Origin of the sequence: Ruegeria sp. HKCCD7255 (assembly GCF_013031565.1) — a bacterium.
Classification (GTDB): Bacteria; Pseudomonadota; Alphaproteobacteria; order Rhodobacterales; family Rhodobacteraceae; genus Ruegeria.
Window position 1 is genome coordinate 1 of sequence record NZ_WQAG01000010.1, and the last position, 164,852, is coordinate 164,852.

The following is a 164,852-nucleotide window of genomic DNA, read 5'->3' on the forward strand; positions in this document are numbered from 1 at the left end:
CAAGTCGTGTGTTCAAACTGGTGTTGAATATAGAATAGCCAAATACCAATCGATGATGCGACAATCATGGTTGGTAGGAAAACATACGATAATACCTCAATGCCTCCGGCCCAAAAAACTAGGGCCAATATCCCTGCAATTGCAGCGTTTGTTCCCATCGCACTTGCCCAGTACAGCCAGCCCGAACGCATGAAACCAAGAGGTAAACGGTTTTGAATAAAGAACGTATAGATCGGCGCAACACCGAACAGGAAGACGGGGTTCCGGGTCAGACGATAAGCGGCACGCCCGAACCACTTCCGCTTCAGGTATTCTTCAGTGGTCAATGTAGGGATGTCACCCATACCACGCCGATCAAGGTTACCGGTTGAAGCGTGGTGAATCGCATGGCTTTGCCGCCAAACGTCATAGGGTGTCAGGGCAAGAACACCTAGAACCCGACCGGTCCAATTGCAAACAGTGCGACTTCTAAAGAAAGATCCATGACCGCAATCATGCATAATGATGAAGATACGGACCAGAAACGCGGCATTCAGGATGGCCAGTAGTATTGCGATCCAGACACTAAAAGATAACGCAAACCACGCTAGGGCCCATAGCGCAAATAAGGGAGCAACTGTGATCGCAAGTTCAAAAACACTGCGCTTCGCATCGGCAACACGGTATTGCGCGAGCACCCGCGTCCAGTCTTTAGGTTGCAAGTTACTTGTTCTCCAATGGCTTATTGTAGCCCATTGTTCAATAGGGCACCCGAAAAGGGTGCCCTTAAAAAAGGTCAGGCGAGCGCCAGATTGGCGGCGCTTTCGCGTCCGTCACGGCCAGCTTCGACGTCAAAAGTAACCTTCTGACCGTCTTTCAATTCACTAAGGCCGGAACGTTCGATTGCTGAGATATGCACGAACACATCGCGCTTGCCATCTTCAGGTTCGATAAAGCCAAAACCTTTGGTCGAGTTGAACCATTTTACTGTGCCATTTGCCATGGTGGAGGTCTCCTAATACTTGCCGCCCGCATCATTGCGGCGACTCGGCGTGGTCGGTCTGAATCGAAAGACTGAACGCCGAATTGGGGAGACAGCAGGTCGAAAAAGAAAAACGTAAGCCTTGTGTATATGGACTTCGAGTACGCACGATACAAGCCTTGATGCGGTGGAGGGCAACAGAGAAATCGAGCCTGCCTGGCTTAGAACTCTACAAGTTGAGAAGACGCTGTCGTTCTGCGATCCAAACGCGAAGTCGGCTTGGGAGGCCGTACAAAAGATCAATGACCGCTTTTGGGAATCTATCCCGCAACATCCGAGACAGCTATAAGCGTCCGTTTTGATGCCGTAGCGAGACTTTGCAAAGTCCGGTCTCTGCGACTTGCTGACATTCGGATCTGACCAGATTGCAGGTGAGGCGAATGACGGCTTTGTCCGCAAAGCAGTCGCTCGCGATTTTCGGGCGAACGTCTGCACCGAGCCCGTAGCGGCCATTGCATAACCGTTCAGATTAATCTCCCTGATGGCGATCAAGCTCTAGAACGCGAAGTCTACGTGATGGTCGGCGTCTCGGAGTCAGCTGCTATCACCGCAAATGATCTAAGGGATTCAGGTTGGAAATCTGATTGGTCAGTTGACGAGCAAAAAGAGGGCAACTCAACGGCCACTGAGGCCGACATTCTGGCTTTGTTTTCCCAGAACTCGAGACGTGATCAATTCATGCTGAAGCATGATCTTGATTTCGATGATTTAACGCCGGAGCTGCAAGACTTGCTTTATCCGGAGTATGTCAAAAGCGAATAGAAGGCTTAAGCAGTTGAGCCGCCACTTCGTTTAAAAGCTGCCCCCCTTCAGTACCCGTTCCTTTGCGATAAGGGTATCATAATACCTCAATTCTTGCAAGGATTGTTGCCAGAGTGTTCCCCTATGTAGCGCGCTTGCTTCATAGCCAATTGAAGCCAAACATCAGCGTTATATCCGCCCCAGCCCTTCGCCCAACCTCACGCCCCGTTGCCTCCATACGAGCCTGAAAGTCAAAATAATCTTCATCCTTTCCTCGCTTCATAGGAACGCGTTCATCTGACACCGAGCTACCAATGTTTGCGCTGTCCAGGATTTCACTGAAGTTCTTCGGCGGGCCTTTTTCAGTGGGTATCTGTTTGCCCTCTGCGTCGAAGTACTCACCTTCGATGGGTTTCGTCAATCTCTGAGGGATAGGGTGTGCCTTCGGATGCCGCCCAATCCAAGTGGGCAAGAACGTTGGCCACCCGAACAACAAGACCAGGCATTTTGCCGATGTGGCTTTTGAACAATCCCGATGCCCCGGATTCCCAACCTCGGCATTGCTCACGAAAACCTTGCAGGGTGTCCGCGCCCGCCTCATTGAAGTGGATAAAAAACGGCCTCCTTCCCCCATCTTCACCAGTCGCGTGTTGCAAGCTGCGAAGTCGGGAAATTGCGTCCGACAGCTTCCGCTTAGCTTTGAATTCCAAAGCTGTTGATTTGACCGGTTCGTTCTCATTCTGGCCTTCGCCCAAAGGCCAAAACGCTGCGGTGCGTCTTGACCTGGGCTGCAGGCTGATGGCTTGCGTGCGGTGTTGGCACGTTCTGTGAGAGGTCAATTCGCTTATGAAGGCGCTTTGATGCGGTAAATTTTGAAGAACGATCCGTTTTCAATAACCTGCAGGTTCTCTGCCTGTTCGGTTTTGGGCGCGCCGAAGACAATGAGATAGTCAAAGTCTTGCGGCCATTCCGCATAGTAGATCCTCTCGTTCCGCCCCTCAGCGACCCCCAAAATGTTTTGCCTGTGCTCTTCATCCAGGACACCGAACAGGAGCGCTGTTGTCAAAGCCCGTGAGGGGCGTATCGGGTCCAGGTGCAGTAAATCCCGTTCGGTTCTTATTGGTTGTGTCGAAGGATAGGTGAACAGCGTCGGTACAAATGCATTGCCAAATATCACCGCGAGACTGTCAATGTTGCGAAACGAAAGGAAACCGGATGGCTGGTGCATGTTGCGCGCTCCGGTGGCCATACGCCATTGGGTCGAATAGGTCAGCTCGGGGCGGCTTCCTGGCAAGTCAAAGGCACCAATAACCTTCGACCTTGGTGTGATTTGCGCGACTGCCGATTTCAGCTCGTCTACGTTTTCCGAAAACGCGTTCCAGTTGGCTGCGATTGAGATTCCTTTGAAAAGCGAAAGGCACACGGCCAGGGCGACCAAGGCGGTGTTGATCCGTGTATTTTTCACCTCAAAGCAGCTTGAGGCAACAAGCAGTGCCATGAATATCAAACCGACCCGCGCATCAAGGAACACACCAAATAGAACTGCAGGCAATCCGATTGTCCCCACAAAAAGCCCACCCAGTGCCAAACGCATACTTGGCGCGATACTGACGCGCCCTGTAAGCCCGAGCCACAGATACAACACAAGCACGAATATGCAGACTGCCCAATCGGGCGCGTCCCCTTGAAACAGACCGATCCCAAGGAACGCCATCGCCTTGTTGTGCAGATCACCCCACCATGATCCCATAGGCATCGGCTCAAGACCCGCGTCCGAGAGAAAGTGATTGAAGGCAAAGATCGCGAGCGACGGAATCACGCAGAACGCAAAACGCACAAAACTCTTGATCGCCAGAGGCGAACGCAAGCGTGACGCGTTTACGTTAACCAGATACGCAAATGAAATTGCGAGGCAAAACAGGTATCCGAAAATATGTGAAAAATAGAGCGCGACCAGCAAAACCGAGTGTGCAAGATACAACAACGGAGCTTCGCGTCTTTGTGCCTGGATCAGCACGCTGACGGAAAACAGCATGAGACCTACGGAAAAGTAGAAGTTCAAAAAACCCCACGCAAAGACGATGTTCAGGGCCGTCAAAAACGGAAGAGCAAGCCCAATGTGCAGGCGTCCGAAAAGGGTCGCGTTTAACGTCAAAGACCCTCCGACAAAAACCGCTACCGCAAGAAGCAGAAACACAAACCCCGCAGCTTCGCTGTTCAGAAATGGAAGTCCAAAGACCGTGATCGCATCCATGGCCAAGTTCGGGATGGGCCCCCAAGCGGCCTCGTATATGCCTTCGAACTCTGAAGAAACGGCAAGCGACTTTAGTACATGTATTCGGGCCAAATGGTTGGGGTAGTCGATCAATGGTGGAATCGACGCCTGCGTGAATGGCAAAAGAACACCAACGCAGAGCCCAACAAGCCCGAATGCGCAGAGCGCCAAACTGAAATAGTCGATACGCTTGGAAATCACGCGAACCTCAAAAGTGCTTTCATTGCCTGTATGCAAGCTAATCAGCCTTTAAGAAACGGCTCAGGATAACAATTTGGCTAATATGGTATTTTAGCCCCTGTTCTGTTTGCGTGATCAGGTTTCGAACGGGTGGACTCCACGTTTATGCCGCCTTTGTTTCAGGCAGCATTCCTTTGTGACCATGGTGACCTTGCTGATCCTTACAAGCGTGGTCGGTTCTAGCCTTTCAAATACGCCAACGCAGCTTCACGCAGATCGGTTGGGTTTGGTGGCCAAGTGTTTACTGGCTAAGCGTTCGGTTTTGCGGGATCACTTCGTAACCGGGCTCTTCTGGCTCATCGTCTTCCATCTCGGCTGGAAAACCTGCCGCGCGGATATCCAGTCCGGTGGCTTCCTCGAGGCGTTTGATGATATTGGGCGACAATTCGCGTTCGCCAAATCGCGCGATACCGTCGTCGAAGATCTTGATCATGACAGGGTTGATCTCAAGCGGCACACCCGCGCGATCCGCCACATCCTGAAACAGGCCGATGTCCTTTTTCACCAGATCCATGGTGAAGGAGATATCGCGCGAGCCGTTGAGGATCACCTGGCTTTCGGTTTCGTGCACAAAGGACGTGCCCGATGAGATTTTGATGGCCTCATAGGTCGTGCCCAGATCCATTCCAGCAGCCTTCGCAGTGACCAATGCCTCGGCACATGTGATGAGGTTGGCGGTTGCCAGATAATTGGTCAGCACTTTCAGCACCGAGGCCGAGCCCAGATCGCCCGTGTGCAGCACCCGGCGTCCCATTGTGGTCAGAAACGGCAGGATCCGCTCGAATGTCTCGCGGTCACAGCCAGCAAAGATCGAGATATTGCCGGTTGCCGCGCGGTGACAGCCACCCGAAACCGGGCAATCGACAGCCGCGCCGCCCCGTTCGATCACCAGTGCGCCCAAGCGTTTGGCTTCGGCTTCGTCAGTGGTCGACATTTCCATCCAGATTTTGCCGGGCCCCACTTCGGGCAGCATCTCTTGCATCACCGCGTCCGAGGCCGCAGGCGATGGCAGGCAGGTGATCACCGCGTCGCAATCGCGCATCAGTTGCGCTGGGCTTTCCGCGGCTTTTGCACCTTTGGCAACAAACTCGGCCACGAGATCTTCGTTCAGATCATGCACGGTCAGATCAATGCTATTGCGCAGCAGCGATCCTGACAGCTTGCCGCCCACATTTCCCAGCCCGATAAAACCTACTTTCATTCAGCTCTGCTCCCCTGTTTGCAGTTTTGGTCAGGCGAACACAGCGCGCAAAGCCCGTCATGCCGCTCAGCGACCCGCACAAGTCGCTTTTCAGCTCTTGGCCTTGTTGTTAGCGCAACGCGCTTGACAACGGGGTCAACTGTGCCTCATGAGCCATATGTTGGTGTCTGCGACAGCAGATGAAAAGGGAATGCGTCAGCGGATCGTCCGTCAAACGCAGCCGCCCCCGCGACCGTGACCGGAGAGGGTGCCCAAAGCCACTGGCCTAGGCCGGGAAGGTGGGACATCCGACAGAGGCCAGCCTCTGACATCCGCAAGCCGGGAGACCTGCCAGCACAAAAGACTGAAACCGGACGGGGTGTTCCGGAGTGGGGTCTGACGTGACCCACATGAAACCCCGTCCCCCACGAAAAGGATCTGGGGGGATGAGAGATATGACCGAGGCAGTACCGGTCGAGTTGTTGGTCTGCACCACCTGTCGGCGCGGCCTGCCCATAGAGGACGACGCGGAACGGCCCGGCGCATTGCTGCACAAGGCGCTGGCGCAAGCTGATCTGCCCGAAGGGATCACGTTGAAAGCCGTTGAATGCCTGTCGAACTGCGACGAAGGCTGTTCCATCGTTTTGCGCGGCGGGCCCGATCGCTGGACATTCGTCTATGAACATCTGAACGAGACCGACCATGTCGAGACCATCGTCGACGGCGCCACGAAATACCTGGAGACCAAAGACGGTTTGGTCAAATGGCGTGAGCGTCCTGAGCATTTCCGCAAGAACTGTGCGGCACGTATTCCCCCGATTGGAGCCCTGAAATGAGCACGCTTGAAAAGCTTCCCGTCACCGTGATCACCGGATTTTTGGGGTCTGGCAAAACCACATTGGTCAAGCATCTGATGCTGAATCCTCAGGGCAAGCGCCTGGCCGTCGTCGTCAATGAGTTCGGCGATGTCGGTGTTGATGGCGATGTCCTGAAATCCTGCGCGATCCCTGATTGCCCTGCCGAGAACATCATGGAACTGGCCAATGGCTGCATCTGTTGCACCGTGGCCGATGATTTCATCCCCACGATCGAAGCGTTGATGGCGCTAGAGCCGCGCCCCGATCACATCCTGATCGAAACCTCGGGTCTGGCGCTGCCGAAACCGCTACTCAAGGCGTTTGACTGGCCCGATATCCGCTCGAAAATCACTGTGGACGGTGTCATTGCCCTGGCCGACGCCGAGGCGGTCGCTGCGGGTCGCTTTGCAACAGATGTGGCGGCCGTCGATGCGCAGCGGCTGGCGGATGACTCGATTGATCATGAAACACCCCTGTCCGAGGTCTTTGAAGATCAGATTTCCTGTGCCGATATCATCCTGCTGACCAAGCCCGATCTGGCCGGTCCCGAAGGCGTGGCCAAGGCCAAAGCGGTGATCGCCGCCGAGGCTCCGCGCCCGCTGCCGGTGGTCGAAGTTGCCGAAGGCGTTGTGGATGTGCGCGTTGTACTGGGGCTTGAGGCCGCGGCCGAAGATGACATGGACGCGCGCCCATCGCATCATGACGGCCACCACGATCATGAGCATGACGATTTCGACAGCATCATCATCGAGTTGCCAGAACAAAGCGACCCGCTTGATCTGGTGGCGAAAATCGAACGTCTGGCCACCGAGCTGAACATTCTGCGCGTCAAAGGCTATGCCGCTGTGCAGGGCAAGCCGATGCGTCTTCTGGTGCAAGCCGTCGGTGCGCGCGTGCGTCATCAATATGACCGTCCGTGGCAACCGGGCGAAGACCGCCGCTCGCGCCTTGTGGTGATCGCCGAGCATGACGACATCAAAGAAGCAGAGATCCGTGCTATCCTTGCGCCTGTAAACGAGGCTGCCGAATAAGCCATGCATGTCGTCTTTCGCGAAAGCCACGGGCTCGAAGAGACAGAGACCCCGACCGATCTGGGCCAGAGCCCGGCGGATCTGGTGGTGCTGTCCTTTTCGGACAGTGACCTGGGCGCTTTCGCGGCAGGCTGGCATCGCGGCGGCGGGCCTGACGGGGATATGCCAACCCTGAGGCTGGCCAATCTGACGGCTCTGAAACATCCGCTGTCGGTCGACACCTATGTGGAACAGACACTGGAAGGTGCCAAGGGCATACTGATCCGCCTGATCGGCGGGGTTCCCTATTGGTCTTACGGGCTACAGCAAGTACTGGCGCTGGCACAGGCGAAAGGCATTGCACTGGCGGTCTTACCGGCGGATGGGCGCGAGGATACGCGGCTGGATGACTATTCCACCCTGCCCGTCTCGACCCTGCGCCGTTTGGCGCATCTGTGTGACACAGGCGGCGAAGTTGCGGCACAGGCAGCGCTGGCGCAGATGGCACTTGCCGCTGGGCTTTATGCGGGTCCGGTGATGGGGGCCAAAACCATCCCCGACTGCGGTGTCTGGTGCCCGGATCGGGGCGTGATCTCGGCGGACACGGCATTTACCGGTGATGCGCGGCGCGTGCTGGTTACGTTTTATCGTGCTTACCTGACCTCTGCCGACACTGCCCCAATTGCGGCGTTGATCCGCGCCCTGCGCGCACGCGGGATTGAGGCAGTCGGGCTTTTCGCCCCGTCGCTCAAGGCACCAAACGCGGCGGATTGGCTGCGCGAGACAGTTGTGGCCCTAGGCCCGTCGGCGATCATCAACGCCACCTCATTCTCGGGCAAAGGCGCATCGGGCACGTCGCCTCTGGACGCGGCCAATGTGCCGGTGTTTCAAGTGGCCCTCGCCACGTCGCGCCGCAAAGCCTGGGCCGAGGCGGAACGCGGGTTGTCACCGGCAGATCTGGCGATGCATGTTGTGTTGCCCGAGGTCGATGGCCGGATCAACGCAGGGCTCGTGTCGTTCAAAGAACCCGGCAAGCGTGACCCGCAGTTGGAATACTCACGCTTTGCGCACCGACCTGATCTTGAGCGGATCGAGGCTGTAATTGACCGTCTGTGCGGTTGGCTGAACCTGCAAGACAAGCCAAAATCCGATCAGGTCCCGGCACTGGTGCTTTCGACCTATCCGGGCAAAGACTGGCAGATGGCCCATGCGGTCGGTCTGGACGCGCTGGCCTCGGCCGAAGCGATGCTGAGCGACCTGCAAACGGCAGGATACGATACAGCCCCGGCTGCCCCGATTGCAGAATGCTTGCTGGACACACGCATATCCTGGCCTCTTGCAGATTATGCGACCGCTCTCGCCGCTTTGCCGGAACAACTGCGCGCAGAACTGCAAACCGTTTGGGGCGCGCCCGAGGACGATCCGGCCTTTGCCAATGGCGCGTTCCAGTTCACTGCGCTGCGCCGGGGCAAGGCGCTTGTCGCGCTGCAACCCGAACGGGGCACGCCCGCGCTGCGCGATGACGAATATCATGACCTCTCGCGCACACCGCGACATGGCTATGTCGCCTTTTATCTGTGGCTGCGCAAAGGCTTGGGCGCGGAAGCGCTGATCCATATCGGGGCCCACGGCACGCTGGAATGGCTGCCCGGCAAGTCTGTTGCCCTGTGCACTGAATGCTGGCCCGAAGCGCTTGTCGGCGACCTGCCGGTGATCTACCCGTTCATCGTCAACGACCCGGGCGAGGCCGCGCAAGCCAAACGCCGGATCGGGGCCGTGACCCTGGGCCATATCCCACCCGCGCTGAAAGACAGCGGCACGCCGGATCGCATGGTGCGGCTGGAATCGCTGCTGGATGAATTCTCGAATGCGGACGGGCTGGACCCCAGGCGCCGCGATCGGCTGCAAGAGGACATCCGGGATGAGGCGCAAGCCATCGGGGTGGAACAGGATCTGGGCCTGGATCAGGCCACCAGCACCGCTGAGGCGATCACCCGCATCGACCGCTTTGTCTGCGACATCAAGGAAAGCCAGTTCGGGGATGGGCTGCATATCTATGGTCGTATCCCGGAAATCACCGGAGATTTCGACCCTGCCCCATCCGCACATGCTGAACGCAACGCGCTGATCGACGCACTGGCCGGGCGACGGATCGAGGCTGGTCCTTCAGGCTCCCCCTATCGCGGGCGTACCGATGTTTTGCCCACCGGGCGCAACCTTTACACCACCGATCCGCGCTCGGTGCCCACACGCGCGGCCTATGCTCAAGGCGTCAAACTGGCCGAAGAACTGGTTCGGCGGCATCTGCAAGAGGAAGGGGATTATCCCAAAGGGCTGATCGTCGATCTGTGGGGCTCGGCCACGATGCGAACGGCGGGCGAAGAATTCGCCATGGCGCTGCACCTGCTTGGGGTCAAACCTGTCTGGAATGCGGGCTCGGAACGGGTTTCGGGAATTGAAGTTCTGCCAATTACCGACCTTAACCGCCCGCGTCTGGACGTGACCTTGCGCGTCTCGGGCCTGTTTCGCGACGTGTTCCCCACGCTGTCAGCCCTGTTCGGGCAGGCCATCAAAGCGCTGGCTGCACGCGATGAAGCACCGGATTGGAACCCCTATGCCGGTCATGCGCCCTCGGCCCGGGTCTATGGCCCAGCCCCTGGCAGCTATGGTGTCAACATGACCCAACTGTCTGAAACCTACACGGACGAGGCCCGCGTTCAGGCCGGGGAAGCATGGCTGGAGGCCAGTTCATTCGCGTTGGAAGGCGATCATATCGCGCAAGACAAAGACGGCATCGCACAGCGTGTGGCGCAGGCCGACAGCTTTGTACACCTGCAAGACCTGACCGAGACCGATCTATTGCTGGCCAACGACTATGCAACGCACGAGGCCGGGTTTGCAGCGGCCAAAACGCTGACCGGTGGAACGGTGCAGCTTTACCATCTGGACAACACAAAGCCCGAGACCCCGCGCGCGCGGACCTTGCCTGAAGAGATCAGCCGCGTCGTCCACGCGCGCGCCGCAAATCCCGGATGGATCGCCGGAATGCAGCGGCACGGGTTCCGTGGTGCGGCCGAGATCGCAGCGACCCTGGATCACATGGCCTCGTTCGCGCATCTGTCGGGAACGGTGGCGCCGCATCTCTTCGATCTCTACCACGATGCCACGTTGGGCAATGCCGAGGTGGATGCCTTTCTGCAAGACGCAAACCCACGGGCGCATCAGTCCATGCAGGATCGGTTTCGCGCCCTTCTGGACGCCGGTCTTTGGAACACTCGCCGCAATGCGATCCGGGCCGATCTGGAGGGTTTGGGGTGAGCGCGCCGATTGTCCAGGGCTGGTGCCCCGGCGCGCATCGCCCGATGACGTCTGGCGATGGTTTGGTCGTCCGAGTGCGACCTCGGTTGGCACGGCTGGAGGCGCAGCAAGTTTTGGGGCTGTGTGCGTTGGCCGAGCGGTTTGGCAATGGCACCATTGACCTGACCAACCGCGCAAACCTTCAACTGCGCGGAGTTCAGGAGAAGGATCACCGGTCGCTATTGGTTGAATTGGCTGAGCTTGGCTTGCTGGACGCAGAACCAGGCATCGAGATGCGCCGCAACATGCTGGTGACACCGCTTTATAAAGCGCATGACCGCACGGCGCGGCTGGCGCAAGAGTTGATTGACCGGTTGGGCGAGTTGCCTGCCCTGCCCGCCAAGTTCGGTTTTGCTATCGACGCAGGCCCGCAGCGCTTGCTGGCATCGGATTCGGCAGATATCCGACTGGAAACCGGCACCGACATTTTGATCCTCCGCGCGGACGGTGCCGAAACCGGGAAGCCGGTTGATGAGAGCAATGCCATTGATGATCTTATCGCGCTGGCGCGGTGGTTCTCAGAACACAGTAGCGATGAAGTGCGCCGCATGGCGCAGGTCGTCGCACGCCGTGACCTGCCAGATATCTGGCAAGGCGTGCACCCCGCGCCCATTGGGAGGCCACTACAACCGGGCGAAAGCGCTCTGGGACCGCTCTTTGGAGCCGCCTTTGGTCAATTGCCCGCCCGTGCGCTGAAAGAGTTGATGGAGGCGAGCGACGCCTCTGCCCTGCGGGTCACCCCGTGGCGGTTGTTTCTGTTGGAAGGCGGGGCGGCGATATCCGCTCCGGGCTTTGTCACAGATGGCACTGATCCGATCCTGAGCACCGACGCCTGCGCCGGTGCACCGCTCTGCCCGCAAGCGCAAGTGACAACACGCGAGATCGCCCGCGCCCTGGCAACGCGCGTTCCCGGCAGCCTGCATGTGTCGGGCTGCGTCAAGGGATGCGCGCGCAAAGCCCCGGCAGATATCACCTTGGTGGGACAGAACGGGCGTTTTGATCTTGTCAAACAGGGCCGCGCAGGGGATGAGCCCCTGCAACGCGGCCTGACCGAAAAAACTCTGATGACCATGGAGTTCACTTGATGCCCTATGAATACGAAACCGACGGCGCGGCGATCTATAAACAGAGCTTTGCCACCATCCGGTCCGAGGCCGATCTGGCCCGGTTTGACGCGGATGAAGAGCAGGTCGCTGTTCGTATGATCCATGCCGCGGGAATGGTCGGACTGGAGGAGTTCGTGCATTTCTCAGCCGGTTTTGTGCCGACCGCCCGCACAGCCTTGGAAAACGGCGCACCTATATTGTGTGACGCGCGCATGGTCAGCGAAGGCGTGACTCGCTTTCGCCTGCCCGCCGACAACGCGGTGATCTGTACGCTGCATGACGAGCGAGTGCGCCCATTGGCCGCTGAGATGCAAAACACGCGCTCTGCCGCGGCGCTGGAACTTTGGCGCCCGCATCTGGAGGGCGCGTTGGTGGCCATAGGCAACGCGCCCACCGCGCTGTTTCATCTATTGAACATGCTGGAAGACCCGGACTGCCCGCGTCCGGCGGCCATTATCGGCTGTCCTGTTGGGTTCGTGGGCGCGGTTGAATCCAAAGATGCGCTCTGGGCCGCTCAACCCGTGCCCTCGTGCATCGTCAAAGGGCGCTTGGGCGGCAGCGCGATCACAGTGGCCGCCATCAACGCCATCGCGAGCCGCGCGGAATGAGCAGTGGTACCATATACGGTGTGGGCCTTGGCCCGGGCGATCCCGACCTGATGAGCGTTCGAGCAGACCGATTGTTGCGCACCGCGCGCCATGTCGCGTTTTTCCGCAAACCCGGACGCAGCGGTCAGGCCCGCAAGATCGTCGAAGGCGTGATCTCGACTGACGCGGTTGAATTTCCGATGGAATACCCGGTCACCACGGAAATCCCTCTGAGCGATCCGAGATACAATGCGTTGCTGTCCGAGTTCTATGAAGATTGCGCGCAGCACCTCAAGGCCTTGGCCGAACGTGGCGAGGATGTGGTGGTTCTGTGTGAAGGGGATCCGTTCTTCTATGGATCTTTCATGCATCTTTACAATCGCTTACGCGAAAATATTCAGGTCGAGGTAGTTCCTGCCATTACCGGCATGTCCGGCGCCTGGACGGCCACAGGGGATCCGATCACCTGGGGGGATGATATCCTGACTGTGCTGGCCGCCACCCTGCCCGAAGAGGTTCTGGCCCAGCAGATGGCGCAGACCGACGCGTTGGTGGTGATGAAGATCGGGCGCAATATCGACAAGGTGGTCCGCGCGCTGAAAACCGCGGGAATGTATGAGCGCGCCTGGATCGTCGAATACGCGCAAATGCCAAACCAGACGGTTTGCAAACTGTCCGAGAATTGCCCGGATTTCACACCCTATTTCTCAATCATTCTGGTCCATGGTCAGGGTCGACGCCCATGAGCGGATGGGTCAAGATCGCAGGTCTCGGGCCGGGCAGTGAAGCACTTGTTACGCCCGAGGTAACTGCCGCGCTGGCTGAGGCTACGGACATTGTCGGATATATCCCTTATGTCGCCCGCATAGCTGAACGCCTGGGGCTGGCCCTGCACGCCAGCGACAACAGGGTTGAGATCGACCGCTCGCAGCACGCGTTGCAGATGGCAGCAAAGGGCAAACGGGTTGTCGTCGTCTCCTCCGGTGATCCCGGTGTCTTCGCGATGGCTGCAGCTGTGTTCGAAGCGGTTGAGAATGGTCCGAAAGCCTGGCGCGGCCTACAGATTGACGTGCTGCCGGGAATTACTGCGATGCTGGCGGCTGCGGCACGTGCGGGCGCGCCTTTGGGGCATGATTTCTGCGCCATCAACCTCAGCGACAACCTCAAACCCTGGGCACTGATCGAAAAACGCCTGCGCCTTGCGGTCGAGGCTGATTTCGCGATGGCCTTCTACAATCCCCGCTCGAAGTCTCGCCCAGAAGGCTTTGAGAAAACAATGGAAATCCTGCGCAAAACCTGCGAGCCGGACCGGTTGATCCTGTTTGCCCGCGCGGTATCGCGCGCGGACGAAGCGATCCGGGTGTCGACCCTGGCCGAAGCCACGGCGGACATGGCGGATATGCAGACGGTGGTGATTGTCGGCTCGTCCCGAACACGCTTGATTGAGCGTGCTGGATCCCCGATTGTCTACACTCCGCGCTTTACCCCTGATAAGGGTCAGGAATGAGCCAGCCAGTCCAGAACCTGCGAGACATGCGACAGTTCGACCCGCTGCGGCAGGCTTGGGCGGTCAATCATCAGTACAGGCAGGCCCAAGGACCGCGCAGCATCCAGCTTGGCCCGCGCCCCCGTGCCCCCGGCGTTTTTCGAAACAACAAGCTGCGTCCCATGGTGCTGCATCAGCGCGCGATCACTTTCTTCGGTAAAGGGACCGCGCGCCACAACCACGTAGGCCTGAGGCAATGGCACGCCGTCGGGCTCATCGACCAGCCGCAGCAGATAATGGTGCTGGGGCTGCGCGGCAAAAGCCTCAAGATGCAAGCGACCCGTGGCCAGAAACACCCGGCGCGGCGCGCCTGCCAAGGCGGCCACAGCAGCCGGGACATCCGCAACATGCTGCCACGTATCACCGGGCCCGGCGACCCATGGCGGGCGGGTCAGCGCCGCCAAGGGGATTTGGGTTGCAGTGCAAGCCTCGATGGCGTTCCGGCTCATCTGGGCGGCAAAGGGATGGGTGGCATCCACCACATGAGTGATAGTGTTCTCGCGCAGATAGCGGATCAGACCGTCGATGCCGCCAAACCCGCCCACACGGGTCGGAAGCGGTTGCGGGCGGGGCGTATCCACGCGTCCGGCGTAGGAATAAGTCGCTGCAACACCCTGTTCGGACAAGGTTTTGGCCAAAGCGTTGGCCTCGGTCGAACCACCCAGGATCAACAGATTTGGGATCAGGGGGGTAGACATGGCTGACGCTCCGTGGCTGACCGTTTTGGGGTTGGGCGAAGACGGGATTGATGGCCTTTCGCCCGCAAGCCGTCAAGTGCTGGACCGGGCCGAGATCATCATGGGCCCGCCCCGTCATCTGTCATTGCTGCCCGAAAGCAGCGCCGAGCGGGTCACCTGGCCCGTGCCCTTCGCCGAAGGGTTGCCCTTGTTGCAGCAATATCGCGGACGGCCCACCGTGGTTCTGGCCTCGGGCGATCCGTTCTGGTTTGGCGCAGGATCGGTCATCGCGCGCAGTTTTGAGGCCGGAGAGTGGACCGCCCTGCCCGGCCAGTCCACTTTTTCGCTGGCTGCTGCACGTTTGGGATGGCCCTTGGAAGCCACGCAAACCTTCGGCCTGCACGCGGCGCCTCTGACACGGTTGCGCCCGCACCTGTCCCCGGGGCTGCGCGCCATCATCTTGCTCCGCAATGGCGCGGCGGTCGCTGAACTGGCGCGGTATCTGACCGAAACAGGCTTTGCCGACACACAGTTGCACGTGATGGAAGCCTTGGGCGGCCCACGCGAACGGGCGCATTCCGTTTCGCTGACCGAAGCGTTGCTGGGCACCTTCGACCACCCGGTCTGCGTCGGTCTTGAGGTTGCCGGACAAGGCCGAGCCTTGCCCAAAGCCACCGGCAGACCGGATGAGATCTTCGAAAACGACGGCCAGATCACCAAACGTCCCATCCGGGCTTTGACTCTGTCGGCCCTGGCCCCGCAGCGCGGCGAGCATCTGTGGGATATCGGCGGCGGCACCGGTTCGATCAGCATTGAATGGCTGATGTGCGATCCGTCTTTGACCGCCACCACAATCGAGCCGCGCGAAGATCGCGCCGAGCGAATCCGTCGCAACGCTAACACGTTGGGGCAGGATCGGCTGAGCGTAGTGCATGGCACCGCGCCCGAGGCTTTGTCGGGTTTACCCTTGCCGGATGTGGTCTTTATCGGTGGCGGCCTGAGCGCCGAGTTGCTGGGCTGGTTACGCGATACCTTGCCAAAAGGCACGCGACTGGTGGCCAATGCCGTGACGTTGGAAAGCGAAGCGCTGCTGGCGCAGTGGCAGGCGGATATAGGCGGAGAGCTGTTGCGCATCGAGCTTGCGCACTCCGCCCCACTGGGGCCACGTCGAGGCTGGAAATCGGCCTATCCGGTCGTGCAATGGAGCGTCACGCTATGATCGTGGCTGGCCTTGGGTTTTCATCGGGTGCCACCATCGACAGCCTGCGCGCGGCCTATGGCGCAGCGACGGATGGGCATCTCGTGACGGCGCTTGCGACGGTCACGGACAAGGACGGCCATCCGGCGCTTGCCGCTTTTGCAGACAGCCTTGCATTGCCGCTGCACCTGATCGAGAAGCATGATCTGGCGCAGCAGCGGACGCTTACAAGCTCGAACCAAAGCCGGGCCGCATACGGAACCGGCAGCGTGGCAGAGGCATCCGCACTTGCCGCTGCCGGAGCGGGTGCGCGGCTGCTTGGCCCCAGACAAATTTCAGACGACCGGCTGGCCACTTGCGCCATTGCCATCGGAGGACAGACATGACCGTTCATTTCATCGGTGCCGGACCGGGTGCCGCCGACCTGCTGACCTTGCGCGGGCGCGATATCATCGCGTCTTGTCCGGTCTGCCTTTATGCCGGGTCGCTGGTGCCGGAAGAGATCCTGAGCCATTGCCCGGACGGTGCCAGGATCGTGAACACCGCGCCGATGGATTTGGATCAGATTATGGCCGAGATCGACACCGCGCATCAGGCCGGTCAGGACGTGGCGCGCCTGCATTCGGGCGACCTGTCGGTCTGGTCGGCGATGGGAGAACAGATCCGGCGCCTCAAGCACATGGGCATCCCGGTCAGCGTGACCCCCGGCGTGCCGTCCTTTGCCGCTGCGGCTGCGGCGCTGGGTACGGAATTGACACTGCCGAGGCTGGCACAATCGGTGGTGCTGACGCGCACACCGGGGCGCGCGTCATCCATGCCCGAGGGCGAAACTCTTGCGAATTTTGCCCGCACCGGGGCAACTCTGGCCATTCACCTGTCAATCGGAAATCTGGACGCGGTGATCGCCGATCTGAGCCCGGCCTATGGCGAGGATTGTCCGGTGGCCGTGGTTTACCGCGCCAGTTGGCCCGATGAACGGATCATTCGGGCGACGCTCGCCACGTTGAAAGATGCTTTGGATGACAGCATCTCGCGCACGGCACTGATTCTGGTGGGCCCGGTTTTGGCGGGGGAAGGGTTCGACGAAAGCTGCTTGTATTCAAAGGACTATGACCGCAGATATCGCCCGCAAAGTGCGGACAGCCCGTGGTCGAGCTGGAGCCCCGAGAATGAGTGAGCCAATAACGAACCCCCCTGGCCTTTTGATCTCGGCCCCGTCCTCGGGCACGGGCAAAACCACCGTGATGCTGGGCCTGCTGCGCGCGTTGGCCGAGGATGGGCTGACCGTGCAGCCCTTCAAAAGCGGACCGGATTACATCGATCCGGCCTTTCACCGCGCGGCGGCGGGGCGGGCCTCGTTCAATCTGGACAGCTGGGCCATGAGTGACGGGTTACTGAGTGCAATCTCGGCCCAGTCTGAGGGCGCGGATATTGTGGTCTCCGAAGGCTCGATGGGATTGTTTGACGGTGTGGCCAAACCCGGTGAGCTGGGGCACGGTTCAAGCGCTGAGACGGCGCTGCGCATGGGCTGGCCGGTGGTGCTGGTGCTGGACGTGGGCGGTCAAGCGCAATCGGCTGCCGCGACGGGTTTGGGGTTCAAGATGTATAACCCCGATCTGCCGTTTGCCGGCGTGATCCTGAACCGCTGCGCCAGCCCGCGCCATGAACGGCTGACGCGGCTGGGCATGGAGCGCGCGGGCCTGCCGGTGCTGGGCGTCCTGCCACGGCGCGGAGATTTGACGCTGCCCGAACGGCATCTGGGTCTGATTCAAGCGGTTGAGCACCCCGATCTGGAAAGCGCAATTGTGGGCTATGCGGCGTTCCTGCGTGAGCATGTGGACCTGGAGGCGATCAAACGGGCGGCTTCCTCAGGCCCTGTTGGGCCATCGTCAGCCGCGCTGCCGCCGCCTCCGGCACAGCGCATCGCTTTGGCTCGGGATGCTGCGTTTTCGTTTACATATCCACATTTGCTGGAAGGATGGCGCGCGGCAGGGGCCGAGATTATGCCCTTCTCGCCGCTGGCGGACGAAGCGCCCGCAGATGACGCTGATCTGGTCTGGTTGCCGGGTGGCTACCCGGAACTGCACGCCGGCACTTTGGCCGCCGCGCAAAACTTTCAAAACGGGCTGCGCAAACATGCAGAAACCAAACCCGTGCATGGGGAATGCGGAGGCTATATGGCTCTGGGTCAGGCGCTGATCGACAAGGAGGGCGTGCAGCATCAGATGACGGGCCTGTTGGGATTGGTGACGTCGTACCAGAAACGCAAGTTCAACCTGGGGTACCGGCGTGCTGAATTGCTGGCCCCGATGCCCGGCCTCGCCGTCGGCTCGGCGCTGCGCGGGCATGAGTTTCACTATTCCTCAATCGTCGAGCAACCCGATGCGCCTCTGGCCCGGGTCTTTGACGCCGAGGGAGAGGAAGGACCGCAAACCGGTTCTGTGCGTGGCCCTGTCACCGGCACGTTCTTTCACCTGATCGCCGAGGCCCTTTCATGAGCGGGTTTGTTTCCTTCGTCGGATCGGGCCCCGGAGACCCAGAGCTGTTGACATTGAAAGCGGTGGACCGGCTGCAAAAGGCGGATGCGGTTCTGTTCGATGATCTGAGCAGCGGACCGATCCTGAGCCATGCGCGTGCCGATGCCGATCTGGTTGGTGTGGGCAAGCGCGCCGGGCGCCCCTCGCCCAAGCAGGACCATGTGAGCCGGTTGCTGGTGGACTACGCCAAGACCGGGCAGCAAGTTGTTCGCCTGAAATCGGGCGATGGCGGCATGTTTGGCCGGTTGGAGGAAGAGTTGGTGGCGCTGCGGGCCGCCGGGATCGACTATGAGATCATCCCCGGTGTCCCGTCCGCCGTGGCTGCGGCTGCCGCAGCCGGCATTCCCCTGACCCGCCGCCTGACCGCGCGGCGCGTGCAATTTGTAACGGGCCATGACGTGAGCGGCGCATTGCCCGATGACCTGAACCTGGCCGCGCTGGCCGACCCTTTGGCGACAACCGTCGTGTTCATGGGCAAACGCACATTCCCCCTGCTGGTCGAAGCGCTGCATCGCAACGGCCTGCCACTGGACACACCCGCGCTTTTGACAGAGTCGGTCTCGACCCCCGATCAGACCTTGCAGCGGGCAACGATTGGGGAACTGGCCGAGCAGTTGAAATCCGAGGTTGGCAAAGCACCGGCATTGATCCTCTATGGGCCTTTGGCAGCGTTTGACGATGATTGAGCTGAGCCTGATCGGTATCGGAACCGGCAATCCCGATCACGTCACGTTGCAGGGCGTTCAGGCGATCCGCGCAGCCGAGGTGATCCTGATCCCGCGCAAGGGTGCGGACAAAGCTGATCTGGCGGGGCTGCGCGAAGACATCATCGCTGAGGTGACCGACACAGCGCCCAAACTGGCCTATTTCGATGTCCCGAAACGCCGCAGCGAAGACGGATATCTGCGCGGCGTTGATGAATGGCATGATGCCATCGCCCTGCGCTGGCAAGAGGCGATGGACGCGCATCCGGGTGCAAGGCGTATCGCCCTGCTGATCTGGGGCGATCCGTCGCTCTATGACAGTTCACTGCGGATTGCCGCGCGTCTGAAGCACAACCCGAAGATCAAGGTTATTCCCGGCATCACCGCGTTGCAGGCTTTGACAGCAGCCCATGCAATTCCAATCAACGATCTGGGCGCGCCTTATGTGGTGACCACCGGGCGCCGGCTTCGCGACGAAGGATGGCCCAAATCGGCCTCGAAAGTTGCCGTCATGCTGGACGGGGAGTGTTCTTTTCAAAGCCTTGATATGGAGCGATACGAGATCTGGTGGGGCGCCTATGTTGGCATGAAAGAAGAGTTGCTGATCAAGGGCCCTCTGGACCGGGTTGCCGAAGAGATCCTGACCACCCGCGCTAAGGCGCGCGCAGATCATGGCTGGATCATGGATATCTATCTGCTGAAACAGCGCGACGGCTAAACGGACCACACGGCTTTGTGTGTGCATGAAACCTGCATTTCTGGCACATAGGCTGCGTTGAGAGACCGGAGACATGCCATGAAACGCCTTATCCTATTGCTCTTTCTTTGGACTCTGCCCGCCATGGCGCAGAACACGCCAGACGGTTGGGCGGTTTACCCGACAGACAAGAGCTATGACGAATTGGTCGATGCAACCAAAGCGGCGGTGAAGGAAAACGGGCTGATCGTGGTGACGCAGGCCGGGCCGACCAAAGCGGCGGCGGCACGTGGCATTACGATCCCCGGCAATCGGGTGATTGGCGTCTTTAACAACGATTATGCTGTGCGCGTTCTGGAAACCTCAACCAGCGCCATGATCGAAGCACCGATCCGGTTTTATGTGACGGAAAACCCGGATGGCTCGGCCAACTTGTCCTATAAAACCCCAAGCTTTGTCTTTGCGCCTTACGTCTTTGAAGGCGGCGCACCATTGCAGGAAATCGCGCGCGAATTGGACAAAACGTTTCAAAACATCGCCGAAGACGCAGTCAAATAGTCACACTGGCGTGAACCGACTTGCTTCCGCGCCATACCTCCGCAATTTGCAGGTCAGAAGTGATTTCGGAGTATGTTTGATGCAAGACCCCTCGCCCCGCGCTGCGGATCTTTTGGCCCAACGACTTTATGAGGCGGGCTGCCGCCATGCCTTTGGGATGCCTGGCGGTGAGGTTTTGACCCTTGTGGACGCGTTGGAAAAGGCGGGGATCACCTTTCATCTGACCAAACACGAGAACTCGGCCGGGTTCATGGCCGAAGCGGTACATCACCGCAACGGCGCGCCCGCCATCTTGGTCGCCACCCTGGGGCCCGGCGCGATGAACGGGATCAACGTTGTCGCCAATGCGCTGCAAGACCGGGTGCCGATGATCGTGTTGACCGGCTGTGTCGATGCGGATGAGGCGCTGACCTATACCCATCAGGTCATGGATCACGGTCAGGTCTATCACTCGATCACCAAAGGCAGCTTTACACTGACCGCCAAGGGCGCCGATATCATTGCCGACAAAGCCGTCTCGCTGGCCAATCAGCCGCGCCCGGGCCCCGTGCATATCGATGTACCCATCTCGGTCGCAGATACACCCGTCACCGGCGTCAAACGCCGCCGGTTGGCCAAAGTGGCGCCGGTCAGCCCCGGTGGCGAGTGTCTGGAAAAGGCGCGCCGCTGGATGGCCGAGGCCGAGAGGCCCATCGCCATCATCGGTCTGGATGTGCTCTATGACGACTCGCGCAGCGTGGTTCAGGCTTTTGTAGAACATTTCGGCGTTCCCTTTGTGACCACCTACAAGGCGAAAGGTGTGGTGCCGGAAGATCATCCCCTGTGTCTTGGCGGAGCTGGCCTGTCGCCACTGGCCGATAAGCATCTGGTGCCATTGGTCGAGCAATCCGATCTGGTCCTGTGTTTGGGCTATGACCCCATTGAAATGCGCCCCGGCTGGCGCGAGATCTGGGATCCGGCGGAAAAGCGCGTCATCGATATTTCTGCAGTGGTCAATGATCACTATATGCATCAAGCCGGTTTGAACCTTGTGGCAGACACGGGTGAGACTTTGGAAGCCATCGCCAAGGGCAACCCCGCGCGGAAAACATGGCCTGCTGGTGAGCCTGAACAGGTCAAGGCCGCGCTGGCGCAGGCGTTTCCGACAGATGAAGACTGGGGGCCTGCGGCAGTGATCGCCGAGGCACGCGCGGCCCTGCCCACCGACACGTTGGCCACAGCTGACAGTGGCGCTCACCGCATCCTGTTAAGCCAGATGTGGAACTGCCATGAAGAACGCGGGCTGATCCAATCCTCGGCTCTGTGCACGATGGGATGTGCGGTGCCGATGGCGATGGGGCTGAAACTGGCCGCGCCAGACCGTCCGGTTATCAGCTTTTCCGGGGATGCGGGGTTCCTGATGGTGGCCGGTGAGCTGTCGACAGCCGCCGAGATGGCGCAGAACCCGGGGTATAACCCGATCTTTCTGGTTTTTGTGGATGCGAGCCTTGCGCTGATCGAGCTGAAACAACGTCAGCGTCAGATGGGCAATCGCGGCGTCGATTTCGACCGCCACGATTTTGCAGCGATGGGACGCGCCTTTGGTGGAAACGGTCACACGGTGCGCAACCGTGCGGAATTGCGCGCAGCTTTGAATGAAGCCGTGCAAGCGGACAAGTTCACCGTTATAGCGGCTGAAATTGACCGTGGAGCATATGATGGCCGCATCTGAAGGACCGCTGAAAGGCGTGAAAGTTCTGGACCTGAGCCGCATTCTGGCCGGTCCGACCTGCACGCAATTGCTGGGTGACTTGGGCGCCACTGTGATCAAGATCGAAAACCCGGCCACGGGTGGCGACGACACACGGCAATGGGGCCCGCCCTATGTGAAAGATGCAGAGGGCAACGCCTCGGATCTCAGCGCCTATTTCATGTCGGCCAATCGCAACAAGAAATCCGTGGCGCTGGATATCTCATCGCCCGAAGGTCAGGTCGAGATCCGGCGGCTGGCGTCTCATGCAGATATTCTGATCGAAAATTTCAAACCCGGAGGGCTGGCCAAGTTCGGGCTGGACTATGCCACTTTGTCAGCTGAGTTTCCCGGCCTCGTCTATTGTTCAATCTCGGGCTATGGGCAGACGGGACCGAACGCCAGCAAACCTGGCTATGATCTGATGGCCCAAGGCTATGGCGGGATCATGTCGCTGACCGGGGATCCCGACGGTGCGCCGATGAAAGTGGGCGTGGGCATCGCTGATGTCATGTGCGGGATGTATGCGACGGTTGGAATTCTGGCCGCGCTGCGGCATCGCGACCAAACCGGCGAAGGACAGCAAATCGATCTGGCTTTGGTAGATACACAGGTGTCGTGGTTGATCAATGAAGGCGTGAACTATCTGACATCCGGCAACGTTCCGCAGCGCCGTGGCAATGGGCACCCCAACATCGTTCCCTATGACGTCTATGAAACAGCCGATGGGCACGTGATCCTGGCAGTGGGCAATGACAGTCAGTTTCGCAAGCTCTGCGCCTTTCTCGACCAACCCGAACTGGCCGAGGATCCCAGATTTGCAACCAACCCGTCCAGACTTGAACATCGGGATGCATTGAATGCGATCCTGCGCCCGGCGGTTCAAAGCCTGACGACGCAGGCGGTCATCTCGGGGCTTGAGGCGGTCAAGGTTCCGGTGGGCCCGGTGCAGACCTTGGATCAGGTTTTTTCAACGGATCAGGTTGCTGCCAGGCAGATGCAGATCGCCATGCAAGCAAAGCCCGGAACAGTCAACCTGATCGGGAATCCGCTCAAATTGTCACGCACACCTGTAACATATCGCAGCGCCCCTCCGGTCTGCGGCGCGGACACATCGTCTGTTCTGAACGCCGAAAACCCCTTCGAAGACTGAAACACTTGCCCAATTCGGCGGCAAGTTGCTGAAACATGCCGTTGAATCGGCGGTTTAATCCGGGTTTTGCGCACACGGCATTTCACCAATTCGAGAGCACGGTCGATACTGGTACGTGGGCAATGCACACTCTGCTACATCGAACAGTGTAAATACCGCAACCAGATTGGACCCAAGCATGAAACACGACGTTTTTGGACAACTGAACACCCTGACCCAGCCGGCGGCAGTCGAAGCCTGGGATGGTGTTCTGCTTGGGTTCATGGCACATGCCGCCGTCACCCCTCAGCACCTGGGCAAGGTGCTGGAGCTTGAGCCAGATTTCGCGCTCGGCCATGCGGTAAAGGGCCTTTTCATGATCCTGCTGGGCCGACGCGAGATGTATCCGGTCGCAGCCGAAGCGCTGACGTCCGCCAAGGCCGCAATTGAGAGGCAGCCCGTTTCGGCACGCGAACAGCTTTATGTTGACGCTTTGACGCTCTATCTGGCCGATTTACCGTCGCAGGCAGTGCAGAAATTTGAAGAGATTCTGCACGCGCATCCCGAAGACACGCTTGCCATGAAACTCAGCCATGCGACCCGTTTCGTGTTGGGCGACGCAGAGGGCATGCGCCGCTCGATTGAACGGGTGATGCCAGCCTATGAGCCCAGCCATGCCGGGCGCGGCTACCTTTTGGGCTGCCACTCCTTCGCACTTGAAGAAACCGGAGCCTATGACAAGGCCGAGATCGCGGGCCGTCAGGCTTTGTGGATGGTCTCGGACGATGCCTGGGGTCTTCACGCGGTGGCGCATGTGCATGAAATGACGGGCAACGCGCAGCTTGGTCTCGACTGGCTGGCCGGGCGCGAAGAGGCTTGGGCGCATTGCAACAACTTCCGCTATCACGTCTGGTGGCATAAGGCGCTGATGCATCTGGATCTGGGTCAGGTCGATCAGGTGATGGCGCTCTATGATGAACATATCCGCAAAGACAAGACTGACGACTACCGGGACATTTCGAACGCCACCTCGCTGCTGTCGCGGCTGGAACTTGAGGGCGTGAATGTCGGTAACCGGTGGGAAGAGCTGGCAGACCTGAGTGCAGCGCGCACCGAGGACGGTTGCCTGATCTTTGCCGATCTGCATTATCTGTTGGCCCTGACCGGTGACAACCGTGGCGATGCTACTGGGAAGATGCTGAACCGTATCCAGAAGGACGCGCAGCGCAATCACGGTGATACGGCAATCCGCATGTCAGACCCGGGCGTTGCTGCCGCAAAAGGGCTCGAAGCCTTTGGTGACGGGCTGTACGGCGAAGCGTTCAACTTCCTATCGACCGCGCGCGCGGGTATGCAGCTGGCAGGCGGCAGTCACGCCCAACGGGACGTTTTCGAGCGGATTACAATCGATTCCGGCTTGCGTGCGGGACGCCTGGATGATGTAGAGCGGATTTTGGATGACCGCCGCGCCAAACGCTGTGGCGGAGAGGATAACTATGCGCTGGCCCGTCGCGCATTGATCGAAGCGGCCCGCGACAATCGCGACGCACAAAGCGTTCCGGCTGAGTAACGACAAGACCAATAAGGACCAAGACCGAATGGCGACAATTTCGCCCTCTTCTGACTTTGCACCCGCTGCGGCCACCGCCGCGGCCCCTGCTCGTACGCGTGATCCCCGGCTGGATTTCTATCGCGGCATCGCGATGTTCATCATCCTGATTGCGCATATCCCGAACGACCCCTGGGCGCGCTGGATCCCGGCCCGGTTTGGCTATTCCGACGCGACAGAGATCTTTGTGTTCTGCTCGGGCATGGCATCGGCAATCGCTTTTGGCGGAGCCTTTCTGAAAAAAGGCTGGTGGATGGGGACCGCACGCGTGGCATTCCGCATCTGGCAGGTTTATTGGGCTCATATCTGCCTGTTTTTCTTTGTTGCCATGACGATGGCCGCGCTGGATCAGACCGGTGCGTTTGAAAAGACCTATATCTCGTCGTTGAACCTGCAGCATTTCTTCAAGGACCCTGCCTCGCAGATGGTCGGGATTTTCACGCTGACCTATGTGCCCAACTACTTTGACATCCTGCCGATGTATCTTGTGGTGCTGGCGCTGATGCCGCTTTACATGGCGCTCTATCGTGTCAGCTTCTGGCTGATGGCGGGCGTGTGTGTGGCGATATGGCTGGTGGCGCAGACCGGTGTGCTGGCCTTGCCGGCCGAGCCGTGGTCAGAGCGGCAGTGGTTTTTCAACCCGTTCGGCTGGCAGTTGCTGTTCTTCACGGGCTTTGCCTTCATGCGCGGCTGGATCCCTGCCCCTCCTGTATCAAAAACCCTTATCTGGGTCGCGGTGGCATTCCTGATTCTGTCTGCGCCTTTCGGCTCGTGGAAAGTCTTTAGCTGGATCAACAATGCGGCCCCAGATTTGGGGGCGGTGCTGCGCAAGGGCTGGCCGCTGACCGAAGAGCTGCGCGGCAAGACCGAATTTGGGTTGTTGCGCTATGTGCACTTCTTGGCGCTGGCCTATCTGGGCTGGGTCGCAGCGGGCGAAAAGGGTCACCGTCTGATCGCCACAGGCCACAGCGTTGGTGCCCGTATCTGGCAGGCCCTGTTGGCCGTCATCACCAAGGTCGGTCAGCAATCCCTTGCTGTGTTTGTGTTTTCTATGGCCGCTGCCCGCCTGATCGGCGTCGTTCTGGATCAGGCTGGGCGGGATATTGCCACTGTCTTTGCGGCCAACATGATTGGCTTTGCGATGATCATCGGCGTGGCCTATCTGGCAGCTTGGTTCAAGTCACAACCCTGGAGGTCGAAGAAATGAATTTTACCCGTCGCGCGTTTCTGGCCTCTTCAACAGCGCTGGCGCTGGCCCCTTCAGCATATGCCACAGGTGGCGTGGTTCCGTTTGATCGCAATGATGTGATTGAAATGGCCAGGGATCTGGCCAGCCGCCCCTATGCCGAGCGCGAAATGGTACCACAGGAATGGCAGGACCTGACCTATCAGCAATATCGCTCGATCCGGTTCCGTCTGGACCGCGCGCTGTGGTATGAGACCGAGACGCCGTTCAACGTCGATTTCTTTACTCCTGGGCTGTATTTCCCACGCACCGTAAAGGTTTCGACGGTCGAGGACGGCATGATCAAGCCGGTCGTCTTCGATCTGGCGATGTTCGACAAATCCGAAGACGTGCCAAAGCTGCCGATCGATGACACTCTGGGCTTCTCGGGTCTGCGCCTGCGTACCGAGATGCATCGCCCCGGCAAGACTGACGAATTCTGCGTCTGGCAGGGGGCCAGCTATTTCCGCGCGATCGGGCTGCACGAGGTCTATGGCCTGTCCGCCCGCGGGCTGGCGCTGAAAACCGGGGACCCGGATGGCGAGGAATTTCCCGAATTCATTCGCTTCTGGCTGGAGCGTCCCAAACCGGGCCAGCGCAATATGGTTGTGCACGCGTTGATGGACAGCCCCTCTGTGTCCGGCGCCTATCGTTTCAACGTCACGGCGGGCGCGGATTGCGTGATGGATGTCGAAGCCACCCTCTTCCCCCGCGAAGATCTGCCACATGTGGGTATCGCGCCGGGCACCTCGATGTTCCTGTTTGACGACACAAATCACAGCCGGTTCGATGACTTTCGCCCTGCCGTACATGACAGCGACGGTCTGATGATCCGCAATGGCGCGGGTGAGGTTCTGTGGCGTCCACTGGCCAACCCTACGCGCCTGCAAATCTCGTCTTTCGTGGATATGAACCCGCGCGGCTTCGGCCTGATGCAGCGCAAGCGCGACTTCTCGGACTACGCCGATCTTGAGGCCAACTACCACAAGCGGCCCGGTCTTTGGGTAGAGCCAAATGAAGATTGGGGCAAAGGCACGGTCACACTGGTCGAGATACCGGCAGATCAGGAGATCTATGACAATATCGTTGCCTATTGGCGCCCAGCCGAGCCTTATGCCGCAGGCAGCCAGGTTGACCTGTCCTATCGCCTGATCTGGGGTGAAGAGCCTCAGCGCACGCCGATGCCACGCGTGATCAACTCGGCCATGGGGGAAAACACCTTTGGAGAAGGCCGTCTGGCGGTGATCGATTTCGAGGCCAGCGATCTGTTTGACGACATTGACGCGATGACGATTTTTGTGGATTCGCCTCATGCCGAAACCTCGGATGGCGTTTTGCAACGCAACCCCGATACGGGCGGTTTGCGGCTGGCGTTTTCCTTCCAGCCTGGCGAGCGCAACCATGTTGAGCTGCGCGCGCAGCTTCTGAAAGACAAACAGCCAGCCTCTGAGGTCTGGCTCTACCGTTGGACCATATGAACCGCGATCTGCATATCATGCCGCCAGAGGCACCTCTGGCGATGCCGGCGCAGAGTTTTCAGGCGCGGTTTCGCGACGCGGATGCGCCGTCCAACGCTCGTGGCCCTTCGGCAGGGTTCTGGCGCGCGCTGGCGTTTTCGCCTGCCATGGCCGCAACGCTTGGCCTGCTGTGGGTCATGAGCGATTGGTTTGGTGCGGAAGGGATCAATCTGGTCGAAGCGATCCTGCTGACGCTGATCTCGTTCAACTTCTTCTGGATTTCCTTCACGGTCTGCACCGTGCTGCTGGGCATGGTGTCGCTGGCGCGTCAGGACGCGCCCAACCGGAACCAAAAGGCGCAGCCGCTGCGCGTGGCGCTGCTGACACCGATCTATAACGAAGTGCCTTGGAACGTGCTCGGCAATGCCCGCACAATGCTTGAGGATCTTCAGACGCGGGGTGGGCAGCATCACTATGCCATGTTCATCCTCTCGGATACGCGCGACCCCGATATCGCAGCGCAGGAACAGGCCAGCGTCGAGGCATTGCGCACCACGCTGGCCCCGGGGCTAGAGCTCTATTACCGCCGCCGCGAACAGAATACCGACCGCAAGGTTGGCAATATCTCGGACTGGGTCAGCCGCTGGGGCGCAGAGTGGGACGCGATGCTGGTGCTGGATGCCGACAGCCTGATGACCGGGCGCGCGATCTATCGCCTGACCGATGCGCTGGCGCGTGATCCGGGTGCGGGGTTGATCCAAAGCTATCCGCAGCTGATCGGCGCACAATCGGTCTTTGCCCGGATGCAGCAATTCGCCAATGGCGTCTATGGCATCGCTTTTGCCGAAGGTCTGGCCCGTTGGTGCGGGCAAGAGGGCAACTATTGGGGCCATAACGCCATTATCCGCACCAAGGCCTTTGCCACTTGTGCGGGTTTGCCCAAGCTGCGGTCATTCAGCGGTCAGGACAAGCTGATCATGAGCCACGATTTTGTCGAGGCCGGTCTGCTGCGCCGCGCCGGTTGGGCCGTTCGGTTCCTGCCGCGCATCCGTGGTTCTTACGAGGAAACACCCCCCACCCTGATCGACCACGCGATGCGGGATCGGCGGTGGTGCCAGGGCAACCTGCAACATCTGAAACTGTTGGGCTCCAGCGGATTCCGGGCCGTGTCGCGCTTTCACATGTTCCATGGTGCCGTGGGCTATTTGATGTCGCCCTTGTGGTTTGCCTTGCTGGTGATGTGGGCTGTGATTGGTCAGGGTGAGGACGCGTCGGTTCTGCACTATTTCAGCCCTGACAACCCGCTGTTCCCGCAATGGCCCGAGATGAGCGAAACCCGCCATGTGCTGATCATTCTGGTGATGTATGCCATGCTGCTGGCCCCTAAGGTGCTGGGCGTTCTGGCCTTGCCGCTCAGCGGTGTGCGGTATGCCGATTTCGGTGGCGAGCGGCGATTTGTGACCTCGTTTCTGGCCGAGGTGGTTCTGTCCATCCTCTATGCGCCGATCCTGATGGTCCAGCAGATGATCGCTGTGTTCCGCACCGCCTTTGGCGTTCAGCGCGGATGGTCGCCGCAAGCGCGCGATGGCGGCAGCTATGGGCTGCGAACACTGGTTATTTGTCACGCGCTTGAGACGGTCAGCGGCGTTGCGCTGAGTGTCGGTATCCTGTCGGGCCTTGTCTCGATCTGGCTGGCACCGATTGCGATCAGCCTTGCATTGGCAATCCCGCTGTCAGCACTTAGTGGAGTATCTGCCGGGGCTGCGCGTCGCATGGTTGGCATGCGCGAGGATTTCAGCGAGCCTGCGATCACACGCTCGGCACGCCGCTATCGCAATGAATTGAAAGATCTGGTCGAGGGTAAAACCAATCTGACCCCGGCCGAATGAATTAGCCCCCGGCCTCGCTGTCGGGAAGCCGTTCATACCAGTCCACGATCATGTCAGCCCATCCGGTTGGCACTGTATGCCCGCCCGGGAACAAGGCAAATTCCAGCGCGCTGCCTTCGTCGCAGGTGTTGCTCCAGTGACGGCGCATGAAATTGCCGGTGGTGCTGAAGCCTGTGGGTTTGTGATCCACGCAGCCATTGGCCTCGCGCCAGATCTCGAACCCGGCATAGATATCACCCTGCTGAAAGCGCCCGCCGCCCAGCAGCCGCCCTTCCAGCGGCACCACATTGTCGGTCCAGCCATGGGTGTGGAACATACGGATGGGCCCCTCACAGGTTTCCGGGTGCGGGCGCCAAAAGCCGCCCGAGACAGGAACATAGGCTGAGAAAGCTTCCGGTGCTTCGCAGGCCAGGTAGTTCACCATAAAACCCCCCGCAGAGAACCCGCCCAGCATAACGTGTTCCGCATTGATGCCGAACCGGTCTGCGGCGTCCTGCACCGCTTCGCTTAAAAAGGCCGTTTCGTCGCGCTCGCCAAAACCGGGGTAGAAGTTCCAGCTTTGGGTGCCCCCGCGATCAGGGCGTTCCAGCCCTTCGGGTGCCATCACCGCATAGCCGCGATCCAGCAACGGCTGCACCATGCCGCGATTGCGCATGGTGCCCTGCCCGCTGCCGCCATAGCCATGCAGGAACACGACCATCGGTGCGTTGCCGTTATCTGGTAACTCGATGTGATAGGCCCCCATCGGCGTTTCACAAACCCCGTCCTGATTGGCACAGGCGGCAATCGCTGTTTGGCCGATTACGGCGAATCCGGCGGCCAGGCTAAACTCTCGGATCATCCTGCATCCTCTTGATATTGTTGTACCGGCAAGCCGGCCCGAACCCATCCCGGCCCGGCGGCCGAGCCCAACATGCCCTCGGGCACGTCAATGATATTGGTAAACCCTGCTGCGATCAGCTGATTGCTGAGCCGTGCCGACCGCACACCGCGCGCGCAGATCAGAGCGACCGGCGCTGCTGCGTTGCCGTCGACCAGATCCGTCAACGCCTGAACGAAGTCTTCGCGCCGCATGTCCAAAGGCACCGCGCCCGCGCCAACGCCTGAGGCCCGCCATTCGCGCGGTGTTCTGATATCGACCAGAAGGATATTGCCTTGCGTGGCCTGATCATGCGCCTCGGTGACCGTAATGCGCCCACCCGCATGCGCCTCGGGGATCAGACGGTATTCGCGTATGGCAAACCCAGCGGCAACGGCTGCGCCGCCGCCGACCAGTACCCATCGCCGAGTCCGGTTCGTTTTCTGTGCCACTGTCGCCTCCTGTGCGTTGGTGCCTTCTACCACAGATGGGTTTGGCTTGCCGCGCCGAAAATCCGGGCTTTGATCAAGTTCGCGTCATTATATCGCATTAAGTCCTGCGCCGTAGGGGCTCCGTAGAACACCGTGAAAAACTTGCAAGTTCTGGACAGTGGAAAAAATATCCTTACAAAATTGGTTTCACCCTGACCGCCCACCCCGGAGTATCGCAATTGTCCCTATTCCTTATCGCGGCCCTTCCTTTCCTTGGCGCTGTGTTTCCTGCCCTGCTGATCCGCGCAGGCCGGAATGCCGCCGCTTCTGCCGCAGGGTTGACCACGTTTCTGGCCTTGATGGGCCTGCTGATCCATATCCCATCGGTGATGCGCGGCGAGGTGATCACCGCCCGGTTTGACTGGATCCCGATCCTTGGGCTGAACGCAAACTTCATGCTGGACGGGCTGGGTTTTCTTTTTGCGCTGCTGATCCTGGGCATCGGCCTGCTGATCATCCTCTACGCGCGGTTCTACCTGTCGCGCGAAGACCCGATGGGGCAATTCTACACTTATCTGCTACTGTTTCAGGGCGCGATGGTGGGGATCGTCCTGTCTGACAATATCCTTCTTCTGCTTATTTTCTGGGAGCTTACGTCGCTAAGCTCATTCTTGCTGATCGGCTATTGGAAACACCTGCCTGAGGGGCGGCAGGGCGCACGCATGGCGCTGGCTGTCACTGGCTCAGGTGGGTTGGCGATGATCGCGGGGATGCTGATCCTGGGCAATATCGTGGGGTCTTATGACCTGAGCGTTATTTTGCAGAACAAAGAGCTGATTCAGGCCTCGCCCTATTACCTGCCCGCGCTGATCCTGATCCTGCTGGGTTGCTTCACCAAATCCGCGCAGTTCCCGTTTCACTTCTGGCTGCCTCACGCGATGGCGGCGCCCACGCCGGTTTCGGCCTATCTGCACTCGGCCACCATGGTGAAGGCAGGCCTGTTCCTGATGGCCCGGATGTGGCCGGTTCTGGCGGGCACGGATGCGTGGTTCTATATCGTGGCAACCACAGGCCTGATCACCATGCTGATCGGCGCGGTGATTGCGCTCTTCAAGGATGACCTCAAGGCGCTGCTGGCGTTCTCGACCGTGTCCCATCTGGGCCTGATCACCATGCTTTTGGGATTTGGCACCAAATTCGCAGCCGTCGCTGCCGTGTTCCACATCATCAACCACGCCACCTTCAAAGCCGCCTTGTTCATGACCGCAGGCATTGTCGATCACGAGACAGGCACCCGCGACATTAAAAAGCTGGGTGGGCTGCGGCACCTGATGCCAATCACCTTCACAATTGGCACAATCGCCGCCCTATCCATGGCGGGTCTTCCGCCATTGAACGGGTTTTTGTCGAAGGAAATGATGCTGGAGGAGACGGTTCACACGACCTGGCTGAACTCGCATTACCTCGTGCCCGTTCTGGCCGTGATCGCGGCGCTGTTCTCAGCCGCTTACTCGTTCCGCTTCGTCAGCCATGTGTTCCTTGGGCCGCAGCGCGACTCCTATCCGTCCAAGCCACATGACCCGCCTGTGGGTCTTTGGATTGCGCCCTCGCTCCTGGTCGTGCTGGTTGTTCTAATCGGTCTGTACTCTGCAGCAATCGTGGGACCGTTGGTCGCCGTTGTCTCAAGCGCGGTGATCGGGGGTGAAAAGCTGCCCTATTATTCGCTGAAACTGTGGCACGGCTTTACACCTGCGCTTTACATGTCGGTGATTGCCACTTTGGGCGGTCTGTTCCTGCTGTCCTTGCACAGCCATGCCGAGCGCCTTTGGAACGCCCTGCCCCGCCCCGAGGCCAAGGTGATTTTCGAGGCCATTATCAATGCGCTGACCCGCCTGAGCAACTGGATCACCGATGAACTGCATAACGGTGTGATCAGCCGCTATGCCATCATCCTGATCGCCTTCACCGTTGCCCTTGGCTACTATGCCTTCTCCACGGGTGGTATGGGTTTGCCAACGCGCGTACCCTTGCCTGCGCAGATCATTCCCATCATTGGCTGGATCTGTCTGGTGGGCGCGACGCTGGCGATCATGTGGTTCCACCGAAACCGCCTGCTGTCGCTGGTGCTGATTGGCGTGGTCGGCTTGATCGTTTCGATGGCCTTCAACTATCTCTCGGCCCCGGATCTGGCGCTGACCCAGATCTCGGTCGAGGTGGTGACGATGATCCTGTTGTTGCTGTCGCTGAACTTTCTGCCCACCGACACACCCTGGGACAGCACCGCCGGGCGACGTTGGCGCGATGCCGCGATTTCCGTTGTGGCGGGCATTGGCTCTGGCGCACTGATCTATGCCATCATGCTGCGGGACTTTGCCTTCCCGACGATCTCGGACTTTCACCTCGCCAACTCGTACAAAGGCGGCGGAGGCACCAATGTAGTGAACGTGATCCTGGTGGATTTCCGGGGATTTGATACGTTCGGAGAGATCATTGTGCTGGGGATCGCCGCGCTGATCATCTTTGCCCTGACCGAGGCCGTTCTGGGCAGCAATGTCCGCGCCTATCTGCTGAACCGCAAACCGCATTGGCCGCAATCAGGCGATTCCCACCCGCTGATGATGGTTGTGGCCACCCGTGTGATGATGCCCATAGCCCTGATGGTGGGCGCTTACATCTTCTTCAGGGGTCACAACCAACCCGGCGGCGGTTTCATCGCCGGCCTGATCGTCGCCATTGCCTTCCTGATGCAATACATGGCCAGCGGCTATACCTGGGCGATTGAGCGTCAACGGTTCTATTACCACGGCACCATCGGCTGGGGCGTTTTGATCGCCGCCGCCACCGGGATCGGCGCCTGGTTCAACGAGCGGCCGTTCCTGACCAGTGATTTTGGCTATATCAACTGGCCGCCGCTGGAAGAATTTGAGTGGGCCACAGCAATCCTGTTTGACACGGGCGTGTTCCTGGCCGTGCTTGGGGCCGTGATGCTGGCGCTGGACAGCCTGTCCCGCTTCGCCTGGCAGCCGGGTATGGCGCAAGAGTTCCCGATGGACATCAACCCGCTGCGGGACAGTCCCCCGGAAGACGATAAAGAGAAGGAGCAGGGCTGATGGAAGCGCTTGTAGCCTCTGCCGTGGGCGTCATGACGGCGGCCGGAATTTTCCTTATCCTGCGTCGCCGGACCTTTCCTGTCATTCTGGGCCTTTCGCTGATCACCTATGCGGTTAACGTGTTCCTGTTCGCGACTGGGCGTCTGGCGCTGAACGCGCCTGCGGTATTGAACAAATACGAAGACGTGCCCTATACCGACCCGCTGCCTCAGGCGTTGGTGCTGACAGCCATCGTGATTTCGTTCGGGATGACGGCGGTGATCGTGATGATCGCGCTTAGTGCCTATCTGTCGTCAAAGGATGATCATATCGACATGAAACCCGATGACAGCGTGGACGCGCCGGGAGAAGACGCATGAACCATTGGATCGTTGCGCCGATCGTTCTTCCTGCGATCCTGGCCCCTTTCATCATCATGGTGCTGCGCTATCACCTGGACTTGCAGCGCATCTTCTCAATCGCCGGTGTTGTCGGGTTGCTGGGCATTGCCCTGACCATCACCGCGCAGGCCTCGGGCGGTGATATTCAGGTCTATGAGCTGGGCGACTGGCCCGCGCCGTTCGGGATCGTTCTGGTGCTGGACAAGCTTTCAGCGATGATGGTGCTGCTGACCGCGTTGCTGGCCCTGCCCATTGTCCTATATGCCATCGGCTCGGGCTGGGACGAAAGGGGCAAGCATTTCCATGCGTTGTTCCATTTCCAGCTGATGGGTGTCTGCGGCGCCTTTCTGACCGGCGACGCCTTTAACCTGTTTGTTTTCTTCGAGGTTCTGCTGATCGCCTCATACGGCCTGATGACCCATGGCGGTGGCGCAGTGCGATTAAAGGCCGGCGTGCAATATGTGGCCTATAACCTGATCGGCTCGACCCTATTTCTGTTCGCGTTGGGAACGATCTATGGCGTGACCGGCACGCTCAACATGGCCGACTTGGCCGTGCGCGTGGCCGAGATTCCACCCGAAGATACCGCCCTGTTGCGGGTTGGCGCGGTTTTGCTGTTGCTCGTCTTCTGCATCAAGGCCGCTGTACTGCCGCTGCATTTCTGGCTGCCCGCCAGCTATGCCAACGCGCCTTTGCCGGTGGCCGCGCTGTTCGCGATCATGACAAAGGTAGGAGCCTATTCGATCCTGCGGGTCTATACTCTGGCCTTTGGCCCCGACGTGGCGGTGACCGATGGTTTGATCGGCGATTGGCTGCAACCCGCCGCGCTGCTGACGCTGGCGGTTGGTACAATCGGCATATTGGGCTCGAACCATATCGCGCGAATGGTGGCCTTTTGCGCCATTGCCTCGATGGGCACCCTGCTGATCGCGATCTCTTTGTTCAGCGAGACCGCCACTGCTGCGGCGCTGTATTACATCTTCCATTCCACGCTGGCGACTGCTTTGCTGTTTCTGGTGGCGGACATGGTCATGGAACGCCGCGGAGGCGCGATTGAGCCCAAGGCCCCGATGGCACAGAACGGGCTGATCGCAGCCCTGTTCTTTGTGGGTGCCATCGCGCTGGCGGGCATGCCGCCGCTGTCGGGCTTCATCGGCAAGCTGTTGGTGCTTGATGCTTCCCGCGACGCACCGGATGCCACGGCGGTTTGGGCCGTTATCCTGATTGGATCTTTCGTGACCATTGTCGGCCTGGCCCGGGCAGGTACGCTGATCTTCTGGAAGAGCTATGATGCCGCGATCACTCCGCCACCCACCGAAGAAACAGACGACGACGCGCAGATATCGAGCACGCCAGAGCCGTCGCCTGGATTGGCCTTTGCATCCGTGTTTGGGGTCGTCGCGGGGCTTGCCTTGTTGACCATATTTGCCGGCCCGGCGCTGACCTATGCCAGCGGGACAGCGGCGCAATTGTTCACGCCGGATGATTACATCTCGGCTGTGTTGGGAGGGGAAGAATGATGAAGCTGCTCAGGCGAATTTTCCCGCACCCACACCTGACTTTCCTGCTGACGGTTGTGTGGGTCCTGCTGGCCAATAACGGCTCGCTGAACTCGGTCGTGTTTGGCCTGCTCTTGGGGATCATCATCCCATTCATAACGCAGCCCTATTGGCCAGATCGCCCCAAGCTGCGCAACTGGTCCATGGTGGTCGAATACATCCTGGTTGTGCTGTGGGATATCGTGATCGCAAATATCACCGTGGCTCGGATCATCCTTTTCAAACGCGACTCTGACCGTGAGCCGAACTGGGTGTGCGTCCCGCTTGATCTGCGCACGCCCGAGGCGATCACGGTATTGGCTGGCACCATCACCATGACACCCGGTACAGTCAGCTGTGATCTGTCGGCGCAGGGTCACAACCTGCTGGTCCATTGCCTGGACGCCCCCGACCCTGCCGCTGTTCGGGATGAGATCAAACAACGCTACGAACGCCGCCTGAAGGAGATTTTCGAATGATCACCTATGCGCTCTATTTCACCTTTGCCTGTTTCGGCGCGGCGATCATGATGTGCCTTTGGCGGATCATCACCGCAGATGGTGTGGGCACCCGCGTGCTGGCCTTGGATACGATGGTGATCAATACCATTGCTCTGATGATCCTCTACGGGTTGAAGGAAGGCACCGAGATCTTCTTTGAATCAGCTATGATCATCGCCATGCTCGGCTTTGTCTCAACAGTGGCCTATGCGCGTTTCATGCTGCGCGGCAACATTATCGAATGAGGCTAGCATGACAGGTATTTTCGAAATTTTGATCGCCTTTTTTCTGATCGTCTCTGGCATTTTCGGCTTTGTTGGATCGTTCGGGATGATCAAGTTGAAAGACCCGATGTCGCGACTGCACGCACCCACCAAGGCGACAACACTGGGCGTTGGCGGGGTGCTCTTGGCGTCCATCGCGCATTCTGTATTGCTGGAAGGCAAACTGTCTCTGCACGAGCTGTTGATCACGCTTTTTCTTTTCCTCACAGCACCGATCACGGCCCTGTTCATTGCCAAATGGCATATTCACCGCCATGAACAGCCACAGGATTTGCCGGACGCGGGCGAGGATGAGCTTTGGGCCACCCACGCGGTTGAGCAGGTCGAAAACGTCCCGGATCACAGCGCGAATTAAGACCCATGAACAGACCGCCCCTGCCTTTGACCCGCGATCTGGTGCTGATTGGCGGGGGCCATACCCACGCACTGCTTTTGCGTAAATGGGGCATGAACCCGCTGCCGGGTGCGCGCGTGACCGTGATAAACCCCGGCCCGACCGCGCCCTATTCGGGTATGCTGCCGGGGTTTGTGGCGGGGCATTATGACCGAGACGCGCTGGATATCGATCTGATCAAACTGGCGCGTTTTGCCGGGGCCCGGGTGGTTCTGGGCGCCGTAGAGGGGATCGACGCGGAAAACCACCGCGTTCATCTGCCCCACCGACCGCCGATTGCCTTTGACGTGGCCGCGATCAACGTGGGCATCACCTCGGACATGCCTGCCCTGCCCGGATTTGCGGAACACGCCGTCCCCGCCAAGCCGCTGGGACGTTTTGCAGCGCGTTGGGCCGAATACCTGTCAGGCGACGGTCCTGCCTCCATTGTCGTGATCGGTGGCGGCGTGGCCGGGGCCGAGCTTGCCATGGCGATGGCTCACGCTTTGCTTAGCCGGCGCAGGCAAGGCACGGTGACCGTGATCGACAATGCCACCGCGCTGACCGCGACCAAGCCCAAATCAGCCGATACCATTCGCAAGGCGATGGCCGAATTGGGTGTGACTCTGATCGAAAGCGCCAGCATAGCGCGGATCACCGCAGAATATGTGGAACTGACGGACGGGCAACAGATCGCGGCGCATTTCGTGACTGGGGCGGCCGGGGCGAAACCCTATGATTGGATGGCCGAAACCGGACTTGAGATGCAGGACGGCTTCATCAAGGTGAACAGCTATTTGCAATCCAGTGACCCGCTGATTTTTGCCGCAGGCGACTGCGCGCATCTGACGGAAAACCCACGCCCCAAGGCAGGCGTCTATGCGGTGCGGGAAGCGCCTATCCTGTTCAACAACCTCCGTGCAGCGCTGGGGTCCGGACGGCTGAAACGGTATGTGCCGCAGAATGATTACCTCAAGCTCATCTCGCTGGGCGGGAAATCCGCGCTGGGTGAACGGTTGGGTAAGTCCTTCAGCGGGTCTTTGATGTGGCGCTGGAAAGACCACATCGATCAAAACTTCATGAACAAGTTTCGCGATCTGCCAAAAATGGAACCTCCCGCCCTGCCCCACGCACGCGCAGCGGGGATGCAAGAGGCGCTGGGGGACAAGCCCATGTGCGGCGGATGCGGGGCCAAACTGGGACGTGGCGCGTTAGCGGACGTTTTGAACCAGCGTCCCCCCCCGTCGCGCGACGATGTGGTGCCCTTGCCCGGCGATGATGCGGCCCTGCTGAAAACCGGCGACGCGCAGCAGGTTATGACCACCGATCACCTACGCAGCTTTGTTCACGATCCGGTGCTGATGACCCATATCGCCGCAGTTCACGCGCTTGGCGATATCTGGGCAATGGGGGCCCAGCCACAGGCGGCCACAACCACCATCATCCTGCCGCGCATGTCCGCCACGTTGCAAAGCCGCACGCTGAACGAGATCATGGCCACAGCCGACGCGGTCATCCGCGCAGCCGGAGCGGAAATTGTCGGCGGGCACAGTTCGATGGGCGATGAGATGACCATCGGCTTCACCCTGACCGGCCTGTGTGAAAAAGAGCCGATCACCCTGTCTGGCGGCAAGCCGGGGGACGCGTTGATCCTGACCAAACCTTTGGGCAGCGGCATCCTGATGGCTGCCGAAATGGCCGGGGACGCGGAGGGGGAATGGGTTGCCCAGGCCTACACGCACATGAGCCAGCCTCAGGGCGAGGCCTCCAGACTGCTGCGCGCGGCCCATGCGATGACCGACGTGACAGGGTTTGGTCTGGCCGGGCATTTGCAAGGGCTCTGCGTGGCGTCTGGCTGCGGCGCGGTGCTGGATCTTGATGCTATTCCCACCATGTCCGGCGCGGTCGAGTTGTCCGCGCGCGGTGTGGCGTCGACGCTCTACCCGGAAAACCGCGCGCTTGTGCCGAACCTGCCCGAAGACGGAAAAGCCGCTTTGCTGTTTGATCCCCAAACCGCCGGGGGTCTACTGGCCGCCATTGCGCCGGATACTGCAACCGTGCTTTGTGATCAGTTGAAGGCCGCAGGCTATCCCGCTGCAATCATTGGGCATTTGACCGAAACGCCGGGTCTGGCGCTTCAAAGCTGAGCCAAAATCTCTTCGATCCGCGACGCCGCGACGGAAAGACCCTGCGCATCCAGCGCCACCTGCACGCGCGCGACCTCCTCTACGGTACGACCGCGCCGAGATTTCTCATAGGCCGGATCATAGTGCTGCTCCATCAGCGCCTGCGTGAGCGCGGGTTTGTCACCAACGGCGATCAACGCCGTCCATCCGTCGACAACCGCATGCCCCCGGTGCGCCCGAAGCGGTGAGAGCCTGTCGCGCAGGCGCTCGCTATCGGACAGAATATCGTCATAGGCCTGCACCAGATAGGCCGTTCGGGCTGCGACCGAGGCCTCGATTCGAATGCGCGGCGCCGCGCATAAGGCCTGCCAGACACTGGGCGGCAAGATCAGCTTGCCAAGCTTGGACGATTCCGACTCGACCACCACGGGCCGTGCCGGATCCAATGCACAAAGCGCAGCCGCCAGTTGGGATTCAAAGGCCTTTTGGCTGGGTTGCCCACCGGGCTGTTCACCCAGCAAAGACCCGCGATGATTGGCGAGGTCTTCAAGGTCCAGAACCTGAACATCCCGCGCCCGCAATCGCGCCAGAATTTCGGTTTTTGCCGTACCCGTATAGCCGTCCAGAGCCACCAGCCGATGCGCAAGCGGGTCCTCATACAGGTAAGCGTTCACCAGCCGCCGATAGGTCCGATATCCGCCGTCGACGACATCCGCACGCCAACCGATCTGTTGCAACGTCCACGCGAAAGAACCCGACCGCTGCCCGCCGCGCCAGCAATAAACCAACGGTCGCCAGCCGCCCTCATGATGGCTCAGGCGTTGTTCGATGTGGTCGGCGGTGTTGCGAAACACCAAAGCTGCACCCAGCTTGCGCGCCAGAAACGGGCTTTGCTGCACATAGATCGTCCCCACCCGCGCGCGTTCCTCATCGTCCAGAACCGGCAGGTTGATCGCCCCCGGCAAATGATCCTCGGCATATTCCGCAGGGCTGCGCACATCGATCACCGTGTCAAACCCGTGCGCGTAAAGCTGCGGCAAGCTGGAGAATGTCGTAGCCATATCAACGATCTAATCTGCGACGCGGAGAAAGGGAAGTTCGGCGGTCATTCTGCGTCAAACGGTTCGATCAGTTCGGCGCCGTTGGCCCGGTTCGAGTTCACCTCGACCCTCACGCGGTAATAGTCCAATACCTCCTCGGCCCCTGGCTGCATCAGCCGCGCCGCGCCTTTTCCTTTCTCTCCCAACCATAGCGACCAGTTCTCCGGCTCAAGAATTAGGGGCATTCGGTGATGGATCGCACCGAGATGCGTATTGGCGGCGGTGGTCACGATGGCGCATGTGGATTGTCGCGCGTCGTCCCGTCCCCAATCCTGCCAAACGCCCGCGAAAGCAATCGGTTCCTGATCCCGGCGGTGGATGTACCAAGGCAGGCGTTTTCCGTCCTTGGTCCCGGTCCATTCATAAAAGCCGGTCGCAAGGATCAGACAACGGCGTTCGCGGCAGGCCGCGCGGAAGGCAGGTTTTTCCGCCAACGTCTCTGCTCGCGCGTTGATCAGCAGCGGCCCATCGGTCGGTGATTTGTACCAATGAGGCACGAACCCCCAGCGCAAAGGATCCAGCTTGCGCCCACCCGCGCCCGACCGGACCACATGCACCCCATTGGTTGGACAGATATTGAAATTCGGCACCTCGGGCAGAGTGTTGGATGGGCGCGCCGAAAACAGCTGCGCCATGGCGTCATTGGGGAGAGTGTTTGCAATCCGGCCACACATGGATAAACAACTTTCAAGGCGTATTCGTTCAGACACAAGGTCTAAAATCACCGACATGGCACAACAAACAGCGAAATCGCTCAAGACCAAAGCAATAAGCGATCTTGAGGCTGGAAAGCTGGCACAGGCATTGAAAAAGGCGCAATTGGGGGTCAAGAAATTCCCCAAAGACACGGACTATCTTGCCATCGCAGGGTTTGTGCTGACCGAGATGCAACAATATCGCAAGTCGATCCCTTATTTTGCTGAGGCTGCAAAACGAAAGCCCGAAGATCCGCAGTTTGCCGAAAACCTCGCGAACGCGCTTATGCAAACAGGTCAGATCCCGCGCGCCTTGAGCTATGCTGAGCAGAAGCTGAAGGTTTTTCCCGACAACAAGGAACTGGTCCGTGTCACAGACGAGATTCAGTTAAAGGGCAAGAACTGGCGGCTTATTATTGACCACGCAACCAAACGCCTTCAGGCGGAACCCGACAACGCGGAAATGCTGTCCAACCGTGGACGCGCCTATGGGCAAATAGCATTTAACGAACAAGCCACACGCGACATCGCTCGTGCATATGAGCTTGCACCGGATGTCGAAGACATCGCGATCAGACGGGCCACGAATCTGCATCAGTCGGGGGACAAGGAAGGTGCGAAGGAGATACTTGACCGTATCTTTGCGCGAAATCCCAAAAATGCTGCGGTATTGTACCCATTGGCTGAGAGCGCGCCCGAAGATGAATTCCCCGTTTTGCGAACGGCGATCGAGAACGCCATCGCGCAAAGCGAGCAACGGGACTCGGTGCTTGAATTTGCCAAAGCGATTTTGCTGCGGCGCTCTGAAGGTCTGGACGCATCCATGCCTCAGTTCGCAAAGGCAAATACTGCGCAGCATGAATCCAATCCCTATGATCCCAATCTGGAAGAACAGACCTTCGAAACGCTTTGTCGCCTGTTCCCTGTAGATGCTCCGGCCCCGTCTTCTGATGTGATCCAATCCCCTCAACCGATCTTCGTCATTGGCCAACCGCGATCTGGCACCACACTTATGGAGATGATGCTCAGCTCTGCTCCGGGCATAGCAGGATGCGGTGAGTTGATGATCTCAGGAGATCTCAGCGCTGAGCCTTATCAGAAGGGTGTGCCCTTTACCTCGGAAGATGCCACCGTTTTCGCTGGTGAATACCGCAAATTGCTGCCCCCGATCCCGGAAGACACCATCGCTTTCGTGGACAAGATGCCCCATAACTATCAACAAGTTGGGTTCTTGCTGGCGGCGTTTCCCAATGCCCGCGTGATCAACATGTTACGTGATCCGCGCGACGTCGGCCTTTCGAAATGGATACGTCGTTTCCCGGCCCCAGGGATGCGCTATGCGTCAAATCTGGAAGCCATCGCACATTCTGCGAACCTCTACCGCAAATACATGGCCCATTGGCAAAAAGGGTTTGGGGATCGCATCCTGACCGTACCTTACGAGGATCTGGTCTCGGACCCCGAGACGTTGAGCCGCAAAGTGACAGATTTTTGCGGCATTCCGTGGCACGAAAAAATGGTGCAGCCTGAAAAGAATACAAAACTGGTAAAGACAGCCAGCATAGACCAGGTGCGCAACAAGATTTCGACCAAGTCAATTGGTGGATGGCGCGCGGTCGAAGACCACATCCGGCCGATGCTTGAAGGTTTTGATCCGGCGCTTTGGCCGGAATACGATTTGTCCTGACCCCGGACACGAAAAAAGGCAGCACTTATCGTGCTGCCTTTCTGAGTTCTACCGAGATTACTTCTGCTTGATGCGCCCATCCACATAGGGCTTGTAGGGTGCGTTTTCGGCTAGGTATGCCGCCGTGACATCTGCCAGGTCCGGGCCAAAGTCGTAGGCGTTTTTGTCGTCGCCTTCGAACATCGAGTAACCGTCGCCGCCATTGCGGACATAGTTGTTGGTCACCACCAGATAGGTCGCCGCAGGATCGATAGGTTCAAACCCATCCCCTTTGGCCACCAGAACTTCGGTAATCCGGCCTTCGTTCGGTGCAACAGATGGATCCCAGGTAAAGGTCATGCCAGCCACCTGCGGGAAACGACCTTTGACCTCTTCCACCTGGCTGACACCGTTTTCCAAGGCATCGATGACGCCCTGCCCGCTGATCTCGAAGGTCGACAGAGTGTTCTGGAACGGCAGCACTGTCAGCACTTCGCCCATGGTGACCTCGCCTTCGTCGATCGACGCCCGCAGACCACCCGAATTGGCGATGGCCAATTGAACACCCTGACCTGCCACATGAGACAGCATCGCATCGGCCACAAGGTTGCCCATCTCACATTCCTGCACACGGCAAACCGAGCGGTCCCCCTCGATGGCCGAGGCGCTTTCAGCAACCACCAGCTGCTTCATCTCTTCGATAGGAGCGCCCATCTCGGACACGCGTGCAGCAATAGCCTCATCCGGGGTGACGGAAGCGTCCAGCAGGATCGGCTCGCCCTCTGCCGAAATCAGGTTGCCATCATCGTCGAATGTCAGTGTGACTTCGCCCAGATACTTCGAATACGCATAAGCCTGAACGACCGGCACATCGCCCACCATCATGGGATAGCTGCCCGCCGCACCTTCTTGCGTATTGGACAAGAGTGTGTGCGAGTGGCCACCAACCACAAGATCAAGTCCTGGCACCTGCTCGGCAATTTCAATATCCTTGGCCAGACCCACATGGTTCAGGGCGATGATGATGTTGACGCCCTCTTCCTGCAGCTTGGCAACATCCGCTTTCAGACTTTCGATCTCATCCTGAAACACCACGTCCTTGCCCGGGCTTGATGTATCGACCGTATCTGTCGCCAAGGCCGAGATGATGCCGATCTTCTGGCCACCGACCTCCAGTACCACATGGTTGTCTACCTTGCCCTTCAGCTCTTTCGACGAGCTCAGGTCTAGGTTGCCTGAAATCACCGGAAAACTGACCGCTTCGATAAATGCTGCCAGACCTTCGGGGCCATCATCAAACTCGTGATTGCCCACGGCCATCACATCATAGCCGATGGCTTCCATGAATTCGGCCTCGGCAGCGCCTTTGTAGGTTGTATAGAACAGCGACCCCTGGAACGGGTCACCAGCATCCAGCAACAATACATTGTCATCTGCCCGCGCATCGCGGCGGGCATCGACCAGTGTTTTTAGCCGGGCCACACCACCAAAACACTTGCCTTCGGCTTCGTCCTCGGCGCCGCAGGTCGAATCGTATTTGTTAATGGATTCGATGCGGCTGTGGATGTCGTTGGTATGTAGAATGGTCAGTTTGTAATCTGCAAACGCCATACCGGCCGTTAGGCCAAGTGCTGCGGCAGATGTCAGCAAACGGTTGAACATAGTTGGACTCCCTGTCGTTATGCGCATGATCGTGCGACGTGGATGGCCAAGAGTCAAAGGGGGAAATCCGGCTTGATTCTACCCGCCGCGCGAGGCATCACACACGCATGCTGATCTACAAGATTTTCCGCGCCGACGAATGGGCCGCGTTGCAGGCAACGGGGGCCACGGATGGGGCCCCGATTGATGTAAGCGATGGCTTTGTGCACTTCTCGACCGCCGCGCAGGCCCAGGAAACTGCGGCCAAGCATTTTGCGGGTGAACACGATCTCACCCTTCTGGCCTGCGATAGTGAAGCTATGGGAGACGACCTGAAATGGGAGGTCTCGCGCGGAGGCGCGTTGTTCCCACATCTCTACCGTCAAATCCGCATGTCAGATGTGATCTGGGCCAGCGACCTGCCGTTTGATGGTCAGGCGCACCAATTCCCCGAGGAGATGGAATGACCAGTTTCATCGATCCCGAGCGCGAACAATTCGAAGCATTCAAATTCCTCGACCGTGACCACCCGATCGAGATGCTGAACCTGGTCAAATTCCGCAAGATCGCAGACCACCCCACCGATCACGCTCTGGCGGGCGCCGGGCTGAGCGGAGCGCAGGCCTATCGCAACTACGGAACGGAAACGGCTCCGATCATCGACCGGCTTGGCGCGTCGATCCTGTGGCGCGGGGCGTTTCAGACGATGCTCATCGGTCCGCAGGACGAAGCCTGGGACGCGGTGTTCATAGCACGCTACCCCAGCGCGCACGCGTTTCTGGAGATGGTTACGGACCCGGCCTATCGCGCAGCGGTGGTGCATCGGCAGGCGGCGGTCGAAACCTCTCGCCTGATCCGGTGTGCGCCCACAGAAGGTGGAGCCTCTTTCGGATGAAATTGACTGAGCGACTGGGGCTGGCAGCCCTGCACCGGCTTGACCCTGAAACCGCGCATGGGCTGTCGATCAAGGCTCTAACCGCCGGTCTTGCGCCGACACCGGGGCCGGTAACATCCGAACGACTGAGAACAAATGTGGCCGGGCTGACCTTGCCCAACCCCGTTGGGCTTGCCGCCGGGTTCGACAAAAACGGTGAGGCGCTGGCCCCTCTGTCGCGCGCCGGGTTTGGGTTCATCGAGGTCGGAGCGGTCACGCCACGCCCGCAGTCCGGGAACCCCAAACCGCGCCTGTTTCGCCTGACCGAAGACCGCGCCGCGATCAATCGCTTTGGGTTCAACAATGAAGGCATGGAAGTCATGGCCGGGCGACTGGCTGCGCGTCCCAAAGACGCGGTGATCGGGCTGAACCTTGGCGCGAACAAAGACAGCGACGACCGTCCCGGCGATTTTGCCAAAGTCCTCGCCCATTGCGCGGCGCATCTGGATTTTGCGACGGTCAACGTCTCATCGCCCAATACCGAAAAGCTGAGGGATTTGCAGGGCAAGGCCGCGCTTGGCGCGCTGTTGGGTGGTGTGATCGAAACCCGCGACGCTCTGCCCCGCCCCATTCCGATCTTTCTGAAAATCGCTCCTGATCTGACGGCAGACGAGTTGCAAGACATCGCCGATGTCGCGCGCGAGACCGGGGTGGACGCGGTGATCGCCACCAACACAACCCTGTCGCGCGATGGCTTGCGCAGCGCCGACAAGGATCAGGCCGGAGGATTGTCGGGCGCACCCTTGTTCGACAAGTCGACCCGCGTATTGGCGCAGCTGAGCCAGCTGACCGGTGGCGAAATCCCTTTGATCGGAGTTGGCGGTATCAGCACGGCAGAGCAGGCCTATGCCAAGATCTGCGCCGGGGCCACTGCGGTGCAGTTCTATACCGCGATGGTTTATGGCGGCATTTCTTTGGCGGCTGAGATCGCCCACGGGCTGGATCAGCTTTTGGAGCGAGATGGATACACTACGGTCGCACAGGCGGTGGGTAGCAAACGCGAGGAATGGCTGTGATCGAATATTGGCACAATCCGCGTTGTTCAAAGTCACGTACGGGCCTCGCGTTGCTGCAAGATCAAGGCGCGCAGATTGAGGTTCGGAAATATCTTGAGGATGCGCCCACGACCGCTGAGATCCGGGCCGCGCTAAAGAAGTTGGGTCTCCCCGCCATCGATATGATGCGCAAAGGCGAAAAGACCTTCAAGGCGCTGGGGCTTTCGAAGACAGACTCAGAGGACGTGTTAATCCAGGCTATGGCGGACAACCCTATCCTGATCGAGCGTCCTTTGGCCATCGCTGGTGACAAAGCGGCGCTTGGACGCCCGCCCGAGACCCTGCTGGAGTTGCTTTAGGCCACCCCCGCCTCAAGCTTGGGATAGCGCCATCCCAGCGTGAGACCGCGCGCGATGTTCAAAACCATCAGCGCGGCCCACAGCCCGTGATTGCCCATCATGGGCACCAGAACGAACAGAGCCAACACGTAGATCGCAACAGACTGGATCATCGCGTTTCGCATGGCCCGGGTCCAGGTGGCGCCGATATAGATGCCATCAAACATCCAGCTTGCCACCCCGATCACAGGGGCAAGAGCCGCCCAGATCAAATAGTCTCGTGCCGCCAACCGAACCTCAGGTGATGTTGACATCAGGTCGATCAGCGCGGGCCCTGCAAGGAAAAAGATTAGCCCCAGCATGATGGCCCCCGCCACGCCCCATTGGGACGCCATGATCGAGGCCTGCCTGACCGCGCCCCGGTTACGTGCACCCACCGCGCCACCCACCAGCGCCTCGGCGGAAAAGGCGAACCCGTCCAGCGCAAAGGCGGTGATCTCAAGAAACTGCAACAGCACCTGATTGGCTGCCAGAGTTACGTCCCCAAGATCAGACCCGACAAACAGAAACGTGGTGAAAGACCCGGTCAGCAGGACAGACCGGATCATGATATCCGTATTCACCTGCAACATCCGCTTAAGCCGTTGGGCATCAAAGATGCGCGTCCAATCTTTCCATCTTTGGCCGGCAAAGCCTTCGCGGCACAACCATACGCCCAGCGCCAGCCCTGACCATTCGGCAATCAGCGTCGCGATGGCCACGCCCTCCACGCCCCAGCCCAGCCCCAGAACGAACCACAGATCGAGCACAATATTCAGCCCGTTCATCCAGATCTGCAAAAGAAACACGCCGCGCGTGCGTTCGATAGCAATCAACCAGCCTGTGATCGCATACAGCGCAATCGTCGCGGGCGCCCCCCAGATGCGGATTTCCAGGTAATCCCGCGTCAGTGCCTCAACCTCGGGGCTGGCGGGTGACAGCGCAAAGGCGCCCCAGAACAGGCCGAGTTGCGCCACGATCATGACCAAACCGGCTGTGCCCCCAAGCAGCAAACCGCGCATCAGGAGCGCACCTGTCTCGGCTGTGTCCCCGGCCCCGCGCGCCTGTGCGGCCAGACCGGTTGTGCCCATGCGTAGAAATCCGAAGATCCAATAGATCGCCGACAGGATCACAGCGCCCATGCCAACCGCCCCGATCGGGGCCGCCTGCCCCATCTGCCCGACCACACCGGTATCGACCGCACCCAAAATGGGCACGGTCGCATTTGACAGCACAATCGGCAGCGCGATCTTCAGAACGCGCCGATGGGTGATGGGCGCGTTGGCGTCCTCCACACTCAGCCCTTTGGTTTGGGGGGTTGCGGCATCAGGAAATGCCCGGTTCCCTGCGCAAACAGTTTCGCGTGATTATCTTGCCAGGCTTCGACCCGGACCGAAGCATAGCGCCGCCCCGACCGGTTCACAAATGCGCGCGCATAGGCGTCGCGTGGCAGGCCCGAGCGCAGATAATCGACCGTGAAATCGATCGTTTTGGGAAAGCGGATGCTTTCGTCGGTCAGGATGTCCTGTGCTTCAATCTCGCCGCTTTCAATTCTGGGAAACATGGTTTCCCAACTCAGCGTGATCACGGCGGTCACTTCCAGAAAAGCCGCGGTGACACCGCCATGAATCGCGGGTAGAAAAGGATTGCCAATCAGCTTTTCGTCAAAGTTCAACACACCCGTCAGCTCGTCGCCGCGCCGATCAAAGGTGATGTCGAGAAAGCGGATATAGGGCACGCCTTCGACCAGCGCTTTAAGCGCCGCGTCACGGCGTTGCTTGACCACCTGCATGGGTTCTGGACGGGAGCGCGCCATCTTAACCACCCTCAACGGTAAAGGCACCGGACGCGGTTGCGACCGGTGTTTCCTGGTCATCATCCGTTGCGGTGGCCCGCACAAATGCCACGTTGCGCGTGATGTGATAGCAGGTGGCGCGGGTCCGTATGCTTTGCCCTGGTGTGGCGGCTCGCATGTAGTCGATACGCAGATCTATTGTTGCTGTTCCGCCAGGCGCTGAAGGATGGCTCATGACCGCCGCTCCGCAACAGGTATCCAGCATCGTCGACACCGCGCCCCCATGGATAACACCGGTGCGCGGATCACCGATCAGCTGCGCATTGTATGGCATCGTGATCTCAGCCTCTCCTTCGCCAATGCTGGTCAGGTTCAGCCCCAGCGCCTTGGCGTGCGGGATCGCCTCGATGAACTGACGGGCTAAAACTGTCTTGTCTACCATGGGCTTGCGTCCTGTTCTGGTCGTGCCCCTTTATGAGCCCGCACCACCAGAAAGAGCAACCCCGGCTGTTGCGCTGCCCACAGTGACCGCCTAACGTGCAGCCGAGGAGGAAAGGTATGTCGGAAAGCCGTTTGACACTGAACGAAATGTGCGACGCGTTTGACGTGACCAAACGTACATTGCGCTATTACGAATATATCGAACTCCTTCAGCCAGAACGTGAGGGGCGAACGCGCTACTACGGCCCGCGCGAACGCGCCCGTATGAAGCTGATCATGCGCGGTCGGACATTCGGCTTTTCGCTGGAAGAAATCCGTCAATGGCTGCTGATCTACGAGGATCAGGGCAACCAGGCGCAAATGGCGGCATTCATCGAAATGGCGGATCGTCAGATGCCCGAGTTGCAAAAGCAACGCGAACAGTTGGACGAAGCCATGACGGCCTTGCAGGAACTGCGCGACCAAACTGCAAAGCTGCTGAAATAGATCACACACCGTGACAGCCTGACCTGTGCATCTGCGCGCTCCAGGAAAGAAGGTCGTTGCAATTCTCCCTACACCTGAAATTTGGGCTGCCCTAAGGGCAAGAAAATTACAACGCGGCCCATTTACGCGAATGGAAGTTACGTCAACTTATTTGTGACGCAGCGTCCACATTACGTAAACGTCATCGGCATGTTGTAAAACACGCAACGACTGCGCAAGTCGGTTGGCATGACGCCAGTGATGAGAGTTTGAGACATGACCGAAGACCTGATGACGATCCGCGAGATGTGCGAGGCCTATGATGTCACGCCGCGCACCCTGCGGTTTTATGAGGCGAAAGAGCTTTTGTTTCCGATCCGCGAAGGCCAAAAGCGTTTGTTCACCAAACGCGACCGGGCGCGCCTGAAGCTGATTCTGCGCGGAAAACGGTTTGGCTTCAGCCTCGAAGAGATCCGTCAACTTTTGGATCTCTATCACGTGGGGGACCAGCAGCTCACCCAGATGTGCCGTACTTATGAGATCGCGACCGAGCGTCTGGCCGATATGGAATCGCGTCGGGACGAGCTGACACAGGCCATCGATGACCTGAAAGAACAGCTACGCTGGGGCGAAAAAGTCATTGCCTCGATGAAACAGGAAAAGAAGGCGGCTGAATAAGCCCGCCCTCTGGACAGACGAAACCAGGGAGGTTCACATGCCCATCTACACCGCGCCCACCAAAGATACCCAATTCATCCTGCATGACGTTCTGAACGTCTCGCAGTCGGACATCCCCGGCTATGATGAGCTGGAAGCCGATTTCACCGGCGCGGTGCTGGAAGAAGCCGGCAAAGTCGCCAGCAACGTCCTGCACCCGTTGAATGTGGTAGGTGACACCGAAGGGTGTCGGTTGGAAAACGGCGTCGTTTACACGCCCACTGGTTTCAAAGACGCATTTGAGCAAGTCAAGGAAGGCGGCTGGACCGGGCTGGACATGCCCGAGGAATATGGCGGGCAGAACATGCCCTATGTGATGGGCACAGCAGTGGGTGAGATGTTCTCGGCCGCAAACCAGGCCTTTACCATGTATCAGGGCCTGACGCATGGCGCGGCTTCGGCCATTCTGGCCCACGGCACGGACGAGCAAAAGAACACCTATCTGCCCAACATGGTCAGCTGCGAGTGGACCGGCACCATGAACCTGACCGAACCCCATTGCGGAACCGATCTGGGCCTGATGCGCACCAAGGCGGAACCGCAAGCAGATGGCAGCTATAAAATCTCGGGCCAAAAGATCTTCATCTCGGCCGGAGAGCATGACATGGCCGATAACATCATTCACTTGGTGCTGGCCAAGATCGTTGGCGGCCCCGAAGGGATCAAGGGCGTGTCGCTCTTTATCGTGCCCAAATTCCACGTGAACGAAGATGGCAGCCTGGGCGCGCGCAACGGTGTGGCCTGCGGCAATATCGAAGAGAAAATGGGCATCCATGGCAATTCGACCTGTGTGATGAACTATGACGAAGCGACCGGCTATCTTCTGGGCGAAGAACACAAAGGCATGCGCGCCATGTTCACCATGATGAACGAGGCCCGTCTGGGCGTTGGCATGCAGGGGCTGGCACAAGCTGAGGCCGCCTATCAGAACGCAGTGGAATACGCCAAGGACCGGTTGCAGGGCCGCGACGTAACCGGGGTGAAAAATCCCGATGGCCCAGCTGACCCGCTGATCGTACACCCCGATATCCGCCGCAACCTGATGGATCAGAAAAGCTTTACGGAAGGCGCACGCGCGTTCATCCTGTGGGGCGCCACAATGATCGACAAAGCACACCGGTCCGGTGACAAGGATGCGGATGGCCTGATCTCGCTGCTGACGCCGGTGATCAAGGGCTTTTTGACAGACGAAGGCTATGACATGACCGTACAGGCCCAGCAGGTCTATGGTGGCCATGGCTACATCGAAGAATGGGGTATGTCGCAATACACCCGCGATGCCCGGATCGCGATGATCTATGAGGGGGCCAACGGCGTTCAGGCTCTGGACCTTGTGGGCCGGAAACTGGCGCAGGATGGCGGCAAGCATGTCATGGCGTTCTTCGAGATGGTCAAGAGCTTTTGCAAAGAGAACGGCGGCAAAGACGAAGCATATGACAAAGCCTTTATCGAACCGCTGAAGGCCGCCTCCAAGGACCTGCAAGCCGCGGGCATGTATTTCATGCAGGAAGGCATGAAAAATCCGAACAATGCGCTGTCTGGATCTTACGACTTTATGCACATGTTCGGCCATGTGTGCCTGGGTTTGATGTGGGCGCAGATGGCGAAGGCCGCGCAAGTTGCTCTGGACAGCGGTGCATCGGATACTGCGTTCTACGAGACCAAGATCACCACCGGCCGTTTCTATATGGCGCGCCGCCTGCCCGCCACCGCAATTCACCTCGCCCGCATTCAGACCGGGGCAGACACCGTGATGTCATTGGACGCAGCGCAATTCTGATCGCAGTCTGGGCCTGGACGGATTTGCCCAGGCCCACCCGTATAAAGGAGATCTGATGCCCAAACGCTTTCGCCTGACCCGCCGCTTTCCGGTCGCCATGACCGAAGACGGCTACCGCAAGCTTCGCGGCTTTGCCCGCGAGGCAGGTTTGGACGAAGGCGAGGCTCTGTCGTTTCTGTTCGAGAACTTCAACAGTGTCATAAATGAGGAAAACCTGACCCACCGCCTGCGCATCTTCAACTCGGAACTGGAAGCGCGCAAAAGATGATGCAGGGCTCAATATTTAACACTTCACCTACGGCAAAGTCTGAATCCGCCTCCGGCGGCCGTATTTGGAACGAGAAGAAGGCACAGTCTCGTCCACCCCGCCATCCGGGTCGCATCCATAGCTGGCAGAACGCAACCGGGACGGCGGGGCTTCTCCTCGTGCGGTCATCGGCTCGGCAGCCTGTACCTCACACAGAACAAAACCACATTAACCTTAATGAATCCTTACGACGTGTGAAAAACCCCTTGGCTTCTTCTCGTTACAAATACGGAAAATCCGACCTATCCAAACGCGCCACGGGAGGGGCGTTGAAATGACAATCAAACTTCACTGTTTCGGAGAAAGCGGCAATTCCTACAAAGCGGCCCTTGCGCTTGAGATGTCGGGGCTAGAATGGGAACCTGTTTTTGTCGACTTTTTCAACGGCGAGACGCGTACACCGGAATATCGCAGCGAAGTCAACGCGTTGGGTGAGGCGCCAGTTTTGGTTGATGAGGAGTTCAGCCTCTCTCAGTCTGGTGCGATCCAGGCTTATGTTAGCGAAAAGTCCGGCAAGTTCGGCGGAAAAGACCGGCAAGAGCGGTATGACGTGCTGCGCTGGGTCCTGTGGGACAATCACAAGCTCAGCTCGATGGCGGGGTTGACCCGGTTCCTGATCAATTTCTTGCCCGAACAACATCGCAACCCAGATGTCATCGCCTTTAACCAAGGGCGTCTGAAAGCGGCTTACGACACGCTCAACACCCATCTGGATGGGCGCGACTGGATTGTCGGCGATGGCATCACAAATGCCGATCTCAGCTGTTGCGGCTATCTTTATTACCCCGAGCCATTTGGCTTTGACCGCACCGATTGGCCCCATATCGATGCCTGGCTGACGCGCCTGTCTGCTCAGCCCGGCTGGAAACACCCCTATGACCTGATGCCCGGCAACCCGTCGGATCGCGCTTAAGGAGAAGACCTATGACCGAAGCTTATATCTATGACGCCCTGCGTACCCCGCGCGGAAAGGGCCGCAAAGATGGCAGCCTGCACGAGGTGACCTCGGTGCGTCTGTCCGCCCTGACGCTGAACGCGATGAAAGAGCGCAACAATCTTGAAGGTCATGCCGTTGAAGACGTGATCTGGGGCAATGTCACGCAGGTGATGGAGCAAGGCGGCTGTCTGGCGCGATCCGCCGTGTTGGCCTCTGATCTGGACCAATCGATCCCCGGTCTGGCGATCAACCGCTTTTGCGCCAGCGGAATGGAAGCCGTGAACCTGGCTGCAAACCAGGTCAAAGGTGGCGCGGGCGACGCTTACATCGCCGGTGGTGTCGAGATGATGGGTCGCGTCAAAATGGGCAGCGATGGTGCCGCAATCGCCGTTGATCCCTCTTTGGCGATGGAGACCTATTTTGTCCCGCAGGGCATTTCGGCCGATATCATCGCCACCGAATACGGCTTCAGCCGCGATGACGCTGATGCCCTGGCGGTCGAGTCACAAAGACGCGCGGCAGCCGCTTGGGAAGACAATCGCTTTGAAAAGTCGGTCATTTCCGTCACCGACCAGAACGGCCTGACCATTCTGGACCGCGATGAATATATGCGCCCCGGCACCGATATGCAGACACTTGGCGCTCTGAACCCGTCTTTTCAGATGATGGGTGAGCAGATGCCCGGTTTCGACAAGGTGGCCATGCTGAAATATCCGCATCTTGAGCGGATCAACCATATCCACCACGCGGGCAATAGCTCGGGCATTGTTGACGGTGCTGCGGCGGTTCTGATCGGCAATAAGGAATTTGGTGAAAAATACGGCCTCAAGCCACGTGCGCGCATCAAGGCAACCGCCAAGATCGGCACTGATCCCACCATCATGCTGACCGGCCCGGTTCCAGTGACCGAGAAGATTCTGGCCGATAATGGCATGAAGATCAGCGATCTGGATCTGTTTGAAGTGAATGAAGCCTTCGCCTCGGTCGTGTTGCGGTTCCAGCAGGCATTTGACGTCGATCCGGCATTGGTGAACGTCAATGGTGGTTCGATTGCGATGGGGCATCCGCTGGGTGCAACTGGCGCGATGATCATCGGCACACTGCTGGATGAGTTGGAACGTCAGGACAAGGAAACCGGCCTGGCCACGCTCTGCATCGCGTCCGGCATGGGCGCCGCAACCATTATCGAGCGTGTCTGATGCCCAAACTGGATCTTTCGAAAATCCCGTTCCAAAGCCGCACATCCTATCCCGGGAAACTGGCCGATGCAGTCTCGGGCCGCTCTGGCCAGGCGCTGGGGGATGCAGGCGGGCTGACTCAATTCGGGGTCAACATCGTGCGGCTTGAACCGGGCGGTTTGTCCTCGCTACGCCACTACCACATGGAGCAGGATGAGTTCGCCATCATTCTCAGCGGCAGGTGCGTTTTGATCGACGATAACGGCGAGCATGAGATGTTGCCCGGCGATTGCGCGACCTGGCCTGCCGGTGAGGCCAATGGCCATCACCTTGTGAACAAAACCGACGCGCCTGCGAGTTTTCTGGTGGTAGGCACTCGGACCCCGACAGAAACCGCCTTTTACAGCGACCTGGACATGATGGTGAAGGATGATGAGAACGGTTTCTCTTTCACACGTAAAGATGGCAGCCCGCTGACACCTGACCAGATTGGAGATGACAATGACTGATTTCACTCTGACCAAAGACGCGGACGGCGTCGCCACGATCACCTGGGACGTGCTCGGGAAAAGCATGAATGTCATGTCCTTTGACGGGCTCGCGCAGCTGAGCGACTGCATCGACCACGCACTGGCAGATGATGATGTCAAAGGCATCATCATCACCTCGGGCAAGGACGGTTCTTTTGCAGGCGGCATGGATCTGAACCTGCTGGCCGTGATGAAGGAACAGGCAGGTGACAACCCGGCCAAGGGCCTGTTTGAAGGCACGATGAAAATGCACGCCCTGCTGCGCAGGATCGAGTTGGCAGGTATGGACCCCAAATCCAAGAAGGGTGGCAAGCCGATTGCGACGGTGCTGCCCGGCACCGCAGCTGGGATCGGGATGGAACTGCCCTTGTCCACGCACCGGATTTTTGCGGCGGACAATCCCAAGGCGAAATTCGGCCTGCCCGAGATCATGGTCGGTATCTTCCCTGGCGCGGGTGGCACAACCCGGATGGTCCGCAAGGTTGGCGCGATCGCGGCGGCTCCTCTGTTGCTGGAAGGCAAGATGCTGGACGTCAAGAAGGCCAAGGGCGCAGGCTATGTCGACGAAATCGCCGAAGATCCGATGGCCGCAGCCAAGGAATGGGTGCTGAACGCCAAGGATGCGGATCTTGTCAAACCATGGGACGCCAAGGGCTATAAGATGCCAGGCGGTGCGCCCTATCATCCGGCGGGTTTCATGAATTTCGTCGGAGCCTCGGCGATGGTCAACGGCAAGACCCAAGGCGCTTTCCCGGCAGCCAAAGCGCTGTTGAGTGCCGTCTATGAGGGCGCGCTGGTTGATTTCGACACCGCGCTGAAGATCGAGGCGCGGTGGTTCACATCCGTCCTGATGAACCCGTCTTCGGGCGCAATGATCCGGTCGCTGTTCCTGAATAAGGAAGCGCTGGAAAAAGGCGCGGTAAGGCCCAAGGACGTACCTGATCAGCGCGTGAAGAAGATCGGGGTTCTGGGTGCGGGCATGATGGGTGCAGGTATCGCTTTGGTCTCGGCCCAAGCGGGTATGGAGGTTGTGCTGATCGACCGCGATCAGGAAGCCGCTGACAAAGGCAAGGCTTATACCGAGACCTATCTGGACAAAGGGATCAAGCGCGGCAAAGTCACGGCAGAAAAGAAAGAGGCAATGCTGGGCCGTATCACCGCGACCCCTGATTTGGATCACCTCAAAGGCTGTGATCTGATCATTGAGGCCGTATTCGAAGACCCTGGCGTCAAGGCCGAGATGACCCAGAAGGTCGAGGCAATCATTCCCGAGGATTGCATCTTTGCGTCAAACACCTCGACCCTGCCGATCACTGATCTGGCCAAGGCCAGCGTACGGCCCGAACAGTTCATCGGCATCCACTTCTTCTCTCCGGTTGAAAAGATGTTCCTGGTCGAGATCATCAAAGGCAAAGACACCGGTGATCGTGCGGTTGCCAAGGCGCTGGACTATGTGCGCCAGATCCGCAAGACGCCGATCGTGGTGAATGATGCGCGGTTCTTCTATGCCAACCGTTGCATCATCCCCTATATCAACGAAGGTCTGCGGATGATCACAGAAGGCGTGAGCCCGGTGCTGATCGACAACGCCGCGCGTCAACTGGGCTTCCCCGTGGGACCGATCCAGTTGAACGACGAGACCTCGATTGATCTGGGCGCAAAGATTGCCCGCGCCACAAAGGCCGCGATGGGCGATGCTTATCCAGACAGCCCGGCAGATGATCTGATCTTCTGGATGGAGGCCGAGGGCCGTTTGGGCCGCAAGGCAAACGCGGGCTTCTTCGACTATGACGAAAAGGGCAAACGCACCGAGTACTGGAAAGGTCTGCAAGACAAGTATCCGCACACCGAAGATCAGCCTGATCTGATCGAAGTTCAGGAACGCCTGATGTTCGCTCAGGTACTGGAAGCGGTCCGCGCATTGGAAGAAGGCGTGTTGGAAGACATCCGCGAAGGCGATGTGGGTGCCATTCTGGGCTGGGGCTTTGCACCATGGTCGGGTGGCCCGCTCAGCTGGCTGGACATCATCGGCACGCCTTATGCCGCTGAACGCTGCGACCAGCTGGCAAAGGCCTATGGTGATCGCTTCGCCTGCCCGCCTCTGCTGCGCGAAATGGCGCAGAAAGGTCAAAGCTTCTATGGCCGCTTCGCCCCCGACGCGAAAGCTGCCTGACAAAAAAAGCTGGCGCATACCCCTCATGCGCCAGCTTTCCCACCGTTCAGCGTATCTTCCTTATGGGTGATGAGCGATCATCATCCATTCGGAGCGCAGGAACAGTGTAGGCAATCCCGGTCTACCGGGTCTTCCCGGTCGCCGACGGGACTTCGCCGGACGCACAGGAAAAATCGGTTCGTTGGGAATGGGTGCGGGCAATGCGCCTAGCGGATTGGACAACACGGTTAGACTTCCGCGTGCTGCCACGTAGCGCAGCAGATCCGCAGCGCCGTGTTCATCTGTGACGTGGTACGACGTGGACGCGTTCATCGACCGTTGCCCAAATCGACTGGCGGCGCAGTAGGCTTGCAGCCCGCCTTCGATAAAGATGACCTGATCTTCGTCGAAAAACAGCGTGCAGACATCGAAGGTTGCCGCTGGAACGCCTGCGCGCAAGGGACCGATATCCTTTAACAATCGCGCGGCCACAACGGTTGAACCAGCCGTCGTCGGATCGATCTTGCTGTGGTCCAGCGCCATACCCTGTTCCGGCATGAGCCAGACCGGCCGCCCGTTATACGCAGCACGCGACGGCACCAGTATGGGCAGGTTGTCAGGGTTTTGCTCATGCTCAGGGATCGCAACGGTATCAGTGGAAATGCGTCGCACTTCCTTGAAACCATTATCCAACGTCCGAACCCTGTCCCCCGGAACAAGACGCTCTACCGGTTTCCAACCGCTTGTCGTGGCCACCTTGGTTCCATGCACAAAACCCCCTCTGCGCGCAGAAACCAAGGCACCCGACGACGTTGGGGCAACATGCCCCTGTTTGTTCGAATACTCTACTACACTCATTACCCTACACCTGTGCCAACCCCCACTCGGCACCCTTAAACAAACACAGTTTATAGGTAGCACTAATTTTTAGCAGGGGTCAGATTTGGGACACATTTGCGCCTTAATCAGGGTTAATCGGGCCTATTTGCACGCTAAATCCGAAACAAAAAGGCTGATCCTGGCGAATTGCGATTTTGATCGGAAACGAAAGTTCGCCTTTGCGATCAAAACAATACCCGAATCTCCTGGCGATTTTCGCACAGGCCGGGGGTAGGCGCCGCCGGAAAAGCGGGATCGATCGCACCCTTGCCCCAAAACTCAGGTGGTGCCGGTATTGGCAATCACTCAGATGTTTGATTTGTGCGTTTTCAGCGGCAGTTCCGGTCGCAACAGGTTTGCGCCTTTTGATTACACCATGTTATGAATTTAGAATAATAATCCGAGCAGCATGTCCAAATGACAGCCCTAAAACAGTACCAGCGGATCGAGGCCACCGGTCTGTGGCGCCCGTCGCCCGACGCTCAGCGGCGCGAGGTGGTCATTTCAATTGGCGAAGCTACGCTTACTGTTTCGGATTTCAACGATAGTGCGCTGACCCATTGGTCGCTTGCGGCACTTGAACGCCAAAACCCAGGCGAGTTTCCCGCCATCTTCAACCCCGATGGCGATCCTGGCGAAACGCTCGAGCTTGCAGAAACCGAAACCACCATGCTGGATGCCATTGATCGGTTGCAGCGCGCGATCGAGCGGACACGGCCCCACCCCGGACGGTTGCGCTGGATCAGTGTGGTCGGGGTTGTGCTGGCTGTCGTGGGTGTTTTGCTTTTGTGGTTGCCCGGTGCATTGCAGCGCCATGTTGTGCAAGTCCTGCCCGAGATCAAGCGTGAAGAGATCGGAACCGCAATCCTGAACCGGATCGAGCGGGTGTCAGGTCAGGCTTGCGGCTCGGCGGATGTGCAGACCTCGTTGGACACTCTGGCCCGGCGGACCGGCGTGCGACAGATCGTGGTCCTTCCTGCGGGTGTGCCTGACAGCCAGAGCCTGCCCGGAGGCACCGTATTGTTGAACCGTGCGCTGGTCGAAGACCACGAAGACCCGGCGGTTGCCGCAGGTTATGTGATCGCCGCCCGCGCACGGGCCGAGTTGAAAGACCCGCTGGACGATCTGCTGGACCGCACCGGCACAACCGCGGCGTTCCGGTTGCTGACCACCGGAGAGCTGACGCCCGAGATCATTGACGACTATACCGAACAATTGCTAACCGAGCCCAAGCCCCGTCTTGACGATGACGATCTGCTTGACGTCTTTGCACGATCCGCCCTGCCCTCGACCCCTTATGCCTATGCCAAGGATATCACGGGCGAGACGGTTCTGGGATTGATTGAAGCCGACCCGATGGCAGGTCGCGCTCAGGAACAGGTGCTGCCGGACCGCGATTGGGTCCAGCTTCAGAATATCTGCGGCGGTTGAGCGCGCTTACTTGGTGCCGAACATCCGGTCACCAGCGTCGCCAAGCCCCGGCATGATATAGCCTTTCGAGTTCAGCTCGCGATCCAGCGACGCCGTGACGATCTTCACGTCAGGATGCGCCTCTTTCATACGCTCCACACCTTCCGGAGCGGCCAGCAGGCACAGGAACCGGATATCCGTGGCACCGGCCTCTTTCAGCAGATCAATCGCGGCAGCCGAGCTGTTGCCAGTGGCCAACATAGGATCCACCGCGATCACCAACCGGTCTTTCAGCCCTTCGGGGGCCTTGAAATAGTACTGGACCGGCTTGAGTGTTTCCTCATCGCGGTAAAGCCCGACAAAGCCGACCCGCGCCGAGGGGACCAGTTCCAGCACACCGTCCAACATGCCGTTGCCCGCGCGCAGGATCGAGACCAGCGCCAGCTTTTTCCCCGCCAGAATAGGCGCGTCCATCTCTTCCATCGGGGTTTCGATATGGCGCGTGGTGATCGGCATCTCGCGCGTGACCTCATAGGCCAGCAACAATGTGATCTCGCGCAGCAACTGCCGGAACACGGCGGTCGAGGTGCCCTTGTCCCGCATGAGCGTCAGTTTGTGCTGCACCAGCGGGTGATCTACGACGGTCAGGTGTTCGCTCATGGTGTCTCCAGTCTTGTCTTGACCCGCGCGCGGGTCTCTTCATCGCAAAAGGCCGCGTTCAATGCGGTATCATTGAGGGCCGCGAAATCCTCGGCACCCCAGCCAAAGGCCTGGGCCAGCATCTCATATTCACGCCGCATTGTGGTATGGAAAAAGGGAGGATCATCGGTCGAAACCGTGACCTTGACGCCCGCCTCGCGCAACCGCGCGATGGGATGGGCGGCAAATTCAGGATAAAGCCCCAGAACGACGTTTGAGCCCGGGCAGACCTCAAGCGTCACATCCCGATCCACGATCTCGCGGATCAGATCGGGGTCTTCGATGGCACGTACACCGTGCCCCACCCGCTCAACACCCAGATCGCGGATCGCATCGCGCACGCTTTCGGGCCCGCCGAACTCTCCGGCATGGGTGGTCAGGCGCAGCCCTGCCTCGCGGGCACAATCAAAGGCCCATTTGAAATCCCCCTGCGCGCCGACGCTTTCGTTTCCGCCCATGCCAAAGCCGGTGATCCAGTCGCCTGCGGTCTCAGCCGCGCAACGGGCGCTGGCCTTGGCTTTCTCGGGCCCGAAATGACGCACACAGGTAATGACACCGCGCAGGGTGATGTCGAATTTGCGTTCTGCCTCAACCGCCGCGTCCTGAATGGCGGCCAGATAGTCGCACCAGGCCTGCAGATCGCCACCGCCGCAAAAATCGGGGCTGAGGAAGGTTTCAGAGTAAACCACCCCATTGGCGGCGCTTTCCTCCAGAATAGCCAGCGTCAAGCGACGGAAATCTTCGGGCGATTTCAAAACCTCACAGGCGGCCTCGTAAACGCTGAGAAAATGGGCGAAATCCCGAAAGTCATAGCGGCCATCGGGTTTGAATAACCCGCTGAGGTCGATGCGCTTTTCATGTGCCAATTGGCGGATAAAGGCGGGCGGGGCCGCGCCTTCGTGATGCAGATGAAGTTCGATTTTGGGAAGGTCTGCGACGCTCATAGAAAACTCCGCCCGGGCCCTTGCACCGGGATATTCAGATGATGGGCGATACTGGCGGCGACATCGGCAAAATTGACCTGACCGATTTGGCCTTTGCCCTTCCCGGCCACCAGCACAGGCACTTGTTCGCGCGTGTGGTCAGTGCCCACCCAACTGGGATCATTGCCATGATCGGCCGAAAGCACCATAAGATCACCGGGCTTCAACCGTGCTAACAACGCGCCGATCCCCGCGTCAAACCACTCCAGCGCACGCGCATAGCCGCTGATGTCGCGCCGGTGGCCATAGAGGCTGTCAAACTCGACAAAATTTGCAAAACTCAGACTGCCCTCTTCGGCGCTGTCCACAAGGTCCGACAGGTGGTTCATCAAATCCGCATCCGAGCCTTTGCGCAGCGTGTCGATGCCTTGCATCGAAAAGATGTCGCCGATCTTGCCCACCGCATGAACCCTGCGACCTGCGTCTTGTACCCAGTTGGTAAGCACCGGCGCGGGCGGTAGAATCGCGATATCCTTGCGGTTGGTTGTGCGCGTGAACCCGTCCTCGGGCGTACCGACAAAGGGTCGCGCTATGACACGACCCACTTTCATCTCATGCAAACGCGGGGCGAGCGTGCGGCACATCTCAAGCAACCGGTCGAGGCCAAAGCTCTCTTCATGTGCGGCGATCTGGAAGACGCTGTCGGCTGAAGTATAGCAAATCGGCCAGCCCGTTTGCATATGCTCGGCCCCCAGTTCGGCAATGATGGCCGTGCCCGACGCATGGCAGTTTCCCAGGATCCCATCGGTGCCCGCTGCCGCGGCCGCCGCGCGGGTCAGATCCTTGGGAAAGCTGGGTGTTGTATTCGGAAAATAGTGCCAGTCCCATGGCACCGGCAGGCCCGCCAGTTCCCAATGGCCTGAGGGGGTGTCTTTGCCCGGCGAATGCTCACGCGCGCAGCCCCACAGCCCTGTTGGCTGGGCCGTCAGCCCTGGGGTCGGATCACCGGACGCAAGCCGGGTCGCCGCGCCCAATCCCAGCGCATCCAAATGCGGCAGGTGCAAGGGCCCTGACCGCCCCTCTTCGGCCCGTCCCTCAGCACAAGCCTGTGCGATATGAGCCAGGGTATTGGCGCCACTATCGGGGATCGTGCCATTAAAGAACCGATCCGCGTCAGGCGCGCCACCGATTCCGACCGAGTCCATGACCACCAGAAAGGCCCGGCTCATGCGGTGAGCCTTTCGTGGACCAGAGGTGGCACCTCTACCGGCGCGTCGCTGAGGGTGATTGCGTTCAACACCGCCTGAGACGCAGCCTGTGCCGCATCCTCGCGGGCTGCGTGGATAACAGCCAGCGGAGCGCCTTTGGTCACCCGGTCGCCCAGGCGCAGCAGCCCTGACAGACCGACCGCCGGATCAATCTCATCGCTTTCCACCTGTCGCCCACCACCCAACGCGACTACCGCAAGCCCCAACGCCTCACCATCTTTGGCCGTGATGTAACCTGCTCGGGGGGCCTTCACCTCCTGGATCACATTCGCCTCGGGCAGGAACCGCGCCCAATTGTCTACAAAATGCACAGGGCCACCAACGGCTGCCATCATCCGGCCAAAGCGCTCGGCAGCGCGCCCGTCGCGGATCACCTCGGTCAGTTTGTCTCGTCCAGCCCGAGCGCTGTCGCACATCCCGGCATCGGCTAGCAGAACGCCGCCCAACTCAGCCGATATCTCGGCCAGAGGTGAAGGCTGACCGCTGGTGAGAACCTTCATCACCTCTGCCACTTCAAGCGCATTGCCCAGCGCCGGGATCAGAGGTTGGTTCATATCGCTGATGATCGCAGAGGTCTTGCAACCCGCCGCATTGGCGGTTTCGGTCAGCGCTATTGCCAGCTTGCGTGCATCATCAAGGGTTTTCATGAAGGCGCCACTGCCAACTTTCACATCCAGCACCAGGGCATCCGGGCTGGCAGCCAGCTTTTTCGACAGGATCGAGGCGGTGATCAGATCCAGGCTTTCCACAGTCGCTGTCACGTCACGGATAGCATAGAGGCGCTTGTCCGCCGGGGCGATTTGACCTGTGGCACCAACGATCGCAGCGCCGGTTTCGGTCAGCACCTGCCTCAGCCGCGTCTGGCCGATCAGCGTGGCGACGCCCGGGATCGCCTCAAGCTTATCGAGCGTCCCCCCAGTATGCCCAAGCCCCCGGCCCGAGATCATGGGGACATAGGCTCCCATCTCGGCCAGAGCTGGCGCAAGCACAAGGCTTACACTGTCGCCAACGCCACCGGTCGAGTGTTTGTCGATGACCGGACCGTCAAAATCCCACTGCAACACCTCGCCGCTGTCGCGCATGGCGATGGTCAGATCCGCGCGGCCCTGCGGGCCCAGCCCACCCATGCACACCGCCATGGCAAAAGCTCCGGCCTGCGCGTCGCTGACACTGCCATCCGCCAGGCCTTGGGCAAACCATTTCAGTTCATCGCCTGTGGGCACCTCTTCCCGCCGCAGCCTTGCAATGATCGAACGGGCATCCATCGGATCAGACGTCCTCCATATGCGAGGCATCAAAGGCCCCCGGCAGCAATTGACCAATTGTGGTTTCCATCTCAACCCCAGTGGCGGTGGCCAGCGTGACCTTGACGTCACGCGCACCAAATTCCGCCAGTTTCTGACGGCACCCACCGCAGGGCGGCACGGGTTCAGGGCTTGAGGCCACCACATAGACTTCGGTCAAGGTCTGCTCACCCGCAGCAACCATGGCCGCGATGGCCCCGGCCTCGGCGCAGGTGCCTTCGGGATAGGCCACGTTTTCTACGTTGCATCCGGCATAGATCGCACCCGTGTCTGACCGCACCGCCGCGCCCACCCTGAAGTTCGAATAAGGGGCATAGGCGTTCTCCCGCACGGCCAAGGCAGCGTCTTTCAGCGACATAGCGATTCCTTAAATTTTGATCATCTGGTCAGAATGACCCACCCTACTGGAAAGCGCGCGGGGAATTGAAGCCCCGTTTGCGGCTTTTTTGGTCCAAACTCAGCCCCCGTCCAACACCGTATTGAAAGTACCCGGCAAAGTAACCTCAAGCAGTTCAAGATCCTCTGTGGCATCCGTAAGACGGGTGCGCAAGGCCGGTGGGATGACAAAGGCATCCCCTTGTTCCAGCCGGAACGGCTCCCATCCCTCACCTTCCAATGTGACCTGACCGCTCATCACAAAGGAAAAGTGGATATCGGTGTCATGGGTCGCCCATTGCGGCTGCCCCTGCCCTTTGCGTACTACCTGAACCCCGGCCACGCCTTTGGTGTTCTCCGCAATCGTGGTGTCGCGGCAGATGTAACCCGGCAGACGAAACGGACCCCACTCGGCACCTTCGGCCTGATTGAACACAAATTTCTGCCCCTGCCATTCCCGGTCGGGCCGCAGATGCGGCGTTGGCAAGGTCATGTCGTGATCAATCTCGGTGACATGTTCGGCAGGAACCCCTATTTCGATCACTTGCACATTGTCCGAGGCTTCCAGCACGCGGTGCCGGATCTCGGGCGGTTGGATAAAGCAATCCCCTGCGGTCAGACGCATCTTGTCGCCCTGATCCTCATAGACCACGTCGACCCAGCCATGGATGCAAAAGATGAGCTGAAAGCCCACCTTGAGGAAATGCACCATATCCGGCACCGGGCCACCGTCCGGGATGCGGATATGGCTGGCAATGATCGAGCCGCCCAACCGGTCGGGCACGAGATCGCGGTAATGCATCCCTGCTCGTCCGATAATCCAGGGCGCCTGATCTTTCAGCCTGCGCACCACAAAAGAATGTACCGTTTCGGGCATGACCATGGGCGGGTTCAACTCATCGATCTCGATCCGTGTGCCGTTGGGGGCCACCAGAACGCGCTGACCATCAGCAAAGCCTTGAGGATCATCGGTCAGGATGCGCAGCGTGCCGGGGCTTTCGGGCGCATCCTTTTCGATCCGAATGCGCAACCCGTGGCCCGAAAAGACCGCGACCTGAGGATCGTCCGCCGGATAGATCATATCCATGCGCAGACCCAGAGCCTTGGTATAGAATGGAATGTCGTCCCGCAGTTCTTGCGTGGGCAAACGAATTTCAGCGCGTGTTTCGGCCTGTTGGGAGGGGCGTGTCATTCAAAGTCTCTTCGGTTTGACGTTTCGGCCATCCGATCAGAACCGAAGCCAAAAGGCCAATCGAAAAGAACATCTCAAGCGTTTCTTCCAGAACAAACAGACGGGTCATCGCTGTTACAGACAGAGACGCGCCATATGCGCCACTGATTTCTTCCAGAACCTGCGCGATCACGGCCATCAGCCCTGCCAATACAAACACGATCAGAAAAGGCGCCCTTGCTTTGATCGCTTTCCAAGCGGTCGGAACACCGTGCAAAATCAGACCATAGAGCACAACGAGCAGCAAGACGACGCGCACGACGGTCAGGTCAAGCGCCCAGTCCAATCCGCTCAAAATCGCAAACGGCATGCTGTCGGGCGCGTAGACATCGGCTTCTAGCTCGCGCTCGGCCAATAAGAAACAGACCAAACCCAGATAGAGACGCTTGAGGCCCGGATACCGCACCAACGCGACGATACCGGCTGTAAACAACGCAGCAGCCGAAATCGTTTCGAGCAATCCGCCTTCCTGGCTGAGCGGAACGATGCGCATCGGCCAAAGAACTTCGATGGCCAACAAAGCAACAGCAACAATCAGCGCAACCCAATACCACAAGTGGTTTTTTGGACTTTCGACGGCATCGGGCCAAGCGACTGTCTTGTCCGGGTTTTCTTCTTGCTGACTCATCTTTTGTAGACTTGCTGCTCGATTTTCATGGTCGAAGATCGCGAGAATGTAAAAGTTTTGTGAAAATATTCAATGCAAGATTCCAAACCGACGGGCCGCTATTCATGCGGAACGTAACGTCATGGCCAAAGCCGAAAAAAAGGATTACCCCTAAACCAGTTTTGGAGAGGGAGCTGAATCGCCTATGTCGGACACGTCAAACCTGCGGCAGGCCGCACTTGATTATCACGCTCATCCAAAACCCGGTAAGCTTGAAATTCGCGCCACGAAACCAATGGCCAATGGGCGCGACCTTGCGCGCGCTTATTCTCCGGGTGTGGCCGAAGCCAGCCTTGAGATTAAAGCCGACGCCTCGAACGCCGAGCTTTACACCGCGCGCGGCAACCTTGTGGCCGTGGTTTCGAACGGCACGGCGGTTCTGGGTCTGGGCAATATCGGTGCGCTGGCCTCAAAGCCAGTGATGGAAGGCAAGGCCGTCCTGTTCAAGAAATTCGCAGGCATTGACTGTTTTGACATAGAAGTCGATCAGCCCGACCCGGAAAAACTGGCCGATATCGTCTGCGCGCTGGAGCCGACTTTCGGCGCCGTCAACCTTGAAGACATCAAGGCACCAGATTGTTTTATCGTGGAAAAACTCTGCCGCGAACGGATGAACATCCCTGTGTTTCACGACGATCAGCACGGCACCGCCATCGTAGTGGGGGCTGCGGCCAAAAACGCGCTGCATGTGGCAGGCAAGGCGTTTGAGGATATCAAGGTTGTCTCGACCGGTGGTGGCGCGGCGGGGATCGCCTGCTTGAACATGCTGGTCAAGCTGGGGGTAAAGCGCGAGAATATCTGGCTCTGTGACATCCACGGTCTGGTCTATGAAGGCCGCGCTGAGGACATGAACCCGCACAAGGACCAGTTCGCGCAGACATCCGACCTGCGCACGCTGGACGATGTGATTGGCGAGGCCGATCTGTTTTTGGGGCTGAGCGGGCCAAATGTGCTGAAGCCCGAGATGGTGCAGAAAATGGCGGCGCGACCGATCATTTTTGCACTAGCCAACCCGACGCCAGAGATCCTGCCGGAAGACGCCCGCGCAGTCGCACCCGACGCGATCATCGCCACCGGGCGCAGCGATTTTCCCAATCAGGTCAACAACGTGCTGTGCTTTCCGTTCATCTTTCGCGGGGCATTGGATGTGGGCGCGACCGAGATCAATGACGCGATGGAGATCGCCTGCGTTGATGGCATCGCCGAAATGGCACGCGCAACAACCAGCGCCGAAGCCGCTGCTGCCTATAAGGGTGAGCAGCTGACCTTTGGCCCCGACTATCTGATTCCCAAGCCCTTTGATCCGCGCCTTGTTGGCGTTGTGTCATCCTCGGTGGCCAAAGCCGCGATGGAAAGCGGAGTGGCCAAGCGCCCGATTGACGACCTTGAGGCTTACAAAGAAAAGCTGAACCAGACGGTATTCAAGTCCGCCCTACTGATGCGCCCTGTGTTTGAGGCTGCCGCCAATGCCTCGCGCCGGATTGTCTTTGCCGAGGGCGAGGACGAACGCGTTCTGCGCGCCGCTCAGGCGATTTTGGAAGAAACGACCGAAACGCCCATTCTGATCGGCCGCCCTGATGTAATCGACGCGCGGTGTGAACGGTTGGGCCTGACGGTCAGGCCCGGTCAGGACTTTCAGATCGTTAACCCGGAAAATGACCCGCGTTATTATGATTACTGGAACTCCTACCACCAGATCATGCAGCGCCGGGGTGTCACTCCGGATTTGGCCAAGGCCATCATGCGTACGAATACAACCGCCATCGGCGCCATCATGGTGCATCGCGGCGAGGCTGACAGCCTGATCTGCGGCACCTTTGGCGAATACCGCTGGCATCTGGACTATGTTGAACAGGTTCTGGACGAAGGTGATCTGCGGCCCCACGGCGCGCTGTCGTTGATGATCCTCGAAGATGGCCCTCTCTTCATCGCGGACACGCACGTGCGGCAGTTGCCCTCGCCCGAGGAACTGGCCGAGACCACAATCGGCGCAGCCCGCCACGTGCGACGGTTCGGGCTGGAACCCAAGATCGCTTTTTGCTCGCAATCGCAATTCGGCAATCAGGCCGAAGGCTCGGGCAAGCGGTTGCGGGCCGCGCTTAAGATCCTGGATTCGGAACCAAGGGACTTCACGTACGAGGGCGAAATGAACCTGGATGTGGCCCTTGACCCGGAACTGCGTGCACGGATTTTCCCAAATTCGCGTCTTGAAGGGCCCGCAAATGTGTTGATCTTCGCCCATGCGGACGCCGCCAGTGGTGTGCGCAATATCCTGAAGATGAAGGCCAACGGGCTTGAGGTTGGACCGATCCTGATGGGCATGGGGAACAAGGCCCATATCGTAACACCTTCGATCACCGCACGCGGATTGTTGAACATGGCGGCCATCGCGGGAACGCCAGTGGACCACTACGGGTAGGCATTTATCCAAGTCTGATTCTGATAGCGCAAACCGTTTGCAGATCGAAATTTGCAGTTTTGCAATACTCGGAAGATCATGTGAAAATCGGCTTGCATATTCTTGGGTTTGCAAAAATTTGCAGGTGATTTTAGCGGCATCTGCAAATTTTTTGCGATAAACTGCCGCGCCGTTATTCGAGCCGCTTGTTCGATGCAATGCTGATCCGTAACACGGTATCACAGGTTTATGGAGAGGAGGACGCCGTGGCCTATCAGGAGGTATATGACAGCTGGAAAAGCGACCCCGAGGGGTTCTGGATGGATGCCGCCAAGGGGATCGATTGGGTCCGCCCTCCGAGCAAGGCCTTGTTTGCGGAGAACGCCCCTCTCTACGAATGGTTCAGCGACGCGCGGGTGAACACCTGCTGGAACGCGGTGGACCGTCATGTCGAAAATGGTCGGGGTGAACAAACCGCCATCATCTACGACAGCCCAATCACCCAGACCAAGCGCGAAATCTCCTATGTCGAGCTGCGCAACCGCGTCGCCAATCTTGCTGGCGCGCTCCGGGCCAAAGGGGTCGAGAAAGGGGACCGGGTCATCATCTACATGCCGATGATCCCCGAAGCGCTTGAGGCGATGCTGGCCTGTGCCCGCCTGGGTGCTGTGCACTCGGTGGTGTTCGGCGGCTTTGCCAGCAACGAATTGGCAGTGCGCATCGATGATGCCAAACCCAAGGCAATCATCGCAGCCTCTTGCGGGCTGGAACCCGGTCGTGTGGTACATTACAAACCCCTGCTGGACGGCGCGATTGAGCTGGCCGACCACAAACCCGATTTCTGCGTCATCTTTCAACGCGAACAGGAAGTGGCCGAACTGATCGAGGGGCGCGATGTCAATTGGCACGGGTTTCAATATGGTGTTGAACCCGCCGAATGCGTGCCGGTCGACGGCAATGACCCGGCCTATATCCTCTATACGTCTGGAACGACGGGCGCGCCGAAAGGCGTTGTGCGCCCAACCGCAGGCCATCTGGTGGCGCTGAACTGGACGATGAAAAACCTCTATGATGTCGATCCCGGCGATGTGTTCTGGGCTGCCTCAGATGTGGGCTGGGTCGTCGGACATTCCTATATCTGCTACGCACCGCTTATCCACGGCAACACCACCATCGTGTTCGAAGGCAAACCGGTCGGCACACCGGATGCGGGCACGTTCTGGCGCGTGATCTCAGAGCATAAGGTCAAAAGCTTCTTCACCGCACCCACCGCAATCCGCGCCGTCAAACGCGAAGACCCCAAGGGTGAGCTGATGGCCAATTACGACCTGTCGAACCTGCGCGCCCTGTTTCTTGCCGGAGAACGCGCAGATCCCGACACGATCACCTGGGCGCAGGATGCGCTGAACGTGCCGGTGATCGACCATTGGTGGCAAACCGAAACCGGCTGGGCCATTGCAGGCAACCCGCTGGGGATCGAGGAATTGCCGATCAAACTGGGCTCGCCCGCCAAACCGATGCCGGGCTATGATGTGCAAATCCTCGACGAAGGCGGACACCCGATGAAAGCCCGAGAGTTGGGCGCAATTGCTGTCAAGCTGCCCCTGCCCCCCGGTACATTGCCGACGCTTTGGAATGCCGAGGCGCGGTTCAAGACCTCATACCTGGATCATTTCCCCGGCTATTACGAAACCGGTGACGCGGGCATGATCGACGAGGACGGATACCTTTATATCATGGCGCGCACGGATGACGTGATCAACGTGGCGGGCCATCGCCTGTCCACGGGTGGCATGGAGGAAGTTCTGGCCGCCCACCCGGATGTGGCCGAATGCGCCGTGATCGGGGTGTCGGACCAGTTGAAGGGCCAGATGCCGGTTGGCTTTCTGTGCCTGAATACTGGCTCGGATCGCGGTCACGATGACGTGGTGCAAGAGGTGGTCACCATGGTACGGGACAAGATCGGACCGGTGGCGGCCTTTAAAAAGGCCGTGGTTGTGGCGCGATTGCCCAAGACACGTTCAGGCAAGATCCTGCGTGGAACGATGGTGTCGATTGCGGATGGGCAGGACTATAAGATGCCCGCGACCATCGACGATCCGGCCATCCTGGACGAGATCACGGACGCATTGAAAACCATCGGCTATGCCAAATAACCGCCGTGTCGGCGACGTCGCGCGCTGTTTTGCTTGCAAGTGTTTAAGCGGCCCTTACTGTCGAGCACAGACAGCGAGGGCCCATGACAAAAACCGAACTCTGGCGTTTGAGCGCCACCGAATTGGCAGCGCAAACGACGCGCGGTGATATCCGCGCCGAGGACGCCGTTCAAAGCGCGCTGGACCGGATGCAGCAGGTCAATCCGACGCTAAATGCCGTGGTCGAGGACCTGGGCGTCGAAGCCCTGCAACGCGCCCGCGACCTTGACCGAGCCCGCGACGCGGGCGCGCCGGTTGGTCCGCTGCATGGTGTGCCGGTGACCATAAAGATCAATGTCGACCAAAAAGGGCATGCCACCTCGAACGGGGTTGTTGCTCTGAAGGATGTGATCGCACCCGATGACGCTCCGGTCGTCAGCAATTTGCAAAAGGCAGGCGCGATTGTGATCGGACGGACCAATACGCCCGAGTTTTCTTTCCGTGCCGACACCGACAACCCGCTGCACGGGCGCACGCATAACCCTTGGGGCAAACATATCTCACCCGGCGGATCCTCTGGCGGCGCCGGAGCTGCGGTCATGGCCGGGGTCGGTGCCCTGGCCCACGGCAATGACATAGGCGGCAGCCTGCGGTTTCCGGCGGCGGCCAACGGTGCGGTGACGGTCAAGCCCGGCCTGGGTCGTGTGCCTGCCTGGAACCCCAGTCAAACGGTAGAACGCGGGATGCTGGCGCAGTCCATGTCCGTCCAGGGCCTGCTGACACGCTCTGCCGCCGATTTGCACCTGTCCATGCCCAGCCTGATCGCAGCCGACCCGCGCGACCCGTTTCACGTACCCCTGCCCTGGCGCGGTGAGGCGATGGATGGCCCCATCAAGGTTGCGTTCACCAAGAACACCTTTGGCTATGCTCTGCATGATGAGGTCGACAAGGCTCTGGATACTGCGCGCGATGCCTTGGTGGACGCGGGATATGACGTGCACGAGGTTGAGCCGCCAGATGTGTTCGAATGTGGGCGTGCTGGGTATCGCGCCTTGATGGGCGAGGTTCTGTCTCTGCTGAAATCCGACATTCAGGCGGCTGGGTCGCAGACTATTCGCGACATCTTTGACGTCTACTTTCAGGAGTTTCCGCCGATTATAGAGACCGAGCTGTTGCAAATGATGGCGAAAAGATCCCACTACGCGCGGGAATGGTCCCTGTTTCTTCAAGACTACCCGCTGGTCCTGTCCCCGTTCCTGCCACAACCCTTCTTTGGCCCCGACCGAGACACAGAAGGTGCCGAAGGCGTGCATGAGGTTCTGGGCTGCGCGGTCTATTCCTACTCGATGAACTTTCTGGGATTGCCCGCCGCCAGCGTTCCGTCGCGGCTGGCGATGCTGCCCAAGGGGCCACAGCCGATTAATGTTCAGATCGCCGCCCGGCGGTGGCGCGAAGACCTTGCGGTGGATGCAGCCCAAGCCATCGAAGACCGTGTTGGGCAAATGGCTCCGATCCTCTGGGAAAAGCTAGAGACAGGCTGAGTTCACCCCAAACGAAATTGACCCCGGGTTATTGTGCCCGGGGTCCACTTTCTAAAATAAACCCAGAGATCAAAAGACAAGCGTGGCACCACCCACACAAGCCCGCGCTAAAACTGCGCTAAGGATCTTTACACCGTTAGATGGCCACTCACTTCCACCTTGGCGTTTTCTCCGGGCAAGTTCACACTACCAAAAGGTGAAATCGCTGAATGTGAACTGGTTCACATAAGAAAAATGAAATCGCCAGATGTCTGAAAAATCAGGTGAATTGTTCCGAGATTAGACGCTCTTCCAGCCCATGACCGGGATCAAACAGGATTCGATGCCGGATCGAAGGCTCAGACCGGATCTCAACCCAATCGATATCGGGGCATGAGTTCGAATCGGCATCTGCCATCACCGGGCGCTTGGCGGCATCCAGGACGTCGAACCGTACTTTGGCGGTGTTTGGCAGCAAAGCACCGCGCCACCGACGCGGGCGGAAGGCCGCGATAGCTGTCAGCGCCAATACGTCAGAGCCAATGGGCAGAATTGGCCCGTGGGCGGAATAGTTATAGGCGGTCGAGCCTGCGGGCGTTGACAACAGCGCACCATCACAAACCAACTCGGGCAGACGCTCGCGCCCGTCCACGGTGATCTTCAAGCGCGCGGCCTGCGGCCCTGCCCGCAGCAACGAGACCTCGTTGATCGCCAAAGCCTCACGCAGTTGGCCGGATTGGTCCATCGCCTTCATATGCAACGGGTTGATGACCTCTTCCTCGGCCTCGGCAAGCCGGGCCATCAGGTCAGTTTCCGCATACTCGTTCATCAGAAATCCGATTGTGCCGCGGTTCATCCCATAGACGGGTACATCCAGATGCTGGGTGCTGTGCAGCGTCCTGAGCATGAAACCGTCGCCACCCAGTGCGACCACCACATCCGCATCGCGGGGCGCTGCGTTCCCGTGGCGTTTGACCAGCACTTCGCGCGCGGATTGGGCGACATCGATGTCACTGGCCAGAAAAGCGATTCGTTTGGTCATCTTGGGTGGTTTCCAGTGCTGCACATTTGGTTCCGAAACAAACACACCTTTCCGCATTAGGCCAGCATTGACGCCCTCACAGGCCAATAAGTCGCTTTACAGGCTTTTTCCCCCGGACTGTTTCCTATAGGAAATCCGCCAAAGACTCACCTCAGCCATGTGGAGCCCTTATGAACGCCAACCTTCGTGACACCGGTTTCTTTACCCAGTCTCTTGCCGACCGTGACCCCGAGATCTTTGGCTCGATCACATCCGAACTTGGCCGCCAGCGCGACGAGATCGAATTGATTGCGTCCGAAAACATAGTCTCTGCCGCCGTTATGGAGGCACAGGGCTCGGTGATGACCAACAAATATGCCGAAGGCTATCCCGGTCGTCGCTATTATGGCGGGTGCCAGTTTGTGGATGTCGCCGAGAACCTGGCCATTGATCGCGCCAAGCAGTTGTTTGGCTGCGAGTTTGCCAATGTGCAGCCGAACTCGGGCTCACAGGCCAACCAGGGTGTGTTTCAAGCACTGATTCAGCCCGGTGATACCATTCTGGGCATGAGCCTGGACGCCGGTGGTCACCTGACCCATGGTGCACGTCCCAACCAGTCGGGCAAATGGTTCAACGCTGTGCAATATGGTGTGCGCCAGCAGGACAACATGCTGGACTATGATCAGGTCGAAGAGCTGGCGAAAGAGCATCAGCCCAAGCTGATCATTGCGGGTGGCTCGGCCATTCCGCGTCAGATCGACTTTGCCCGTATGCGCGAGATCGCCGATATGGTCGGTGCCTATCTGCATGTGGACATGGCCCATTTCGCCGGTCTCGTCGCGGCAGGCGAGCATCCCAGCCCCTTCCCGCATGCCCATGTGGCCACCACCACCACCCATAAAACCCTGCGCGGTCCGCGCGGCGGCATGATCCTGACCAATGATGCCGACATCGCCAAGAAAGTGAACTCGGCGATTTTCCCAGGTATTCAGGGCGGGCCGCTGATGCATGTGATTGCGGGCAAGGCTGTTGCCTTTGGGGAGGCGCTGCGGCCCGAATTCAAGACCTATATCCAGCAGGTTGTCGCCAACGCGCAAGCGCTGTCGGATCAGTTGATCAAAGGCGGTCTGGACACGGTGACGCACGGAACCGATACCCATGTGGTGCTGGTTGATCTGCGCCCCAAAGGCGTCAAGGGCAACGCGACCGAGAAGGCGCTGGGCCGGGCGCATATCACCTGCAACAAGAACGGTGTGCCGTTTGACCCGGAAAAGCCAACCGTCACTTCGGGCATTCGTCTGGGCTCGCCCGCTGGCACCACCCGCGGCTTTGGCGAGATCGAGTTCCGCCAGATCGCCGACTGGATCATCGAAGTGGTCGACGGGCTGGCTGCCAACGGTGAAGAAGGCAACGGCGCGGTCGAAGCAGAAGTGAAGGCCAAAGTTGCAGAGCTTTGCGCCCGCTTCCCGATCTACCCAAACCTGTAAACGGTAAAGAACGGCGCGAATTCGGCGCCGTTCTTGTCCACAAGGCTCCCGCCCCTTTTGCGCGCATCAAAGATGCGCTGAAAGCGTTGGGCCAAGCGCCACGCCCTGCAGCGTGGCGCGGCTGCGATCAGATCTCGGCGTCTGTTTCCTTCAGAGCATCCTCAAGCAACTTTTCGTTGCGCGCCTCTTCGATCCGGTTGATGCGATCTTCGGCAGAGCGGCTGTCGAAGCGGTATTTCACCACGTTGATCAGGCTGAGGGTCAGCAGCACGACGCCCATGCCCCAATAGCCTTTGGTCGAAAGCGGCACGTCGGTTGACAGGTACAGCGAGATTGCAAGCAACAGATAGGCCAAGGCCACGCCGGCACCGTTCAGCATCAGGATCAGGTTGTTTTCGTTACGATTGGTCATTTCAAGTCTCCGAGTTTTCTATGTGTTGGTCAAAAAGTCAGCTTTTCGGCGATGCTTTGAGACGGCTGAGCACATCCGCAGCGGTGCTGCGGGTTTTGGGGCCATAGCCCGCCTCTTCCATCCGTTGCCCGATGTCACGGTGATCCAGCCCCCGGTCGATGTCTTGCAGGATTTCGGACTGCTCGAACGGATCATCCTTGTTCATCACGCGAGTGATTAGCGCCTCGGCTTCCTCAATCGGGCTGTCGCCACCCAGATGCCGGTTCAGGCGCTTTTGCAAACTCTGTTCACGACGCACCGCACGGGCGGAAATAGCGCCTTGCTTCAGATCCAGAATCCGACGGTTTGCGGCTTGTACAGATTGGCGCAGTTGCAGAATGCGCCCGTCCAGCCGATCAACTGTCTGACGCCGGAGCACCAATTCGTTTTCAAGATCCGCCACCGCTTGCGCCGCCGTCTCCGCCATGTCCTGACGACCATCGGCCAAGGCAGCCCCTGCCCGTTCCATCAACTCGTCAATCCGGGTTTGCAGCGTTTCGATCTGGCGGGTCTCGCCGCGCTGACGCTGAATCAGGCTGGCCAAGGTCAATTTGGCTGCTTTCAGATTTTGCTCTGCTTCGCGAATTTTCTGGTCAATCAACTCGATCGAGTAGGCATCGCGCAATTGCTCTTCGGCCCGCGCATTGGCTCCACTGATCAAGGTCTTTAACGTTCCAAACATGTGATCCTCCGTATGAACGTTGTTCACCGAACGGATATAGCAAGATCCTGAACGTCGTTCAATATTTTTTGAACGACGTTCAGGAAACTATTTGTTTCCAATTCGTGAGAGAACCTGAGCGATCATGCGCTCGATCTGTTCCGGAGGCACACCGGATATGCGGTTTTCGAGACCCAGCGTGACGATGCCATGGACCGACGAGAACAGCGCGCGGGTCATCAGATCCATCTCGGCCCGGTCGAGATCGGGAAACAGTTCACGCGCCGGTTCAGCGATATAGGCAAAGAGGCCTTTGAGTGCTTCGCGATACCAATCGGGAACATTGCTATCATCGGCCATTTGCAGGTCAAACAAGGCCCGCCACAGGTTTGTGTGCGCATTGGCGAAATGCAGATAAGCCGTGCTCATGACGATCAACCGCTCAACCGGGGATTCCGTGCCGTCGAAGGATGCGCCTACCGCCTGTTCCAGACGCAGGAATGTGCGCCCATTGACCGCCATGGCAATCGCCGTCAGGTCTTCATAAGCATTGTAGATTGCGCCCACAGCGCAGCCAGCATCCTTGGCCAAATCACGCGCCCGCAGTTCCGACAAACCATCCCGGGCGATCCGAATCTCGGCCGCTTCAACCAGCTTTTCGCGCAATTGTTGGCGCCGGATCTGAGTTTTTGTGGTCATCGTATCCCCAAAAAGGTGAACTGCGTTCATCCCCTTGCGGATAAGCCAAAAGACCTATTCAGATCAAGCCGCGCCAGTACAGAACGATCAGGGCCAGAACAGTCAGGGCGATCAGGTTGAAGGACAACGAGCCCAAGAGCCCAAGAAACCACCCCCATCGGCGATCGGCCAAATCTATGGCGCGCAGATGGGATTGTACCTCATCCGCGGCGCGAGCCAGCCGCTTTGTATCCAGCACCAGTCGCAGCCTGGGGTGATCCGCCAGAGGTTCGGCCTGGGCCAGTACCATCGCCTCTTTATAGACCCTGCGCGGCAGCCGACGTTTGGCGCGTTTGACCGACGCGGCAAGGGTTTTGTCGCGCACGCCCAGCTTGCCGCGCAACAGTTCAATTGTCTCGGCGATCTGGCTCTGAACATCGGTATTCTGCGGCATGGCCCCTCCTGCGGCGGCACCCTAACCGGTGCGTTTGCTGGCGACAATGGGGGTGGCTGTTTCCGGCGGCGAAAGGTATCACCCGGGATATGCTGAACACCATTGTCCACGGTACCCCCACCGACCGCCCCACCCTTGTGATTGCCCATGGCCTGTACGGGTCGGCGCGGAACTGGGGCGTCATTGCCCGCCGGTTGTCGGATGAACGCCAAGTTGTGGCTGTTGATATGCGCAACCACGCACACAGCAAATGGGATCCCCATCACGGCTATCCAGATCTGGCGCGTGATCTGGCCGAGGTCATCAACGACCTGGGCGCGCCGGTTGACCTGCTGGGGCATTCGATGGGCGGGAAAGCGGCGATGGCTGTGGCGCTGGAATATGGGAATCTACTGCGCAAATTGGTGGTCGCGGATATCGCCCCGGTGCGGTACACGCACAGCCAGATCCAGTTTATCGAGGCCATGCGTGCGGTTGACCTGTCCCGAGTCGAGCGGCGCTCGGACGCGGAACAGCAACTGGCCGATCTGGGGGTCGAGAAAGCTTTGCAGAGCTTTTTCACGCAATCACTGGATGTGAAAGAGAAACGGTGGCTGCTGAACCTCGACGGGCTCGCCGACGCGATGCCTGACATCATGGGATTTCCAACCTACACATCCAACTGGCCAGGTCCGGCCCTGTTCTTGTCGGGTGGCGCATCGGACTATGTTCTGCCGCAACATCGCGACACGATCCGCACCCTGTTCCCCGGTGCAAAATTTGCCAAGATCCCCGGTGCCGGGCATTGGTTGCACGCCGAAAAACCACGAGAGTTCGAGGCCGCAGTCCGGGCTTTTCTGAACGCCTGATCAGGCTTGCGACGTATAAAGCCGCCTGGCCACGAACCAAGCTGCGGGCAGCGCTAACAGACCCCGACCAGAGCAGCGGATATGATAGCGACCGTGGTGACAAAGCCCGCCGACAGCACAGCGATCACGGCGCTTCCGGCGAAAGCGGTTGCGATCAAAGAATACAGCACAGAGGCCAGTCGAAACATGGGCTGCGAACCTTCCACTTGGAGTCCCAATTCCCATATCGCTCCTGTGCAAAGACTTCCCTGATCTGCGTCAAGATCAGACCTATTCCGGGCCCACCACAGCGCCACCACCATTGATCCAGTCAGACAGGCCGCCCAGATTATAGACCTCGGGATACCCCATATCTTTCAGCAGCTTCCCGGCCAAAGCTGCACGACCGCCCGAGGCGCAATGTAGCACGATGGCGCGATCTTTGCGCAGCTCCGGGTCATGCGATGGAACCGCGTCATCAGCGCGAAACTCAAGCATCCCGCGTGGAATATGATGTGCCCCCTCAGCGCGGCCGGTGCGCTCCAGTTCGGCCCCGTCGCGCACATCCAAAAGCAGAGCCCCTTGCCCCATCAACGCCTGTGCGCGCGCGGTATCAATACGCTCTACAATCGCGTTTGCGGCTTCCATCATGTCTTTGACTGTCAACGGCATCTCATCCTCCGGCCTGAGTGTTCCGACCCTTATATAGGGAATGCAGAATGTATGATAACCCGCTTGTTGTGCGAATTCCTAGCTTTCCTGCCGTTTTCCAATTGGCAGAGGAAAGTTTCTGGTGCGGGCGGTGGGACTCGAACCCACACGGGCATACGCCCTTCAGATTTTAAGTCTGATATGTCTACCATTCCATCACGCCCGCACAGCGCCGAAAAAGGGCCGGTTCGGACTCCCTAACCCTCTGAGCAGGTGAAGACAATCCATTCCTTGGGTCCACAGTTGGAAAACCCTGGAAACCGAAGCATGTCTGCCCCTAAGCTTGCCCTTTGCGATAAAGCCGACCCATCACCAAAGGCGTCAGATACATCGGTATCTGGTAGGCGCCGATGAAAGCCATGATTGGGGCCGTCACCTCGGGCGGCAGGGCGACAAAGAAAATCGCGATGTTGCGGTTTCCTGCGATCACCGAAATTGCTGTGGATTTCTCGCCGGGCAGAGTCTTGCGGGTCAATTTGAACGCCAAAAGCTGCGCACCGAAGTTGATCAGGCAGGCAAAAGCGATCCAGAACGCCGCCGCCGCCGGGTTTGTGAGTGCTGTGGCGCTGACCGACGGCATCAGGCCGATGACGAAGACGGCCAGGGTAATATTGGCAAGCCCTTCAATTGAAAGAGACATCTCGCTGGACAAGCGCCGCAGCAGGGTCATGCGCAACACAAGCGCCGCCCCCGCAGCGGCGACGATGGTCAGGAAAAGTCGGGTCGTGGCGGTCAGAACGGTGGAAAAATCGCCCAGCTCAGGCATCAAAAGAAACACCGGCAGCGCCGTCAGCGGCAGAAGCGCGGTACCCAAAATCATCAAACGCATCGCGTATTCAGGCGGATAGCCCATCATCAGGCACATGTTGGGGCTGCCGGAAATGGATGGTGCCGACATCATGATCAATACCGACAACAGCAACGGTGCACCGATCCAGCCCCCGGCGAATCCGACGGCTAGTACGACCATGGGCAGCAGCACCTGGAACAGGATGACAACGCCGATCCCCTGCCCCAGATCCCTGAGGCTTCCCACAAGTGTTGCTGGGTCCATCCGCAGCACAGTGATGAAAAGCAACATCACGACAAGCGGCGGCAACAAGGGGCGCATCGGTTCGGCCAGCCCGGGCAGCAAAAGACCCGCCACCAGCCCTGCGATCAACACATAGGGACCATGGCGGGCTGCCAGATGGAGCGGGTTCAAATCAGTCTACCCTCCGGGCGATTGCCGCAGGTTTTCCGGCAACCATGTGGCCAGCTCGGGGAACCAGATCAGGACAAAGACCATCAGCACCATGATCAGGAACATCGGGATCGCTGCACGCGCAATATAGCCCATCTCATGATTGGTCATGCCTTGCATCACAAAGAGGTTAAAGCCGATAGGCGGTGTGATCTGCGCCATTTCGACAACGACCACGATGAAGATACCAAACCAGATCAGGTCAATCCCCGCATCGCGGATCATCGGCTCGACCACAGCCATGGTCAGAACCACCGAAGAGATCCCGTCAAGGAAACACCCCAGAATGATGTAAAAGACCAGCAGAACCATCAGCAGCTCGAACCGCGTCAACTCCCACCCGGCGATCAGATCGGCCAGCCCGCGCGGCAGGCCGGTGAAGCCCATCGACAGCGACAGAAAGGCAGCACCTGCAAGGATCAGCGCGATCATGGCGCTGGTGCGCGTGGCCCCCATCAGGCTTTCAGTAAAGGTCTTCCACGTCAGCGAGCCCTGCCCCGCTGCCAACAGCAGACCCCCGATCACGCCAAAGGCGGCGGCCTCGGTTGCGGTGGCATAGCCCAGATACATCGAGCCGATCACAACCGTGATCAGCAGGATCACCGGCAGCAGAAACCGTGAGTTTCTGAGCTTTTCGCGGAAGGTCAACTTGCCCTCGATATTGGGATTCCAGTCTTTGCCGATCTTGGAATAGATCGCGACATAGCCCATGAACATCGCCGCCAGCACCAGGCCGGGCAGGATACCCGCAAAGAACAGCTTGGTGATGGATTCGTTGATGGTCACCCCGTAGACAATCAGCGTTAGCGAGGGTGGGATCATCAGACCTAGCGTTGCAGCCCCGGTCAGTGTGCCGATGATCATCCGCTCGGGATAATTCCGTTTGCGCAATTCTGGGATCGACATTTTGCCCACCGTGGTCAGGGTGGCCGCAGACGAGCCTGACACAGCGGCAAACACGGTGCAGCCGACGATATTGGTATGCACGAGCCCACCTGGCAAAGGCGCCATCCAGGGGGACAGCCCCTTGAACATGTCTTCAGATAATCGCGTGCGATAGAGGATCTCGCCCATCCAGATGAACATCGGCAGCGCGGTCAGCGTCCAGGAAGAAGAGGCCGACCAGATGGTTGTGATCATCACATCGCCCACGGGCCGCGTGGTGAACAGCTCCATCCCGACCCAGGCGACGCCCATCAGGGCCAGGCCCACCCAGACACCCGTACCCAGCAAGGTGAACAAAACAAACAAAAAGAGGATGATGACAGAGAGGTTTTCCATGCGCTTATTCTCCCTGGCTTTGATCGGCCAGATCACGGGTGATCCGGTGATCGCCCTTGATGAGCACGTGGATAAGATGGTCGGTCAGCGCAATCGCAAGGATCACCGCGCCGATCAGCATCGTAGATTGCGGGATCCACAAAGCGGTTTTGTCTTGCCCCTGGCTGATATCGTTGAACTTCCAGCTCCAATAGACAAACCGGTAGGCGTACCAGCAGAAGTACCACATCACCGCAGTGCCGATGGCAAAGCACCAGACCTCAAGAATACGGCGCACGCTTTCGGGTACGGCGTTCAGCAGGATCGAGACCCGGATGTGGCTGCCTCGGTTCAATGCATTTGCAAAGGCCAGGAACGAGGCGGCGGCCATGGCGTACCCGGCATAATCGGGCGCGCCCGGAAAGACCTCACCGGTCCAGCGGGCCAGCATTTGCACCACGATCAACAGCAGGATGGCGATCAGGCTCAGCGCTGCCAGAACCCCTGCTGCCAGATAAATGAAATCCAGTACGGACCGAAGCCCTCGCAAAGCACCCATGCTGTTCCCGTGTTTGTTTTCTTGGTTGGTATTCGGGCGGCGAAATGCTCCGCCGCCCGACGACAATCAGTTATTGAGACGCGTTGAACGCGTCGACAATCGCCTTGCCCTGATCTCCGGCGGCTTCCAGCCACTCATTGGTCATGGTGACACCGATTTCTTTCAGTTCATTGACCATCTGCTCAGAAGCCGGACCAACGGTCATGCCACCATCGCGCAGGCCTTGCAGGGTAAAGCCCGTGTACTCCTTGGCTCGCCAGTTGCCCGCATATTCGGCCAGTTCGGCACAGGCCTTGATGACGTTTTTGTTGGTGTCAGAAACACCCGACCAAACGTCGGAGTTCACCATCACGTAATTGCGCGGCAGCCATGCATCCACTTCGTAGAAATAGTTCAGGCTTTCCCAGACCTTACGGTCATACCCTGTGGATCCCGATGACACCATCGCATCGGCAACACCTGTGGCAAAAGCCTGACTGATCTCGGCCGCTTCGATGGTTACGGGCAACATTCCTGTCAGCTCGGCCAGCCGCGATGTGGCGTTATTGTACGAGCGGAACTTGATGCCCTCCATATCGGCAACCGAGTTCACCTCGTTCTTGAAGTACAGCCCCTGCGGTGGCCAGGGCACGGCATAAAGCAGCGTCAGGTTCTGCTCGGCCAGCAGTTCTTCGATTGTAGGCTTCGCCGCTTCCCAGAGCTTGGCGCTATCGTCAAAGGACGTGGCCAGGAAAGGGATCGAGTCGAACCCAAACAGTGCGTTTTCGTTCTGGTGGCCGGACAGAAGACGCTCACCGATTGGGGCCTGCCCGGTCTGGATTGCGCGTTTGATGTCAGCACCCTTGAACAGCGATCCCGACGGGTGCGTGACAATTTCAATCTCGCCCCCAGTGCCAGTGGTCACGCATTTGGCGAATTCCGCCCCGGTGGCCGAATGGAAGTTTGACGCCGAATAGGCCATCGGCATGTCCCATTTCTCGGCCAAAGCGGGTGCAGCTGCGGCGGCAGTCAAAGCAGTTGCTGCCAAAAGATGTGTCAGTTTTTTCATCATGTTCTCCCGGTTGAAATTCGTTGTGTCAGTGTTGTCCACCGATCTGTCTAGGTTGCGAAACGTGCAGGTGCATAGGCACTTACATCCATGTTCGGGTTTCTGCCCGCGATCATCTGCGCCAAAAGCCGCCCCGTCTTGGGGCCACCCGTCAGGCCGATGTGATGGTGACCAAAGCCCATGAAAGCACCGTCAGTCCCCGGCACATCCCCAATGACAGGGATCGAGTCGGCAGGCGCTGGCCTATGTCCCATCCATTCGCTTTCTTCGCGCCATGTCAAACCCGGAAACGTCGCTTTGGCGTTCTTGCGCAATAGATCGAACGCAGCGGGCGAGGGTTCAGCCTCGAGCCCTCCGAATTCAACAATGCCAGCCAAACGGATGCGCCCCTCCATCGGGGTGGCCACAAACTTGCCCGAGGCGATCATGGCCGGGCAACGCGGCATGGCCGAGGGTTCGATCAATTCCAGATGATACCCGCGCTCGGTTTCCAGCGGCACCGATATGCCCAGGGATTTTGCCAAAGGGCCAGACCAAACGCCAGCTGTCAGCACAGCCGCGTCACACTCAATCTGTTGCCCCCCGGCCTTTACGGCCGTAACGCGACCGCTTTCATGCAGGATGGCTTGCACTTCGGCGCCGATGATTTGACCGCCTTGCGCTTTAACATGACCGGCCAAGTCTTTGATATATCTTCCGGGATCCTTGATGTGGCCATGTTCGGCCATCTTCGCCGCAAATCCGATCTGCGGGCCATATATCGGGTCGAAGTCATGAAACTCTTGCCCTTCGAGTTCCTGCCATTTGACCCCGTTCTTGTGCCTGATGCGCCATCCGAAGGCATCGCTTTCAAAGTGCGCGCGGTCGTCATAGACATACATATAGTCCGAAGGAGCGATCCACTTTTCCGCTCCTGTGCCCTGCGCCAGTGCGGCGTGATCGTTCAGACTGTCTCCGACAATGGGTGTAAGGGCTGCCGCAATCCGATCTGCATCTTCTGCATTGGCGTGCTTCAGATACCGCGTCAGCCAGGGCAGCAGCTTGGGCAGGTACCCCCATTTCAAGAACAATGGCTGCATCGGATCAAACAGCATTCCCGGCGCTTTTTTCAGCAGCCCCGGCACGGTCACCGGCACTACCGAGCATGAAGCCAGAACACCACCATTCCCGTAAGACGTGCCCTCCCCCGGTCCAGCCTTGTCGATCAGAATAACCTTGTGACCATCTCTTTGCAGCCAGATCGCGGTAGAGACACCAACGATCCCGGCCCCGATGATGGCTATGGTCTTTTGTTCGCTCATGCTGCCTGCGCCCGAGCGGTTGCGTAATGTTCCAACTTGCCAATATCCGGCATGCCACCCAAACCCGGACCATTGGGAACGACAACCTTGCCCTCGCTGACCGCGAAGCGCTCTTGCAGGATATCGTCAGCCAGAAAGTAGGAGGCCTGATAAAACTCGCATCCAAGTGTGATTTCGGGCGTGGCGGCGATCATATGTGTACCGGCCAGATGGGCCAATCCGGTCTCGAACATGTCGCCACCATAAGCGCTCAGCCCATGCGCCGCAGCAATGCGCGCAACGCTTTGGCCACGCGATAGGCCACCAGATTTCATGATCTTGACCGATACGCCGTCGCAAATTCCTTCGCGGGCGGCGCGCTCCATATCTTCGGGCCCAAACACGCTTTCATCTGCCAATAGCGGTACGTCAACCATCTTCCGCAACTGCGCCATCATACCAAAATGATGCGCCCGCACAGGCTGCTCGATGAAATCGGGACGAAACTGCGCCACATCGCGCACCTGCGCCGGAGCGTCCTCGACCGACAAGCCCTGATTATAGTCCACCCGCACCGAGAATTCGGGGGCATTCTGCGCCAGGTATTCCAACCTCATGATATCGAACGCGTGATCTTTGAACCCGGTCTTTAACTTGACGATCCGCACGCCATCATCCTTCAGTCGGGCCAGCAGATCGATATCCTGTGCAAAATCTGGGTTGGCGATGGAACAGCTGAGCGGGATCGTGCTGCGACATCGTCCACCCAGCAGCGCCCAGACGGGGACACCGCTGATGCGACCCGTAAGGTCCAGAAGCGCTGTCTCAACCGCCGCCTTGGCCTCGGTGCAATGGGCCACCGCTTTTTCGGCCTGCGCCATAATCCTGGCCCGATCCGCGACCGGCTGACCCACGACGAGTGGGCGTAGATACCGGTTCAGCGCCGCAAAGCTGGCCTCGGGCGAGCCGGTAAAGACCGACCAGGGCGACGCCTCGCCAAAACCCTGCGAGCCATCTTCTGACGTCAGCCGCAGCACCACGATCTCGCAGGTGCCTTCGACCGAGCCAATCCCGTGATCGCGGCGCGATGTAACCGGCAGTTCAAGGTGCCACAGGTCGTACCCCACGATTTTCTGATCTAAGTCGCCCATGCAGCCCCCGGTTCCACCCTGAAAGCCTGCCTTGACCTACATATCATTTCAAATACTAATTCTTGGCAACTCCATCAGAAGAAATGATAAGGTAAGCGATGTCGCTGCGCTTTCGCCAACTTCAGGCCTTTCACGCCATCATGGAAACCGGAACTGTCACCGGGGCCGCGTCCGTCTTGGGGATTTCTCAGCCCGGGATCAGCAATCTGCTGGCTCAGCTTGAACGCGAAGCCCGCCTGCCTTTGTTCGAGCGTACCAAAGGCCGCTTGTTGCCGACGCCTGAGGCAGAGCTTTTGTATCGAGAGGTCGACACAGTGGTACGCGGTCTGGATCATGTGGCCCAGGCGGTAACTGACCTTCAAAACAAACACCCTGGTCAATTACAGGTTGCTGCCCCACACATGCTGTCCTTCGGCTTCATGCCGCAGGAAATAGCGCGATTCGCCAAATCCCGCCCCAACCTGTCCGTTAGCTTCCAGTCGCAATATTCTTCGAAAATTCAGGAATGGGTCATCTCTGGCCTGTTCGAGATTGGCGTGGTCGAGTTGCCGATCTTGCATGACACGCTGGAATACCAAGTGTTCAACTTTGAGACCTTGGCGACGTTTCCCGCCGACAGCCCGCTTGCAGCATATGAGGTTTTAACGCCACAGATACTAGACAATGAACCGTTTATCGTGATGGGCCCCGAGCATCAGACACACCGGCGAACCCGCGATATTTTTCAGGCCGCCGGATGCACCTGGCGCACGCAGATCCATACCCATTTGTCCGAAAACCTGCTGAGCTTTGTCAAACAAGGCATGGGCGTCGCCATGATCGACCCTTTCACAGTCGCGTTTGACCATGAGAGCGGCTATCTCACCCGCCCATTCAAACCGGCAGTGACGCTGGATCTGGCCGTGATCACCGCCAAAACTCGCCCTTTGTCCGCAATTGCACAAGCGTTTCTGGCGCAGTTGACCGCGTCAATCGCGTCTTATGCCACCCATTCCGAAACCGGTGCGGCGGCTTCGTGAAGCGGTTGGGAGTGTATGTCGACTAAAGTCGGACCGTCATGGGCAAGGGCCTGTTTCAAAATGCCGTTCAGTTCGGCCGGATCCTGAACCGTCCAGGATTTGACTCCAAAGGCGGACGCAACAGCCGCGTGATCGGTTCGGTTGAAATCGACGTTATAGAACCGCTGACCAAACCCCGCATTCTGCCCTGCCTTGATCCATCCAAACACCGCGTTTGAGAAAACGATAGAAGTGATCGGCATCCTGTGCCGGACCATAGTTTCAAACTCGCCACAGGCAAAACCGAACGAACCGTCACCCATCACGGCCAGCGTCTTGACCGAGGGTCGCCCGACATGTGCCCCCATCGCTGCGCCCAGCGAATAGCCCAAAGCCCCATGCGCCCGATTGGTGATGAAATGTCGCCCTGCCCTGGGCCAGCGGTAATGCGCACTGAAATAGGGGCAAGGCGTGCCGGGATCGGCCACAACAATCGCGTCATCGTCCAAAACATCCATCAGCGCGGCCATCACCGCCTCGGGTCGGATCGGGGTGTCCTGGCTTGCCGCAAGCGGATTAAAGCCCGCAAGCTTTGCGGCCCAGGCAGCGCTTGCCTTGGCTGCGCCGCCCATGGACGGTAAATCTTGCTGTTGCTGAAGCGCATCGGCCAGCGCTTCGAGCGCCAATCTGGCATCTGCGCAAATGGCGACTTCGGTCTGGTAGTTGGCTCCGATCACCAGGGGATCGCTGTCGATATGAATGATCGTTGCACCGCGCGCTGGGCTGCGCCAGCGTTCGGTGGTCACAGATCCGGCGCGACATCCGACAAAGACAACAACATCGGCCTGATCGATAACCGCTCGGGTCGCCGCGACCCCGCCATTCGAGCCGACAACGCCCAGCGCCAAAGGATCGGTTTCGGCAATCGCCCCCTGCCCGGACACCGTTGTTGCGACGGGCGCATCCAACAGTTTGGCCACCCGCGACAGGGCCGCTGTCGCACCCGACAAAACCGGCCCGCCCCCGCAGACGAAAACGGCAGAGTTCGCCTGCGCCAGAACCTTTGCCGCTGCTTCGATGGTATCCGGGTCGGGACCTACGCGTTCCGCCGGGAATGACTGATGGCGGTCATCCGCCCAAATCTCGGCCTCGTCCAGCGGCCCTTTCTGCGTGTCAAAGGGCAGCGCCAAATGGGTGGCACCGGGCGTGCCTGTGGTCATGGCCCGGAACGCTGCCCGCACCATCGCAGGCAGTCGCGACGGGTCATCGAGCGATGCGTTCCACTTGGTCAACGGCTTGAAGAGCGCTGGCTGATCCAACTCGGTCAGCGGGTATTTCCCCCGGCTGGTCGTGGCCACATCCGACGTGATCGCCAGTACCGGCACCGAGCTTTCATTGGCCTCGACCACGCCTGGGAGAATATAGGTCGCCCCTCCGCCCGAAGGGCCTTCGCAAACCCCAGGCTTTCCAGTGACCCGCGCATAGCCATCCGCCATATAGGCCGCATGGCGCTCGTCCCGGGTCAGGATGTGCTGAATGCCATGATCCATGCGCGCCAAAGCGTCATAGAACGGCAAGGTCGTGTCGCCGCACAGGCCAAACATATGGCGCACATCATGGGCTTGCAGCATCCGCACCATCGCTTCTGCACCGGTCAAATGGTTGGTTCCAGTCACAGCAAAGCTCTCCCTGATCAGAATCTGAACACAAACCTGTATACAGTTTTGTATATTGATTTCAACCGCGCTCTATGCCACCTGTTGAACAGCAGAATTCAGGCGGGTTTGATGGCAGGTCCACGGGTCGATGACATTTATGAGCAGGTCAAGGCGATGGCCGTTTCCTTTCGCCTGCGCCCGGGTGACCGGCTGAACGAGGTTGCACTGTCCAAAGAGCTTGGCGTCAGCCGTACGCCGTTACGAGAGGCGCTGAACCGCCTTGTGGCAGAACGCTTGTTCGATTTCCGCCCCGGCCAGGGTTTCTTTTGCCGCCCGCTGGATGCGCAAACCGTGTACGACCTGTTCGAACTGCGTCGTATCATCGAAACCGCCGCTGTGCGCAGCGCCTGCGAAAGAGCCTTGGATTCAGATCTGGATGCGTTGAAAACCGAACTTTACGCCACCGGCATCGACATCAGCGGCCTGACCATTGCCGAGGCCGTCGCGCGCGATGAGGCGTTTCACCTTGGCATTGCCCAACTGACCGGCAATGCAGAATTGGTCGAAACGCTGAGCCGCATCAACGAGCGCATCCGCTATATCCGTTGGGTATCGTTGAGTATGGATCGTCTGCAACGCTCAAAAGACGAACATAAACGCGTGATGCAAGCGTTGATCGCCCGCGATGCGGACTGTGCCGCGCAGGTGATGGGCGCGCATATCGCCAAACGTATGGATCAGGTGCAAGAGGCCGTGCGGCACGGTATTTCCAGCATTTATATGGATGGGCCCGAGGGGATCTCGTCCCGGATCATCGAGGACGCATAGACCATGATCGCAAAAGGCGGCAAATCCATCTATGGCGCGTCGGTTGGTATCTTGATGCTGGACGCACAATTCCCCCGTATTCCAGGTGATATGGGCAACGCGTTGACCTGGCCGTTTCCGGTGCTCTACCGCGTCGTGCGGGATGCCACCCCTGATCACGTCGTGCGCAAGAATGCCGATGGCATGCTGGGCGCCTTTATCGATGCGGCACGTGATCTGGTCAAAGACGGCGCGGACGGGATTACCACCAATTGCGGGTTTCTTTCGCTGTTTCAGGAGGAACTCGCCGCGGCGCTGCCGGTGCCGGTTGTGACCTCATCGCTGATGCAGGTGGATATGGTGAACCGGACCCTACCCGCAGGTAAGCGGGCCGGTATCCTGACCATCTCGGCCTCGACGCTGACACCCGCCCATCTGGCAGGCGCACAGGTCCCTGAAGGCACGCCCATTGGGTCAACGGAACATGGGATGGAGTTTACGCGGGCCATTCTGGACAACGAACTCACACTGGATGTCGAAAAAGCGCGGGCAGACAATCTCGAGGCGGCGCTGGCGCTGACGGCAGACCACCCTGAGATTGGCGCGCTGGTACTGGAGTGCACAAATATGTGCCCCTATGCCGCTGATATTCAACGCGCCACCGGGCTGCCGGTCTATTCGATCGTCACATTGGTCAACTGGTTTCAGGCCGGTCTGACCCCGCCGCGCTTTGATCTAAGCCACGCTTAGGGCTGCGCGACCGCTCCCTGCGCAAGCCACGCGTCGAACTGTTTCAACGCGGCCTCGGCAAATTCCGGGTCATTAATATGTGCATCCAACTCGATCAGGGTCACATTCGGCGGACAGTTTGCGCGAACCTCCTCTATGAACGCGGCTAAACCTGCGGGGTCACTCAGGGGTCCGCCGGGCCGGTCCCATTCGTTGCCGCCCTGGTTTGGCAGGATTAGAGTCGTCGGACCCTTGGCCTGCAACAGTTTCGCGCAGATTTCGCGCGCCATCTCGCGGCGCTGATCTGCTGTCATCATGACCGAAGACAACAGGCGGTTATGGGCATGTGTCTCTTGCCCGCGCAGCTTCTGGGGCGTGTCCTGCCAGCCCACGAAATCCACCAGATCATAGCAGCCGATGGACACGATCTGAGGCGTGCCAGACAGACCCGCCGCCGTCATCCGATCCGCCCCGGCCGAGATTGAAGACCCCATCAAATGGTTGCCCACCTCTTGCGGTGCGAAATCCATCACCGCGGCAAAGCGCCCCTCGGATGCCAGGCTTTCAAACGCCCGCCCGCCCATGCCGGTTGCATGAAACACCGCAACCTCGAACCCGCGCTGTTCCAGTGCGGGTTTCAGCGCCACCATGTATTTCAGCACTGTTTTCCCAAAAGACGTCATGCCGATCAGCGGCTTGGCCGCGTCGGGCCGCTCAATCGCGCGCGCCGCGCCAAGCACCGCGCCAGCGGCCTGACAGAGAGAGGCTTTGCAGACCGAATTCAGCCCATAAAGCCCGCCCGCCCAAAGGATCATCTGAACATCCGCGGGCAAACGCTCGGGCGGGATTAGCGGTGAGAAGGACACCGTCGACACGATATATTTCGGCACACCAACCGGCAAGGCCGAACAGATATCCAGCGCCAGATCGGTGCCCATAGTGCCGCCCAGAACAAGCGCACCGTCGAACTTTCCATCAGCCTGCAGCCGGGCCGCCAGTATCGCCCCGCCCTTGGCCATGATCTGCATGGCCGTGTTCTCATCCCCGCTGTCGATCGCCTCTTGGATGCTGTGGCCCCCAGCTTTGGCCACGTCGTGCTTTGAGATATCGGTCGGCTTTGACGGATCCCCCAGAACGCTCACATCCATTGTCATGACCTGACCACCCTGCCCCCGAATGGTCTCGGCAAGGTAATTCAGCTCATCATCTTTGGTGTCATAGGTTCCAACCAGAAGGATGGTTTTGTCCGTCATCTCAAGAGACCCTCAAAGCTTGATCCATGCGGTTTTCAGGTTCAGGTATTTGTCAAACGCATGCAAAGACTTGTCATGCCCATTGCCCGATTGCTTGACGCCGCCCAGCGGTACGGTGACATCCGCCCCGCCATAGGTGTTCACATGCACCACCCCGGCCTCAATCGCCGCGATCATCCGATGCGCGCGCGACAGGTTTGAGGTCCAAACCCCTGCGGCTAGCCCTGTCTCTGTGTCGTTGGCCAGCGCGACGGCTTCCGCTTCGGTGTCGAAGACCTGCACTGTAAGAACAGGGCCAAAGACCTCTTCGCGCACGATCCGGTCATCTGGTTGCACATCCGTCACGATGGTCGGCGCCATATAGGTGCCGCCGGTTTCTTGTAGGATACGGTTGCCGCCCGTAGCGATAGTGCGCCCCGCGGCGCGCGCCTCGTCTATGAAAGCAAGGTTCTGCGCCAATTGACGCTCGGAGTTCACGGCACCTGCATTGGTCATAGGGTCCAGCGGATCGCCGATCTGCATCGCTTTGGCCTGCGCCACAAGCTTATCGACAAAGACATCATAGATCTCACGCTGCACCAACAGGCGCGACCCGGCGATGCAGACCTGCCCCGAGTTGCGGAAGATACCTGCCGCCGAGATCTTAGCGGCCTCATCCAGATCGGGCACATCGGCGAAGACAATGTTCGGCGACTTGCCGCCCAGTTCAAGATAGACCCGCTTGAGGTTCGAACGCGCCGACGCCTCCAGCAACCGTCGCCCCGTGGCCCCGGATCCGGTAAAGACAAGCACATCAACCTCGTTGGACTCTGCAATTGCCGCTCCGATCACAGCGCCTTCGCCGGTGACCACATTCAGAACCCCCGGCGGCAGGCCAGCCTCCAACGCAAGTTCGGCTAAACGCAGCAAGGTGAGCGAAGCCGTCTCGGCGGGTTTCAGAACCACCGTGCATCCGGCGGCCAAGGCCGGGCCCAGCTTCCAACTGCCGATCATCATCGGGAAATTCCACGGCACGATTGCCCCTACAACGCCAACCGGGTGCTTGTGCACCAGCCCCAGCGCCCCGGGGGCTGTGGGCGCAATCTCGCCAAAGATCTTGTCCGTGGCCTCGGCGAAATACCGGATTGTTCCCGCTGCGCTGAGCGGTTCGGCCTTATAGGCCATGCCGATCTCGGTGCCGTTGTCGCGCACCCCCAATACGGCAAGTTCTTCAGCCTGCGCCTCAATCAGATCGGCCCATTTCAAAAGGATTTTCTTACGAGCAGCGGGGGCAAGCCCGGACCAGCGCCCGTCGTCAAACGCCAACCGGGCCGCCGCAACCGCGCGGTCTGCATCCTCGCGCGTACCTTTCGGCAAGGTCGTCAATGTACTGCCATCTATCGGAGAAATCACCGGCATCGTACGGCCATCTGATGCGTCAACGCGCGCACCGTTGATCACATGTTTCGCGTCAGGAACCGGCTGATGGCGAAGGGTGTCGATTCTGGATTTGTCCAAGTCAGTCTCGCTAGGTTTAAATAATGAACCTTAGGTGTCAAAAAACTTTCCTAGTTTTGGGCCGCTTTTGTCAACAGGGATTTTTTTGTTGACAGGCAAGGATTCCAAAAACAAGATTATTGATACCTAAGGTTCATATAATAAACCAACCAAATCTGATCTCGCAGGGAGATGACATGACCAAAATGACGAAGGCGGTTCTGGCCGCACTTGCCCTTGGCCTGGCCGGACCGGCGCTGGCTGAGTATCCCGAAAAACCCGTCAGCTTTATCGTCCCGTGGCCTCCGGGCGATCTGGAAGACGTGCTGACCCGGATGATCGCCGAAGATTTCCAAGCGGAATATGGCGTGCCCGCTGCCGTGGTGAACAAGCCCGGCGGCGGTGGCGGTCCCTTCCCTGGCGCGGTCGAAGTGGCCACAGCGCCTGCAGATGGCTACACCATCGGCTCGTTTGTACCCGCCGTGTCGCTGATCGGGCATGAGATCGACATCCCCGAGCTGACACCCGAAAAGTTCGATCCGGTTGGTATCTTCCTGACCTATCCGTTTGTTGTCGCCACATCCGGCAATGCACCCTATTCCAATATGCAGGAACTGGCAGATTACGCGAAAGAAAACGATGTATTCCTTGGCCATTTCGGCGATGTTCTGACCCCGACACAGGTAACCAAGGCCCTGTCGGCAACTATGGGGTTCGAGTGGGGTGGTGACGCTGCCTTTGACGCGCTGGATTGCAACACGCTGGCTTCGGGCGATGCGGATGTGATCAACACAACGCTGCAACTCATCCTGCCTTGTCTGGACAGCGTGAAGGTTCTGGTGTCGATCACAGGCGAGCGGATCAGCAAGGTGCCCGACACGCCTGCAATCGGCGAGGTTGAACCGTCGCTCGACATCTCGCTGTGGAACGGTCTCTTTGTCACCAAAGATACACCAGCCGATGTACGGGAAAAAATTGCCGCGGTTGCCGAGAAGACCGTCAAAAGCGAACGCGCGCAGCAATTGGCCGCTGAAACCGGTGCCTTGGTCTATTGGCTGAACGCCGTCGAAAGCGCAGCAGTGATCGCCGAGGACAAAGCGACACTGGGTACAATCTCGGAAGCGCTGGGTCAGTAAGACCAACGGCCCGAGGGGGCGGCGACCCGCCCTCTCTCACTCGACAAGGACCTCCCTGATGGACGATTCCGAGCTTTTGCAGGTCAAGACCAAGACGTCCGGGCAGGTTGTCTTTGTTGTCGCCGGTCTGGTTCTGACGCTGATCTTGCTGTCGCAGATCACCACACAGACCGAATGGACGGAAAAAGCCCGCAATATCGGCAGCCAACCCCGCCTGTGGCCAGCGATTGCCCTGATCACAATGCTGGGTGGCTTTGCGATCCATTTCCGGTTGATGCGGCGACGCAAGCCCAACGCGTTGGATTGGGTCGAGGCGCGGCGCTGGGCCGAGCCTTTGGAATACCTCCTATGGTTTCTCGTCTATGTTGCAGCTGTCCCAAGGCTGGGCTTTCTACCCATGAGCATCCTCTTCGCCTGCGCGCTGACCTACCGGTTGGGCTATCGCTCACGTATGGGGTTGATGATCGCCGCGCTCTTTGCGGTTGCGATGGTGGTTTTGTTCAAGGGTCTGCTTGGGGTCAACATACCCGGCGCGCAAATCTATGAATTTCTTCCCGCTTCGGTGCGAACCTTCTTTCTGGTGTATCTCTGATGGATCTGATCCTGTCCGCCATTGACGTTCTGGCCCGCTGGGACGTGATGCTTGCGCTGCTGGTCGGGGCGGTGGGCGGTGTGGCCATTGGCGCCATTCCGGGTGTTGGGCCCGCAGTGGCCATCGCCATCCTTTTGCCCGCAACCTTCTCGATGGACCCGATTGTTGGGTTGACGCTGCTGTTGGGGATCTACGGGTCATCGATGTATGGCGGATCGATCCCTGCCATTTTGATCAATACACCGGGCACGGCCGTCAACGCGCTGACCACCTATGACGGGTTCCCGATGACGCTGCGGGGCGAAGGCCGGCGCGCCTTGTCGCTGGCCTATTCGGCCAGTTTTCTGGGCGGTGTCTTCTCGGTTGTCTGTCTCATTTTTCTGTCCCCTGTTCTGGCCAAGATCGCCCCGATGTTCGGCTCGCGCGAGATCTTTCTGGCTGCGCTTCTGGGCCTTGTTCTGGTCGTCGTCGCGCACAAGGGACAAATGGCTATCGCCGCAGCCCTTGCAGGTTTTGGCATCCTGATTGGCACAGTCGGGCTGGAACCTGCGGCCTATACCCGCCGTTTCACTTTCGGTCAAAGCTGGCTGGCCGGAGGATTTGACCTGATCGTGGTGGTGCTGGGTCTTTTTGCGCTGTCTCAGGCGTTTTTGCTGCTGACCATGGATGACGAAAAGATCCGCCTGCCGCGTTCACGCGGATCGCTGTTTCAGGGCTTTCGCGAATTGGCGCGACATCCTCGCGTTGCGGCCATCTCGGCCAGTTTTGGCGTGGTGATGGGGATGATCCCCGGTGTTGGAGAATTCACCGCGCAGTTCATGTCCTACACCTCGGCCCGCAAACTGTCGAAGAACCCCAAAGCTTTTGGGCATGGCTCCTCTGAAGGTCTGATTTCATCCGAGACCGCCAACAACGCCGTGCCCGCAGCCGCGATGATCCCGTTGCTGGCCCTTGGCATCCCGGGCGAGGCGCTGACGGCAATGATGCTTTCGGTGTTCTATGTCCACAACGTGGTGCCCGGACCTGGGCTGTTCCAGAACGATATGGACTTTGTCGTCGCGCTTTACATCGCGCTTTTGGTTCTGAATGTCATTGTTGTGGGTTTCCTACTGGTCTCAACCGGTTGGCTGGTACACCTCACGCGCATCCCGAACCGGTTTCTGGGCATGTGCATCCTGCTGCTCAGCTTTGTTGGCGTCTATTCCATTCGCAACTCGACCATGGACTGTGTCATCGCGGCGGTCTTCGGATTGATCGGATTTGTCCTGAAACGCCTGAACATGCCCATCGTGCCGATCATCCTGGGCATGGTGCTGGGCGGGATCATGGAGGTCAAACTGCGGGCCTCTTTGGCGCGGGTCAAAACGCCGATGGATTTCATCGACCGCCCCATCGCCTTCCTGCTGTTTTGCGTGATCCTGATCATCATCGGCTCGACCATCTGGCGCGTTTGGCGCGAATGGAAACCGGTTGACCGTCGTACACCGCAGAAAAAGGCCTCGAACGCCTTTGCGAAACGCATCGCAGGTCGCTCGCACCGCCATTTCGAAAACCGCACAAAACAACAAAGACGGAGACGTTTCTATGACCATGTGGGTTCCTGACGATGACGGGTTTGCCGATCTCGGCTCGCATGACAGCTTTGCGGACGGTGCGCCCTACAATACCTTCGCGCGGTTGCGGCAAGAGGCCCCCTGTCACTGGTCTGAGTTTGACGGCGGCAAGGGCTACTGGTCGATCACGCGCCACGCCGATATCGACAAGATGATCCGCGATACCGAGACATTTTCTTCGGCGCGCGGCATTCGGATGGAGGATCAGACCCACGAGGAATACATGGCCCGCCGCACCTTTCAGGAGACCGACGGGACCGAGCATCGCAAAGTGCGTATGAAAGTAGCCAAAGCGTTCTCGCCCAAGGTGGTCGCCGGGTTCGAGGAACAGATCCGCGATCTGTGCGGGCCCATTCTGGACACCGCGCTTGAAAAAGGCAGCTTTGACGCCACCCGCGACATCGCACGGGAATTGCCGATGCGGATGCTGGGGCAGATCTTGGGCGTCCCGGATGAAGACCTGCCCTGGCTGGTCGATAAGGGCGACGCGTTAATGGCCAATTCCGATCCCGATTTCACCCAGCATGTGGTCGACAAGATGGATACGGATGCGTTCCGGCTGATGCCCTTCAACTCACCAGCAGGGGCTGAGCTTTACGACTATTCTCGCGCCTTGATGGACAAGAAGAACGCCACAGGGGACACCAGCGGCATCCTGCATCTGATCCTGCAGCCCGATGAGAATGGTGAGACGATCTCGGACACAGAGTTCCGCAATTTCTTCTGCCTTCTGGTGGCTGCGGGCAACGACACAACGCGCTACTCCATCGCGGCAGGCATTCAGGCGCTGGCCCGGCAGGACGGGTTGCTGGAGGAATTGCAAGCTGGCGAGGTTTGGGGCACCGCTGCGGATGAAATCGTCCGCTGGGCTTCACCCGCAACCTATTTCCGTCGCACCGCGATGAAGGATGTCGAGGTGCATGGCCAGCAGATCAAGGAAGGTGACAAGGTGCTCTATTGGTTCATTTCCGCCAACCGCGATGAGACGATGTTTGAAGACCCCTATCGCCTGACCCTGTCTCGCAAACCCAACCGTCAGCTGGGGTGGGGTCAAGGTGGCCCGCATGTTTGCCTGGGCATGCATCTGGCGCGGCTTGAGGTGCGGGTGCTGTTTCAGGAATTGGTCAAGCGCATCAAAACCATCGAGCCGGACGGGCCCGAGGCCTTTGTCCGCTCGAACTTCGTAAACGGCATCAAGCGGATGCCCGTTCGCGTCACTTTGCAATAGGAAGCCAATGTCGAACCGTTTACGCGCCCTTTTCATTGACCACCTATCTATCCCGCGTGGCAAATACCTGCCCGCCAGCAAGATCGGCGATGGCTCGACCCGGTTTGCCCGCGCAACGTTTGGCGTGCATTACGACCGCGATCTCTTGCTGGACGCACCGCACGCCATGGTGCGCGAAGGCGCGCCGGATATGGAACTGCGTTGGTGTGGCGAGGACGTCCGCCAAGGGTGGGAGCCCAATACGTCGATTGTTTTGGGCGATCTCTACGATGCGGATGGCAGCCCCCTGCCGCTGTGTCCTCGCGGGGCACTGAAACGCGCGATCGCTGATTGGGAAAAGCACGGGCTCAAACCGATGCTGGGGATCGAGTTGGAGGCCTATGCCCTGCAAGGGGGCGAAGATGGACGGTTACGGCCCTATGACACACCGGGGGGCGTGGTCTATGGCACCGGCCCCTTTACCGATCCGATGCGGATCAACGACGTGATCTGGAACAAGGCGCTTGAGATGGGGTTCAAGCTGGACCTGATCACCGCAGAATACGACAGCCCCCAGTTCGAATACACGCTGACGTTCGATGACGCGCTGAAAGCAGTGGATGATATCGTCTTGTTCCGCCAGATGGCGCGCGAAGTGGCTTTGGACCACGGGATCGTTCTGACCTTCCTGCCCAAACCTCTGTCCGAGATGGGCGGATCGGGCATGCATATCAACTTCTCGTTTAAGGATGCAGACGGGCAGAACGCATTGGCGACTGGCGAGCTTGGCGGCCCCGATCACCTGAACGATCTGTCGCGCGGCTGTCTGGCCGGGCTTGTGCATCACCACGAAGGTCTGGCGGGTCTTCTGGCCCCAACGGCTGGATCCTACCGTCGCCTACAGCCATCATCGCTGTCGGGCTATTGGAAGAACTGGGGCGGCGATCATCGGGGCGTGACCACGCGCGTCTCGGGCGAAGGCGGGGCCAAGGCGCGCCTGGAACACCGCATGGCGGATGCCAGCGCCAACCCCTATACCGCCGCCGCCGCCGTTCTTCAGGCCGCGCGGCTGGGGTTTGAGGCTAAGATGACCCTGCCCCCGATCGAGACCGGCGACGGGTTCGACAGGGTGGATGCCCGCACCGGCACCGCGCCGAACCTGCGCAAGGCCATACAGGACCTGACAGCCGACACCGCTCTGGTCGATGCGGTCGGGCGCGCATTGGTTGAAAATCATGCCTTCATGAAAGAGCGCGAATTCCGTAAGACGCGCGAGCTGGAGCCTGACGCTCTGCTGGATTTCTATGTGTGGTTTGTCTGAGATGCGATTAGCCTGCCTTGTCACCAACACCGATGACAGCGCCTTTGCCAAAGCGCGCCCCTTGGATGACGCGAAATTCGCGGATCTGATCCACGAGGTTAGGCCCAACTGGCAGGTGACCGCGTTCTGGGTCTGCCGGAATGAGTTTCCGGAAGACATAAACCAGTTCGATGGCGTGGTTATCACAGGCAGTCCGGCGTCTGTCACCGAAGACCTGCCTTGGATGCAGAAGCTTTCGGAATTGATCACGGACATTATCACACGCGGCATACCGCTTTTTGGCGCCTGTTTTGGGCATCAGAGTATTGCGAAGGCTTTGGGTGCGCCGATTGTGCGCAATCCCGAGGGCTGGGCGCATGGGCGGATCGAGACCCGCCGCGTGGCGCGGGCACCGTGGTCGGGGAATGGCGATGTCTTGCAGCTTTATGGCTCGCATATCGAACAGGTGGGCGCGTTGCCCGACGGCGCGCAGCGCCTGTTTGAAAGCCCCGGTTGTCCGATCGCAGGGTATGCCATAGGCCATGCTGTGTTCACGGTGCAGCATCACCCGGAAATGACACAAGGCTTCATCTCCGATCTGGTTGACGAATACGCCGACTATGTCGGTGAAACCGTCACACAGACCGCGCGCGCCTCGGTGCAGGCCGGACCCGCCGACCGCGCGCTGTTTGCGGAAGAAATCGCCGCTTTCTTCGAGATGGAGGGACGCTGAATGGGCACGATCACCAAAGCGCTGGATTTGCTGGGCTTTTTTGCCCGCGACCGGGCCGAGATCGGCCTGGGAGAATTTGTGCGCCTGACCGGTCGGGACAAGGCAACGGTGCATCGTCATCTGACCGAACTGGCCGAGAACGGGTTTCTGGAACAGCATCCCGAAACCCGCGCCTATCGCCTGGGCCCGGCCCTGCTGCGCCTTTCCGCGCTGCGCGAGACGCTGTTTCCGGTGCGAAAGCTGTTGCAACCCATCGTATTTGATCTGTCGGAAGCGGTGGGAGAGCTGGCCCATGCCAGCCTCTTGCAGGGCGAGGTGCTGTCACCGGTTATTCATGCCGACCCCAGCCTGCACGGTGTTCTGGTCCATTTCGATATTGCCGAGATGTTGCCCTTGCACGCAACCTCATCGGGCATCGCCGCACTTGCCTTTTGCGCCGAAGACACTCGGGCCAAAGTGCTGACGCGACCTTTGTCGAAATTCACCGACCAGACCATCTCGGATCCTGCTGCACTGAAGGCCAAGATCGAGCAGGTGCAGAGATTTGGCGTTGTGTCCATGAGCGGCACGTTTGACGAAGGCGTCACCTCGGTCGGCGCGCCGGTGTTTGGCGAAGGCGAACGGGTTGTGGGCTCTTTGGCAGTCGCGGTACCCACCGTGCGCGCCAATCCCGAAAAGCTGCGCGACATCGCACAAAGACTTCTGGTCGAGGCCTCGCATGCCTCAACCGCGCTGGGCGGCGTTTTCCCGCGCAGCTTCGACACTCTGCCGCCCGATTGGGGCGACAAAACTCTGGCACAACAGGTGATCTGATGAAGGACAGCAACTTTCTGAAAGAAAACAACGCGCGCCACCTGTGGCACCCGATGGCACATCCGGCTGACAGCCTGAATAACCCGCCTGACATCATCGTCGGGGGCGAAGGGGTGAAGATCACGGATGTGGACGGGCACAGCGTTGTTGACGGGGTTGGCGGGCTCTGGAACGTGAACCTGGGCTATTCCTGCCAGCCGGTGAAGGATGCCATCACCGCTCAGTTGAACCGCCTGCCCTATTACTCGATCTTTCGCGGCACCACCAATGATCTGGTCATCGAACTCAGCTGGATGCTGCGCGAGTTTTTCGCACCCGATGGCTTGTCTCGCGCCTTTTTCACCTCGGGCGGATCCGATGGGGTGGAAATCGCGCTGCGTCTGGCGCGCCAATATCACAAGGTCCGGGGCGACGCAGGACGGGTCAAGTTCCTGAGCCTCAAGAAAGGCTATCACGGGACCCACACGCTGGGGGCATCAGTGAACGGAAATCCCAATTTCCGCACACAATATGAACCGCTTATGCCCGGCTGCCACCACATTCCGGCACCGTACCCCTATCGCAACCCGTTCAACGAAAGTGATCCCGAAAAGCTGGCACAGCTGTGTCTGGCCGCGCTTGAAGACGAGATCAAGTTCCAAGACCCCTCGACCATCGCCGCGATGATCATGGAGCCTGTTCTGGGTGCAGGTGGCGTGATCCCGCCGCATGAAAGCTTCATGCCCGGCGTGCGCGAGATCTGTTCGAAACACGGGATCCTTTTTGTCGCGGATGAGGTGATCACGGCCTATGGCCGCACCGGCGCCTGGAGCGGGTCGCGGCGATTTGGTGTAAAGCCCGATATGGCCGTGACGGCCAAAGCGATCACCAACGGCTATTTTCCGTTTGGCGCTGTGATGATCAGCGATGAGATCTCGGAAACGTTCGAAAAGGACACATCCGGCAAAGCAGCGATTGGATCAGGTTATACCTATTCCGGCCATCCTGTGGGGGCTGCGGCGGCGATTGCCTGTTTGCAGGAAACCGAACGGCTGAACGTCAAGGACAACGCAGCCGCGCGCGGCCAGCAATTGTTCGAAGGGCTGCAAGACCTGGCCAAAACCTATGACACCATCGGCGATGTGCGCGGTGGCTATGGCTTGATGTGCGCGCTCGAGCTGGTCTCTGACCGCGCAGCCAAAACGCCAATAGACAAGGCCACCATCGGCAAGGTCCAAAAGACTGCATATGCCGCCGGTGCAATGGTGCGCGTATCAGGCAACAACATCATCCTGTCCCCGCCCCTGATCCTAAGCAGCGCGGATGTGGACACGATTGTCTCGGCCTTGGATGCGGGGTTCAAATCGATCTGACGCCAAGCAGGGGTGGTCGCAGACGTGCCGACTACCCCAAAAGCCCGATATCCTGGCCATCGATTATGATCGCAAGATCCCAGAACTTGCGCAGTTCTTCTTCGGCGGCCAATGCGGCCTTTGGATCGTCCGGCAGACGTTCTATACGAAAGCCAAACTGCTCAAACCCGCAGAAATCCACACGGCTGAGGATCACGGGCTCTACTGACCGCTCCAACGCTGCGGCGGCCAATAGTCTTGCAATATCATGGACGTCTTCGGGCGCTTCAACGATACGGATACCGATATGGGTGGACCCGGCTCCATCACGGTCCCACAGATCCACCGCAGGCGCCAGGCCGGTTTCAGGGAACAGTACCTTTCCAAGCGGCGCCATTTTGCGCCCGTCTGTGATCAGATCATCCAGCTTGACCGGTTTCTTCGGCGAGATACGGCTGAGTATTTCAAACCAGGAAGTCTCAGCCATGGTTGCCTCCCACCTCTGCAATCAGCCTCGCGGCCTGCTCTGCCCCGGTTTTGGGCGGCTCAATCGTTTGAAGGGCCGCTTGATAGACTTCGGTCTCGCCGTGGTCCAGGCAGTCGGAAACGGTGCGTTCAAGCTTCATCAACTCGCGCTCGGTCACGATTGCGCATAGGTCACGATCCGCGAGCGCCCGCGCGCGCCGTTCCTGGTCGTCCAGATAGGGCGCGGATTGCGGGATGAGGATCGCGGGCAGCTGATGGTAAAGGATTTCAAGCACCGAGTTATACCCGGCCGCCGACACCACCAGATCAGCCGCCAGGCCAAGCGACGTGGCCTCAAGCGTATGTACCACCCGTGTATTGGTCCAGCCAAAGGCCGATGGGTGCACAACGCTTCCGGGCCATGTGACCACCAGATGCAGACAATCGGTCCGCTTTTCGAACATGCCCGACAGGGCTTGCAACTGCGCCGACCTGTCCGAGGCAACACCCCCGCCCAACATGCTGACCACCAGATGCTTGAAGTCGCGGCCAAAACGGTCCGCCAATCTTTCCCTGAGCGCCTCGCGCTCGGATTTGGATTGATCCACCTGGCGCACGATGGGGCCCACATAATGGACGTGATCGCCATAGCTATAGGCGTCGTTCAACTCGTCGAAAGCCTCAGAGGGAACGATGACCCGGTCAAAGATGCCCTCGCGGCGCAGCATCGCCGGTCTTGAACGCCCTTTTGGCCAGAGCCCACGCCTGAGCCACACGGCGGAGAGCCTGCGTTCCTGAATAACCCGATAAACAGAATCAAAGACATAGCCCCCGTCAAACACAAATGTATCGGCGGTGTTCAAAGCGGCGCTCAGGCGTCGATAGGTCAGAATATCGTTGGCGTTGATGTGATCCTCAGCGCTGGCCCTGGCCACCAAAGGGATACAATCGATGCCCTCACGGCGCACCAAGGGCACGCAGCTGTGAAAGGCGGCAAAGATCGGCTTGCTGCGTTGCGGCAAAGCCTTGGCGATAATCGTACAGCGCTGCGCGTGTCCCAGCCCGACCCCGTTTGTCGGAAGAAAAAGGGTTTGGCGCCCGGATGGTGCGGTCTTGGGTGCGGGTGCGGACAACCTTGCTGCAGCTTCCAGCCGCGCAATATCGACCGTCTGCAACCAAGGAGATTTCGACGCCTGTTGCGCGATCATCGCCCTGTGGCCCAGAACCTTTCCGGTCAGATAACCATCAAAGGCAAACAGGGACTTGGGCCCCAGCAAAGCAGGTGCGCCCGCTGACATAAGCGCTTCATCTTCGGTGCAATCAATTGCGACACCACCAGCTGCGATCAGCTCAACCGCCAGTGTTGCCATGCGAACGCCGGCCACGCCCGTGCCGAACATGGCTAAAATATCAGTGCTGCCAGCCAAGCTGTGTGGTGACAGATCAGTGTAAAGAAGCGTTGGCAAGTCACTGAAGGGAGACGCTTTTATCGCTTCGTTCTGCGCGCCGCTCACGATGATCCTGAGTGTATAGGCGCTCTGATTGCTCATGCGGGCCAGACAGGACAACGTATCGGTCGTGTCCAGCTCGATCGACCCCAGCACAACCGTGACGGCAGTCTTCTGGCGGATGGGGCGCGGACCCTGGCCAAGTTCGGCCACAAGCGGACTGGCCGCCGTCGGCAGGATCGAGCGAGGCTGCATTTCTGTCAGGTCGATAACATTTGCCTCACGACCAAGCGCATAGGCCAAGCGCGCTTTTGCCCCGACATAGCTTTGCTGCGATTTGAAACGGCCTGTAGCGATGACCGGAGTTTCCAGAGCAAGCTTCTTTTGTCTGAGCGAGGAAAGCAAAAGATCGTCGATCTCCTCGGCACCAAGAATGAAAACTGTTGAAGCCTGATACTCTTCTTGATCCACCAAAAACTTTGCGGCCTCATAGATACGCCCCCGCCCGGCGTTTTCCGGCAGGTACTCGGATCCTATACACGCGTTGAAACCGCGCGCATTCAGCTGTTCTGCGAAGATCAACTGCGAGTCGAAAGACCGCAATGATCGTTGCCCCGCTTCGACAAAGATCATGGCTGTACCTCGCTGCGACTGGACAGAACGCCTGAAATCATGGCCTCGAACTTCTGTGAAGAGTATTCCGCCATCATCTGCTGCGCTTTGCGAACCTGGTTTTGGTAGCTGTCAGGCTGAGCAACAAAACGCGCAACGATTTCATCCACTTCACCGGGTTTGCATTTCACGACCGCGTCACCGAAAGCCTGCCCAGTATTGGCATCGGTCAGAACAACCTTGCCAGCGGCAATTGCCTCGGCAATGACCCGCCCGAAACTTTCCTGCCATGTTGGCGCGGTAAAATAGACGTAAAAGTCAATCATTTCAAAGAAATCACTCACCGAAATCGCATCAAATGGAAGCAGGGTCCAATGCGGGCGCTGAAATCCCGCCTCAAGCAAACTATCCGCACCAAGAATGACGTTTTCCTGCGCTTGTGGGGAAAAGCAATGATCCAGATCGATCAAGGTTGGAAATTTCTCAAACCCGGGACGAGAGTGTCTGCCACGCCGATCGCTGGGTTGGTTGGAAGGCTCGGTAAGTTCAAAATCGCAAATATTGAACCAATCCACCTTTAGAACTTGCCAATGCTTTGCGGCACAGCTTCGGTCCAACCAATCCGTAACGGTCTTTCTATTGTGACCTGAGATCGGTGCCAGCGTTTTTTTCAAAGCCAAACTTGCGGCCTCGATCTGGTTCAGACAGTTCGCGACATCGAACCCCTCTTCGCCGCCCGGACGCAAAAAGTTCTCGTGTGTCACAACGATCAGTTCACGGGCAAAAATCTTAGTAGGCAACTCATCCTGGAACTTCAGAAACGAGGGATTGTGTAAGACTACAAAGTCGGCGCTGATACGGGGTGCATCCCAGATCAACGGTATGTGCAATTCGTCCAGAACACGCCGCAACGATGGTGCGACAAGCTGCTTTTTACCAAACGTCTTGGAGGTTACCGCATGAACCGAAAGTTGCCCGAATTGTGCTGCAACCCGCAATTCCTGGGCGACGGCTGACGATGTCCCACCCGAAAACCGGGGTTCGACCACATAGGCGATTTTCGGCAGGGTCAAGTCGGCAACCGAGAGTGACAATGACATCGGATCCTAATGCTGCAGAGCGCTAGACTGCGTCGCACTTTCAGTCGATGTTGTATCGGGAGCCGCTGCTTGATCTTCCGAATAGTCAAAATCGAGGCTGCCCGCCGAGGCTGCCTGATAAAAATTGCGCAACTCTATCGACAATTCGTCGTTGCCAGCCATGATTTGCGGGTTTCGCTGAAGATAAGCGTAAAGCGACTGGGTATCGTTGCTGGACAGGTACTGATCTATAATCAAAAGCTGGTCAATGGTGATCTCAGCCCGCACGCCACTAGCAGCGCTGAGCAAAAGCAGCGCTGTCACTATTCCAGAGAGTCTGCGATCTGTCATTCTTCGACGCCCGGGTTATCACAATGTCCAGTATACACGGTTTTTTTTACATTTAAGCAATTCATTAATTCGTCGCAGACCTAAGCTTGTTCAGAACCTGGTTTCGCAATTGTTGGGTCTGAGCTGCCGGCGATGTATTGCGACTGCTGCGTGTTGTGCTTGACCGGGCGCGGCCCGAGCTTTCGCCTGCCAACCACAGCTCGACCACACCGTTGGGTGTCTTAGCTCTGGACCCAGTAAAATCCCGCAACAAAGCGCCAGCATCTTCGGCCAGTGCTTTTGCCTTTTCTGCGTCTTCGGGATGATAGAACCTTACATTCGTCTGTGTAATCCCAAAACCGACCCGCGCGGTCCCGCTGAGTTGATGTCCCGTGGCTTCCAGCTCTGACACCACCGCCTGCACGGTTCCTTCCGACAAACGATTTGGAGCAAACAGTCTGAAATCAGCCCGATTCTCGAGAGCGGGTGTTGCGGCTTCTTCGGGCACATCGCTGTTTTCAACGGGCTCGGGCCGAACCAAAGGCCTGGGTGTCAATGCGCTTGCGATGGCGTCTTCCAACTGTTCTTTAACCGCCTCATCCGGTTCGGCCAGACTTGCTGTGCTGGGGCGCTGCACCGGGCTTGTGGAATAACTCAAATCCGGCAGTTCATAAAAGTCCAGCGCGGCCACTGTCGTGTCGGTGTAAAGATCAGAAAACGCAGTGGTCACACCTGTGCCACTTACCTCGACACCATAGGAAAGAGCTTCTGTCGGCAATGAGGCCCGCTCGGCCCCTGACACGAACGGGTTGTCAGCTGCGAACCCGCCAAGCTGCGTCACTGCCAGGGGTGCCGCAGGTGGAGAAACCGCCAAGCCATCCCAATTGCCTTGCATTTCACGCGCAGAGACAAAGGCATGCACCGGCGCATTGCCCCTGACCAGTGGCCCGGTCTCAAACTGTGCGAAGCGCGCATCAGCGACCTGCCCCGGGCTCAGATCACCTGTGATTGTTGGCTCCGGTGGTGGCTTGAGAGAAGAAACCGACGCTTGAAGCCTGGGCACCCCCGGCAGGACAAACACCTCAACGACGTTCGATGGCTGCATTAGCTCAGGCGCTGACGGCTGTAGCGACGCCAAACGATCTGTCTCGGTCACGGTTGCCGACGGCAGATCAGACTGAACTGAAACTTCAGGCAAACCAGTCGGCTGGCCCGGACTGCGATCCGTCAGGCTGGGTGCCCCCGAAAGCAGCGGCTCGGGTGCTTCGATTACCGTGCTTTGTGGTGTTGACGTATTAGTCGGGTCCGGGCTGGAACTTGCGACGCTATCGCGCTCGGACAAGCTGGGCAGTGACGAGTCAGACACCACAAAGAAAACAGCCGAACTGGCTGCCACTCCAATGACGCACCCCAAGGCTATGGCACCAAATCGGTATTTTTTGCTGCTCTCTTTTTTGCTCAAACTGCGCTGAAGCTTTCGGAGAAGCGTCTTGTCGCGACCCGCGCTTGGCAGCATTTCGACCGGCTCGGAATTTGGCTGCAAAAATTGGCCGTCATCGACATCATCATCATAAGGTCGCGTGACACCTGGCAATTTTGGCAGGCCTTCGACCTGTTCTGCCTCGATGGACGCAGGCTGATGCGACGGGTCCTCTTTCGAAATTTCAGCAGCCTTTGGCTCGGTCTGCGCTGCCTCCGAATGTTTGCGGCTTTTGCCAGTCACGCGGTTGCTGAGACCGTCCGACGGGATGGTATCAAGAGGTTTCAGAAGAGCTTCAGACGACTCACCATCGCGCTGAGCCATAACCGCCTCGCGCTGGAGTCGAGCTTCTTCGATCCGGTCCAGCCAAGTCTTGGGTGTTGGACGATGCTCCGCTGTGGTTGAAACCTCTTGTGCAACAGGGCGGTTCGGTGATGAAGCTGGGACCGCTTCACCCTGCGCCCGCGCAGCCAAGTTTTTTGCCCGCTCAATCCGAGCGTTTTCAAGCATCTGCTGCCAGTCCGAGGATTTCAGAAAGTTGCGAACTTCCGACACCCCTTGGAGGTCGTCGCCGTCAACTTCAGGTAGCGCTCTTGTCTCGCTATCCTTCGACATCATATCCCCCAACTGGCACCCTAAGCACACATAACGTTTCTTATGATCTCAGCAGGTGAAACCGTTACACATTTGATCGCTGAAATTTAGAAACAAACCCGCCTGAAACTATAGAAAATTGACGAATTGAAGACAAGCTAACCCGTTTTCTTAGGCGGAATCCGGCAATATCCAAGTTCTTAGGGCGACAGTGCTATCGACTGGTGCGAATTGTTTTGAGCAACATGACAGCGCAACGCGCGCCATTTTTACCGGTTACTCTGATTTTGGGAGCTCGTGCCAACGGGCGCGCGAGATCAGAATATCGGCGACACAAGAACAACTCTCTCGATCGCAGACGATCGGATCCATCGGCAATTCGATGTCACGTCCAATTTCACCAACATGTCCACCTACGTTGCAAACCGCACGTTTGACATGCCCGTCCCCGGTGATGCGCAAAGATTCAAGACCGGCCTCACATAGCCAACCCTGCCAGCGGTTTTCTGACCGCAGGATCAATGTATTGGCGCGCAGCTCTTCTTGTGTGCCATCGGGATTAAACCGAGTCATCGTACCCCGTGGATGCCGCAGCCGCCCGTTGGGTGCGCTGGGGGTCGACATACGCTCCTGCATCTTCTTGATCTGTTCATCACTATACGGATAAAGCGCATCGCCAAACTCAAGACGCAAAGGCTTCATTACAATCGCGATGTTGGGAAAATCAGCCCCCAGCCTGCGGGCCATCTCATAGCTTTCGTCAAACCGGTCTGGCAGCATGGTCAGATTGACCTGCACATGGATAACCTCGGACAGGATCGCGATAACGCGATGCACGTGGTCAAACTCGGCCTCTTCCAGATGAAGCGTCAGGATCAGCGAATCCAGCTTGTCGCGAATGGCCAGCCAGAACCGTTCTGTTCGCGACCCGTTCGAGATCATGCTGACCTTCATGTCGTGGGCGCGCGCGGCGCTCAGGATCTCTTTGATTTTGGGATGCAGCGTGGGTTCGCCCCCCGTCAACTGCAGCCAAACCCGACGGCACAACCGGTTGTGATAATGCTCTTGAAGGGCCTCGATCATGCCAAGGACATCGTCATAGCTTTGCCAGCCCTTGGAGCCATCATGCAACGCCGGTGGGCAATAGCTGCAGGAATAGTTGCAGCGATTGCCAAGCATCCAGTCCACCAGCACGACCTTTTTGTGTATGTCGTCTGTGTGTTCGATCCACTCCAATGGCCGCGGTTCAGCGTCCAATGACTGATCATCCGTTTCTACGGTCTTGGTAGATTGCATTGCCGCGCACCAGCCTCCAAGGTCAGGCAAAATACGCAAAACCCATCTCAAGCATCACGCAAGTTTGCCTGTCTCCATTCCTCCCGAACCCCGGACCGCCAAACATAAGGCGCGACGGGCACCCGTGCTGTCAGGTTAGTCCAGTTGTCCCGACCGAGCAATGATGGGGTGAGTTGGGCCCGTTTCGCTGCTCCCAAGGCTCATCTGATCTGATAGAAGAACGACAACTTGCGGCTGCGCCCACTGGGCGGTGGCGGGAAGGGCGCGGCGATGCGTACTTGTTCTTTGGCGGCCCGGATCACGTCCGGCGCGCCCGAACTGTCGATCACATCAACCCACGCCAGACTGCCGTCAGGATTTATCTCGAAAAACACCTGCGCGAATCCTCTGGTCGACACTGCAACCAAGGGTGATCGGTTGAGATGTACCAAAACCTGACCGGCATAGTTTGTGGTGTCCGAGTTGCCTGGCCCACGCCCGCCTGAACGATTGCCTTGCTGGCCTTGGCGGAACACATCCCGCCCCTCGCGCCGGTACGAGGTTAGAGGTGAGTCGATGGTTTGTTGCGGGAACCGCAAGCTGTCAAAGTTCTGCGCCCCCTGCAGGGTTCCGCGCGCTGCGGGCCGGGCGTTGCGATCCGGCAGGCGTGGCCGCAACGACGTTACCAGACCCTGATCCGGGACGCTGTCTTCCGCCTCGGTCTCTTGCGGCTCAATCTGTTCTGATGGCGCCTCAGAGGGTGAAACGGATATGTCCGGGTCAATTGCTTCACCTTCCAGCGGGGCAGCAAGAGCGGTTTCGATCAATTCGGGCGGCAAAGCGGCAAGTTCTTGCGGAGCATCGGCCTCCAACGCATCGGCTTCGGGCGTTTCGGCCTGAATTTCAACCCCTTCAGGAACACCGACCGGAGATTCGAAAACCGGCTCAACATCGGTCACCGCCGTTTCTTCGCTATCATCGCCGCCCACCTCTTCCACCGGGTCTTCGACCACCTCTTCGGGTGCTTCGGGCTGCACAAGATCTTCACTGCCGGTATCCGGTGCAAAGGAATCCGCTTGCGGATCCTGCGAGGCTACAAGGGCCTCGGAGATCGGGACTTCGGGCTCGAGCGGTGGCTCGACAGGGGGTTCGGGCTCGTCGTCGGGCTGTTCTGGTTGCTCGGGCTCGGGCTCCTCCGGCTCGGACAGAGGTTCGGCAAGATCTTCGAAGGCGTTGCTGAGTTCAACCGCTTCCGTCCGGCTCTGCCCTGACGGAGCGTTTGGCTCGGTCGACACCGTCATGCTGAGGCCAATCAGATGGGCCAGCAAAGACAGGGCAACTGCAAGCGCCGCAACAAAGAGCGAGCGACGGATCATTCTAGCGCCTTGTCAGTGACCACAAAGACCGAGGTCGCCCCAAGGCGACGCAATTCCCCGGTGATTTCGATCAGCCGCGGGCCCGGTGCGTTCCGATCCGGCACGATCCGCACAGCGCCGGATTCCTGCCCTGCCATGAACCGTTCCAGAGCAAGCCCCTGCCCGCGATAACTGAGCGTGCCATCGGCATGCAAAACCAGCGCATCAGGCGGTTCGCGCCCTTGCAGATCAGCCGTGTCCACCAAATCCAGATCAGGGTCCAGCGGCACCGAGATCGTGCCCGCGATCAGGAAAAAGATCAGCATGAGGAAAACGACGTTAATCAGCGGAATGGTTGAATCGCGTCGTCGCGTCTGGCGAGGGGGGCGGATCATCGCGCTACTCCAACACCGTGACGGTCAGACCTTCGCGCCCACGCAGGCGCACAAGAAGGTCGACCAACCGCTGAGCCGTGACATCGTCATCCAGACTGATAAGAACCTGACCCGGTTCAAGCTGCTCGGCCAGCGTGTCAAGCAGCACGGGCTGACCGTTCAGATCCAACCGCTCCGCGCCAAGCTGAAGAAACACGCGTTCATCCTGTTCGCCCGAAGCCCCTGCCCCTGTTGTCGCATTGCTCAGCTCGATCTCACCGAATTTGGAAAAGGTTGAGGTAAGCATGAAGAACAGCAACAATAAAAAGATCACGTCGATGAGCGGTGTCATCGACATCGGCCGCCTCACAAAGGGTGCCGGGTTACGCATGTTCAGGCGTCGCCGAGACAGCGCCGGTTTCGGTCGTGGGCAGAACAGTGTTGCCGGGCACTAAAACCGTGCGCAAGGCTTTGTCGGCAAACACGCGTTCGCGCGCAGTGCGGCTTTCAAGCCAGGACAGGATCATCGAGGTTGGCATAGCCACCGCCAACCCCGCCGCCGTGGTGATCAGCGCCACCCAGATCCCGCCCGCCAGCAAGGAGGGGTCGACCGAAGCGCCAGCAGTTTGCAAGTTCTGAAACGCGCTGATCATGCCAAGAACGGTGCCAAACAAGCCCAACAACGGCGCAATCTGCGCAACCGTGTCCAGCAATCGGAATCCACGCTCTAACCCAGCCAGCGCCAAACCGGCCTCAGCGTCGAGACGCGCATCCAGACCGGGGGTTTCCGGCGCCTCCATCGCTGCGCTGACAATCGGGGCAAGGTAGCTGCTGCTGGCTTCTAACCGGCTGCGTGCCGCCCGCGTGTCTCCGGCATCCCAGGCGGCCAGCGCCTGCGACAATACCTTGTGCCGGCCAACCCCGCACGCCGCGAATTGCCAAAGCTTATAGAGCGTTACCGCCAAGGTCAGGACGGACATGACGATCAGGATCGCCACCACGGGCCCGCCCAGCGCAAGGATTTCGCGAAGTGCCATGAAAGGGTTCATCCCAATAGCTCCATATCTATGCGGCTGCTCAGTGTCAGCGCATCGCTGCAGAGCTGGCTTTCAGTTCCATCGATGACGCAAGAACTGACACCGTTGATCAAGACCTGGCCAACCATCGCGCAAGTGCGGTCCGGCACGACAAATTGCCGAACACGCGGGCGGCCCGAGGGCAAATCACCGAAATTCAAAAGCGACAACCGAACAAAGCCACCTTCAGGGTCGAAAATCACAGTCTCCAAAACCGCGCTGTCGACTTCAGAACCGGTTTCGTTTGTGACCAGAAAGATCAGCCTACAGCTGCCAGAAACGTCCTGTACCGCATTCAATTCAATCGACAAATCCTTGCCTGGCTCGGATGCGGATTGCGCCATCGCAAAGGACGGCATAGCGCCAGCAAAAAGTGCGGCACAAATGAGATGGCGAAAGGACATGGACGAACTCCGAACTGCTGCGTCAGGTATTTGGATGTATGGCTTGGGCCACAATGATGATAGTCTTTTTGCCTTCTATCACGCAAAAGCGCCGGTTCGCATCACATTGCAGTTCGTCGCCTGTTTCGATCCCAACTGCAGCATCACGCATTTGGAATTATGGTGCAGGGGCTGGTTTTCAATAGTCTGCCCTCGGCTCTGCCGGAAGACACCCGAAACCTTTGGTGATATCAAAACCGGTCTGTATCAATCACACGCTTTGCGTTGAGCTAGATTTGCATACCGCCAAGGCAAAGCTTTACGGACAGATCGATTTGGTGAGATCAAATGACCTGTACGGCCATACTACCGATACCTTCGACCAACGCATCCATCTTGTCGCCCTTTGCGACTGGCCCCACTCCGGCAGGCGTGCCAGACAGGATGACGTCACCAGCGCCCAGCTCAAAATAGTCCGACAGGTACGAAATCATCTCGGGCACTTTCCAGATCATTTGGTTCAGATCGCCCTCTTGTCGCAGCTCGCCGTTGACAGACAAGGCGATGCGCCCTTGATCGGGATGCCCGATTTCCGCAACGGGTCGCAATACTCCAACCGGGGCCGAGCGCTCAAAGGCTTTGCCGATCTCCCACGGGCGTCCGGCTTTCTTTGCTTCTCCCTGCAAGTCGCGGCGCGTCATATCCAGCGCTACGCCATACCCCCACACGTGGTCCAAGGCCTGATCCAGCGGGATGTTGGTGCCCCCCGATTTAAGAGCCACCAGCAGTTCGACCTCGTGATGTACATCGGCGGAACGGGCCGGATAGGGAAACTGCCCCGACGGGTCCAGATTGTCGGGGTTCTTCTGAAAGAAAAAAGGGGGCTCACGGTTTGGGTCATGGCCCATTTCGATTGCGTGCGCAGCGTAGTTTCGGCCGATGCAATAAACACGGCGCACCGGAAACACGTCGCCATCCGCAGTAGGAATTACCGTCGGTTTCGGGAGGGGAATGACAGGATCCGGCATAGTTCTTCCTTGGGCTATCAGAATTATGTACTGACTTTAAAATTGCAGCACAGGTATCTGACAATCCGCAACAAAAATTAAGTTGATTTGCAAGTCCGGATCGGCACGTCAGGGCTCAAATCACACCGTCGCACCTTTCAGGCGGATCGCTGTACCCAGTGATCCGGCACAAACTCCAACAATGATGGCGATTACAAGTTCCGTCGCTTCAACATTGCTGAAACGCCAGCCCGCGAAAATCAATGTCTCGATTACGCCTATGACACCGCCCATCAACGCCCCCAACCACAGCCTGCGCGTCATCATGCCCAACGCCAACCCCAGAATGCCCGGCAGGCTGAGGACGTTTCCGCCAATTGTTCCTAGAATATCCAGCATACTCGCCCCGCTTCAGTCGCTTGTGTTGTCCAGAAAGGCCCGAATATCATCGCCTGCCGCTGCATGTTTCTCTGGTGGCATCACAGATTGCGCGCTCAGGGTTTCGGTTACTTTCTGATATTCCTCCAGGTAGCCCGGCGGGAGGTTGTGTGCGATACCCTGATGGCAGTCGATACAGGTCATGCCGTTGTCAATCGCGCGCTGATGTTCCGAGGCGGCGCGAGCTTCCTGAATGGTGAAATCCATATAGTCGAAGTTGTGACAGTTCCGGCATTCACGGCTGTCCGATGCTTTCATCTTTTTCCAGACCGCTGCGGCCATGCTGAGGCGGTGCGCTTCGTATTTCTCGGTTGTCGAAATGGTACCGACAAGTTCGTGATAGACGTCCTTGACCGCCATAACCTTGGCCTTGATCTTGTGGTTCCATTCATGTGGAACATGACAGTCCGAGCAAATGGCCCGCACGCCTGAGTGGTTGTTGTAGTGAATGGTTTCCCGATACTCGCCCAGATTGGTCTCCATCGAATGGCAGGACGTGCAGAATTCTTCCGTATTGGTCAGTTCAAGCGTCCAGTGAAACCCACCCCAGAACAAGATGCCTGCTAGAAACCCCGCAATCAGGGTAAAACCGACGCTTAGAACCGGGATCGGGCTCCAGAACCAGTCCCACAGGCGGCGTATGCGACCTCGTGTGTCTTGGGAGTCTGCCATGTTGCGTGCTCCTTGTTTGATCCGCGTCGGTTATTCGCCGTGGGACGGCACAAAAGTGTTTTCGACCAATACGTCTGTATCGGCCTGGGGCACGTGGCATTGGTTACAGAAATACCGTGTGCCTGCGATGTGATCCAACTCGGTCCCGTCGCGATCCAGGTAATGGGTCATCGAAAGCGTTGGTGCGTTGCGTTCACCCGCCTTGGTCCAGTCATGGCAGGACAGGCACTGGTTGGTTCGCAGATCGATCTGATACTGGGTGATCGAATGCGGAATGAGCGGAGGCTGCTGGCGATAGTTCCTGACCATCCGCCCTTCGCGCCCTTCCCATTGCAGGCTCATGTTGACAACGCTCGGCGCGTCCGGGGGCGTCCCGCGCAAGTCCTTGATTTCTTGGCCCAGAGCGATGCTGCCGAATGCGATCAGAAGGGCGGAGGCAAAAACGGCAATCTTGTTCATCTTGCATGATCCTTTTGTGTGCGGAACGGCTGAACCGTCACCTCGTTTAGGCACGCTCGACTTTGCAGGCGCATTTCTTGAAATCGGTCTGTTTGGACAGCGGGCAGGTCGCATCCAGCGTCAGCTTGTTGGTTAGTTGCCCTTCGTCAAACCACGGCATGAATACCAGGCCTTTCGGCATCTTGTTTCGACCTTTGGTCGAAATCCGGCTGGTGACCTCTCCGCGCCGGGTCGCGACCTTGACCTCTTGCCCGTGGCGCAAATCCCGATCTGCAGCATCGTCCGGGTGCATATAGACCACGGCCAGCGGAAAAGACCGATGCAGTTCCGGCACGCGGCGGGTCATCGAACCCGAGTGCCAGTGTTCCAATACACGACCGGTGCAGAACCACAGATTGTACTCATCATCTGGCATTTCGGGCGGAGCCTCATACGGGGCGAAGATGATTTTGGCCTTTTTGTCCGGGAACCCATAAAATTGCAGTTCCGAGCCCTCTTCCACGTAAGGATCATGCCCTTCGCGATAGCGCCATAATGTTTCCTTGCCATCGACCACCGGCCATCGCAGACCACGCTCTTCGTGATAGCGTTCAAACGGCGCAAGATCGTGGCCATGCCCGCGCCCGAAGGCGGCGTATTCTTCGAACAGGCCTTTTTGAACGTAGAAGCCGAAATGGTTGGCATCATCATTCGGGTGGCCATGCTGAATTTCGCTAAGGGGGAACTTGTCGACATTGCCGTTTTCGAAAAGAACCTGGTACAGGGTCTTGCCCGCCATCTCGGGCGCCGTGGCGACAAACTCATCTCCCCAGGCTTCTTCCACGGTGAAGCGTTTGGAAAACTCCATCAACTGCCAAAGGTCTGATTTGGCGTCGCCGGGCGCGTGCACTTGCTGGCGCCACATCTGGGTGCGGCGCTCGGCATTGCCATAGCACCCCTCTTTCTCAACCCACATGGCTGTGGGCAGGATCAGATCAGCCGACATGGCTGTGACAGTGGGGTACGGATCGGAAACAGTGACGAAATTGTCCGGGTTTCGATAGCCTGGCCAGCCTTCTTCGTTCATGTTCGGGGCGGCTTGCATATTGTTGTTGCACTGCACCCAATAGGCGTTCAAGACGCCATCTTTCAGCATTCGGTTCTGCAGCACGGCATGAAAACCAACCTTGTCGGGAATGGTCCCTTCAGGCAGCTTCCAGATCTTTTCCGCTTTGGCACGATGCTCGGGGTTGGTGACGACATAATCTGCTGGCAGACGATGGGCGAAAGTGCCGACCTCGCGCGCTGTCCCGCAGGCCGAGGGCTGCCCGGTCAGGGAAAATGGCGAGTTGCCCGGCTCGGAGATCTTGCCGGTCAGAAGGTGCACATTATACATGAGCGAGTTCACCCAGGAACCACGCGTGTGCTGGTTAAAGCCCATGGTCCACAGGCTCATGACCTTGCGATCCGGATCAGCGTATTGCTGTGCCAATCGCTCAAGCTTGTCCGCAGGTACACCTGATATTTCTGCTGTGTATTCAAGCGTGTATGGCTTAACGGATTCAGCGTACTCGGTGAAGCTAATGGGCGTCAGCTCGCCCGAATTCGGGTTTGCAGCCGCCAATTGCAAGGGGTCCTCATCCCGCAGCCCATAACCGATATCCGTGGCGGTTTTGGTTATGTTGACATGTTTTGAGAGGAACTCCTCGTTCACAGCCCCGGTCTGGATAATGTGATTGGCGATGTAGTTGAGGATGGCCAAGTCAGTCTGCGGGGTGAAGACCATGCCATTGTCTGCCAATTCGAACGAACGGTGCTCGAATGTGGACAGCACATGTACTTCGCAACCTTCCTTGGTCAGTCGCGTGTCCGTCAGGCGAGACCAGAGGATGGGGTGCATTTCGGCCATGTTCGAGCCCCACAGAACAAAGGTGTCTGCAGCCTCAAGATCATCATAGCAGCCCATCGGCTCGTCCACGCCAAAGGAGCGCATGAACCCCATTACGGCCGAAGCCATGCAGTGTCGCGCGTTTGGATCAATATTGTTCGACCTGAACCCCGCTTTCATAAGCTTGGACGCTGCATAGCCTTCCCATACGGTCCATTGCCCGGACCCGAACATGCCAACACCTTCGGGACCTTTGGTTCGGAGGGTTTCTTTCCATTTTTCGGCCATGATGTCGAAAGCCTGATCCCATGAGATCGGTTGGAAATCACCGTCTTTGGCGTATTCGCCGTCTCTCATGCGCAGCAAAGGCTGAGTCAGGCGGTCTTTGCCATACATGATCTTCGACAGGAAATAGCCCTTGACGCAGTTAAGCCCGCGATTGACCTCGGCCTGCGGGTCCCCTTGCGTGGCCACCACTCGCCCTTCTTTGGTGCCAACCAAAACCGTACAGCCGGTGCCGCAAAACCGACAGGGCGCCTTATCCCATTTGATATCAGGAACGCCGAACTGAGCGTCAGCAGGCCCGGCACCAAGCGATAGGCCTGCGGTTGACGCCGTTGCCGCCGCTGCAGTGGCTTTCAGAAAGGTCCGGCGCGAGTCAGAGAGGGTCATGGCATGGGTCTCCGGCGATTGGGTTGGGCTATTCGGTTGAATTCAGAGGCGATGCTTCGGGGTCTTCGAAATGGTGATACGTGAGGGCCAGCGCGACGACGCCCGGGATATGGTGCAAATCCATGATGGTTTCCGAGGCCAGCCGATCCTCGGTGTCTTCGACGACAACGACAAAGCGACCATCCTCAGCCTCGGCATGCACTTCCACACCCGGTGTGGTGTCCATGGCCTGGCGCGCAACGCTGCTGCGTTCAGGTGCGACATGGACCAGGCAGCCACAGATATTCATGACAAAACCTCTTGCGCGACAGCAGATTGTTGTTCGAAAGATACAGCACCCACTGGGCATACGGACGCGCACGCGCCGCAACCTGTGCAGCGGTCCAAATCAATCTCTGGCTGTGCGCGACCCCCCAGTTGCAGTTTGAAACGAATGGCGCTTTGGTCACAGCTGTCCTGACACGACCTGCAGCTGATGCCCGTCATTGAGAGGCAATGGTCATGGATGAGTGCACGCCAGGGCCATAGCGAAACATGCTCGGCTGAAAGGGCACCGGTTTGGCAGCTTTCGGCACAGCGGCCACAAAAGGTGCAAGCGCCAAGGTCAAAGTCGACTTTCGGAAAACCATCAGCGCCAGCTCTCAAAATACCTTCCGGGCAGACTGGAACACAATCTCCGCATTGGTTGCACAGATCATCAAATCGGGCCTCAACCCAACCCGGTGGACGAATCGCATCTTCGTCCCTTCTCAGCGCTCTTGCACTTAGCAATGCGCGTCTTGTGGTCTGTTGACTCATTCGCTGCGACCTCAGATTCACAAATTCACTATAACGAATTTTACAATTTAAAACATCTTTTTATCTCGAATTGATACTCTTTTCAGAGCTAGCGATTGTGCCGCGTTGAGATCTAAGATGCGAAGAGCCTTGAAGCCGAACGCAAGCGGGCTGGTTTACTTGGTCCCAGCCTTATCGGGGAATAGACCCGCGAGGCCATCGGCGCTGGCTTCACAGACACCGCGCTCGGTGATCAGACCGGTCACAAGCCGGTTAGGTGTTACGTCAAAGGCTGGGTTACCGCCCAGTGTTCCTTTGGGCGTTACGCGCACATCGCCAATCTCGTCCCCTTCGGTCATGCCCAGAACGTGGCTTACTTCCAACTCGGCGCGTTCTTCGATGGGGATGTCTGCAACCCCGTCGCTGAGCGTCCAGTCGATGGTGGGTGACGGCAGCGCCACATAGAAGGGCACTCCGTTGTCATGCGCGGCGAGCGCCTTGAGGTAGGTGCCGATCTTGTTGCAGACGTCACCACGCGCGGTGGTGCGGTCGGTGCCGGTAATGACCAAATCAACCATCCCGCGCTGCATCAGATGCCCACCCGCGTTGTCGACGATATAGGTATGGCTGATCCCCTGCTCGCCCAATTCCCATGAGGTCAGCGCCCCCTGATTGCGGGGGCGGGTTTCATCGACCCAAACGTGGATCGGAATGCCAGCGGCCTGCGCGTGATACATCGGGCTGGTCGCTGTGCCCCAATCCACTGTTGCCAACCAACCCGCGTTGCAATGGGTTAAAAGACGAACCGGTTCGCCGTCTTTCTTTCGTGCCGCAATGTCCTTGATCAGCGCCAAACCGTTTTCACCGATGCGGCGGTTGATCTCGATATCTTCTTCAAAGACCTCAAGCGCCAGAGCCCAGGCCGCATCCGCACGCTGCTCTGTCGGTAATGGCAACAAAACCTCGCGGCACCGATCCAGAGCCCAGCGCAGGTTCACTGCGGTTGGGCGTGTGGCATACAGCACAGCGCTTGAGTGTTCGAAGTTCTGATCCGAGGGGTCGCGCTGCATGGCTTCGGCGATCCCATAGGCGGCCGTGGCGCCAATCAAAGGTGCGCCGCGTACCCACATGTCGCGGATCGCGACTTCGAAATCTTCCAGCGAGGACAAGGTGACGATCTTGAACGCATGGGGCAACCAGCGCTGATCGATGATCCGCACCTCTCCGCTGCCCGCATCGCGCCAGATCGACCGGTAGTGAACTCCATCAACCTTCATCAAACGTCCTCCGTGAAAAATCGAACCGTATGGTGTAAATCGCCTGCGATCAGTTTGAAGTTCTGTGCCGTTCCGTCAAGGAGATCATATGAAGACCTGGCCAATCAAAGCACCGAGACCAGCGCCACCAGTGCAACCACGCCCAAGCAAAACGCCATCGCAAAGTTGATCGCGCGATGCGTTTTTTCACTCAGATCAAGACTGCCCAGCTTTGCGCCCATCCCCAGCCAAATCAAATGCACCGGCACCCAGATCATGTTGAACAGAATGAGTTTCAGGATGACCTCCCACAGCGGTGCTTCGGGCAGGAAGGCAAAGCCGGAAAACAGCGCAGTGCTGACCACATAAGCCTTAGGATTGATGAATTGCAGCATCAGGCCATTCCTGAACCCAAGCGGGGCCGCAGCGGGCGAAAAGCCAACCTTTGATCCCGCGCTGGCGATGCGCCAGGCCAGAAACAGCAGATATCCAACCGAGGCAAACAGCAGCACCGTTCTCAGCAAAGGCACGGCCAGAGCGGCAGCGGCGACGCCTGAAATCACCAGCATCATGTTGATGAATCCGCCCACCATCAGACCGGCCATAAAGGCCAGGCCTGCCCGGAAGCCAAAGGCCGACCCGATACCGGCAGTTGTCAGAACCCCCGGCCCCGGCGTTATCAGCAGGAAGAAAACCGCAACAACAAACTCAAGCACCTGTCAGACCGACCCTTTACAGATCTTGGCATTCCGGTACGGCAGTCAGGACCGAACCATCTTTGAGATGCCGCAACAGGTTATCGACAGTCAGATCACCCATTGCGGCCCGTGTTTCAACTGTGGCGCTACCGGCGTGGGGCAGAAGAACGACGTTGGGGAGGTCCCGCAGGGCCTGGGGCACGCGCGGTTCCTCTGCAAACACATCCAGACCGGCCCAACCCAGCTCTCCGTTTTGAAGCGCGTTGATCAAGGCGGCCTCGTCTACGACCGAGCCCCGGCTGACATTGATCAGCGTTCCGTCAGGCCCCAGTGCGCGCAGAACCTCGGCATTGACCAGCTTGTTTGTCGAAGGCCCGCCAGGTGTGATGCAGATCAGCACGTCCACATGATCGGCCATGTCGCGCAAAGAGTCGAAATACCGGTAGGGCACATCCTTTTTGCTGCGCGTGTGGTAAGAGATTTCTGGCGCCCAGGGCTCCAGCTTGTCAACGATGGCCTGACCGATGCGGCCAAGACCCAGAATGCCTATCTTTCGTCCGTCAGCCGACCGGGTCAAAGGGGCGTTGCCCTCGGTTTCCCAGCGACCAGACCGGACATAAGCATCGTCGCGCAACAGTTCTCGGTAACAGGACAAGAGCAACAGAACCGCCGTTGTTGCAACCTCTTGGTTCAAGACATTGGGCGTGTGCGTCACCATGATCCCACGCCGAGCGGCGGTCTGCGCGTCAACCGCATCATAGCCAACCCCATAGACGCTAATCATCTTGAGATTGCTCAGTGAATCCATCAGATCCTGCGGCACCCCGTCATGGCCGTTTGTGATGACATGCGTGATATCTTCGGCGTTGAAATCGGTTGTCTGGTGGATATCAAACTCCGCCATCAAACGCTCACGCATGCGTTCGGTGATGCCGCCGATCTGCAACAGATCAGTCATCTTGGCCTACCTTCTGCTTTTGCGTGCCCAGCCCGTCGATCCTCAGCTCCATCACATCGCCTTTTTTTAGAAAGACCGGTTCGGGCTTGATCCCCATGCCAACACCGGGTGGTGTGCCTGTCGAGATCACATCACCGGGGTGCAGGGTGAAAAGCTGGCTCAGATGTTCGATGATTTCCGCCACTGTAAAGATCATCGTGGCGGTGTTTCCGGTCTGCATGCGCCGACCGTTCACATCCAGTGACATGCCCAGGTTCTGAGGGTCCGGCACCTCATCGCAGGTCACCAGCCAAGGTCCGGTGGGACCAAAGGTGTCGCAGGATTTACCCTTGGTCCACTGACCGGTCAGTTGGGTCTGAAAGTGCCGCTCGGACACATCGTTCACGATGCAGTACCCGGCGACATAGTTCAACGCGTCCGCTTTCGCGACATATTTGGCGGTCTTTCCGATCACCACGCCCAGTTCCACTTCCCAATCCGTATGGGTCGACCCGCGCGGCATCACCACATCATCATTGGGGCCCACGATGGCCGAGTTTGCCTTGAAGAACAGGATGGGGTGTTTTGGAATGTCAGCTCCGGTCTCGGCCGCATGATCCGAATAGTTCAGACCAATGCAAAGGAATTTCCCGATATTGCCAACACATGCCCCGATCCGGGGGTCGCCTTCGACAACAGGCAGGCTTTCGGGATCCAGCGCGCGCAATTGACCCAGTGTCTGATCGTCCAGCATGGCCCCGGTGATATCGGACACATGGGCCGACAAATCACGCAGCTGTCCAGCCGCATCCACCAAAGCGGGCTTTTCTGATCCTTCAGCCCCGTAACGTACAAGTTTCATGTCTGTCCCCCCTTCAGTGATTGTCGCGCGGCATGAATTTGCGCGCGATATCGCTGTATTTATCCGCCCCTTTCAGGGTCATCCCGCGATCCAACCGACCGACTTTTTCGCGGAAAATCTCCTGCCAGGGCGATTGGTTGGGTGGCATGGCATAGCCGCCAGCAGCCTCTAGCGCGCGGGCCCGTTCGTGCAGCTCCTCCAACGGAACCAGCATATCAGCAGTGCCTTTGCCCAGGTCGATCCGCAACTGGTCACCGTTTTGCACCAGCGCCAGGCCACCGCCTTCTGCGGCTTCGGGTGAGGCATTCAGGATCGATGGGCTTCCCGAAGTGCCCGATTGCCGCCCATCGCCAATGCAGGGCAATGCCTCAACCCCCTGTTTCAACAGATACGAAGGCGGGCGCATGTTCACCACTTCGGCAGCACCGGGATAGCCTTTGGGCCCAGCTCCACGCATGATCAGAATACAGTTCGCGTCGATATTCTCGGACGGGTCATCGATGCGGTGATGAAAATCCTCGGGCCCGTCGAACACAACCGCCCTGCCCTCGAACGCATCCGGGTCATCCGGGTTCGACAGATACGCCTTGCGAAACGCGGGCGAAATCACCGAAGTTTTCATGATCGCGCTTTCGAACAGGTTTCCTGACAGGTTGATAAAGCCCGCCTGCTCCTTGACCGGGTTGCTGACCGGCTTGATGACATCCGCATTCAGTGACCGGCGCTTGGTGCAGTTTTGCCCCATCGATTGCCCGTTTGCCGTGATCGCATCCGGGTTTGGCAGCAGCCCGCCTTCGATCAGCTCTCCGATAACAGCCGGAACACCGCCCGCCTGCTGATAATCTTCGCCCAGGTATTTCCCGGCGGGCTGCATGTTGACCAAAAGCGGCACGTCATGGCCGAATTTTTGCCAGTCATCATTGTCCAGCGGCACACCCAGATGCCGGGCAATCGCGTTCAGGTGGATCGGCGCATTCGTCGACCCGCCGATGGCCGAATTGATGACGATTGCATTCTCAAACGCCGCGCGGGTCATGATGTCGCTGGGTCGCAGATCGTCCCAGACCATCTCGACAATGCGTTTTCCGGTCTTATAGCTGATCTGCCCACGTTCGCGGTAAGGCGCTGGAATCGCTGCAGAACCCGGCAACTGCATGCCCAGAGCCTCAGCCAGCGAATTCATCGTGGTGGCCGTACCCATCGTGTTGCAATAGCCCACCGAAGGCGCCGAGGCGGCGGCGATTTCCATGAACTCATTGGTGTCGATCTCTCCGGCGGCCAAGTTCTCGCGCGCCTTCCAGATGACGGTGCCGGAACCGGCCCGCTCGCCTTTCCACCAGCCATTCAGCATCGGCCCCACAGACAAGGCAATCGCAGGGATGTTCACCGTCGCGGCAGCCATCAGCAGCGCGGGCGTAGTCTTGTCACATCCGATATTCAGCACGACCCCGTCCAGCGGATAACCAAACAGGCTTTCGACCAAAGACAGATAGGCCAGATTGCGGTCAAGCGAGGCGGTAGGCCGTTTGCCGGTTTCCTGGATCGGATGCACCGGGATTTCGATACATGTCCCTCCGGCAGCAATGATCCCGTCGCGCACCCGTTTGGACAGCTCGATATGATGCCGGTTACAGGGGCTCAGATCACTGCCGGTCTGAGCGATGCCGATGATCGGCTTGCCCGATTGCAGCTCTTCCCGCGTCAGCCCGTAGTTGAGGTATCTTTCAAGATACAAAGCGGTCATTTCCAGGTTGTCGGAATTCATGAACCACTTGCGCGACCGCAGATCGTCTTTGGATATTTTTGTCATTGGCCTGACCAGCCCCCGTCAATGATATGTGTGTGTCCTGTGGTGAATGCGCTCTCGTCGCTTGCCAGATAAACGACCAGAGCTGCGATCTCTTCTGCTTTGGCGACACGCCCCATCGGTTGGCGCGCCACAAACTGCGCCAGGGCCTCTTCCCGGCTGCCCAGTTGTTTGCCAAGGGCGTCGACCCGATCGCGCCAGCTTGGGCTGTCGACCGTGCCCGGGCAAATGCAGTTGCACCGAAGGCCCTGTGTTATGAAATCAACGGCCACCGACTTTGTCAGCCCGACAACAGCGGCCTTGGTTGTACCGTAAACAAAACGGTTCGGCGCGCCGATGATAGACCCCAAAGCCGAGGACATATTGATGATCGACCCGCTTCCTCTTTCGAGCATCCCAGGCAGCGCAGCCTTGATCGTGCGCACCATCGAGCGCAGGTTCAGATCCATCGCAAAGTCCCATTCGTCATCCGTCGCATCCAGAATGGTGCCGTGATGAACAAAGCCCGCGCAGTTGAACAGGACATCCGGCTTGGCCAGCGCAACTGCCTCTTGGACGCTATCGTCATCCCTGACATTCATCTCGAAAATTTCGATATTTTCGAGATTCTCATCGCGAATCGAAGATAGGCTTTGCGTGTCTATATCCGTCGCAAAGACCATCGCGCCCTCGCGCGCCATGGCTATTACACTGGCCCGACCGATCCCCTGAGCGGCAGCTGAAACCAGCACTCGCTTTCCCTTAAGTCGTTCTGACATAAAAACTTTTCGACCTCATATCTAGCAACCGAATCGGTGATGCTTGTTCCCCTGGCCACCTGAAATACAAAGAAACCTATGCAGGTTTAAAACGATTTCTGGCATGTAGGCCTCAGGCCGTTAGCGTAAGTCAGAGATGCGGGTTTGACCATAACCCTGCGCGGTGCAGTTTGAGGAGAACAGAAAAACATGAGCGAAAAACCGAACGTGGCGTTGTTGGGAACCGGTCTTATGGGTGGCCCGATGGCACGAAATCTCTTGGCGGCAGGCTTCCCGTTGACGGTCTGGAACCGCAGCCTTGAAAAAGCCCAACCTTTGGCCTCGGACGGAGCGAAGGTGGCCGACAGCGCGGCGCTTGCGGTAAAGGATGCCGATATCATCATCACCATGCTGTCCGATGGCTCCGCCACCGCTGCGCTGCTGGACGATGCGTCTTTTTGTGAACAGCTGAAACCTGGAACAATCTGGATCGACATGTCCAGCGCCAAGCCAGAACATGCCCGCGCCCAATCGGCCCAGTTGGCAGCGCTTGGAGTGTCGCATTTGGATGCACCGGTCTCCGGCGGCACCAAAGGGGCTGAAGCAGCGACACTTGCAATCATGGTCGGCGGAGAAGCCGAGGTGATGGATCAGGTCAAACCGGTCCTGTCCGCGATGGGACGCCCGGTTCACGTAGGCTCCAGCGGCGCCGGACAATTGTGCAAACTGGCCAATCAAACCATCGTCGCCGTGACCATTTCCGCCGTAGCCGAAGCAACGCTGCTGGCCCAGCAAGGCGGCGCGGACCCGGCAGCCCTGCGCAAAGCTCTGACTGGCGGATTTGCCGATAGCGTCATTTTGCAACAGCATGGCGAACGCATGTCCGAAGGCAATTTCGAACCGGGTGGCTTGTCGAAATTTCAGGTTAAGGACCTGGACAACACGTTGGAAGAAGCTCGCAGTTTGGGGTTGGAACTGCCCAGCACGCAAAGCGTACGCGACCGGTTCGCCTATCTGATCGAAGACATGGGCGGGGCCGATTGGGATCATTCGGCCTTGTATCTGGAACTTAAAAAACGGAACGGCATGTCATGACACAGATCCTTGTCATCGGCGGCGGTGGAATGCTCGGCCAGAAATTGGCGCAGCGTCTTTCAACCGAAAACCCCTTTGGGCCCGACGCGCGGGTTACGCTTTTTGATCTTGGTTTCCCGTCGCCCAGCGCAGCTGGTGAACAGATCGTCGGCGATATTGCTGCTCCGACTGCGGCCAAGGCCCTGGCTGCTCGGCGGCCCGATCTGATTTTCCACTTGGCCGCGATCGTTTCAGGTCAGGCCGAGGCCGACTTTGCCTTGGGCTGGGATGTGAATCTGATGGCAAGTTGGGCGCTGCTGAATGCGCTGAAAGATGAACATGACGCCTCAGAGGGGCAATACCGCCCCCGGTTTGTTTTCGCATCCTCGATTGCCGTATTCGGAGCCCCCTTTCCCGAGAAGATCGACGACGAATTTCTGTCGGCCCCTTTGACCAGCTACGGAGCGCAGAAGGCCGCGTCGGAACTGATGGTTTCGGACTTTAGCCGCAAGGGGTACATCGATGGTCTGTCGCTGCGCTTGCCAACGATATGTGTCCGCCCGGGCAAGGCCAATGCTGCAGCGTCCTCGTTTTTCTCGGGGATCATCCGAGAACCTTTGAATGGGGTCGAGGCTGTCCTACCCGTGGCCGACACCGTACGACATTGGCACGCAAGCCCCCGCGCTGCAGCCGGTTTTCTGACACATGCTGCACAGTTGGACACAGCGCGTTTGAAAGGTCGGCGGGCATTAAACATGCCCGGCGTCAGCTGCACAGTTGCAGAACAAATCGAAGCGCTGCGAAAAGCGGCCGGTGCAAACACGGCCAATCTGATCAAGTACAGACCGGATCCCACAATCGACAGCATTGTCCAAGGCTGGCCACGAAACTTCGACACAAAACGCGCATTGACGCTGGGTTTCAAAGCAGAAACCAGTTTCGACGACATCATCCAAGCCTATCTCGAGGATGACTTTGGCCGTTAGTCTCCCATCGTCTTTCCCGTGAGATGGCGCTTCAGGTGGTCGTGGATCTTGTCCCGCGTCAACTGCTCATCCCCTGACAAAGCAGCCTTCAGAATATCGGCATGATGCCTGATGTTCTGAGAGATATGTCCGAAATTTCGATCAGCCACCATCAGTTGCTGCCTGAATTGCGCGTAGATCCGGCCATGCATCTGCTTGAGAGTGTCCGATCCACAGGCGGATATGAGCGTCTCGTGAAATTCCTTTTCCGACGTAAACCAAATCTCGACCAGATCACTTGGATCTTCGGCAGCATGAATGCGCTTTTCGATATGGCTAAGCTTATGATGGGCAGCCGTTAGCCTTGCCTCCCAATCCACTCCGCCATTGCGAATTGACATCGCTGTGCCCTCGGCTTCCAGCAAAATCCGAATATGGGTCAGCTCGATAAGCTTCTTGGGCGAGCGTTTGGGAACACGGAAACCCCGTTGCTCTTGAAAGTCGACAAGGCCAACCGTCGACAATCGAAACAGAACTTCGCGAACGGTACTGGCCGAGCAATTGTATTCCTTTCGCAATTCCTCAGCTCGAACCTTGGCTCCATGCTCGAATCCCCGAGAGATCAGACGCCTTCTAAGGCTTTGATAAATATCGACGTCTTCACTCATTTAGGAACGCACCTCTGCGTTTGGGCTTGAACCCGTCCTAAACGTATTTTTGATTTTTGGCAATAATCTCGAAATTATTAAAAATCTCAAATTCTTCTTGTTGCATCCGCTACTTCGGCTTAACGTCAAACTGCGTAACGGCAAGGGAGGCAGCAAGATCTCCTTTCCCAAGGAACGCTCAACGTCTGGGAGGACAATATGAAAATAGTCAAAACAGCTGCCGTGGCGGCCCTAGCTACAACAATGGCAGCCGGTTTCGCGGTGGCGGAGACCACCAAGCTTAGAATTCAAACGCATTTCTCGCCTGAAACGCTGTCCGGACAGATGGCTGCCAAATACGTGGAAGACATCCAAGAGATGTCGAATGGCGAAATCGAAGTTGAAATGTTCTATTCGTCATCAGTGGTCAAATCGGTGGAAACCTTTGACGCTGCAGCAACCGGTATTCTGGACTGCGACATGACGGGTGGTGGCTATCAAACCGGTAAAAACCCTGCATTCCAGTTCGCGGGCGACCTGCTCGGCGGCTACCAGAACCCCTATCAGCAAATGGCCTGGCTGCTGCATGGTGGTGGTAGAGACGCGGTAAACGACCTTTACAATGGCTATGACATGGAGTTCATCGGGTGGTGGATTCCGGGGCCGGAATCGCTGTCTTCCACCAAACCGATTGCCAAGGTCGAAGACTTCAAGGATTGGAAATTCCGCTCACCTCCGGGTCTGGCCACCAAGGTTTTTGCCGAGCTTGGCGCATCACCCATCGTGATGGACTTTAACGAGATCTTCACCGCGCTGGAAACTGGCATTATCGACGGTGCGGATGCTGCAAACCTGACCAACAATGTGGGCTTGGGTCTTTATGAGATCGCTGGGCACACCAACTATCCTGGCTTCCACTCGATGCCGGCAGACCATCTGGCATGCCGCAAAGACGTGTGGGACGCGATGCCTGCGCACCACAAGAAGATCATGGAAGTCGCCATGGACAGCCTGGCACTGCACAACGCTACAATCAACGAAGTGCAGAACGCGCAAACCGCAAAAGACCTGAAGGCGAAAGGCGTACAGCTGTACGAATGGACACCGGAAGATCTGGCCGCTTACCGCGCAGCTGTTCAAGTTGGTTGGACCGAGTTTGCCACGACCCCCGAAGCCCAGGCGCTTTTGGAGAGCCACATCAACTTCCTGCGCGATATGGGCGCGATGCAATAATCAAGCTTCAGCTGATTGTTGGCTGACAACGGATAGGCCGCGCGAACGGCCTGTCCGAACTTGCGCCGGGACCCCGATTTCATGAAAATCACCAGAATAACAAGCCACGTCCTGCAATACGATATGCCGGAAGTTCTTGGCTATTCGCAGCAGTACTACGACAGGCGCACAACCCATCTGGTCGAGGTTCAGACCGACGAGGGGATGACCGGCTGGGGTGAGTGTTTTGGCCCCGGCAATGTGGCCGTTGCCAACAAATCCATCGTCGAGAAAGTTATTCAACCAATGGTCCTTGGCATGGACCCGTTGGACAAGGACGTGATCTGGCACAAGGTGTATAACCTTCTGCGAGACCATGGCCAAAGCGGTATGCCGATCCAGGCCTTGTCTGGCGTGGACATCGCGCTTTGGGACATTGCGGGTAAGGTTTCTGGCTTGCCGCTGCACAAATTGTTGGGCGGTGCGCATCGAAACTCCGTGCCCTGCTATGGCTATGGCATGATGCTGCGGGATGAACCGGTCGATGATCTTGCACGGCGTTTCGAGGACGAAGCCGCGCAAATCAAAGCGATGGGTTTTACCGCCACTAAGATGAAAACCGGGTTCGGTCCAAAACCGGATGTCAAACTCTGCGAAGCCGTTCGGAGAGGCGTGGGTGACGGTTTTCGGTTCATGGTCGACGCGAACCACGCTTACACAACCTCGGACGCATTCTACGTTGGCCGCGCGCTTGAAGAACTGGACGCCTATTGGTTCGAAGAACCCGTCGCGCCCGAAGACATTGACGGCTATCGCGAACTTCGCGCCGGGTTGAAGATCAACATTTCGGGTGGTGAGGCGGTGTTCAACCGCTGGGCCTGGCGACATCTTCTTGAAAACCGGGGCCTAGACATCGCGCAGCCCGAGGTTTGCGCTTTGGGCGGTATCTCGGAATACCTTCGGGTGCTGGCGCTTTGCCACGCGCATTTCACACCTGTGGTCAATCATGTCTGGGGCAGCGCCATCGCCGTTGCGACCAATCTGCATCTTCTGGCGTCCATGCCCGCGCTGCCGGGTGGGTTGCACCCGTGGGAACCGATGCTGGAGTTCGACACGACAGACAACAAGTTCCGGGATGATCTACTGACAGTTCCGCTGGAAATTCAAAAACAGGTCAAGGCCAATAACGGCCGCGTCACGATCCCGACCGGCCCCGGACTGGGGGTCGAGCCAAATCGGGACTTCATCACGCATTACACGATCGACGGATAGGGACGAGGGTTAAACGATGCATAAAAACTCAGGCGGGCTCATAGAGTGGCTCATCCCCCTGGCCTTCGTCGCCACGGCCAGTTGGCTGGTTTGGCACCTGCCAGCCTTTTTGCTGGACTGGCTGCCTTACGAGTCTGAATCACTCAAAAGCCAGGTCACTGAAATCTATCTGCGCAGTGACGTGACACCCGAAATGGCGGGCGTTTTCGGCGGGTTCATCGACATCATCGACCTTGCTGCGCTGATCCTTTTACCCATCCTTGCTGTGATCGGAACCAAGACCGTTCGACCGGCTGCGATGGAGTTTGACGGCCCCACGGCAATGGATCATTTCGCGCTGTTCATCGGGCGTGTCACCATGATGATGATCGCGATCATGACCGTTGTGATGCTGTACGAAGTGTTCATGCGGTACATTCTGGAAAAGCCGACCGAATGGGCCAACGAGATGACCCTTTGGTTTGCCAGTTTCGTATTCCTGATGTCCGGCTATTATGCCATGCAGCAGCGCAGCCATATTCGGATTTTCCTGCTTTATGATGCCGTGCCTCGTTGGCTTCAACGCGTATTCGATACGATCTCGACGGTGCTTATCGTGCTGTTTGCGTTCTTTCTGGTCTACGGCAGCTTCAAGCAGGTTTTCGTCAATAAGCTTTACAAATGGGAGCTTTACGGCTCGGCCTTCAACCCGCCGATACCAGCGACCCTGCAGCCCATGGTGCTGATCGTGATCACACTTGTGGCGATGCAGGCGATTTTGAACCTGATCGCAGATTGGAACAAAGAGCCAGAAATCCACACCGATGAGCCAGACGAAGACGAAATAGAAATGATCAAGAAAGCGGTGGGGCAAGACTGATGGACATTGGAACAATCTCTCTCATCCTGATGGTCGCGCTGATCGCGCTTTTGGCCATCGGTATGCCTCTGGGTCTGGCATCGGCTTCGCTGGCCGTTCTGGTTCTGGTGTTGAAGTTCGAGCCTACCCTGCTTTTGAACCCGTTCTCTTTCGGGGACGGCATTCTCACCGGGCGCCCGGGCACCGGGCCCTTATATATCCTGGCCCAGAAAATATACGGGCTCTTAACGGACTACGTGCTCATATCCGTACCCTTGTTCATCTTCATGGCCTCGCTGCTGGAACGGTCCGGGATCGCCAAGGACATGTATTCCTCGCTGAATGTCTGGTTGTCGCGGACCCGCGGTGGGATTGCCATCGTGACCTCGATCATGGCCGTCATCATGGCCGCCATGTCCGGCATTATTGGGGGTGAAGTGGTCCTGCTGGGCCTGATCGCCCTGCCGCAGATGCTGCGGCTGGGATATAACCAGAACCTCGCGATTGGGGTGATCTGTGCGTCCGGGTCGCTGGGCACCATGATCCCGCCCTCGATTGTACTGATCATCTACGGGCTGATCACGGAAACCTCGATCAAGTCGCTGTTCACCGCGTCGTTCATCCCCGGTTTCATGCTGGCCTCAATGATCATTCTCTACATCATCATTCGCACCCAGCTGAACCCGGACCATGCACCTTTGCCGGAACCGGATCCCAACGACCCTGAACCTGGCGAAAAGCGCAAACTCTTTGCCGCGTTCATGAGCATTGTCGTCGCTGGTTTTTCGACTGTCCTGTTCATCCGCGCCGCCTTTTTCGAGCTTTCGGGCTCGAACGCGGCAAGCCAGGGTGAACCTGCGCGGCTGGGAACGGTAGAATACCTGCCCTGGTTCGCAGGCATCACCATCGTCTCTCTGTTGTTGATCTTTTTCGTCTTCGGGCGTGAACGCGCGAAGATCGGATGGGAGATGGGCAAAGGTCTAGTCGCGCCGCTTGTCGTCATCGGTGTTGTGCTTGGCTCGATCTATGGTGGCATCACCGGGATCACCGAAGCGGCGGGCATGGGCGCCTTTGCCGTTCTGATCATTGCCATTCTCAGGGGCGAAGGATCATTTGAACTGGTTTGGGACAGCCTTATGCGTACACTCAAATCCACTGGTACGATCATCTGGGTCACCATTGGTGCTGCGGCGCTGGCGGGTGCCTATACCATCGCGGGTGGGCCGCAATATGTGGCCGATCTGATTGTTGGACAGGACCTGCCCACGATGTTGGTCATTCTGGTGATGATGCTGATCCTTCTTTTCATGGGGGCCTTCATGGATTGGGTCGGTATTGTACTGCTGATCATTCCGGTGTTCCTGCCCATCGTGCTGCGCCTGCCCATCGAAGAGATCGGGCTTATTGGTCAACTTGACCCAAGCCATGTGGCAATCTGGTTTGGCGTTGTGTTCTGTATGAACATGCAGGTCAGCTTCCTGTCTCCACCCTTTGGCCCTGCGGCGTTCTATCTGAAGTCGGTGGCCCCGCCCCATATCAGCCTTACAGATATCTTCCGTGGCTTCCTGCCCTTTATCGGAATTCAGCTGCTGGCGCTTTCGGTGCTGCTGATTTGGCCCGGTATCATCGCGCTGCTGCTATGAGGCCCTGCCACAGCAGATCGGAGCGGTAACGTGAAGCGGATCCTGGTGGTCGGAGGCGGGTTGATCGGTATGCGCCACGCGCAGGCTGTGATGCACCATCCCGATTGCGCGCTGGTGGGGCTGGCCGATCCCGACCCCACCATCCAGATCGACGCCCCGCGGTTTTCCTGCATGGGTTCCGTCGAAGCAGAGGTCGATGGCGCTATTATTGCCACGCCCACCCATCTGCACGCAGATCATGGGATCGAGGCGGCCCAGCGCGGATGGCATGTGCTGATCGAAAAACCGGTGGCCGGTTCGGTCGGGGACGCTCAGCGACTTCAAGCGGCACTGCAAGGCGCGGGCGTTCAAAGCCTGGTGGGTCATCACCGGCGCTATCACCGCAGCTTGCAACAACTGAGGGGTAAGATCGCCGAAGGGGCAATTGGCCGGGTCATCAATGTCTCATTGCTGTGGGCCATGCGCAAACCCGATAGCTATTTCCAGCAGAACTGGCGCACATCGGATGGCAGCCCCGTGATGATCAACCTTGTGCATGACATAGATGTGCTGCGCTTTGTCATCGGCGAGATTACCCAGATCGCGGCCCTGCGCGGCGCATCTTTGCGCGAATCCGAACGCATCGAAAGCGGCGCCATCGCGTTGGCCTTTGACACGGGGGCCACCGGAACCATCAGCTTCACAGACGCCGCCCCAAGCCCATGGGGGTTTGAGGCCGGAACCGGTGAGAACCCAAATATCGGCACTACCGGGCAAGACATGATGTGGATCACAGGCACCCAAGGTGCCATCAGTTACCCCTCGATGACGCTCTGGCAGGGGCAGGATTGGGGCACGGCTGCGACGCGACAACCGCTGGAAACTCCGATCCAGGATCAGCCCCCTTTGGCGGCGCAACTGGATCACTTTTTGGAAGTGATCGATGGAGCGGCACCGTTGATCGACGTCGCCGATGCTGCGCGCACGCTCGAAATTGCCACGATGATAGAAGAAACGCTCCGCGCGCAACCCGCCGGGGCAGGATATAGCTGACCGCAAGGTCTTGGATGGAAAGGACACCCAATGAGCAAACCATCAATTGGATTTATTGGTCTGGGCCTGATGGGCGGCGCCATGGTCAGCCGCCTTTTGGACAAAGGCTATGCCGTCACCATTCTGGGAAACCGTGACCGCACCCATCTGGATGCTGCGATTGCCAGGGGCGCGACTGAGGCCGCAAATGCCTGCGAACTGGCCAAGGCCAGCGATATCGTCATGCTGTGCATGGGCACCTCGGATCAGGTTGAAGGCCGTATGCGCGGTACGGATGGGGTAATCGCCGGATTGAAAGACGGTGCAATCGTCATCGATTTCGGCACCTCGCTTCCGGGCAGCACGCGCACTCTTGCGGCTGAGGTTGCAGCCGCCGGAGGCAGCTATCTTGACGCTCCGCTTGGCCGCACCCCGGCGCATGCGCTGGACGGCAAGCTGAACATCATGACCTCGGGCAACAAAGCGGCCTATGACAATGCCGAACCGGTATTGAAAGATCTGGGCGAAAACGTCTTTTACCTCGGGGAGGTCGGCTCGGGGCATACAATCAAACTGATCAACAACTTCTTTGGCATGACAGTGGCCAACGCTATGGCCGAAGCTTTGGCGATGGCGGATGTGGCGGGCGTTGACCGCAAACAGCTTCATGAGGTGATGGCTGCAGGCCCGCTGCATTGCGGGATGATGGATTTTGTCGCGGCCTACGGGGTCGAGGGCGACCCGAACCAACTGGCCTTTGCAATCAAGAACGCGGCGAAAGATCTCGGCTATTACGACCGCATGGCCAAAGAGGCCGGCGTTACAAGCGTGATGTCACAGGGCACGTTTTCTGCGCTCAATGATGCGCGTGACAGCGGACAAGCAGACGATATGGTCAGTCAGATGGTGGACTATTATGTCAATCGCTTCAAAAGCTGAGTGATGCCTGTCACGGCCAGTTCAACAGCGGATCTTCCGCGCCTCGGCATTCTGATGATGCTGTTGGCGTGGTTGGCCTTTTCGATTGTCGATCTGGGCGCCAAGTGGCTGGCCGTGGCCGGAATTCCTGCGTTTCAACTGGCCTTCATGCGCTATGCGGGCCACTTCGTGATCTCTCTGGGCGTTGTTGCAAAAGGTGGATTGGGGCTGCGCCGCTTTCAGACCGATCACCCGTGGCAGGTGATCAGCCGCGCGTTACTGTTGGTCTCAGCCACCGTCTTCAATTTTTACGTGCTTCAGTTTCTGTCGCTGGCAATCGTTTCGGCGATCATGTTCTCAAGCCCGGTGATCGTGTGTTTTCTGACCGTTTTTGTGCTGAAAGAGAAGGTCGGGCCTTGGCGCATCGGCGCAATCATACTGGGGTTTCTGGGTGTTCTGATCATCCTGCGCCCCTTCGGCACTGTCTTTCATCCAGCGATGCTGTTGATCGTCTACAATGCCACAGCGCTGGCACTGTATTCCATCATGACGCGCAAGTTGTCAGGTGTCGTCGCCGTTGACACGATGCAGTTTTATCTGGGTTTGACCGGCACAATCGTTCTGCTGCCCTTCGCCCTTTGGTTCTGGGTTCAACCTGATAATATCGGCGGAGTGCTTATTCTGATCGCTTTGGGCGTCTTCGGGTGGGTTGGTCACCAATTGCTGACCAATGCGCATCGGTTCGGCACAGCCAACCAGTTGATGCCGTTCACCTACTCCTACCTGATCTATATGGCGATTTGGGGGTATCTGGTCTTTGGCACTGTTCCGGACGCCCGCACCCTGACCGGTGCTGCCCTGATCATGAGCGCAGGGCTGATCATCTGGAAACGAGAAAAAGCCTAGCAGTTGGTCCACACCAAGGGGCCAAACTCACTTCTGCCGAATGGCAGGCGCAAGATCCTCGGCACCGATCAATTTCAACAATGCAGGCACCGGATCCGTCTGTCTTGCGGCCGTCGCGATCTCATCTGCCAGTGGGTCGTTCAATGCCCTGCCCTGCGCCGTTTCCGAAAGACAAAACGCGATCCAAAACCGCAGCCCGTCCCGAACGGCTTCTGACCCCGTCTCACGCAGGGTCGGCAAGAACCGGTAGGGTAGTTTCTGACTGCCATCCATCGCGATCTGATCGAGGCGGTGTGCCAGCTCTGGATTTTCGAACCGGTGGATCAACGCTTGCGCATAGGCCGGAACCTGATCCTGCAACGCCGCGGGCAGAGTGCTGCCTGCATCCGCCATCAACCGGGTCACCAGAGGGCGCAAGACCAGATCGGCCACCGCTTCATGCACATAGGTCAGGCCCCGCCCGAGCCCACCATAGGCCAAAAGCGAATGCGCGCCGTTCAACATGCGCAGTTTGCGCTTTTCATGCGGTGCAACATCATCGGTCAGTTGCACACCCGGCCAATCCGGGCGCGCACCTGCAAAGTGGTCTTCGATGACCCATTCAGAGAACGCCTCGGTCGGAACGGCCATCGGGTCACCACTGATCGCGCGCACTGCATCGGTGGTGGCCGGGGTGATACGGTCGACCATCGAATTGGGAAAACTCAGGATGTCCCAGTTCAAATCCAACCCGGCAGCCTGTGCAAAATCGTACACCGCTGATTTCAGGACCGCCCCGTTCTCGAACCGGTTGTCGCAGCTCAGCACAGTTACCGGCGATTGTCTTTGCGCCAAACCATGACCCAGGAACCCGATCAGAGTCGAAACCGCCTGCCCTGACAGATCCGACTGGATCGCCGCGTCTTGCAGGTTCAGCTTGCCACTTGCATCCAGATGATACCCCTTTTCGGTCACGGTCGCCGAAATGATATCTGCGGTCTGGATCACCTCAAAAACCGCCGCGCGATCTTCGGGCACAACCAAAACATCGCTTATCACCTCGATGCGCTTTACGCCCTGCCCTTGTACACACAAATCATAGGCAAAGCCCTGCTTGACCAGCCCGTCGCGAATTGTAGATGACCGCAGGCTAACGCCGATCACGTCCCATCCACCGGCCTGCGCCGTATAGTCCAGCAGATGTGCGCGGGCGAAATTTCCAAGCCCAAAGTGAAGAATTGTGCCCATCAGTTTTGCAACCCATATACCTGCCGCGCCAGATCCGTGGTCAGCAGCCCGGCCAGTCTTTCGGCGTCACTTTGCCCAAAATAGCCGCGCGCAACCTGCCGGGCCAAATGATCCGCAACCCCTCGCCGCCACAGATCATGCCGCGCAGGGATCGACAGAAAGGCGCGCGTGTCATCGTTGAACCCGGCCAGATTAAAGTACCCCGCTGTTTCAACCACCTGATCGAAATAGCGCGCGATACCTGTGGGGCTGTCGTGAAACCACCACGGAGGACCGATCCGCAGGCAGGGCCAGTGCCCGGCCATTGGGGCCAGTTCACGGGCATAGGTGGCCTCATCCAAGGTGAACAGGATGATGCGCAAGTCGGGGATGTTCCCGACCCGGTTCAACAGCGCCTCCAACCCGTTCACCCAATCCATTGCGATCGGAATATCCGCGCCCATGTCGCGCCCGAAATCGCGCATCAAATCATGGTTCGTGTTGCGCTTGCTGCCCGCGTGGATTTGCATGGTCAGCCCATCCTCGACCGACATTTGCGCCATTTCAATCAGCATATGCCCGTAAAACCGGCGCGCGTCCTGGGTCGAGCCCTTTTGCGTCTTGAGCCGCTGATAGAGTTCATCGGGTTCATCCAGCCACTCAGTATGCACGCGCTCGATACCATGATCCGTTGCGGTGCACCCCATTTCGATGAAAAACGCACGCCGCTTGCGAAGGGCTTGCAGATATCCGTCGTAGCTTCCCAGATCACAATCTGTGAGCGTTTCAAGCGCCGCAAGGTTCTGCACAAAACCGGGGTCGGCGCCGTCCAGAACTCCATCTGGTCGAAAGGTTGGGATCACCCGCCCGCCCCAATCACTGCGGCGGATTTCGGCGTGGTGAGACAGGTCATCCAACGCGGAATCCGTGGTGGCCAGAACCTCAAGCCCGAACTGGTCAAACAATGCCCTTGGACGAAACGCAGGACGGGCCAGTTGGTCGGAAATCTGGTCATAGATTGCGTCAGCAGACGCCTCGGACAACGCCTCGGAGATCCCCAACGTTTCACGCAGGACATAGCTGATCCAGACCCGCGACGGTGTTCCCAGAAACAGATTCCAATGCCGGGCAAAGGTACGAAACACATCGCGCGGATCGGTGTTACGCCCCTCTGGTCCCACCCCAAGCTCGTGCAGCGGGACACCTTGCGAATACAGCATTCGGAACACGTAGTGATCGGGCACAACCAGCAGCTCGGCCGGGTTTGGAAACGGTGCGTCAGAGGCAAACCACGCCGGGTCGCAATGGCCATGAGGCGAAACAATCGGCATATCCTTGATGCCGAGGTACAGGTTTTCCGCTACCTCCCCCAAATTACCTGTCAATTCAGCCTCCTAAACAGAAATTCTCACCTGCCAGCATAGTTTTTTTGGTTGCATCTTTCATCAACAAAACCCCACATTGAAACCAAGTTTTTGGGGGGCTCTATGAACATCGCATTGATCGGCTTGGGAATGGTCGCCGGCACGCATGTCGCTGCGATAAAAGCGTCCGATCAAGACCTTGCTCTTGCGGGCGTTTTGGGGCGCAATCCCGAACGCAGCGCAGAATTCGCCCGCCGGAATGGCACGCGGGCATTCGGCTCAGTTGAGGATATCGCAAACGACCCTGACATCGATTTCGCCATCGTCGCAACGCCCCCCGATCAGCGCAAAGAATTGGTCGGGATACTGTCCGCTGCCGGAAAACCAATTCTTATGGAAAAACCCGTTGAACGGACACTGAAGACTGCGACAGAAATCGTTGAAACCTGCGAAGTATCAGGCGTTCCGCTGGGCATCGTGTTTCAACATCGCGCCCGCGCTGCCTCGCAAGCGTTGAAGCAGGTGCTGGAGACAGGCGCTTTGGGCACGATTGCCACGGTCGATATCCGTGTCCCGTGGTGGCGGGATCAAAGTTACTATGACGAACCGGGGCGCGGCACCTATGCCCGCGATGGCGGCGGGGTCATGATCTCGCAAGCCATACATACTCTGGATCTTGCGATGTGGCTGCTGGGGCCCATAACAAACCTCCAGGCAATGATGCGGACAACGCCCTTGCATGATCTTGAGGCCGAAGACTGGGCCGGTACCCTGTTTGAGATGGAAAACGGAGCGGTCGGGACGTTGATGGCCACAACTGCTGATTTTCCCGGTGCCGCCGAAACCATCACCATTCAGGGCACACGCGCCAAGGCCCATCTGGGATCGGGCGTTCTCACGGTGACCTCTCTGGATGGCACCGAAACCAAAACCGGCGAAACCGCCTCAACCGGCGGGGGCGCCGACCCTATGGCGTTTACACATGCGTGGCATCAGTCGGTCATCGAGGATTTTGCCGCAGCCATACGCTCTGGCACACCGCCCATGGCCACCGGTCGCAGTGCCCTGCGCACCCATGCGGTGATCGATGCAATGCAATCCGCCAATCAAAGCGGCCAGATAACACGAGTTACCCAATGAGTTTGACCTGCGTCGCCATCGGACTGGACCACCGCCACATCTATGGCATGACCGAAAACATGCGCAAAGTGGGCGTCGATTGCGTCGGCTATTGGACAGAGGGCACGCCGGAAACGCTGCCGGGATATGTGAAACGCTTTCCCGATATCCCTCGCCTCGACACTTTGGAGGACGCTCTGAACAGCGGCGCGGACCTTGCCTTGATCTCTGCGGTTCCGGCGGATCGGGCCAGATTGACGGTGCAGGCCATGCAACACGGCATGGATGTCATGAGCGACAAACCGGGCTGCACCACGCTTGCCCAACTCGACCAGATCAAGACAGCGGTTGCCGACACAGGCCGGATCTGGTCAGTGAATTTTTCCGAACGATTTGAAACACCTGTCAGCACGCGTGCAAGTGAATTGGTTGCTGCAGGGGCTATTGGCAAGGTCGTCCAAACTATCGGCATGGGCCCTCATCGCCTGAACCGCGCGACCCGGCCCGAGTGGTTTTTTCAGCGCGAACGATATGGGGGCATTTTGGCGGATATCGCCTCGCATCAGATCGACCAGTTCCTGCATTACACCGGATCTGACAGCGCCCAGATCACGAATGCATTTGTCGCGAACTATGCCAATCCGGGCGATCCCGGCTTGCAGGATTTTGGTGAGGTCAGTCTGCGCAGTGATCAGGGCACCGGATACATCCGCGTGGATTGGTATACGCCGGATGCTCTGCCCAACTGGGGGGATGGGCGGCTGACGATATTGGGCACCGAAGGCTATGTCGAGCTGCGGAAATACGTCGATGTGGGCGGCGCTGAGGGTACCGACCATCTGATCCTGGTCAATGGAGAGACATGCCAAAAGATCGACGCTTCGGATGCGGGCCTGCCCTATTTCGCGCGTCTGGCCGACGATATCCGCAACCGCACCGAAACGGCGATGACCCAAACCCATTGCTTTACCGTCATGGAACTGGCCTTGCGGGCGCAGGAAATGGCGGAAGCTCGATGATCAACGTCGCAATCCTCGGCGCCGGGATCGGGGCGCAGCATCTGGACGCCTTGGAACGGCTGAGCGACACGTTTCGCGTGAGTGCGGTGGTCGACAAGGACACAGCGCGCATTGAAGAGATCCGAGGAGTTTCAGGTTTTCGGGCCGTGTCCGACATTCAGGACGTCCTTGATGATCCGACCATCGACCTTATCGATATCTGCCTGCCACCGCATCTGCACGTCCCGATCACTCTGGCGGCGCTTGCTGCTGGCAAACACGTCGTCTGCGAGAAACCTCTGGCCACCTCGATGCGCGAGGTGCAGCAGATCATCGACGCCTCGGAAAAGGCGCGCAGGCACGTTTTCCCTGTGTTTCAATACCGTTGGGGGCCGTCCCTCGCGCAGCTGAGACACCTGCAAAGCAGCGGTCTGACAGGCGCCGTTCAGACCGCCGCGCTTGAAACGCACTGGTCCCGGGGGGCCGACTATTATGCCGTACCATGGCGTGGAACATGGGCAGGCGAACGCGGCGGCGCGGTGCTGGGGCACGCGATCCACAACCATGATTTGCTGACCCATATCGCAGGCGAAGTTGCGTCGCTTTCGGCGATGACCACCACGCGCGTGAACCCGATCGAAACCGAGGACTGCGCCACCATTTGCTTTCAGATGGCCTCTGGCGCGTTATGCACCAGCAATATCACCCTGGGGGCCGCCAAGGATGAGACCCGCTTGCGGATCGTTTTTGAACATCTGACAGCCACATCCGGCACAGAACCTTACGCGCCGGGGCAACCGCCCTGGAGCTTTGTCGCCCGGAACCCCGAAGATCAAGCCAAGATTGATGCGGCCTTGGCCAGCTGCGCGCCAGAACCTGTTGGTTTTGAAGGTTTTTTTACCGATCTCGGCAAAGCCCTGCAAACCGAGCCAAACGCGGCGGTCAGCCTTGCCGAAGGCGCGGCCTCAGTTGGTCTGGTCACGGCAATCTATCACGCCGCCCGAACGGGTCAGCGCGTGGACCTGCCCATCAAACCCGACCACCCACTGTATGAAGGATGGCAGCCGTGAAACAATGCTGGCGCTGGTTCGGACCTCAGGACCCCATAGCCCTGGCCGATCTGCATCAAGTCGGGGTTGAAGGTATCGTTACGGCCCTTCATCACATCCCACCGGGTCAGGCCTGGGACAAAGGCTCAATCGCGGAACGGCAATCGCTGCTCGCCACCGCAGGTTATGGTTGGGATGTCGTTGAAAGCTTGCCAGTGTCCGAGGCCATCAAGACGCAATCCGCTGATATGGCTGCGCATATCGACGCCTACAGGTCCAGTCTCAGGGCTCTGGCCGCCTGCGGGATCAAGGTGGTGTGTTACAACTTCATGCCGATCTTGGATTGGACACGGACAGCCCTGCGCGCACCACAACCACATGGTGGTGCGGCCATGTTGTTTGACCTGACCGATTTCGCGGTTTTCGACATCCATATTCTACAGCGCGCGGGTGCGGTCGAAGACTATTCGGATGCGGTACAAGCCACTGCCAAAACACGATTTTCGGCCATGTCGGACACGTCGAAAGCGCAGCTCCAACATAATATCACCGCCGGGCTGCCTGGCGCCAATGATCAATGGAGCGTCGAGGACGTCCGCGCATTGCTGAGCACCTATTCCCACATAGATGCCGACCGGTTGCGCGCCAACCTGATCGATTTCCTGTCTGAGGTCGCACCCCTTGCGCAAGAGCTTGACCTCCGCCTGTGCTGTCACCCTGACGACCCGCCCTTCTCCCTGCTCGGTCTGCCGCGCGTCATGTCAAGCAGCGACGACTATGCCGCGGTGCTTGAGGCGGTTGACCTGTCTGCGAACGGCGCGACGCTGTGCACCGGATCGCTTGGGGTTGCAGCCGATTTCGACGGCCCGGAGTTTGTGCGCAGGCATGGCAACCGCATCCACTTTGTGCATCTGCGCAACACAAAACGCATCGAAGGAGCAGACAGGCAGAAACCGGATTTCTTCGAAGCAGCGCATCTTGAAGGCGATACCGATATGGTCGGCACCATCCGCGCGCTGATGGCCGAGCAGAATCGCCGAATAGCCCAGGGACGTGACAACTGGCAAATTCCTATGCGCCCGGATCATGGGCAAGAACTGCTGGGAGATCTGGGGGGGCATAGCACGCCGGGTTACCCGCTCATTGGCCGGATGCGCGGGCTGGCCGAGCTGCGCGGTGTGATGGCGGCTTTTGCTTGACGACAGCAAGAGCACATCAGCAGCTGTCAGGCGAATTCGAACCGGTCTCGACCGAGTCAGAATAGTTGCCCGTTAGGCAGCGCCAAGTTCGCTCCAATCAGTGCGAACGGCGCTGCCGAAGAACAGATTATGGCTTTAGGCACAGCATGCCGCAGCAGCCTTGGTCGAGCCGCAACAACCCGAGGTCGCCGACGGCACCAAAGCGCTACGTTGCGCTGGCTTACATAGCGCTCGTGCGTCATGAAGTTGGATTACGACGGCGTTTCCATAAGGTTCTGGGGCAGCGATCGTCTTGAGATTCAAACCGATATTGTCGGGGGAAAACTCAACCTGCAGAGAGGCGTGGGAGAGTTCAGGAATGCTCTTAAGGCTTTTCGAAACGATGGCGCTGAATTTCCCAACACTCATATGGCTGTCACCCGCCCCATCCAGAAGCTGAAGCCGAGCTTCGTCCCAAGTTTCAATATTGCCGCCACAGTCGATCCCTTTTGACGAGGAATGGCGAAGCTCGGTTACGTGATAGCCTGCCCCTATTTCGCGACCGTCGGACATGAAAACGAGTTTTGCGTCGGGGTCGCAGGATTTCAGAGCAGACAGCAAGGTAGAGAAGTTCATTTCAGAGCCTTTCATTTCAATGATTCTTGAAATATATTGCACCTTGAGCGCTATCATTTCAAGAGGCTTTGAAATATGGATGAGAATACGGCGGCAACGATGTTTCAGGCGCTGTCCAACGCAGATCGGCTGAAGGTTATCAAAGCTCTGGTGATCGCGGGTCCTGGCGGGATGAATGCCGGGGAAATCGCAGAAGATGTCGGGGCAAGCCCGTCGCGTGCATCCTTTCACCTATCGGCACTGGCCGAAGCGGGATTTGTGCAAAGCGAAAGGCAAAGCCGAAGCATCCGTTACTTTGTTGACTTCGAAGCCATCGGGTCGCTGCTGTCATTCCTGATGAACGACTGTTGTGGCGGCAATGCTCAGCTGAAATCCTGTTGTCGGTGACGGTATGGACCTGAATTGCAGCAGTAAAGGACGAAGCCATCATGCTTTGAGGCAAAGATTCCGCCCAATTCACTTTGACCACAAGAACCGGATATATCCGAGCTGAAGGACCGTGTTTTTTGCTCGCACATGAACAATGTGGAGCAAAAAGAAATGCAACTCAAAGACAAGACCGTAATCATCGCCGGAGCCAGCAGCGGTATCGGCGCGGCCGCCGCCCTTTTGTTTGCCAAGGAAGGGGCAAACCTCGTGCTGGGTGCGCGGCGCGAAAAAGAGCTGATGTCGATAATGGGTCAGATCAATCAAAGCGGAGGGCGCGCAATTTGCCTTGCCGGTGATGTCGGCGACGAAAGCTACGCAAAAATACTGGTCGAAATGGCCGAGAATACTTATGGCGATCTCCACGCGGCTTTGAATAATGCTGGAGCTATGGGAGACGCTGTGCCCATCCCCGACATGAGTTCGGGCAACTGGGATGCGGTTTTGAAAACCAACCTCACCAGCGCCTTCTACGCCGCCAAACACCAGATCCCGGCCATGAAGCGCAGCGGAGGTGGGTCGATCATCTTTACCTCAAGCTTTGTTGGTCACACAGCGGCCTTTCCCGGCATGGGGGCCTATGCAGCCAGCAAATCCGGGCTGATCGGTCTGGCACAGGTCTTGGCGACGGAACATGGATCCGAAGGCATTCGGGTCAATACGCTCCTGCCCGGGGGTACCAAAACCGCGATGGCGGGTGACTGGGACACGAACGAAGAGCTTAAGGGCTTTTACGAGTCAATCCACGCGCTCAAACGCATGGCCGAACCCGAAGAGATTGCCAAAGCCGCATTATTCCTGGCTTCGGACGACTCGAGCTTTGTTACCGGCAGCGCGATGATCGTGGATGGCGGCAATTCGATCAACAAAGTCTGAGTGAGCTTAATGCGCAAGAAACGGGCTGCTTGGCGGTCCGTTTCACTGCATTTCTGAAAGAACCAAAAGGAGATGGACAATGCACGCGGATTTGTTTGCCGAACTGAATGACGCACAACAGCTTCCAGCGGGGGCGTCGTTTTTGCCCGGTTTTGCGCTCCCCTTTGTTGGGGAATTGGCCCACGCCTTGGAACAAATCACCCTACAGGCACCCTTTCGTAAAATGATCACGCCGGGCGGCCATCAAATGTCCGTTGCGATGACCAACTGCGGTGACTTTGGCTGGATCAGCAGCTGGAACGGCTATGAATATCTTGGCCAAGATCCGGTCACGGGACATCCTTGGCCACCTATGCCGGACGTTTTCATGGCGCTGGCGCTCGATGCGGCGGCGAAAGCGGGGTATCCGTTCTTTGCGCCAGACGCCTGTCTGATCAACCGCTACGAGCCGGGCTCGCGGCTTTCCTTGCATCAGGACAAGAACGAGCACGACTTTTCACAGCCCATCGTATCGGTGTCGCTGGGTCTTCCTGCAACATTCGAATTTGGAGGGAAGAAACGTCGAGATCCCGTGCGATTGATCTTTGTCCAGCATGGCGACGTGCTGGTTTGGGGCGGGCCATCGCGGATGTTCTACCACGGGGTACGGACACTTCGCGCAGGTGTGCATCCCGATCTGGGCGCACAACGCATCAACCTTACATTCCGCCGCTCACATTGATCGCAAAAGTCGGAGTTTCTGAGCCGAGTGTTCCGGCGACCATTCAACGATGCTTTTTCAAGGAGGATATCATGCAGAATACAGAACAAATGTGGGACGATGTCCTGAACCGGGTGTCCAATCCCATACCTCATTTCTACTACGCGGTTTCGTCGACCGGCATCTATTGCCGTACAGATTGCCCGTCCCGGCGACCCAAACGCAAAAACGTTCAATTTTTCGAAACTGGGCAAGACGCAGAAGAACACGGGTTTCGTGCTTGCCAAGCGATGCCACCTGCCCCGCAGACGTGACGCCCAGAAAATCCTTGAGCAGCTTAACGGTGGGCCGCTTCCACCTATTCGGATTGTAAAGCTCGGAGCATTTAACATTGACCCATACAGGGTCACTGCACTGAAACATTGTATATCCGGCGCGCCAGGCCATGCGCTTTGGAGGCCGTCCTAAGATAGCGATGCTGTGCGCAGCCTGATTGCAGAAACCGGTTGCGAGCTTGGTCTCATACCGATTGGCGGATGGATCTATCCTGTCACAGCGGTTGTTTCCGGATGGCTCGGTTCTGTTCTGCCAGCCGTCCAAACCGGTGGAAAATGCAAGACTACCGGAATAGGCTGCGCGCGGTGACAATGGAGGAACGCATTCGGTCGGCGGCAGCGTGGGGCGCTACGCTGGCACAGGTTCCGCAAAGGTGCGCTGTGGATGTTCGTGTCACTCATCCACAACCCGAAACTCGCCGGACGGTGCGTCAGTGGGTGGTTCTTCAAACTCGTTCGAAATCAAGCCGCGACGGATGAGTTCTCGAATGGCGGCCGCTCTGGAAGGCAACCTGTTCTCGAAGCGCCAATCATCAATGGCCTTGAGCTCTTCTAGGTCGAGCATCAGTTGCAGTTTTTCCGTGCGCTTTGGTGGTCGATTTTGATCAGACACTGGCATGACCTCAGTAGCTTACGTCAGTTACTCCAAGCATGTATGGCAATGAGCCTGCGTGTCTACAGCAATGTTGGCATGTTGGGCCGGATACCCAGCATCATGAAGCCCCCTATGATGCGCTGGATACATATGTTAAGTATATGTTTTTAATTGATAATTTTTATTTCGCCCTTAGGTATTACTCCGCAAGCACCGAAACGGAGTGAAAATGATACAGCAAGTTTTGAAGTCTGAAGTTCAGGAAGAAACGAACGACACAGGCATCAATAAAAACACCTGGATCGCCAACGCGGTGACGGAAGTATTGGCCGACACCATGGTTCTGATGGTCAAAACGCAAGGGACGCACTGGAACGTTGTAGGCCCGCTTTTCCTGCCGATCCATGAGTTGACAGAGCGTCAGTATCGCGACCTGTTCGAAGCTGCGGATGAATTGGCAGAGCGGGTGCGCGCATTGGGTCAGGTGGCCCCGATCTCGTTCACGGACATGGTTAGCCAAGCCAAGCTGACCGAAGAAGAGACAGTTAAAGACGCAGAGGGCATGATCAAACAACTGGTCGCAGACCACGAAGCGATTGCCCGGAACTTGCGTGAGACTGCCGCAACCGCTGCCCGTTATGGCGATGGAGCGACCGAGGATCTGATGAATGCCAGAATGGCGAAGCATGAAGAAGCGGTCTGGATGCTCAAGGCAATTGTCGCGGCCTGATTGGCGGCTCGCATTGACCAGAACCGAAGTTTGAAAAGAAAGGAATAGACATGACACGTGTTGGTTATGAGAAAAACGCACAGCTGCAACTGGATAGTTGGAACGCCCAAATTGATGCTCTTGAAGCCAAGCTGAAAGTGGCTGAGGCAGAAGCGGCGATTGAGCTCGAGGAACAGCTCAGCAAGCTCTACAAACTAAGGTCTGACGCAGAGGCTCAGCTAAAAGATTTGAAGTCGACCAGTGACGAAGCCTGGGAAGATGTCAAAGAGGGTTACGAGTCTGCGTGGGGCGATATGCAAAGCGCTCTAAAACAGGCAGCCAACCGGTTTGCGTAAATCTTAACGCTGGCGTGGCGAACGAAGCCCGCATTGTGAATTGGACCGGAATGCAAACACCTAAAAAAATAATGAGGTACTTTCGCGGGTTCCTAACCATCCCTGCCGCCATCAGCCTTTCAGGTCTTTTCGTGGCGGGGATTGTCTTCAAGACCGAACAAGCGCTCATGAGCTGGGGATGGTCCACATCCGATTGGCTCAGCGTTTCAAATCAAACCGCGAGCGATGTACTAAGCGCAATCTCGGCAGCGTCCATGTCCGCATTGGTCATGGTCTATTCTATTGTTCTACTGGTCTATACTTTGGCAGCAGGGTCCATAGGCCCCAGGCTTTTGCAGCGCTTTGGCGAAGACCGGGTAAACCAGATCGCCGTTGGCTCACTCGGAGCTACGTTTTTATACAGCTTGCTGATCTTGTGGCTGGTACGGGATGGTACATCCGTAAACCTGGCCGTCGCGATTGGCATAATCTATTCAATCATTTCAGTTCTTTTGCTTTTGCTTTTCGTTCATACCGTATCGACGCGCGTAACCATTGATCAGGAAGCGGCGCGGATTTCGGAAGCTTTGGATCGCCAAGTGAGCACGGCGATCGAAAACAGCGCAGATATTCCGTCTTCAGAGGCAATCCCTAAAGAGGGAGACAAGCGCCAAGTCTCGGCTTCGGGCACTGGGTATGTGAACGCGATCAATACCGAAGGTCTGGTGAGTGCGGCCAAAGAAGCAGGAGCAGTCGTCGTTTTTGATGTGCAACCGGGCGGCTTTATGGTTCCAACGGACACATTGGCCAATGTTTATGGTGATAGTGACGAGAGCCTCAATGATCGGGTGCAAGCGGCAGCTCCGTTGATCCCTGCGCGAGATCCTAACGGCGATATTCGCTTTTCTGTCCATCTGCTCGTGGAAATCGCACTTCGGGCCTTATCGCCGGGCGTCAACGACACGTTCACCGCGATTGTGTGCATCGACCGCCTATCGGCATCCCTGGCCCGCGCGTGGTCGTCCAAGCTCTGCACGGGTGTGTATCGCGATGAAGACGGGACCGTGCGGGTGGTTTACCCGTCCATCACCGCTGCATCGCTGTTTCAAGACTCGATGCCAGCCCTAAGACGCGCTGCCCGGGGCAATGGCCTCGTAACCGCTGCCCTCATTCGAGCGTTGGTGCGTATCGCCGAGGCAGCGCCACGTGAAGATGTACGGGCTGTCATAGATGAACTGGCCGCAGTCAGAGATGAGACGCGACAAAGCGATATGTTAGAGCGCGATATTGATGAGTTTTGTGGCCAAGTCAAAACCGCAATTGAAGGGTTTTAGTAGACCGTCCTCGACATTCCAGCCGAACTTGGCTTGTCGTTCATCTCGGTTGTGGGCCTTGATCTCTTGGCCCGGGACTTGGAACTTATTGCAAACTTAACCGACAAAACTCATTGCATTCGCTAGAGTGTTTTGATCGCGCCCCGCATTCTACGAGAATGCCAAATTAGCTGTGCGGCACTTTTGACAGATGCTGCGGTAATAGGTGCGAACCCGTTGGTTCTGCATCGGATTTTATACCGACAAAACCACAAAGCAAGGACTACACCACACGGCACAAATGTGTGGCCGCTCTTGCTTGGACAACCTGCTTGTGCATTTGACCAGCAATACTTCGAAATCGGATATTGGTTGTGTCGTTACCATTTCGCGGTAAAGCTCTTTTGAAATACCGAACAAGTTTGACAGCGAGGTTCCGAAATTTGGCGATTTTGGATTTTGACAGGTCAGTTTGGGAAAATGCTTTGGGTCTCTCCGCCGGGGATGTTCCACATGTTTTGATCCTTGAGGGGACCTGGTGGCGCGCTCAGGCATGCGAGACTCGACTTGCACGGCTTAACGACGTTCAGGAGCTACCGTTTCCTGATATTTTCACCGGCAGTTTCGGAGAGGCGCGCGTGGCGTATTGCTGTGCATATGGTGCAGCTCGGGCCGTCGAGCCCAGCCAGATTTTTGCGCAACTTGGCACAGCCCTGATCATTCAGATTGGAACCTGCGGAGTAATGACCCCCGGAATTCCAGCGGGCGCTGTGACGGTTCCTCGCAGCGCGGCGGCACGCGATGGTGTCTCTCAGTACTACGGCGCCGGGAACGAAGTCGATTTCGATGCCAAGTGGTGCGCGCGGGCGGAAACGCTGCTGCGCTCGACCGGTTGCACAGCGCTGAACACCTCACACGTCACCTGGCCCAGCCTGTTTGCGCAAAGCGACGAGATCTGTTCCGCTTGGGCAAAAGAAGGTTTGCAAACGGTGGATATGGAAGCCAGCGCCGTGGCCGCCGTTGCCGCGCGATATGGGTGCGCCAGCCTTGCCTTGCTTTGCACGTGGGATTTGCTGGCAGACGGGCGCACCTTCCTGGACCCGCTGCCCGATCACAGTCAGACAGAGCTTGCCCGCGCAAACACTGCTACTTTTGAGGTAGCGCTGCAGCTTGCCTTAGAGATCGCGCAGGAAGCCCCGCAATAGAGAAACACCGCTGGTGCTATTCCGTATCAAGGCGGTTGGTTTTTGCTGACGCCTGTTCAGCCTCGCGCAAAGCGCGACGGCTAATCTTACCAGAAGATGTCATCTTGAATTCGTCGACAAACTCAACCTCGCGAGGCGCTTTGTAACCCGCAAGGCGGGTTTTCACATGTTCTTTCAACGCCTCTGCCAGCGCCTCATCGGCCGTGACATTCGCGCGGGGCTTTACCACTGCTTTGACAATGGACCCGCGGTCGGGGTCAGGTTTGGCGATCACAGCAACCTCGGCTACGCCGGGATGAGAAAGAAGGCATTCTTCGATTTCGGCAGGTCCGATCCGAAAGCCCGAAGACTTAATCAAGTCGTCGGAACGCCCCTTGTACCAGAAATAGCCCTCGGCATCGCGCACAGCGAGGTCATGGGTACGCCAGTAAGCCCCAAGTTTCATCTCCTGGGTCTTTTCCATGTTGTTGAAATAGCCAAGGAACTGGGTCGGTGAACCAAGCGGGGTTACAACTTCGCCGGGCTCGCCATCCGCCACTTCCTGTCCGTCGCCGTCCACAAGCAGGACATGATGGCCAGGATAGGCCCGGCCCATCGACCCCGGCTTGCGCTCATAAAGCGCAGCACAGTTTCCGATCAGATGATTGACCTCGGTCATGCCATAGAACTCGTTACAGACCACTCTCAGCCGGGTTTCTGCCCAGGTGAGGGTCTCTGACGCCAGCGCTTCACCACCGGTGCAGATCACGCGCAGGGCCAGTTCATATTCTTCTCTGGGCGTTGGATGCTGCGCCAGCCGTTTGATCGCTGTCGGGGCCAGAAATGTATGCGTGACTTTATGGCGGGCCATGAATTCATAAGCGTATTTGGCCGTAAACCGTTCTAGTGACGTGGCCACAGGACGCCCGGCCATCCAGGCAGGAAACAGCATATCCAGAAGACCGCCAACCCAGGCCCAATCAGAGGGCGACCAGAAAACGGCATCAGGGTCGTCCATAGAGAGGTTGAAGAACAGGTTGATCGACGGGGTATAGGCAGCAAGAACCCGGTGACCGTGCATGATCCCCTTGGGTTTGCCGGTCGAACCGGAGGTGTACATCAGCAACGCAGGATCATCCGCGCCGCCGAAATCCGGTTCAAACGTATCGGGCACATCGCGCATTGCTTCATCCAGATCAATGTCGTTAGCGCCCGGATCTCGCATGAACACATGGGTCAGATGCGGAAAGGATTCATCGCGCAAAGGCTCCCACGCGGATCGGCTGGTCAGGATCACACCGGCCCGGCAATCATTCAGCGCATGGGCCAATGTATCCGGCCCGTAAAGCTGAGATAACGTCACCGCGATCGCGCCGATTTTGGCAATTGCCATATGTCCAATCGCTGTGTCTGGGTGCTGACCCGTGTGCAACGCTACCGGGTCGCCCTTGCCATACCCAAGGTCGCGTAGCGCGGCAGCGAGGCCCGTAGCGGCCGCGTCGACCTCGGCAAAGCTCATTCTTGAGGTCGTGCCATCGGGGGCTTCGTAGATGATCGCAGTCCGGTCCCGGTCTTTGGGCCCCAGAAAACGGCCAACTGTCACGCGATATATGTTGTAATCCGCCGGCCAGGTGATCTTGTATCCACCATCTTTGGTGGGTGCCAGATGAAGGGCAGCCAACTGCTCCGGATCAAGGGATTCAAGATAGTCGCTCATAGGTCCGGCTCCGGTTCAAGCTGCAGGATGGGCGGGCCTTCCGGGCACGCGCGCAGACGCCCGTGCGCGGCATCGGGCGGTAGGTGCGCACTGCGTAGCACCGTTGCTCCATGTGCGCCCTCAAATTTGGCCACAGCAAAGTCGCCATCCGCGCCCGTGGTCCGCCATTGGATCGCAGCCCGGCCGGACAGTGTGACCCAGCCGTCCGAAGGTGTTCGGCAATCGGGGCAAAGACGAAGAGGTGGGAATTGTGCACCGCCGCATGTTTTGCAATGCGATGCGATGGCTTTGCCCTGCCGCAACCCTTCGATCCACGGTGCAAGCCATCCCTTGGCCAGGGAATATTCAAGTGAAACCTGATGCTTCATGCCTGCCCCCCTGCCCGCAGCACAGTTACGGCGCAGCTTGTGCCGACTCCGCCATGTGTATCGGCCAAAGCGTGGCCAAGCGGACGTTCTGGCTGCAGACCCTTGTGGTATCGGCCTTCAAGCAGCAACGCACAGGTGGCGGCTTGTCCGACCCCGGTTGCCCCAACCGGCGCACCTTGCCCGATCAGACCGCCGGACAGATTGATGGGGCAAGCGCCATCCGCATCAAACCGACCATCCCGCAAAGCGGCAACCGGATCAGCGGACAAGCCGAGCGCCGCAATCGCTTGTAACTCAGCACCTGCATAGGCGTCATAAACCTCTGCAAGGTCAATCGCCGAGGCGCTGATACCCGCCATTTCATAGGCACGCTTCGCCGCGAGTGATTTGGCTTCGAAACGACCCAGAGATTTGCGATGACCCAAGCCGGGCAGATCGGATGCCGCCCCGATGCCGGTGATCGCGGGCGCATGGGTTTGTCGCACGGCAGGTGCTGCTTCGCGCGCGGACAGGATCAGCGCAGCCGCCCCGTCGCTAAGGGGCGAGCAATGCAGGCGTTTGTACGGGGATGCAATCACTGGAGAGGCTTCAAATTCCTCCGCCGTATGCTTTCTAGGAAGATGCGCGCCGGGATTCTCACAGGCGTTGCAACGGTTTTTGGTGGCGACGCGGTCCAGATCGGTCCCTGCGGCACCATATTCGGCCGCAAAGGCCTGCCAGGACAGGGCATAAAGGCCAGTTGCGGTGATACCCGAAAGTCCATCGGTCCAGAAATCGAAAGAATAGCCATAGAGCTCGCGAATGCTGTCACCGTCCAGCGCACTGGCTGAAGGATCTACGCCCAAGACAGCAACCCTCTGCGCCCGTCCAGACAGGATGCGTTCGACACCTACATGAACCGCGTATTGACCTGAACCGCCCCCACCCTCAACCCGCAACGTCTCTGCACCGCAAAGACCAATATCCTGGGCAATCACAGAAGCCGGGTTAAGTTGAAGCGTGAAAAAATCGCTTTCCGAAGAAACAATCAGCGCGTCAATATCGCCGGGCTCCAGCCCGGCCATCCTAAGTGCATCGCTGAACGCCTGCGCAGCCCAATCCCGAAAGCCAGACCCGTCGCGCCGCCGGTTGAAAGGCGTCAATGCTGCACCGATGACCAGTACCAATAGGCGATCCTCCCCGGAGGGAGATTGACTCAGTAAATTTGTTCATACAAGTCTGTAATAGCAAATTGTTGAAAGGGCCGAGCGTTGACGACTCGCAATGTCCATTGGCTTAGCCAGGCCCTGCCGGTATTGGGATGTTTTGGCGGTGGCAGTCTTTACGGCTGGTCCGGCCTTTTGCCCGCTGTTCAAAACGCGTTTGACGTCGGCAACGCCTCCGCATCTATGGTGTTCTCGTTTGCGCTGGTCAGCTTTACGTTTGGTGTTCTGATTGGCCCTGCTCTGTTAGCCAAACTGCCTGCACGTGCATGCCTGCCTGCTATTTCGGGCCTGGCAGCTGCAAGTCTGCTGCTGTCTGCGCGGGCGCAGGCTTTTGAGGTGTTTGTGCTGGGTTATGGCATCGGCTTTGGGTTTGCTGCGGGGGCGCTTTACAATCACGCACTGGGCGTTGCTGCAGCTTCGCGTCTGCCAACGCTCCTTGTTCCCGTCAGCGTCGCCGCGTTCGGATTGGGCGGAGTTGTCTTTGGCCCGATGAGTGTCTGGCTGATCGGGCTTGGCTGGTCGCTCAGCGCGCTATTGCCTGTATTGGTGTGCATGGTTCTAATCGCTGCGGTTTCGTCCGGGACGAAACCCCCATTGGACACCAACGCGATCCGCACAACCGTGCGGTCAGAGGTCATCAAACCAAACCGCGTGATCCTTTTGCTTTGGGCTATCTTCGCCACCGGTTCCTGCGCTGGCCTGATTGTTCTGGGCCTTGCCCCGAAACTGCTGCCTTCCGGCACACATACTGCGGGAATGGCAGTTTTCGGTGTTGCCGCAGGCAATACGCTGGGGCGTCTTTCGGCGGCTGGTGTGGCAACCCGTTTTGGACCGTTGCACGGCTTTGTCGGTGCCGTGCTGCTTTCGGTGGCGGCATTGTCCGCATTACTGGTGCCTGGCGTGTCAGAGATGCTGATGACGGTGCTGATTTTTCTGGTGGCGCTGTCATATGGCCAGATCGCCGCACAAACACCGTTGTTGGTGTCCGCACGTGTTCCAGCCCCGGCGTTTTCGAGCGCGTTTGGCTGGGTTTTTACCGGATGGGGCGTTGCCGGCTTGCTGGGGCCATGGGGCGCGGGATGGCTGTACGACCAGAGCGGTGATATGCGGCTGACCCTTCAGGCCTGCATCGGTTTTTTGTTTCTCAGCCTTCTGCTGATCACACGGCTGCCCGCAACAGATCTAGGCTAGCGATCTGTTGACATAATCAATTTGTTACTACTAATGTGATTGCAACGGTTGGGGGGGAGTTGGCGTGAAGTTCGGTATCCATTCGGGATTGTGGATGAAGGCCTGGACCGACGATCCGGACCCGATCTTCGAAACTGTTGCTCAAATCGGCTATGACATTGTCGAACTCTCGCTGCTTGGCGTCGGGCTTGATCGGGCTGACAAGATCCGGTCAAAGGCCATCGAGTGTGGGTTGACCGTAACATGTTCAACCGGCCTCGGGCCCGATGCGGACCCGACCTCAGAAGATCCTGCCATCCGTGACAACGCGGTAGCTGTTCTGAGCGATGCGATCCGGACAACCGCGCGATTGGGATCCAAAAGCCTCGCCGGCGTGGTCGCCGCACCTTGGGGTGTTTTCGACCCAGCCAACAAACCTGCCCGCGCGTCTCGGTCAGCGGAGACTTTGGCGCGTGTCGCTCCGGTTCTGGAAGCCGAGGGCGTTTACCTTGGGATCGAAGCGCTCAACCGGTTCGAAAGCGACCTGACCTCGACAGCGGCAGAGACCTGCGCAATTGCTCGTGCGACAGGATCGGATCACATCGGTGTGCTGCTCGACAGTTTCCACATGAACATCGAAGAGAAAGACCCACCTGCAGCAATCCGCGCGGCCGGTGATACGCTGGTGCACTATCATGTGTCGGACAATGACCGGGGGCAGCCGGGCTTGGGCCGCTATGATTTCCCCGCTGATGCCAAGGCATTGAAAGATATCGGTTACAAAGGCTGTATCGTGGCCGAGATGTTCGTGATGGCCGGACATGCGTCAAGCCGCGATCTCAACATCTGGCGCGATATCGAGCCCGACCCAACCCGCGCTGCCGTGGAAACGCTGGCCTATCTGAAGAAGGTCTTTGGCGATGTCAGCTGAGCCTTTCTTTCAACTGCTCCAGGCCCGCTATGCCCGTGAAACCGACCATCTCAACACGCTGGACGCTGCCATAGGGGATGGCGATCACGGGACAACCATGCTGCGTGGCCTGACAAAGGCAACGACGGCAGAAGATGGCAAACGCGCAAAAGCCTTCATGCGCGCCTCGGGCGGGGCATCGGGCACTTTGTTCGGTCTGATCTTGCTTGAAATAGAAACGCACCTGGACACAGGTGCACCCCTGAACCTGACACGAGCATGCGACCGTATCTGCGACTTGGGGGACGTGGCACCGGGCGACAAAAGCATGGTCGACGCCCTGTCCCCGGCGCTTGCTGCGCAGCACAGCGGAGTGGCGGCAATGATCTCTGCCGCGACGAAGGGGCGCGACGCAACCGTGGACATGTCAGCCCGTAGGGGCCGCGCGCAATATGTCGAAAATGCAGGGCGCGGGCATATGGATCCCGGCGCTGCCTCGCTGGTGATTTTTCTGGAGACCCTTGCGGAGGTGTCGCCATGAAAAAGCTGTTCAACACCCTGGAGACGATGGTCGATGATATGCTGGACGGCTTTGTCAGCGCATTTCCCCAAGTGCAACGCGGCCAGAGCGATCCCCGCGTGATCATTCGCGGATCTGCGAACCGCAAGAACGCCGATGAGAAAGTCACGTTGTTGATTGGCAACGGCTCGGGACATGAACCGATTGCCATGGGTTTTGTCGGTGCCGGGTTGCTGGACGCCAATATCGTTGGAGATGTTTTTGCAGCACCTTCGGCAGATCTGATCCTTGACGGGATTTCCGAAGTGACCGGCGCGGCGGGCTCGATCCTGCTGATATCGCAGCATTCCGGTGACATGATTAACGGGCGCGCAGCCACGATGATGGCACAGGATTTGGGCGTCCAGACCCTTCCCCTACCAATGTATGACGACATTTCCGCCGCACCGCCAGAGCGCAAACAGGACCGGCGCGGTGCCCCGGGAACGATGTTCATCTACAAGATCCTTGGTGCAGCGGCCGAGGAAGGCCAGTCGCTTGAGGCATTGATGACCCTGGGCGAAGCCGTGCGCGAGCGGCTTGTGACGCTTGCAGCGGCGATCACACCGCCGGTGTCACCCCTGACGGGGAAACCCATGTTCGCACTGCCTGACGACGAAATTTTCCTTGGTATGGGTGTTCACGGTGAACCGGGGGTTGGGCGTGTCAAAACAGGCCCCGTGCGCGATCTGGTCCGGCAGATGGTTGACGCTCTGCTGGCCGACCGCCCCATGCAAAGGGGCGCACAGGTTTGCGTGATCGTCAACGGAATGGGCGGCACCACAATGATGGAGCAGCTGACCGTTTGGGAGGAAACCCGCACCGCGCTGACAGAACACGGCATTCGCGCGATTGCTCCGATGATCGGCAGCTATGTCACAACCCAGGAAATGGGCGGGTTCTCGATTTCCTTCTTGGAACCCACTGAGGAGATGTTGCGGCACTGGCTGGCACCCTCCGACACGCCGTTTTTCCCGCAGATCAAGATGGAGGCCACATGAGCATCTTTGATGGTCCTGTTTATGGTGTTGCCGTTGATCAGGGCAGCGGGCTCGAGGCCGCCCTGCGCAAGGTGCGCGGTTCACAAGCGCGTCCGGATGATTTGCTGGATTTCAAACGTATCACAGTTGAAACGCTCAGCCCGTTTGCCACCACCATGCTGGTTGATGCCTCGCTGGGCCGAGAGCTGTTGCCGTCCTTTGACACAAACTGCATCAGAATGCTGGCCTATGAGGCGGACGTGTACCACATCTCAGACGACGACCGGATGACCAAACTGCCGGACAATCTGAGCGTTGCCGACTATCCGGTTCTGGGTGCCGAGATACTGAAGTTTTTTCTCTACTACGGGCCGAACGATCCGGCGGAGCTGAATCAGCGCAAGCAGGAGCTGGTGGCGCAGATCGGGGCCGCATGTCGCGAACACGGGGTGACATTTCTGTTCGAACCGCTCGTCTATGATCGCGCCATTCCCGACAGCAGCTCTGCCGAATATGCGATTGCCAAACCGGGGCTCGTCGGATCGGCCACCCGTACTTTTGCCGCTCCAGAATTCAATATTGATGTCCTGAAGGTCGAAATTCCCATCAACATCGCCAAAGTCGGCTCCACCATGTCCGAAGCCGAAGCCATGGCAGCCTTCCGCAAAGCCGCTGGGGCGGCGGGCGACATCCCGCTCCTTTACCTCAGCGCCGGGGTCACGTTCGAACAATTCCGTGATGCATTGGCCCTGTCACGCAAAGCGGGGGTCAATGCAAACGGCTTTATGTGCGGGCGAGCAATCTGGAGCGATGCAATAGACATTTTTGGCGCTGAAGGCCCTGCTGCGATGGCCCGATGGATGCAGTCAACCGGCCGCGAACGGCTGGATGCCTTGAAGGATGCGCTGACATGATGGAGGTGGCCAAATACAAGCAGGTTCATCATGAAATTCTGAACCGGCTTCAGACCGGGCAATATGCAATTGGAATGCGTCTGCCCACCGAAAGCGAGCTGTCAAACGCCTTTGGCGTCAGCCGGGTCACCATCCGCAAGGCTTTGGAAATTCTGGTGCGCGACGGCTATCTCACATCGCGCCAGGGCAGCGGATACAACGTCGCGACTTTGTCGCCACCGACCTCGACCTGCCTTGTGTCTTTCACCGACAAGGTTCTGCGCGAAGGCCGCGTGCCCGGGGCACGGCTGCTGCGCCTTGAGGTCCAGGCTAAGACAGTGCCAGCCGCCGTCAACGAGTTCTTCAATGAACCGCTGGTCCTGGTTGAACGGCTACGCACCATCGATGATGTGCCCGGTATGCTGACCCAGACATGGATCCCCAGCCGTTTGGTGCCGCATATCTCAGCCGATCATTTCCCGGAAACCGGGCAGCGCCAATCCATTCTCAGAATTTTGCAGCAAGTGTTCGAACTGGCCTGGACCAGCGCGTGCGAGACGTTGGACAGCCTGCTTGCCGAACCGGAAATTGCCGAACTGCTGAACATACCCGCCGGTACCCCAATTCTGTCGCAGGCTTGCACTGCCTTTGACGCCGACGGGGCGCCGGTTTTCTTTGATCAGGTGTTCCGTCAGGGACCCATCAGTTTTGATCTGGCCGGGGCCGCCCCGCGCCAGACCGCTTAGGAAGGGCGATACTCATGTCGCTGACGATTGGATTAATCAACGCGTCTCTACCAAGCTACTTCCCCGTCAAGCACGGTGTGTTCGAGGCATGCTCTGATTGGCTAAATAAACTTGCCGCCTCCTACGACGCCTCAGTCGTGGTGGCCGAAACAGTTCCGATGAATGGGGTCGAAGCCCGCGGTGCGGTGGATGAATTGCGTGCAAAAGGCGCGGATTTTCTGCTGCTTTTGCACGGTGGTTTCACCATGGGTGACGTAGTGCGGGAAGTGGCGCGGGAAAACCTGCCCATGGGTGTCTGGGCCACGCCCGAACCAACGCTAACCGAGGATATACAGCTTAACAATTTTGTATCGCTGAACATGTCGATGTCGATACTGCGCGGTGTGCGGGACACCCGCCAATTCCCGGTGCAGTGGTATCTGGCCGCGCCCGACGAAGAACACCTGGAACAGCGGATGAGCCAAACCATCCGCGCGCTTACCGCGCGCAAGGCGCTGGACGGTGTTCGGATCGGGGTCGTCGGAGGACTGGCCATGACCTTCTACAATATGGAGGTTTCATCCGACACATTGCTCCGCCAGCTTGGCGTCTGGACCGAGCATGTGGATATCCACCGCATGACCGTCCAGATGGCCGCTCAATCCGATGTGGATGTGGCCGCCGAGCTGTCAGCCATGACCAGAGCCGCAGAGGTGCGCGGCGTTTCTGATGACCAGATGGTCCTGACTGCCCGCGCGGTTCTGGCCTTGCGGCAGATCGCGGTAGAGGGTGGCTATGATGCGTTGACGGTGTCCGACTGGCCCGCCTTGCAGGATCATCCGGGAATGCATCCCGGCGCCGCGTTCAGCTGGCTTGAGGAAAACGACGCACTGCCAATCGCCTCAGAGGGCGACGTCTTGGGGGCCGTCACCCAGCTGGTGGCCAAATCTCTGACCGGTCGCGTGGGCTGTTTGCTGGACATGACCTCACCCGATTTTGACCGCGATCAGATCTTGATGTGGCATGGCGGCGGTGGGCCCCTTTATATGGCGGACAAAGACGTTGCTTGGATCAACCATCCGATGATCGGACGCGGCACCGAGGCCGGGCCAATTCACGGTGCTATCGCGGATTACGAGTTTGCCCATGGCGATTGTACGATCCTGCGCGTCTCGCGCCACGGCACGGCGCGTTTTGTGCTGGAAGGTGCAGTTGCCGAAGGCCCATCCCCGGGCTTTACCGGGTGTCGCGGTTGGATCGGAGATTTTTCTGACGCAAAGGGCGCCTGGTCAGCGCGTGACGTCGTGACAACGGTTATGGAACACGGACTGGAACATCACTTTATCCTTGTTCCCGGTCGCCACCGCGCCGTTTTCGAGGAGTTTGCCCAATGGTGCGGGATGTCCTCGTTGCCGATCATACCGTCCCATGACGGGCTGCCACAAGGAGCTGGCCTGTGACGGCTGTTCACCTCAAAGGGGTCCGCAAGGACTATGGCAATTTCACCGCGATCTCCCATATCGATCTCGACATCGCGTCCGGAGAGCTTGTGGCCCTGTTAGGTCCGTCAGGCTGCGGCAAGACCACAACGCTGCGGATGATTGCCGGGCTGGAAATTCCGACGAGCGGCCAGATTTGCTTTGACGGCAAGGATGTCTCAGAAGTGCCGGTGCAAAACCGCAATGTCGGCATGGTTTTCCAGCGCTATGCGCTGTTCCCTCATATGTCCGTGGAAAAGAACATTCTGTTCGGGCTCAAGGTACGCGGAACCGACAAGGCCGAGGCCGAAGACCGGCTGGAGCAAATTCTCGATGTCGTGCAACTTCAACAATTTCGCCACCGATTTCCCGCGCAGCTATCGGGCGGGCAGATGCAGCGCGTGGCCATCGCGCGTACGTTGATCACCAACCCTTCTGTCCTGATGATGGACGAACCTCTGGCAAATCTCGACACCAAGCTGCGCGGCGAGATGCGACGCTTTATTCGAAACCTGCAGCAGAGGCTGGGAATCACCACAATCTTTGTAACCCACGATCAGATCGAAGCTATGGAACTTGCTGACCGGGTGGCCGTGATCTTCAACGGCAATCTCGCCCAGTTTGACGAGCCCGATACCTTGTACAAACACCCCAAAAGCGTTGAGGTCGCCGATTTCATGGGGGCTACAAACGTCTTTGCGGCACAGATCAACGACAAGACCGCAACGCTGGATTTTGGCGCGTTGACCTTTGACGCGCCGTCGCAGAATGGCACGCGCTCGGTGATGCTACGAAGCGAGGCGATCGACCTGCATCTGGACGAACCAACGGATGCGCAAAACGTCTTTCGGGGCACCATCGCGACCAGAGATTTCTTTGGCGCCAACATCACCTACGGGGTCACCTGCGGCCACGAGACGGTTCAGGTCACAGAACAATCCCGCCGCGTTATCGACGTCGGGCAAGACGTCTGGCTGACCATCCCGCCCGAGCGGATTTGGGTCATTCAGAAAAACGACTAGTGGAAAGAAATCAGAGGAGGAGACCATGAAGAAAACACTTCTTACGTTATCCCTGCTTGGAGGGTTGGTGACGAGTGCGTCTTATGCGCAGGATGTCGGGGCTTTCCGTGATGCCGTGACATCCGGCTCAGCGACCTGGGAGGAGATTCAGGCCCGCGCCAAGGAAGAGGGCGAAATCAACCTCTACTATTGGGGTGGCAGCGATCAGATCAACATCTGGATGGATCGCTTTGCCGCGCCGGGGCTTGAGGCAGAGGGTGTCAAGCTCAACCCTGTTCGCATAACCGGCACCAAGGACGCTGTTGATTTGGTTCTGGCCGAGCTCGGCTCTGGCAAAGGTCTGGGCGAAGGCAGCGTTGACGCGATTTGGGTGAACGGTGAAAACTTTGCCACGCTCAAACGCCAGAACGCTCTGTTTGGCGCTTTTGCCGACAAGCTTCCCAACAGCGCGAACATCGAATGGAATGCCGATGATCCACGTGCATTGCTGAACCTGCGCGACTTTGGTGTCGAAACCAACGCATCCGAGATGCCCTGGTCAGGCCAGCAATATGTGTGCTCGGTCAATACTGCGCGGGTCGCGAAAGAAGACATACCGAGCACGTTTGCGGATCTGAAAGGCTATCTTGAAGCCAATCCCGGCAAGTTCGCCTATGTCAAACCACCCCATTTCATCGGCAACACCTTCGTTCAGGCCGCGATCTATGCCCATAACCCGGACGGCAATGGCGCGGTTCCGTTCCAGAACTCGATTGACGATCTCGGCGCTGCAGAATTGGCGCGGTTGATCACACCGGGCATGGAATACCTGAAAGAGCTGGACGGATTGCTACTGGGCGCGTCAGGAAGCGGTGCAAGATATCCCGAAGACCCGTCGGCCCTGAATGGCTTGTTCCTGAACGGTGAGATTGATTTCTCGTGCCAGTTCGGCCTTTACGGTGTCGCAATCGGTTTGCGGGATGGAACCTACCCTGAAGGGGCGGAGCAGTTCATCTTCCCCAAGGGCAATATGATCAAGAACAAGAACTATCTTGTCATTCCCGCGAACGCGCCGAACCCGGCCGCCGCGCTGGTCATGGCCAACTACATGGCCTCGGTCGAAGCTCAGGCCTCCAAGCTTGAAGTTGCCGGTATGCCACCTGGTATCGATCCGTGGCGTCTGTCCGAAGAGGACGTTGCCAAACTGACCGCGGCCTCACCGGGTTTTGTCGGTATAACTCAGCACGAGTTGGACGCAAACACCGCGCCCGACACCAACGCAACGCTGGTTGATGTTATCGAAGCCACTTGGCTGGAATACATCGAACGGAAAAGCACCGACCCGATCGACGTGATCGTGGAACGCGCCGTTGCAAATCTGAACTAAGAACACCCAAACAGAGCCCCCTTCGCAAGCGGGGGGCTCGAACAAGGATTTGAGAATGGGTGATTCCGCACCAAATGAGTTGGCACGGCTCCGTCGGGAACGGCGGCTGATGCTGTTGCAATTGCTGCCGGTTGTGCTTGTCCTGACGGTGCTGTTTGGCGGCGCCCTTGTGCTTGGCGTGATGCAATCGTTGGGCTTTGCGCCCTGGTTTGGTGTGAACACCTTTCCGGATTTTTCCTATTTCGGCGCACTTTGGAGTCAGGCCTCGTTCTGGCAATCTCTCTGGCTGACGCTTTACTATGCCGTTGCGGCGACCATTCTTTCGCTGATCCTGGGCATTCTGCTGGCGCTTGCGCTGGTGCGAACCTTTCCATCCAAAACGCTGTATAAATACCTCTATAAACTACCGCTGATGATCCCCTACACTGTCGGCATTGCCCTAGCTGTGATCATGTTGGGCAACGGCGGGATGCTGTCGCGGCTGATGGCTTTTGCAGGTCTGATCGACGACCCGGCGCAGTTTCCGCAGATCCTCAAGACGCATATGGGGTGGGGTATTATCGCCGTCTATGTCTGGAAACAGACACCGTTCGTTGCCCTGACCATCTACGCTGTTCTGTTGGGCGTCGGGCGCGAGACGGAAGAGGCCGCAGCGATCCTGGGTGCCAACAAGCGGCAGATCTTCTTCTTGGTGACGCTGCCGCAAATCCTGCCAGGCATCATTTCATCAACGCTCATCATCTTTGCCTTCAACATCGGGGCCTTTGAAGCGCCGTTCATTCTTGGCGGTGGCTTTCCTGACACGTTGCCGGTGGTCGCCTGGCGATACTTCAACGACGCGGATTACACACTGCAGTTGCAGGGGATGGCTACAGTTGTGTCCATCGCCCTGATCGCAGGTGGCATCCTTTATAGCTATCTTGCGATCTACCGGCGCTATGAACGCCGCATCGGGAGGCAGTGATGATGGCGCGTCGGAACGCAAATGCCACTGCGCTTAGCGAACGGCTTTCACCGTTTCAGAAGGTCTATTTATGGTTGGTAGCTGGGTTCATACTGGGCCCGTTCATCCCGCTGATCATCCAAAGCTTTGCGTTCCGCTGGGCCTGGCCTGATCTGCTGCCAAGCACATGGTGGCTGGAGCAACGTGAGAAATCCGTGCTGCCCCTGGCCTGGGATTACGTGATCTCGCCCTATAGCCAGGTGTGGGAAGCTACGCTGAACACCGTCTTCATCGGGTGCGCGGTAACAGTGATCTGTCTGATCATCTGCCTACCCGCAGCCCGCGTTTTGGCACGTGAAAGTTTCCGCGGCAAACCAGCTTTTGAGTTCTTCCTCTCCATGCCTCTTATAGTGCCCGAGGCGGCCATTGGCATCGCGCTGCTGATGATCTTTATCCAGATCGGACTGGCCGGGACCTATACGGGGATCATCATTGTCCACCTGATCCCAACCATCCCTTATATGATCCGCATGCTCACCGCTGTTTATCAGGGGCTGGGCCGTGACTTCGAGGAACAGGCAATGATCTTGGGCGCATCGCGCTGGCAGATCCTGCGCATGGTGACACTGCCCATGCTGTTGCCGGGCGTTGTTGCCGGTGCGCTGTTCACGTTTCTGGTATCTACAAACATCTTCCTTCTGACCTTTTTCATGGGTCAGGGCAAAATCATTACCTTGCCCACACTGCTTTTCTCAAAGATCGCGGGCGGGACGTTGGACGCGTCCGCAGCTGGCATCACCTTGGTTGTGACCGCCCCCGGCATCATTCTTTTGGTCGTGACCGAGCGGTTCATCAAAGAAGAGGCATTTGGCAAAGGCTTCGGCAACTAGAAAGGCAAAGACATGATGACTTTGAATGAGGCCGTAGAACGGTTCACCCCTCTGGACCCCGAGTTGATGAAAACCCGGCTGGACCGACCGGGTGCGATGCCACGCGTTATCATCGACACCGACACCGCCAACGAGATCGACGATCAATACGCCGTGGCCTGGGCGCTGTTGTCGCAAGATCGCCTGAACCTCGAAGGTGTCACAGCCGCACCCTATTCATTCCTGCACCATCGCGATGGTCTTTATGATGCTGTCGCTGCCTTGCAACAGGGAAGTGGGACAGACCATGACAGCAAATTTGTAGGCCCCTTCGCAGGATGGGCGCAGCGATTGCTGGCTGATGGACGCACGGCGGATGACATTGAATTTGTAACGCCGGATGTAGGCGAAGCGCGTTCTTATGATGAAATCCTACGCGTTTTTGACGCCTGTGGTGTCGCCTCCGAAGGCCGAGTGTTCCATGGCTCGACACAGCATTTGCCGTCCTATGACGCGCCGGTGGATTCGGATGCGGCCCAATTCATCATCAAACAGGCACGTAACCGCGAAGACGGGCCGGTCTATGTCCTCGCCATGGGAGCATTGCCAAACATCGGCTCCGCCCTGCTAATGGCGCCGGACATCATCGACAATATCGTTGTGGTCTGGACCTCAGGCTTTCCCAGCTATGCGCCGTTTTGCAATGAACCGTCATTGAACCTCGTGCAAGATCAGCTATCGTCGCGATTGCTGTTCGAGTGTGGCGTGCCGCATGTGTATTTACCAGGCTACCATGTCGGCGCACAGCTGACGATTTCCAAGCCGGAAATGGAGGCTTTTGTCAAAGGTCGCGGAGCAATCGGCGACTACTTATGGCATCTTTACACCAACAACCCCTTGCATGTGAAATACGCGATATCCGAGCCGGACACGAAAACATGGGTGATCTGGGACATCATCAATGTGGCCTGGATGCTCGATGCTGCTTATGTGCCGACCCATCTGACAAACTCGCCACATCTGAACGCCGAACTCTATTGGCAGAATGACCCGTCGCGCCACCTGATGCTCGAGGCCTATGACGTGGCGCGGGATGCGATTTTTGAAGATTTCTACCGCTCCCTCGCGAAAGGCAGATCCGCTTGACATCAGAGAAACGCCTTGGGTGCCTTCTACCCCTAGGGCTCTGAGCTCGGACCAAACCAACTGTCTGACGTCAGCGCCCGACCAACAGATCGGGTTGTGCAATAAAGCTTGCTGTCAGACGAATTCGAACCAGTCTCAGTTTGCCTCGGAAACCGTGACGCTAAACGTAGTCGCGCATCTAAACAAATAGCAGCTTCTCATCAGCGTTGTATTAAGTGATCCTGACTTCGGTTGCGGCTTTATTTCGTGCTAAGGTGAGGCGTTAATCGTTTCAAAGTTGAGTCAATAATTATGATCTCTATGTGCAAATGGCGCCGTCACATCTGGTACCTGTTGGCGATTGGTTTGATCTTGATCGCGCCACTTGCGGCAGAAGCCAACGGGAAGCGCGTAGCGCTTGTAGTTGGCAATTCTGCCTATCAATACGTCCCAAACCTGCGTAACCCAGCCAACGATGCCCAAGATATCTCCAATGCATTGAAGCGAATTGGATTTACGGTCACGCTGCAAAAAGACTTGAACTACACAGATATGAGAATTGCATTGCGCGACTTCACAAAAGCCGCAGCAGATGCAGAAGTCGCATTGGTGTATTTCGCGGGCCACGGCATTGAAATCGAAAACACAAACTATTTGATTCCAGTGAATGCAGCATTGCGTAGCGACCGCGACGTGGAATTCGAAGCCATTCGTCTGGACGCTATTGTAAAATCTATTGCTGGTTCATCCGCTCTGAATATCGTGATCGTTGACGCTTGCCGCAACAACCCCTTTCTCGCAAATATGAAACAGGGCTCGATTACCCGGTCGATCGGGAGCGGATTGGCTGCTGTCGAGCCGGGCGGTGTCGTAGTCGGTTATGCAGCCCGTGGCGGAACACTGGCGCAGGATGGCGACGGCCGAAATAGCCCCTATGCCCAAGCTCTTTTGGAATACATTGAACAACCTGGTCTGGAACTTGGAAAACTGTTTCGCAAAGTTCGCGACCGCGTAATTTCTCTCACTGACGGATACCAGGAACCCTTTGTCTACGGTTCGTTGCCAGGCAAAGACATTTTTTTGGTTCCAAAGATCGAAAAAGTTGCGTTGCCTGCGCCGGATTTACAAGGGTCTGTTGCTCCGGCTTCACAGCCGCCGGTAACACAGGAAAGCGCGCTGGCTGCCGCAAAGAAAGTAAACACAATGAGGGGTTGGGACTTGGTTTCAAGATCCCAGCCCATCGCGTCCGCGACGGCTTATGAAACACTTCAAAGAATGGATGAAATCACACCTGCCTGGATCAAAAACAGCGGGCGTTTGGTTGCGATAGAGGCTGCGCTTTTGCCGGATCTCGCGCAGAAACGGAAGTTGCAACAAAGCCTAAATGACAATGGCTTTGAAGTAGGTGTTCCTGATGGTGTATTTGGGCCGCGGACCCGAGCTGGCATCAGGGCGTTTCAGGCAAACTATGGGTTGGAACAATCTGGATATGCGGATGTCGCAGTTCTTTTCGGCCTAGGGCTCAGGCCCCATGTCGAAAAAGATGAAAGCTTCATAAGCAACCCCGTTGCGGTCCGGCACAGCATACCCGAGCTCGAACAGCTGGGTGAATCCGAAGAAATTACTCAGATCCTCAAGTGCCTTGGGCTTCGAAAAAGCGTCTATGGAACCTTTGGTGGGAGCCTCTACGTTGTGCTGATGTATTCCGGTACGGTCCAGAATGCGCGTAGAGAAGCGCAGCAATGCGGCTTGGATCTGGCCGCAATCACATCTTCCGCAGAGAACGCGTTCGTCGTTCGAATGATCGCAAGTGACCCGGCCTTCTTCGAGGTCGGGTACGACAGCAAAACAAGAACCAGCTACAAGGCAGGACCATATTTTGGGTTCAGAAAAGACCCTAAAGAAGACAGCGCGATTACCGGTTGGCGTTGGTTTAGTGGTGAACCGGTGCGTTACACCAATTGGTTGCCGTCCAAACCAAACAGAAATCACGGCAAAGGCAGCAAAACATACGCCCAATTTCAGTATGAAGCCCGGGGGCGGCGGGACATCGACAATGTTGTCCCGACCATGTGGTTTGATGGCTCGGGCAGGAACGCACGCTCTGTTGTGTTGGAAGGTACATTAGAATGACCGGTTCTGCCCGAATGGCCTTTGCAAAACTACGCGTGTCTGTGAGGCCGCTAAAACAATCGGATCGGCCTGTTCGTTCCAATTGATTTTTGCGATACTGTTTAGTCCTTTTAAATCACGCGTTTCCGGGGCGTTTCATTTAGCGGTTCATATCAGTACCTATTCAGAATTTTTCTGGCCTCACCGATTTGCACGCATTGGCCTGATGGTACTGTCCCTATAACGGCAACGAATGTGAACGCCATAAGCTCTGCCCAATTCAGCAAAAACCCGCGTTACGATGCGTTCTCA

163 protein-coding genes, 1 tRNA gene and 1 riboswitch are annotated in these 164,852 nt (G+C 58.3%); of the genes, 93 read left to right on the forward strand and 71 right to left on the reverse strand.

Features of this window, described 5'->3' with window-relative positions; translation table 11 throughout:
- Together GOX45_RS16440 and GOX45_RS16445 are read right to left on the reverse strand one after the other, a co-directional pair.
- The coding region (locus GOX45_RS16440) for a fatty acid desaturase (protein ID WP_171102254.1) at window positions 1-701 on the reverse strand (701 nt) is incomplete at its 3' end.
- A 74-nt stretch (window positions 702-775) separates the two neighbouring features.
- Entirely contained in the window at window positions 776-982 is a 207-nt protein-coding gene (locus GOX45_RS16445) for a cold-shock protein (RefSeq protein WP_170382448.1), read from the reverse strand.
- 555 nt (window positions 983-1,537) lie between these two features.
- On the opposite strand from GOX45_RS16445, the gene GOX45_RS16450 reads away from it, so the two are divergent.
- Window positions 1,538-1,783 (forward strand): hypothetical protein, encoded by a 246-nt coding sequence (locus tag GOX45_RS16450; protein ID WP_171102255.1) that lies wholly within the window; start codon window positions 1,538-1,540, stop codon window positions 1,781-1,783.
- Between the two features lie 139 nt (window positions 1,784-1,922).
- On the opposite strand, the gene GOX45_RS16455 is transcribed toward GOX45_RS16450, so the two are convergent.
- The 3 genes from GOX45_RS16455 to GOX45_RS16465 all read right to left on the reverse strand — a co-directional run bounded on the left by GOX45_RS16455 (window position 1,923) and on the right by GOX45_RS16465 (window position 5,478).
- Window positions 1,923-2,183, reverse strand: coding sequence for a hypothetical protein (locus tag GOX45_RS16455; protein WP_171102256.1), 261 nt, complete (start codon window positions 2,181-2,183; stop codon window positions 1,923-1,925).
- A gap of 423 nt (window positions 2,184-2,606) precedes the next feature.
- Entirely contained in the window at window positions 2,607-4,274 is a 1,668-nt protein-coding gene (locus GOX45_RS16460; protein ID WP_217350518.1) for a hypothetical protein, read from the reverse strand.
- Window positions 4,275-4,518: 244 nt separating this feature from the next.
- Window positions 4,519-5,478 carry an NAD(P)-dependent oxidoreductase gene (locus GOX45_RS16465; RefSeq protein WP_171102258.1) on the reverse strand — a complete coding sequence of 320 codons (960 nt, stop codon included), beginning with the start codon at window positions 5,476-5,478 and terminating at the stop codon, window positions 4,519-4,521.
- A 144-nt stretch (window positions 5,479-5,622) separates the two neighbouring features.
- Window positions 5,623-5,828, forward strand: a riboswitch (cobalamin riboswitch).
- 84 nt (window positions 5,829-5,912) lie between these two features.
- On the opposite strand from GOX45_RS16465, the gene GOX45_RS16470 reads away from it, so the two are divergent.
- The 7 genes from GOX45_RS16470 to cobJ are packed head-to-tail and all read left to right on the forward strand — an operon-like array spanning window position 5,913 to window position 13,881.
- The gene (locus GOX45_RS16470) at window positions 5,913-6,293 is read left to right on the forward strand and encodes a DUF1636 domain-containing protein (protein WP_171102259.1); all 381 of its coding nucleotides are present in this window, start codon (window positions 5,913-5,915) and stop codon (window positions 6,291-6,293) included.
- The gene (gene cobW / locus GOX45_RS16475) at window positions 6,290-7,345 is read left to right on the forward strand and encodes a cobalamin biosynthesis protein CobW (protein WP_171102260.1); all 1,056 of its coding nucleotides are present in this window, start codon (window positions 6,290-6,292) and stop codon (window positions 7,343-7,345) included. The genes GOX45_RS16470 and cobW overlap by 4 nt, the downstream gene beginning before the upstream one ends.
- A 3-nt stretch (window positions 7,346-7,348) precedes the next feature.
- Complete coding sequence (gene cobN, locus GOX45_RS16480; RefSeq protein ID WP_171102261.1) at window positions 7,349-10,642, forward strand: cobaltochelatase subunit CobN; 3,294 nt, start codon at window positions 7,349-7,351, stop codon at window positions 10,640-10,642.
- A complete protein-coding gene (cobG, locus tag GOX45_RS16485) occupies window positions 10,639-11,766 on the forward strand; it encodes a precorrin-3B synthase (RefSeq protein WP_171102262.1) in 1,128 nt (375 codons plus the stop codon). The genes cobN and cobG overlap by 4 nt, the downstream gene beginning before the upstream one ends.
- Window positions 11,766-12,395 carry a precorrin-8X methylmutase gene (locus GOX45_RS16490; RefSeq protein WP_171102263.1) on the forward strand — a complete coding sequence of 210 codons (630 nt, stop codon included), beginning with the start codon at window positions 11,766-11,768 and terminating at the stop codon, window positions 12,393-12,395. The genes cobG and GOX45_RS16490 overlap by 1 nt, the downstream gene beginning before the upstream one ends.
- The gene (locus GOX45_RS16495; RefSeq protein ID WP_171102264.1) at window positions 12,392-13,120 is read left to right on the forward strand and encodes a precorrin-2 C(20)-methyltransferase; all 729 of its coding nucleotides are present in this window, start codon (window positions 12,392-12,394) and stop codon (window positions 13,118-13,120) included. The genes GOX45_RS16490 and GOX45_RS16495 overlap by 4 nt, the downstream gene beginning before the upstream one ends.
- Window positions 13,117-13,881, forward strand: coding sequence for a precorrin-3B C(17)-methyltransferase (cobJ, locus tag GOX45_RS16500; protein WP_171102265.1), 765 nt, complete (start codon window positions 13,117-13,119; stop codon window positions 13,879-13,881). Before GOX45_RS16495 ends, cobJ begins: the two co-directional genes overlap by 4 nt.
- Here cobJ and GOX45_RS16505 read toward each other — a convergent pair.
- On the reverse strand, window positions 13,872-14,618 hold the full coding sequence (locus GOX45_RS16505) for a cobalt-precorrin-6A reductase (protein ID WP_171102266.1): 747 nt from the start codon (window positions 14,616-14,618) through the stop codon (window positions 13,872-13,874). The genes cobJ and GOX45_RS16505 overlap by 10 nt on opposite strands.
- Between GOX45_RS16505 and cbiE the strand changes: the two genes are divergently transcribed.
- The 13 genes from cbiE (at window position 14,617) to mdoH (ending at window position 29,332) form a co-directional block, all read left to right on the forward strand.
- Window positions 14,617-15,816 (forward strand): precorrin-6y C5,15-methyltransferase (decarboxylating) subunit CbiE, encoded by a 1,200-nt coding sequence (gene cbiE, locus GOX45_RS16510; RefSeq protein ID WP_171102267.1) that lies wholly within the window; start codon window positions 14,617-14,619, stop codon window positions 15,814-15,816. The two genes, GOX45_RS16505 and cbiE, sit on opposite strands and share 2 nt — an antisense overlap.
- Window positions 15,813-16,181 (forward strand): cobalamin biosynthesis protein, encoded by a 369-nt coding sequence (locus GOX45_RS16515; RefSeq protein WP_171102405.1) that lies wholly within the window; start codon window positions 15,813-15,815, stop codon window positions 16,179-16,181. Before cbiE ends, GOX45_RS16515 begins: the two co-directional genes overlap by 4 nt.
- Window positions 16,178-16,972 carry a precorrin-4 C(11)-methyltransferase gene (gene cobM / locus GOX45_RS16520; RefSeq protein ID WP_171102268.1) on the forward strand — a complete coding sequence of 265 codons (795 nt, stop codon included), beginning with the start codon at window positions 16,178-16,180 and terminating at the stop codon, window positions 16,970-16,972. Before GOX45_RS16515 ends, cobM begins: the two co-directional genes overlap by 4 nt.
- Window positions 16,965-18,293, forward strand: coding sequence for a cobyrinate a,c-diamide synthase (locus GOX45_RS16525; RefSeq protein ID WP_171102269.1), 1,329 nt, complete (start codon window positions 16,965-16,967; stop codon window positions 18,291-18,293). The genes cobM and GOX45_RS16525 overlap by 8 nt, the downstream gene beginning before the upstream one ends.
- A complete protein-coding gene (gene cobA, locus GOX45_RS16530) occupies window positions 18,290-19,018 on the forward strand; it encodes a uroporphyrinogen-III C-methyltransferase (protein WP_171102270.1) in 729 nt (242 codons plus the stop codon). The genes GOX45_RS16525 and cobA overlap by 4 nt, the downstream gene beginning before the upstream one ends.
- Window positions 19,011-19,754, forward strand: coding sequence for a precorrin-6A synthase (deacetylating) (gene cobF / locus GOX45_RS16535; protein WP_171102271.1), 744 nt, complete (start codon window positions 19,011-19,013; stop codon window positions 19,752-19,754). Before cobA ends, cobF begins: the two co-directional genes overlap by 8 nt.
- Before the next feature lie 78 nt (window positions 19,755-19,832).
- Window positions 19,833-20,291 carry a DUF302 domain-containing protein gene (locus GOX45_RS16540; RefSeq protein ID WP_171102272.1) on the forward strand — a complete coding sequence of 153 codons (459 nt, stop codon included), beginning with the start codon at window positions 19,833-19,835 and terminating at the stop codon, window positions 20,289-20,291.
- Window positions 20,292-20,370: 79 nt separating this feature from the next.
- The gene (locus tag GOX45_RS16545) at window positions 20,371-22,002 is read left to right on the forward strand and encodes a thiamine pyrophosphate-binding protein (protein ID WP_171102273.1); all 1,632 of its coding nucleotides are present in this window, start codon (window positions 20,371-20,373) and stop codon (window positions 22,000-22,002) included.
- On the forward strand, window positions 21,989-23,173 hold the full coding sequence (locus GOX45_RS16550; protein ID WP_171102274.1) for a CaiB/BaiF CoA-transferase family protein: 1,185 nt from the start codon (window positions 21,989-21,991) through the stop codon (window positions 23,171-23,173). Before GOX45_RS16545 ends, GOX45_RS16550 begins: the two co-directional genes overlap by 14 nt.
- A gap of 178 nt (window positions 23,174-23,351) precedes the next feature.
- Window positions 23,352-24,722 carry a tetratricopeptide repeat protein gene (locus GOX45_RS16555; protein ID WP_171102275.1) on the forward strand — a complete coding sequence of 457 codons (1,371 nt, stop codon included), beginning with the start codon at window positions 23,352-23,354 and terminating at the stop codon, window positions 24,720-24,722.
- A 28-nt stretch (window positions 24,723-24,750) separates the two neighbouring features.
- Window positions 24,751-25,968 (forward strand): OpgC family protein, encoded by a 1,218-nt coding sequence (locus GOX45_RS16560; RefSeq protein ID WP_171102276.1) that lies wholly within the window; start codon window positions 24,751-24,753, stop codon window positions 25,966-25,968.
- A complete protein-coding gene (locus GOX45_RS16565; RefSeq protein WP_171102277.1) occupies window positions 25,965-27,464 on the forward strand; it encodes a glucan biosynthesis protein in 1,500 nt (499 codons plus the stop codon). The genes GOX45_RS16560 and GOX45_RS16565 overlap by 4 nt, the downstream gene beginning before the upstream one ends.
- Complete coding sequence (gene mdoH, locus GOX45_RS16570; protein ID WP_171102278.1) at window positions 27,461-29,332, forward strand: glucans biosynthesis glucosyltransferase MdoH; 1,872 nt, start codon at window positions 27,461-27,463, stop codon at window positions 29,330-29,332. The genes GOX45_RS16565 and mdoH overlap by 4 nt, the downstream gene beginning before the upstream one ends.
- A gap of 1 nt (window position 29,333) precedes the next feature.
- Here the strand turns inward: mdoH and GOX45_RS16575 are convergent, their stop codons facing one another.
- Window positions 29,334-30,173, reverse strand: a complete 840-nt coding sequence (locus GOX45_RS16575; protein ID WP_171102279.1) for a PHB depolymerase family esterase — start codon at window positions 30,171-30,173, stop codon at window positions 29,334-29,336.
- Entirely contained in the window at window positions 30,170-30,643 is a 474-nt protein-coding gene (locus GOX45_RS16580; RefSeq protein WP_171102280.1) for a rhodanese-like domain-containing protein, read from the reverse strand. The genes GOX45_RS16575 and GOX45_RS16580 overlap by 4 nt, the downstream gene beginning before the upstream one ends.
- 218 nt (window positions 30,644-30,861) lie before the next feature.
- Here GOX45_RS16580 and GOX45_RS16585 point away from each other — a divergent pair, with 218 nt between their 5' ends.
- From GOX45_RS16585 to selD, 7 genes are read left to right on the forward strand one after another with little or no spacing between them, the layout of a single operon-like run.
- Window positions 30,862-33,732 (forward strand): monovalent cation/H+ antiporter subunit A, encoded by a 2,871-nt coding sequence (locus GOX45_RS16585; protein WP_171102281.1) that lies wholly within the window; start codon window positions 30,862-30,864, stop codon window positions 33,730-33,732.
- Window positions 33,732-34,091, forward strand: coding sequence for a Na+/H+ antiporter subunit C (locus tag GOX45_RS16590; protein ID WP_171102282.1), 360 nt, complete (start codon window positions 33,732-33,734; stop codon window positions 34,089-34,091). The genes GOX45_RS16585 and GOX45_RS16590 overlap by 1 nt, the downstream gene beginning before the upstream one ends.
- Entirely contained in the window at window positions 34,088-35,632 is a 1,545-nt protein-coding gene (locus tag GOX45_RS16595) for a monovalent cation/H+ antiporter subunit D (RefSeq protein WP_171102283.1), read from the forward strand. Before GOX45_RS16590 ends, GOX45_RS16595 begins: the two co-directional genes overlap by 4 nt.
- Entirely contained in the window at window positions 35,632-36,129 is a 498-nt protein-coding gene (locus GOX45_RS16600) for a Na+/H+ antiporter subunit E (RefSeq protein WP_171102284.1), read from the forward strand. Before GOX45_RS16595 ends, GOX45_RS16600 begins: the two co-directional genes overlap by 1 nt.
- The gene (locus tag GOX45_RS16605; RefSeq protein WP_171102285.1) at window positions 36,126-36,395 is read left to right on the forward strand and encodes a K+/H+ antiporter subunit F; all 270 of its coding nucleotides are present in this window, start codon (window positions 36,126-36,128) and stop codon (window positions 36,393-36,395) included. The genes GOX45_RS16600 and GOX45_RS16605 overlap by 4 nt, the downstream gene beginning before the upstream one ends.
- Window positions 36,396-36,402: 7 nt before the next feature.
- Window positions 36,403-36,789 carry a Na+/H+ antiporter subunit G gene (locus GOX45_RS16610; RefSeq protein WP_171102286.1) on the forward strand — a complete coding sequence of 129 codons (387 nt, stop codon included), beginning with the start codon at window positions 36,403-36,405 and terminating at the stop codon, window positions 36,787-36,789.
- A 5-nt stretch (window positions 36,790-36,794) separates the two neighbouring features.
- Window positions 36,795-38,954 carry a selenide, water dikinase SelD gene (gene selD, locus GOX45_RS16615; RefSeq protein WP_171102287.1) on the forward strand — a complete coding sequence of 720 codons (2,160 nt, stop codon included), beginning with the start codon at window positions 36,795-36,797 and terminating at the stop codon, window positions 38,952-38,954.
- On the opposite strand, the gene mnmH is transcribed toward selD, so the two are convergent.
- Window positions 38,945-39,994 carry a tRNA 2-selenouridine(34) synthase MnmH gene (gene mnmH, locus GOX45_RS16620; RefSeq protein WP_171102288.1) on the reverse strand — a complete coding sequence of 350 codons (1,050 nt, stop codon included), beginning with the start codon at window positions 39,992-39,994 and terminating at the stop codon, window positions 38,945-38,947. The two genes, selD and mnmH, sit on opposite strands and share 10 nt — an antisense overlap.
- 44 nt (window positions 39,995-40,038) lie before the next feature.
- Window positions 40,039-40,707, reverse strand: a complete 669-nt coding sequence (locus tag GOX45_RS16625; RefSeq protein ID WP_171102289.1) for an SOS response-associated peptidase — start codon at window positions 40,705-40,707, stop codon at window positions 40,039-40,041.
- A gap of 55 nt (window positions 40,708-40,762) precedes the next feature.
- On the opposite strand from GOX45_RS16625, the gene GOX45_RS16630 reads away from it, so the two are divergent.
- On the forward strand, window positions 40,763-42,415 hold the full coding sequence (locus tag GOX45_RS16630) for a sulfotransferase (protein WP_171102290.1): 1,653 nt from the start codon (window positions 40,763-40,765) through the stop codon (window positions 42,413-42,415).
- A gap of 57 nt (window positions 42,416-42,472) precedes the next feature.
- On the opposite strand, the gene GOX45_RS16635 is transcribed toward GOX45_RS16630, so the two are convergent.
- Complete coding sequence (locus GOX45_RS16635; protein WP_171102291.1) at window positions 42,473-44,056, reverse strand: bifunctional UDP-sugar hydrolase/5'-nucleotidase; 1,584 nt, start codon at window positions 44,054-44,056, stop codon at window positions 42,473-42,475.
- Window positions 44,057-44,163: 107 nt separating this feature from the next.
- Between GOX45_RS16635 and GOX45_RS16640 the strand changes: the two genes are divergently transcribed.
- From GOX45_RS16640 to arsC, 4 genes are read left to right on the forward strand one after another with little or no spacing between them, the layout of a single operon-like run.
- Window positions 44,164-44,502 (forward strand): DUF952 domain-containing protein, encoded by a 339-nt coding sequence (locus tag GOX45_RS16640; RefSeq protein ID WP_171102292.1) that lies wholly within the window; start codon window positions 44,164-44,166, stop codon window positions 44,500-44,502.
- Window positions 44,499-44,930, forward strand: coding sequence for a DUF1330 domain-containing protein (locus GOX45_RS16645; protein ID WP_171102293.1), 432 nt, complete (start codon window positions 44,499-44,501; stop codon window positions 44,928-44,930). Before GOX45_RS16640 ends, GOX45_RS16645 begins: the two co-directional genes overlap by 4 nt.
- Window positions 44,927-45,985, forward strand: coding sequence for a quinone-dependent dihydroorotate dehydrogenase (locus GOX45_RS16650; protein ID WP_171102294.1), 1,059 nt, complete (start codon window positions 44,927-44,929; stop codon window positions 45,983-45,985). The genes GOX45_RS16645 and GOX45_RS16650 overlap by 4 nt, the downstream gene beginning before the upstream one ends.
- Entirely contained in the window at window positions 45,982-46,323 is a 342-nt protein-coding gene (arsC, locus tag GOX45_RS16655) for an arsenate reductase (glutaredoxin) (RefSeq protein ID WP_171102406.1), read from the forward strand. The genes GOX45_RS16650 and arsC overlap by 4 nt, the downstream gene beginning before the upstream one ends.
- On the opposite strand, the gene GOX45_RS16660 is transcribed toward arsC, so the two are convergent.
- From GOX45_RS16660 to GOX45_RS16670, 3 genes are read right to left on the reverse strand one after another with little or no spacing between them, the layout of a single operon-like run.
- Window positions 46,320-47,636, reverse strand: coding sequence for an MATE family efflux transporter (locus GOX45_RS16660; protein WP_171102295.1), 1,317 nt, complete (start codon window positions 47,634-47,636; stop codon window positions 46,320-46,322). The two genes, arsC and GOX45_RS16660, sit on opposite strands and share 4 nt — an antisense overlap.
- A gap of 2 nt (window positions 47,637-47,638) precedes the next feature.
- The gene (locus tag GOX45_RS16665) at window positions 47,639-48,157 is read right to left on the reverse strand and encodes a PaaI family thioesterase (RefSeq protein WP_171102296.1); all 519 of its coding nucleotides are present in this window, start codon (window positions 48,155-48,157) and stop codon (window positions 47,639-47,641) included.
- A gap of 1 nt (window position 48,158) precedes the next feature.
- Window positions 48,159-48,578, reverse strand: a complete 420-nt coding sequence (locus GOX45_RS16670; RefSeq protein WP_171102297.1) for a PaaI family thioesterase — start codon at window positions 48,576-48,578, stop codon at window positions 48,159-48,161.
- A 116-nt stretch (window positions 48,579-48,694) separates the two neighbouring features.
- Between GOX45_RS16670 and GOX45_RS16675 the strand changes: the two genes are divergently transcribed.
- The 8 genes from GOX45_RS16675 (at window position 48,695) to GOX45_RS16710 (ending at window position 56,664) form a co-directional block, all read left to right on the forward strand.
- A complete protein-coding gene (locus GOX45_RS16675) occupies window positions 48,695-49,063 on the forward strand; it encodes a MerR family DNA-binding transcriptional regulator (protein WP_171102298.1) in 369 nt (122 codons plus the stop codon).
- Window positions 49,064-49,318: 255 nt separating this feature from the next.
- A complete protein-coding gene (locus GOX45_RS16680; protein ID WP_171102299.1) occupies window positions 49,319-49,720 on the forward strand; it encodes a MerR family DNA-binding transcriptional regulator in 402 nt (133 codons plus the stop codon).
- A 37-nt stretch (window positions 49,721-49,757) separates the two neighbouring features.
- Window positions 49,758-51,539: an acyl-CoA dehydrogenase C-terminal domain-containing protein gene (locus tag GOX45_RS16685; protein ID WP_171102300.1), complete on the forward strand. Its 1,782-nt coding sequence runs from the start codon at window positions 49,758-49,760 to the stop codon at window positions 51,537-51,539.
- 55 nt (window positions 51,540-51,594) lie between these two features.
- Entirely contained in the window at window positions 51,595-51,807 is a 213-nt protein-coding gene (locus GOX45_RS16690) for a hypothetical protein (RefSeq protein ID WP_170495439.1), read from the forward strand.
- Window positions 51,808-52,120: 313 nt separating this feature from the next.
- A complete protein-coding gene (locus GOX45_RS16695; RefSeq protein WP_171102301.1) occupies window positions 52,121-52,759 on the forward strand; it encodes a glutathione S-transferase family protein in 639 nt (212 codons plus the stop codon).
- Between the two features lie 11 nt (window positions 52,760-52,770).
- A complete protein-coding gene (locus GOX45_RS16700) occupies window positions 52,771-53,982 on the forward strand; it encodes an acetyl-CoA C-acetyltransferase (protein ID WP_171102302.1) in 1,212 nt (403 codons plus the stop codon).
- Window positions 53,982-54,470, forward strand: coding sequence for a cupin domain-containing protein (locus GOX45_RS16705; protein ID WP_171102303.1), 489 nt, complete (start codon window positions 53,982-53,984; stop codon window positions 54,468-54,470). Before GOX45_RS16700 ends, GOX45_RS16705 begins: the two co-directional genes overlap by 1 nt.
- A complete protein-coding gene (locus GOX45_RS16710) occupies window positions 54,463-56,664 on the forward strand; it encodes a 3-hydroxyacyl-CoA dehydrogenase NAD-binding domain-containing protein (RefSeq protein WP_171102304.1) in 2,202 nt (733 codons plus the stop codon). The genes GOX45_RS16705 and GOX45_RS16710 overlap by 8 nt, the downstream gene beginning before the upstream one ends.
- A gap of 60 nt (window positions 56,665-56,724) precedes the next feature.
- Here the strand turns inward: GOX45_RS16710 and GOX45_RS16715 are convergent, their stop codons facing one another.
- Window positions 56,725-57,501, reverse strand: a complete 777-nt coding sequence (locus tag GOX45_RS16715) for a Hint domain-containing protein (RefSeq protein WP_171102305.1) — start codon at window positions 57,499-57,501, stop codon at window positions 56,725-56,727.
- Window positions 57,502-57,939: 438 nt separating this feature from the next.
- On the opposite strand from GOX45_RS16715, the gene GOX45_RS16720 reads away from it, so the two are divergent.
- Window positions 57,940-58,953 carry a hypothetical protein gene (locus tag GOX45_RS16720; RefSeq protein WP_171102306.1) on the forward strand — a complete coding sequence of 338 codons (1,014 nt, stop codon included), beginning with the start codon at window positions 57,940-57,942 and terminating at the stop codon, window positions 58,951-58,953.
- Between the two features lie 6 nt (window positions 58,954-58,959).
- Here GOX45_RS16720 and upp read toward each other — a convergent pair whose 3' ends face one another.
- From upp to GOX45_RS16755, 7 genes are all read right to left on the reverse strand, one after another.
- Window positions 58,960-59,592, reverse strand: a complete 633-nt coding sequence (gene upp, locus GOX45_RS16725; RefSeq protein ID WP_171102307.1) for a uracil phosphoribosyltransferase — start codon at window positions 59,590-59,592, stop codon at window positions 58,960-58,962.
- Entirely contained in the window at window positions 59,589-60,575 is a 987-nt protein-coding gene (locus tag GOX45_RS16730; protein WP_171102308.1) for an adenosine deaminase, read from the reverse strand. The genes upp and GOX45_RS16730 overlap by 4 nt, the downstream gene beginning before the upstream one ends.
- Complete coding sequence (locus GOX45_RS16735) at window positions 60,572-61,783, reverse strand: phosphopentomutase (RefSeq protein ID WP_171102309.1); 1,212 nt, start codon at window positions 61,781-61,783, stop codon at window positions 60,572-60,574. The genes GOX45_RS16730 and GOX45_RS16735 overlap by 4 nt, the downstream gene beginning before the upstream one ends.
- Window positions 61,780-63,087, reverse strand: coding sequence for a thymidine phosphorylase (locus GOX45_RS16740; protein WP_171102407.1), 1,308 nt, complete (start codon window positions 63,085-63,087; stop codon window positions 61,780-61,782). The genes GOX45_RS16735 and GOX45_RS16740 overlap by 4 nt, the downstream gene beginning before the upstream one ends.
- 4 nt (window positions 63,088-63,091) lie before the next feature.
- Entirely contained in the window at window positions 63,092-63,484 is a 393-nt protein-coding gene (locus tag GOX45_RS16745; protein WP_171102310.1) for a cytidine deaminase, read from the reverse strand.
- Between the two features lie 99 nt (window positions 63,485-63,583).
- The gene (locus GOX45_RS16750) at window positions 63,584-64,693 is read right to left on the reverse strand and encodes a cupin domain-containing protein (protein WP_171102311.1); all 1,110 of its coding nucleotides are present in this window, start codon (window positions 64,691-64,693) and stop codon (window positions 63,584-63,586) included.
- Window positions 64,656-65,360, reverse strand: a complete 705-nt coding sequence (locus tag GOX45_RS16755; protein WP_171102312.1) for a hypothetical protein — start codon at window positions 65,358-65,360, stop codon at window positions 64,656-64,658. Before GOX45_RS16755 ends, GOX45_RS16750 begins: the two co-directional genes overlap by 38 nt.
- Before the next feature lie 184 nt (window positions 65,361-65,544).
- Between GOX45_RS16755 and GOX45_RS16760 the strand changes: the two genes are divergently transcribed.
- From GOX45_RS16760 to GOX45_RS16770, 3 genes are all read left to right on the forward strand, one after another.
- Window positions 65,545-67,818, forward strand: a complete 2,274-nt coding sequence (locus tag GOX45_RS16760; RefSeq protein WP_171102313.1) for an NADP-dependent malic enzyme — start codon at window positions 65,545-65,547, stop codon at window positions 67,816-67,818.
- Between the two features lie 245 nt (window positions 67,819-68,063).
- On the forward strand, window positions 68,064-69,953 hold the full coding sequence (gene prpE, locus GOX45_RS16765) for a propionate-CoA ligase PrpE (RefSeq protein ID WP_171102408.1): 1,890 nt from the start codon (window positions 68,064-68,066) through the stop codon (window positions 69,951-69,953).
- An 83-nt stretch (window positions 69,954-70,036) separates the two neighbouring features.
- Window positions 70,037-71,473 (forward strand): amidase family protein, encoded by a 1,437-nt coding sequence (locus GOX45_RS16770; protein ID WP_171102314.1) that lies wholly within the window; start codon window positions 70,037-70,039, stop codon window positions 71,471-71,473.
- 259 nt (window positions 71,474-71,732) lie between these two features.
- Here the strand turns inward: GOX45_RS16770 and GOX45_RS16775 are convergent, their stop codons facing one another.
- Complete coding sequence (locus GOX45_RS16775) at window positions 71,733-72,494, reverse strand: NAD kinase (protein WP_171102315.1); 762 nt, start codon at window positions 72,492-72,494, stop codon at window positions 71,733-71,735.
- Window positions 72,495-72,664: 170 nt separating this feature from the next.
- Between GOX45_RS16775 and glyA the strand changes: the two genes are divergently transcribed.
- Window positions 72,665-73,960, forward strand: coding sequence for a serine hydroxymethyltransferase (gene glyA / locus GOX45_RS16780; RefSeq protein ID WP_171102316.1), 1,296 nt, complete (start codon window positions 72,665-72,667; stop codon window positions 73,958-73,960).
- A 127-nt stretch (window positions 73,961-74,087) separates the two neighbouring features.
- Here the strand turns inward: glyA and GOX45_RS16785 are convergent, their stop codons facing one another.
- The 4 genes from GOX45_RS16785 to GOX45_RS16800 form a co-directional block, all read right to left on the reverse strand.
- A complete protein-coding gene (locus tag GOX45_RS16785) occupies window positions 74,088-74,372 on the reverse strand; it encodes a hypothetical protein (protein ID WP_171102317.1) in 285 nt (94 codons plus the stop codon).
- A 37-nt stretch (window positions 74,373-74,409) separates the two neighbouring features.
- Window positions 74,410-75,093 carry a PspA/IM30 family protein gene (locus GOX45_RS16790; RefSeq protein WP_171102318.1) on the reverse strand — a complete coding sequence of 228 codons (684 nt, stop codon included), beginning with the start codon at window positions 75,091-75,093 and terminating at the stop codon, window positions 74,410-74,412.
- 87 nt (window positions 75,094-75,180) lie between these two features.
- Window positions 75,181-75,771 carry a TetR/AcrR family transcriptional regulator gene (locus GOX45_RS16795; RefSeq protein ID WP_171102319.1) on the reverse strand — a complete coding sequence of 197 codons (591 nt, stop codon included), beginning with the start codon at window positions 75,769-75,771 and terminating at the stop codon, window positions 75,181-75,183.
- A gap of 58 nt (window positions 75,772-75,829) precedes the next feature.
- Complete coding sequence (locus GOX45_RS16800) at window positions 75,830-76,204, reverse strand: hypothetical protein (RefSeq protein ID WP_171102320.1); 375 nt, start codon at window positions 76,202-76,204, stop codon at window positions 75,830-75,832.
- Between the two features lie 89 nt (window positions 76,205-76,293).
- Here GOX45_RS16800 and GOX45_RS16805 point away from each other — a divergent pair, with 89 nt between their 5' ends.
- Entirely contained in the window at window positions 76,294-77,052 is a 759-nt protein-coding gene (locus GOX45_RS16805; protein WP_171102321.1) for an alpha/beta fold hydrolase, read from the forward strand.
- A gap of 53 nt (window positions 77,053-77,105) precedes the next feature.
- Here GOX45_RS16805 and GOX45_RS16810 read toward each other — a convergent pair whose 3' ends face one another.
- From GOX45_RS16810 to GOX45_RS16850, 9 genes are all read right to left on the reverse strand, one after another.
- A complete protein-coding gene (locus GOX45_RS16810; protein ID WP_371808988.1) occupies window positions 77,106-77,258 on the reverse strand; it encodes a hypothetical protein in 153 nt (50 codons plus the stop codon).
- Between the two features lie 64 nt (window positions 77,259-77,322).
- Entirely contained in the window at window positions 77,323-77,703 is a 381-nt protein-coding gene (locus GOX45_RS16815) for a rhodanese-like domain-containing protein (protein ID WP_171102322.1), read from the reverse strand.
- A 119-nt stretch (window positions 77,704-77,822) separates the two neighbouring features.
- A tRNA-Leu gene (locus tag GOX45_RS16820) sits at window positions 77,823-77,908 on the reverse strand.
- Between the two features lie 111 nt (window positions 77,909-78,019).
- Complete coding sequence (locus tag GOX45_RS16825) at window positions 78,020-78,946, reverse strand: hypothetical protein (RefSeq protein WP_171102323.1); 927 nt, start codon at window positions 78,944-78,946, stop codon at window positions 78,020-78,022.
- 6 nt (window positions 78,947-78,952) lie between these two features.
- Window positions 78,953-80,266 (reverse strand): TRAP transporter large permease, encoded by a 1,314-nt coding sequence (locus tag GOX45_RS16830; protein ID WP_171102324.1) that lies wholly within the window; start codon window positions 80,264-80,266, stop codon window positions 78,953-78,955.
- Window positions 80,267-80,270: 4 nt separating this feature from the next.
- Window positions 80,271-80,804: a TRAP transporter small permease gene (locus GOX45_RS16835; protein ID WP_171102325.1), complete on the reverse strand. Its 534-nt coding sequence runs from the start codon at window positions 80,802-80,804 to the stop codon at window positions 80,271-80,273.
- A 70-nt stretch (window positions 80,805-80,874) separates the two neighbouring features.
- Window positions 80,875-81,852, reverse strand: a complete 978-nt coding sequence (locus tag GOX45_RS16840) for a TRAP transporter substrate-binding protein (protein WP_171102326.1) — start codon at window positions 81,850-81,852, stop codon at window positions 80,875-80,877.
- Between the two features lie 50 nt (window positions 81,853-81,902).
- Window positions 81,903-83,153, reverse strand: coding sequence for an FAD-binding oxidoreductase (locus GOX45_RS16845; RefSeq protein ID WP_171102327.1), 1,251 nt, complete (start codon window positions 83,151-83,153; stop codon window positions 81,903-81,905).
- Window positions 83,150-84,283 (reverse strand): enolase C-terminal domain-like protein, encoded by a 1,134-nt coding sequence (locus GOX45_RS16850; RefSeq protein WP_171102328.1) that lies wholly within the window; start codon window positions 84,281-84,283, stop codon window positions 83,150-83,152. The genes GOX45_RS16845 and GOX45_RS16850 overlap by 4 nt, the downstream gene beginning before the upstream one ends.
- A 98-nt stretch (window positions 84,284-84,381) precedes the next feature.
- Between GOX45_RS16850 and GOX45_RS16855 the strand changes: the two genes are divergently transcribed.
- Window positions 84,382-85,302, forward strand: a complete 921-nt coding sequence (locus tag GOX45_RS16855) for a LysR family transcriptional regulator (protein ID WP_171102329.1) — start codon at window positions 84,382-84,384, stop codon at window positions 85,300-85,302.
- Here the strand turns inward: GOX45_RS16855 and GOX45_RS16860 are convergent.
- On the reverse strand, window positions 85,263-86,957 hold the full coding sequence (locus GOX45_RS16860; RefSeq protein WP_371808989.1) for a thiamine pyrophosphate-binding protein: 1,695 nt from the start codon (window positions 86,955-86,957) through the stop codon (window positions 85,263-85,265). The genes GOX45_RS16855 and GOX45_RS16860 overlap by 40 nt on opposite strands.
- Window positions 86,958-87,068: 111 nt before the next feature.
- On the opposite strand from GOX45_RS16860, the gene GOX45_RS16865 reads away from it, so the two are divergent.
- Together GOX45_RS16865 and GOX45_RS16870 are read left to right on the forward strand one after the other, a co-directional pair.
- Entirely contained in the window at window positions 87,069-87,767 is a 699-nt protein-coding gene (locus GOX45_RS16865) for a GntR family transcriptional regulator (RefSeq protein WP_171102330.1), read from the forward strand.
- Between the two features lie 3 nt (window positions 87,768-87,770).
- The gene (locus tag GOX45_RS16870; protein ID WP_171102331.1) at window positions 87,771-88,496 is read left to right on the forward strand and encodes an aspartate/glutamate racemase family protein; all 726 of its coding nucleotides are present in this window, start codon (window positions 87,771-87,773) and stop codon (window positions 88,494-88,496) included.
- On the opposite strand, the gene GOX45_RS16875 is transcribed toward GOX45_RS16870, so the two are convergent.
- Entirely contained in the window at window positions 88,493-89,728 is a 1,236-nt protein-coding gene (locus GOX45_RS16875) for a Tm-1-like ATP-binding domain-containing protein (RefSeq protein WP_171102332.1), read from the reverse strand. The genes GOX45_RS16870 and GOX45_RS16875 overlap by 4 nt on opposite strands.
- Before the next feature lie 12 nt (window positions 89,729-89,740).
- Complete coding sequence (locus GOX45_RS16880) at window positions 89,741-91,225, reverse strand: aldehyde dehydrogenase family protein (RefSeq protein ID WP_171102333.1); 1,485 nt, start codon at window positions 91,223-91,225, stop codon at window positions 89,741-89,743.
- A gap of 176 nt (window positions 91,226-91,401) precedes the next feature.
- Between GOX45_RS16880 and GOX45_RS16885 the strand changes: the two genes are divergently transcribed.
- Genes GOX45_RS16885 through GOX45_RS16920 form a run of 8 tightly spaced genes read left to right on the forward strand, consistent with a single transcriptional unit; the run spans window position 91,402 to window position 99,950 of the window.
- Window positions 91,402-92,340: a tripartite tricarboxylate transporter substrate-binding protein gene (locus tag GOX45_RS16885; RefSeq protein WP_171102334.1), complete on the forward strand. Its 939-nt coding sequence runs from the start codon at window positions 91,402-91,404 to the stop codon at window positions 92,338-92,340.
- A gap of 58 nt (window positions 92,341-92,398) precedes the next feature.
- Window positions 92,399-92,932 carry a tripartite tricarboxylate transporter TctB family protein gene (locus GOX45_RS16890; RefSeq protein WP_171102335.1) on the forward strand — a complete coding sequence of 178 codons (534 nt, stop codon included), beginning with the start codon at window positions 92,399-92,401 and terminating at the stop codon, window positions 92,930-92,932.
- Complete coding sequence (locus GOX45_RS16895) at window positions 92,932-94,536, forward strand: tripartite tricarboxylate transporter permease (protein WP_171102336.1); 1,605 nt, start codon at window positions 92,932-92,934, stop codon at window positions 94,534-94,536. Before GOX45_RS16890 ends, GOX45_RS16895 begins: the two co-directional genes overlap by 1 nt.
- Complete coding sequence (locus GOX45_RS16900) at window positions 94,517-95,773, forward strand: cytochrome P450 (RefSeq protein ID WP_171102337.1); 1,257 nt, start codon at window positions 94,517-94,519, stop codon at window positions 95,771-95,773. The genes GOX45_RS16895 and GOX45_RS16900 overlap by 20 nt, the downstream gene beginning before the upstream one ends.
- Window positions 95,774-95,780: 7 nt before the next feature.
- Window positions 95,781-97,073 (forward strand): glutamine synthetase family protein, encoded by a 1,293-nt coding sequence (locus GOX45_RS16905; protein ID WP_171102338.1) that lies wholly within the window; start codon window positions 95,781-95,783, stop codon window positions 97,071-97,073.
- Window position 97,074: 1 nt separating this feature from the next.
- A complete protein-coding gene (locus GOX45_RS16910; protein ID WP_254446053.1) occupies window positions 97,075-97,785 on the forward strand; it encodes a type 1 glutamine amidotransferase in 711 nt (236 codons plus the stop codon).
- Window positions 97,786-98,598 carry an IclR family transcriptional regulator gene (locus tag GOX45_RS16915; protein ID WP_171102340.1) on the forward strand — a complete coding sequence of 271 codons (813 nt, stop codon included), beginning with the start codon at window positions 97,786-97,788 and terminating at the stop codon, window positions 98,596-98,598. It begins immediately after the preceding gene.
- Window positions 98,598-99,950 carry an aminotransferase class III-fold pyridoxal phosphate-dependent enzyme gene (locus GOX45_RS16920; protein ID WP_171102341.1) on the forward strand — a complete coding sequence of 451 codons (1,353 nt, stop codon included), beginning with the start codon at window positions 98,598-98,600 and terminating at the stop codon, window positions 99,948-99,950. The genes GOX45_RS16915 and GOX45_RS16920 overlap by 1 nt, the downstream gene beginning before the upstream one ends.
- Before the next feature lie 31 nt (window positions 99,951-99,981).
- Here GOX45_RS16920 and GOX45_RS16925 read toward each other — a convergent pair whose 3' ends face one another.
- The 11 genes from GOX45_RS16925 to GOX45_RS16975 form a co-directional block, all read right to left on the reverse strand.
- Window positions 99,982-100,416: a hypothetical protein gene (locus GOX45_RS16925; protein WP_171102342.1), complete on the reverse strand. Its 435-nt coding sequence runs from the start codon at window positions 100,414-100,416 to the stop codon at window positions 99,982-99,984.
- The gene (locus GOX45_RS16930; protein WP_171102343.1) at window positions 100,409-102,475 is read right to left on the reverse strand and encodes a glycosyltransferase; all 2,067 of its coding nucleotides are present in this window, start codon (window positions 102,473-102,475) and stop codon (window positions 100,409-100,411) included. The genes GOX45_RS16925 and GOX45_RS16930 overlap by 8 nt, the downstream gene beginning before the upstream one ends.
- A complete protein-coding gene (locus GOX45_RS16935) occupies window positions 102,472-103,554 on the reverse strand; it encodes a hypothetical protein (protein WP_171102344.1) in 1,083 nt (360 codons plus the stop codon). The genes GOX45_RS16930 and GOX45_RS16935 overlap by 4 nt, the downstream gene beginning before the upstream one ends.
- Window positions 103,555-103,560: 6 nt before the next feature.
- Window positions 103,561-103,884, reverse strand: a complete 324-nt coding sequence (locus GOX45_RS16940) for a hypothetical protein (protein ID WP_171102345.1) — start codon at window positions 103,882-103,884, stop codon at window positions 103,561-103,563.
- A 64-nt stretch (window positions 103,885-103,948) separates the two neighbouring features.
- Window positions 103,949-105,958 (reverse strand): hypothetical protein, encoded by a 2,010-nt coding sequence (locus GOX45_RS16945; protein ID WP_171102346.1) that lies wholly within the window; start codon window positions 105,956-105,958, stop codon window positions 103,949-103,951.
- A 255-nt stretch (window positions 105,959-106,213) separates the two neighbouring features.
- Window positions 106,214-107,233, reverse strand: coding sequence for a radical SAM protein (locus GOX45_RS16950; RefSeq protein ID WP_171102347.1), 1,020 nt, complete (start codon window positions 107,231-107,233; stop codon window positions 106,214-106,216).
- Window positions 107,234-107,433: 200 nt separating this feature from the next.
- Window positions 107,434-108,588, reverse strand: a complete 1,155-nt coding sequence (locus GOX45_RS16955; protein WP_171102348.1) for an energy transducer TonB — start codon at window positions 108,586-108,588, stop codon at window positions 107,434-107,436.
- Window positions 108,585-108,962 carry a biopolymer transporter ExbD gene (locus tag GOX45_RS16960; protein ID WP_171102349.1) on the reverse strand — a complete coding sequence of 126 codons (378 nt, stop codon included), beginning with the start codon at window positions 108,960-108,962 and terminating at the stop codon, window positions 108,585-108,587. Before GOX45_RS16960 ends, GOX45_RS16955 begins: the two co-directional genes overlap by 4 nt.
- A 4-nt stretch (window positions 108,963-108,966) precedes the next feature.
- Window positions 108,967-109,293 carry a biopolymer transporter ExbD gene (locus GOX45_RS16965; protein WP_171102350.1) on the reverse strand — a complete coding sequence of 109 codons (327 nt, stop codon included), beginning with the start codon at window positions 109,291-109,293 and terminating at the stop codon, window positions 108,967-108,969.
- Window positions 109,294-109,324: 31 nt separating this feature from the next.
- Window positions 109,325-109,990 carry a MotA/TolQ/ExbB proton channel family protein gene (locus GOX45_RS16970; RefSeq protein WP_171102351.1) on the reverse strand — a complete coding sequence of 222 codons (666 nt, stop codon included), beginning with the start codon at window positions 109,988-109,990 and terminating at the stop codon, window positions 109,325-109,327.
- The gene (locus GOX45_RS16975) at window positions 109,987-110,421 is read right to left on the reverse strand and encodes a hypothetical protein (RefSeq protein WP_171102352.1); all 435 of its coding nucleotides are present in this window, start codon (window positions 110,419-110,421) and stop codon (window positions 109,987-109,989) included. The genes GOX45_RS16970 and GOX45_RS16975 overlap by 4 nt, the downstream gene beginning before the upstream one ends.
- Here GOX45_RS16975 and GOX45_RS16980 point away from each other — a divergent pair.
- Window positions 110,420-110,689, forward strand: a complete 270-nt coding sequence (locus tag GOX45_RS16980) for a hypothetical protein (protein ID WP_171102353.1) — start codon at window positions 110,420-110,422, stop codon at window positions 110,687-110,689. The genes GOX45_RS16975 and GOX45_RS16980 overlap by 2 nt on opposite strands.
- A 55-nt stretch (window positions 110,690-110,744) precedes the next feature.
- On the opposite strand, the gene GOX45_RS16985 is transcribed toward GOX45_RS16980, so the two are convergent.
- From GOX45_RS16985 to GOX45_RS17045, 13 genes are all read right to left on the reverse strand, one after another.
- Window positions 110,745-111,428, reverse strand: coding sequence for a fumarylacetoacetate hydrolase family protein (locus GOX45_RS16985; protein ID WP_171102354.1), 684 nt, complete (start codon window positions 111,426-111,428; stop codon window positions 110,745-110,747).
- 120 nt (window positions 111,429-111,548) lie between these two features.
- Complete coding sequence (locus GOX45_RS16990; protein WP_171102355.1) at window positions 111,549-111,806, reverse strand: hypothetical protein; 258 nt, start codon at window positions 111,804-111,806, stop codon at window positions 111,549-111,551.
- Between the two features lie 12 nt (window positions 111,807-111,818).
- On the reverse strand, window positions 111,819-112,517 hold the full coding sequence (locus GOX45_RS16995) for a NapC/NirT family cytochrome c (RefSeq protein WP_171102356.1): 699 nt from the start codon (window positions 112,515-112,517) through the stop codon (window positions 111,819-111,821).
- Between the two features lie 30 nt (window positions 112,518-112,547).
- Window positions 112,548-112,976, reverse strand: a complete 429-nt coding sequence (locus tag GOX45_RS17000) for a nitrate reductase cytochrome c-type subunit (protein ID WP_171102357.1) — start codon at window positions 112,974-112,976, stop codon at window positions 112,548-112,550.
- Window positions 112,977-113,022: 46 nt separating this feature from the next.
- Window positions 113,023-115,515 (reverse strand): nitrate reductase catalytic subunit NapA, encoded by a 2,493-nt coding sequence (gene napA / locus GOX45_RS17005; RefSeq protein WP_171102358.1) that lies wholly within the window; start codon window positions 115,513-115,515, stop codon window positions 113,023-113,025.
- Between the two features lie 28 nt (window positions 115,516-115,543).
- Complete coding sequence (locus GOX45_RS17010; RefSeq protein WP_171102359.1) at window positions 115,544-115,804, reverse strand: chaperone NapD; 261 nt, start codon at window positions 115,802-115,804, stop codon at window positions 115,544-115,546.
- The gene (gene napF, locus GOX45_RS17015) at window positions 115,801-116,313 is read right to left on the reverse strand and encodes a ferredoxin-type protein NapF (RefSeq protein ID WP_171102360.1); all 513 of its coding nucleotides are present in this window, start codon (window positions 116,311-116,313) and stop codon (window positions 115,801-115,803) included. The genes GOX45_RS17010 and napF overlap by 4 nt, the downstream gene beginning before the upstream one ends.
- Before the next feature lie 155 nt (window positions 116,314-116,468).
- Complete coding sequence (gene mtnA, locus GOX45_RS17020; RefSeq protein ID WP_171102361.1) at window positions 116,469-117,569, reverse strand: S-methyl-5-thioribose-1-phosphate isomerase; 1,101 nt, start codon at window positions 117,567-117,569, stop codon at window positions 116,469-116,471.
- Between the two features lie 104 nt (window positions 117,570-117,673).
- Window positions 117,674-118,264 (reverse strand): LysE family translocator, encoded by a 591-nt coding sequence (locus tag GOX45_RS17025; protein WP_171102362.1) that lies wholly within the window; start codon window positions 118,262-118,264, stop codon window positions 117,674-117,676.
- A gap of 16 nt (window positions 118,265-118,280) precedes the next feature.
- Window positions 118,281-119,204 (reverse strand): 2-hydroxyacid dehydrogenase, encoded by a 924-nt coding sequence (locus GOX45_RS17030; RefSeq protein WP_171102363.1) that lies wholly within the window; start codon window positions 119,202-119,204, stop codon window positions 118,281-118,283.
- Entirely contained in the window at window positions 119,197-120,045 is an 849-nt protein-coding gene (locus GOX45_RS17035; protein ID WP_171102364.1) for a fumarylacetoacetate hydrolase family protein, read from the reverse strand. The genes GOX45_RS17030 and GOX45_RS17035 overlap by 8 nt, the downstream gene beginning before the upstream one ends.
- Before the next feature lie 13 nt (window positions 120,046-120,058).
- Window positions 120,059-121,855, reverse strand: coding sequence for an IlvD/Edd family dehydratase (locus tag GOX45_RS17040; RefSeq protein ID WP_171102365.1), 1,797 nt, complete (start codon window positions 121,853-121,855; stop codon window positions 120,059-120,061).
- On the reverse strand, window positions 121,852-122,610 hold the full coding sequence (locus tag GOX45_RS17045) for an SDR family oxidoreductase (RefSeq protein ID WP_171102366.1): 759 nt from the start codon (window positions 122,608-122,610) through the stop codon (window positions 121,852-121,854). The genes GOX45_RS17040 and GOX45_RS17045 overlap by 4 nt, the downstream gene beginning before the upstream one ends.
- A 189-nt stretch (window positions 122,611-122,799) precedes the next feature.
- Here GOX45_RS17045 and GOX45_RS17050 point away from each other — a divergent pair, with 189 nt between their 5' ends.
- A complete protein-coding gene (locus GOX45_RS17050; RefSeq protein ID WP_171102367.1) occupies window positions 122,800-123,684 on the forward strand; it encodes an NAD(P)-dependent oxidoreductase in 885 nt (294 codons plus the stop codon).
- Window positions 123,681-124,649 carry a D-erythronate dehydrogenase gene (gene denD / locus GOX45_RS17055; RefSeq protein ID WP_171102368.1) on the forward strand — a complete coding sequence of 323 codons (969 nt, stop codon included), beginning with the start codon at window positions 123,681-123,683 and terminating at the stop codon, window positions 124,647-124,649. Before GOX45_RS17050 ends, denD begins: the two co-directional genes overlap by 4 nt.
- Here the strand turns inward: denD and GOX45_RS17060 are convergent.
- Window positions 124,646-125,296: a GntR family transcriptional regulator gene (locus GOX45_RS17060; RefSeq protein WP_171102369.1), complete on the reverse strand. Its 651-nt coding sequence runs from the start codon at window positions 125,294-125,296 to the stop codon at window positions 124,646-124,648. The two genes, denD and GOX45_RS17060, sit on opposite strands and share 4 nt — an antisense overlap.
- A gap of 198 nt (window positions 125,297-125,494) precedes the next feature.
- On the opposite strand from GOX45_RS17060, the gene GOX45_RS17065 reads away from it, so the two are divergent.
- The 7 genes from GOX45_RS17065 to GOX45_RS17095 all read left to right on the forward strand — a co-directional run bounded on the left by GOX45_RS17065 (window position 125,495) and on the right by GOX45_RS17095 (window position 133,075).
- Entirely contained in the window at window positions 125,495-126,508 is a 1,014-nt protein-coding gene (locus GOX45_RS17065) for a TRAP transporter substrate-binding protein (protein WP_171102370.1), read from the forward strand.
- Window positions 126,509-126,589: 81 nt separating this feature from the next.
- Window positions 126,590-127,759, forward strand: coding sequence for a mandelate racemase/muconate lactonizing enzyme family protein (locus GOX45_RS17070; protein ID WP_171102371.1), 1,170 nt, complete (start codon window positions 126,590-126,592; stop codon window positions 127,757-127,759).
- A 16-nt stretch (window positions 127,760-127,775) separates the two neighbouring features.
- Window positions 127,776-128,618 carry a TRAP transporter small permease subunit gene (locus GOX45_RS17075; RefSeq protein WP_171102372.1) on the forward strand — a complete coding sequence of 281 codons (843 nt, stop codon included), beginning with the start codon at window positions 127,776-127,778 and terminating at the stop codon, window positions 128,616-128,618.
- On the forward strand, window positions 128,618-130,240 hold the full coding sequence (locus tag GOX45_RS17080) for a TRAP transporter large permease subunit (RefSeq protein WP_171102373.1): 1,623 nt from the start codon (window positions 128,618-128,620) through the stop codon (window positions 130,238-130,240). Before GOX45_RS17075 ends, GOX45_RS17080 begins: the two co-directional genes overlap by 1 nt.
- A gap of 30 nt (window positions 130,241-130,270) precedes the next feature.
- Window positions 130,271-131,272 carry a Gfo/Idh/MocA family protein gene (locus GOX45_RS17085; RefSeq protein WP_171102374.1) on the forward strand — a complete coding sequence of 334 codons (1,002 nt, stop codon included), beginning with the start codon at window positions 130,271-130,273 and terminating at the stop codon, window positions 131,270-131,272.
- 30 nt (window positions 131,273-131,302) lie between these two features.
- Window positions 131,303-132,190: an NAD(P)-dependent oxidoreductase gene (locus tag GOX45_RS17090; RefSeq protein WP_171102375.1), complete on the forward strand. Its 888-nt coding sequence runs from the start codon at window positions 131,303-131,305 to the stop codon at window positions 132,188-132,190.
- 3 nt (window positions 132,191-132,193) lie between these two features.
- Entirely contained in the window at window positions 132,194-133,075 is an 882-nt protein-coding gene (locus tag GOX45_RS17095) for a DMT family transporter (protein ID WP_171102376.1), read from the forward strand.
- Window positions 133,076-133,102: 27 nt separating this feature from the next.
- Here the strand turns inward: GOX45_RS17095 and GOX45_RS17100 are convergent, their stop codons facing one another.
- Both GOX45_RS17100 and uxaC read right to left on the reverse strand, forming a co-directional pair.
- Window positions 133,103-134,302: a mannitol dehydrogenase family protein gene (locus GOX45_RS17100; protein ID WP_171102377.1), complete on the reverse strand. Its 1,200-nt coding sequence runs from the start codon at window positions 134,300-134,302 to the stop codon at window positions 133,103-133,105.
- The gene (gene uxaC, locus GOX45_RS17105; RefSeq protein WP_254446054.1) at window positions 134,302-135,666 is read right to left on the reverse strand and encodes a glucuronate isomerase; all 1,365 of its coding nucleotides are present in this window, start codon (window positions 135,664-135,666) and stop codon (window positions 134,302-134,304) included. Before uxaC ends, GOX45_RS17100 begins: the two co-directional genes overlap by 1 nt.
- A gap of 102 nt (window positions 135,667-135,768) precedes the next feature.
- Here uxaC and GOX45_RS17110 point away from each other — a divergent pair, with 102 nt between their 5' ends.
- From GOX45_RS17110 to uxuA, 4 genes are read left to right on the forward strand one after another with little or no spacing between them, the layout of a single operon-like run.
- Window positions 135,769-136,785, forward strand: coding sequence for a Gfo/Idh/MocA family protein (locus GOX45_RS17110; protein WP_171102378.1), 1,017 nt, complete (start codon window positions 135,769-135,771; stop codon window positions 136,783-136,785).
- Window positions 136,782-137,783, forward strand: a complete 1,002-nt coding sequence (locus tag GOX45_RS17115) for a Gfo/Idh/MocA family protein (RefSeq protein WP_171102379.1) — start codon at window positions 136,782-136,784, stop codon at window positions 137,781-137,783. Before GOX45_RS17110 ends, GOX45_RS17115 begins: the two co-directional genes overlap by 4 nt.
- Window positions 137,780-138,832: a Gfo/Idh/MocA family protein gene (locus GOX45_RS17120; RefSeq protein WP_171102380.1), complete on the forward strand. Its 1,053-nt coding sequence runs from the start codon at window positions 137,780-137,782 to the stop codon at window positions 138,830-138,832. Before GOX45_RS17115 ends, GOX45_RS17120 begins: the two co-directional genes overlap by 4 nt.
- Complete coding sequence (uxuA, locus tag GOX45_RS17125; RefSeq protein ID WP_171102411.1) at window positions 138,829-140,010, forward strand: mannonate dehydratase; 1,182 nt, start codon at window positions 138,829-138,831, stop codon at window positions 140,008-140,010. The genes GOX45_RS17120 and uxuA overlap by 4 nt, the downstream gene beginning before the upstream one ends.
- 135 nt (window positions 140,011-140,145) lie before the next feature.
- On the opposite strand, the gene GOX45_RS17130 is transcribed toward uxuA, so the two are convergent.
- Window positions 140,146-140,682 carry a DUF6428 family protein gene (locus GOX45_RS17130; protein ID WP_171102381.1) on the reverse strand — a complete coding sequence of 179 codons (537 nt, stop codon included), beginning with the start codon at window positions 140,680-140,682 and terminating at the stop codon, window positions 140,146-140,148.
- An 18-nt stretch (window positions 140,683-140,700) separates the two neighbouring features.
- Here GOX45_RS17130 and GOX45_RS17135 point away from each other — a divergent pair, with 18 nt between their 5' ends.
- The 4 genes from GOX45_RS17135 (at window position 140,701) to GOX45_RS22140 (ending at window position 142,941) form a co-directional block, all read left to right on the forward strand.
- Complete coding sequence (locus GOX45_RS17135; RefSeq protein ID WP_171102382.1) at window positions 140,701-141,012, forward strand: helix-turn-helix transcriptional regulator; 312 nt, start codon at window positions 140,701-140,703, stop codon at window positions 141,010-141,012.
- A 153-nt stretch (window positions 141,013-141,165) separates the two neighbouring features.
- Window positions 141,166-141,927: an SDR family oxidoreductase gene (locus GOX45_RS17140; RefSeq protein ID WP_171102383.1), complete on the forward strand. Its 762-nt coding sequence runs from the start codon at window positions 141,166-141,168 to the stop codon at window positions 141,925-141,927.
- Window positions 141,928-142,018: 91 nt separating this feature from the next.
- On the forward strand, window positions 142,019-142,648 hold the full coding sequence (gene alkB, locus GOX45_RS17145; protein ID WP_254446055.1) for a DNA oxidative demethylase AlkB: 630 nt from the start codon (window positions 142,019-142,021) through the stop codon (window positions 142,646-142,648).
- A 71-nt stretch (window positions 142,649-142,719) separates the two neighbouring features.
- A complete protein-coding gene (locus tag GOX45_RS22140) occupies window positions 142,720-142,941 on the forward strand; it encodes an Ada metal-binding domain-containing protein (protein WP_171102385.1) in 222 nt (73 codons plus the stop codon).
- Window positions 142,942-143,356: 415 nt separating this feature from the next.
- Here GOX45_RS22140 and GOX45_RS17155 read toward each other — a convergent pair whose 3' ends face one another.
- On the reverse strand, window positions 143,357-143,575 hold the full coding sequence (locus GOX45_RS17155) for a hypothetical protein (protein WP_152456637.1): 219 nt from the start codon (window positions 143,573-143,575) through the stop codon (window positions 143,357-143,359).
- Between the two features lie 211 nt (window positions 143,576-143,786).
- On the opposite strand from GOX45_RS17155, the gene GOX45_RS17160 reads away from it, so the two are divergent.
- The 4 genes from GOX45_RS17160 (at window position 143,787) to GOX45_RS17175 (ending at window position 147,119) form a co-directional block, all read left to right on the forward strand.
- Window positions 143,787-144,287 carry a Dps family protein gene (locus tag GOX45_RS17160; protein WP_171102386.1) on the forward strand — a complete coding sequence of 167 codons (501 nt, stop codon included), beginning with the start codon at window positions 143,787-143,789 and terminating at the stop codon, window positions 144,285-144,287.
- Window positions 144,288-144,337: 50 nt separating this feature from the next.
- Window positions 144,338-144,622, forward strand: a complete 285-nt coding sequence (locus GOX45_RS17165; protein ID WP_171102387.1) for a coiled coil domain-containing protein — start codon at window positions 144,338-144,340, stop codon at window positions 144,620-144,622.
- 71 nt (window positions 144,623-144,693) lie between these two features.
- Entirely contained in the window at window positions 144,694-145,935 is a 1,242-nt protein-coding gene (locus tag GOX45_RS17170; protein ID WP_171102388.1) for a DUF2254 domain-containing protein, read from the forward strand.
- Window positions 145,936-146,399: 464 nt separating this feature from the next.
- Window positions 146,400-147,119 (forward strand): hypothetical protein, encoded by a 720-nt coding sequence (locus GOX45_RS17175; RefSeq protein WP_217350523.1) that lies wholly within the window; start codon window positions 146,400-146,402, stop codon window positions 147,117-147,119.
- A 16-nt stretch (window positions 147,120-147,135) separates the two neighbouring features.
- Here the strand turns inward: GOX45_RS17175 and GOX45_RS17180 are convergent, their stop codons facing one another.
- The 3 genes from GOX45_RS17180 to GOX45_RS17190 are packed head-to-tail and all read right to left on the reverse strand — an operon-like array spanning window position 147,136 to window position 150,349.
- Window positions 147,136-148,815, reverse strand: coding sequence for an acyl-CoA synthetase (locus tag GOX45_RS17180; protein WP_171102390.1), 1,680 nt, complete (start codon window positions 148,813-148,815; stop codon window positions 147,136-147,138).
- Complete coding sequence (locus tag GOX45_RS17185; protein ID WP_171102391.1) at window positions 148,812-149,183, reverse strand: Zn-ribbon domain-containing OB-fold protein; 372 nt, start codon at window positions 149,181-149,183, stop codon at window positions 148,812-148,814. Before GOX45_RS17185 ends, GOX45_RS17180 begins: the two co-directional genes overlap by 4 nt.
- Window positions 149,180-150,349, reverse strand: coding sequence for a thiolase family protein (locus GOX45_RS17190; RefSeq protein ID WP_171102392.1), 1,170 nt, complete (start codon window positions 150,347-150,349; stop codon window positions 149,180-149,182). Before GOX45_RS17190 ends, GOX45_RS17185 begins: the two co-directional genes overlap by 4 nt.
- Before the next feature lie 84 nt (window positions 150,350-150,433).
- Here GOX45_RS17190 and GOX45_RS17195 point away from each other — a divergent pair, with 84 nt between their 5' ends.
- The 13 genes from GOX45_RS17195 to GOX45_RS17255 all read left to right on the forward strand — a co-directional run bounded on the left by GOX45_RS17195 (window position 150,434) and on the right by GOX45_RS17255 (window position 164,561).
- The gene (locus GOX45_RS17195; RefSeq protein WP_171102393.1) at window positions 150,434-151,579 is read left to right on the forward strand and encodes a nitrate/nitrite transporter; all 1,146 of its coding nucleotides are present in this window, start codon (window positions 150,434-150,436) and stop codon (window positions 151,577-151,579) included.
- A gap of 64 nt (window positions 151,580-151,643) precedes the next feature.
- Complete coding sequence (locus GOX45_RS17200; protein WP_171102394.1) at window positions 151,644-152,489, forward strand: sugar phosphate isomerase/epimerase family protein; 846 nt, start codon at window positions 151,644-151,646, stop codon at window positions 152,487-152,489.
- Window positions 152,479-153,009: a DAK2 domain-containing protein gene (locus tag GOX45_RS17205; RefSeq protein ID WP_171102395.1), complete on the forward strand. Its 531-nt coding sequence runs from the start codon at window positions 152,479-152,481 to the stop codon at window positions 153,007-153,009. The genes GOX45_RS17200 and GOX45_RS17205 overlap by 11 nt, the downstream gene beginning before the upstream one ends.
- Entirely contained in the window at window positions 153,006-154,028 is a 1,023-nt protein-coding gene (locus GOX45_RS17210) for a dihydroxyacetone kinase subunit DhaK (protein ID WP_171102396.1), read from the forward strand. The genes GOX45_RS17205 and GOX45_RS17210 overlap by 4 nt, the downstream gene beginning before the upstream one ends.
- Window positions 154,025-154,921, forward strand: a complete 897-nt coding sequence (locus GOX45_RS17215; protein ID WP_171102397.1) for a tagatose 1,6-diphosphate aldolase — start codon at window positions 154,025-154,027, stop codon at window positions 154,919-154,921. The genes GOX45_RS17210 and GOX45_RS17215 overlap by 4 nt, the downstream gene beginning before the upstream one ends.
- Window positions 154,918-155,646, forward strand: coding sequence for a GntR family transcriptional regulator (locus GOX45_RS17220; protein ID WP_171102398.1), 729 nt, complete (start codon window positions 154,918-154,920; stop codon window positions 155,644-155,646). The genes GOX45_RS17215 and GOX45_RS17220 overlap by 4 nt, the downstream gene beginning before the upstream one ends.
- Window positions 155,647-155,660: 14 nt before the next feature.
- The gene (locus GOX45_RS17225) at window positions 155,661-157,085 is read left to right on the forward strand and encodes an L-fucose/L-arabinose isomerase family protein (protein WP_171102399.1); all 1,425 of its coding nucleotides are present in this window, start codon (window positions 155,661-155,663) and stop codon (window positions 157,083-157,085) included.
- Window positions 157,082-158,125: an ABC transporter ATP-binding protein gene (locus GOX45_RS22350; RefSeq protein ID WP_217350524.1), complete on the forward strand. Its 1,044-nt coding sequence runs from the start codon at window positions 157,082-157,084 to the stop codon at window positions 158,123-158,125. The genes GOX45_RS17225 and GOX45_RS22350 overlap by 4 nt, the downstream gene beginning before the upstream one ends.
- 25 nt (window positions 158,126-158,150) lie before the next feature.
- On the forward strand, window positions 158,151-159,491 hold the full coding sequence (locus GOX45_RS17235) for an ABC transporter substrate-binding protein (RefSeq protein WP_171102400.1): 1,341 nt from the start codon (window positions 158,151-158,153) through the stop codon (window positions 159,489-159,491).
- A gap of 55 nt (window positions 159,492-159,546) precedes the next feature.
- Window positions 159,547-160,455: an ABC transporter permease gene (locus tag GOX45_RS17240; RefSeq protein WP_171102401.1), complete on the forward strand. Its 909-nt coding sequence runs from the start codon at window positions 159,547-159,549 to the stop codon at window positions 160,453-160,455.
- A 2-nt stretch (window positions 160,456-160,457) separates the two neighbouring features.
- On the forward strand, window positions 160,458-161,324 hold the full coding sequence (locus tag GOX45_RS17245; protein ID WP_171102402.1) for an ABC transporter permease: 867 nt from the start codon (window positions 160,458-160,460) through the stop codon (window positions 161,322-161,324).
- A gap of 12 nt (window positions 161,325-161,336) precedes the next feature.
- Complete coding sequence (locus GOX45_RS17250) at window positions 161,337-162,449, forward strand: nucleoside hydrolase (RefSeq protein WP_171102403.1); 1,113 nt, start codon at window positions 161,337-161,339, stop codon at window positions 162,447-162,449.
- 333 nt (window positions 162,450-162,782) lie between these two features.
- Window positions 162,783-164,561 carry a caspase family protein gene (locus GOX45_RS17255; protein WP_171102404.1) on the forward strand — a complete coding sequence of 593 codons (1,779 nt, stop codon included), beginning with the start codon at window positions 162,783-162,785 and terminating at the stop codon, window positions 164,559-164,561.
- Window positions 164,562-164,852 lie beyond the last annotated feature (291 nt).

What these genes read in the sequence shown, in the direction of transcription:
- GOX45_RS16445 (WP_170382448.1), bottom strand. Translation starts at nt 982, where the DNA reads ATGGCAAATGGCACAGTAAAATGGTTCAACTCGACCAAAGGTTTTGGC.
- GOX45_RS16450 (WP_171102255.1), top strand. Translation starts at nt 1,538, where the DNA reads ATGGTCGGCGTCTCGGAGTCAGCTGCTATCACCGCAAATGATCTAAGG.
- GOX45_RS16465 (WP_171102258.1), bottom strand. Translation starts at nt 5,478, where the DNA reads ATGAAAGTAGGTTTTATCGGGCTGGGAAATGTGGGCGGCAAGCTGTCA.
- GOX45_RS16470 (WP_171102259.1), top strand. Translation starts at nt 5,913, where the DNA reads ATGACCGAGGCAGTACCGGTCGAGTTGTTGGTCTGCACCACCTGTCGG.
- cobW (WP_171102260.1), top strand. Translation starts at nt 6,290, where the DNA reads ATGAGCACGCTTGAAAAGCTTCCCGTCACCGTGATCACCGGATTTTTG.
- cobN (WP_171102261.1), top strand. Translation starts at nt 7,349, where the DNA reads ATGCATGTCGTCTTTCGCGAAAGCCACGGGCTCGAAGAGACAGAGACC.
- GOX45_RS16490 (WP_171102263.1), top strand. Translation starts at nt 11,766, where the DNA reads ATGCCCTATGAATACGAAACCGACGGCGCGGCGATCTATAAACAGAGC.
- GOX45_RS16495 (WP_171102264.1), top strand. Translation starts at nt 12,392, where the DNA reads ATGAGCAGTGGTACCATATACGGTGTGGGCCTTGGCCCGGGCGATCCC.
- cobJ (WP_171102265.1), top strand. Translation starts at nt 13,117, where the DNA reads ATGAGCGGATGGGTCAAGATCGCAGGTCTCGGGCCGGGCAGTGAAGCA.
- cbiE (WP_171102267.1), top strand. Translation starts at nt 14,617, where the DNA reads ATGGCTGACGCTCCGTGGCTGACCGTTTTGGGGTTGGGCGAAGACGGG.
- GOX45_RS16505 (WP_171102266.1), bottom strand. Translation starts at nt 14,618, where the DNA reads ATGTCTACCCCCCTGATCCCAAATCTGTTGATCCTGGGTGGTTCGACC.
- GOX45_RS16515 (WP_171102405.1), top strand. Translation starts at nt 15,813, where the DNA reads ATGATCGTGGCTGGCCTTGGGTTTTCATCGGGTGCCACCATCGACAGC.
- cobM (WP_171102268.1), top strand. Translation starts at nt 16,178, where the DNA reads ATGACCGTTCATTTCATCGGTGCCGGACCGGGTGCCGCCGACCTGCTG.
- GOX45_RS16525 (WP_171102269.1), top strand. Translation starts at nt 16,965, where the DNA reads ATGAGTGAGCCAATAACGAACCCCCCTGGCCTTTTGATCTCGGCCCCG.
- cobA (WP_171102270.1), top strand. Translation starts at nt 18,290, where the DNA reads ATGAGCGGGTTTGTTTCCTTCGTCGGATCGGGCCCCGGAGACCCAGAG.
- cobF (WP_171102271.1), top strand. Translation starts at nt 19,011, where the DNA reads ATGATTGAGCTGAGCCTGATCGGTATCGGAACCGGCAATCCCGATCAC.
- GOX45_RS16540 (WP_171102272.1), top strand. Translation starts at nt 19,833, where the DNA reads ATGAAACGCCTTATCCTATTGCTCTTTCTTTGGACTCTGCCCGCCATG.
- GOX45_RS16545 (WP_171102273.1), top strand. Translation starts at nt 20,371, where the DNA reads ATGCAAGACCCCTCGCCCCGCGCTGCGGATCTTTTGGCCCAACGACTT.
- GOX45_RS16550 (WP_171102274.1), top strand. Translation starts at nt 21,989, where the DNA reads ATGGCCGCATCTGAAGGACCGCTGAAAGGCGTGAAAGTTCTGGACCTG.
- GOX45_RS16555 (WP_171102275.1), top strand. Translation starts at nt 23,352, where the DNA reads ATGAAACACGACGTTTTTGGACAACTGAACACCCTGACCCAGCCGGCG.
- GOX45_RS16560 (WP_171102276.1), top strand. Translation starts at nt 24,751, where the DNA reads ATGGCGACAATTTCGCCCTCTTCTGACTTTGCACCCGCTGCGGCCACC.
- GOX45_RS16565 (WP_171102277.1), top strand. Translation starts at nt 25,965, where the DNA reads ATGAATTTTACCCGTCGCGCGTTTCTGGCCTCTTCAACAGCGCTGGCG.
- mdoH (WP_171102278.1), top strand. Translation starts at nt 27,461, where the DNA reads ATGAACCGCGATCTGCATATCATGCCGCCAGAGGCACCTCTGGCGATG.
- GOX45_RS16575 (WP_171102279.1), bottom strand. Translation starts at nt 30,173, where the DNA reads ATGATCCGAGAGTTTAGCCTGGCCGCCGGATTCGCCGTAATCGGCCAA.
- GOX45_RS16590 (WP_171102282.1), top strand. Translation starts at nt 33,732, where the DNA reads ATGGAAGCGCTTGTAGCCTCTGCCGTGGGCGTCATGACGGCGGCCGGA.
- GOX45_RS16595 (WP_171102283.1), top strand. Translation starts at nt 34,088, where the DNA reads ATGAACCATTGGATCGTTGCGCCGATCGTTCTTCCTGCGATCCTGGCC.
- GOX45_RS16600 (WP_171102284.1), top strand. Translation starts at nt 35,632, where the DNA reads ATGAAGCTGCTCAGGCGAATTTTCCCGCACCCACACCTGACTTTCCTG.
- GOX45_RS16605 (WP_171102285.1), top strand. Translation starts at nt 36,126, where the DNA reads ATGATCACCTATGCGCTCTATTTCACCTTTGCCTGTTTCGGCGCGGCG.
- GOX45_RS16610 (WP_171102286.1), top strand. Translation starts at nt 36,403, where the DNA reads ATGACAGGTATTTTCGAAATTTTGATCGCCTTTTTTCTGATCGTCTCT.
- selD (WP_171102287.1), top strand. Translation starts at nt 36,795, where the DNA reads ATGAACAGACCGCCCCTGCCTTTGACCCGCGATCTGGTGCTGATTGGC.
- mnmH (WP_171102288.1), bottom strand. Translation starts at nt 39,994, where the DNA reads ATGGCTACGACATTCTCCAGCTTGCCGCAGCTTTACGCGCACGGGTTT.
- GOX45_RS16625 (WP_171102289.1), bottom strand. Translation starts at nt 40,707, where the DNA reads ATGTGTGGCCGGATTGCAAACACTCTCCCCAATGACGCCATGGCGCAG.
- GOX45_RS16630 (WP_171102290.1), top strand. Translation starts at nt 40,763, where the DNA reads ATGGCACAACAAACAGCGAAATCGCTCAAGACCAAAGCAATAAGCGAT.
- GOX45_RS16635 (WP_171102291.1), bottom strand. Translation starts at nt 44,056, where the DNA reads ATGTTCAACCGTTTGCTGACATCTGCCGCAGCACTTGGCCTAACGGCC.
- GOX45_RS16640 (WP_171102292.1), top strand. Translation starts at nt 44,164, where the DNA reads ATGCTGATCTACAAGATTTTCCGCGCCGACGAATGGGCCGCGTTGCAG.
- GOX45_RS16645 (WP_171102293.1), top strand. Translation starts at nt 44,499, where the DNA reads ATGACCAGTTTCATCGATCCCGAGCGCGAACAATTCGAAGCATTCAAA.
- GOX45_RS16650 (WP_171102294.1), top strand. Translation starts at nt 44,927, where the DNA reads ATGAAATTGACTGAGCGACTGGGGCTGGCAGCCCTGCACCGGCTTGAC.
- GOX45_RS16665 (WP_171102296.1), bottom strand. Translation starts at nt 48,157, where the DNA reads ATGGCGCGCTCCCGTCCAGAACCCATGCAGGTGGTCAAGCAACGCCGT.
- GOX45_RS16670 (WP_171102297.1), bottom strand. Translation starts at nt 48,578, where the DNA reads ATGGTAGACAAGACAGTTTTAGCCCGTCAGTTCATCGAGGCGATCCCG.
- GOX45_RS16675 (WP_171102298.1), top strand. Translation starts at nt 48,695, where the DNA reads ATGTCGGAAAGCCGTTTGACACTGAACGAAATGTGCGACGCGTTTGAC.
- GOX45_RS16680 (WP_171102299.1), top strand. Translation starts at nt 49,319, where the DNA reads ATGACCGAAGACCTGATGACGATCCGCGAGATGTGCGAGGCCTATGAT.
- GOX45_RS16685 (WP_171102300.1), top strand. Translation starts at nt 49,758, where the DNA reads ATGCCCATCTACACCGCGCCCACCAAAGATACCCAATTCATCCTGCAT.
- GOX45_RS16690 (WP_170495439.1), top strand. Translation starts at nt 51,595, where the DNA reads ATGCCCAAACGCTTTCGCCTGACCCGCCGCTTTCCGGTCGCCATGACC.
- GOX45_RS16695 (WP_171102301.1), top strand. Translation starts at nt 52,121, where the DNA reads ATGACAATCAAACTTCACTGTTTCGGAGAAAGCGGCAATTCCTACAAA.
- GOX45_RS16700 (WP_171102302.1), top strand. Translation starts at nt 52,771, where the DNA reads ATGACCGAAGCTTATATCTATGACGCCCTGCGTACCCCGCGCGGAAAG.
- GOX45_RS16705 (WP_171102303.1), top strand. Translation starts at nt 53,982, where the DNA reads ATGCCCAAACTGGATCTTTCGAAAATCCCGTTCCAAAGCCGCACATCC.
- GOX45_RS16710 (WP_171102304.1), top strand. Translation starts at nt 54,463, where the DNA reads ATGACTGATTTCACTCTGACCAAAGACGCGGACGGCGTCGCCACGATC.
- GOX45_RS16715 (WP_171102305.1), bottom strand. Translation starts at nt 57,501, where the DNA reads ATGAGTGTAGTAGAGTATTCGAACAAACAGGGGCATGTTGCCCCAACG.
- GOX45_RS16720 (WP_171102306.1), top strand. Translation starts at nt 57,940, where the DNA reads ATGACAGCCCTAAAACAGTACCAGCGGATCGAGGCCACCGGTCTGTGG.
- upp (WP_171102307.1), bottom strand. Translation starts at nt 59,592, where the DNA reads ATGAGCGAACACCTGACCGTCGTAGATCACCCGCTGGTGCAGCACAAA.
- GOX45_RS16730 (WP_171102308.1), bottom strand. Translation starts at nt 60,575, where the DNA reads ATGAGCGTCGCAGACCTTCCCAAAATCGAACTTCATCTGCATCACGAA.
- GOX45_RS16735 (WP_171102309.1), bottom strand. Translation starts at nt 61,783, where the DNA reads ATGAGCCGGGCCTTTCTGGTGGTCATGGACTCGGTCGGAATCGGTGGC.
- GOX45_RS16740 (WP_171102407.1), bottom strand. Translation starts at nt 63,087, where the DNA reads ATGGATGCCCGTTCGATCATTGCAAGGCTGCGGCGGGAAGAGGTGCCC.
- GOX45_RS16745 (WP_171102310.1), bottom strand. Translation starts at nt 63,484, where the DNA reads ATGTCGCTGAAAGACGCTGCCTTGGCCGTGCGGGAGAACGCCTATGCC.
- GOX45_RS16750 (WP_171102311.1), bottom strand. Translation starts at nt 64,693, where the DNA reads ATGACACGCCCCTCCCAACAGGCCGAAACACGCGCTGAAATTCGTTTG.
- GOX45_RS16755 (WP_171102312.1), bottom strand. Translation starts at nt 65,360, where the DNA reads ATGAGTCAGCAAGAAGAAAACCCGGACAAGACAGTCGCTTGGCCCGAT.
- GOX45_RS16760 (WP_171102313.1), top strand. Translation starts at nt 65,545, where the DNA reads ATGTCGGACACGTCAAACCTGCGGCAGGCCGCACTTGATTATCACGCT.
- GOX45_RS16770 (WP_171102314.1), top strand. Translation starts at nt 70,037, where the DNA reads ATGACAAAAACCGAACTCTGGCGTTTGAGCGCCACCGAATTGGCAGCG.
- GOX45_RS16775 (WP_171102315.1), bottom strand. Translation starts at nt 72,494, where the DNA reads ATGACCAAACGAATCGCTTTTCTGGCCAGTGACATCGATGTCGCCCAA.
- glyA (WP_171102316.1), top strand. Translation starts at nt 72,665, where the DNA reads ATGAACGCCAACCTTCGTGACACCGGTTTCTTTACCCAGTCTCTTGCC.
- GOX45_RS16785 (WP_171102317.1), bottom strand. Translation starts at nt 74,372, where the DNA reads ATGACCAATCGTAACGAAAACAACCTGATCCTGATGCTGAACGGTGCC.
- GOX45_RS16790 (WP_171102318.1), bottom strand. Translation starts at nt 75,093, where the DNA reads ATGTTTGGAACGTTAAAGACCTTGATCAGTGGAGCCAATGCGCGGGCC.
- GOX45_RS16795 (WP_171102319.1), bottom strand. Translation starts at nt 75,771, where the DNA reads ATGACCACAAAAACTCAGATCCGGCGCCAACAATTGCGCGAAAAGCTG.
- GOX45_RS16800 (WP_171102320.1), bottom strand. Translation starts at nt 76,204, where the DNA reads ATGCCGCAGAATACCGATGTTCAGAGCCAGATCGCCGAGACAATTGAA.
- GOX45_RS16805 (WP_171102321.1), top strand. Translation starts at nt 76,294, where the DNA reads ATGCTGAACACCATTGTCCACGGTACCCCCACCGACCGCCCCACCCTT.
- GOX45_RS16815 (WP_171102322.1), bottom strand. Translation starts at nt 77,703, where the DNA reads ATGCCGTTGACAGTCAAAGACATGATGGAAGCCGCAAACGCGATTGTA.
- GOX45_RS16830 (WP_171102324.1), bottom strand. Translation starts at nt 80,266, where the DNA reads ATGGAAAACCTCTCTGTCATCATCCTCTTTTTGTTTGTTTTGTTCACC.
- GOX45_RS16835 (WP_171102325.1), bottom strand. Translation starts at nt 80,804, where the DNA reads ATGGGTGCTTTGCGAGGGCTTCGGTCCGTACTGGATTTCATTTATCTG.
- GOX45_RS16840 (WP_171102326.1), bottom strand. Translation starts at nt 81,852, where the DNA reads ATGAAAAAACTGACACATCTTTTGGCAGCAACTGCTTTGACTGCCGCC.
- GOX45_RS16845 (WP_171102327.1), bottom strand. Translation starts at nt 83,153, where the DNA reads ATGAGCGAACAAAAGACCATAGCCATCATCGGGGCCGGGATCGTTGGT.
- GOX45_RS16850 (WP_171102328.1), bottom strand. Translation starts at nt 84,283, where the DNA reads ATGGGCGACTTAGATCAGAAAATCGTGGGGTACGACCTGTGGCACCTT.
- GOX45_RS16855 (WP_171102329.1), top strand. Translation starts at nt 84,382, where the DNA reads ATGTCGCTGCGCTTTCGCCAACTTCAGGCCTTTCACGCCATCATGGAA.
- GOX45_RS16865 (WP_171102330.1), top strand. Translation starts at nt 87,069, where the DNA reads ATGGCAGGTCCACGGGTCGATGACATTTATGAGCAGGTCAAGGCGATG.
- GOX45_RS16870 (WP_171102331.1), top strand. Translation starts at nt 87,771, where the DNA reads ATGATCGCAAAAGGCGGCAAATCCATCTATGGCGCGTCGGTTGGTATC.
- GOX45_RS16875 (WP_171102332.1), bottom strand. Translation starts at nt 89,728, where the DNA reads ATGACGGACAAAACCATCCTTCTGGTTGGAACCTATGACACCAAAGAT.
- GOX45_RS16885 (WP_171102334.1), top strand. Translation starts at nt 91,402, where the DNA reads ATGACCAAAATGACGAAGGCGGTTCTGGCCGCACTTGCCCTTGGCCTG.
- GOX45_RS16890 (WP_171102335.1), top strand. Translation starts at nt 92,399, where the DNA reads ATGGACGATTCCGAGCTTTTGCAGGTCAAGACCAAGACGTCCGGGCAG.
- GOX45_RS16895 (WP_171102336.1), top strand. Translation starts at nt 92,932, where the DNA reads ATGGATCTGATCCTGTCCGCCATTGACGTTCTGGCCCGCTGGGACGTG.
- GOX45_RS16900 (WP_171102337.1), top strand. Translation starts at nt 94,517, where the DNA reads ATGACCATGTGGGTTCCTGACGATGACGGGTTTGCCGATCTCGGCTCG.
- GOX45_RS16905 (WP_171102338.1), top strand. Translation starts at nt 95,781, where the DNA reads ATGTCGAACCGTTTACGCGCCCTTTTCATTGACCACCTATCTATCCCG.
- GOX45_RS16910 (WP_254446053.1), top strand. Translation starts at nt 97,075, where the DNA reads ATGCGATTAGCCTGCCTTGTCACCAACACCGATGACAGCGCCTTTGCC.
- GOX45_RS16915 (WP_171102340.1), top strand. Translation starts at nt 97,786, where the DNA reads ATGGGCACGATCACCAAAGCGCTGGATTTGCTGGGCTTTTTTGCCCGC.
- GOX45_RS16920 (WP_171102341.1), top strand. Translation starts at nt 98,598, where the DNA reads ATGAAGGACAGCAACTTTCTGAAAGAAAACAACGCGCGCCACCTGTGG.
- GOX45_RS16925 (WP_171102342.1), bottom strand. Translation starts at nt 100,416, where the DNA reads ATGGCTGAGACTTCCTGGTTTGAAATACTCAGCCGTATCTCGCCGAAG.
- GOX45_RS16930 (WP_171102343.1), bottom strand. Translation starts at nt 102,475, where the DNA reads ATGATCTTTGTCGAAGCGGGGCAACGATCATTGCGGTCTTTCGACTCG.
- GOX45_RS16935 (WP_171102344.1), bottom strand. Translation starts at nt 103,554, where the DNA reads ATGTCATTGTCACTCTCGGTTGCCGACTTGACCCTGCCGAAAATCGCC.
- GOX45_RS16940 (WP_171102345.1), bottom strand. Translation starts at nt 103,884, where the DNA reads ATGACAGATCGCAGACTCTCTGGAATAGTGACAGCGCTGCTTTTGCTC.
- GOX45_RS16945 (WP_171102346.1), bottom strand. Translation starts at nt 105,958, where the DNA reads ATGTCGAAGGATAGCGAGACAAGAGCGCTACCTGAAGTTGACGGCGAC.
- GOX45_RS16950 (WP_171102347.1), bottom strand. Translation starts at nt 107,233, where the DNA reads ATGCAATCTACCAAGACCGTAGAAACGGATGATCAGTCATTGGACGCT.
- GOX45_RS16955 (WP_171102348.1), bottom strand. Translation starts at nt 108,588, where the DNA reads ATGATCCGTCGCTCGCTCTTTGTTGCGGCGCTTGCAGTTGCCCTGTCT.
- GOX45_RS16960 (WP_171102349.1), bottom strand. Translation starts at nt 108,962, where the DNA reads ATGATCCGCCCCCCTCGCCAGACGCGACGACGCGATTCAACCATTCCG.
- GOX45_RS16965 (WP_171102350.1), bottom strand. Translation starts at nt 109,293, where the DNA reads ATGACACCGCTCATCGACGTGATCTTTTTATTGTTGCTGTTCTTCATG.
- GOX45_RS16970 (WP_171102351.1), bottom strand. Translation starts at nt 109,990, where the DNA reads ATGAACCCTTTCATGGCACTTCGCGAAATCCTTGCGCTGGGCGGGCCC.
- GOX45_RS16980 (WP_171102353.1), top strand. Translation starts at nt 110,420, where the DNA reads ATGGACGAACTCCGAACTGCTGCGTCAGGTATTTGGATGTATGGCTTG.
- GOX45_RS16975 (WP_171102352.1), bottom strand. Translation starts at nt 110,421, where the DNA reads ATGTCCTTTCGCCATCTCATTTGTGCCGCACTTTTTGCTGGCGCTATG.
- GOX45_RS16985 (WP_171102354.1), bottom strand. Translation starts at nt 111,428, where the DNA reads ATGCCGGATCCTGTCATTCCCCTCCCGAAACCGACGGTAATTCCTACT.
- GOX45_RS16990 (WP_171102355.1), bottom strand. Translation starts at nt 111,806, where the DNA reads ATGCTGGATATTCTAGGAACAATTGGCGGAAACGTCCTCAGCCTGCCG.
- GOX45_RS16995 (WP_171102356.1), bottom strand. Translation starts at nt 112,517, where the DNA reads ATGGCAGACTCCCAAGACACACGAGGTCGCATACGCCGCCTGTGGGAC.
- GOX45_RS17000 (WP_171102357.1), bottom strand. Translation starts at nt 112,976, where the DNA reads ATGAACAAGATTGCCGTTTTTGCCTCCGCCCTTCTGATCGCATTCGGC.
- napA (WP_171102358.1), bottom strand. Translation starts at nt 115,515, where the DNA reads ATGACCCTCTCTGACTCGCGCCGGACCTTTCTGAAAGCCACTGCAGCG.
- GOX45_RS17010 (WP_171102359.1), bottom strand. Translation starts at nt 115,804, where the DNA reads ATGAATATCTGTGGCTGCCTGGTCCATGTCGCACCTGAACGCAGCAGC.
- napF (WP_171102360.1), bottom strand. Translation starts at nt 116,313, where the DNA reads ATGAGTCAACAGACCACAAGACGCGCATTGCTAAGTGCAAGAGCGCTG.
- mtnA (WP_171102361.1), bottom strand. Translation starts at nt 117,569, where the DNA reads ATGAAGGTTGATGGAGTTCACTACCGGTCGATCTGGCGCGATGCGGGC.
- GOX45_RS17030 (WP_171102363.1), bottom strand. Translation starts at nt 119,204, where the DNA reads ATGACTGATCTGTTGCAGATCGGCGGCATCACCGAACGCATGCGTGAG.
- GOX45_RS17035 (WP_171102364.1), bottom strand. Translation starts at nt 120,045, where the DNA reads ATGAAACTTGTACGTTACGGGGCTGAAGGATCAGAAAAGCCCGCTTTG.
- GOX45_RS17040 (WP_171102365.1), bottom strand. Translation starts at nt 121,855, where the DNA reads ATGACAAAAATATCCAAAGACGATCTGCGGTCGCGCAAGTGGTTCATG.
- GOX45_RS17045 (WP_171102366.1), bottom strand. Translation starts at nt 122,610, where the DNA reads ATGTCAGAACGACTTAAGGGAAAGCGAGTGCTGGTTTCAGCTGCCGCT.
- GOX45_RS17050 (WP_171102367.1), top strand. Translation starts at nt 122,800, where the DNA reads ATGAGCGAAAAACCGAACGTGGCGTTGTTGGGAACCGGTCTTATGGGT.
- denD (WP_171102368.1), top strand. Translation starts at nt 123,681, where the DNA reads ATGACACAGATCCTTGTCATCGGCGGCGGTGGAATGCTCGGCCAGAAA.
- GOX45_RS17060 (WP_171102369.1), bottom strand. Translation starts at nt 125,296, where the DNA reads ATGAGTGAAGACGTCGATATTTATCAAAGCCTTAGAAGGCGTCTGATC.
- GOX45_RS17065 (WP_171102370.1), top strand. Translation starts at nt 125,495, where the DNA reads ATGAAAATAGTCAAAACAGCTGCCGTGGCGGCCCTAGCTACAACAATG.
- GOX45_RS17070 (WP_171102371.1), top strand. Translation starts at nt 126,590, where the DNA reads ATGAAAATCACCAGAATAACAAGCCACGTCCTGCAATACGATATGCCG.
- GOX45_RS17075 (WP_171102372.1), top strand. Translation starts at nt 127,776, where the DNA reads ATGCATAAAAACTCAGGCGGGCTCATAGAGTGGCTCATCCCCCTGGCC.
- GOX45_RS17080 (WP_171102373.1), top strand. Translation starts at nt 128,618, where the DNA reads ATGGACATTGGAACAATCTCTCTCATCCTGATGGTCGCGCTGATCGCG.
- GOX45_RS17090 (WP_171102375.1), top strand. Translation starts at nt 131,303, where the DNA reads ATGAGCAAACCATCAATTGGATTTATTGGTCTGGGCCTGATGGGCGGC.
- GOX45_RS17095 (WP_171102376.1), top strand. Translation starts at nt 132,194, where the DNA reads ATGCCTGTCACGGCCAGTTCAACAGCGGATCTTCCGCGCCTCGGCATT.
- GOX45_RS17100 (WP_171102377.1), bottom strand. Translation starts at nt 134,302, where the DNA reads ATGGGCACAATTCTTCACTTTGGGCTTGGAAATTTCGCCCGCGCACAT.
- GOX45_RS17110 (WP_171102378.1), top strand. Translation starts at nt 135,769, where the DNA reads ATGAACATCGCATTGATCGGCTTGGGAATGGTCGCCGGCACGCATGTC.
- GOX45_RS17115 (WP_171102379.1), top strand. Translation starts at nt 136,782, where the DNA reads ATGAGTTTGACCTGCGTCGCCATCGGACTGGACCACCGCCACATCTAT.
- GOX45_RS17120 (WP_171102380.1), top strand. Translation starts at nt 137,780, where the DNA reads ATGATCAACGTCGCAATCCTCGGCGCCGGGATCGGGGCGCAGCATCTG.
- GOX45_RS17130 (WP_171102381.1), bottom strand. Translation starts at nt 140,682, where the DNA reads ATGATAGCGCTCAAGGTGCAATATATTTCAAGAATCATTGAAATGAAA.
- GOX45_RS17135 (WP_171102382.1), top strand. Translation starts at nt 140,701, where the DNA reads ATGGATGAGAATACGGCGGCAACGATGTTTCAGGCGCTGTCCAACGCA.
- GOX45_RS17140 (WP_171102383.1), top strand. Translation starts at nt 141,166, where the DNA reads ATGCAACTCAAAGACAAGACCGTAATCATCGCCGGAGCCAGCAGCGGT.
- GOX45_RS22140 (WP_171102385.1), top strand. Translation starts at nt 142,720, where the DNA reads ATGCAGAATACAGAACAAATGTGGGACGATGTCCTGAACCGGGTGTCC.
- GOX45_RS17160 (WP_171102386.1), top strand. Translation starts at nt 143,787, where the DNA reads ATGATACAGCAAGTTTTGAAGTCTGAAGTTCAGGAAGAAACGAACGAC.
- GOX45_RS17165 (WP_171102387.1), top strand. Translation starts at nt 144,338, where the DNA reads ATGACACGTGTTGGTTATGAGAAAAACGCACAGCTGCAACTGGATAGT.
- GOX45_RS17170 (WP_171102388.1), top strand. Translation starts at nt 144,694, where the DNA reads ATGAGGTACTTTCGCGGGTTCCTAACCATCCCTGCCGCCATCAGCCTT.
- GOX45_RS17180 (WP_171102390.1), bottom strand. Translation starts at nt 148,815, where the DNA reads ATGAGCGACTATCTTGAATCCCTTGATCCGGAGCAGTTGGCTGCCCTT.
- GOX45_RS17185 (WP_171102391.1), bottom strand. Translation starts at nt 149,183, where the DNA reads ATGAAGCATCAGGTTTCACTTGAATATTCCCTGGCCAAGGGATGGCTT.
- GOX45_RS17205 (WP_171102395.1), top strand. Translation starts at nt 152,479, where the DNA reads ATGTCAGCTGAGCCTTTCTTTCAACTGCTCCAGGCCCGCTATGCCCGT.
- GOX45_RS17210 (WP_171102396.1), top strand. Translation starts at nt 153,006, where the DNA reads ATGAAAAAGCTGTTCAACACCCTGGAGACGATGGTCGATGATATGCTG.
- GOX45_RS17215 (WP_171102397.1), top strand. Translation starts at nt 154,025, where the DNA reads ATGAGCATCTTTGATGGTCCTGTTTATGGTGTTGCCGTTGATCAGGGC.
- GOX45_RS17220 (WP_171102398.1), top strand. Translation starts at nt 154,918, where the DNA reads ATGATGGAGGTGGCCAAATACAAGCAGGTTCATCATGAAATTCTGAAC.
- GOX45_RS17225 (WP_171102399.1), top strand. Translation starts at nt 155,661, where the DNA reads ATGTCGCTGACGATTGGATTAATCAACGCGTCTCTACCAAGCTACTTC.
- GOX45_RS17235 (WP_171102400.1), top strand. Translation starts at nt 158,151, where the DNA reads ATGAAGAAAACACTTCTTACGTTATCCCTGCTTGGAGGGTTGGTGACG.
- GOX45_RS17240 (WP_171102401.1), top strand. Translation starts at nt 159,547, where the DNA reads ATGGGTGATTCCGCACCAAATGAGTTGGCACGGCTCCGTCGGGAACGG.
- GOX45_RS17245 (WP_171102402.1), top strand. Translation starts at nt 160,458, where the DNA reads ATGGCGCGTCGGAACGCAAATGCCACTGCGCTTAGCGAACGGCTTTCA.
- GOX45_RS17250 (WP_171102403.1), top strand. Translation starts at nt 161,337, where the DNA reads ATGATGACTTTGAATGAGGCCGTAGAACGGTTCACCCCTCTGGACCCC.